Below are 225,858 nucleotides of genomic sequence, written 5' to 3'. Positions count from 1 at the left end.
TCCGCAACGTCGGTCACTTCATCGACGTGGAACACAAGCAGGGCTGGCAGGAAACCCGAGACCATCTCCTCGCCTTCCTCCAACCCCAGCGCAAGCCCATGCTCGCCCCGGCCTACCTGCCCACCTCCCAGGGCGTACCGATTGCCGCCATGGTGGGCTGATGCAGCCAGCGCACGACACCGGGGGCCGGACACCACCCACCGCCCCCGGTTTTTCATTGCACCCGACACTGCACGAAAGCAGCGTCCCCGGCACAGCTCGCTACCCAAGGCTTCACTAAGCCCCCGCCTTCTGGTAAAAAGGCACCCCCAAGCGGGCGTCGTATAATGGTAATACCCTAGCTTCCCAAGCTAGAGCCGTGGGTTCGATTCCCATCGCCCGCTCCAGAATCCCATGCAAAAGCCCCCGGCAGCGTTCGTTGCCGGGGGCTTTTGTTTTTCTGGGGCGTTACCCAATCAGGGCAAGGAAAATAAATCTGTCCCCTTTTTCCAACACTGCACGACGTGCAAATTCACGGTATGGCAACCAATGCGCTGGTGATCACCGGCATTGAGTTCATCGACGGCGTAGCCTACTCACAATCCTGGCATTGCCGAGTGACGTAAGCCCTTCCCTATCCCTTCATAAAGTAGGACTATCCAGTGGCACAATGACAGTGCAGCACAACTCAAAGGACTGAGTGCAGATGAAAGCAGACTGGGACGACGCACCACAGCACCTCAAGCGTAAACGCCAGGACACGACCAAATGGGTGGTGGCAATCACGCTCGGAGCTGGCTTCACCGCCCTGGCCATCTACGTCGCAGACCAGAAACTGCCATTCCCGCCCGAGCCCCCAGTCGCTCAATCCCACCCCAGCGAAAGCTATACGCCCGCCTACGACTTCAGCGATCCCACCGACCAGCCAAAGAAGACGTCAGAGCAACTGTTCTGGGATGACGTTAACAAACGCAACAGCCGGCAAAATCAGCCCAAGCAAACCGTCTACAACGACACCAACTACGTCCCCAAAGGCGCAACAAATATCGTCAGCATGGAAGCCGCTCGGCAATCACAGGCGTACCGGAACCCTACCTCATCATCGAGCGCCTCTCGCCAGAACAGCATCGAACACACCGGGGAGTGGGTCGACAAATGGAGCGGCGGCGCACGCTATTACGCAGAGTGGACAGTAATCAACAACTACATCGACGATACAACCGTCTGTGGAAACCACAAACGGGGATCAATCGATTACCGCGAGTGCAGAAAAGGCGCGAAGCAATTCTTTAAGGGCGAATGCCAAGCATGGGGCCGCCAGTGGGAAAGTGATAGAAAATTAAGTAGCGACCAATTAAGACAACGCTACTGTTCGGCAGCGAGTAGCTTCAGCCCAATGGGCTAGCAGAAAACAACAGCGGTCCGACCTCCCCAAATCCCGCTAATACACCAAAGAGACGCCACCACAATTAAACACACAGAATCCACATCAAAACCCTGCCGAACAAACACATAAAAATAGAACCTCAACATCCACAAAAAGCAAACAAAACATGACAGGAAAATTCCATTTAAAGAAAGCCTCCAACGGCCAATATCACTTTTCACTACATGCCAGCAACGGCGAGATAATATTAACCAGCGAGTTATTTGAAAATATCGAATCCGCAAAAGCCGCAATATACAAGGTAGTAAAGTACAAGAACCTAGATTGGGCATACAAGATAAAAGAGACCAGCAATGGAAAATGCTACTTCACTTTAACAACCGAATCCGGCCAGGTCATTGGACAAAGCCAGATGTACGCAAGTAGAGCCTCTGCTCTACATGGCATTTCAGCAGTTAAGAATTATGCAAACCTAGAGTCTTCCTCCGTACTGGAAACTCAAGGAGGCGAGAAAAGCCCCCCTAAAATCGGTAGCGTCAGAACATTCATAAGTGCCATCGAGGGGCTAGGCCAAGACGCTGAGTCAGTAATATTCTATCGAGGACATGGAAACGTAACATACAGACTTCTGCCTAGCCTTTACAGGAACCCTGGATGGATAAGAAACGAACACATAATATTTCACGAACTTGTATTACGCTGCCCCACTGATTTCGAACTATCCGGCTCCACATTTAACATACTAGTAAAAATGCAACACTATTCGCTGCCAACCAGATTATTAGACATTACAACCAACCCACTAGTCGCTCTCTATTTTGCATGCACAGGTGGTGGCTCCGCAGATGCAGAAGTTATTGTTTTCAGAATTCCCAAGGATGAAATCCGCTACTACGACAGCGACCGAGTCAGCGTAATATCAAACATTGGCAGACTCCCTCCTCACTCTCGCTTCCCTAAGAAAACCACAATAAAGAAATTCAATGAAAATGAAGACACAATAAAACTCGTCAGAGAAATACAGAGGGAAAAACCATACTTCGAAGCACGAATTGACCCCAATGACATCCCATCAGTAGTATGTGTCAAACCAGTTCTAGACAACCCAAGAATAATAAAACAAGACGGCGCCTTTCTATTGTTCGGTGTCGATGAAGAAAAAGCAAACCCTGCAGAAGTTCCAGAAAAATATCTACTCTCAAACAACGAATTCCGACTAATTATTACCGGAAAGGAAAAAGGGAAAATACTCGAACAACTAGCATCGCTTGGCATTACCAGATCAACAATATACCCCGAAATCGAACATGTCGCCGGCCACATAAGCGCCAAATACATGGACAAAATCTGACAAAATTAAATCCAAACCATTCCAAAAAAACTCCACCCCGAGCAAGCCGAGGATAAAATGCTAAGGAAATTCCTAGAATACGAATTCTCACTTGAAGCAGTCCTAACACTCATAATAATGGCTTGCCTGTTCACACTTCTATTCAAAACAGTAATCCCAAACTTTGGATCAAAATCTGTAGCCGCTAGTTGGATGGCAATGTTTGGCTCATTCGTGATATTCGCTTATTCAATATTTGTAGAGCTAAAAGAAGAGTCATTCAAATCCAGCTTCAACACCTATTCCTGCTACACAGAAAAGATAGAAATCTATAATTTCATAATCCCTTTTTACCGTACAGGTGATTGCGGAATCCTGCGATACCAAGAAAACAATTCAATAAAATACCTAAATAGTGAACTAACAATAAATGACACCCCTTCCGTAGGCGTCGAGCTAATACTAATAAACGCAATATCCTACATCTCGTCAGATTTGAGAGACTGGAAATCCGAAAAATATTCCTCCCCCGGAACATTTCGCGAAACATATCGCAAAATGAAAGACGCCGCTGGCGACACAGTATTAATAGAAGGAACCGAACTTCTCAGACCCACGCTCAAATACTTCGACATAAGCCCTGAGGCACCCCACGAGTTTGGAGGATATTCCATAGTTCCCAGGGGAAGCAGATTATCCATTCACAAAAAAAAGCTAACACTTTCAAATTCACATTTCTCTTTTGAAATCGAACCATTTGATCTCGGTCGAATATACAGAATTGACTCCGACGACCCTGAAACTATATGGATCACTGATTTTGACGTTAGAGTATCCTTCAGATTATTCAAATCAAGATCAGGCCATTGGCGGCGATCCGAATACAAAGATTTTTGCAATGCCCTCGCAGAGGGGATTAAAGCTCGTCTGGAAGTGCCTAACGAGCGATGGCCAAAGTCACGATCTTGGGTGTAGTTTCGGCACCGAGCAGATTCCCGCCAAATCAGCGACTAACGTTTGACAGTTCTGGATAGAACGCAACCTGAGCTGTCGAAAAAGTGTCGAATCCACTGGAACGGAATGGGTCAAAACGAGAAAGCTCCAACCTCCCCCATGTCGAATTGGAGCGCACAGAGCCGGGCTGACATCCATCCGAACAGGGTTCGACTCCCTGTTCATGACAAAGCAATTCAGAGTGCAAGCGTATGCTTTGGCCCAACGAGCTTAACCATCCTTAAACGCCCCAACACCCAGCATTATAAGAAAACCCTTTACCACGCCCCAAAGCGCTAAATATGGCGACACCCATAAACAATATGTAACGGACAAAAAACCTAGATAGCTACCTTGATAAATTCGCCATAATTTTCCACCACCCCCTGCACCCACTGGCCCATTCCAAAGCAACCAAACCGTCCCAACCAAAACAAGAGAAAGAAAAATTACGGCAAACAGAGTAGGTACTTTTCTTTTACGGAGCACAGGGTACGAAAATGCCAAGAGCAAAACAGCAGGAACTACAAAAGGAGGGGTCAGCCAAAAAACGCTCCAAATAGCACGACCCTCTTCATGCCATTTTGCGGTCAGCGACAGTGCCGCCACCCCTGGAACCACATCGGAAACATACGAATAGAGAAAACCACTCAGAACCCCCTTAAAAAGCAAGGAGAAAAGAAGAACCAAAAATAGCGGCAACATCAAAAACTTAAAAAAGGCAGTATCATCTATCGTTCTCATAATCCCTCATAAGTCCACAATCCATATTCACAAATTACATAATCGGACAATAACCCAATTTACGCATACAGCTTCATCAAGCCATGATGCAAAATCTGCCCGTAAAAAAACAGCACCAGCTGAAAGCAATAGCGGATAACGCTGTCGAAAATGTGTCGAAATCAACGGCACGGAAAGCTACGGAGTGAGACACCCAAACAGCGAAAACAGTGGCATTGGAACGTATAGGAACGCTTCAGAGCACTGTTTTAGAGGGTTCGATTCCCTTCGCCCGCTCCAGAATCCCATGCAAAAGCCCCCGGCAGCGTTCGTTGCCGGGGGCTTTTGTTTCTCCAGGGCAAGCACCAGGCCCTCTTCGTCGCATCCTGTTTACCGTCGATGGCCTCGATGTAGTCGTTGCCCGGATGCAGGCACATGGCGCGGAACTCATTGGCCAGATGCATTACGAGAATGCATACCGGCTGGCCTATATCCGTGGCCCCGACAGCATCATCGTCGAGCTTGCCGAGCAACTCGGCCGAGTCGCACGACGATCACCCCTCATACGCCCGCTTTCCGCCCGCCTGCCGAACCGGAACGAAGCTCCTCTTCGGCCCGGAAGCAATCAACCACCCCACAGCCCGACGCCGCATCCCCCACCTTTACTACTGAACAATTGTTCAGCTATAAGATGACCGACCGTTCGGTTGAGTACGACCAAGTGCGCAACGCCTGTCATCACGCTCGGCCTGATCAGACGCTCTGGATTAATCGAGTCGGAGAGCCCATGCGACATTCCCTTTTCCAAACCCGCATCACCGAAATGCTCGGTATTCGCCATCCCATCCTTTGCGGAGGCATGGGGCCCAGCGTGTCGGATGCGCGCTATGTGGCGGCCGTCGTCAATGCTGGCGGCATGGGGTTCATCGTTGCGGCCGGTTTCCCCGATCCGGAAGCGTTTCGCACGCAGTTGCGCCAATGCCGTGAGCTCACGTCGGGCAAAGGCTTTGGCGTGAATCTCTATCTTTCCGGCCAGCCCAAGGCGGCGGCTCAATTACAGGAACAGGTGAGGATTCTCGCCGAAGAAGAGGTGCTCTGTGTCGAGACTTCCGGCGGGAGCCCCGAAGCAGTTCTTCCGCCCCTGCGGGAGGCGGGCATCAAGGTCCTGCACAAGGTCCCCGCTGTTCGTTACGCCCGATCCGCCGCGCGGCTTGGCGTGGATGCGGTGATCGTCGTGGGTAACGACTGCGGCGGCCATCCAGGCACCTACGGCATCAGCAGCATGGTTCAGGCAGCCCACGCCCCGAGAGAGATTTCCACGCCGCTGGTCATCGGCGGCGGGATAGGAACCGGCAGCCAGTTGGCCGCGACGCTCATGATGGGCGCGGACGCCATCCTGATGGGCTCACGCATGCTGGTATCCGAGGAGTTGTGGATTCACCGCGACTACAAGGACCAGCTGGTTCAGAGCGATGGAACGCAAAGCGTCGTCGTGAAGACCGGCCTGCGCCAGCATCACCGGGTTCTGAACAATGACAGCGCCAAAGCCGTTGCGGCGTTGGACGCGGCGGGAGCGAGCGAATTCGAACGCTATCGCCCCCACGTAATGGGAGCGCTGACCACCCAGGCCTACAGGACGGGCGATAGCCGCCTGGGCATGCTCGACTACGGCCCATCGGTCGTGTTCGCTGACGCTGTGCAAACCGTGGAAGCCATCTTTGACGAGGTTCTCGACGACGCGCAACGGGCAATGCGGCGCTTTGAAGGTCTCCGCCGCAACGCCTAGCCCGATCAAGCTGCCGAATGCCAGCGGCAGCCTTCCGCCAGAAGGGGCATTAGAGCAGGAAAATAGATCCGTCCCCTTTTCGCTTTTCAAACCCTGACTTACCCGGCCCCCCTTGGCAGGGGGAGATGTCCCGGCTCCCGGACTGCCCATCAACGACGACTTCGGTCAGCTTCGGGTGGCCTTTCAGGATTAGCGGGTAATACTTCTCCGTATAGGTGGCGTATCGCTGGTGGCGCGCGCCGCGGGAGGTGTGAGGTGAACAAGCTATCCATTGTAGGTGCCGGTATGGTGGGCGAGGCGGCGGCTCAGATCATTGCCCGGGAAGAGTTCTGCCGTGAATTGACGTTGATTGATGTGCAGGGTGAGTTGGCACAGGGCAAGGCGCTGGACGTCTGGCAGGCGGCAGTCGAGTCGGGTTCCGATACCCGGGTTCATGGCGGGTCCAATGCCGAATTGCTGCAGGACTCCGAGCTGGTGGTGATCACGGCGGGTGTGCCGCGCAAGCCTGGTCAGTCGCGTCAGGATGTCTTGAGCATCAATCTGCCGATTCTCGACAGCATCATGCTGGACATCAAACGTCACGCTCCGGCGGCGACGGTGCTGGTGGTATCGAACCCGGTCGACGTGCTGACCTATCGGGCCTGGAGTCTCAGTGGGCTGGGACGTGACCGGGTATTCGGGCAGGCAGGGGTACTGGATACCGCGCGCATGAAGTGTTTCATTGCCGAGGAGACCGGGTTTTCTGCTCGGGATATCACGGCGCTGGTGCTGGGCGGGCATGGCGACAGCATGGTGCCGCTGATGCGCTACTGTGCGGTCGGTTCGGTGCCGCTGTCCCACTTCCTGTCCGATGAGCAGATCGAGCGGATTGTAGAGCGCACACGCAAGGGTGGCGGCGAGATTCTGGGATTGAAGAAACTGGGGAGCGCCTGCGATGCGCCGGGCGTGGCCATTGCACAGATGGTGGATGCCATCGCCAATGGGCGAAACAGCATTTTGCCGACGGTCGCGATTCTCGAGGGCGAGTACGGGCGAACAGGCATCGCCATGGGCGTTCCCTGTGTGCTGTCAGAGAAGGGACTGGTGCGGGTGATCGAGCTGTCTCTGGATGCGCAGGAGCAGGCGATGTTCGACCACTCTGCAGACCAGGTGGTGCGTGATATTGCAGAAATGAATGCCTTGTAAGCGGCGATAGATGAACGGGCGCAAGGGAGATCGTTTCCCGGAAGTGGCGTGACTGAGGTCCAGCCGAAGCGCCCGGAGATTCACTGCGCATCGCTTGCACACCTGCCTTGGGCCTGTCGATAGCGGCCAGCCGTCCGCGACCGCTATCGACCCAGGGCTTCCAGGCACAGCCAACCCTGCCCGAACCTCTCCACCCGATACCCAAACTGTCACTTGCCGCTGGTGACCCGCGCCCACAGACGGGTGCTCAGGCGCATGCCGGACGCCAGCGTGTCGAGCACCGCCTGGGGCGGCTGGACCGTCGGTGAGCCATGCCATCAATGCCCCGTTCAACCGCGCAGATGGCAACTCAGGTTGCCCGTCATATCCAGCAGGGTGTAATCCCGGAACGAGAAGCGCCATACGCCGTCGATGCGTTCGAAGGCATCGTGATACCGACCGCTGGCAATCGGCTGGAGCGGCAGGCTGTCGGTGCTCTGCAGGACGGTGTAGTACGACCTCGCCGTGGCGCGGCCCGAGGCCTCGTCGACCTCGATGATCGGGTTGCTGACCAGGTGTTTCGTGCGGGGCGTGCCGCAGGGGTGGATCTTTACCTGCTGGCGGAAGATGCGCAGGAGTTCGTCAGCCCCGACCCGCTCGTCGCCGTTCTGCAGCTTGATTCGCGCATGCCGGAACAGCTCGGCCACGCCTTCCAGGTTTCCACCATCCAGCAGCTCGGCATATCGATACAGCAAGTTGGCGATCAGGGTTTCGCTGTTGCTCATGCAGGCGCCCTCCTACAGGGATTGGTGAGCCCACTGTAGGGGGCATGAATGCCCCACGGCTTCGTCCCGGTGGACTAAGACCGCTCCGCTCCAGCACTCCGCAGAAGAGCCAGCAGGAGCGATGCGCGGTTGATGATTCCAGCCCGCGAAGTTGTCGCTTTTCATCAAGAGTCGCCTCTTGCCCTCCCCTAGATTAAGCCCCGAGCAAGCCCCCGAAACGAACCCAGGGGGCGGAGTCTGGAGGAGACCAGCCATGCAATCCGTCGAGCAGATCAAACGCAGCACTTCCATTGCAGAGTGGGCCCAGCAGCGCCCGGAAGAGGCCTTCACCCTGCCCTCGCGCTACTTCTTCGACGAGCAGATCTTCGCCGCCGAACGCGACCGCATCTTCATGAGCGCCTGGCACCTCGCCGGGCATCGCAACGAATTCGCCGAACCCGGACAGTTCGTGGTTTGCGACATTTTCGACCAGAGCGTGGTGGTGGCCTGCGGCAACGACGGCCAGATCAATGCCTTCCACAACGTCTGCCAGCATCGCGGCAATCGCCTGCTCGACGTCCGCCGGGGCAACAACACGCGGGTCCTGCGCTGCGCCTATCACTCCTGGTGCTACGAAATGGACGGCAGCCTGCGCAGCGCGCCCCGCAGCGAGCGGCTGATCGCCTTCGACAAGCAGGATTTCAACATCCCAAAAATCCGCGTCGAGGAGCTCGGCGGCTTCGTCTACTTCAACTTCGACGCCGAGGCTCCGGCACTGGCCGAACTCTTCCCCGAGGCCGACGAGGAAATGCGCGCGGTCTTCCCCGACCTGGGCAAGATGCGCCTGATCGAGGAACAGGACGTGATCGTTCCGGCCAACTGGAAAGTGATCATGGACAACTCCATCGAGGGCTATCACTTCAAGCTTTCCGGCCCCTGCCATATCGACCTGGCCAAGCTGATCGACTTCAAGGGCTACCGCCTGACCAAGCGCGACAACTGGTGGACCTACATCGCCCCGGCCAACCTGCAGGCCGAGGATGCCTACGGGGTGAAGCTCAGCGGCCCGCGCAACCCCGACGAGCGCTTCTTCAACATCGGCCTGTGGCCGAACAACACCTTCTACACCTTCCCGTTCTCCGAGTTCCTCGGCACCTTCATCATGATTCCGCTGGATGCCGAACGCTCGCTGCTGCGCTTTGGCTACTACAGCCCGCACGAAGAAGTCCCGGAGGTCTCCCACGCCTGCATGAAGTGGATGAACGAGGAGCTCGGCCCGGAAGACATCGAGCTCAACATCAGCGTGCAGAAGGGCCTGCGCTCCCTCGGCTACGACCAGGGCCGCTACATGATCGACGCCGAGCGCAGCAACGAGAGCGAGCACCTGGTGCACCACTTCCACAAGCTGGTGTTCGACGGCATCGCCGGCCGCTGACCTCACGCTGACAGGTGATGGGAGAACCCTATGCTCGGGCATGAATACGACTACGTGATCATCGGCGCGGGTTCGGCCGGCTGCGTGCTGGCCAAGCGCCTGGGCGAGAACCCGGCGCTGCGCATCCTGGTGCTGGAATCCGGCCCGGCGGACCGCAGCTGGACCATCGACATGCCCTCCGCCGTGGGCATCGTGGTGGGCGGCACGCGCTTCAACTGGAGCTACACCAGCGAGCCGGAACCGGGCCTGGACCACCGCCGCATCGGCACCCCGCGCGGGCGCACGCTGGGCGGTTCCTCCTCGATCAACGGCATGGTCTACATCCGTGGCCATGCCCGCGACTACGACGGCTGGGCCGAGCGCGGCTGCGAGGGCTGGAGTTATCACGAGGTGCTGCCGTATTTCATCCGCGCGCAGAACCATCGCGACGGCGCCGACGCCTACCGGGGCGACGCCGGGCTGCTCCACGTCACCCCCGGCGATACCTCGCCGCCGCTGTGCCGGGCCTTCATCCAGGCCGGCCAGCAGGCCGGCTACGGCTACAGCCCCGACCTCAACGGCTATCGCCAGGAAGGCTTCGGCCCGGTGGACCGCACCACCCGCGACGGCAAGCGCTGGAGTACCGCGCGCGGCTACCTGGCCGAGGCCCTGAAAGGCGGCAACGTCACCGTGGCGACCTCGGCGTTGAGCCGGCGCATCCTCTTCGATGGCGACCAGGCCTATGGCGTCGAGTTCGAAATGGACGGCGAACTGCATCAGGTGCGCGCACGCAATGAAGTGCTGCTCAGCGCCGGCGCCATCAACTCGCCACAGTTGTTGATGCTCTCCGGCGTCGGGCCGGCCAAGGAACTGGAGCGCCTGGGCATCCCCGTGGTGCGTGACCTGCCGGGCGTCGGCCAACGCCTCAACGACCACCCGGACACCGTGGTGCAGTACCGCTGCAAGCGCCCGGTCTCCATCTACCCCTGGACCCGCGCCCCCGGCAAGTGGCTCATCGGCGCCCGCTGGTTCGCCAGTCACGATGGGCTCGCGGCAAGCAATCACTTCGAGGCCGGCGCATTCATCCGCTCACGGGCCGGGGTCGAGTTTCCCGACCTGCAGCTGACCTTCATGCCGCTGGCGGTAAAGCCGGGCAGCGTCGACCTGGTGCCGGAACACGCCTTCCAGGTGCATATCGACCTGATGCGCCCGACCAGCCTGGGCAGCGTCAGCCTGGCCAGTGCCGATCCGCGCCAGGCGCCGCGCATCGTCTTCAACTACCTGACCACCGAGCGCGACCGCGCCGACATGCGCGCCGGCGCCCGCCTGGTGCGCGAAATCCTCGCCCAGCCGGCCATGGCCGCCTATGCCGGAGACGAGCTGGTGCCCGGCGCCGACCAGCTCAGCGACGCCCAGCTCGACGCCTGGGCCCGGCGCGTCACCGAGACGGGCTACCACGCCAGCGGCACCTGCAAGATGGGCCTGGCAGGCGACGCCGAGGCGGTGGTCGACCCGCAGCTGCGCGTGCACGGCCTGCGCGGGCTACGCGTGGTCGATGCGTCGATCATGCCGGAGATCGTCAGCGGCAATACCAACGCGCCCACTGTGATGATCGCCGAGAAAGCCAGCGACCTGATCCGGGGCCACGGCCCACTGCCAGCCAGCGATGCGCCGGTTTGGGTTCACCCGCGCTGGCGCGAATGCCAGCGCTGAAGCGCACTTGCCAAAGCCGGCCCGCTCCGCTTGCATAGGCGCGGCGGGCCCACTTCCGTGCCAGGTATCACCATGAAGCGAACCGAACCCCTCAGCCTGGATTGGCAGGACCCCAGCCGTCCTCCTCTGCGCATCGGCATCCTGCTGCTGCCGTCGTTCTCCAACTTCGGCCTGGCGGCGCTGATCGAGCCGCTGTCGATTGCCAACTGGCTGGCCCAGCGCAGCCTGTTCCAGTGGACCCTGCTGTCGGTGGACGGCCAGCCGGTACCCGCCAGCAACGGCCTGCTCGCCAGCCCCCAGGCAAGCATCGGCGAACCCGGTGAATTCGACGCCTGCGTGGTGATCGCCAGCTTCGACGTGCACCGCCACGCGCGTAACCCCGCGCTCAAGGCCTGGATCAAGCGCCAGGCGGCCTTCGGCGCGGTACTGGTCGGCATCGAGACCGGCACTGAACTGCTGGCCGCCGCCGGTGTACTCGACGGCCACCCCGCCGCGGTGCACTGGGACAACCTGCAAGGCTTCCAGGAGAGCTACCCGAAGGTGCAGGCCTGCGCGCAGCTCTACTACCTGGGCCGCACGCGCCTGACCTGCGCAGGCGCCACCGCAGTGCTGGACATGCTCCTCAGCTGGCTGGACAGCCTGGCCGGCGGCAACCTGGCGCGCGAAGTGGCCATGCACATGCTCATCGAGCAGGTGCGCGAGCCGCAGGTTCAGCAAGCCGAAGGCTACCGCCGCAGCCTGCACGCCCAGGCCGGCAAGATGAGCCGCGCCATCGAGTTGATGGAGCAGCACCTGGAGGAACCCTTGAGCTGCGAGGTCATTGCCGAGCAGGTCTCGCTGTCACGCCGGCAGCTGGAGCGACAGTTCATGCAGCACACCGGCCTGACCCCGCTCAAGTACTACCTCAGCCTGCGCCTGGCGCGCGCCCACAACCTGCTGCAACAGACCCGCATGAGCGTGGCCCAGGTCGCCGCCAGCGCCGGCTTTGGCTCGCTCGAACACTTTTCCCGCGCCTATCGCGCCAAATTTGGCTGCCCGCCGAGCAACGACCGCTCGCAGAGCCTGAATGCGCCGGTCATGCGCCAGCCGTTGGCACACGACCCTTCGCTGCTGCCGCACTAGCGGCGCCTGCAACGCGTCGGCGGGCGACCCGTCAGGCGCGGTAGTCGGGTTCTTCCTCATCGAGGATCGCCTGCAACGCGGCGAAATGGCGGACGGCGAAGTCCGGGTAGTCCAGCCACTGGCGGCAGGTCTTGCGCGCCACCTCGTCGCTGGCGATGTGCAGCGGACGGCCGCAGGAAAGCGCGGTGAGATAGATCTCGCAGGCCCGCTCGAAGTAGTAGAGGTCATCGAAGGCCTGCGCCACGCTCGGCGCCGCCACCAGCACGCCGTGGTTGCCCATCAGCAGGATCGGCTTGTCGCCGAGCTGGCGGCTGACCCGCTCGGCCTCGTCCCCCAGGCCCATGCCGTCAAAACCCTCGTCGATGGCCACGCGCTCGAAGAAGCGCATGGCGTTCTGCTCGATCGGCGGCAGGCGCGAATCGGCCAGGCAGGCCAGCGCGGTGGCGTACTTCGAGTGCACATGGAGGATGCAGCGCGCATGCCGGTGGCGACGGTGCAAGGCGCCGTGCAGGGCCCAGGCGGTGATGTCGGGGGCGTCCGGGCGGTCCAGCGCGGAAGGGTCGTCAGCGTCGAGCAGCAACAAATCGCTGGCGCGGACCCGCGAGAAGTGCCGGCCATAGGGGTTGATCAGGAAGCGCCGGCCATCGTCGGAAACGGCCAGGCTGAAGTGGTTGGCGATCGCTTCATGCATCCCCAGCCGGGCGGTCCAGCGGAAGGCGCAGGCCAGCTCGGCGCGAGCCTGGGCATGATCCTGTGCGTAAGCGTCGAAAACGGCAACGGATTCGGTGTGCATGGCAGCTCCTCGGAGGCGCGGGTACGCCGGGGTCGTCTCCGAGTCTAGGGAAGGCGTCGCCGGCGACTTGATGCGATGCGACCTGGCGTGCCGCAAATGGACGAGGCACCGCCCATTGCTGGTCTCTTAGAGTGGCAGCGAGTCCGGATCAGGTGGGCGCCATAACCCACCTACCGCCATGGACCATCAATTCACGCCACAGTGATCGGAGTCCGAGTCATGCCTGAAAACCACTGGATCGACCGTCTGGAAATCGAAGGCCTCTACGTCCGCTATTGCGACCTCGTCGACAGCAAACGCTTCGATGAACTGGGCGACGTCTTCATGGAGGAAGCGACCGGGGACTACACCCAGGCCCTGGGCCCCGGCGTGGTCAGCCCCAATCTCAAGAGCCTGATCGCCTCGATGCACCTGAACCTGGGGGAAGGCTCCAACTGCGGCGCGACGCACCACAACGTCGGCAACTTCAGCATCGACATCGACGGCAACTCCGCCACCAGCAAAGTCCATTACTACGCCGTCCATCGCGGCATCAATGACTGTACCGGGGCGCTCTATTCGATGTGGGGGCAATACGAAGACCGGCTGGAAAGAACCGCGGCAGGCTGGCGGGTGAAAGCCAGGGTCTACAAGTGCTTTCTCTCCGAAGGGCCCGCCGCTGTGGTGAGTGCTTCGGCGCGCTGAACTTGCGGGCTGAACCTGAAGCGTTTGCCGCAGACATCAAATTTCCTCCGCGCATTCCAGACTCCCTGAAACAAAGCCCTCGAACGCGCCACGCCCTCGGGGGCTTTGCGCTTTCACACTCAATACTCATCATGCCGCCGCCACCAGAAACCCTGCTCATTGCGCCCAAGCGGCGCCCGGTCCAGCCAGGTGTACATGCTCCACAGGGCATCCAGTCCACGCGCATAGGTGGAGTAGCTGTGGTAGATGGCACCGTCCTCGCGAATGAAGGTGCTCAGGCCGGGGCGGTCACGGGCGAAAGTCGGGACGTCGGTGCCGCAGCGGGCGGCGAAGCGGGTCATGGTTTCGGGGATACGGGAGATGTCGAGAGCCGGCTCGCTTCGCCCGTAGTTGTAGTCGATCGCGCCGACGCGCTGCTGTTCCTGGGTGAAGGCGACGTTGAAGTCGAAGTTGAAGTCGCTGTCCTTCGATGAGGCCCAGGGGAAGCGCCAGCCCATGCGCCGCTGGTAGGCCTGCAGTTTTTCCAGTGGCGCGCGGGAAACGGCGCAGAGCGTCACGTCATGGTTGGCCAGGTGGACGACGATGCCGTCGAAGCCGTCGGCGATAGCCGAGCAGGACGGGCAGCCGGCGCTGTAGTCCGGGCCGAACATGAAGTGGTAGACCAAGAGTTGCGAGCGCCCCTGGAACAGTTCGGCAAGGGTGGCAGGGCCATCCGCCGTGTCGAAGCGGTAAGCCTTGTCGACCTTGACCCAGGGCAGCGCCTGGCGCCGGCGGGCGAGTTCGTCGCTCTGGCGGGTCAGGGCCTTTTCCGCTTCGAGCAGTTCCAGGCGGGCCGTCAGCCATTGTTCGCGGGTGGCGAGGGGGTGCATAGCCATGGGGAAATCCTCCGGTCGCCGGTGGCGACAAATCGGTCGATGGGCGAGGGATAGGCTAGGCTCGGGGCCAGGCATGGCGGGAGTGACAAATGTGGCGGGAATGACAAGCGTGGCAAGACTGCGATGGACTCCCTGGTAACGGCCGCCGCGCGGGCGCTGGCGGCGGGCGACCCGCTGACGGCGCTGAACCGCATCGCCCTGCGCGAGGATCCGCCAGCGCTGGCGTTGCGCGGCATCGCCATGGCGCAGTTGGGCGACCTGGACCGTGCCCGCTTGCTGCTACGCCGGGCGGCTCGCGCCTTCGGGCCACGGGAGGCGATGTCGCGCGCCCGCTGTATCGTCGCCGAGGCGGAAGTGGCGCTCGCCAGCCGAGACCTCGGTTGGCCGCCTAAAGCGCTGGCCGCCGCTCGGGCGACGCTGGAGACGCACGGCGACCGGCTGAATGCCTCTCACGCCAGCTACCTGGAAATCCGCCGCCTGCTGCTGATCGGCCGGGTCGACGACGCCGAGCGGCAGTTGGCGGAGCTCGACCCCGCCCCCCTGCCCCCGGCCCTGGGCACGACTCACGCGCTGATCAGCGCCGGCATCGCCTTGCGCCGGGTGCAGAGTGCGGCGGCGCGGGAGGCCCTTTCCCAGGCCCTGCTGCATGCCCAGCGCGCTGGCATTCCCGCGCTGCTGGCGGAGGTCGAGCGGGCCATGGCGCTGCTCGAGGCGCCCGCGGCCCGGTTGATCGATGGCAGTCACACGCGACCACTGCGGCTCGATGAAGTGGAGCAACTGCGGGCCTCCGATGCGCTGCTGGTGGATGCCTGCCGCTATGCGGTGTGCCGGGGCGAGCTGGCGATCTCGCTGGCGCGCCGTCCGGTGCTGTTCTGCCTGGCCCAGGCGCTGGCCGAAAGCTGGCCCGCCGATATGCCGCGCAACACGCTGATCGCCCGTGCCTTCCGCACCCACACGCCGGACGAAACCCACCGCGCCCGCCTGCGGGTGGAGATCGGCCGCCTGCGCAAGGCGCTCGCTGCGCTGGCCGAGGTGAAGGCAACGCCGCGTGGCTTCACCCTGGTGCCGCTGGCCACGCAGGTCTGGGTACTGGCCCGGCCGCTGGAGGAGCGCCACGCGGGAGTGCTGGCGTGCCTGGCCGATGGCGAGGCGTGGTCGAGTTCGGCGCTGGCCCTGGCGCTGGGCGCCAGCCAGCGCACCGTGCAGCGTGCGCTCGACGCCCTGGCGGAAGCCGGTAAGGTGCAGTCCTTCGGCCAGGGGCGTGCGCGGCGCTGGACCGCCCCCACGGTGCCGGGTTTCGCGACGACCTTGTTACTCCCCACGCCCTGGTCGGGGAACTAGGCTGGAGTCTCGATCCCTTCAGACGAGGACTGCCCCATGAAACGTTCAACTGCCGAGATCCTCGGCGAATTCGGCCCCTTCCCCGGGGTAGACGCGGTCCACGGCGTCACCTTCGACGGCGAACGCGTGTGGTTCGCCGCCGGTGAGAAGCTGATCGCCCTCGACCCGGACAACGGCAAAACCGTCCGCACCCTGAACGTCCCCGGCGATGCCGGGACGGCCTTCGATGGCCGGCACCTGTACCAGATCGCCGATGCGCGCATCCAGAAGATCGATCTGGCGACCGGCGAAGTGCTGGCCAGCATCCCCGCCCCCGGCAATGGCGCCGATTCGGGCCTGGCCTGGGCCGAGGGCACGCTCTGGGTCGGGCAGTACCGCGAGCGGAAGATCCACCAGATCGACCCGGACAGCGGGAAGGTGCTGCGTACGCTGGAGTCCAACCGCTTCGTCACCGGGGTTTCCTGGGTCGAGGGTGAGCTCTGGCACGGCACCTGGGAGAACGAACACAGTGACATCCGGCGCATCGACCCCGGCACCGGCGAGGTGCTGGAGAGCGTGGAGATGCCGGACGGCATCGGCGTCTCCGGGCTGGAGTCCGACGGCGGCGAGCGCTTCTTCTGCGGCGGTGGCAGCAGCGGCAAGCTGCGCGCCGTGCGCCGGCCCGCCCGGCGCACGGCTTGACCGACGGTCAGCGCAGCCGCAACAGCCGATCCAGCGACCATCCACCCGCCCCGCGCGCGATCAGCAGCAGCAACAGGCCGGCCCATGACAGGTGCGTGGGCCAAGCGTCCGGATAGACGAAGACTTCGATCACCGTGGTCATCCCCAATAGCGCCAGCGCCGACAGGCGGGTGAACAGGCCGAGCACCAGCAGGATCGGGAACAGGTGTTCGGCGTAGGTCGCCAGGTGCGCCGCGAGGTACGGCGAGATCAGCGGCAGCGCGTACTCGGTCTGGAACAGGTCGTAGGTGCTCGGGGTGATGGTCAGCAGGCCCTCGACCTTGGTCCGCCCGGACATGAAGAACACCGAAGCAATCCCCAACCGCGCCACCAGGCACAGGAAGGATTCGCCAAGACAGTGCTGCAGGCAGTCGGCCAACTGGTTCCACAGCCGGCGGGGGGACGCGGGAGAGGGATGGGCGATGTCCATGGCGGGCTCCTTCAATCGAGGCAAAGGGGACGGAAGACATTGGCGCGCAGCAGGCGGCCGAGCAGGTCGGTGAAGTCCAGATCGGGCTGAGCCTCCAGCGCCAGCGTCGAGACCTGGTCGAGGACATGGCCGGCGGCGCAGGCATCGAGGAAGGCACAGCCGCCTTTCTCCAGCGGTAGCCCGACAACGCCCTCGGAGCCGGCCACCAGCAGCGCACCCTCGCCGATCCATGGCAGTTCCTCCGACCAGTCCAGGCCTTCGCGGCTGCAGTGCCAGAGGCTGTATACCGGCTGTGTCTCGAACCAGCGCCAGCGCACCGCGCGGCGTGGTTGCAGGCAGAGCCCGCCGAGGTCGCTGGCGGTCATGCCCACCAGCGACGTCAGTTCCAGGCTCGGCTCGGTGGGCGCGCAGAAAACCTCCAGCCAGTCGCGATCCAGCCGCGCCACATCGGCCAGGTACGGCAACTCGCGGGCGCTTTCCAGATCCGCGAGAAAGGCCGGGAACGCCGCCCCGTAGCGCGCCATCCGCGCATCAGTCGGTGGCGAGCGCCAGGCGTATTCGGCGGCAGCGGCGCGCATCCATGGCGTGCCGACCAGCCGCTCGACGCTGGGGTAGTTGTCACAGAGGGCGTCCACGCAGCCCTTGAGCACGGTGTTGCGGTAGACGGCGAAGGCCGCCTGTGAGGTCAGCGCATCCAGTTCGGGTGCCGGGCGCTGGTAGAGGGCGTCGATGAAGGCGTCCTGGAACTGGCCGAGGGTGCGTTTCATGGGCAGCCTCCTGCGAGATTCAGCGTGGCCTGGGCGATCTCGCGCTCGGCCAGCAGTTCGCCGAACGCGGGGATATGGTCATCCCGCTCGATCAGCGTAGGCCGTGGCCCGATGCGCTGGACCAGGCGTTGGTAGAGCGCCCAGACCGGCTCGGCGATGGCAGCGTCGTGGGAGTCGATCAACAACGTGCCGCCTTCGTCGTGGCTGTACCCGGCAAGATGAATCTCGGCGATGGCCTCGGCGGGCACCCGGTCCAGGTAAGCGGCGGCACTGTAGTCGAGGTTGTGGGCGCTGACATGGACGTTGTTGACGTCCAGCAGCAGCGCGCAACCCGTGCGCCGCACCAGTTCGGCGAGGAAGTCGATCTCGTCCCAGTCGTGGCCGTCCAGGCGCAGATAATGGCTCGGGTTCTCGATGGCGATGCGTCGACCGAGGGCGTCCTGGGTGCGCTGGATATTGTCGGCGATGCGCGCCAGGGCCTCGTCAGTCCGCGGGAAGGGCAGCAGGTCCGGGTGGTATCGGCCCTGCCAGGCGGACCAGGCCAGGTGCTCGGAGACCAGCGCCGGCTCGACGAGGTCCACCAGCCCACGCAGGCGTTGCAGGTGCTCCGCGTCCGGCGGGGCGTCCGCCGCCAGCGACAGCGAGACGCCGTGCAGCGAGAGCGGGTGGCGCTCGGCCATCCGCTCAAGCCAGGTGCGGCGAGGGCCGCCGACCATGTAGTTCTCCGGATGGACCTCGAACCACAGGCCGTCGGCGTCGCACGTCCAGGCTTCGCCGTAATGCTCGGCCTTCAGCCCCAGACCGGCGCCCATTCGGTTGCACACAGACATGGTCGGCGCCTCCCTGTCAGGACTTCATCGGGGTGAGCGAGCCCATGCCGTGGGGCGTCTTGATGGTGGTGCAGGTGCCTGCCGGGACGTTCTTCCAGTGCATGCCGTCGTAGTCCTTCTTGGCGCTGCCCGCGCAGGTGGTGCCAGCGCCGGCCTTGCAGTCGTTCTTGCCGGCCATGGCCACGCCGTAGCACTTCTCCATGGCCGCGCCGCTGCCGGCCGGGGTCTTCGTGTCGTCCGCGAGGGCAACGCCAGCCAGGGAGGCGAGAGCAAGGGCGGCGGTGGCGAGGGTGAGGCTTTTCATGATGTCGTCTCCACGAGGGTTGGAATGGCTCGGCGAACTGCCGGGCTCGTGGAGTAATTCGTGTGCTGCGCGGCGGTGGTTACAGGCACCTGGAAATTTTTTTTGAGATTTTTCCATCACCCCCGCTAACGTTATGAAGTGCTGACGTTTTTCATGCCCAGGGATTGCCCGCCACTGACAGCAGAGCGATCCGGAAAAGAAAATTTGCTCACGGATGTAACCCAGGCGGCCGATGCAACGAACTACCCGAGAGGACGCATTGAGCGCGCGTGAAGCGCAGTTGCAGGCCCTGCTGCTGCGCGGCATGGCGGGTGATGCGGCGGCCTATCGCGAATTTCTCGCGCACCTGGCGAGCCATGTGCGCGGTTTTTTGCGACGGCGCCTGGAGCGACGCCCCAGCGAGATCGAGGACCTGCTGCAGGAAGTCCTGCTGGCGGTCCACAACGCCCGTCACACCTATCGCGCCGACCAGCCGCTGACCGCCTGGGTGCAGGCCATCGCCCGCTACAAGCTGGCCGACCACTTCCGCGCCTTCGCCCGGCGCGATGCGCTGCATGACCCGCTGGACGACGACAGTGACCTGTTCGCCGAGGGCGACGAGGAGACCGCGCAGGCCAGCCGCGACCTGGGCAAGCTGCTCCAGCACCTGCCCGAGCGCCAGCGTTTGCCGATCGTCCATGTGAAGCTGGAGGGACTGTCGGTGGAAGAGACCGCGCGTCTCACCGGGCTGTCCAGTTCGGCGGTCAAGGTCGGCATCCACCGTGGCCTGAAGGCGCTGGCCGGCATGATTCGAGGTAAGCGTAACGATGAACACCAATGAACTGATCGACCTGCTCGCCAGCGGCGAAGGCCCCGTGGAGCGCCACGCCCTGGCGCGCCGCCTGGGCCTTGCGCTGCTCGGCGGCGGCCTCGGCGCGCTGCTGCTGATGGCGGCGCTGTATGGCGTACGCGCCGACCTCGCCGAGGTGGCGCGCACCCCGCTGTTCTGGGCCAAGGTCGCGCTGCCCGGCAGCCTCGCCCTGCTCGCCCTCTGGCTCAACCAGCGCCTGGCCCGGCCGGGCGTGCGCGGCGGCGCCGCCTGGACGCTGCTCGTCCTGCCCCTGCTGCTGGTCTGGCTGGGCGCGGCCGTCACCCTCGTCGGCGCGCCGCCGGAAGCCCGCGCCGACCTGATCCTCGGCCGCACCTGGCGCACCTGCCCGCTGAACATCACCCTGCTTTCGCTGCCGACGTTCGCCGCCGTGTTCTGGGCCCTGCGCGGCCTCGCCCCTACCCGCCTGCGTCAGGCCGGCGCCGCCGGCGGCCTGCTCGCCGGGGCTACCGCCACCCTCGCCTACTGCCTGCACTGCCCGGAAATGGGCGTGCCGTTCTGGGGCGTCTGGTACCTGCTGGGGATGCTCGTGCCCACTGTGGCGGGGGCGTTGCTGGGGCCGAAGTTGTTGCGGTGGTGAGGACGGGTACTCCGTTGGCCGTGCAGGCCGACCACATCGGATCTGCGCGAATCCAGCCATTGGGCAGTCTTCGTAGCCAGACATCACATAGCAACTTGCTATATCCCCGGTGGAGTAATACGATTCCGTATAGCAATTTGCGATACGAACATCGAGCATGCATGTCATTACCCAGAAGCGTATTCGGGAAGCTCAGGAAAGTTGGCCCCACTCCTCCACCGCACTCGACGCCTGGTGCCGGCTGATGAAAAAGGTGGAGCCGAAGGACTTTGCCGCGATGAAGCAAATCTTTCCCAGCGTGGACAAGGTGGGCGACAAGCATGTGTTCGATATCGGTGGTAACAAGCTGAGGCTGGTCGCCACCGTGGATTACGTCTTCAAGAAGGTTTTCATCCGGGCCGTACTCGATCATAAAGAGTACGACCGCAATCAATGGAAGTGAGGTGCGCATGAGTGCACTACTGAAACAGGCCGCAGAGCACTGGCGCTTCGTCGCTCCGCTGCTCACACCACCAAACACCGAGGCGGACTACGACACCCTGGTCGAAGCGCTGGACGAACTGCTCGATGAAATCGGCGGCAAAGAGAACCATCCGCTCAGTTCTCTGGCCTCGCAGATCGGCGACATGATCGCCGCCTACGATACCGAGCACTATCCCATTCCAGACGTGCCAGGGCGTGAAGTACTACGTTTTCTCATGACCGAGCATCAGTTGACCCAGAATGACCTGCCGGAGATAGGTGCGCAGTCCGTGGTATCCGAAATCCTCAACGGCAAACGCCAGCTCAACGTCCGTCATATTCGGGCGCTCAGCGAACGATTCAACGTACCTACTGACGTGTTCTTCTGAAGCAGTTGAAAAGCCCCGCAAACGCGGGGCTTTTCAATTGACCATCGCTCAGCCGGCAGTTACTTCGCTTTCTCCTTCAACAGCGCCTTGATCACCTCTTCCTGTTCCCCATACCCACCCTCCCCGATCGCCAGGTGGCGAATCCGCCCCTTGGCATCGATGAAGTAGTGCGCCGGCCAGTACTGGTTACCGAAGGCGTTCCAGATGCGGTACTGGTTATCCAGCGCCACCGGGTAGTGGATGTCGTGGCGCTTCACCGCGTCGCGGACATTGGCCCGGATGCGCTCGTAGGGGTATTCCGGGGTGTGCACGCCGATCACCACCAGGCCCTGGTCCGCGTACTGCTTCGCCCAGGCGTTCACGTACGGCAGGCTGTACTGGCAGTTGATGCAGTCGTAGGTCCAGAAGTCGATCAATACCACCTTGCCGCGCAGGCCCTGCGTCTTCAGTTCGGGGCTGTTGATCCACTCCACCGCGCCCGCGAGCTCCGGGGCGGCGCCGAGGTCCGGCAGGCGTTCGGCGCCCTGGGCGGTATCGCCGGGCATGAGCCTGGTGAGCAGCGCGGGCACGCTGTCGATGACCTTGTGTTCCAGGCTGTTCACCAGAATGGACGAACTGCCGGAGGCAAGCTGCGCGCTGGCGCCGCTGGCGATGCCGACCACCGCCAGCAGGGCGAGCACGCCGGTGGCGCGACGCAGACCTTCGATGACGGCCATGCGCGGGCGCAGGTGCTGCATCAGCCGGCGGCCAGCGAAGAGGACGATACCGAGCACAGTGGCGCTGCCCAGGCCATAGGCGAACAGCAGCAGACTGGTCTGCGCGCTAGGGCCCTGGAGCATGGCACCGGAGAGGATCAGGCCGAGCACCGGCCCCGCGCAAGGCGCCCACAGCAGGCCGGCGGCAAAACCCAGCACCCATGCGGAAACCGCCGGCGGCATGCGGCGGGCTTCGCCGTGCAGACGGTCGCCGATCCAGGCCCAGGGTTTGCCCAACCCATCGCTGAAGCGCGGCCAGAGCAGCGCCAATGCGGAAACCCCGAGCAATACCAGGGCGACATAGCGACCCCATTCGCTGGCGGCGATCACCCAGTTGCTGGAGACCGTGGCCAGGCTAGCCAGCACAGCGAAGCCGCTGGCCAGCCCGAGCAGCGTGACCCAGGGCGACCACGCCGGGCCGCCGGCGCGTTGCAGCAGCAGCGGCAGGACGGGAAGGATGCAGGGACTGAGCAGCGTCAGCGCCCCGCCGAGAAAGGCGATGAGCAACATGGGCACCTCGATGGGCCAGCGGCCCTGAGTTTGCGAGCAGGCATGAGAAGAAACGCCCCGGCCGTCCATGGCCGGGGCCAAGGGGAAATCAGCCGCCTTCGTTGCAGTTCGTGGCGAACTTGCGGTACCCCAGGCTGTGCGCCTGGCCGTGGGAATCCAGGTAATCCATGCGGGCCTCGACGATGCCGCAGTCGAACGGAGAGCCGCTGTCTTCGTGGATGGCGATGACCTGCTTTACGTCGAGTTTCTGGCCATAGTGATACTGCTCGACCGGCGTGGAATCGGCAGCCTGGGCGCCGAGGCTGGAGAAGGTGGCGATAGCGGCAAGCAGGCAGGCGCTGCCGAGGTGAAGAGCTTTCATGATGAACTCCTGTCCTGTGATGGGTTTGCCGGCGGGAGGCGGTTTGCCTTGCCGTTGGCGCCCATTTCAGTGGCCGGAGGTATCGGGCTTGTGTCGCGTGCGGCGCGGGATTGCCGCGCCAGGTATCGACGGCGGCGCGAGATACAGTGGAATACAAAGCGCGCGGGGCAAGCGCGGAGCGGCGCTATACACTTCGCTCAACCCACTACGAACGAGGAACCGGCATGGACCATGTCGATCACGTACTCATCGTCGATGACGACCGCGAGATCCGCGAGCTGGTCGGCAACTACCTGAAGAAGAACGGCCTGCGCGTGAGCCTGGCCGCGGACGGACGGCAGATGCGCGCCTTCCTCGACGGCAACACCGTGGATCTGATCGTGCTGGACATCATGATGCCCGGCGACGACGGCCTGAAACTGTGTCGCGAGCTGCGCGTGGGCAAGCACAAATCCACCCCGGTGCTGATGCTCACCGCGCGCAACGACGAGACCGACCGCATCATCGGCCTGGAAATGGGCGCCGACGACTACCTCACCAAGCCCTTCTCCGCCCGCGAGCTGCTGGCGCGGATCAACGCCGTGCTGCGCCGCACCCGCATGCTGCCGCCGAACCTGCAGGTCAGCGAGGCCAGCCGGCTGATCGGCTTCGGCCGCTGGAAGCTGGACACCACGGCGCGCCACCTGCTCGACGAAGACGGCACCCTGGTCGCCCTGAGCGGCGCCGAGTACCGCCTGCTGCGCGTGTTCGTCGACCACCCGCAGCGCGTGCTCAGCCGCGAACAACTGCTGAACCTGACGCAAGGCCGCGAGGCGGACATCTTCGACCGCTCCATCGACCTGCTGGTGAGCCGCCTGCGCCAACGCCTTTTGGATGACGCCCGCGAGCCGGCCTACATCAAGACGGTGCGCAGCGAAGGCTACGTCTTCGCCCTGGCCGTCGAACTGCTCGAGCCCAACGCATGAAATCCGTCCTGCACTGGCCACGTACGCTGGCCGCGCGCCTGGCGCTGATCTTCCTCGCCGGGCTGGTGTTCGCCTACAGCCTGTCGTTCTGCTCGCAGTTCTACGAGCGCTACCAGAGCGCCCGCAACATGATGCTGGGCAACCTGGAAACCGACGTCAGCACCGCCGTCGCCCTGCTCGACCGCCTGCCCAGGGATGAACGCGAGGCGTGGCTACACATGGTGCAGCGGCCCAACTACCGCTACCTGCTGAGCGAGGGCCAGCCGGGAGAACCGATGAACATGGCGGAGGCGCCGATGGCCGCCCTGTCCATCGCCGAAGTGGTCGGGCCGCGCTACCCACTGCGCTTCGAGAACATCCCAGGCTCCATCCCGCACTTCCAGGTACACCTGACACTCAAGGACGGCAGCCCGCTGACCATCGACGTGACGCCCAAGGGCGTACCTGTGGCGCAGTGGCTGCCCTGGGTGCTGATCGTGCAACTGGCACTGCTGCTCTTCTGCACCTGGCTCGCGGTACGCCTGGCCATCCGCCCGCTGACCCGGCTGGCCCAGGCGGTGGATCACCTCGACCCGGACGCCCCGGCGCCGGAGCTGGATGAACGCGGCCCCAGCGAAGTCGCCTATGCCGCCCGCGCCTTCAACGCACTGCAGGGTCGCATCGGATCGTATCTCAAGGAACGCATGCAACTGCTCGCCGCCATCTCCCATGACCTGCAGACCCCCATCACGCGGATGAAACTGCGCGTCGAGCAGATGGACGACTCCCCCGAGCGCGAGCGCCTGTGGAGCGACCTGGAGGAAATGCAGCACCTGGTCCGCGAAGGCGTGGCCTATGCGCGCAGCATGGACGGCGCCAGCGAGGCGGCGGTGAAGGTCAACCTCGATGCCTTCCTCGATAGTCTCGTCCTCGACTATCAGGACAGCGGCCAAGCCGTGGAGCTGCAAGGAAACAGCAACGCCGTGCTGGAAACCCGCCCGCATGCGCTGCGCCGGGTGCTCACCAACCTGGTGGACAACGCGCTCAAGTTTGGCGGCTCCGCCCAGGTGGAAGTCGAGCGCGACGCCCAGGGCATCGTGTGTGTTCGTGTACTGGACGAAGGCCCGGGCATCCCCGAAGAGGAACTGGAAGAAGTGGTGAAACCCTTCTACCGCGTGGAAAGCTCGCGCAACCGCAGCACCGGCGGCACCGGCCTGGGGCTGGCAATCGCCCAGCAGCTGAGCCAGGCGCTGGGCGGCACCCTGAGCCTGTCCAACCGCGCCAGCGGCGGGCTGTGCGCTCAGTTGGAGTTGCGCCCCTCCGCCTGACACCTTGCTCGTGAAAGGACTGTACAAAGGGATACATGACGGGCTTTAGCGGACACATCCGAGATAAAGCCCGTCGGCAGCATGGCTCCACGAATCGCGGCGGCATCCCGCACGCCGCGTTCCCCAAGGAGCCTGCCATGACCCGTCCCGCCGAATCCGCCAGCCTGCATGGCTGGCGCCTGTTCTCCCTGCTGTCCGCTCTGGTGCTGATCGTCACCGCGCTGGCCCTGTGTGCCCAGCCGCAATGGGTGGACGCCCTGCGCAGCGCAATCCGCACCACCGCGCGTACATCCTTCGCGCTGTTCCTCGCCGCCTTCCTCGCCTCGTCCCTGGCGGTCCTGATACCCAGCGCCTTCACCCGCGGCCTGCTGCGCGAGCGGCGCTTCCTGGGGCTGGCCTTCGCCTTCTCCCATGCCGTGCACGCGGTGCTGATCATGCTCTACGTGAAGTTCTTCCCCGAGACCTTCTGGCACGGCCGCAGCGTCGCCGCGAACATCCCCGGCTCCATCGGCTACCTGTTCATCATCCTGCTGACCGTCACCTCCTTCCCCGCCGCCGTGAAGCTGCTCGGCGCCCGCGCCTGGAAGATCCTGCACAGCACCGGCACCTGGGTCATCGCCGCCGTCTTCGTCCTGTCGTTCTACAAGCGCCTGCCGTTGGGCTCCTGGTACCCGCTGGGCTTCGCGCTGATCAGTTCGGCGGTCGCCCTCAAGCTCACTGCAAAGCTGGCCATGCGCCTGCGCCGTGAAACCCGCCCCGCTGCCGCGCTGAGCGCTACCCGCTGAATCCGCCTTCTTCCGCGACCGCCGATGACGCCCGGCCGACACAACCTTACCCACTGTATTGCCCATGAGGTGCGCCATGACCCTGCTGACCCTGAACCCGATCAAAGCCGTCTTCGACCAACTCGACCGTCTCGCTGCCTGGGGCTGGGACATTCCCCTGCGGCTGTTCCTGGCCTGGGAGTTCTTCGAGTCGGGCCTGGAGAAATGGCACGGCGACAACTGGTTCGAACAGATCCACGCCAACTTCCCCTTCCCCTTCAACCACTTCTCCGCTGGCTTCGACTGGCAGGTGTCGATGTGGGCCGAGTTGATCGCGCCCGTGCTGTTGTTGCTGGGCCTGGCCACGCGCTTCGCCTCCGCTTCGCTGATCGTCGTGACCCTCGTCGCCATCGCCGCGGTGCACTGGCCGGCACAGTGGTCGAGCCTCGCGGAACTCGCCCAGGGCTACTCGATCACCGACCATGGCTTTGGCAACTACAAACTGCCGCTGATCTACCTGGTGGCATTGCTGCCGCTGATGCTCAAGGGCTCGGGTGCGCTGAGCGTGGATGGGCTGGTGCGGCGATTCCTGGGGGCTTCGCGCGTCAGCTGATCGATCTCCACCCCCGGCTGTTCGGCAGAAACGCCCTCTCCATTGGAGAGGGCGTTTTTCTTTGTCCGTGTCGAATGATGCCCCTTGGACTACCGCCCGAGGCACAATCAGCTCGGTCGAATACAAGGAAGTTACCCATGGGCCTGTTGGTAAAAGCGCTATTTGCCGTGGCCGGCCTTGCCTTGCTCATCAAGGCAATACTGGCCGTCGAGAAGTCCGCCAAGATCGAGTTGAGAAGCCAAGCCGAAGGTCCATTCCTGGACACACTCAAGCAGCACAACATCCGCGAATACGATCTGCTGCATGAACAACTGGTCCCTGGTGCCAAAGGCCGGATGAACAAACTCTTCGAAGTGCATCGCGTGATATCCGACAGGGACGGCCGGTATTACCTGTACATTCATATCGAAAGCCAACACCCGGTACTCCAGCCCATCAGCCAGGAACGGGCACTGGCGGCCCAGCGCTACAACTGACCCGTCGCCGCGGCCCACTCGGCGCTCCTGCAGCAAGGGGCGCAAAACCGTTCGCAGTTATCCGCTACCGATGCATCAGCCAATCTCTTCGCTACGAACGGGAGTGCATGGCGGATAACGCCTGGGGCGTTATTCGCCCTACATCCGGAATTCATACCCCATGCTCGGCCGGTCGCAATCGCGCAGTGCGCAGGATGGGTGGAGCGTGCGATACCCATGCTGTGATCGCGTGGGATCGATGGGTATCGCTCCGCTCCACCCATCCTACGAGACCGATCCAAACGCCTGACGGTGGGCAAGCTCGCTCCTACACAAAAGCAAAAAGCCCGCGCACCGGTGAGGGTGCGCGGGCTGGGCTGTGGATTGGAAAGCGATCAGGGAATGACGAACCCCACCTCGATATTCCCGCGAGTCGCCTTGGAGTAGGGGCAGATCTGGTGCGCCTCGGCCACCAGCTTCCCCTTGTCCTCCGCCGACAAACCCGGCAGGTGCACGGTGAGCTGGGCGGCCAGGGCGAAGCCGCCGTCGGCGGTGTTGCCCAGGGAGACTTCCGCGTCCACCGCCACGTCGCCGGGCAGGCGAATATTCAGCTTCTGGCCGGAGCGACGCAGGGCGCCGATAAAGCAGGCGGACCAGCCGATGGCGAACAGCTGCTCGGGGTTGGTGCCGGGACGGCCGGAGCCGGGCGGGCTCAGCGGCAGGTCCAGCGCGCCGTCGGTGCTCTGGCCGCGCCCGTCGCGGCCGCCGGTGGTGTGGGTCTGGGCGGTGTAGATCACGGTTGCCAGGGTATCGGTCATGGTGCTTCTCCTTCAGGGGCGAGCCAATGGTAGACGACGTGAAGTGGTGCAGTTGGGGCGGGTGCCAATCACCACGCCTTGCTCTTTGAGGCTGCGCAACAGGGCAATGCCCTGCCCTTCGATGGCAGCCAGTTCGATGCCGGCGATTTCCGCCAGCGCCTTGAGGTGTTCACGGCCGGTGAGCTGCCACTGTTGCAGCGACACCAGCAGGGCATGGGCCAGGGGCGCAAGGCGCGAAAAATGCACCTTCAGGTCTGCCCCTCTGCGGGCCAGCAGCAACGCGGGTTCGGCCGGCGCTGCCGGCGGGAGGTTGTCCGGGCCGATATGGCTGACCGGCCAGGCATAGGCCAGCGGCACGGCGAGACTGGAGAGCAGCGGCACGCCGTCGAGCAGGTCGCCGTCCGGATCATGGGCCGGCTCGGCTTTATCGCTGAGCAGCAGCGCGGTCTCGATCCATTCGTAGTGGGCCAGTTCGGCCACCCAGCCGGGCTGGTCGGCGCGGCTTTCCAGGTACTCGACGAACTCGCCGGCCACTTCGGTGAACAGCGGCGTGTGGCAGCGGTAACGGGCATAGAAGTCTTCGGTGAGCGACTGCCATTGCTTGGTGCCAAGGCTCGCACTCAGCACCGGGAAGTTGCCGGCCAGCAGCGATTGCAGGTTGCCGAAGAACAGTTGCCGGTACACCGCCAGGCGCCGTGCCTCGATGCCGGGCGGTGGCTCGTTGGCCTGCGGGTCGCGGATGAAGCGGGTCATGCGCAGCTGCTGCTCGCGCAGGCTCTCAGCCATGACGCACCTCCAGCGGCCGGGCGGCCATCTGCAGCTCACGGATGCAGTTCACTTCGCCAAGCAGTTCGGCCAGCGGCGGCAGGTTGAAGTCGCGCTCCAGCAGCGTCGGCACCATGCCCAGGTGGTGGTAGGCGCTGGCCAGCAGGCTCCAGACGTCCGGCTTTACGGCGGCGCCGTGGGTGTCGATCTTCAGGTCCGGCGCTTCGTCGTAGTGACCAGCCACGTGCAGGCAGACGACACGCTCGGCCGGCACGCGGGCGAGGAAACCGGCAGCGTCATAGCCATGGTTGTGGGCGTTGACGTAGAGGTTGTTGACGTCCAGCAGCAGGTCGCAGTCGGCTTCGGCGAGCACGGCGCGGAGGAAGTCGATTTCGCTCAGCGCCTGGTAGGGCGCGGCGTAGTAGGAGATGTTTTCCACGGCGATACGGCGGCCGAGGGCGTCCTGCACTTCACGGATGCGTCCGGCGATGTGGCGCACGGCTTCGTCGGTGAAGGGCATGGGAATCAGGTCATACAGGTGGCCGTCGTCGGAGCAGTAGCTCAGGTGTTCGCTGAACAGCGGCACCTGGTGCTGGTCGAGGAATTCGCGGACGCGGCGCAGAAAGACGTGGTCCAGCGGCTCGGGGCCGCCCAGGGACAGCGACAGGCCATGGCAGGACAGCGGGAAGCGTTCGGCCAGGCGGGCAAGGCCTTCACCGTAGGAGCCGCCGACGCCGATCCAGTTGTCCGGGGCAACTTCGAGGAAGTCCACCGCGCCGTCGGCCATGGTCAGCAGTTCGGGCAGCAGCGCGCGACGCAGACCGAGGCCGGCACCGTGCAGGGAAACGGGAAGAGTCATGGCGGTCTCCTTCGGAGGGAAGTGCCCTCCCCGGCCAGCGGCGCGGGGAGGTTGTCGGCGCGGATCAGTTCTTGGCCTGGCTCAGCTTGCTGTACAGGTCGGACGGGAACGGCTTGCCGTTGGAGTCGAACTGGTTCTTGCGAAACTGGTAGGTTTCGCCTTCGGAAAGGAAGCCGTCGTGGTTGGCGTCGATGGCGTCGAATTCGGCGTTGGCCTTGGGCGCCACGGCCAGCAGTTCGGCGCGGGAGACGCGGCCGTCGTGGTCGGCATCGGTACGGGCGAAGGAGGCGTCGCCGCACTTGCCTTCACCGCACTTGCCTTCGGTGCCGGTAGCCTTGGTTTGGGTGGCCTTGGCCTGGGCGCCGCTGGCGCCACATTTGCCCTCGCCACACTTGCCCTCCCCGGCTTTTTCCGCCGAAGCGAGTTGGTAGCCCTGGGGCAGCGCTTCGACAGCGAAGGCGGAGGACGCCAGGTTCAGGCCACCGGCCAGGGCGACAGCGAGCAGGCCGAGTTGGGTTTTCGAGATACGAGTCATTGTGCTTCTCCAGATGCTGTGGCGCGTTCCGCGCCGGGTAATGCCACAAGGGCGAATCCCTGGAACGAGGCGCTGGAAGGGTTTTCCCTGCCGTCGCGTTGTTTCGTTCGGGTAGGGCTATTTCGCCGTAGCGATGTATCGCCGGCGTATCTGGAGCGGGAGTCTTTTGTATGTCTGTATCCCGTCAGGGGATGGCGGATACAAAGGAATACATTTGCGGGGGGAGTTCGGTACGGAGGGTGTTCGCGAGCAAGCCCACCCTGCGAAGAGGAGGCGCGACGCGGAACTGTAGGAGCAACTGTCTTGTCCCGGCTGAATCTGTGCCAGGGCTTTCCCCCTCACCCCAGCCCTCTCCCTCAGGGAGAGGGCGCCGTCCGTGCCGGCTGACACTACGGTTTCATCCTGCACCGAACAGTCCCCTCTCCCGCTTGCGGGAGAGGGTTAGGGTGAGGGGCCCTTGATCTTGTAGGAGCGAACCTTGTCCGCGAAATCGTCCCGGCGCGTCAGCACACTGGCCGGGGAAAAAGAAAAGGGCCGCATCAGCGGCCCTCTCGCGGGCATGGCCCACACTTGCAGCGATGCAGGCGGGATCAGCCTGCGCGCTTGGCAGCGATGGCGGTGACCTCGACCTTCATGCCCTCGACCGCCAGTTCGGAGATGCCGACGGCGGCGCGCACCGGATAGGGCTTGCCGAAGAAGCTGCAGTACACCTCGTTGAAGGCGGCGCGGTCAGCCATGCTGGTCAGGTAGATGGTCAGGTGCAGGACGTGGTCCAGGCCGCTGCCGGCCTTTTCCAGCGCGACCTTCAGGCTACGCAGGGTGGCTTCGCTCTGGGCCTTGATGTCGCCCAGCTCGAGGCTGCCGTCTTCCAGGGTGGGGATCTGCGTGGAGACCAGCAGGCCACCGAAACCGGCCACGTCGGAGGAAATGGATTCGGGGTCCGCGTCGGGAATGAAGAAGGGGCTGTCATTCTGCGCCATGGGAAACTCTCTGCTATCAGGGGCTATGAGCGGCGCCGTTCGGCCCGCCCGGGACGCGCAGCTTAGCCTCATCCCGTCTCCCACCGCCACGCCGACTGATGTTTCCCGCAACATCGCCATTCCCCTCGCTTTGTCATCCGTCAATACATCCATCGTATGAGCGAGTGATATTCCCCTCGAACTTCACAGAGGGATTATTACAATTCAGGACATAGACCTTTTCATATTCCGTTATTTAAAGCGGGCACTCTTTCGGCATTATTACGCTGGCTTTTTCCTGCCTGGAGCGGGCAGGAGAAAGTTGATCGCAACAATGTCAACGCAACTTCCTGCGACTTCCGCCGTGGTTGATCCATGACCGGATTCATTGTGCCTGCCTATAAAAATTCCGGCCCTCACGCGATTCAACGGGCCGGGTCTCCAAGACTCTAGGGGCAATATCCATGAAGCATCTCAAACGCAGCGCTATCGTGCTCGCCGTTTCCGCCGCCGCCAGCCAGTTCGCCGGCGCCGAACCCTTCGTCACCGACCAGGCCGATGCCAAGGGCTTCGTCGACGATGCCAAGTTCGACGTGCTGCTGCGCAACTACTACTACGACCACGACGGCAAGAATGGTTTCAGCGATAACCGTGACTGGACCCAGGGCATCCTCGCCAACTTCTCCTCCGGCTACACCCAGGGCACCGTCGGCTTCGGCGTGGATGCCTTCGGCTACCTGGGCCTCAAGCTCGATGCGGGCGGCGGCCGGACCGGCACCGGCAACCTGCCGGTGGACAACCATGGCGACCCCGAGGACGACTACGGCAAGGCAGGCGCCGCGCTGAAGGTGCGACTCTCCAAGACCGAGTTGAAATTCGGCGACATGCAGCCGGTCGCGCCGGTCTTCGCCGCCGGCGGCAGCCGCCTGATTCCGCAGACCGCCTCGGGCTTCAACCTGCTGAGCAGCGAAATCGCAGGTCTTGACCTGGAAGCTGGGCACTTCACCGCCGGCACCAGCCCGATCACCACCAGCCACGACGGCGGCCTGTACGCGACCTACGCGAACGTCGAAGCCGACAGCGTGGACTACGTCGGCGGCAAGTACGCGATCACCGACAACCTGAACGCCTCGCTGTACGGTTCGGAGTTCGAGGACATCTGGCGCCAGTACTACGCCAACGTGAACTACCTGCAACCGCTGGGCAATGACCAGTCGCTGGGCCTGGACTTCAACATCTACCGCACCACCGACTACGGCCAGGCCAAGGCCGGCGAGATCAGCAACACCACCTGGTCGCTGGCCGCCGCGTACTCCTTCCTGCAGGCGCACACCGTCACCCTGGCCTTCCAGAAGGTCAACGGCGATACCCCGTTCGACTACGTCGGCTTCGGCGACAACGGCGCGGGCGCCGGCGGTGACTCGATCTTCCTCGCCAACTCCGTGCAGTTCTCCGACTTCAACGGTCCGGGCGAGCGCTCCTGGCAGGTGCGTTACGACCTGGCGATGGACACCTACGGCGTGCCGGGCCTGAGCTTCATGACCCGCTACATCAACGGCAGCAACATCGACGGCACCCACGCCGACCCGAACGGCCAGTACGTGGGCCTGTATGGCGAAGACGGCAAGCACCACGAGACCGACTTCGAAGCCAAGTACGTCGTGCAGTCCGGCCCGGTGAAGGACATGTCGTTCCGCCTGCGCCAGGCATTCCACCGCGCCAACTCCGACCAGGGCGAATCGGATAACAACGAGCTTCGTCTGATCGTCGATTATCCGCTGTCGATCCTGTAATACGGCCGATAGCCATCACGGAACAACTTTCGGACTCTTCCGAGAGTTGTTCCGCTATTGATCCTGCATTATTGCACTGAGACAGAAAGTCTCTTCCCCGAAGCGTGGTTTATCCACACCTTCGAACTTTCTAGAATTCCTGCCATCTCTCCCGCTTTCGATATCGCCTATCGTCGATTATCGAAAGATGACTCCTGACGTTGATATTGTGATTGCTCCTTCAACGTCCTTCGAGCCGCTCCCCGGAGCGGCTTTTTTTATGCCCGTCCATCACCGGCGCAATATAGGTTGAATCACACTCCAATACCGGCGGTCAAAAGCAGTGACAGTCGCGGCAAACCCAAATGCCCGCACTGCTGAAGGAGGCCACCTCATATGAGCGCGATGACTCTCGAAGGCTGGTGCAAGACCAGCGCCGACCAGAAACCCATTCCACTGGAGGACATCCATTTCTTCGTCAGCGACGCCGATCACCTACGCCTGGAGCAGGCCGAGGACTACCTGCAGAACAGCGGCAAGCGTGACGTCATGGTGGATGCCGACCTGGACAACCTCGACCTGAAGATGCCCGAAGGCTTTGGTCCGCTCTCCGACTGCCAGTACCGCGTCTACCTGAGCCACAGTGACCAGCGCGGGCACTTCCACCTGGTGGGCCACCGGGCCAGCGATGGCAGCCTGATCTACACCAATGCCGTCCTGATCGACCAACTCCTGAGCTGAGTACCCGGACCCGGCGGTACGCAAGCGGCCGGACCGGCACCGGCCGCCGGTTCACTCGTCGCCCCTGCCTCACAGGGAGATTGTGGCGTATACCCGCGCCGTGATTTCATAGGGCCATCTGTCGGCCACGAGACGTCATCGTCCGCGCCGCCAGACGGGAACGCCCCCATTCTCCGGTGAGGAAGCAGTCATCCCATGCGGACTTCCACTGATCCTGAAGTACAGGAATACGGGCGATTCGACAGTCTCCTGCGCCTTGCCCGCTACCGCTTCGGCGCGGTCGCCGCATTGCTGGCCGACGCCCATGGCCGCCTGCTCGGCTTCGATGGCCTGACGCACGAAGCGGCGCAGTCCTTTGCCACCCTGCTCTGCCTCAATGCCGCCTCGGCGCCCCTGCGCAGCCGCGAGGGCGACCTGCACCCGCTGGGCACCGCAGTCCTGCGCGCCGCCGATGGCACCACCCTTGGCTGGCTGTGCGTGCTGGACGACCAGCCACGCACGCTGGATGCCGCCACCCGATGCGCACTGGACGATGCCGCCAGCATCGCTCAGGAACTGTTCTGCCGGGCTGACGAAAGCTGCCTGGCGCTGGCCATCGCCGGCAGCGGCACGGGCGTGTGGGACCGCCACGTTCCCACGGGCGAGATTCATTACTCCCCCGGCTGGAAAGCTCTGCTGGGCTATGCCGACAACGAAATCGGCCATCGAATCGACGATGCTTACCTGCGCGTGCATCCCGACGATCTCAGCTATGTCCAGGCAACCATCAATGCGCACTTCGAAGGCCGCACGCCGGCCTATGAAGTGGAGCACCGGCTGCGCCACAAGGCGGGCCACTACATCTGGGTCTGCAGCCGCGGCAAGGTCGTCGAGCGCGACGACGCCGGCCGCCCCCTGCGCATGATCGGCACCACCACCGACATCACCGCGCTGCGGGGAGTCTCGGAGCAGCTGCGGCAGAACGTCGAGCTGCTCACCGACCTGACCGACGAAATTCCCGGCATGGTCTTCCAGTTCCGCCACCTGCCCGATGGCACCGGCACCTTCCCCTACGTCAGCGCCGGCGTCAGGGAAATCTTCGGCATGAGCGCCGAGCAGGTCAGCGGCAATTCAGCGATCCTGCGCACCCTGGTACACCCCGACGACCTGCCCGCCCTCCTCGCCTCCCTGGATGCCTCCGCGGCGACGCTGCGGCCGTGGCGGTACGAGTTCCGTGTGCTGCTGCCCGGGCGTGGCATGCTCTGGCGCCAGGGCAACGCCCAGCCCAAGCGCCTGGCCGACGGCAGCGTGATCTGGCATGGCCTGTTCACCGACATCACCGAGCGCAAGCGCATCGAAGCCGAATTGCAGGTGTTGGCAACGACCGACTTCCTCACTCAGTTGCCCAACCGGCGCCACTTCATGCAGTTGATCGAGGCCGAACTGGGCCGTGTGCAGCGTGGACTCGTGCGCAGCGCAGCGATCCTGATGTGCGACCTGGATCACTTCAAATCCATCAATGATCGCTGGGGCCATGGCGTGGGCGACGAAGCGCTGCGCCATTTCGCCCGCATCCTCGGCCGCGCGATCCGCCGCATCGACTTTGCCGGGCGCATGGGCGGCGAAGAGTTCGCCGTGGTGCTGGGCGATGCGGATGTCGGCAGCGCCGTGGCGTTCGCCAAGCGCCTGCAACAGCAACTGGACGACCAGCCAGTGCTGCTGGGCTGCGAGCGCATTCCGCTGAGCATCAGCATCGGCATCACGGCCTTGCAGGGCAGCGATGTGTCCGCCGAGGCCGCCCTTTCGCGCAGCGACCGCGCGCTCTATTGCGCCAAGCAGAACGGACGCAACCGCATCGAGTGCGACTAAGCGGCAAGCCGCAAGGCAGAGCGCGCCGCTGGGGGTACGCTGTCAGCCGCCATGAAAAAACGTTCAGAATTTTTCACCATTATTGACGCGCGTTTTAAATAATGGACTTTTTGCTTCGAATGGATATTTATAAAAATCCTTTAAAAACAAAAAGTTAAAAACATTGTTCGACAATGTCTCGGCCATTATTTTTGACGCCACCCGCCGAAATCGTTTGACATATTTAACGGCTCTGGCAGGCTGGTAGGCAGGTTTCGACCGGGAAATTTCGCCTTCTGTGCGTTCCCGGCAGTGCTCGGAACCTCAGGTAGCCCAGCTCAGAGCGGTGCGCCTGCACAAAAACGATGGGCTGCAGCCCGTCCAAAGGTGACATATGTCCAACAGCAACATTGGCAACAAGAAACAGACCCTCCGCAAACCCGTCGTCCTGATGTCCATGGGCAGCCAAGAGCGCAAAGGCCACGACTATCAGGTAATGACCCACAAATACATCGTGCCCCTGGTCGAACAGTCCGATTGCGTGCCGGTACTGGTGCCGACCTGCTGCGGCATCGAAGACCTCGAGCAATACCTCGACATGGCCGACGGTGTGTACCTCACCGGCGCAGGTAGCAACATCGATCCGACCCTGTATGGCCAGGAGAACGAAACTCCCGGCAAGGGCCAGGACAAGGACCGCGACAACTTCGACATGCCGCTGATCAAGGCCGCCATCGCCCGTGGCCTGCCGATCTTCGGCATCTGCCGCGGCATGCAGGAAATCAACGTCGCGCTCGGTGGTGACATCTACCAGAAGGTCTATGCCGAACCCGGCTTCAACGACCATCGCGAAAATCCCGAAGACCCGGTCGACGTGCAGTACAGCCAGGTCCACGGCGTGCGCCTGCAGAAAGGCAGCTGGCTGCAGCAGTTGCTGGGCGACGAGATCCGCGTGAACTCGCTGCACGGCCAGGGCCTGAAGAACCTGGGCAAGGGTATCGAAGCCATCGCCCATGCCGAAGACGGTCTGGTCGAGGCGATCCACGCCCCGAGCCTGTCGCCCTTCCTCTTCGCGGTGCAGTGGCACCCGGAGTGGCAAGCCGCGCAGAACCCCGACTCGGTGAAGATCTTCAAGGCCTTCGGCGACGCATGCCGCCAGCAGGTCAAGAAGAAGCAGGCCCGAGCCCTCGCCGCCTGAGCTTCTCCCGCGTCATGAAAAAGCCCGGCCTTGTGCCGGGCTTTTTCTTTTCTGCTCCCTGTCGGGGTGAGCTTGCTCGCGAACGGATTTCAGTAGTGCTCCCGCGCTGGGCGGTTCGCGAGCAAGCTCGCTCCTACGAAGAGCCCCTAGGGCTCGTCATTCGCGGTGCGAATGGCGCCCCCTGCATGCCCTTGAGGGTGCCTCGGGCTAACCTTGGCGGTCAGCGATTTCGCCCCGTCAACCAAGGTGCAGCCCATGAACAACGACCTCTTCTCCCTCACCGGCAAGACCGTGCTGGTCACCGGTGCCTCCAGCGGCATCGGCGCACACCTGGCACGGGTTGCCGCTCATGCTGGCGGCCGCGTCGTGTTGGCAGCGCGGCGCACCGAACGGCTGGCAGAACTGGCTGAAGCCATCCGTGCCGACGGCGGCGAAGCGTACCCGGTAGCGTTGGACGTGACCGACCGCATCAGCGTGGAAGCGGCCTTCGACAGTGCCGAAGCGCAGTTCGGCTTGGTCGACGTGGTGCTCAACAATGCCGGCATCGGCAACGGCAAGCGGGTGCTGGAGATCAGCGAGGACGATTGGCGCGCCATGCTCTCCACCAACCTCGATGGCGTCTGGCGCGTGGCCCAGTGCGCGGCGCAGCGCCTGGCCAAGGCCCAGCGCGGCGGCAGCATCGTCAACATCGCTTCCATCCTCGGCCTGCGCGTGGGTGGCGGCTACAGCCACTACTGCGCGGCCAAGGCCGGCGTGGTGCAGCTGAGCAAATCCCTGGCGCTGGAGCTGGCGCGCTACCAGGTGCGGGTCAACGCCATCGCGCCGGGCTACTTCAAGACGGAAATGAACGACGCCTACTTCGACAGCGAGAAGGGTCAGGCCTATATCCGCGACATCGTGCCCATGCGCCGCCTGGGCCAGCTCCGCGAGCTGGAAGGCCCTTTCCTGCTGCTGGCCAGCGACGCCGGCGCCTTCATGACCGGTGCCGTGCTGGCGGTGGATGGTGGGCACCTGGTGAGCAGCCTGTAACCCTCCCCTGCCCGCTATCCCGCAGCCATGGCGGTTATTCGGCCAGTTCGCGCAGGCGCTGCTCCAGGAAGCGCCGCTCCGGCTCCTGCCGCACCAGCTCCAGCGCCCGGGTATAGGACTCACGCGCCTCGTCGCGGCGGTCCAGGCGTCGGCACAGGTCGGCGCGGGCCGCGTGGGCCAAGTGGTAGTCCTGCAGCTCGCCACCGGCAAGAATGGCGTCCACCTGTTCGAGCCCGGCTTCCGGGCCGTCGCGCATGGCCAGCGCCACCGCGCGGTTGAGTTCGATCACCGGCGACGGCTGGATGCCCAGCAGGGCGTCGTACAGGCCAACGATCTCCACCCAGTCGGTGCTGGCGAAATCAGGCGCCACCGCATGCACGGCGGAGATCGCCGCCTGCAGGGTATAGGGGCCGACCCGGCGGGTGGCCAGCGCCGCCACGATCAGTTGCCGGCCCTCGTCGATCAGTTCGCGGTTCCAGTAACGGCGCTGCTGCTGTTCGAGCAGCACCATCTGCCCGTCCGGGCCGGTGCGCGCTTCGCGCCGCGATTCGTGCAGCAGCATCAGCGCCAGGAGCCCCATCACTTCCGCTTCCGGTAGCAGTTCGAGCAACTGGCGGCCTAGGCGGATGGCTTCCGCCGACAGGTCGGTGCGGGTCAGCGAATCGCCCGCCGAGGCCGAATAGCCTTCGTTAAACACCAGGTAGATCACCCGCAGCACGCTGGCCAGGCGCTCGGGCAGCTCGGCGGCTTCCGGCACCTGGTAGGGAATCTGCGCATCGCGGATCTTCGCCTTGGCGCGGACGATGCGCTGGGCGATGGTGGACGGCGTGGCCAGATACGCGCGGGCGATCTCCTCGGTCTTCAGATCGCAGACTTCGCGCAGGGTCAGCGGCACCTGGGCATCCGCCGGCAGCGCCGGGTGGCAGCAGGTGAAGATCAGGCGCAAGCGGTCGTCTTCGACGCTCTCGTCGGCCTGCTCCTCCACCGATTGCATGTCGATCTCCAACTGCTCGGCGATCTGCAGCAGCGAGGCGTCGAAGCGCGACCGGCGGCGCAGGCCGTCGATGGCCTTGAAGCGTCCGGCGGACACCAGCCAGGCGCGCGGATTGGCCGGCACGCCATCGCGTCGCCATTGCTCCACGGCGGCGACGAAGGCTTCGTGCAACGCCTCCTCGGCCAGGTCGAAGTCCCCCAGCAGGCGGATCAGCGTGGCCAGCACGCGGCGCGATTCGCGGCGATAGACATCGTCCACCACATCGCGCAGGGCCTGGGGGGCGTAGTCATGCATGGCGGCCGGCGGTCCTCGGGGTAAGAAGGGTCTGCCTATCCTGCACGGGTTTTCGATGGTGTGGGAAGCGGCCGGACGGGTGTGCGCGGGAGATCATTGCGAGGTGTGTCGATCAGCCTTGCTAAACCCTGCCTCCTGCCGCCCTCACCCTAGCCCTCTCCCAAAGGGAGAGAGGATTGTCCGGATGCCGGCGGATACTAAGGCCTCCGCCGGCACGATCGGCTCCCTCTCCTTCGGGAGAGGGCTGGGGTGAGGGAATCGCGGTGCATGGATTCAGGGCTTGGCGTCGAACAACAGTTGCCCGGTCGCCGGATCGAACGGAATCGAGAAGTGCTCATGGGCGATCTTCCACTGCCCCTGTTCTCGACGCAGGCCGAGCGTGGCGCGCGCCCAGGCGGAGTTGTGCACGCCATCCTTGTCGGTCCCGCCGCAATAGCAAAGGTAGTGGCCAAAGGCGATGTCACCTGCGGCCTCGAAACTCAGCTGGTGCATGTCGAAGCTGTGCTCGGTGCACATCTGCAGGCACTCGGCCCAGTGCCTGGTGTAGGCCTCCACGCCCCTGAACTGCAACTGCTTCACCGCATCGAAGGCGAGGATGTCGTGGCTGTAGTGGCCGGCGATGGCCTGTGCATCGCATGCGTGCACGGCGCTCAGCCAGCTTGCCAGCAGCGCATGCAGCTCGGCGTTGGCCTGGGTGTTTTCGGCAGCGCTCATGGTGTTGTCCTCCTCGCTGGGCCGGGTCAGGACGCACAGCAGCTGTGCGGCTTGGCGGGCTCGTCGTACTCGTCGTGGAAGCGCGTCCAGTTCATGCCCTTGCCTTCGTAGTCGGGCATGCCGCCCCAGCCCTCGCCACGCCCCAGCGGCGTGAGGTCGAGCAGGTGGTAGGTGAACAGCGGCGCTTCAAGACCGCGTCCATAGGTGGAGTAGCTGTGGAACACCTGGTCGCCGTCGCGCAGGAACACGCTCATACCCGGCTGCTCGCCCTGCACGTGGTAGCCCTGGCCCAGGCGTTCCAGCTCCGCCTTGTCGCGGTAGTTGTATTCCACCGGCGCGACCTGCTCGTCGATGGTGACGTGGAAGTCATAGTTGAAATCGCTGCCGAACGAGGAATACCAGGGCAGGGTCCAGCCCATGCGCTCGCGGAACGGCGCGATCTCCTGCAGCGGCGCACGGGAGACCATGGCCAGGGTGGTGCCGCGCGCATGCAGATGTTCCAGCCGTCCCAGGTTGTCGATCAGGAAGGAGCAGCCCTCGCACCCCAGGGCTTTGTCGCGGTGGAACATGAAGTGGTAGACGATCAGTTGCGGGCGCCCTTCGAACAGGTCCACCAGCCGCAAAGTACCGCGAGGGCCTTCGAAGCGGTAATCCTTGTCGATGCGCACCACCGGCAACGCCCGGCGCACGGCGCTGAGCGCATCGCGGGCATGGGTGGCGGCCTTCTCCTGCTCCAGCAAGCGCTTGCGCGCCTGCAGCCATTCATCACGAGAGACCACACGGGGAAAAGCCTGGTTGGCGAGATTCATGCTGCACGCTCCTGGGACCGGCCCGGTTGCGGGTTGGGGCGTACGCGGCGTTGGCCACGCAGCCGGGTGATGGCGAGCGCGCTGGCGCCGCCGGCACAGAGGACGCCGGACACCGCCAGCGTCAGGGTGGTAAGGCACACGGGGCACATGACGGACCTCCTTGACGGTTGCCCTGCTGGAAGGCTCAGCCCTGCTCGCTGAGCCGCTTGAGGTTGGCCAGGCCCGCCTCGAAGTCCTTGCCGACCATGCTGTCCATGCTGAAGAACAGGTGCATGATCTTCGCCACGAAGGGCGTGGGGCCGAACATCGCCCAGGTCACGTCGGTGCCGCCGTCACGCGGCAGCAGGGTGAACTCGGCGGTATTGCTGGCCTTGAACGGCTTGAGGAACTCCAGCGCGATGCTCACCCGCGTCGCCGGGGTACTCTCGATGATCTCCATGCGCCCCGCGCCGGCCTTGCTGTTGCCGGCCCAGGCGTACACCGCGCCGAGCCCCTTGTCCGCACCCGAGAAGTTGCGTTGCATATCCGGGTCGAGCTTCTCGAAGGGCGACCATTGTGGCCAGCGGTGGAAGTCCTCGATGTAGGCGTAGACCTTCTCCGGCGGCGCCTGGATGCGCACCGTGCGCTCCACCCGGAAGCTGTCCGGCCGGCTCGCCGCCAGGACCAGCACCACGACCACGGCCAGAACCACGACCACTGCAATCCACTTCAACATGACATCCTCCTGATGGTGTCGATGGGCTCATTGCCCGGCAAAGTAACGGTCCCAGTCGCGGACCGGTCGAACCTCGACGCAGCCTAGCCGTCCTGACGGCAAGCGGCCGGCAATCTGCAACGCCTCGTTGAGATCACGCGCCTCCAGCAGCACGAAACCGCCCAGGTGCTCCTTGGTCTCGGCGAACGGACCATCGGTGATCACCAGGTCACCACCGGCATGGCGCAGCGTGGTGGCGCTGGCCACCGGCTCCAGCGCCTGCGCCGCCAGCAACTGGCCGTTCTCGCGCAGCCACGCCTCGTTGCAGCGGCATTCGTCGATCACCTGGCGGAACACCGGCCCCGGCAGCTGGGCGATGCGGCTGTCGTCCACGTAGATCAGGCAGAGGTATTTCATGCTCGACTCCCGCTATGGCGACTGCGTTCTATCTCTAGTCGAAGCGCGGCAATGGAAATCGACAGGCGGGGGAAATTTTTTTCTGGGGATTCAGATGTGGGGCGGGTGGAGCTCAGGCACGGGCGGTCGTAGGAGCGACGGGGGCGCCTAGCTCTTGTCCGCGAAATCCATCACGGCGGAATCCGCGCTGACAGGGAAGCGCCTGGGTTTGTCGCCAACCTGTAGGAGCAGCCCCCCGTAGGGCGCATAACGCCTCAAGCGTTATCCGCCGCGATGGGTATCGCTGCGCTCCACGCCATCCTACGAAGAGCGCCAGTTTCCAGGCCGCACGCCAGCGACCCTCAGCGATCCAGCAGCCCGCTCGCCCGCTGCACCCGCCGTTCCGTCGCCTGCTCCAGCACCTGCCAGCCGCGTCCGGCGCTGGCCAGGGTGAACCAGCGGCGGGCACGGGTGATGCCGGTGTAGACCAGCTCGCGGGTGAGGATGGGGTTGAGGCTGTCGGGCAGCAGCAACGCGGCGTGGGTGAATTCCGAGCCCTGCGACTTGTGCACCGTCATGGCGAATACGGTCTCCACCGCCTGCAGGCGGCTGGGCAGGATCCAGCGAATCGCATCACTGCCGTCGCCCGCCGGGAAGGCCACGCGCGGCGCCCAGCGCACGCTGCCGTCGTCCGCCGGCTGGGGCAGCGCCAGGGTGATGCCGATGTCGCCGTTCATCAGCCCCAGGCCGTAGTCGTTGCGCGTCACCAGCACCGGGCGGCCGAGGAACCAGACCTGCGTCGAGGGGATCAGCCCTTCGCTGTGAAGCATTCCAGTGATCAGGGTGTTGAGCCCTTCGACGCCCCAGGGACCACGCCGCAAGGCGCAGAGCAGCTGGAACTGCCCATGGGCCTCCAGCACCTGCCGGGCCCATTCGTCCAGCACCGCCTGGTCGGCATTCTCGGCTGGCCGCCTGGCCGCCAGCACGCTCAGGTAATGGCGGTAGCCGACCGGTCCGAACAGATCGCCGCCACGTCCGCCGTCCACCACCAGGTCGCGCAGGCTGCGGGTGTCCTGGGCGTCGACGGCGATGCGGGTCAGGTCTTCGTGGCGCGCCTTCCATACCTCGCGCAGGGCCGGGATATCGCCGGCGTTCACGGCCTCCGCCAACTGGCCGATGCCGCTGCCCGCGCTGAAGCGGTGGCTGTGGCGGAGCATGGCCACGGCCTGGTCGAGTTCGCTGCCCTGCTCGTCCAGCAACGCCGCATCGACGGGCTCTCCCGTCACTGCTTCCAGCCAGTCGCGAGTGGCCGGGCGGTAGTGACCTTCGCGGGCGCGGCTGCACAGTTCGCCGAGTACCGCGCCGGCTTCCACCGAGGCCAACTGGTCCTTGTCGCCGAGCAGGATCAGCCGTGCGCGCGGTGGCAGGGCGGCGAGCAGCGAGGCCATCATCTCCAGATCGACCATCGAGGCTTCGTCCACCACCAGCAGCTCCAACGCCAACGGGTTGCCGGCGTGATGGCGGAACTGACGACTGTCCGGGCGGCTGCCGAGCAGGCGGTGCAGCGTGGTGACTTCGGTGGGAATCGCCTCGCGCGCGGCCTCGCCATTGGGCAGGCCGTCGAGCTGCAGGCGCTGCACGGCGCCGGCGATGGATTCATTCAGGCGCGCAGCCGCCTTGCCAGTGGGTGCCGCGAGACGGATGCGCAATGGCCGCCCGCCCTCCCCCAGCGCCAGGCTTTGCAACAGCGCCAGCAACTTGACCACGGTGGTGGTCTTGCCGGTGCCGGGGCCGCCGGTGACGATGCCGAAGGCATTCCCCGCCACCAGCGCACAGGCCAATTTCTGCCAGTCCGCCCCCTGACTCTTCTGAGCATTGCCGGCCTTCTTCGGGAACAACGCATCCAGCGCCTGGCGCAACGGCGCGGCGGGCAAGCCGGCACGCAAGGCTTCGCCCTGGCGCAGGCGCTGGTCGATCCCGGCGCGCACCGCGCATTCATATTGCCAATAGCGCCGCAAGTACAGGCGCCTGCCGACCCGCACCAACGGCGTATCGCCGGCGCCCTCGCCAATCAGGCGCGGGTCGTTCAGCGCCGCCTGCCACGCCTCCAACGACATACTGTCGAGCAGTACGCCGGGCAGCTCGGGCGCGTCCTTCGCAGAATCCCCCTCCGGTGGCAGCGACAGCGCGAAACGGCTGTCGGCCAGTGTCGCCGCAAGGTCCAGGCAGACATGCCCGCGACCGAGCTGGTGGCTGGCCAGCGCGGCGGCCAGGATCAACAGCGGATGGGCATCCGCCACCCGCTCCACCAGGAAGGTGGCGAAGGCGCGGTCGAGCTCGCGCAGCCAGCCGCGTTCGGCCCAACGGCCAATCAGTTCGAGCATTTCACCGGCGGTGTTCAACGGCGCAGTCATGCCGGCATCTCCTCGTCGACAGCGCGGAACAGGCGGTCCAGTTCCTCCATCAGGGCCTTGGGCGGTCGCTCCAGGTACATGCCCTGGGTCGCCGACTGGCTGCCGCGCAGGAACAGGTACATCGCCCCGCCGACATGCCGCTCGTAGTCGTAGTCGGGCAGGCGCGCCTGCAGCAGGCGGTGCAGGGCGAACAGGTAGAGCGCGTACTGCAGGTCGTAGCGGTGCTCCAGCAGCGCCTCGCGCAGGGCCGGCTCGGTGTAGGCCTCGTCGTCGGCGCCGAGCCAGTTGGATTTGTAGTCGGCCACGTAGTAGCGGCCTTCGTGTTCGAACACCAGGTCGATGAAGCCCTTGAGCATGCCGTTGAGCTGGTTGGCCTGCAGCGCCGGCCGCGCCGCGCCGCCGAGGGTATGGCGGGTGACGATGCGGTCCAGGCGCTGGCTGTCCACCTGGCGGGTGGCGAACCAGAACTCCATTTCCTTCTGGTAGCTGGAGAGCCCGGCAAGGCTGACCGGCGTGGCATCGGGCAGGCGGAACTCGGTGTGCAGCAACTGCGTCAGCCAGCCGTGCAGGGGCTCGATCCAGGCTTCCCAGCCGCGCACCTGGCAACGCCGCGCCAATTGATCGCGCAATTGCTGCGGGTCGCACGTGCCGAAGCCTTCGTCGGCCGCCCACTCCAGCAGACCATGGAGGAAGCTGCCGGGGTTGGCCCCTCGGGGGAAGGCGTGCAGGCTGAACGGCGCCGGCACCGCATCGGCTTCGCGGGCTTCCTCCAGGCTGCTTTCACGCAGCAGGTCTTCGTCTGCGCTGGTGGGTTCGTCCGCCGCCGGCGCGGGTGCGGGCGACTCGATGTCCTCGTCGCCGGCCAGGTTCGCCAGCGCGGAGTAGCTGGCGATCCACCACTTCTCCGCCACCCGCCGGCGCGGCTCGCGGGCCGCGCCCAGTTCGCCGGCCTGCGGGCCGACGAACAGTTGCAGGTCGGCAACGGGCGCCGCGTCCAGAACGATCTCGCCGTGGCCGGCCTGCAATTCGCCCAGGCGCGTGGCGAGGTCTTCCACGCCCAGAGCATTGCCGCCACCGAGCAGGTAGCCGATGGCGCCCTTGTGCAGTTCCGGGCTTTTGCTGTTGCTCATCACCAGCGGCGCCACGCCCAGCCACACGGCATGCCGCGCGCGTGTCAGGGCCACGTAGAGCAGGCGCATGTCCTCGCTCAGGCGTTCGTCGTTGGCCTGTTGATAAGCCGCCTTGGCCAGCTCCTTGTCGCGGGACAGTTCCACCACCCGCGCCTCCCCTGCCTGGAAGCTCGGCGGCGTGCCGCTCTTGCCATCCAGTTCGCGCCAGCTGCAGATGAAAGGCAGCAGCACCAGCGGATACTCCAGGCCCTTGGACTTGTGGATGGTCACCACCTTGATCAGGTCGGCGTCGCTTTCCAGGCGGAGGATTTCCTCGCTGGAGGGACTTTCCAATTGCTCGGCCAGCACGCGCAGCAGCGCGTGTTCGCCGTCCAGCTCCACCGCCTCGCGTTGCAGCCACTCGGCCAGGTGCAACAGGTTGGTCAGGCTGCGCTCGCCGTCGATCTGCCGCAGCAGGCGCGCCGGCAGGGAGAAATCGGCGAGCAGGCGGCGCAGCATCGGCAGCACGCCCTGCTGCTGCCAGAGCACGCGGTAATCGCGGAAGCGCAGCACCATGTCTTCCCAGAAGCGCTCGTCCTGGTTCAACCGCTCCAGGGTTGCCCAGTCCAGCGCCAGGCTGCGGGTGGCCAGGGCAATGCGCAGGGTGCCGTCGTTGCCGGGATCGGCGCAGGCGCGCAGCCAGTGCAGCAGGTCCACCGCTTCGGGGCTGTCGAATACCGAGTCGCGGTCGGACAGGTACACGCTGGCCAGCCGCCGTGAGGCCAGCTCGGTACGGATCGCCTCGGCCTCGCTGCGGCCCCGCACCAGGATGGCGATGTCCGCGGGGCGCAGTGCGCGCCAGTGGCCATCGGCCGTGCGGAAGCCACTCTGCGCCGAACTCAGCCAGCGCTGGATGGCACTGGCGCTGCGTGCGGCCATCTCCTGGCGGTAGACAGTCGAGCCGCAGACCTGGCCGTCGTTGTCCAACTGCCAGAAGGTCATGGCCGGCGCTTCGCCGCCTTCCAGCAGCAGGGTTTCGTCACGCCCACGGGCGCCGACTTCGAGGAAGGGTACGGGGTTGTCCTGCCCCTCCTGCGCAAAACGGAAGGCGCCGCGCGGATGCGCCTCGGCGAACTGGAAGCAGCGGTTGGCCGCCGCCACCATGGCGCGCGTGGAGCGGAAGTTAGTGCCCAGGGTGTAGTGGCGCCCGGCGGTGGCGGCGCGGGCGCGCAGGTAGGTGTGGATGTCGGCGCCACGGAAGGCGTAGATCGCCTGCTTGGGGTCGCCGATCATGAACAGTCCGAGGTTCCTGGGGTTGTCCGCGATACGGTAGACGCGCTCGAAGATGCGGTACTGCAGCGGGTCGGTGTCCTGGAATTCGTCGATCAGCGCCACCGGGAACTGTTCGCGGATGCGTTCGGCCAGGCGCTCACCGCCGCTGCCGGCCAACGCGCGGTCGAGGCGCACCAGCAGGTCGTCGAAGCCCAGTTCGGCACGCTTCTGCTTCTCCGCCTCCAGGCTCTGGCGCACTTCGCCCAGGGCATGCAGCAGGAGCTGCGGGGCGATCTCCGGACGCTGCTCGGCGCGCTCGCACCAGGCGTCGATGGCCTGCAATGCCGGGTGTTCCGGCACCACGGCCTTGGCCTTCACCTTGATCCGCGTCTGACCGAACTTGGCCAGGTTGTCCGGTGCGTCGGCGCCTTCGCTCCAGGCGTCCAACGCCTCGATCCAGCCGCCGAAGATGGCATCGTCGTCCTTACCGCGATAGCTGTTGCCGTTGAGGTCGCCGCGCAGGTTGCGCAGCAGTTCGGCGAGATTCGCGCGGTCCGCGGTCCAGGCTTCGCGCGCGCGGGCCTGGGCGGCCTCGAGCTCCTCGTACCACTGGCCGGTGGACTCCAGCAGTTCACCCAGCGAGGTCGGCGCATCGAGCGGCTGGTCGCCGTAGCGGAAGCCCGCCTCCTGCGCCGCCAGCAGCGGCTGCAAGGCGCGCATCAGCGCCTCCGGGCCGGCGTAGCAATGGCGCACGGCGTTGGCGGCAGCCACGCCCAGGGGATAGAAATTGCGCCGCCAATAGTCGCGCACCGCTTCGGCGAGCAGTTCGCTCTGGTCGGCGGCCAGGTCCTGGGTGAACAGGCTGCCGCTGTCAAAGGCGTGCTCGCGCAGCATGCGGTAGCACCAGCTGTGGATGGTGGAGACGGCAGCCTCATCCATCCATTCGGCGGCCAGGCGCAGCAGACGCGCGCAGCCCGGCCAGCGCTCGACGGGATAGCTGTCGCGCAGCGTCCGCAGCAGGCCGTCGTGCTCGCCCTCGGGCTCGGCGAAGCAGTGCGCGGCTTCACCCAGGCGCGCGCGGATACGTTCGCGCAACTCCTGGGTCGCGGCTTCGGTGAAGGTCACCACGAGGACCTCCGGCGGACTCAGCGGCCGGCCGAAGGCCTGTTCGCCGCCGTGGTCGAGAACCAGGCGCACGTAGAGCAAGGCGATGGTGAAGGTCTTGCCGGTGCCGGCGCTGGCCTCGATCAGCCGACTGCCATGCAGCGGGAAGCTGAGCGGGTCGAGCGCTTGCGAACCTGAATCGACGGCGCTCATGCGGCCTCCTCCTTGCGCTGCAGCAATTCGAACAGGGGCCCGTAGAGCGACTCGGCCCAGGCGGCGAATTCCCCGCTGGCCTCGAGGCTGTCGAAGTCCGGGTAGACCCGCGCCAGCGCCGGCGAGGACGCCGCCTCGCCAGCGAGATTGAAGCCACCGTCGTAGCGCTTGGCGGCTTCACGCCTGGCGCGGTCGGCATCCTCGCCGGCTGCCAGCCAGGCGAAGGCGGTCTTGCAGGCCACCGGCAGCGGCCGGCTCATGCCCTGGAACCACGCGTCCATCAGGCTGTTCAGTTCGGCGCGCGCCTGCTCGGCGGGAAGCGGCGGGAATTCGAGGGTGCCGGTCAGGCCGACCAGCACGCTGGTTACCGGCTCGCCGCACAGTTGCAGCGCGAGATGGCGCACCCACGGGCGCACCAGGCCATGCCATTTGTAGCCCTTGCCTTCGTGGAGCTTGCCGCTGACCAGTTGCAGGCTGGCGAGCTGGCCGTCGACATTGCGGCGCAGGCCGCCGAGCCAGTCGGCCAGCTCGATGCCGGCATGCCCATGGTTGAGTTCGCGCTGCTCCTCTTCAACCTGCGACCAGTGCTCGAGCTGCTCGCGGTAGCGCGCCAGCAGGTCCTGCAGCGGCGCCACCAGCGACTGGGCGGAAAACTCGCCGAAGGCCGCCAGCGGCAGGCGGCCTTCGCGGCGCAAGCGCTCCACCTGCCCGGTCAGCTGCGAATCCAGCTGCTCGGCCTGCCAATGCTGCTCCACCCAGGGACGCAGGCGTTCGCAGAGTTCGAACTGCAGCTGCCAGACGTCCAGGCCGTTGAGCTCGAACGGCTCCTCGTCCTGGCCGGTGAGCTGCTCCTCGGCGAAGCGCACCTTGAGGCGCTGGACGAAGAAGGCGCCCACCGGGTTGGCAATGAAATCGGACAGCGTGCGCAGACCGATCGGCGCATCGAGCGCCAGCGGCGGCAACGGCGCGTCATCCGTCTCGGCATCCTGTTCGCGGTGCACGTCGCGCCATTCGCGGGCGTAGGTGTAGAGGCCGTCGACGCCCTGGCCCGGCGCCTGGGCGAAGTAGGCGCGGCTGAAGGGTTGCAGCGGATGCTCCAGGGTCAGGCCGTGCAGCAGGTCGCTGCCATCGGCGCGTCGCCAGCCATCGGCGAGGTGGTCGCGCAACTGGCCGATCAACACCGACGGCGGGCGGTCAGTGTTATCGCGAATGCTCCGGCCAACCCAGCTGACGTAGAGCTGGCGGCGGGCCGAGAGCAGCGCTTCGAGCAACAGGTAGCGGTCGTCCTCGCGACGCGAACGGTCGCCGGGGCGGTAGTCGTTGCGCATCAGGTCGAAGTCCAGCGGCGATTGCGGGCGCGGGTAGTCGCCGTCGTTCATGCCCAACAGGCAGACCAGCTGGAAGGGAATCGCGCGCATCGGCATCAGCGTGCAGAAGCTTACCGCGCCGGCCAGGAAGCGCTGGTTCAGGCCGCCCGCGTCCAGGCCGCCGAGCCAGGCCTCGCGCACCACCGAGAGCGGCAATGGGTCGCTGAAGCCAGCGTGCTGGCAGGTTTCCAGCCAGCGTTCGAGCAGGTCCAGCAATTGCTGGCGCAGCAGTTCATCGTGATCGTCGGTCACCCGGAAGAAGGCGTCGAGCAGCCCGCGCAGACGCTCCACCCACTGCCGCGGCGCGGCCTCTTCGGCGAGAGTGGAACAGGCCTGTTCCAGGGCGCCGAGCAGCCCCGCGAGCGGGCCGAGCGCGGCGGCATCCAGCCCGCCGATTTCCGCGTAGGGCTGGATGCCCTGGAAGGCCTCGCCCTCGCCCACCGCGAAGCCGAGCAGCATGCGCCGCAAGCCGAAGCGCCAGCTGTTGGCTTCGGCGGCGGCGGGCAGGCCGAGGCGTTCGCGCTGCTGGCCATCGAGCCCCCAGCGCACGCCGGCGCCATCGATCCAGCGGCGCAGCAGCGGCAGGTCGGCGTCTGCCAGGCCGAAGCGCTCGCGCAGGGCGGCCACGTCCAGCAGGTCGAGGACTTCGCTCACCGCAAAGCGGCTGTCGGGCAGCCGCAGCAGGTGCTCCAGCGCCACCAGCAGCGGCTCGCGGCCACGCTGGCCCTGGTCGGCCAGGGTGTAGGGAATGAAGCGCTTGTCGTCGCGCGCGAGCTGGCCGAATACGGCTTCGATGTGCGGCGCGTAGGGGTTGATGTCCGGCACCATGACGATCACGTCGCGCGGGCGCAGCGTGGGGTCGGCGTCGAAGCGGGCGAGCAGCTGGTCGTGGAGGATTTCCACCTCGCGCTGTGCGCTGTGGGCGACGTGGAAGCGGATCGAGTCGTCGGCCTGCGGGTCGACCGCCGGCCAGTGCTCGCGGCTTTCAGCCAGCGGGCGCAGTTCGAGGATGTCGTCCTGCAACTGGCCGAGCAGGTTGCGCGGTTCGTCCTCGCTGAACAGGTCGATGCGCCCGTTGCTCACCGCCCCCAGGCGTGCGCGGTAGCTGTCCGGGTCGTCGTACTGGTCGAGCAGGTTGATGTAGTCGCGGCCCTGCTTGCCCCAGGCGGCCAGCAGCGGCTGGGCGTACTGGTGTTGCTGGTCGTCGGAGAGCAGCTCCGGTGTGCCGGCGCGGCGACGCTGACGGCGGTATTCGTGGCGCAGCAGGTCCTTGTCGGCGACGATGTCGGCCCAGTGGTGGCGGCAGGGGTTGTGCACGCAAAGCAGCACCTGGGCGTGGCGCGCCAGCACGGCGAGGGCTTCGACGGTCTGCGCCGGCATGGCGGAAATGCCGAATACCACGACGCGGCGCGGCAAGCCCGGCAAAGGATTCTCGGCGGACTTCAGCTTCTGGATGAAGCGCCCGTGCACGCCGGCACGGCTGGTGGCCAGGCCTTCGGGGCCGACGTCATCGAGCAGCGCGCGCCACAGCGCGGCCTGCCAGCGATTGTCAGCTTCCAGCTCCTTCACGGTGCCGTTGGCCAGGCGCAACTGGTCGACGCCACGGCTCCAGTCTTCCAGCCAGTCGGCGCGGTAGACCTGGTACTGGTCGAACAGGTCGGCCAGGCGCTCGGCCAGTTGATAGCGCTTGCGCAGGTCGGCATCGTCGGCGAGGAAGCGCTGCAGGGTGGCGAACTCTTCCCGCTCCAGCAGGGTCGGCAGCAGGCGCATCAGGCGCCAGGTCAGCGGGCCCTTGTCGAGCACCGAGACCTCGGGGATCTCATCGCGCCCCAGAGCCGCGCGATAGGCGCGCCAGAGGAACTGCGCGGGCAGTTGCACATCGAGCGCGGCGGTCACGCCACAGCCGCCCTCTTCCACGTCGCGTCCCAGCGCCAGCTTCAACCACTGGGCGATGCCATTGCTCTGCACCAGGATGACTTCGTTCTCCAGCGGCGCCAGCGGATGCAGGCTCATCCACTGCACCAGCAGGTCGCGCAGCGCTTCCGGATGGTTGCCGTGGATCACCATCAGGCCGGGGGTCAGTCGCTGCTCGCTCATCGTCTCTCCTGGTACGGAGCGGGCAACAGGAGCGGCCCGCCGGGGATGACCGGCATTTCACCAAAAAAGCGCAGGCGGTGGAGAGTTTTTTAAGACTCAGGCCGTGCGTGACTCAGGCTGGCTCCCTGATCCTCCCGCGAGAATGCTGGCGATGCCGCAACGCCACCGCGCCGGGTTCTTATAGGATAGGGAGCATCGTCGGCGACCCGCTCCCGCCATCGCCGGGATATGAGGGATGGCGAAGCACTTGTCGCCGGGTGTGAAGAGGTTAGTCTGTGACACCCCGGGGCTGAGGGACATTGCCGAACCACGCCGGCGCCCCACCGGTTCCAAACGCTATTTTTCGCAGAGGTTCGATGGCCTCTGCCCGCTATGCTCAATACGCGCGCCGAGTTGTCGCGCACCAACAGGAATGGAGAACACGATGGGCAAGAAGAGCAAGTCGAAGGTCGCCGAGCAGGGCCCGGCGAAGAAGCTTGGTAACAAGGAATACGAAGAACAGCTGAAGAAGCTGACGGTCGAGTTGGTCAAGCTGCAGCAGTGGGTAGTGCACAAGGGCCTGAAGGTCTGCATCGTCTTCGAAGGCCGTGACGGCGCCGGCAAGGGCGGCACCATCAAGGCCATCACCGAACGCGTCAGCCCGCGGGTGTTCCGCACCGTGGCGCTGCCGGCCCCCACCGAGCGCGAGAAGTCGCAGCTCTATGTGCAACGCTACATCTCCCACCTGCCCGCGGCCGGCGAGGTCGTGATCTTCGATCGCAGCTGGTACAACCGCGCCGGCGTCGAGCGGGTGATGGGCTTCTGCACCGAGGAGCAGGCCGACAAGTTCCTCGCCGTCACCCCGCTGTTCGAGCGAATGATGACCGAGTCCGGAATCATCCTGCTCAAGTACTGGCTGGAGGTAACGCCCGAGGAGCAGGCGCGCCGCCTCGGCGATCGCATCACCGATGGCCGCAAGATCTGGAAGCTGTCGCCGATGGACGTGAAGTCCTTCACCAAATGGGACGAATACACCCGCGCCCGCGACCTGATGTTCGCCAGCACCGATACGCCCTGGGCGCCCTGGTTCGTTGCGCACTCTGAGGACAAGAAGCGCGTGCGGCTGAACATCATCGACCATCTGCTCAAGCACATCCCCTACAAGGACGTGCCCGCGGAGAAGATCGAACTGCCCAAGCGCGGCAAGATCGGCCGCTACAAGAGCCCGGACTACCCGTACCGCTACGTAGAGGAAGTCTACTGATCCCTGGGACCGGCGCGCCCACCGCGCCGGTCCCGGATCGACTCGCGGTGAAGAACGACAAGGCGCACGCCAGAAGCCGTCGATTCTTCTGCGCGGAGACTGCCGCCGGACCCATGGCCATTGCGCGGGAAAACGCGCCAGCCTCCCTCTGAACGCCAAGAACAGGATGCCCCCATGCAACTGATCGGAATGCTCGACTCCCCCTATGTCCGCCGCGTCGCCATCACCCTGCGTCTGCTGGACATCGAATTCCAGCATCGCCCGCTCTCGGTATTCAGCACTTACGAGGAGTTTCGCGGGATCAACCCGGTGGTGAAGGCGCCGACGCTGATCCTCGATGACGGCCAGGTGCTGATGGATTCCACCCTGATCATCGACCTGATCGAGCATGAAGCCGGACGCAGCCTGATGCCCGGCGAATCCACCGCACGAGTGCGCGCCACCCGCCTGCTGGGATTGGCGCTGGCGGCAATGGAAAAGGCCGTGCAGCGTTACTACGAGCAGCAACGCCCGGAGGACAAGCAGCACATGCCGTGGCAAGGGCGCGTCGAGGAACAGTTGCACGCTGCCTGTGCCGCCCTGGAGCGCGAACTCACGGAGCACCCGTTGCCGCGCGACGGGCGTCTCGATCAGGCCGGCCTGAGCATCGCCGTGGCCTGGACCTTCATCCAGTTGCTGCACGTCCAGTACATGCCGGCGGATACCTACCCCGCCCTGCACGACTGGACGCTGCATGCCGAGTCGCTGGAAGCCTTCAAGGCGTTCCCGCCGGTGTGATCAGTCCTGCGGCAGTTCCTCATGGCGCTGCCGCGTCCAGCGCAACAGGCCGAGGCAGATGAAGAAGCCGCAGGCGGCAAGGCCGGCGGCGGCGAGGAAGGTCGACGCATAGCCGTGGTGGACGGCGATCAGCCCCATCAGCGGACCGGCCACGCCCATCGCCAGGTCGAAGAACAACGCATAGGCCCCCAGCCCCGCACTGCGGCTGCTGGCCGGAATGCGCAGCACTGCCTCCACGCCCAGCGACGGGTAGACCAGCGACAGGCCGCAACCGGTGAGGGCCGCGCCCAACAGGGCGAAGCCCGGTCCTGGCGCCTGCCAGAGCAGCAGCAGGCCGCAGGCTTCCACCGCCAGGCAGACCACCGCGACCACGAAGCCGCCGAAGCGATTGACCGTCCCCGAGAACAACAGCCGCGCGCCGATGAAGCAGACGCCGAACGCCGTCAGGCACCAGGCTGGATTGGCCCAGCCCTGGCTGCCGTAATACAGGGTGATGAAAGTGGCGAGGGTGCCGAAGCCGATGGAACCGAGCATCACGCACATCCCATAGGGCAGCACGCGGCCGAGCACGGCATGGAAGGCCATGCGCGTACCGGCGATGATCGGCACGGCCTGCCGGCCACGGGCGGCGAGCAGGCCCAGGGCGGTGCACAGCAGGATGCTCGCGCCCAGGCTCCACAATCCCAGCGAAGCGGACAGGGTGACGCCCAGCGGCGCGCCGATGGCGATGCCGCCGTAGCTGACGATGCCGTTCCAGGAGATCACCTTGGCGGTGTTCTGCGTGCCGACCAGGGCAATGCCCCAGCTGGCGGTGCCGATGCCCAGCAGCCCTTGCGCCAGGCCGAACAACAGGCGACTGGCCAACAGCAGTATCAGACTCAGCCAACGCACGCTCTCCAGGCTGGTGGAGAGCAGCACCAGCAGCCCGCCGGCACCGAGTACGCCCAATCCGTAGAGCACCGCGCGCTTGGCGCCATGGGTGTCGGTCAGGTAGCCGGCCAGGGGGCGCGAGACCAGGGTGGCGAGGTACTGCAGGCTGATCACCACGCCGGCGGTGACCGTGTCATAGCCCAACCCCTCATGGACGAACCCCGGCAGCACCGGCAGCAGCAGGCCGATACTGAGGTAAAGGATCAGCGTGAAGGAAACGGTCGCGAGTATCTGCAGGGTGACGGAGGCAGTTCGCTGCTCGGGAGAGCTCATGGACAGGCCTGGCGGTGGGAGGGCTGCGCCCATCATTACGCGGCGCCAGGGAAATTGAAAGCTGGCTATCTATTCTCCGTGCGCGCGGGCCGATCACCCGCTGGTATCGGGCAGATGCACCTATAGTTGTTGCAGCCACCCGCGTCCACGGACGCGTCCCCTGTTCTCATCGGGTTCACCGGAGGTCCCCATGGATACCAGCCCCCACACGCTCGGCGCACTGTTCAAGCAACTCGGCCTGCCCAATGGCCGCCAGGACATCGACGCCTTTCTCGGCAGCCACCGCCTGGCCGCGGGCCAGGCACTGCCGGATGCGCCGTTCTGGAGTCCCGCCCAGGCGGAGTTCCTGCGCGAAGCCCTGGAGGATGACTCGGACTGGGCCGAGGAAGTCGACGAACTGGCGGTGCGGCTGTCCGGCTGAGTCACTTCAGATAGGAGCGCAGCACGCCCATCACCTGCTCCAGGTCTTCCTGGCGCTCGGCTGCGGTGCGCTCCTCGGCGCCCAGGTGCTCGCGCAGGTGACCTTCCAGCACCTCGGCCATCAGGCCGTTCACCGCACCGCGGATGGCGGCGATCTGCTGCAGGATCGCCGCACATTCGCTACCCGCTTCCAGCGCCCGCTCCAGCGCCTCGCTCTGCCCCTTGATGCGGCGCACCCGGGTCAGCAGCTTCTTCTGGTCCTTGATGGTATGTCCCACGTCAACACTCCAAAGTATACTGGGGTATAGTATCCAGGCTTCTATTACGGACCATCATCATGCAGCACATGGCGCAGCCGCAAGACGGCCGGCACGATCACCAGTTCCACGAAGGCAATCCCCTGGCCGAACGCAACACCCTGCGGGCCGCGCTGCTGACCGTCGTGATGATGGTAGTGGAGATCGCCGGCGGCTGGATCTTCAACTCCATGGCGCTGCTCGCCGACGGCTGGCACATGAGCTCCCACGCCCTGGCGCTGGGCCTGGCCTTCTTCGCCTATGTGGCGGCGCGGCGTTTCAAGGGCGATGCGCGCTTCGCCTTCGGCACCTTCAAGATCGAGGTGCTGGCCAGCTACACCAGCGCCATCCTGCTGCTGGGCGTGGCCGGGCTGATGCTGTTCGAATCGGTGGCGCGCCTGCTCGCCCCCACGCCGATCCACTACGAACAGGCCATCGCAATCGCCGCGCTCGGCCTGCTGGTGAACCTGGTCTGCGCCTGGCTGCTGCGCGGTGAGCACCACCATCATCACCATGGTCACGACCACCATCACCACGATCATGACCATCATCACGATCATGACCATGACCTCAACCTGCGTGCTGCCTACCTGCACGTGATCGCCGACGCCGCCACCTCGGTAGCCGCCATCGTCGCGCTGATCGGCGGCATGTTCTGGGGCGCGGCCTGGCTCGACCCGCTGATGGGTATCGTCGGCGCCGCGCTGGTAGCGATCTGGTCGGTCGGCCTGCTCAAGCAGAGCAGCCGCGTGCTGCTGGATGCGGAAATGAACGATCCGGTGGTGGAGGAAATCCGCGAGGTGGTCGCCGAACTGCCGCAGCCGGCGCGCATCACCGACCTGCACCTGTGGCGCGTGGGCAAGTCGCGCTACGCCTGCATCCTCAGCCTGGCCACCGCCGGCGACCTGACTCCCGAACTGGTGCGCCGGCGCCTGCAGGTGCACGAGGAGCTGGTGCATGTCACGGTGGAGATCAACCCCGTCGCGGCCTGACGCCGGAAGTCGCGCCGCTTTGACGACCGGCGCACGGCTACGGCCTAATGCACGGCTTGTCGAACCCCGGTCGCCGCATCCGATGTCCAGCTCCCGCTTCTCCGCCGCCCAGCAACGCGCCAGCACCCTGCACCTGCCCGCCGGCCCTTGGGCGACCGTGCTGGATTGCCTGTGCGCACGCTTTCCGGCGATCAGCCGGGATACCTGGCTGGACCGCATGGCGCGCGGCAAGGTGCTGGACAGCGACGGCCAGCCCATCGGCCCGCAGCATCCCTACCGCGAAGCCTTGCGCATTCACTACTTCCGAGAAGTACCGCAGGAGACGCCGGTGCCGTTCCAGGAGTCGGTCCTGTACGCCGACGAGCACCTGGTGGTGGCAGACAAGCCGCATTTCCTGCCGGTGACGCCCTCCGGCCAGTATGTCGAGCAGACCCTGCTCGCGCGCCTGGCCAGGCGCCTGGACAACCCGCTGCTGGTGCCGCTGCACCGCATCGACCGGCTTACCGCCGGGCTGGTGCTGCTCTCCGCCAACCCCGACAGCCGCGCCGCCTACCAGGCGCTGTTCCGCGAGCGGCGCATCGACAAGATGTACGAGGCCATCGCCCCGGCACTGCCGCAGCTGGCGTTTCCCCACGTGCGCAAATCGCGGATGGTGGATGGCGATCCGTTCATCCTGATGCAGGAAGTGGATGGCGCGCCCAACAGCGAAACGCGCATCGAGGTGCTGGAGCGGCGCGGCGCGCTATGGCGCTATGGCTTGCACCCGGTGACCGGCAAGCGCCACCAGTTGCGCGTGCACATGTCGGCCCTCGGCGCGGCGCTGTGCTTCGACCCGCTCTACCCCACCCTGCCGCCACGCGACGAGCGCCCGCCGGAAGACTACGAGAAGCCGCTGAAGCTGCTGGCTCGCCGGCTGGACTTCATCGATCCGCTCACGGGCGAGCCGCGTCACTTTGAAAGCACGCTGGAGCTGTCCTGGCCTTCCATCAATTTCATCGATGGTCACCCTTAAAGCTATCCATTTCCGTCGATAGTGGCCCTGATGTTTTCATGGCTCCACCCAATGGAGAGAAAGCATCAGGAGCCGAACATGAGCTACAGCGCCAAGTCCTTTTCCGCCCTCGTCAACGCCCTGCTCGCCGATGGCATCACCCGCCCCGAGCAGATGGCTCGCCAGCCATTTCGCAATGCCCAGGGCTACTGGTCCGCGGTGGCCAGGAAATGAACCGGTCCCGACGTTTTTCGCCCGGCCTGCGGGTCGATGCAACGATCGTGGCCTACGCCTTGATCAGCGCCTGGCTGGTGTTTTCCGGCATCTGACCAAGCAGATGGGTTCGCGAGCAAGCTCGCTCCTACGAAAAGCACACCGAAGTTAGATCTGCCTGTAGGAGCGAGCTTGCTCGCGAACCTGCAGAAGCGTCAGACACGAAAAAGGGCAGCCCCAGGCTGCCCTTCCAGCAACTCACGCGGCCCTGCCGCACTCCATCCTCACTTCTTCAGACACGTACTCATGAACGCCTTGCGTTCGTCGCCCTTGAGGGCCTTGGCGGTCGCGTCGGCGTTGCAGGTCTTCATCTTCTCCTGCTGAGGCGTCATCGCCTTGGCATCGCTGCCGGCTTTCAGGCAGGTGCTCATGAAAGCCTTGCGCTCGTCGCCCTTGAGGGCCTTGGTGGTGGCATCGGCGTTACAGGTCTTCATCTTTTCCTGCTGCGCGGTCTGGGCGGCGGTAGCGGCGAAGCCCTGCACCGAAAACAGCAGAGCCAGTGCCAGCAGCGGAATGCGAACGGTGGTCATGGAGTGGTCTCCTGGGATGGTTTGCCTTCTCAGCGTAGCCTGCGCCCTCGCATTGGCGACCCCGGACACGCAGCGAACGTGGCCCCCCAGGGCAAAAGCATGAACGGCGCACGGGCCGTTACCGCCCGCAGGAGCGTTTAAGTTATATATAAATTCTAATTAATAATTTTTTGAAATAACAAAAATGGCGCAGTATGGCGTTGCCCATTCACCCGGTACGCCAGGAAGCCTGCCATGTCGCTCTTGACCCTCCCCAATGCCCGCGAGCAAACCAAGTCGGTCCGCGCCACGGTGCTGGTGTTCAAGGACCCGCGCTCGCAGGAGTTGCTCAACCGGATCGAACGCCTCGCCCCCAGCGAGGCCAACGCCCTGATCATCGGTGAAACCGGCACCGGCAAGGAGCTGGTCGCCCGACATATCCACAAGCTCAGCCGGCGCAGCGCCGCGCCCTTCGTCGCGGTGAACTGTGGCGCCTTCTCCGAGACACTGGTGGAGAGCGAACTCTTCGGCCATGAGAAAGGCGCCTACACCGGCGCCACCAGCAGCAAGGCCGGCTGGTTCGAATCCGCCAACGGCGGCACCCTGTTCCTCGACGAGATTGGCGACCTGCCGCTGAACATGCAGGTCAAGCTGCTGCGCGTGCTGCAGGAGCGCGAGGTGGTGCGCCTGGGCTCGCGCACGCCGGTGCCGATCAACGTGCGGGTGGTCGCCGCGACCAACGTCAACCTGGCCGACGCAGTGGTCGCCGGGCACTTCCGCGAGGACCTGTTCTACCGCCTGCACGTCGCCACCATCCGTCTGCCGCCACTGCGCGAGCGCCCCGGCGACATCCTGCCGCTGGCCGAATTCTTCCTCGAAGAACACTGCCAGCGCCTGGGCTACAACCGCGCATCCCTCAGCCCCGATGCCGAACGCAAGCTGCTCGGCCACAGCTGGCCGGGCAACATCCGCGAGCTGGAAAACGCCATCCACCACGCACTGCTGGTGTGCCGCAACCAGCAGGTGCAGCCGGGCGACCTGCAACTGGCCGAGCTGCCGTCGTCGCCGCGCCACGACCTGTTGCGCCAGGAGCACATCCCCCACGCCCTCGCCCCACGCGTCGAGGCCACCCTGGAGCAGGCACTGCTGGAGCTGTTCGAAAGCAACAAGCCCGACCTCTACGAGCACATCGAGGAAGTGCTGTTCCGCACCGCCTACCACTTCTGCCATGGCAACCAGTTGCAGACCGGCCGCCTGCTGGGCATCAGCCGCAACATTGTCCGCGCACGGCTGGAGAAGATCGGCGAGCTGAATCTCAGCCGCACCGCCTGAGCCTTCCCGCAACCCGCGCCGTTACTGTCCTGACGCCGTCCGTCGGCAGTATCGGCGCGTGCCCCCCTCACGAAAGGTTATAATCCGCGCCGTTTCCGGCTCTCCCGGCTATGTAACGCCCAGCGTCTACACTGCCTGGAGCGGCGTCCAGGCAGGGCGTCCGCCGGCAACGAACTCTCTCTGTCATCAGGACACATCGTGACCAAAGACGAACTGCGCGCGGAATTGGAGCGCCAGGAGCAACGCTACAAGGATGTATACGGCGGCGAAGTCACTCTCTATGCCGCCCAGCCGGACCCCGAACGAAAGCCATGGCGCAAGCGCCGCAACCTGCTCGACAAGGCCTTCGACCGGGAGCTGGAAAAGATCGAAGAACAACGACTGAAAAAGGAACAGGAAGCCGCTTCCCCTAAACCGTAGGTCCGGGTACGAACGTTCCTCCGCCAAGCCGGCCAGGCAGACTTTTTGCCGCAGCTTGCGGGTGGGATGGGCTCCGTGGGGGAGTCCGGTACTGACCTCAAACATTCATCAGATGGGCCGGCGCCCCGGCGTGGAAGCATTGCAAGTTTTTTCCACCCTGTCTGAAAGCAGCGTGCGGCGTGGCGTCGCGCGAATTCGAGAAACCGTTTCAGGCTAAATACGGTACTCATTGCTTCTGGCATAATCGCCGCCCCGTCTCCGACCGGTCATAGAAATTTCATGTTCGATCTCTTCAGCGGACTCGATATCTGGGTAGGTGTCAGCCTGGTTCTGGCACTTGCGTTCGTACTCGCCTTCGAGTTCATCAACGGCTTCCACGACACCGCCAACGCGGTGGCCACGGTCATCTATACCAAGGCCATGTCGCCCTACCGCGCGGTGATCCTCTCCGGCATCTTCAACTTCCTCGGCGTATTGCTCGGTGGCGTCGGCGTCGCCTACGCGATCGTCCACCTGCTGCCAGTGGAGCTGCTGATCAACGTGAACACCGGCCACGGCCTGGTCATGGTGTTCTCGCTGCTCGCCGCCGCCATCACCTGGAACCTCGGCACCTGGTACTTCGGCATCCCCGCCTCCAGCTCGCACACCCTAATCGGCTCGATCCTCGGTGTGGGCCTGGCCAATGCGCTGCTCACCGACATACCGCTGGCCGACGGGATCAACTGGGGCAAGGCGATCGACATCGGCCTGTCGCTGATCTTCTCGCCGCTGGCCGGCTTCCTGGTCGCCGCCGCCCTGCTGATCGGCCTGAAGTGGATGTATCCGCTGTCGAAGATGCACAAGACCCCGGAAACCCGCCGCGACGTCGACGAGAAGAAGCATCCGCCGTTCTGGAACCGCCTGGTGCTGGTGATCTCGGCCATGACCGTGAGCTTCGTGCACGGCTCCAACGACGGCCAGAAAGGCATCGGCCTGATCATGCTGGTGCTGATCGGTATCGTGCCGGCCCAGTTCGTTCTCGACCTGAACAGCACCACCTACCAGATCGAGCGTACCCGTGACGCCGCCACCCACCTGCAGCAGTTCTACCAGCGCCACTCCGAGACCCTCGGCGAGATGCTGGCCCTGGGCAAGGCCAATGAGGCCGACATGCCGGACCTGTACCGCTGCGAGCCGAAGCAGACCGAAGCCACCCTCAATGGCCTGCTGACCGACCTGCGCGGCGTTTCCAGCTACACCGATCTGAGCAACGACGCCCGCGTACAGGTACGCCGCTACCTGCTGTGCCTGGACGACACCGCGAAGAAAGTCGGCAAGCTGTCCGAGCTGCCGGCCCGCGAGAAGGCGGACCTGGAGAAGCTGCGCAAGGACCTGACCAGCACCACCGAATACGCACCGTTCTGGGTGATCATCGCCGTCGCCCTGGCCCTGGGCATCGGCACCATGGTCGGCTGGAAGCGCGTGGTGCTCACCGTCGGCGAGAAGATCGGCAAGCAGGGCATGACCTATGCCCAGGGCATCAGCGCCCAGCTCACCGCCACCGCCGCCATTGGCCTGGCCAACATCTACAGCCTGCCGGTTTCCACCACCCACGTGTTGTCCTCAGGCGTGGCCGGCACCATGGTGGCCAACCGCAGCGGCCTGCAAGGCAGCACGGTACGCAACATCATCATGGCCTGGGTACTCACCCTGCCCGCCTCGATGGGTCTGGCCGCCGGTCTGTTCTGGCTCACCTCGAAGCTCATCTGAGCCGGGCCCGCCCCCAAGAAGAACGCCTGCATCCGCAGGCGTTTTTTTTGCGTTTTCGTAGGAGCGAGCTTGCTCGCGAACGATGTTTTCCAATGGTTACGATGCTCGGACGGTTCGCGAGCAAGCTCGCTCCTACAGGGTAGTCCTACCTATCCGGCGCAACGGGTGCCGATCGCTCAGTCGGCCACCGGCCGCAGCGGCAAGCGCACCCGGAAGCGCGCTCCGCCCTTGTGGTTGTCCACCGACAGGCTGCCGCCCATGTTGCGGATCAGGTCATGGCTCACCGACAGCCCCAGGCCCGTGCCCTTGCCGATCGGCTTGGTGGTGAAGAACGGCTCGAAGATCCGCTCCATCAGGGCTTCATCGATGCCGCCGGCGTTATCCCGCACGTGCAGTTCGACCCATCCCGCATCGGCGCAGGGTTCCTGCGACAGGCCGATCCAGCGCGCGCCCTCGCCGTCCCGCCCGAGCAGCGCATCGCGCGCGTTGGCCAGCAGGTTGATCAGCACCTGCTCCAGCTGATCGGCGAAGCCGTGGACCACCACCCGCTGCAGCGGTGGCCGGCACTCCAGCAGGATGCCCTGCTGCGTCAGGCTCTCGCTCAGTAGCTCCAGCGCACCTTCGCAGGCCGCGAAGGGATCGAAGGGCGACATCTCCAGCTCGGAGGTGCGGCTGAACACCCCCATGTGGGCGACCACCCGGGACAGGCGGTCGATCTGGGCGTCCGCGCGCTCGATCTTGTCCTTCAGGTAGTCGGCATCGGCCAGCCGCTGACGCGCGTTGTACAGCGCCATGCGCATCACATGCAGGGGCTGCTTCATTTCGTGGGTCATGCCGCTGACCATCTCGCCCAGGCTGGCCATCTTCGCCCCCTGCGCCAACTGCTGCTGGGCGCGGCGTACGGCGGTGTTGTCGCGCCCGACCGCCTGCACCTCCACCAGTTGCCCGTCGGCATCCAGCAAGGGGCGGTCCGCCCAGACCAGCCAGAGGTTGCGCTGGCCGGGCAGCGAGAAGCGCAATTCCCAAGAGTCGTCACTGGTCACCTGCGCGCCTCCGACCAGCCGGGCACGCAGGGCGCTGCAATCCTGAGCGGAAAGCCACTCATCCAGGCGCCGGCCGAGCAGCGCCTCCACCGGCTCGCCCAGCACCTGGGCGAAGGTGTGGTTGATGAAGGTCAGGGTGAGGTCCGGGGCGTAACGGCAGATCAGCGCCGGCGAGTCTTCCACCAGCACCCGGTAGCGCTCTTCGCTTTCGGCGATCTGCAGCGCCGCCAGATGCTGCTCGGTGACGTCCAGCCAGAGGCCGACCGCCTCCTGCGGAATGCCCTGGATATCGCGCAGCAGCTTGGCCTCGTCGTACAGCCAGTGCCACTCCCCGGCGGCATCGCGCAGGCGGTATTCGGTACGCACCCTGCCCTCGCGCAACAACTCGCGGCCACGGGCGAGGAAGATCTCCAGGTCCTCCGGGTGCACCCGTTCGGCCAGCGCCTGCCAGTTCTGCCCTTGCAGGTCGAGACCCAGCAGGTTGCCGGCGCTCTCGCTGTAGAACTCGGGAATCAGGTGCCCTTCTTCCACCCGCTGCACATAGATCACCACCGGCGCGCTGTCGATCAGGTTGCGCAGCCGCGCGTGGGCCGCCAGCGCCTGTTCCTCCTGCAGCTTGCCCTCGCTGATATCCAACAGCACGCCATCCATCATCTGGTCGCCGGCCCGGGCCTGCATCCGGCCTTGCAGGCGCAGCCAGCGGCGCGTCTGCATGGTCGCCTGGCCGCGCAGGCGCAGATCCTGCACCAGGCGTGCGCCGGGCTGCAGGTTGCGCAGGCGCAGGCGAAGCTCATCGGCGTCGGCCGGGTGCAGCATCGCCAGCAGGTCGGCCAGGGCCAGTTCACCCTGCCCGGCGCCGAGCCCGAGGCATGCCGCCACGGCCGGCGACAGCTCGAACACCTCGTCTTCAAGACGCATCCGCCACCAACCGCCGCCGACCATGTCCTGCAGCAGGCTCAGGCGCCGGCTGCTGTCGCGCAGGTTGTGCAGTTCGGAACGCTCATGCACCAGGTTGGCGAGGATTTCCGCCAGGTACTGCCAGTCGCTGGGCGTCGGCCCCTGGGCGGCGGCGCCCGGCCCCGCCGGTTCGGCCAGCAGCCCGGCCAGGCGTCCGCCACGGACCGGCGCCGGCACCAGGTACAGGCAGTCGCAGCAGAGCATCCGCAACAGCTCGGAATGACCTGCGCCAGCCTCCAGCAGATAGGCGCCGGAGGCCTGTCGCAGTTCACCATCGGGCAGCGTCAGGCCCTCGCGCAACAGGCTGTCGAACCCCGGCTGGACGTGGCAGGCGAAGACTTTCAGCACGCCATCGGCCGACTCCAGCAGCAGCGCCATCGAGCGCATCTGGAAGGCGCCACAGAAGGACTCCAGCACCTCGCCCACCGCGTCGCCCAGGCGCCGCTGCGAGCTGTGCCGCAAGCGTGCCAGCAGCAGCTTGCTGAGGTTCAGGCATTGCAATTTGTGCTGCTGGCTGTCGGACTGCCAGTTCAGGTCGGAGATATCGGTGCCCAGCAACAGGCAATGCTCGTCGGCCTGCAATACCGCCTGGAAGCGGCACACCAGCGGCAGGTCACCGGTGCTGCGCAGCGCCAGATCGACCCGCTCGCCGCCACGCAACCCCGTCAGCGGCATGCTGCCGGGCAGGCGGCGCTCCAGGTAGTCGCCCAGCGCCGGCAACTCCGCGCCACCGGAGGGCGTCAGCAGCCGATGTACCTGCCTCCCACCACGGGCCACCACCCGGTCGCGGCCGTCCAGCTCCAGCCAGATGTCCCAGTGCGCCGCGGCGGTCGGCGGCTCCACCGCCTCGGCCGTCAACGCCGGGCGCTGCCGCGCAGCCAGGGGACGGTTAGGCGCAGGCTCCGGCGGCTCGTCATCCTGCGAGCCGGTCAGCGAGCGGAAGAAATCGAACATTGCGATCCTTAGAGCAGCAGGCTGGCCCGAGCAGTCAGGACATCCGGCAGACGCGGGATAGTGCCGATGCCTGGCAAGGTGAGCAACGGCACAATGGGTGAGGCAGTGTAGGGATAGCTGACGCACACGTTGATACGGGTGAAGTCGCCCTCTTCGACGGGGGGAGCCAGGTAGGTGCCACCGTCACACCCCTGGTGCCAGGTGGGCGGCATCCACCTCAGGCGATACTCCACTTCCTGATTGACCGCCTGCTGCAACAGGGCGTAGTAAGCCTCCTTTTGCGGCTGCGGATTAACCGATATAGCAATACGCGCACCAGACGCAGCGGCATCGTTGAATGCCTGCAACATCAGCAACGGCACGCAGTAACCGAGCAAACCGTAGAGCACCGCGAAGAACAGCACGAAAACCCCAGCGAATTCGATCGCCACCGCTCCGCGTTGCCTCTGGAAACTGCCGATTCCTTTCATCCGCGGCACTCCTCGAATAACTTCGATGCTTGATTGATCGCTCAGGTTTTCAATAATTGATTGATCGTTCAGTTAATCGGCTGCGCGAAAGAATCCTGAAGAAACTTTTGGCAGAACCCGGCGCTGATTGATTAATACTAGATGCTGCTGGCGAAGAGACATTCCCGGTATAAGGTATTAACTCTTTCGTGTGAACAGGGATGCTCCCGATGCTGGTCAACTTCCTGCTGCTGGGCTGGTTCGCGGTGTGTGCCTACCAGGACCTGACACGCCTGCGCGTGAGCAACCTGCTGACCCTGGGCGGCGCGCTGATCGCGGCGGCCTTCCTGCTGACCACAGGCCATACGCTGACCGGTCATTCGCCGCAGGCCGCGCTGGTGGCTGCTCTTCTGGCTCTGGCGCTGAGCGTGCCGGGCTATCTGCTGGGCAAACTGGGCGCCGCCGACGTCAAGGCACTGCTCGCCCTCGCCCTGGCCAGTGATCCGCAACTGTTGCTCTATGTACTGGCGCTGGCGAGCCTGATCAGCCTGGCACTGATGTTAGCCAGCAAACTTTCGATGAGATCGGATTGGATCAAGGCTAATTTCCAAACGAAATTAGCGAGACTGTTACCGTCGCGGCTCAAGTCCTTCCCTTTTATATTTTCCCTGTTTGCCGGGCTGCTGGCGTATATCGCATTTTTCCACTGAACAATTTCTTCACATGGCGGACCCCAGACTTAACGACTATATGCTATGGGTTAATACCATCCGTCACCTGATGTAGAAGCCGGCTACGGAAATCCAAAAGCCGGACGACAAGAACAATGTGTTTTGCCTTTGCAAGGAGCGTGCAGTCATGGACAAACCGGCCAATCGTCGCTTCAGCGTGCTGGTCATCGACGATGAACCCCAGGTCACCGCCGAACTTTCCGAGCTTCTGGAAAACAGCGGCTACCGCTGCGTCATCAGCGACAGCAAGGACAGCGCCCTGCAGAAGTTTCGCGACGACAGCGCGATCGGGCTGGTGATCTGCGACCTGGGCCTGGGGCGGGACAATGGCATCCGCGTGGTCGAGGCGCTCAAGGAGATCGCCGGCGGCGGACGCTTCTTCGAAACCATCATCCTCACCGGCCAGCAGGGCAGCCAGGAAGTGATAGAAGCGATGCGCGTAGGCGTCGCCGACTACTACCAGAAGCCGGTCGCGCCGCTGGACCTGCTCAATGGGCTGGAACGCCTGGAAGCGCGCCTGCACGAGCGCATCCGCAGCCAGCTCAGCCTGAGCCATGTGAACCAGCGCCTGGAGTACCTGGCCGAGTCGCTCAACTCGATCTCGCGGGATATCCACAAGATCAAGTACGAGGTACATGGCGGCGGACAGCCGTCCAGCGTCCTCAAGCAGGAGCAGCCTGAAGCGCCGGAACGCCAGGTGAACAATGCCGAACAGATCGCGCCGGTGGTGAACAACCCGCTGTTCAACAAGCTATCGCCGCGCCAGCAAGCGGTGGCGCGACTGGTCAGCAAGGGCCTGACCAACTACCAGATCGCCTACGACCTGGGCATTACCGAGAACACCGTGAAACTCTACGTATCCCAGGTGCTGCGACTGATGCACATGCACAACCGCACCCAGCTGGCCCTGGCGCTCTCCCCCAGCGCGTCGCATAGCAGCGCGGTGCACTGATCTCCAGACCAACAGTGGATGTCCGGAGCTGGGCGTCCACCGGGTCAGATCAGCAGTTCATTGGTTTGAGTTTGTAGATCGATAAGACGGACATCGAGGTTGCCTACCTGGATACCGAGCAAGCTGAGTAAAGGGTCCAGTACCTTCGCCCCCAGGTCGGAAAGGATTGGAGCCAGCGCAGCGGTCAATCCGGTGGTCAAGTCCGCCACAGTCTTGAACAGTCCGTTTAGCAGTCCCCCAAGCACATCCCCCACCAGACAGCCGAGAAAGTTATTGCAGGGCGCCAATGTCACTTGAATCTGGAGATTGCGGCCGATATCGCTAAGGCCATTGGCCAAGGCATTGCCCACGGGTGTCGATATCCGTTTGACTTCGCTAGGTAGATCATTGCGACTGGCGACGACGAACTCCAGCGGCTGGTCGGAGTTGCTGCCGATATCGATCATGGCCGGAACGCTCCCGGATTTAGGTGCAATGCTGACCGACGCCAGGCTGTCCTTTGCCGCCCCAAGTACGTGAGTGTTGAAACTCAAGTTTTCGATGGTTGCAAGGCTGGCCGCCGCCTGGATCGTGGCTGTTGAGGAGTGCGCGACTCCCCCGCATTGAATACTCGCCAAGGCCGCATGCCCGCTGATCGCACGCAGACTCAGATTGATCTCCGTCGAAACGATACCCAACAGATTGGCCGTCGCCCCCAACGACAGCCTGACTTGTGCAGGCTTGGCATCGGTCCGCCAGGAGCCATCGGTATTCTTTCCCGGATAACCAATAGCAATCTGCGGCGGCTGAATGACGTAGAGCGTTGCTGTCAGGTTGGTGACGCCAGGCACGGACAAGTTCACCGTGGGGATACTCACTGCCGATTCCTTGTTCGCCGCCATCGCCGTCGCCATCAGCAGATCCAGCAGATTCACCTCCGAATCCAGTGCTGTCTCGGACAGCTCGCTGGGCGTGGTAACGCTCAGGATCGACGCCAGGTCAATCCTGGTAATGGGTACCGTCGCTCCCGCCAACGCGTTGCCGAGCAAGGCCGTGTCCACCCCCGCGGTATTGGACGCGCTAACCGCGTTGACCGCTGCATCGAGCAACTCGGCAACCCCCACATTGGTGTTGACGAGTTCCTCTACCGTGCCAACGTTCAAGTTCAACTGCGTCGCAAGGTCACGCAACGATAGATTGGCGCCAGCAATGCCGTTGTAACTGGCGACATCCAGGTCGATGCGCAGCAGCGCGCCCAGAAGATCGTTGAGCAGCGCCGATTTGCTGGAGTCCAGGTCGAACAAGCCACTTCCGGCGGATAACGCGCCGAGGGCTGTACGCCTTGCCACGGCCTCAGCTCTCAGTTGCGTCTGCGCCGACACGCCCTTGAATACACTGGCGACGTTGAGGATCAGGCTCGACGGTACATTATGAGTGACCCGGACCTTCACAGAGTCCGCAAGATTGCCTCCGGGACTGAACCCCCGGAGTAACAGCGGACGTCCAGCGTCGTCCTTCAGTTTGATACTTCCCAGAACGCCCGTCAGCTCTTCACCAGTCGCCGGGACGAAGCCATTCTTCGCCGCGCTCGCCGTCACATACCCCTGAATCTCTGTCGCCTGCTGCGAACCGCACATCCCACTCTGCCCAGCCGCCTCCAGCGCCGCCATATCGGCCACCCGCTGCAACTTGCGCTGCTCGTAGTACAAGCGTCCGGTGTCGACCACCAGCGCCAGACAGACCAACGCTAGCAGCAATGTCCCCGCCGCCATGATGCCGATCGCGCCCCGTTGCCGTTCGCGTCCCATGATCCGCTCCCGAAGAATCAATTCTTCCCGGTGCTGAAATCGTTGTTGTCGTCGAGCAGGTATTCGGGAATTTCGCGGGTATAGCTCTTCAGGTAGCGCTGGTAGGCGCGGTCACGTTCAGCCGCCGTGGCGCTCTGTGGGTAGGGCGATGCGGCGCGCCCGCTGCGCTGCAGGTCCAGCCAGGTCAGCACCTCCTGTTGATCGCGTTCGACGGTGCCAGGTTGCGCAGCCGGAGCCTCCACCGCCTGCGCCAGCAAGGGAGTGGCCAGCAGTGCGCCGGCGAAAATCCATGCCTTCATCATCGTCCTCCTCGCCCGCCTCAGCGGGCCTTGACCAGCAGCCCGGCGTCCCGCGCCGCGGCAGTGGTGTGATTCTGGGTCACGGGATCGATATCGACGACCGAGGTCTGGACCTGCACAACGGCATCGACCGGTTCGGTTACGGGCGCTGGCTGTTGACGGCTGAGGCTCTCCGCCGGCACGGGCGAGGAGCTCGACGAACGCAACGAATCGGCGCGTTCGTGGGCCTCGCGCACATCGTCGGTGGACAGGCCTGTGCGCTGGATCAAGCCCTCGGCCTGGGTGCTCTCGCCTTCCAGGTACATCAGGCTGAGCAGGTTGGTGGCCGGCAGCTTGCCGCCCTCGCTGAGCTCCAGCGCGGTAATGAACTCGAAACGCGCGCCGCTGCGGTCGCCGCGTTCCAGCAGCACCACGCCCAGGTCGTTGCGGAAGGCGCTGTCGGTCGGCTGCAGCCGCGCCGCCTCGCGCAACTCGCGCTCGGCCTCGATGCGGTTGCCGTTGCGCATGGCGATCAGGCCCAGGCCGTGGTGCGCCTCGCCGGCCTTGCAGGTGCCCAGCAGTGCCTGGTACTCGGTCCGCGCCAACGGACTGCCGATACGGCGCAGCGCCAGTGCCTTGCTCTCGCGCACGTCCAGCGAGTCCTGCGGTAGGGTTTCCAGATTGGCCAGGGCGGCGTGGGCGCGGCCCTGGTCGAGCATTTCCCGCACCAGGTTGAGCTGCAGCTCCACCGCTTGTGGCAAGTGCTCGTTGCACGCCTGGCCGACCGGGCTGCCGCCCAGCGTACCGAGGTTGGCGCAACCACCCAGCGTCAGGCTCAGCAGGCCCAGTGCAATTGCGTTTCTCATCTCATCCCCCCAACGCCTTGGTAATCGCGAGGAAACCTGGTCCGGCAAGGATGATCAGCAGGGCCGGGAACAATAGCAGCATCATCACCAGACTCATCTTCGCCGCGAGCTTGCTGACCTTTTCCTGCAAAGCGGTCAGCCGGCGGTCCTCGAACAGTTGCTTGAGTGTCTGCAGCGAACTGCGCGCGCTGCCACCCTGGCGCACCATCTGACGCAGCACATTGCAGCAATCACTGAGCTCGCTCACGGCCAGGCGCTTGTTGAGCAGATCGAGTTCGTCGCCCAGATCCAGGCCGCTGTCGATATGCGCCAGCACGGTTTCCAGCTCCTCGGCCAGCACCGGCACGATGCTCTTCCCCTCCTGGCGTACCACGCGCAGGCTCTGCTCTACCGTCAAACCGGAGTCGAACAGGATGCGGATCAGTTGGATGAACACGATCACTTCCTCCGCCAGGCGCTCGCAGCGCTTGCCGGCGAAATGCGCCAATACGCGCTTGGGCAGGAGAAACCCGATCCCGGCGGCGAATGCCACCGGCAGCAGCGACGACTCAAACAATGGCTTAGGTGCCAGGCTACTGCCCAATGCCAGTCCCGCAAACAGAAGTGGACACAGCAGTAGCGCCAACGAATAGATACTGCGCGGGGTGTTGCCGCCCCAGCCGGCCTGCTCCAGCAGCAAGCGCACTTCGTCGTCGCGTAACTGCAAGCGCTGCGCCAGCCCGCTGCCCCCCAAACGCTCCAGCAGGCCCGCCAGACGCCGGCCGCCGGACCGCGGCAAAGGTCCGCTGCCCAGGCGTTGCTCGATCAGGCGCTGCTCACGGCCGGCAGCGCGGCTCTGCGACAACCCCAGCAGCAGAGCGGCCAGCACCAGAATCACCACCAGCAGACCGTAGATCATTGGCATTCCAGGTCTCCTAGACACTCTTGAGCATGCGCCAGAGCGTGTAGCACCCCAGCACCTGCAGTCCGAGGGAGGTCAGCAGCAGCCAGCGCCCGCTGCTGTCGAGCCACATGTTCATCAGGTAGCCGGGGTTGGTGAGCAGGATGTAGGCCCCGAGACTCACCGGCAGGAGCGCCAGTACCAGGGCGCTGAGACGGGTCTCGCCGGTCATCGCGCGCAACTGCCGGCTAAGTTTTTCCCGCTCGTGGATGACCTTGATGATGTTTTCCAGAAGGTCCGTGGTGTTGCCGCCGTAGCGATGGTTCACCGCCACCCCAAGGGAAAACACGTGAAGCTCCTCCACGTCATACAGCTCCGCCACTTCCTGCAGTGCCTCGGGCAGGCTGATACCGAGCTGTACGTGATTGTTCGCCAGGCTGAAGACTTCCCGCAGAGGGTCATCCGAGGCGTTCACCGATTGGGCAATGGCATCTCCCAGGGTGCGCCCGGAGTGCAGGCTGCGCACCACCTGGTCGAGGAAGTTGGGCATTTGCCGGATCATCCGTTTCAGACGGCGCTGGTACAGCACGTTGAGCAGCACATGTCCGCCGGCCAGCGCCAATACAACAGCGCCCAGCGCTCCAAGCGCACCGCCCAGGCGGGCGCCGAGCCCCCCCATCACCAGCGCCGCCACGCCGAAACACAGCAGCCAGCGGCGCATGTCGGTAACACCCGCGCGGCGCATGCGTCGTGCCAGCCAGTGGCTGCTGCGGCCGCGCGCCGCTTCTGCCGTTAGTGAGCTGCCGCCGCTCAGGCGGCGCAGCACCTGCTCGTTGTGTCGCGTACGCCAGGCCATGACACCGGTCAGCAGTCCAAAGAGAGCCAGCACCAGGCTGACTGCGGCCAGCAACAGGGCGCCGCTCATACCACCACCTGGCGGAACTTAAGCCCGCCCGGCTGCGCGGTGCGGACGAATTGCCCGCTGCCACGGCGATCGAGGCTGAACAGGGAGTTGGTGACGTACACCCCATCACGTACTTCCAGCACTTCAATGATCTCGCTGATGCAGCGCCGACCGCTGGCCAGACGGGTGATCTGCACGATGATGTCCAGTGCCGAGCAGAGCATCTGCCGCAGTGTCTGCTCCGGCACCCGCTGGCCGGTCAGGCCGACCAGCATCTCCAGGCGCAGCAGCGAGTCCATGGCGGAGTTGGCGTGCACGGTGCTCATCGAACCGTCGTGGCCAGTGTTCATCGCCTGCAATACGTCGAGTACTTCCACCCCACGGATCTCGCCGAGGATGATGCGGTCCGGGCGCATCCGCAGGGCGTTGCGGATCAGCTCGCGGGCGGTGACCTCACCAAACCCCTCGGCGTTCGGCGGCCGGGTTTCCAGGCGCACCACGTGGTTATGGCCCAGTTGCAGCTCGGCGGTGTCCTCGATGGTGACGATGCGTTCACGCTCGTCGATGAAGCTGCTCATCACGTTGAGCAACGTGGTCTTGCCGGTGCCGGTGCCGCCGCTGATGAGGATGTTGCAGCGGCTCTCCACCGCCTGGCGGAGGAACGCCAGCATCGGCTCGTCGACGCTCTGGTAACCCAGCAGGTCGGCGCTCTTGAGCAGTTCCTTGCTGAATTTTCGGATCGACAGGCAGGGCCCATCCAGCGCCACCGGCGGAATGATCGCGTTGACCCGGCTACCGTCGGGCAGGCGCGCATCGACCATCGGACTGGACTCGTCCAGACGCCGCCCCAGCGGCGCGAGGATGCGCTGGATCACCCGCTGCACATGGTGATCGTCGATGAAGCGGAGGTCGCTCTGGTACAGCCGGCCAGCATGTTCGACGAAAACCCGGTCGGGGCCGTTGACCAGGATTTCCGAGATGTTCGGATCGCGCAGCAGGATTTCCAACGGGCCGAAACCGGTCAGCTCATCCACCACCTCTTCGGCGAGGCGGTCGAGTTCGTAGCGCGAAATCGCCAGCTGGCGGCGCGCGGCGTACTCGCTGACCTTCTCCGAGACGTACTGGGCCACTGCCGGGCGGGCGCCTTCCAGCAGGTTCATGCCGTCTTCGTCGATCTCGTCGATGATGTAGCGGTGCAGGCGCATTTTCAGCGCTTGCAGGTCCTGGTCATGACGCCCGGAAAAGCCGTCGCTGCCGTAGCTCATGGCCGCACCGCCTTCGGCCAACCGAGCCAGGCGAAGCGTCTTGGCCTTTCGCTAACCGTCGAGCCAAGATTGTCCGCCAGGTCGCGCAATTTCACCGTCAGCGGGTCGCGCGGCGACAGGTCGAACAGGCTCTGGCCGATGTTCTTCGCCCGCAGTCGCGCCTCCGGCGAGGCTGGCAGCACGCCGAACAGTTCCAGGCCGAACATCTTGCCCAGGGCCGCCGAGTCCGGCGGCACGGACGGCCAGTAGCGCTCGATCAGCAGTTCGATGCGCGGGAGCGCAGTACTGCGCTCCCGCAGCCGGCGCAGGCGCTCCAGCCCCTTCTTGCAGGAGGGCACGCTCTGATCCACCAGCCACAGTATGCGGTTGGCTTGTGCCAACAGCTGGCCGCTGAGCTCTCCCTCGGCAACGCCGGTAAGGTTGATCAGCACATGGGTAAACGCGCTGCGCAAGTTGCCCAGCAGCAGATAGATCTCGGCGGTAGTGACGCGCTCCAGGATGCCCGGCTCATCCGACAAACTGAGGATGCGCAGCCCGGAGTCATGACGGGTAAAGGCGCTGTCGATCAGCGTCTGGTCGAGACGGCGCAGGTTGCGCATGGCATCGGCGAAGCTGAAGGCCGACTCCATACCGAGAATCGCCAGCGCCTCTGCACTGGGCTGGCCGATATCCACCAGCAGCACGCGGTTATCCGCCTGGCGTTGCAGCGCCAGGGCCAGGTGCAGCGCCACGAAGGCGCCATCGGCGTCCGGCCGTGCGCTCACCAGGCTCACGAGCTCACCCTGCCGCGCGGCACTCACCGGCACGCTGGGCAGGCGTCCACCGAGGCGGCGGACCAGGCCGCTCAGCTCGCTGGCGCGGGCACCGTAAGTGACGAAGTCACGGGCGCCGGCACGCATCGCCGCCAGCACCAGCTGGTTGTCCAGGCCATCGCCCACCGCCACCACCGAGAGCAGCGGCCGGGCCGAGACCAGGCCCTCGACCAACGAACTCTGCGCCACGAGGTTGGCCTTGTTCAGGCTGGTGAACAGGACGCTGGCACCGGTGACATCGAGCAGCGCCAGCAGCTCTTCCAGGGTTCCACTGTTGGCCACCACCACCTGTCCACAGCTGGCTAGGCTGTTCTGCAACCACTCCTGCTCACCGGGATGCTGTACCAGTGCGACGAATGTCTGACTCATGCTGTCGCTCCCTTCCCGTTCCCTGCGGCCCGTTTTCTGGCGGGATGCCGCGTCATAGGTATCCATCAGCGCGACATCCCGCTGCTGGCCTTGCGCTGATCGAAGCGGCCGTCTTCGAGGAAATAGAACTCACCGAACCCGGGGTCGTACTTGCGCAGACCTTCCCCCGGCAGCGTTGGCAACGACGCGGTCGCCGCCAGCGGCTGGACCAGGTGCGGCGTGACGATCATCAACAGCTCACGGTCGTCCTTGTCCAGGCTCGAGGAGCGGAACAGCGCGCCGATCACCGGGATGTTGCCGAGGAAGGGAAACTTGTCGATGTTGCTGATGGTGCTGCTGCTGATCAGCCCGCTGATCACGAAGCTCTCGCCATCGGCCAGCATCACGCTGGTGTCGGTGCGTCGCACGGTCAGTGCCGGCACCGCGATGTCGTTGGTGCGGATGCCGCTGGAGAAGTCCAGTTCGCTGACCTCAGGCGCCACCTTCAGGGCGATGCGCTTGTCGCTCATCACCGTAGGCGTCAGGGTCAGGCGCACGCCGAACTCCTTGTACTGGATGGTGATGGTGTCGTTATTGCCGTTGGGCACGGGAATGGGGAACTCACCGCCGGCCAGGAACGAGGCACTCTGACCACTGGTCGCCACCAGGCTCGGGCGCGCCAGGGTATAGGCGAAGCCGCTGCCTTCCAGGGCATTGATGAAGCCCAGCCACTTGCTGCTGCCGCCGCCCCAGATGATGTTGAAACCGCCATTGGCATTGCCGAAGGTGCCATCCAGATTGCCTATGGGATCGACCGTCAAGTTCCCCAGGCTGCCCGGCGATCCCAGTACGAAGGTATTGGAACCCCGCCGCACCAGCGAAGTGCTGGCCTGTTTGAGTTTGCTGCGGCTGACCTCGACGAAACGGATGTCGGTCTGCACCTGATTGGACAGGCCTGTGGCAAGGTTGCCTGGCGCCCCTCCCGCATCGGCGATAGCCCGCGAACCGACGCGCACCACGCTGCTCATCGGCTGGTCGCTGCAAGGGGTCCAGATCAACAGGCTGGTCAGGCCCTCGGCCTTGCCGGTGACGAGGAAGTCACGCTTGTCGACCACCTGCACATCGGCAATGTTCGGATCGCCAATGGCTAGGCGCTTGATCGGCACCGGCAGTTGCTGATCGAGCTGGGCGCCCTGCTGAACGTCGAGATTCAGTTGCTGGCCGGCGAATCCGGCACAGGCGCTCGGCACTGCCTGCGCTGCGGAGTGGACGGCACAGGCCAGAAGCGCGGCCAGCGACAGGATGAAGCGCTTGGACATCGATGCACTCCTTGCTCAATGTGCTTCACGGGTGACGGTGGTACCGCGATAGACCACGATGCCCGAACTCACCTCCGGCGCCGAAACCTGGCGTGCGGCCGGCGCAGAACGAGCCTTGCCGAGCAATTGTTCGAGGGTGATCGGCTGGCTGCCGGACGCATTCAGCGATGCCTGTATATAGCGCCCCTGCTGCTCCTTCTCGTAGAGATTCTCGTCCTTGCTGCGCACCGCCAGGCGCAGCGAGCCGGCCTGGCTGGCCAGCATCAGGCGCGAGGCCGCCTCGGCCGGCACGGCCAGCACCGCGGTGCGCGGCGGGCGCGGCGTCTTGTCCTTCGGGTCACCGGCATTGCGCGCCTGGCCATCATTGGCGACGGCGATCTGCTCGCCATAGGTCAGGACGCGCACGCCGGGCAGCACGACCTGGGCACTGACGATGCGATCAGTACCCTGCTGATCCTTCACGAAAAGCATCACGTCAACGTAATCACCGGGGAGCACGAAGCCGCCGCCGCCAATCACCTCGTCCACCGCAATGGCCATGGCCCGCTCGTCCGAACGGATGGTCCGCGCCAGCGGGCCACCCGGCTCCATCAGCGCCGCGGAAAGAATGCTGCCGGCAGGTACCGTGACCCAGACGCGCTGCCCGATCAACGCCTCGGGCTTGGGATAGCTCCCTTTCGGAGCCGTGTGCAGCAGTTCAACGGCAAGATCGTCCTTGCCAATCACTGTCAGTGCCGCAAGTTCACGGCGAGCCACCACCACAGGTGTACGTTGCAGCTTGTCCGCCTCCGCCATCGCCGCGGGCGCCACCTGCTGCATCGCGCCGGCGACCGGCGCCGCCGGCTTCCCCACCGACAATCCCAGATAACCCACAACCCCAGCACACAACAGCAACAGCCCGGCGAAAGCCATCAGCACCTTGCTATTCATGACCACATCCTTGCGTGTTATCGGGATGAGTGGACCGGTGGTCCACAGCCTGATCGGAAGCCACAACACCGGGAATGCCGGTATACGTCCTTCAGACCCTTATTGTTATTTCTCGGCCCGCCGAGGAACTTCGATAAGAAGCATTCCTCATAATTAGCTTCTGCTAGTTCCAAAGCAGAATTTAGTTGCTGTGGGAATAGCGTCAAATGGCCACGAGAAAATTCCAATCCTCAGTTAGCTCTACTTCTCCATGACTATAACTTTGGTATTAGCGCTATTTGAGCAATTGCATTCTGCCATGCGAAGCCTAGCCTGACGGTGAAGTCGGGGCGCCCCGCCCTGGATGTCGAGCGTGCACGGAGCTACGGCCATGGATATCAAGATCGCTGTGAAAGAACTTCCGCTTAGTGCGTACTGCAAGATCAAGTCCTTCCTGCAGGACCGCGAAGGCGCCACTGCCATTGAATACGCAGTTATCGCTGGTCTGATTTCCATCGCTCTTTTGACTGCAGCCGGCCCAATCGGAGAAAAAGTCGGGGAGCTGATGACAGCAGTTCAAGATGCACTCGCCGGCTCTAACGCTGCACAGTAAGTGACAGGCAATCGAACCGGAGGAAATGGCACATTTCCTCCGGACGCTTATCTTTTCACTAAAGTCCTGCCGAATATTGCCGACACATCCTGCCTACCCCTTCGTTCCACCTGCAGGATGCTTTACCGATGCTTCGCTCGCTGTCCTTCGCCAAGAAGATCCTTCTGGCGGCCTCCCTCGTGGTCATCTTCGCCTTCGCCTGCTTCATCCTCTTCAACGACTTCCGCCAACGCGAGGCGATCCACGACGCCACCGACTCCAAACTGACCGAGGTCGGCAGCCTGACCGCCAGCAACATCCAGAGCTGGCTGGAAGGCCGCATCCACCTGGTGGAGAGCGAAGCCGCGCAACTGGCCGACGGCGAACCGACGCCCGAGCGCATCCAGCACGTGCTGGAGCAGGCGGTGTTCCAGAAGAATTTCGAATCGGTCTACCTCGGCGAAGCCGCCAGCGGCGTGTTCACCATGCGCCCCTATGCACCGATGCCCGATGGCTATGACCCGCGCCAGCGCGGCTGGTACAAGGATGCCGTGGCCGCTGGCCGCCTGATCGTCACCGAGCCGTTCCTCGACGCCGGCACCAACGAGCAGATCCTCGCCATGTCCATGCCGGTGATGCGCAACGGCCAGCTGATCGGCGTCGCTGCCGGCGACATGAAGCTGGAAACCATCACCGCCATCATCAACTCGCTGAAGTTCGACGGTAACGGCTACGCCTTCCTGGTCAGCGACGCCGGCAAGATCCTGCTGCACCCGGACAGCCAGCAGATCTTCAAGAACCTCTCCGACATCTACCCGCAGGGCGCCCCGAAGGTGCAGACCGGCGTGCAGGAAGTCAGCCTCGATGGTGAAGACCAACTGGTCTCCATGTCCCCGGTGAAAGGCCTGCCGGGCGTGACCTGGTACGTCGCCCTGGTACTGGACAAGGGCGCGGCCTATTCGATGCTCAGCGACTTCCGCACCTCGGCCATCATCGCCACGGTCATCGCCATCGTCGCCATCCTGCTCCTGCTGGGCATGCTGATCCGCGTACTGATGGCCCCGCTGAACGACATGGGCCGCGCCATGCAGGACATCGCCCAGGGCGACGGCGACCTCACCCAGCGGCTGAAAGTCGCCAGCAACGACGAGTTCGGCGTGCTGGCCAATGCCTTCAACCGCTTCGTCGAGCGCATCCACGAATCCATCCGCGAAGTGGCCTCCACCGCGCGTAGTCTGCATGACGTTTCGCAGCTGGTGGTCAACGCCTCCAACTCGTCCATGAGCAACTCCGACGAGCAGGCCAACCGCACCAACAGCGTGGCCGCCGCGATCAACGAGCTGGGTGCCGCCGCCCAGGAGATCGCCCGCAACGCCGCCGACGCCTCGCACCATGCCACCGATGCCTCGCACCAGGCCGGCGATGGCCGCCAGGTGGTCGAGCAGACCATCAGCGCGATGAACCAGCTGTCGGACAAGATCAGCTCCGCCTGCGCCAACATCGAGGCGCTGAACAGCCGCACGGTGAACATCGGCCAGATCCTCGAAGTGATCAAAGGCATCTCCGAGCAGACCAACCTGCTGGCGCTGAACGCCGCCATCGAAGCCGCCCGCGCCGGGGAAGCCGGCCGTGGTTTCGCCGTGGTCGCCGATGAGGTGCGCAACCTGGCCCACCGCGCCCAGGAATCCGCCCAGCAGATCCAGAAGATGATCGAAGAACTGCAGGTCGGCGCCCGCGAAGCCGTGGACACCATGACCGAAAGCCAGCGCTACAGCCTGGAAAGCGTGGAGATCGCCAACCGCGCCGGCGAGCGCCTGGCCAGCGTCACCCACCGCATCGGCGAGATCGACTCGATGAACCAGTCGGTGGCCACCGCCACCGAGGAGCAGACCGCCGTGGTCGACTCGCTGAACATGGACATCACCGAGATCAACACCCTGAACCAGGAAGGCGTGGAAAACCTCCAGGCCACCCTGCGCGCCTGCGCCGACCTGGAGAACCAGGCCGGCCGTCTGCGCCAGTTGGTGGACAGCTTCCGCATCTGATCGGTGCGAAAAAGCAAAAGGCGCCTTCGGGCGCCTTTTTTGTTCGCGAGCAAGCTCGCTCCTACAACGCTCGACCTGACCCGCAGGAGCGATGGGAGCGCCCGGTCCGCCCTACCGTTCGTCCCCCTGCCTCAAGCTTTTCCCCGGCGTGCCGACAGCAAAGATGAAGGTCCGCGAGAACAACGAAACCAGGCGGACCCGATATCACCGCTGGCACATGGGAGTGCCGGCCCCGCTCGCCCGGCTACCCGCCGAGCCGGCTTCGTCCGCTCCGTCACCACACGGACGGGCGCGCCCTGGCGACATCGGATCTGTCGCCCGGACCCACGCCGTTCTGGCATCCCACTACCTCCGGACTCGACGCAGCATGATCAAGAGCCTGAAATTCAGCCATAAGATCCTCCTGGCCGCCTCGCTTGTGGTTTTCTCCGCTTTCGCCCTCTTCACCCTCTACAACGATTACCTGCAGCGCAACGCGATCCGCGAGGATCTCGAAGACTACCAGCGGGAAATGGGCACGGTGACCGCGAGCAATATCCAGAACTGGCTGAGCGGCCGATTGCTGCTGATCGAAAACACGGCGCAGACCATCGCCCGCGACAACGCACCGGACAAGCTTGCCGCGCTGCTGGAACAGAACACCCTGCGCAGCACGTTCAACTACACCTACCTGGGCCAGGAAGACGGCACCTTCACCATGCGTCCGAACGATGCCATGCCCGACGGCTACGACCCACGTACCCGTCCCTGGTACAAGGACGCCCAGGCCGCCGGCGGCACCACCCTGACCGAGCCATACATCGACGCAGCTACCCAGCAGTTGGTCATCACCATTGCCACACCGGCCCGCAATGGCGGCAAGACCGTCGGCGTGGTTGGTGGCGACCTAGGCCTGCAGGCCCTGGTACAGATCATCAACTCGCTGAACTTCAGCGGCATGGGCTACGCCTTCCTGGTCAGCGGCGACGGCAAGATCCTCGTGCACCCGGACAAGAACCTGGTGATGAAGACCCTGGCCGAGGTCTACCCACAGAACACCCCGACGATCGGCAGCGGTTTCAGCGAGGCCGAACTCGACGGCCATACCCGCATCCTCAGCTTCACCCAGGTGAAGGGGTTGCCCTCGGTGAACTGGTACATCGGCCTGTCCATCGACAAGAACGCCGCCTACGCCATGCTGAGCAAGTTCCGCGCCTCGGCCAGCGTCGCCGCGATCATCGCCATCGTCGCCATCCTGCTCCTGCTGGGCATGCTGATCCGCGTGCTGATGGCCCCGCTGAACGACATGGGCCGCGCCATGCAGGACATCGCCCAGGGCGACGGCGACCTCACCCAGCGCCTTAAGGTCGCCAGCAACGACGAGTTCGGCGTGCTGGCCAACGCCTTCAACCGCTTCGTCGAGCGCATCCACGAGTCGATCCGCGAAGTGGCCTCCACCGCCCGCAGCCTGCATGACGTTTCACAGCTGGTGGTCAACGCCTCCAACTCGTCCATGAGCAACTCCGACGAACAGGCCAACCGCACCAACAGCGTGGCCGCCGCGATCAACGAGCTGGGCGCCGCCGCCCAGGAGATCGCCCGCAACGCCGCCGACGCCTCGCACCATGCCACCGATGCCTCGCACCAGGCCGGCGACGGCCGCCAGGTGGTCGAGCAGACCATCAGCGCGATGAACCAGCTGTCGGACAAGATCAGCTCCGCCTGCGCCAACATCGAGGCGCTGAACAGCCGCACGGTGAACATCGGCCAGATCCTCGAAGTGATCAAAGGCATCTCCGAGCAGACCAACCTGCTGGCGCTGAACGCCGCCATCGAAGCCGCCCGCGCCGGGGAAGCCGGCCGTGGTTTCGCCGTGGTCGCCGACGAGGTGCGCAACCTGGCCCACCGCGCCCAGGAATCCGCCCAGCAGATCCAGAAGATGATCGAAGAACTGCAGGTCGGCGCCCGCGAAGCCGTGGACACCATGACCGAAAGCCAGCGCTACAGCCTGGAAAGCGTGGAGATCGCCAACCGCGCCGGCGAGCGCCTGGCCAGCGTCACCCACCGCATCGGCGAGATCGACTCGATGAACCAGTCCGTGGCCACCGCCACCGAGGAGCAGACCGCCGTGGTCGACTCGCTCAACATGGACATCACCGAGATCAACACCCTGAACCAGGAAGGCGTGGAAAACCTCCAGGCCACCCTGCGCGCCTGCGCCGACCTGGAGAACCAGGCCGGCCGTCTGCGCCAGTTGGTGGACAGCTTCCGCATCTGATCGGTGTGGAAAAGCAAAAGGCGCCTTCGGGCGCCTTTTTTGTTCGCGAGCAAGCGGAATCCGCTCTCGTAGGCGCGCTGGGGGCGCCTGGCCCTTATCCGCTATGGGCGAACCTGGGCCCGCCCAATGTCCTCAGCGCCGCTTGCTCCCACCCAACAGCGCCCCCATCAATCCACGCACCAGCTGTCGGCCAATCTGGTTGGCCGCCTGCCGGACCACGGTCTTCGCCGTCTGGCTGGCCAGGGTTCCAAGCAGCTCGCCGGCCAGCCCACCCAGGTCGCTACCAAAGCCCTTCTCCTCCGGTTTGGCCTCTGTCGGCGCCATCTTGTCGTCAGCGCGCCCGGTGAGCCTCTCGTACGCGGACTCGCGATCGATCGGTTGATCGTAGCGGCCGGCCAGCGGCGAGCGGCGGATCACTTCCGCACGCTCGGCGTCGGTCAGCGGGCCGATGCGCGATTGCGGCGGCGCCACGGCAACGCGCTGGACCATGGCCGGCGTGCCCTTCTCCTCCAGCGTGCCCACCAGCGCTTCGCCGATGCCCAGCTCGGTCAGCACCTTGAGGCTGTCGAACGCCGGATTGGGACGGAACCCATCGGCCACCGCGCGCAGCGACTTCTGCTCCTTGGCGGTGAAGGCCCGCAGGCCATGCTGGATGCGCAAGCCGAGCTGGGCCAGCACGTCATCGGGCAGGTCGCTCGGCGACTGAGTGACAAAATACACGCCCACCCCCTTGGAGCGAATCAGCCGCACCACCTGTTCCAGGCGGTCCTGCAATGCCTTGGGCGTGCCGTTGAATAGCAGGTGCGCCTCATCGAAGAACAGCGCGAGAATCGGCTTGTCAGCATCGCCGCGCTCGGGCAACTGCTCGAACAGCTCAGCCAGCAGCCAGAGCAGGAAGGTGGCGTAGACCTTGGGCGCGTCATGCACCAGCTTGCTGGCGTCCAGCAGGTGGATGCGACCACGGCCGTCGGCCTCGGGGCGCAGCAGGTCCTCCAGTTGCAAGGCCGGCTCGCCGAAGAACGCCTCGGCACCCTGCTGCTCCAGCAACGCAAGACGGCGCAGCAAGGCCTGGGACGAGGCGGCGGTGAACAGCGCGCGGTCCTCGCCGAGGATTTCCGGGTGTTCCTTGAAATGGTTGAGCAGCGCCTTGAGGTCCTTCAGGTCGAGCAGCAGCAGCCCCTCGCGATCCGCCACCTTGAATGCGGCGAACAGTGCGGCTTGCTGGCTCTCGGTCAGCTCCAGCAGGTTGGCCAGCAGCAGCGGCCCCATCTCCGACAACGTGGTACGCAGCGGATGACCGGACTTGCCGGCCACATCCCACAGGCTCACCGGATAGGCCTTGGGGGTGTAGTTCAGCCAGGGCATGCTGGCGATGCGCTCGGCCACCTTGCCCTGTGGGTTGCCGGCGGCGGCGATGCCGCACAGGTCGCCCTTGATGTCGGCGGCGAAGACCGCGATGCCAGCATCGCTGAAGGACTCGGCCAGGCGCTGCAGGGTGACCGTCTTGCCGGTGCCGGTAGCGCCGGCGATCAGGCCGTGGCGGTTGGCGAGCTTCCAGGCCTGGCCGACCGGCTGGCCGTCGGGACCTGCGCCGATGATGAGTTCGTTCGTGGATGACATCCGTTGTTCCCCTTCAGTGGGCCTGTCGCGATGAATTCAACAGCAAGAGTGGCGCGTCCCGCGGCACTGCGCAATCGACTAGCCCGGCACTTTGAAGACATGCTTGAGGTAGTGCAGGAAGTTCTCATCCCTGCACTGGGTCTTGCCCGGCGTATCGGAAATCTTCGCCACCGGGTGCCCGTTGCAGGCGGCCATCTTCAGCACGATGTTCATCGGCGTGGCACCGGGCACATCGCAGGTGAAGTGGGTGCCGATGCCGAAGCTGACGTCGATACGACCGCGCAGCGCCCGGTAGATTTCCAGGGCGCGCGGCAGATTCAGACCGTCTGAGAACACCAGGGTCTTGCTGCGCGGATCGATGCCCAGGCGCTCGTAATGACGGATAGCCTTTTCCGCCCACGCCAGCGGGTCGCCCGAGTCATGGCGCAGGCCGTCGAAGAGCTTGGCGAAATACAGGTCGAAATCGGCCAGGAAGGCATCCATGGTGATGCAGTCGGTCAAGGCGATGCCCAACTGGCCACGGTATTCGCGAACCCAGCAGTCCAGCGCGGCGGCCTGGCTGTCGATCAACCGCGGGCCGAGCTGCTGGTGCGCCATCAGCCATTCGTGGGCCATGGTGCCCAAAGGCTTCACCCCCAGCTGGCGCGCCAGGTGCACATTGCTGGTGCCGACGAAGTGACCGGGGAAACCATCGCGCAGGTCCCGCACCACGGCCTCCTGCACCGGATAGGAGAAGCGCCGGCGGGTGCCGAAGTCGGCCATCTTGAACCCGGCCAGTTCCTCGGCGCTGGTCTCGCCACGCAGCCAGAGGAACTTCTCCTGCAGACGATCACGCACCGCCGTCAGCGAGGCGCCCGGATAGCGGTGGCGATTGCGCACCTCGCTGATGGTCGCCAGCAGCGGCACCTCGAAGAGGATCACATGCAGCCAGGGGCCATTGAGGCGGAGGAAGAACTCGCCATTCTCGACGCCCATCTGCACATAGCAGGGATTGAAGCGGAACAGACCGAGGAAGCGGATGAAGTCCGGCTTGAAGAACGGGATGCGTTCGAGGAAGGCGAGCTCCTGGGGTGCGAAGGACAGCTGCGACAGGTACTCGACCTGCTCACGGACGGGGTCCAGGTAGGCCCGCAGGTCTTCCTCGTTGCGGCAGCGAAACTCCCACTCCACTTCGGCGTTGGGATAGTTGTGCAGCACCGCCTGCATCATGCTCAGCTTGTAGAAATCGGTATCCAGCAGGTTCTGCACGATCCGCCGGGAAAATACGCTGTCGCTCATGCTCGTCTCGTTGCAGGCTTCGAACCGGCAGTCTAAACCCGCCGCCCACAAAAAACCCCGCCGAAGCGGGGTTCTTGTCAGATACACGAAGCTCAGCGCGATTGCGCAACGCCACCCTGCGACATGCCGAACAGGAACAGCAGCAGGTCCTGGTCCGGGCTGGCCGCCTCCTTGTGACGCATGTTGGGCGGAATCGAACAGGAGTCCGCCCGGCTCGAAATGACCGAGGGAGAGGGTTCATGCCAAGCGGCTGCCGCCAGGGTTGCCACCCCGAGCGCGCCGACCAGGAGCAAACTTCGCGTAATTTCTAATTTCATGTCTGCAACCCTTTGATGGCGCTGCCAAACGCCGCTTGGTAACCATAGACAAAGGCCTGCCACTGCGCTTCTGTCCACGACGAACGGCGTTTCACCTGGCGAAGGTCGTGACGTGCAGCGCGCTGGGCGCTGAAACGTCGGCGGGCCTTCTCCATGTCGATCAGCGCCACTTCAATCTTGTCGCCGTCCACCCGCACGAAGACGTGCTTGAGGTACAGGCAGCCATGTTGCCAATGGCCGGCGTTAAGTTTGGCGAGGGTACTACCGTATTGTTGCAGAATGCGTTGATGCAGCGCTTCGCCCCAACGCTCGCGGTCGCCACGGGCGTAGCAGTCTTCCAGGCTGGAGAATCCGTCAAGGGATTCGGTCACCAGTAGCGCCTGCCATTCGCCGTTGACCTTGCGGCAACCGGCGTAGACCAGGGTCGGAACCTTCACACCCAGGGCCTCTGCGGCCTTGAGTGCATCACGCTCACGAATGGCGGTGGGGTAACCGAAGGGATGCAGCAGATCGCGATAGATGTGCCCCATCTGCTGCTTGCGGTACAGCAGGCGCCCGTCAGCAGTGAGGACGCGCTGCACGCCGCTTTCGCCGCCGCGCCGCCGATTCGGTTCCTCTACCCATTTGCCGGGAATCTGCAACCAGCGATCGATAGCGTTTTCACCGGAAATTTGCTGCAGAGATGCCAGATCAGCGGCCATTGTTATTCCTTACGCAGAATGTAGACCCGCCACATATGGATGAGCGGGACGAAATCAATGTGATCCTGAACCTTGAAACCTGCTTGGCGGAACTCCGCCTCGATGGTCTTGGCCGGAATCACGAAACGGTTCTGGTAGGCGTGCTTCTTGCGAGAGCTTTCGGCGCGCTTGCGTTTCCAGGACTTGAAGTTGCCATCCACCCACATCGACAGGATCACCGAGTCACGGGTGACGCGGTGGAACTCGCGCAACATGGTCAACCGGTCGCTCACTTCGCCGATGTGGTGCATCAGGCGCATCGAGAAGATGCTGTCGACGGCGTTGTCGGGCAGATCGATGGCAAACGCCGAAGTCTGCAAAGGTCGAACGCGTTTTACAACCTCTTCCGGCTGTCCGGCACAGGCAACCGCGATCATGTCCGGGGAGTTGTCCGCCCCGATGATCACGCGGTTTTCCTTTTCAGCCAGCATCGGCCAGAAGCGCCCGGCGCCGCACGGCAGGTCAAGCACCAGATTGGGCTGACCGGCGAGCTTGAGTGCCTGGCGGGCAACTTGGACATCCCGCCAGTGGGAAAGTTTCCGCGACAGCCCGGCCTGGTGTTTACGCAGATAGCGCTCGGCATGCTTGCGGTCGTATTTCTGGGAAAACTCCAGATCGACGGGTTTGTCACTCATCGGATGTCTACCTATCCCTATCTCAGATCGAACGATACCGACCAGCCTGTCACAGCCCGGTCACTCACTTGTGAAGTTTTCGTCAAAGAACGGCTAGGCAAACTTCGAAGCGACAGCCGTGTGGTTCAACAGGATGCAGACTGACGTCCCAGCCTTCCGAGGCGCAGATGCGCTTGACCAGCGACAACCCCAGCCCAAGCCCCTCGCCACGCGGGTTCGCGCCCCGCACGAACGGCTGGAACACGCGTTCGCGCTGCTCTTCGGGGATTCCCGCACCGGTGTCTTCGACCCAGAATCCGGTTGCGGAAAGTTGTAAGCGGATGCTGCCTGTTTCGGTGTAATGCATCGCATTGCGCAATAAATTGCTCATTACCGAGCGCAGGAACGGTGCGTTGAACTGGCCGGGCATGGCTTGCGCACCCACGAATTCCAGTCGCAACCCTTTCGCTTCGATCGGCCCACGCCATTGTCCGACCAGTTCCTCGGCGATCTGCAGAAGTCCCGCCTGGGGGACGATTCCCATATCCTTGCGCTGCGCGCGTGCCAGCAGCAGGAAGGTCTGGACCAAGTCACGCATCTCCTCGCAGGCGCTGGTCATCCGCGCCAATTGGCTACGCGCCCTGGCGCTCAATCCGGGTTCCTCGGCCAGCAGTTCGCAGCTGGTGGCGATCACCATCAGCGGGGTGCGCAACTCGTGGCTGACGTCACTGGTGAAAAGCTTTTCCCGGGTCAGCACGTCGTGCAGCCGGCCCATGGCGTAATCGAAGGCCGATGCCAGCTCACCAACCTCGTCACGGGCATAGTCCGGCGCCATCGGCGGCGCCAGCTCCAGCAACTGGTCGCGGTGACGTACCTGGCGCGCCAGGCGGGCCACCGGCTCCATGACCTTGCGCGAGAGCAGCCAGCCCAACAGGCCGGCCAGCGTCAGGCTGAGCACGTAGCCGGTAACCACGGAGGCGTAGAGAACCTGCTCGCGCGCCTCGAAATCGCTCTGGTCCTGCAGCAGCACGAAGCGCCGGCCACCCTCATCACGCACCAGCGCATGGAAGGACAACTCGCCGTCGAAGACCTCGTGGAACCCTTCATCCAGGCGGCGCAGCGCCGGTGGCATGGCGTACACACCCTGGCCATCGCTGATGAAGAAGCGCATGCCGGGATCGAGCTTGGGGGCCTGGCCGATCGCCAGGTCCGCCTGGAGAATCCGATCGAGCTCGCCGCCCAGATCGTGGGAGATCAGTCGCTCCTCGACGACATGGACCACCCCGACGATCCCGACCGAAAAGAGTCCGCCGACCGCGGCGGTCATGAGTACGAAGGCAAAGACAATCCGTCGGGAAAGGCTCTGCTTATACTCCATTCGCTTCCTCCGCCAGGCGGTAGCCGACGCCGTGCACGGTGTGCAGCAGCGACGAATCGAAAGGCTTGTCGATCACCTGGCGAAGTTGGTGGACGTGGCTGCGCAGGCTGTCGCTGTCGGGGCAGTCGTCACCCCAGACCGCCTCTTCCAGTACGTCGCGGCGCACCACGTGGGGACTCTTCTGCATCAGCACCGCCAGCAGCTTCAGGCCGATAGGGTTGAGCTTGAGCGGCTTGCCGTTGCGGTTCACTTCCAGCGTGTCGAGGTTGTAGCTCAGGTCGCCGACCTGCAGCTCGCGGCGTCCACCGCCCTGGCTGCGGCGCAGCACGGCCTCGATGCGGGCCGCCAGCTCCGACAGGGCGAACGGCTTCAACAGGTAATCGTCGGCGCCGGAACGGAAGCCCTGCAGGCGGTCGTCCAGTTGGTCGCGGGCGGTGAGCATGATCACCGGGGTGTCGCGCCGGGCGTCCTCACGCAACCGGCGGCACAGCGTAAAGCCGTCCAGCCCCGGCAGCATGACGTCGAGCACAATCAGGTCGTAATGGGATGTCGCTGCCAGATGCAGCCCGGAAAGCCCGTCCTGCGCGCAATCCACCGTATACCCCTTGAGTCCGAGGTAATCGGCCATGTTCGCCAGAATGTCCCGATTGTCTTCAACCAACAGAATGCGCATGAACTCTCCTCCGAAGTGCACCCTAGCCTATCTTCCTTAAATGGAACTTAAACGGGTTTGACAGAAATTTCACATTCGAATGAGAGCGCGGTAACGGCGCCGAGCCGCCCCGGCGCTGGGCGTGGCTCACTCGTCCTCGCCGACGACCCCGAACTCGATCGGAGTCTTCACGTAGAACAACTTGACCCCGGCCTGGCGGATCACCGCGAAGATCCGTTCTGACTCCTCGGCGGTCACCGCCATGGTGACCTCCTGCGGCTGATCGGCCAGCTCGAAGAAATGCGTGTAGTGAATCCGCCCGGTCTTGCCGAATCCTTCGCTCGCAGTCATCAGGGTCGCGCCGCGCACACCTTGCCGCCGCGCCTCCTCCAGCAGCCACTGGGCCACCGGCAGGCCGGCATGCTTGCGGTCCTGCTGGGTGAAGAACTTCAACTGGAAACCGTTCATCTCTACCTCCCCGTTTTCATCGCCCCATCAGCCAGTGGATCGACAGCAGACCCAGCATGGTCATCAGCAGCGAACCCACCAGGTGCGTGGCGACCGCGCCCAGCGCCCAGACCAGACGGCCCTGCTGCAGCAGCACCACGACCTCGGCCGAAAAGGTCGAAAAGGTGGTCAGCCCGCCACAGAAACCGGTAATGATCAGTAACCGCCATTCTGGCGCGAGGCCGGGGGTATTGGCGAAGAAGGCGATGGCCGCGCCGATGATGTAGCCGCCCACCAGGTTGGCGACCACCGTGCCCGGCGGCAGGGAAGGCAGCAGCGTGTTGAGCTTGAGCCCGAGCATCCAGCGCAGCAGCGCACCGAGGGCGGCGCCAAGGGATACGGCGAGAATGGATTTCCACATGATCCTGTCCTTGGGAGGGATGTTTTGGACAGGCTGCAGGCGAGCGCCTACGCGCCTTTCCAGGTCAATGCGTAGGCATCATCAGCCACGAGGGCGGTTGAAGGAGGAATGCCATCTCCTGCTGCGCAGTCTGGCATAACCCTCACGCATGAAAAAGCCCCGCCTAGGCGGGGCTTCTTCTTACAGCAGATGCCGGGTGGCTTACATCATGCCGCCCATGCCACCCATGCCGCCCATGTCCGGCATGGCCGGAGCAGCCTTGTCGTCCACTACTTCGGCAACCATGGCCTCGGTGGTGATCATCAGACCGCCGATGGAAGCAGCAGCCTGCAGGGCCGAACGGGTGACCTTGGCCGGGTCCAGGATGCCCATCTCGATCATGTCGCCATAGACACCGGTAGCGGCGTTGAAGCCGAAGTTGCCGGAACCCTGCTTGACCTTGTCGACCACCACGCTCGGCTCGTCACCGGCGTTGGCAACGATCTGGCGCAGCGGAGCTTCGACAGCGCGACGCAGCAGAGCGATACCGACGTTCTGCTCTTCGTTGTCGCCCTTCAGGCCTTCGATGGCTTGCAGAGCGCGCACCAGGGCCACGCCACCGCCAGGAACCACGCCCTCTTCCACCGCAGCACGGGTAGCGTGCAGGGCGTCTTCGACGCGGGCCTTCTTCTCTTTCATCTCGACTTCGGTGGCAGCGCCAACCTTGATCACGGCAACACCGCCGGCCAGCTTGGCCAGACGCTCTTGCAGCTTCTCGCGGTCGTAGTCCGAAGAGGTCTCTTCGATCTGCTTGCGGATCTGCAGGACGCGGGCTTCGATGTCAGCCTGGGCGCCAGCGCCGTCGATGATGGTGGTGTTTTCCTTGTTCAGGACTACGCGCTTGGCGTTACCCAGGTGCTCCAGGGTGGCGCCTTCCAGGCTCAGACCGACTTCTTCGGAGATGACGGTACCGCCGGTCAGGATGGCGATGTCCTGCAGCATGGCCTTGCGGCGATCGCCGAAGCCCGGAGCCTTGACAGCAGCGACCTTGACGATGCCGCGCATGTTGTTGACCACCAGGGTGGCCAGGGCTTCGCCTTCGACGTCCTCAGCAACGATCAGCAGCGGACGACCGGCCTTGGCGACAGCTTCCAGCACCGGCAGCATTTCGCGGATGTTGGAGATCTTCTTGTCGACCAGCAGCAGCAGCGGGCTGTCGAGCTCGGCAGCCATGGTGTCCGGCTTGTTGATGAAGTAGGGGGACAGGTAGCCGCGGTCGAACTGCATGCCTTCTACGACGGACAGTTCGTTTTCCAGGCCCGAGCCTTCTTCAACGGTGATCACGCCTTCCTTGCCGACCTTGTCCATGGCTTCAGCGATGATTTCGCCGATGGATTCGTCGGAGTTGGCGGAGATGGTGCCAACCTGAGCAATGGCCTTGGAGTCGGCGCACGGCTTGGCCAGGTCTTTCAGCTGAGCAACGATGGCCACGGTGGCCTTGTCGATGCCGCGCTTCAGGTCCATCGGGTTCATGCCGGCGGCAACGGCCTTCAGGCCTTCGTTGACGATGGCCTGGGCCAGAACGGTAGCGGTGGTGGTGCCGTCACCGGCAGCGTCGTTGGCCTTGGAGGCAACGTCTTTCACCAGCTGGGCGCCCATGTTCTCGAACTTGTCTTTCAGCTCGATTTCCTTGGCAACGGACACGCCATCCTTGGTGATGGTCGGAGCGCCGAAGGACTTGTCCAGTACCACGTTACGGCCTTTCGGGCCGAGGGTGGCTTTGACAGCGTCGGCCAGGACGTTCACGCCGACCAGCATTTTCTTGCGAGCGGAATCGCCGAACTTAACTTCTTTGGCAGCCATGTTCTCTTTCCTCTAAATCGAATTCAGTGGGTTGGGGGGACGGACTGGATCAGTCTTCCAGGACGGCGAGGATCTCGGACTCGCCCATCACCAGCAGCTCTTCACCGTCGACCTTGATGGCGTTGCTGCCCGAGTACGGGCCGAAGACCACCTTGTCACCCACTTTCACTGCCAGAGCGCGAACTTCGCCGTTGTCCAGCACGCGGCCGGCGCCGACGGCGACTACTTCACCGCGGTTCGGCTTCTCGGCGGCGGAACCCGGCAGCACGATGCCGCCTGCGGTCTTGGTCTCTTCCTCGCTGCGACGGATGACGACGCGGTCATGCAGAGGACGAAGCTTCATAGTCGTAACTCTCCCAAACAGTGATTTCCAACGGCCGGATCGATGCCCGGCAGGTTTTGTTGAATCCGGCGGTGCCGGTTTGCGACCCGGTTGGCGAGTCGCGTAAAGAGCAGCCTGTCCGTGTGACAGGGACCTTGCGGTGACCGGTACATAAGGTCGCTACAAGGCATTTCAAGGGTATGAAGAAAAAATTTTTACTCGGATGGACGCCGCGGGCAGCCAGGGCCGCTCGCCGCTCAACGCAGACGGTCGCGGTCTTCCTCGCGGCGCTGGTATTCCCCTTCAATCACATTGGGGCCACCACGCTGCTGGGCAGCGGGATCGTCGGCGAAGGCGCGCCGGCGCATGGCCTGCTCCTGTATGCGCTGGCGCACACGGCCGAGCATCAGGTGACGGGTGAAGGGGATCAGGCAGAACAGGCCGATGATGTCGCTGATGAAACCCGGCAGCATCAGCAGGCCGCCACCGACGGCGATGACCAGGCCATCGAGCATTTCCTGCTCGGGCAACTCGCCGCGGCTCAGGCGCTCACGGGCGCGCATCGCGGTCGCGAAGCCGGCCACGCGCAGCACCGCGGCGCCGATGAAGGCGCCGGCGATGATCAACAGAAGGGTCCAACCCACGCCGATCACGCTACCGACCTTGATCATCACGGCCAGTTCGATCAGCGGGAACAACAAAATCAGAAAAAGGGGAACTCGCATCAGTGAATCCTTGGCGGGGCAATTGCCCGGGTAAAGGCTAGGTGGCGACGCCCCGCCCTGATTTCAAGGGTCGCTCAAGCCTGGATCACTTCATTGCCCGGCCAGACCTCCGCCCGCGCCAGCTGCACCAGCGCCTGGCGGACCTCGCCAGGATCGCCGCACGGCGCGGGGAAGGGCAGCCAGTGCAGGACCTGGCCGATACGCAGGTGGAAACCTTCTGTATCAATTCCCGCCAGCTCCGGCGTTGCCTCGCCCGGCAGTTCGGCCAGTTGGACATAGTGCGCCACGGCATTGGCATGGTCGCTGTTCATGTGCCCGACCATGCTGCGCTCCACTTCACCGACGAAGGGATTGGCCAGCGGCACGCTCTCGGCGCTCAGCCAGTGGATGTCGCCGAAACCGCCGATGTAGCGCCATTGCACCGGCTCCAGCACCCAGAAATCGAAGTCATGGACGATGTGGTAGTCCTGCGAACCGGGGAAGTAACGGTAGTAGCGCTCGGCGGCGTCGGCGATGGCGTCCACGTCCTCGATCTGCCGCGCCTCGGCCAGCAGGGTCAGGCGGCCGGCGGCCTGGATGTCGTCAGCGCTGCGTTCGCCGATCAGCAGCGAACACTTGCCGTCCTGCAGCAGGTTATGGGTGTGCTGGGCGATGCGGCTGATCAGGATCAGCGGCCGGCCCGCCGCGTCCAGGCAGTAAGGCACCACCGAGCCAAAGGGGAATCCCGGCCACTTTTTCGAGTGGGTGGAGAGGACTGCGCGGTATTCCTTGAGCAGCAATTCTCGGGCATTCTTAGCGGCTTTCACGCTCACCTTTATGACTCCTCGCAAAGAATCCGTCGTAAAACGGACGGGCAGGATGACTCTGTTCTCAGCTGCCGGCGAGGCCTCTCACCAGAAACTGTTCGTGGGGTTGTTCAGATGCAATTGAAAGACAAGGTCATCATCATCACCGGGGGCTGTCAGGGCCTGGGGCGTGCCATGGGCGAGTATCTCGCCGCCAAGGGCGCCCGCCTGGCGCTGGTCGACCTCAACGCCGAAAAACTGGACGAAGCCGTGGCTGCCTGCAAGGCCGCCGGCGGTGACGCTCGCGCCTATCTGTGCAACGTCGCCAATGAGGAACAGGTTACCCATATGGTGGCCCAGGTCGCCAGCGACTTCGGCGCCATCAACGGCCTGGTCAACAATGCCGGCATCCTGCGTGACGGCCTGACCATCAAGGTCAAGGACGGCGAGATGAGCAAGATGAGCCTTGCCCAGTGGCAGGCGGTGATCGACGTGAACCTGACCGGCGTGTTCCTCTGCACCCGTGAAGTCGCCGCGAAGATGATCGAACTGAAGAACGAAGGCGCGATCATCAACATCTCCTCCATCTCCCGCGCCGGCAACATGGGCCAGGCCAACTACTCCGCGGCCAAGGCCGGTGTCGCCGCCGACACCGTGGTCTGGGCGAAGGAACTGGCGCGCTACGGCATCCGCGTGGCCGGCGTTGCACCGGGCTTCATCGAGACCGACATGGTCGCCAGCATGAAGCCCGAGGCCCTGGAGAAAATGACCTCCGGCATTCCGCTCAAGCGCCTGGGCAAGCCGATGGAAATCGCCCACTCGGTGGCCTACATCCTCGAGAACGACTACTACACCGGCCGCGTGCTGGAGCTGGACGGCGGTCTGCGTCTGTAATCTCCCCGGCCAATAAAAAGCCCCGCCTAGTGCGGGGCTTTTTATTGGAGCTCTCGTAGGAGCAACTGTCTTCTACCGGGTTAATCCCTGCCTGCGTTTCCCCCTCACCCCAGCCCTCTCCCTCAGGGAGAGGGAGCCCTCCGAGCCGGCTGACACTATGGTTCAACCTGCACCGAACAGTCCCCTCTCCCGCTTGCGGGAGAGAATTAGGGTGAGGGGCCTTTGATCTTGTAGGAGCGGATCTTATCCGCGATTCGGCTGCAAGGCCGGCCACAACAGCGGTCCCAACGCCGGGATTTCGCGGAGAAGCTCCGCTCCTACGGAAAGCAGCGCGTGCCGGCGTCGAAGCACTACCAGCCCACACCCAGGCCCAGGGTGTAGCGACGCTCGTTCACATCACCATCGTGACCACTGAGCTTGTCCCATTCCGCCTTGAGGCTCAGGGACGCCCAGGAGGTCAACTTGTAACGCACACCCGCCTCGCTATCGAGCTCGTAGTCCACGTTGGACTCCAGCGGCTTGCTGACCTCGCCGTTGGTGAACAGCTCGAACTGCTTGGCCAGCAGGAAGCGGTTGTAGTCCCACTTCACGCTGCTGGAGTAGAAGTGGTCCTTCTCGTTATCGGTGAATTCGTAATCGTTGCGGTTGATCAGGGTAGCCAGGGAGAAGGCGCCCAGCTCGTTGTCCCAGAACTGGTAACCCGGACCGGTGCCGACGGTGCGCTTCTTCTCCAGGTCCTCGACCCAGTCGCGCTTGTACTGCGCCTGGCCCTGCCAGAACCAGTGTTCATCGAGGAAGCGGTCCAGCGCGTACTCGGCCGAGTAGTTGTTGGTGCTGACCGAGTCATTCTTCTTCTCGCGGTTGTATTCGCCCTGCAGGTTGTGTCGCCAGCGGCCGTGGCGGGCGTTGGTCTTGAAGTCGATGTCATAGTCCTCGACATCGTTCTCGGCCTGCTTGTGGTCGAGGGAGAAGTCGACGTTGCCGGTCCACACCCAGTCTTCGAGAATCGGCTTGGGCGGCATCATCTGCTCGATGCTGGCCACGTCCACGGTGCGTGGCGAACCATTGACCAGGGTGACCTTGCCTGGCTCGGCGGCCTTGAGGCCCTTGGAGTGCTCGCCATTTTCCTCGTCGTACTTCACCAGCAGGTTCTGGTCGGTCTCGAGGGTGGCGATCTGGTCGCCCTTCAGGGTGATGTCGCCGCCGTACTGGGTACTGAGCAGCAATTTGCCGCCGTCGTAGAGCTTGATCGTACCGGTGAGGCGGTCGCCGTTCTTCAGCCAAACGGTGTCGGCAACGGCGGAAAGTGAACAACTGGCAAGTGCAACAAACAGCAGGTTTCTGGACAGCATGAGTCTGGGTCAACGGGCTCTGTGGGCAAAAAAGCCGGGCATTATCCAGACACCCGACGCTTGAGCAAGGACTGACCGGCCCCTGTCCGGGGAAGTTCATCCGCACTGACAGATGGGTTTCAGTCCGGCAACGATTTGCCCATCGCCGACATCCCGATATGCTGCCCCGGTATGCCGCGAAACGTGATCACGCCATGCCCAAGCGCAAGACCGACTCCCCCGCTCCCCCTGCCGACCTCGGGCTGGAAAGCCTGCAGGTGCGCCGCGAGGCCATCTTCCTGGTGCTCGCCCAGGTACCCGAGGGATGCGTCGTCAGCTACGGCGAACTGGCCCGCCTGGCCGGTCTTGGGCGCGCCGCGCGCCTGGTCGGGCGCATTCTCGGACAACTGCCGGCCGATACCCGCCTGCCCTGGCATCGGGTGATCGCCGCGGGCGGTCGCATCAGCCTCGCGCAAGGTACTCCGTCGGGTAACGAGCAGCGCGCACGATTGCGTGCGGAGGGTGTCAGAATCCATAACGATAGGGTGGACATACGTCGGCACGGCTGGCCTAGCAGCGAGCAGTCCTAGTAGAGTTCGCGTAATTTTCGATCTGCTGGAATACAACCCCCATGAAAGAGCATTCCTGGCGAGAGGCATGGATTGCCTACAAGTCTCCCGCCAGCCTCGCGCTTTTGCTGCTGGGATTCGCCGCCGGCCTGCCGTACATGCTGGTGCTCTCCACTCTCTCGGTGTGGTTGCGTGAGGCGGGTGTCGCTCGGGAAACCATCGGCTTCGCCAGCTGGATCGGGCTGGTCTACGCCTTCAAATGGGTGTGGTCGCCGATGCTCGACCAGTGGCGCCTGCCCGTCATCGGACGACTCGGCCGCCGCCGCTCCTGGCTGGTGTTCTGCCAGGGTCTGATCGCCTTGGGCCTGCTCGGCATGGCCCTGTGCAACCCGCAAGCGCACCTGAACTGGCTGATCTGCCTGGCGATGGTGGTGGCGTTCGGCTCCGCCACCCAGGACATCGCCATCGATGCCTACCGCCTGGAGATCGCCGAGAACACCCGCCAGGCCGCCCTCGCCGCCTGCTACATGACCGGCTACCGCGTCGCCGTGCTGTTCGCCACCGCGGGCGTGCTGTTCCTCGCCGAGTGGGCCGGCTCCAGCGTCCTGCATTACAGCCAGTCGGCCTGGGCGCTCACCTACGCGGTGTGTTCGCTGGCCATCCTCCCCGGCCTGATCACCACCCTGCTGATGCGCGAGCCGCCGGTGAACGTGCAGCCCCAGGCCGGCAGCTCGGCATTCGCCTTCAACCACCAGGTGCTCTCGGTACTGCAGTTGCTGGTACTGCTGATCTCGGTGCCGGCGATGCTCACCGCACTGACCAACCAGGCCTGGCCACGCGCCGCGCTCTACGCCATCTTCATCGGTATCTGCATGACCCCGCACGGGCGGCGGCAGATCCGCCCGGTGCGCGAGCTGCTGTCGAAGGTGCGCCGCCCTCTGCTGCTCGCCGTACATGGCAAGGGCCTGCCGCAGTTCGACTTCGTCCACCAGGCCGTGTCGGTGATGGTGCTGATCATCCTGCTGGTGACCAGCACTGCGTTCTATGGCATGGCCAGTACCGGCAAGTGGTGGCTGGCCTCGCTGTACCTGCTGATCGCCCTGAGCTGCATTTCCGCGCCAGGCCGCCTGCTGATGGCACCGGTGCTCACGCCGATCACCGAGTTCGTTCGCCGCTACCGCTGGCAGGCGCTGCTGCTGCTCGGCCTGATTTCCACCTACCGGATGTCCGACACCGTCATGGGTACCATGGCCAGCGTGTTCTACATCGACATGGGCTTCACCAAGGACACCATCGCCACCGTCAGCAAGCTGTTCGGCGTGGTCATGACGCTGGTTGGCGCTGCGGCCGGCGGCGTGCTGATCGCCCGCTTCAGCATCCTGCCGATCCTGTTCATCGGCGGTGCGGCCTCGGCGGCCACCAACCTGCTGTTCGCCATGCTGGCGCAGATGGGCGCCATCGACGATCCGCAGCTGATGAGCCAGAACGTGTTCGCACTGCTCAAGGTGCTGGAGCCGCACGTGACCATGCTGGTGGTGACCATCATGCTCGACAACTTCAGCGGCGGCCTGGCCACCTCGGCCTTCGTCGCCTACCTGTCGAGCCTGACCAACCTGAAGTTCTCCGCCACCCAGTACGCCATGCTCAGCTCCACCATGCTGCTGCTGCCGCGTTTCATCGGTGGCTACTCCGGGACCATGGTCGAAGGCATGGGCTACGAGCGGTTCTTCTTCTTCACCGCCCTGCTCGGCGTTCCGACCCTGCTGCTGATCGGCTGGCTCTGGCTGCATAACCGTGGCGACATGACCAACGGCGCGCCGGACGAACCGCCCGAGAGCCAGGCGCAGCCCAGCGCGGAGCGTCACTAACGCGCAATGAAAAAGAAAAAGGCCGGCGAATGCCGGCCTTTTTCATGGAACGCTGAACGTATCAGTCGATGCCGACCATCTCACCCTTCACCACCTTCACCACGCGGTGTGGGAAGGGAATACCGATGCCGTGCTTGCCCAGTGCGTCGCGAGCGGTTTCGTTGAACAGGAACATCACATCCCAGTAATCGGCGTTCTTCACCCATACACGCAGGGACAAGGTGATGGCGCTCTCGCCCAACGTGCTCACCACCGCCACCGGTGCCGGATCGCGCAGCACACGCGGATCGTTGGCCAGTTCCAGGAGTACCGACTGGGCACGCTTGAGGTCTGCCTCGTAATCGATACCGACATCGAACACCACCTTGCGGGTCGGCTCGGCGGAGTAGTTGGTGATGGTGCCGTTGGACAGCGCGCCGTTGGGCACGATCACCCGCTTGTTGTCGCCGGTGCGCAGCACAGTATGGAAGATCAGGATGGTGTCGACGGTCCCCGATACGCCCTGCGCCTCGATCCAGTCGCCCACCTTGAACGGACGGAACAGCAGAATCAGTACCCCACCGGCGAAGTTCGACAGGCTGCCCTGCAGCGCAAGGCCGATGGCCAGGCCGGCGGCGCCGATGGCGGCGACGAAGCTGGTTGTCTGGATGCCGATCATCGAGGCCACGCTGACCAGCAGCAGGATCTTCAGGATGATGTTCACCAGACTGCCGACGAAACCGCGCAGCGTGCGGTCGACGTGACGGGTGGCGAGCAGGCCGCCGACCCGTGAGGTCAGAGTATTGATCAGCCACCAGCCGATCAGCAGCGTGAGCAGTGCCAGGACGATCTGCCCGCTGTAGGCGAGCACTACCGGCAGCCAGGCCTCGGCTGTCTTCATCATCCCGTCGTAATTGATATCCATGGATTCATCCCCTTCTTCAGCTGGCCGGCAAGGCGCCGACCGATTTCCCACTACCGGAAACGAAACCGCCATGGCCTGGGCCATGGCGGCTTGAACCGGTACTGCGCCGTAACCTGAGACGGCACAGTCCGACGTCTGGTTCCCTTCGCGTCAGTCGCGGAAGTTGTTGAACTGCAGCGGCATGCCCAGCGACTCACCACGCAGCAGCGCGATGGCCTCCTGCAGGTCGTCGCGCTTCTTGCCGGTGACACGCACCTGCTCGCCCTGGATGGCGGCCTGGACCTTGAGTTTCTTGTCCTTGATCAGGGCAACGATCTTCTTCGCCAGGTCCTTGTCGATGCCCTCGCGGAAGTTCACTTCCTGCTTGACCACCTTGCCGGACGGGAACGCGTCCTTGATCTCCATGCACTGGCTGTCGATCTTGCGCTTGATCAGGCTGGCGCGAAGGATGTCGAGCATCTGCTCGAGCATGAACTCCGCCTCGGCGGTCAGGGTGACGGACTTGTCCTTGGACTCGAAACTGCATTTGCCCTTCAGGTCGAAACGGCGGTCCAGTTCCTTGGCGGCGTTATCCAGGGCGTTGGTCAGTTCGTGTTTGTCCAGTTCGGACACCACGTCGAACGAAGGCATGACATCTCTCCAGATGGACGGCGCGACCCGGTTCACAGACGTGATCGCACCTGGCTTGACGATAAAAATGCGCGGTCATTATAACTGACAGACAAGACCGCGCCCGACCTCTGACGTCGAGACTCGGCATTTCCCACCCGTTTGCGAGACATTCCTTTCCATGCCAACCAACCATCTCAGCATCCTGGTGGTCGACGATGCCAAGTTCTCCAGCGCCATGATCGGCCGTGCGCTGAGTCAGGCCGGCTACCAGAATGTGCGCTTCGCCAGCAGCGCCAGCGAAGCGCTGCAACTGCTGGAGAAGGAGCCGGTCAGCATCCTCCTCGCCGACTGGCTGATGCCCGAGATGGACGGCCTGGAGCTCACCGCCCGGGTGCGCCAGCTCGACGAGAGCGGCGACCACTACACCTACATCATCCTGCTCACCGGCAAGGAAGGCGACAACGCCCTGGCCGAGGCCTTCGACCGTGGCGTGGATGATTTCGTCAGCAAGTCGGCAATGAACGAACAGCTGGTGCCCCGCGTCCTGGCCGCCGACCGCCTGAGCAACACCCTGCTGCGCCTGCTGATGGAAAAACGCCTGCTCACCGAGAACATCACCAGCCTGGAAGAACGCAACCTGGTGGACAGCGCCACCGGCCTGGGCAACCTGCGCTACCTGCGGCAGAAGCTGGCCGACAGCATCCGCCAGGTGGAATCGCGCGGCGGCGCGGTGTGCTACATGCTGATCGGCATTCCCGAATTGGCCGCCCTGGGTCACCAGCACGGCCCGACCTTCCACAGCGAACTGCTGCATGGCGTCGCCCGGCGCCTGCAACAGCTGGTGCGCCCGCTCGACGTGCTGACGCGCCTGGACGACCAGCACTTCGCCCTGATCACCCTGCTCGAAGACCTGCAGGAGTGCTCGCCGAGCAGCTTCCGCCGCCTGCATGACGGCCTCAACCTGAAGGCGTTCAAGACCAGCGAAGGCTTCATCACCCTCAAGGCCGGCATCGGCCTGGTGGGCCTGGACGCCAAGGCACTGCCGGTGGATGCCGAGCAACTGATGCAACAGGCCCGCTCGCTGCTGCCCGATGCCTACGCCAGCGGACGAATCAACGCCAGTCGCCTGACCGGGCTGCGCTAAACTTCGCAGTAAGCCCTCGACGTTCGCGAAGTCCTTCCCATGACCTGGTACATCCTCGGCGCCGGCAGTCTCGGCTGCCTGTGGGCCGCTCGCCTTTCCCGCGCCGGCCTGCCGGTGCGCCTGCTGCTGCGTGACCGCCAACGCCTCAATGCCTACCGCAGCCTGGGCGGCGTCACCCTGGTGGAAAGCGGGCAGGAAAGCCTCTACCCGATCCCAGCGGAAACCGCCGCCCAGGGCGGGCCGATCCAGCGCCTGCTGCTCGCCTGCAAGGCCTACGACGCGGAACCCGCGGTCGCCAGCATTGCGGCCCGGCTGGCGCCTGGCGCCGAACTGATCCTGTTGCAGAACGGCCTGGGCAGCCAGCAGGCGGTCGCCGCCCACCTGCCCCGCGCCCGTTGCCTGTACGCGTCCAGCACCGAGGGCGCATTCCGTGAGGCGGATTTCCGCGTGGTATTCGCAGGCCAGGGGCAGACCTGGCTGGGTGACGAACTCGGCGGCCCCGAGCCGGAGTGGTTGGCGGAGCTGCGTGGCGCTCAGATTCCCGCACAGTGGAGCGGCGATATCATCGAGCGCCTGTGGCGCAAGCTGGCGCTGAACTGTGCGATCAACCCCCTTACCGTCCTGCACCAGTGCCGCAACGGCGAGCTGGCGGCCCATCCGGCGGAAGTGGCCGGACTCTGCGACGAACTGGGGCAGTTGCTGCACGCCACCGGCTTCGAAGCCGCTGCGCGGGAACTGCAAGGCGATGTCGAGCGCGTGATCGCCGCCACCGCTGCCAACTTCTCCTCCATGTACCAGGACGTCGCCAACGGCCGGCGCAGCGAAATCGCCTACCTGCTCGGCCATGCCTGCCGCGAGGGCGACCGCCTGCAACTGGCCCTGCCGCAGCTGCGTGCGCTGCACGAAAGGTTGCGCGAGTATCTGCGCGCGCGCGGATTGCCCGACACCTGATGGCGGGCTACCCTGCCCGCCTCCCTGTTTTCCTGCGGTTCCGCCCATGCCCTCACCCCTGAACCTGCGCAAGCGCCTGGAAGACCTGCCTGTCGGCCAGAAGATCCTCGCCGCCCTGCTGGTTCTGCTCGCCACCGTCATGCTGGTGGCCAACCTGGCCTTCATCAGCGCGGCCTACTGGATTTCCCAGGACAGCGTGGCGCCCCAGGCCCTGCAGACCATCGGTCGGCTGATCGCCAACCCGGCACTCAGCGAACCGGCGTTGAACTCGCCGACCCAGGCCCAGGTATTGCTCCAGCAGCTCGACGACTATCAGCCGCTGCGCGCGGCCGCGCTCTACGACAGCGATGGCCAGCGCATCGCCCAGTCCCCCAGCGACGGCCCGATGGCGCTGCCCGAGCGGCTGGACCACCTGGAGCGCTGGCGGGAGCACGAATACCGCCTCAACGCCCTGTTCGAACTGCCCCAACCCGGCCGCAACAGCGGCTATCTGCTGCTGGTCGCCAGCAGCGAGCTGCCCGGCGCGTTCTATACCGGCACCCTTACCGCCAGCCTGGTGATCCTCGCGGTCTCCGTGCTGCTCTGGCTGCTCATCGCCCAGCAGATCCGTCGCCTGATCACCCGGCCGATCCGCAGCCTGGAAGAGCTGTCCCGGCAGGTCACCCGCGAGGAGAACTACGCCCTGCGCGCCGAGCGCGGCAACGCCGACGAGATCGGTCGCCTGGCCGATGCCTTCAACACCATGCTGACCCGCATCGAAGCCCGCGAGCAGCAGCTCAAGCGCGCCCGCGATGACGCCCAGGAAGCGGTGGAACAGGCGCAATCGCTGGCCGAGGAAACCCGCCGTTCGAACCGCAAGCTGGAGCTGGAAGTCCAGGTCCGCAGCAAGATCGAGAAGAAGCTCACGGGCTTCCAGCACTACCTCAACAGCATCATCGACTCGATGCCCTCGGCGCTGATCGCGGTGGATGAACAGCTCTACGTCACCCAGTGGAACCAGGAAGCCAGCCGGCTTTCCGGCACCAGCCTGGACGATGCGGTGAACCAGCCGGTGTTCCTCGCCTTCCCCTCGCTCAAGCCATTCCTGCCGCAACTCACCCGCGCCGCCGAGCAGCACAAGGTGGAGCGCGTCGAGCGAGTGACCTGGGCCCTTACCGATACTCCGCGCCACTACGCACTGACCTTCTACCCGCTGATGGGTGGCACCGGGCGCGGCGCGGTGATCCGCATCGACGACATCACGGACCGCCTGGGCATGGAAGAGCTCATGGTGCAGTCGGAGAAGATGCTCTCCGTTGGCGGCCTGGCCGCCGGCATGGCCCACGAGATCAACAACCCGCTGGGCGCCATCCTGCACAACGTGCAGAACATCCGCCGGCGCCTGTCGCCAGACTTGCCGAAGAATCTGGAGGTCGCAGGCGAGGTCGGCATACACCTGGAAGACCTCAATCACTACCTGGAGGCTCGGGAGATTCCCAAGCTGATGGACGGCATCCAGTACGCCGGCTCGCGCGCCGCGAAGATCGTCAGCCACATGCTCTCCTTCAGCCGCCGCAGCCACCGCCAGATGACCGCCTGCGAACTGCCGGCGCTGCTGGAGCAGGCCGTGGAGATCGCCGGCAACGACTTCGATCTCACTGGCGGCTTCGACTTCAAGTCGCTGCAGATCGTCCACGAGTTCGATCCGCGCTTGGGACCGGTCCCGGTAATCGCCAACGAGGTGGAACAGGTCCTGCTCAACCTGCTGAAGAACGCCGCCCAGGCCATCCACCTGCGCGACGACGAAGAGGAAGGCGAACTCGGCCGCATCATCCTGCGAACCCGACTGAACCCTCCGTGGGCGGAAATCCAGGTGGAAGACAACGGCTGCGGTATGCCGGAGAAGGTGCGCAAGCGTATCTTCGAGCCGTTCTTCACCACCAAGGAGGTCGGCCAGGGCACCGGGCTGGGCCTGTCGGTGTCGTACTTCATCATCACCAACAACCACAAGGGGCAGATGGAGGTGCAGTCCGAGCTGGGCCTGGGCACCTGCTTCACCCTGCGGCTGCCCCTGGGCGCCGACGTCACTTCCCCCCCGCCCCTGCTGGAGGGCGGCGATAAGGAGCACTGAGTCATGGGCAACCGGCTATCGAAGATCTATACCCGCACCGGCGACAAGGGCGAAACCGGCCTGGCCGACGGCCGCCGGGTGCCCAAGCACCACCCACGGGTGGAAGCCATGGGCGCGGTGGACGAGCTGAACAGCCACCTCGGCCTATTGCTGGCGGGGCTGAACGAAGCGCGCAGCAGTGCGCTGGAGGAAGTGATCGGCGTGCTGGCACCGATCCAGCACCGTCTGTTCGACCTCGGCGGCGAACTGGCGATGCCGGAATACCGCGCGCTGAACGATGCCGAAGTGGAACGCCTGGAGCAGGTCATCGATCGCTGGAACGAGGAACTCGGACCACTGAAGAACTTCATCCTGCCCGGCGGCTCACGCCTGGTGGCCCTGGCCCACCTGTGCCGCGCCCAGGCGCGCAACGCCGAGCGGCGCTGCCAGCAGCTCAATGCCGAGGAGCCGCTGGAAGGTGCCGGCCTGCGCTACCTGAACCGGCTCTCCGACCTGCTGTTCGTCGCCGCGCGCTTCATCGCCCGGCGCCAGGGCGTGGAAGAGATTCTCTGGCAGGCGGCGGGAAAGCCCGCCTGACGACCATCCAATTGTAGGAGCGAGCTTGCTCGCGAACCGCACAACTCGGTGCCTGAGCTGTTCGCGAGCAAGCTCGCTCCTACAAAAAGCCACCCACTCAGCGGTGGGTCAACCCTCGGCTTTCGGCCAGAACGCGCGAATGCCCGCGACGCCTTGCGCCCCGGCCTCCCAGGCGCGCTCGACGTCCTGCGGACCGACACCACCGAGCAGGAACACCGGCTGGTTGAAGCCATTGATCAGTTCGGCGGCCGCCTCCCAGCCCAGCGCCGGCTCACCCGGATGGCTCTCGGTCGGCTGCACCGGCGACAGAGTGACGAAGTCCACCCCCATGCGGGTCGCCAGCTCCAGCTCCTCGGCGCTGTGGCAGGAAGCTGCCAGCAGACGCTCACGGGGGAATGGACGGCCGTTGGGTGCGTATTTGCGCAGCTGTTCGGAGGTCAGGTGCCAGCCGGCCGCCGGGAAGTCGCCCAGCCACTCCAGCGGGCCCTTGAGCATCAGTTGCGCCTTGCCGGCGCAGAGGCCCTGGATATCCACCGCCAGGTCGCGGTACTCCGGGCTGTACATGTTCGGCGCACGCAGCTGGATCAGGCGGATGCCACTGGCCACCGCGGCGCGCACACCCTGCACCAGCTGCGGAATTTCCAGGCCATCCGGGGTGATCAGGTAGCGATCCGGCAGGCGCGCAGCATGCACGATGGGGTCGTTGGCCGCCGGGAACTCGTAGTCTGGCAGGTCACGCGGGGCGACCCAGGCCAGCGGCTGGCCTTCGGCACCGTGGGGCGCGCCGGAGAAGGCGGAGACTTCCCAGACATCCAGCAGCACATGCTTGTCGCTGTAGTCGTGCTGCACACGGATCAGCGGGCGCGCCCGCTCGACCTCGATGCCCAGCTCTTCCTTCAGTTCGCGGGCCAGGGCGACCTGCACCGCTTCGCCTTCTTCCACCTTGCCACCGGGAAACTCCCAGAGACCGCCCTGGTGCTTGTCGTCCGGACGGCGGGCGATCAGGACCCGGCCATCGAGTCCGCGAATCACGGCGGCGGCGACATGTACTCGTTTCACAGTGCTACTCCTCAATCCGATTCAGGCAGGGCCCGCGCAGACGGGCATTCTACCGTCAGGATCAGGTGCGTTCGACCATTGCCGCCTCCAGCCACGGCCGGAAGGTCGGCCAGGCGTAGATCGCATCGACATAGTTCTGCGCCTCGATCGGCAGGGTGACGCAGTAGCTGCGCAAGCGGGTGGCCACCGGGGCGTAGAAGGCATCGGCAATGCTGGCATGGCCGAACAGGAAGGGGCCATCCTGACCGAACTGCTTGCGGCACAGGTTCCAGAGCTCGACGATGCGGGCGACATCCGCCTCCACGGCCTCCGGCACTTCCGCCAACGGCTGGTTGCGCTGGATGTCCATCGGCATGTGCGAGCGCAGCGCCATGAAGCCACTGTGCATCTCGGCGCAGACCGAGCGTGCCAGGGCGCGGGCGGCTTCGCCTCGGGGCCAGAGATGGGCTTCGGGGAAGCGTTCGGCGAGGTACTCGGCGATCGCCAGAGAGTCCCAGATCACCCCGTGCTCGCACTTGAGCGCCGGCACCTTGCCGCTGGGCGAGTGCTCGCGGATGCGCCGCGCGGTGTCCTGGCCGCCCAGGGGAATCAGGATTTCCTCGAAGTCGACGCCGGTGAGCGCCATGGCCAACCAGCCGCGCAGGGACCAGGAGGAGTAATTCTTGCTGCCGATAACCAGGGAAAGGGACATGGACGCGGTGCTCTTGAGGGTCAGTCAGAAGACCTTAGAGCGCGGGAGCCATGAAAACAAATTCCCGATTTTCATCCTTCGATGAAAATCGGGAATCCGAGTGAAGCGAGGCGCCGGCACGGGGCCGACGCAGGAGCTTACGCAGCGATCAGGTGCGGTATTCCGCGTTGATCTTCACGTACTCGTGGGACAGGTCGGTGGTCCAGATGGTCTCGCTGCAGGTGCCGCGACCGAGGTCGATACGGATGGTGATCTCTTCCTGGGCCATGACCTTGGCGCCCTGGTCCTCGGTGTAGCTGGCGGCGCGGCCACCACGGCTGGCGATGCAGACATCGTCCAGGTACACGTCGATCAGGCTCACGTCCAGCTCCGGCACACCGGCGCGGCCGACGGCGGCGAGGATGCGGCCCCAGTTCGGGTCGGAGGCGAACAGCGCGGTCTTGATCAGCGGCGAGTGGGAGACCGCGTAGCCGACGTCCAGGCACTCCTGGTGAGTCGCACCGCCATTCACCTGGACGGTGACGAACTTGGTGGCACCTTCGCCGTCACGGACGATGGCCTGGGCCAGTTCCATGGAGACCTCCAGCACGGCCTGCTTCAGCGCGGCGAACAGCGCGCCGGACGCGGCGGTGATTTCCGGCAGCGCGGCCTGGCCGGTGGCAACCAGCATGCAGCAGTCGTTGGTGGAGGTATCGCCGTCGATGGTGATGCGGTTGAAGGACTTGTTCGCCGCATCGCGCAGCAGGTCCTGCAGCACGCCCTGGGCAACCTTGGCGTCGGTGGCGATGTAACCGAGCATGGTGGCCATGTTCGGCTTGATCATGCCGGCACCCTTGCTGATGCCGGTGACGGTGATGGTCACGCCGTCGTGCTGGAACTGGCGGCTGGCACCCTTGGGCAGGGTGTCGGTGGTCATGATGCCAGCAGCGGCGTCAGCCCAGTTGTCCACGGACAGGCTGGCCAGCGCGGCCGGCAGTGCGGCTTCGATCTTCTCGACCGGCAGCGGCTCGCCGATCACGCCGGTGGAGTACGGCAGCACGGCGTTTTCCGGTACTCCGGCCAGCTCAGCCAGTTTGGCGCAGGTGCGGGTGGCGTTGGCCAGGCCCGCTTCGCCAGTGCCGGCATTGGCGTTGCCGGTGTTGGTCAGCAGGTAGCGCACCGGGCCGAGGAAACGTTTGCGCGCCAGGATCACGGGCGCCGCACAGAAGGCGTTGGTGGTGAACACACCCGCCACGGTGGAGCCTTCGGCACATCGCATCACCACGATGTCCTTGCGGCCGGGTCGTTTGATGCCGGCGGACGCGATGCCGAGTTCGAAACCGGGGACCGGGTGCAGGGTGGACATGGGGCCGAGACCAACAGCCATGTGACGCGCTCCTCTCAATTCAGTGAAATCGATTCAGTGGTTCAAGTGAGAAAAACGCCGCGAGCGGCAAGGCCGGTCGCGGCGTCGGTATCAAGGTCGGGAGGCGTTATTCCACCTGACCGTGGCAGTGCTTGTATTTCTTGCCCGAACCGCAGGGGCACGGCTCGTTGCGGCCGATCTTCGGCTCGTTGCGCACCGGTTCCATAGGCACCACGTTGGTGGCGCCTTCGGGCTGCTCGCCGTCTTCGTCAGTCGCGGAGGCCTGCTCCATGGACGGTGCGGCGGCATGCTGGAACTGCATGCGCTTGGCCATTTCCTCGGCTTCGCGGCGCAGACGGGCTTCTTCTTCGGCCGGGTCTTCGCGGCGGACCTGAACGAAGGAGAGCACGCGGATGGTGTCGCGCTTGACCGAGTCCAGCAGTTCCTGGAACAGGTTGAAGGACTCGCGCTTGTATTCCTGTTTCGGGTTCTTCTGCGCGTAGCCGCGCAGGTGGATGCCGTGGCGCAGGTGATCCATGGTGGACAGGTGGTCCTTCCACAGGTCGTCCAGCACGCGCAGCAGCATCTGCTTCTCGAAGGTGCGCAGGGCTTCGGCGCCGGCGAGGTCTTCCTTCTCGTTGTAGGCAGCCACCAGCTCGGCGAGGATCTTCTCGCGCAGGGTTTCTTCGTAGAGCTTTTCGTCTTCGTCCAGCCACTGCTGTACCGGCAGTTTCAGGGCGAAGTCGCTGTACAGCGCAGCTTCCAGGCCGGCGATGTCCCATTGTTCGGGCAGCGACTGCGGCGGAATGTGCTGGCTGATGGTGTTGGCCAGGGTTTCCTCGCGGAACTCGGCGATGGTGTCGCCGATATTGTCGGCCGCCAGCAGGCTGTTGCGCATGTGGTAGATCACCTTGCGCTGCTCGTTGGCGACGTCGTCGAACTCCAGCAGTTGCTTGCGGATGTCGAAGTTGCGGCCTTCGACCTTGCGCTGCGCCTTCTCGATGGCGTTGGTCACCATGCGGTGCTCGATCGCCTCGCCCGGCTGCATGCCCAGGGCCTTCATGAAGTTCTTCACCCGGTCGGAGGCGAAGATGCGCATCAGGTGGTCTTCCAGCGACAGGTAGAAGCGGCTGGAGCCCGGGTCGCCCTGACGGCCGGCACGGCCGCGCAGCTGGTTGTCGATGCGACGGGATTCGTGGCGCTCGGAGGCGATCACGTGCAGGCCACCGGCCTCGATGACCTGCTGGTGGCGCTTCTGCCAGTCGCCCTTGATCTGGGCAATCTGTTCGTCGGTGGGATTCTCCAGCGCGGCGACTTCCACTTCCCAGTTGCCGCCCAGCAGGATGTCGGTACCACGACCGGCCATGTTGGTGGCGATGGTCACCGAGCCCGGACGACCGGCCTGGGCGATGATCTCGGCTTCCTTCTCGTGGTACTTGGCGTTCAGTACCTTGTGCTCGATGCCGGCTTTCTGCAGCAGCTGCGAGACGTATTCGGAGGTTTCCACCGAAGCGGTACCCACCAGGATCGGACGGCCCAGCGCCTGGCACTGCTGAACGTCGGTGATGATGGCGGCGTACTTCTCGTCCTGGGTCAGGTAGACCAGGTCGTTGAAGTCCTTACGGGCGATCGGACGGTGGGTCGGGATCACCACCACGTCCAGGCCGTAGGTCTGGCGGAATTCGAAGGCCTCGGTGTCGGCGGTGCCGGTCATGCCGGCCAGCTTGGTGTAGAGGCGGAAGTAGTTCTGGAAGGTGGTCGAGGCCAGGGTCTGGCTCTCGGCCTGGATCGGCAGGTTTTCCTTGGCCTCGATGGCCTGGTGCAGGCCCTCGGAGAGACGGCGGCCCGGCATGGTACGACCGGTGTGCTCGTCGATCAGCAGGACCTGGTCACCCTGGACGATGTACTCGACGTTGCGGTGGAACAGGGTGTGGGCGCGCAGCGCTGCGTAGACGTGGGTCAGCAGGCTGAGGTTGTGCGCCGAATAAAGGCTCTCGCCCTCGGCCAGCAGGCCGTTCTGGGTCAGCAGTTCCTCGACGTAGGCGTGGCCCTGCTCATTGAGCTCTACCTGGCGGGTCTTCTCGTCGATGCTGTAGTGGCCCTGCTGGGTCACCTGGCCTTCGACTTCCTCGATGTGACGCTTCAGGCGCGGGATCAGCTTGTTGATCTTGATGTACAGCTCGGAGCTGTCTTCGGCCTGGCCGGAGATGATCAGCGGAGTCCGCGCTTCGTCGATGAGGATGGAATCCACTTCGTCGACCACGGCGAAGTTCAGCTCGCGCTGGAACTTGTCTTCCAGGCTGAACGCCATGTTGTCGCGCAGGTAGTCGAAGCCGAATTCGTTGTTGGTGCCGTAGGTGATGTCGGAGGCGTAGGCCGCGCGCTTCTCTTCCGGCGGCTGGAACGGGCTGACGATGCCGACGGTCAGGCCGAGGAATTCATACAGCGGACGCATCCAGTTGGCGTCGCGGCGGGCCAGGTAGTCGTTCACGGTGACCACGTGCACGCCTTTGCCGGCCAAGGCGTTCAGGTAGACGGCCAGGGTACCTACGAGGGTTTTACCTTCACCGGTACGCATCTCGGCGATCTTGCCCTCGTGCAGGGTCATGCCGCCGATCAGCTGGACGTCGAAGTGACGCATGCCCATCACACGCTTGCCGGCCTCACGGGCGACGGCGAAAGCTTCGGGGAGGATCTGGTCGAGGGTCTCGCCCTTGGCCAGGCGCGCCTTGAACTCTTCGGTCTTGGCCTTGAGTTGCTCATCGGAAAGCGGAACCATCTGGGGCTCGAGTGCGTTGATGGCCTGGACTTGCTTGACCATGCGCTTCACTTCGCGCTCGTTCTTGCTTCCAAAGAGTTTTTTCAACAAAGGCGCAAACATATCGACTGGGTCATCCGAACTGGAGAATTGGAGGGCTGCCCGACTGGCTGGCCGCGGCGCGGAACGGCAACGAAGCGGGCATTCTACCCGGAAACGTGTATGAAAAAAGTGCCGAAGTCATCCTTGGAAGCTTCGCACCCCACGACATTTCGGGCAATGCGTGGACGGACAACATTCAATCCGCATGGTTGATATGGTGACTCGGCCGCACAACTTCAAGGCTGCGCTGGAGCAAGCATCCTGCAACCGGATGAATCCCCCATCTGCTACCATCGCTGTTTATTCACCCCGGGGTTTCCATCATGGCCTTCCGCCCTCTGCCCGCCCAGGCATCGACCAAGCTGCTGCGCGAAGCCAAGCCCCTGCAATCCCTGTTCGCCGAGGCCCAGCGCCTCTCGCGCCTGCAAGAGCTGCTCGACGCTCAACTGCAGCCCGCCGCGCGCCCCTTCTGCCGTATCGCCTCCTGGCGCGAAGGCAGCCTGCTGCTGATCGTCACCGATGGTCATTGGGCTACCCGCCTGCGCTACCAGCAGAACCGCCTGCTGCGCCAACTCGTCACCTACCCGGAGTTCGCCGGGCTGGCGCGCATCCTGTTCAAGGTGCAACCGCTCAGCCAGAGCAGTGCGCCGGTGCGCAGCGTGACGCTGACAGAGTCAGCCGCAGCAACGCTGCACGAAGCCGCAGAAGGTATCGACAACCCGCAACTGAAGGCCGCCCTGGAGCGCCTTGCCAGCCGCAGCCGCAAGCCGACTGAATAAGCCAACGACCTGAACAGCAGGCATAAAAAAAGGCCACCCGAGGGTGGCCTTTGAATGTATTACTGAAGGAAGGAGGTTCCCTTATACGGCCGCAGCGGGTCGCATATAGGAGATCGGCGCGGTCTTGGCGTCCTCGAAGGTCACCACTTCCCAAGCGTCCTTGTCTGCGATGAGGGTGCGCAGCAGACGGTTGTTCAGGGCGTGACCGGACTTGTAGCCGATGAACTCGCCGATGAGGCTGTTACCCAACAGGTACAGGTCTCCGATGGCGTCCAGGATCTTGTGCTTGACGAACTCGTCCTCATAACGAAGGCCATCTTCGTTGAGCACACGATACTCGTCGACCACGATGGCGTTCTCCACACTGCCACCGAGCGCCAGGTTCTGCGAACGCAGCATCTCGATGTCGCGCATGAACCCGAAGGTACGCGCGCGGCTGACTTCCTTGACGAAGGAAGTGCTGGAGAAGTCCACAACGGCCTTCTGGGTGCGACCACGGAAAACCGGGTGATCGAAGTCGATCTCGAAGCTCACCTTGAAGCCATCGAAGGGAACGAAGGTGGCGCGCTTGTCGCCCTCTTCCACGGTCACTTCGCGCTTGATACGGATGAACTTCTTCGCCGCTTCCTGCTCTTGCAGGCCGGCGGATTGAATCAGGAATACAAAGGGACCTGCGCTACCGTCCATGATCGGTACTTCCGATGCGGACAGCTCGACATAGGCGTTGTCGATACCCAGGCCAGCCATGGCCGACAGCAGATGCTCCACGGTATCCACCTTGACGTCACCCTTGATGAGGGTGGTCGACATGGTGGTTTCACCCACGTTCGAAGCTCGAGCGGGGATTTCCACTACCGGGTCGAGATCGGTCCGGCAGAACACGATGCCAGTATCGACGGGAGCCGGCTTCAGGGTCAGGTAAACCTTCTCCCCGGAGTGCAGGCCGACACCGGTCGCCCGGATGATGTTCTTCAAGGTGCGTTGTCTGATCATGGCTTTGGCCGCTTTCGCGCAAGTTGCGAACTGTTTTCAACAATGGGCGGCGATGATAGCAGAACCGCCCTTTGCTGAACACCAATCACATTGATACTCCTGATAAATCGACTCAATCGGCCTGACGACGCAGGAAGGCCGGGATGTCCAGGTAGTCCAGATCGTCCTGCGGATTCAGCTTGGCCGCGGTGGCAGCGCCGCCGTGGGACTGGTTGCGCATGACGGTCGGGCGGTCCAGGTCGCGGTAGTTCACCGACTGCTGCTCACGCTGAACCGGAGCCTGGGTGCTGACGGTCTGGGTCTGCACGGTGTTATCGACGACCTTGACCGGCTTCTCCAGGCGAGCGCCCAGACCGGTGGCGACCACGGTGACGTGCAGCTCGTCGCGCATGTCCGGATCGATCACGGTGCCCACTTTCACAGTGGCGTGCTCGGAAGCGAACTGCTCGATGATGTTACCCACGTCGGAGTATTCGCCCAGGGACAGGTCCGGACCGGCGGTAATGTTCACCAGGATGCCGCGGGCGCCCTGCAGGTTGACGTCTTCCAGCAGCGGGTTGCGGATCGCGGCTTCGGTGGCCTCGCGGGCGCGGTTCGGACCGCTGGCGCAGCCGGTGCCCATCATGGCCATGCCCATCTCGCTCATGACGGTCTTCACGTCGGCGAAGTCGACGTTGATCATGCCCGGGCGCTTGATGATGTCGGAGATACCGCGAACGGCACCGGCCAGCACATCGTCGGCCTTGGCGAAAGCAGCCAGCAGGCTGGCGTCCTTGCCCAGGATGGTCAGCAGCTTTTCGTTCGGGATGGTGATCAGCGAGTCGACGCTTTCAGCCAGCGAGCGGATGCCTTCGTCGGCGATCTGCATGCGCTTGCGGCCCTCGAACGGGAACGGACGGGTCACCACCGCAACGGTGAGGATGCCCATTTCCTTGGCCACTTCGGCGATGATCGGCGCAGCACCGGTACCGGTACCGCCACCCATGCCGGTGGTGATGAAGACCATGTCGGCGCCTTCCAGGACTTCGGCTATACGCTCGCGGTCCTCGATGGCGGCCTGGCGGCCTACTTCGGGGTTGGCGCCAGCGCCCAGGCCCTTGGTCACACCCGGGCCGAGCTGCAGCACGGTGCGCGCGGCGATGTTCTTCAGCGCCTGCGCATCGGTGTTGGCGCAAATGAATTCGACGCCATCAACGTTGTTCTTGGCCATGTGGTTCACGGCGTTGCCGCCGCCGCCACCTACGCCGATAACCTTGATGACTGCTGTAGTTGGGACGTTATCAACCAATTCAAACATTTCCCCTCTCCTTCCTTTCTAGTTGTGTCGCCTACGTTTACCGCGGTGGTAAATCAGAAATTGCCCTGGACCCAGCGTTTGAGCCGTTCCAGTACCGGTGCCTTGGGTTCGTCGCTGAAGCTGCTGCCGCTGGACATGGAGATGCCGTCGGACTGCTTCTGCAGCCCGTACATGAGCAGGCCCACACCCGTGGAGTAGATTGGATTGCGCACGACGTCGGTCAGTCCTTTGACGCTGTGAGGTACGCCCAGGCGCACCGGCATGTGAAAGATCTCTTCGGCCAGCTCGACCGCGCCTTCCATCTTGGAAGTGCCACCGGTCAGGACGATCCCGGCAGGAATCAGGTCCTCGTAGCCACTGCGGCGCAACTCCGCCTGAACCAGGGTGAACAGCTCGTCGTAACGAGGCTCGACCACTTCGGCAAGCGCTTGGCGCGACAGTTCCCGCGGCGGCCGGTCCCCTACGCTGGGCACCTTGATGGTTTCGCCCGCACCGGCCAATTTGGCTAGGGCACAAGCATATCGAATCTTGATCTCTTCGGCATATTGTGTTGGCGTGCGCAGCGCCATGGCGATGTCGTTGGTGACCTGATCGCCGGCGATCGGGATCACTGCGGTATGCCGGATGGCGCCTTCGGTGAAGATGGCGATGTCGGTGGTGCCGCCGCCGATGTCCACCAGGCAAACGCCCAGTTCCTTCTCGTCCTCGGTGAGCACGGAGTATGCCGAAGCCAGCTGTTCGAGGATGATGTCGTCCACCTCCAGGCCGCAGCGGCGCACGCACTTCTCGATGTTCTGCGCGGCGTTCACCGCGCAGGTCACCACGTGCACCTTGGCTTCCAGGCGTACGCCGGACATGCCCAGCGGCTCGCGCACGCCTTCCTGGTTGTCGATCACGTAGTCCTGGGCCAGGGTGTGCAGCACACGCTGGTCGGCCGGGATGGCCACGGCCTGCGCCGCGTCCAGCACGCGTTCGATGTCCGCGCCGCTCACTTCGCGGTCGCGGATCGCCACGATGCCGTGGGAATTCAGGCTGCGGATATGGTTGCCGGCGATGCCGACGAAGGCCGAGTGGATACGGCAGCCCGCCATCTGCTGGGCCTCATCGATGGCACGCTGGATCGACTGGACGGTGGACTCGATGTTCACCACCACGCCCTTCTTCAGGCCGCGCGAAGGGTGCGTCCCAATACCGACGATCTCCAGCTTGCCATCGGCCGCTACCTCGCCCACCAGCGCCACCACCTTGGAGGTGCCGATGTCCAGGCCGACGACCATTTTGCCGCTCTGCACGCTTGCCATGTTTATCGAAGTCTCCTCAACTCACTGCACGGCGGTGGTCTGGGCCACCGTCGTTTCCGGCACCGGATCGCGCCACGCCACGGCCAGGCCGTTGGGGTAGCGCATGTCGATGCGCGCAATTTTCGAAATCTGATCTTTCAGCGCCTTGTCGTAGATGGTCACGAACCGGCGAATCTGTTCTACCGCGTGATCGCGGCCCAGCATGATCTCCACGCCCTGCGCGGTGCCCAGGGTCCAGGCGCCGCGCGAACTCATGTCCAGGCTGGAAATGGTGAAGCCCAGCGGACGGAGCATCTGGCTGAGAATCTGGTACTGCTGCATCACTTGTTGCTGAGCGCGCTGCGGGCCGGACAGGCGCGGCAGGTGCTCGTAGTTGGCCACTTCGCGCGGGGCGAAGGCCTGGCCCTGGTTGTTCAGCAGCGCCTCGTTACCCCAGCGGGCGATCGGCAGTTGCTCGTCCAGGCGGATCACCACCTGGTCGGGCCACACGCGACGCACCTCGGCGTGAGCGATCCAGGGCATCTGCTCCAGCTCCTGGCGCATCCCGGCCAGGTCGATGGTGAAGAAGCTCGCCGACACGTAGGAGCTGATCCGCTGCTGCACCGCCTGCTGGCTGATGTAGCTCAGGTCACCTTCCACACTGACCTTGGCGATTGGGCGATCGGCATAGGGCAGCGCGTACTGCGCGCCGTAATAGGTGCCAACGCCGAGGACACCCAGCACCAGCGGCCACACCAGCACCTTGAGGAAGCCGAAGCTCGGCTTGGGCATGCGCGCGCTCAGCGGCTCCTTGGCCACCAGGCGGCTGGCGCCACGGGCCGTCGGCTTGCGTGCGGGCACACGGCCGATACCGGGTTGCTGGTGGCGAAGCTGCGCGCCGTTCATGACTTACCCCCTTGCCTCGACGCTGTCGGCGAGGATGGCCAGCACCAGTTGCTGGAAATCCAGGCCGGCCGCGCGCGCGGCCATGGGCACCAGGCTGTGGTCGGTCATGCCCGGTGCGGTGTTCACTTCCAGAAGCCAGAAACGCCCCTCGGCGTCCTGCATTACGTCAGCCCGGCCCCAGCCCTGGATGCCAAGGGCATCGCAGGCACGTGCGGTCAGGTCCTTGAGTTCCTCTTCCTTGGCGGCATCGAGGCCGCAAGGAATCTGGTACTGGGTATCGCTGGCGAGGTACTTGGCGTCGTAGTCGTAGAAGGTGTGCGGGGTACCCAGACGGATGGGCGGCAGCACCTGGCCACGCAGGACGGCAATGGTGAACTCGGGGCCGCTGATCCACTGTTCGACAAGCACTTGCGAGTCGTACTGGGCGGCGCCCTGCCAGGCAGTGATCAGCTCTTCCACGCTGTTCACCTTGGCCATGCCGATGCTGGAACCTTCATGGGCCGGCTTGACGATCAGCGGGAAGCCCAGCTCCGCAGCAGCGGCACGGCAATCGGCCTCGCTGCTGAGCACGGCGTAGTTCGGGGTCGGCAGGCCGAGGCTCAGCCACACGCGCTTGGTGCGCAGCTTGTCCATGGCCAGGGCGGACGCGAGCACGCCGCTACCGGTGTAGGGAATGCCGGCGATCTCCAGCAGGCCCTGCATGCTGCCGTCTTCACCGCCACGGCCATGGAGGATGATGAAGGCGCGGTCGATCTTCTCGCTGATCAGGCGCCGCAGCAGGTCATCGCCCACATCGATACCGAAGGCATCTACACCTGCGGCCTGCAGGGCCTGCAGGACCATGGCGCCGGACTTCAGCGACACCTCGCGCTCGGCACTCTTGCCGCCGTAGAGCACGGCAACGCGACCGAAAGCGCGGGGATCGAGGGCGGATTTGAGGACGTCACTCATGGCTTCTTCCCCTCAGCGCCAGCTTCGGTGGCGCCGAACATCGGATTCTTGATCAGTTGCGGAGCCAGCCCGCCGATATCGCCGGCACCCTGGCAGAGCAGGATGTCGCCGGGACGCAGCAGCGGCTTGAGCAGCGAGGCAAGGTCGCCGCCGCGCTCCAGATAAATCGGGTCCAACTGGCCGCGCTGGCGGATGCTGTGGCACAGGTGACGGCTGTCGGCGCCGGGGATCGGCTCCTCGCCGGCCGGATAGACCTCCATCAGCATCAGCACATTGGCCTCGCCCAGCACCTGCACGAAGTCGTCGTACAGGTCGCGGGTACGGGTGTAGCGGTGCGGCTGGTAGACCATCACCAGACGGCGCTCCGGCCAACCGCCACGCACGGCCTTGATCACCGCCGCGACTTCCCGCGGGTGGTGTCCGTAGTCGTCGACCAGCATCACGCTGCCGCCTTCCACCTGCAGGTCGCCATAGACCTGGAAGCGCCGGCCCACGCCCTGGAAACCGGACAGGCCCTGAACGATGGCCTCGTCGGAGATGCCTTCGTCGGTGGCGATGACGATGGTCGCCAGGGAGTTCAGCACGTTGTGCAGGCCAGGCATGTTCACCGAGACGTCCAGCGGCTCGCGCTCGGGGCGCAGCACGGTGAAGTAAGTACGCATGCCTTCCTGGCGGATGTTGATCGCGCGGACGTCGGCGTCGTCGCTCAGTCCGTAGGTCACGGTCGGACGAGCGACCTGCGGCAGGATCTCGCGGACCACCGGGTCGTCGACGCAAAGCACGGCCAGGCCGTAGAACGGCAGGTTGTGCAGGAAGTCGACGAAGGTGCGCTTGAGCTTGTTGAAGTCGCCGCCGTAGGTGCTCATGTGGTCGGCGTCGATGTTGGTGACCACCGAGACCATCGGCTGCAGGTGCAGGAAGCTGGCGTCGCTCTCGTCGGCTTCGGCCACCAGATAGCGGCTGGTGCCCAGTTGCGCGTTGGTGCCGGCGGCGTTCAGGCGACCACCGATGACGAAGGTCGGGTCCAGGCCGCCGGCAGCGAATACCGAGGCGATCAGGCTGGTGGTGGTGGTCTTGCCGTGGGTACCGGCAACGGCGATGCCGTGGCGGTAGCGCATCAGCTCGGCGAGCATTTCGGCACGCGGCACCACCGGCACGCGGCGGTCCAGCGCTGCGGCGACTTCCGGGTTGGCCTTGTTCACCGCGCTGGACACCACCAGTACGTCGGCGCCGTCGGCGTTCTCCGCACGGTGGCCGATGAAGATCTCGGCACCGAACTTCTCCAGGCGCTCGGTCACGGGCGAGGCCTTGAGGTCGGAACCGGACACTTCGTAACCGAGGTTCAGCAATACTTCCGCGATGCCGCACATGCCCACGCCGCCGATGCCGACGAAGTGGATGCGACGGATGCGCCGCATGGTGCGGGTGACGCCGGTGGGTTCTTTAACCACGGGCCACCTCCAGGCAGGCATCGACCACCGTACGGGTAGCCTCGGGCTTGGCCAGACTGCGAGCGCGGTCGGCCATGCGGGTCAGGGAATCGGGATGCATCAATACCTCGGACAACTGCGCGGCCAGGTCGGCGGCGCTGGTAGATTTCTGTGGCAGCAGGTGGGCGGCGCCCTCCCGCACCAGGAATTCGGCGTTCTTGGTCTGGTGGTCGTCGATCGCGTGGGGCAGCGGCACCAGGAAGGACGGCAGGCCGGCGGCGGTCAGCTCGCTGACGGTCAGCGCGCCAGCGCGGCAGATCACCAGGTCCGCCCAGGCGTAGGCGGCAGCCATGTCGGCGATGAACGGAGCGACGTCGGCTTCGACACCGGCGGCGCGATAACGCTCCGCAGTGACCTGATCGTGCTGACGACCGGCCTGATGGCGAATCGCCGGACGAGCGTCGGCGGGAATCTGCGCCAGCGCTTCCGGGATCAGTTTGTTCAACGGCTCGGCGCCCAGGCTGCCGCCCAGCACCAGCAGGTTGACGCGGCGACCCGGCAGCGGCGCGCGAGCGCCCTCTTCCAGGAACAGTTCGGCGCGCACCGGGTTGCCAGTGGTCAGGCGCTTGGCGCTGGCGTTGAAGGTGTCCGGGAAGGCTTCGCAGACCCGCTTGGCCAGCGGTGCGAGGCTGCGGTTGGCGGTGCCGGCAACGGCGTTCTGCTCATGGATCACCAGCGGCACGCCGGACAGCTTGGCGGCCAGGCCACCCGGGCCAGTCACGTAACCACCCAGGCCGAGCACGCAGACCGGCTTGAGCTGGCGAACCACGCCGATGGCCTGGAAAAGCGACTTGAGCAGGTCGAACGGCGCACGCAGCAGCGACTTCAGGCCCTTGCCGCGCAGACCGCTGACGTTGATCAGATGCAGCGGCAGGCCGGCCTTGGGTACCAGATCGTTCTCGATGCCGCGCGGCGTGCCGAGCCAGTGCACGCTGTAGCCGCGCGCCTGGAACTCACGGGCGCAGGCCAGCGCCGGGAACACGTGTCCGCCGGTGCCACCGGCCATGATCAGGACGTTACCTTTCATCGGCAAAGTCCTCTTCGCTGAATTCATATTCCTCGCTACCCATCACGGTGCGACGTTCCCATTCGATGCGCAGCAGCATTCCCAGCTGGGCGCAGCAGATCACCAGCGAGCTGCCGCCGTAGCTGAGGAACGGCAGGGTCAGGCCCTTGGTCGGCAGCAGGCCGACGTTCACACCGACGTTGATCAGGAACTGGCCGATCCACAGGAAGGCCAGGCCGTAGGCCACGTAGGCGGAGAAGTACTGTTTCGACTGTTCGGCCCAGATGCCGATGTACAGCGCGCGCAGGCTGACGAAGACGAACAGGGCGACGGTGGCCATGGCGCCGACGATGCCCAGTTCTTCCGCGAGGACTGCAAACACGAAGTCGGTGTGCGCTTCGGGCAGGTAGAACTGCTTCTGGATGCTGTTGCCCAGGCCCATGCCGGTCCAGCCGCCACGGCCGAAGGCGATCAGCGCCTGACTGAGCTGGTAGCCCGCGCCGAACTGGTCGGCCCAGGGGTCGGTGAAGTTGGTCAGACGCGCCATCCGGTAGGGCTGGGTCTGGATCAGCAGCACCACCGCACCGATGGCCAGGGCCACCATCAGGCCGAAGCGGAACAGACCGACGCCGCCGAGGAACAGCATGGCGGCAGCGGCGCCCATCATCACCACGGTGGCGCCGAAGTCAGGCTCGCGCAGCAGCAGGCCGGCCATCGGCAGCAACACCACGAAGGGCTTGAAGAAGCCCAGCCAGCTTTCGCGCACTTCTTCCTGGCGGCGCACCAGATAACCGGCCATGAAGATCACCACGAAGACCTTGGCGATCTCCGAGGGCTGGATGTTGAACAGACCGAAACCGATCCAGCGCATCGAGCCGTTCACCTCGCGGCCGATGCCGGGAGTGATCACCAGCACCAGCAGCCCGAAGGCGATGGCCAGCAGCTTCCAGCCCAGGCGCTGCCAGGTCTCCATCGGCACCATCATGGTCAGGCCGCAGGCGACGAAGCCGATGGCCAGGTAGATCAGGTGACGGACCGAGAAGTACAGCGGGTTGCCGGACTGCGCCGCCGCCACCTCGGACGACGCCGAGGTGACCATCACCAGCCCCAGGCCGAGCAGCGCCAGGCAACCCGCCAGCAGCGGGAAGTCGATATCGATGCCATGGCGGCTGATCAGCGGGGACGGATAGGGGCGCAGGAAGGAGAACATCAGGCGAGCTCCTCCACGGCCTTGGCGAACAGGCGTCCGCGTTCTTCGTAGTTCTTGAACATGTCCAGGCTGGCGCAGGCCGGCGACAGCAGCACCGCATCGCCCGGCAGCGCCAGGTCGGCAGCATGCTCGACGGCTTCGTCCAGGGTATTCACGCGCACCTTGGGCACGGCATTGCCGATGGCCGCACCGACCAGCTCGGCATCGCGCCCCAGCAGCACCACCGCGCGGCAATGCTGCGCCACGGGGCCGCGCAGGTCCTGGAAGTCGGCACCCTTGCCGTCACCACCGGCGATCAGCACCAGCTTGCCGTCGATATCGGCACCCAGGCCTTCGATGGCAGCCAGGGCGGCGCCGACGTTGGTGGCCTTGGAATCGTCGTAGTAGTTCACGCCGTTGCGCTCACGTACCCACTGGCAGCGATGGGCCAGGCCGGCGAACTCGCGCAGGGTCTGCAGCATCGGCTCGAACGGCAGGCCAATGGCATGACCGAGGGCCAGCGCGGCCAGGGCATTGGCCTGGTTGTGCGCGCCACGGATTTTCAATTCACGGGCCGGCATCAGCTTGTCGAACTGGAAGGCCAGCCACTTCTCGCCGTCTTCTTCGATCAGGCCGAACGCCTTGAAGTCCGGCTTGTTGGTGCCGAAGGTCCAGCACGGCACGTTGTCGGCGATCAGCGGGCGGCTCAGCGCGTCAGCACGGTTCACCACGACCTGCTTGGCGCCGCGGAAGATGCGGTGCTTGGCCAGGTGGTAGTCGGCCATGCCGTCGTAGCGGTCCATGTGGTCTTCGCTGACGTTCAGGCAGGTGGCGACTTCGGCGTTCAGGCGCTCGCAGGTTTCCAGCTGGAAGCTGGACAGCTCCACCACGTACAGCTCGACGTCGTCGGCCAGCAAATCCAGTGCCGGGGTGCCGAGGTTGCCGCCGACGGCAACACGCTTGCCGGCCGCCTTGGCCATGTCGCCCACCAGGGTGGTGACGGTGCTCTTGGCGTTGGAACCGGTAATGGCGACGATCGGCGCCCTGGCGTTACGCGCGAACAGGTCGACGTCGCCGGACATGCGCACGCCACGGGCGGCGGCTTCCACCAGCGCCGGGACGCGCAGCGACAGACCGGGGCTCACGTAGAGCTCCTGGGCGCGGCAGAGGAAATCGGCGTCGAGGTCGCCGCAGCGCACCTCGACCTGCGGATACTGCTCGCGCAGGGTCGCCAGCTCCGGCGGATTCTCGCGCGTGTCGGCCACGGCAAAAGGCACACCCTGGCGCGCCAGGTAGCGCACCAGGGACATGCCGCTCTTGCCGAGGCCGACAACGATGCGGAATTGGTCGGAAGCGATCAGGCTCATGCTCGATCAGTCCTCAACGCAGTTTCAACGTAGCCAGGCCGATCAGCACGAGAATCACCGTGATGATCCAGAAGCGCACGATCACGCGCGGCTCCGGCCAGCCCTTGAGTTCGAAGTGATGGTGAATCGGCGCCATGCGGAATACCCGCTTGCCGGTCAGCTTGAAGGAGGCGACCTGGATCACCACCGACAGGGTTTCCATGACGAACACCCCGCCCATGATGAACAGCACGATTTCCTGGCGGACGATCACCGCGATGGTGCCCAGCGCGGCGCCGAGGGCCAGCGCGCCGACGTCGCCCATGAAGACCTGCGCCGGGTAGGTGTTGAACCAGAGGAAGCCCAGCCCCGCGCCAACGATGGCGGCGCAGAAGATGATCAGTTCGCCCGCCCCCGGAACGCTGGGGATCAGCAGGTATTCGGCGAATTTGATGTTGCCCGACAGGTAGCAGAAGATGCCCAGCGCGCCGCCGACCATCACGGTGGGCATGATGGCCAGGCCATCGAGACCGTCAGTCAGGTTCACCGCGTTGCTGGAGCCGACGATCACGAAGTAGGTCAGCACGACGAAGAAGATGCCCAGCGGGATCTCGACGTTCTTCAGCATCGGCACGATCAGGGTGGTCTCGATCGGGGTCTCGGCGGTCATATAAAGGAAGATCGCAGCGCCCAGGCCGAATACCGACTGCCAGAAATACTTCCAGCGGCTCGGCAGGCCGCGGGAGTTCTTCTCGATCACCTTGCGGTAGTCATCCACCCAGCCGACGGCGCCGAACAGCAGGGTCACGGCGAGCACGACCCAGACGTAGCGGTTCGACCAGTCGGCCCACAACAGGGTGCTGATGGCGATGGCGGTAAGGATCAGCGCACCACCCATGGTCGGGGTGCCTTTCTTCGACAGGTGAGATTGCGGACCGTCGTTGCGCACCGCCTGGCCGATCTGGCGGATCTGCAGGGTGCGAATCATCCACGGTCCCAGCCACAGGGACAGGACGAGCGCGGTCAGTACGCTCAGAATGCCGCGCAGGGTCAGGTACTGGAAGACGCCGAAGCCCTTGTAGAACTGTTGCAGGTACTCGGCGAGCAGCAGCAGCATTTAGTGACTCTCCTCGGAGGATGCGCACAACGCCGCGACGACTTTGTCCATCGCCGCGCTGCGGGAACCCTTGATCAAAATGGTGGTTGTCGATGCTTCGTCGGCCAGGGCACTTATCAGGCTGGCCTGATCGGCGAAATGCCGGCCCGCGGAACCGAACGCCTGCACGGCGTGGCTCATGAGCGGTCCGACGGCATAGAGCGCGGTGACTTTGCCCACGGCATAAGCCCCCACTTCACGGTGGGAAGACTCAGCCCAGGCCCCCAGCTCGCCCATGTCCCCAAGGACGAGGACGGTCCGGCCGGAAAAGCCGGCGAGTATATCAATCGCGGCGCAGATTGAAGCCGGGTTGGCGTTGTAGCTGTCGTCGATCACTCGCATGCCATTCGTCGCCAGTTGGGCTACGGCGCGGCCTTTGACCGGCTGCAGGCTCTGCAGGCCGGAAACGATCCCGACCAGCGGCACGCCGAGGGCGTGAGCGGCAGCGGCGGCGGCCAGGGCGTTGGAAACGTTGTGCTCACCCAGCAGGTTCAGCTGGATGCGCGCCTCGCCCGCCGGGCCGCGCAGGGTGAAGCCGGGGCAACCGCGGGCATCACGCTGCACATCGCTGGCGCGGAAGTCCGCACGTTCGTCGTGCAGGCCGAAGCTGGAGACGCGCCGGCCCGCGGCGCGATTCGTCCAGGTGTCGAACGCCGGATCGTCGCGGTTGAGAATGGCCACACCGTCGCTGGCCAGGCCTTCGAGAATCTCACCCTTGGCCAGGACGATCTTGTCCTGCCCACCGAACTCGCCCACGTGAGCGGTACCGGCGTTGGTGATGATGGCAACGTGTGGGCGGGTCAGGCCGACGGTGTAAGCGATCTCGCCGATCCGCGAGGCGCCCAGCTCGATGACCGCGCTCTTGTGCTCCGGCGCCAGCTGCAACAGGGTCAGCGGTGCGCCCAGATCGTTGTTCAGGTTGCCACGGGTCGCCAGGACATCGCCCTGGGTACGCAGGATGCTGGCAAGCATTTCCTTCACGGTGGTCTTGCCGCTGGAACCGGTGACAGCGGCGACACGGCCGGTGAAGGCATTGCGGTTCAGCGCACCCAGTTGACCCAGCGCCACGCGAGTATCGCTCACCACCAGTTGCGGCAGCGGTGCACCAGCGACTTCGCGCTCCACCAGCGCGGCAACGGCGCCCTTGGCGGCGACGTCGGCCAGATAGTCATGACCGTCGAAACGCGGACCGGTCAGCGCGATGAACAGCTGGCCCGGCACGATGGCGCGGCTGTCGGTGCTCACGGCATCGAAGGTAACGTCCGCGCCAACCACGCGGCCATTGAGTGCGCCGGCAACTTCGTTGAGCGACAGGGGCTTAAGCACGCTTCACCTCCCAGGCAGCCAGCGCCTTGGCGGCTTGATCCAGATCGGAGAACGGATGGCGTACGCCGTCGATCTCCTGGTAATCCTCGTGTCCCTTGCCGGCCAGCAGCACGACGTCATCCACACCAGCCGAAGCGATCAGGCGAGCAATGGCCTCGCCACGACCGGGAACGAACTCGACCGCATCGGGCTTGGCGAAACCGGCACGGATGTCGGCGATGATCGCATCGCTCTTCTCAGTGCGCGGGTTGTCGTCGGTGACCAGCACACGGTCGGCGTACTGCTCGGCAATCTGCGCCATGATCGGGCGCTTGCCGCTGTCGCGGTCGCCACCGCAGCCGAACAGGCAAAGCAGTTGACCGTGCACGTGCGGACGCAGGGCCAGCAGGACTTTTTCCAGAGCATCCGGGGTGTGGGCGTAATCCACCACCACCAGCGGCTTGTCGCCGCCACCCAGACGCTGCATGCGACCGATCGGCCCTTCCAGCTGCGGCAGCACGGCGAGCACCTCGCCCAGCGGGTAGTCCAGACCGAGCAGCGCGCCGACCACGGCCAGCAGGTTGCTCAGGTTGAACTTGCCCAGCAGGGAGCTGCGCAGCAAGCCTTCGCCTTGCGGAGTGACGATCTGCGCCTGCACGCCGGCGTCGCTGAACGTCGCTTCGCGGCAATAGATGTAGGCCGACGGGTCGATCAGGCTGTAACCCATCAGGCGCGACTCCTGGGACTCGGCGGCTAGCTGGCGGCCGAAATCGTCGTCCAGGTTGATCACCCGGCAGCGCAGGCCCGGCCAGGCGAACAGCTTGGCCTTGGCGTCGCCGTAGGCTTCCATGGAACCGTGGTAGTCCAGATGGTCGCGGGACAGGTTGGTGAACACCGCCACGTCGAAGCCCAGCGCCGCTACACGACCCTGTTCCAGCCCGTGGGAAGAGACCTCCATGGCTACCGCCTTGGCGCCGGCCTGCTTCAGGCGCGCCAGGGTCGCCTGCACGGCGAGCGGGTCGGGAGTGGTATGGCGACCGCTTTCCAGCGCGCCATAGAAACCGGTGCCAAGGGTACCGACGATGCCGCAGCGCTCGCCCAGCAGGTCCAGCGCCTGGGCGACCAATTGGCTGACGCTGGTCTTGCCGTTGGTACCGGTCACACCGACCAGGTCGACGCCACGGCTCGGCTCGCCATAGAAGCGCCCGGCAATGGCAGACAACTGCTTGGCCAGACCCTTGATGGCGATCATCGGCACATCGCTGGTCGGCAGATCGACGGCGCCTTCCGCTTCGTAAGCGACGGCGGCGGCACCCTGAGTGAGCGCCGCGGCAATGTGCGCGCGGCCATCCTGGCGACCACCCGGCACGGCCAGGAACAGGTCACCCGGCTTCACGGTGCGGCTATCCAGGGTCAGCTCGCGGATCAGCTCGCCGCTTTCAGCTTGCAGCAGCAGTTGGTTCAGGCTCATCGGCATCAGCCACGCCCTCCTTTGGTAGCGGGCGCAGCATCGGCTTGCTGCTGTGGAGCCGCCGGCGGCAGATTGTCCGGCGGCACGTTCATCAGGCGCAGCGTGCCGGACATCACCTTGCTGAACACCGGCGCGGAAACCAGGCCACCGAAGTAGCCGGCCTTGCTGGGTTCATCGATGACCACTACGGCGACATAGCGCGGATTGCTCATCGGCGCGAAGCCGGCGAACAGGGAGCGGTAGGAGTTCTCGGCGTAGCCCTTGGTGCCGACCTGGGCCTTACGCGCGGTACCGGACTTGCCGGCCACGTGATAGCCCGGCACCTGGGCACGGTAAACGCCATTGGGCGCCTCGATGACCTGCTGGAGCATGCCCTGCATAGTCTTGGCGACTGGCTCGGGGATGACCTGGGTCGAGTCGGCCGGACGATCGGCGCGGACCATGGTCAGCGGCACGCTGCGGCCATTGTTGGCCAGCGCCCCGTAAGCATGGGCCAACTGGATGGCGGTAACGGACAGGCCGTAGCCGTAGGACAGGGTTGCGGTTTCGGCCTTGCGCCACTCGCGGTAGTTCGGCAGGTTGCCGACGCGCTCGCCGGGGAAGCCCAGGCCGGTGTCCTGGCCGAGGCCGACCTTCTGCATCAGGCTATAAATGGCTTCGCCGCCGATATCGAAGGCGACCTTGCTCATGCCCACGTTACTGGAGCGGATCAGGATGCCGGTCAGGTCCAGCACCGGTCCTTCGGTACGGGATACGTCGCGAATGGTATAGCGGCCGATCTGCAGGGTACCGGGGTAGACCTCGACCTTGTCGGTGGGCTTCCAGCGACCGGTCTCCAGCGCCGCGCTCATGGAGAACGGCTTCATGGTCGAGCCCGGCTCGAACACGTCGATCATGGCGCGGTTGCGCATCATCGCCGGCTGCAGGTTGCGGCGGTTGTTCGGGTTGTAGGTCGGCTGGTTGGCCATGGCCAGCACTTCGCCGGTCTTCACGTCGAGGATCACCAGGCTGCCGGCCTTGGCGCCGTTCTCCACCAGCGCGTTGCGCAGTTCGCGGTTGGCGAGGTACTGCAGGCGCAGGTCGATGGACAGGGCCAGGGTCTTGCCCGCCTTGGCGTTGCGGGTGACCTGTACGTCCCGGATCAAGTGGCCACGGCGGTCCTTGAGCACCTGGCGCTTGCCTGGCACGCCGGCCAGCCAGCTGTCGAAGGCCAGTTCCACGCCCTCGCGACCGCGATCGTCGACGTCAGTGAAGCCCACCACCTGGGCAGCCACTTCACCGGCGGGATAGAAACGACGGAACTCTTCAACCGAGTACACGCCGGGAATACGGTGAGCCTTCACCTGGGCCATAACGGCTTCGCCCTGCTCCGGGGTCAGGCCACGGACCAGGTAGATGAACTCCTTGTCGGCATTCTGATCCAGGCGCTCCGCCAGAGCGGCTTGCGGCTGCCCCAGCGCATCGGCCAGGAAGCCCCACTTGCCGCGTTCGAGCACCAATTCCTTGGGGTTGGCCCAGAGCGTGGCGACCGGCGTACTGACGGCCAGCGGCTCACCGTTGCGATCTGTGATCAGGCCGCGGTGCGCGGGGATGGAGATGTGGCGCACGCTGCGCGCATCGCCCTGCCCCTTGAGGAAGTCATGATCGATGACATGCAGGTCGACGATGCGCCAGGCGATGGCCGCCACCATCGCCAGCAGCAGGCAGACGACGACGCGGAAGCGCCAGGGGTAGCGAGCTCCGGGCAAGTGCTTCATGGCGCCACCATGATGACTTCGGTCGGATCGGGCACGCGCATCTTCAACTGGTCGGTCGCCAGTGCTTCGATGCGGCTATGCGCGGTCCAGGTGCTCTGTTCGAGAATCAGCCGGCCATACTCGGCCTGCGCCTTGTCACGCACGCTGAGTTCGGTGTACAGGGAATTGAGCAACTGGCGGTTCCAGTACGCGCTATAGGACACGGAGATCGCCGACAGCAGCACGCCAATGAACAGCAGCAACATGAAGAAGCTGCCGGTCGGCAGGCGCTTGGCGAAGAGGCGGCTCATCTCAGCTTCTCCGCAATGCGCATGACGGCGCTACGCGAACGCGGGTTGGCCTTGAGCTCGGCCTCGGAGGCGTAGACCGGCTTGCCGATCAGCTTCAGACGCGGCTCGAAAGGCTTCACCTGGATCGGCAGGTTGCGCGGCAGGTTGTCCGCCTCGCCCTTGGCGTGCTTGCGCATGAACTGCTTGACGATACGGTCTTCCAGCGAGTGGAAGCTGATCACCACCAGGCGGCCGCCGACGGCCAGGCCTTCCAGCGCGGCATCGAGGCCACGCTCCAGATCGCCCAGTTCGTTGTTGATGAAGATCCGCAGCCCCTGAAAGGCACGGGTCGCCGGATTCTTGCCCTTTTCCCAGGCCGGATTGGCCTCGGTGATCACGGCCGCCAGGTCAGCGGTGCGCTCGAAGGGCTTCTCCGCACGGCGCTGCACGATGGCGCGGGCCATGCGCTTGGCAAAGCGTTCTTCGCCGTAGTCCTTGAACACGCGGGCGATCTCGTCCTCGGCGGCGCTGGCGATCCACTGCGCGGCGCTGACGCCCTGGTCCGGATTCATGCGCATGTCCAGCGGGCCATCATTGAGGAAGCTGAAGCCGCGCTCCGGGTCATCCAGTTGCGGCGAGGACACGCCCAGGTCCAGCAGGACGCCGTTCACGCGGCCCTGCAGGCCGCGCGCGGTGAACTCTTCCGCCATCTCGGCGAAGGACCTTTGCACAATGACGAAGCGGCCGTCTTCGGCCGCCAGTGTTTTTCCCGTCGCGATCGCTTGGGGGTCTTTATCGAACCCGAGCAGTTGACCACCCGGGCCGAGCTTGCCGAGCAAGGCGCGACTGTGCCCTCCCCTTCCGAAGGTTCCGTCCACATAGCGGCCGCCCTCCACGGGAGCCAGTGCTTCGACGGCCTCCTCGAGTAGAACGGTGATGTGTTGGAAGGTACTGGTCACAGGCAGGCTCACAGAATAAGGTCGCGCAATTCGTCCGGCAGGCCGCCGGGCTCTTTAATGGCTGCGAGGTCGGCCTCGGCAACCGCATTCCACTTGTCTTCGTCCCACAGCTGGAACTTGTTCAGCTGGCCGACCAGCATCGCCCGCTTGTCCAGGCCGGCGTATTCGCGCAGGCGCGGAGGAACGAGAAAACGCCCGGCGCTATCGAGCTCCAGGTCCACGGCATTACCAATCAGCAAACGCTGCAGGCGCCGCGTTTCTTCACGCAGCGATGGCAGTTCGCGCAGCTTGGCTTCGATGAGTTCCCATTCAGGGAGGGGGTATACGGTGAGGCAGGTGTCGACAGCGTCGATAGTAACGATGAGCTGGCCATTGCAACGCGAAACGAGCTCGTCACGATACCGACTCGGCATCGCGAGGCGCCCTTTGGCGTCGAGACTAATGGCGTTAGCTCCGCGAAACACGTCAGCGCTTCCCCTGTGGTTGGCTATCCATGCCTGTTGATCCCACTTTTACCCACTTCGTACCACTTCCGCACACTATAGAAATCCGCGCTCCCCACCGTCAAGGCGAGCCAGAGAGGAAAAATCCTTACAGGACCGAGATTTAGCGTGCTTTTGGAAGGTTTCGGGGGGAAATTTGACGCGCTTAGAAAGAGAAAAGCCCAGTGTTTTCAAAACACTGGGCTTTCATACTTAAAGTGATTTCTCAACTTTGTAACTTCTTCCAATCAGCGACAAATGGTCATCGTGGGAAGAAGTGGGGGAAAAGTGCTGAGAGTCGGTCTGTAAGCCGGGTTCTGTCGAGGACAGCCATTCCTCTGGGACATTCATCACTGAATGCCTCAAGCGACCTACCCGAATCCAACGCGGGCCGCGCCAATGGATTCCTATTTGGTCTTGCTCCGAGTGGGGTTTACCTAGCCACGAACTGTTGCCAGCCGTGCGGTGCGCTCTTACCGCACCTTTTCACCCTTACCGGCGCTGTTGCGCTTAGGCGGTTATTTTCTGTGGCACTTTCCGTAGGCTCACGCCTCCCAGGCGTTACCTGGCACTCTGCCCTATGGAGCCCGGACTTTCCTCCATCCCGTGATGGAACACCACGAAACAGCGACTGTCCAACCAACTCTCAGTCCGTAAGGTTAGCGGCTGACGACGCGCAGAACAAGCTCAAGCCTTGCCTTGGCGCTCCAGTGCGATCTGGTACAGCTGGTTCTTGCGCGCCCCGGTGATCTCCGCCGCCAGCGCCGCCGCGCGCTTCACCGGCAATTCGGCCAGCAGCAGATCGAGCACGCGCAACGTCTGCGCATCCACCACCTCATCACCTTCCGGCGCTGGCCTGCCCGCCACCAACAGCACACATTCGCCACGTTGCTGGTTGCCGTCTGCAGCAACGAACTCGCGCAACTCGCCCAGCGGGAGCCCCTTCAGGGTTTCGAAAGTCTTGGTCAGCTCGCGTGCCAGCAATGCCGGCCGATCATCGCCGAAGATCGCCGCCATGTCCTCGATGCACTCCAGCACGCGATGCGGCGCCTCGTAGAAGATCAGAGTGCGCGGCTCGTCCACCAGTGCCTCCAGCCGCCCACGACGACCGGCCATCTTGGCCGGAAGGAAGCCTTCGAAGACGAAGCGGTCCGACGGCAGCCCGGCGGCGGACAGCGCGGCGATCAACGCGCAGGCGCCCGGCACCGGAACCACCGTGATGCCTGCAGCGCGCGCCTGGCGCACCAGGTGATAGCCCGGGTCGGAGATCAGCGGAGTGCCTGCATCGGAGATCAGCGCAACGTCCTCGCCGGCCTGCAGCTTGGCCAGAAAGCGGCCACCCTGCTCGCGCTCGTTGTGCTCGTGGCACGCCGCCAGCGGAGTTTCGATGCCGAAATGCTGCAGCAGGCGCACCGAATGACGAGTGTCTTCGGCGGCGATGAGCGACACGTCGGCCAGCACCTTGAGCGCCCGGGCGCTGATGTCGTCCAGGTTGCCGATGGGGGTAGCCACCACATAAAGAGTGCCAAGTGTCACGCGCTAACCTCGCCGGAAGTATCTGAAAAAGCCGCATTGTATCCCGATTCCGGCAGCCGCCATCGCGTCCCCCTCGCCGCTTGGGTACAATCGGCAGTTCTTTGAATGCGTCACGAGAAGCCCGATATGATCGCTCGCCTGCGTCCGCTTTCCGCTCTGTTCCTTGCCGGCATGCTCGCCGCCTGCGCCTCTTCCCCGTCGTCCAACCTCGGCGAACTGCCGCGCACCCCTGACGCCAGCATCGAACAGCTGCTACAGCAGGCCTCCACCGCCAAGCCCGACGAAGCCGCCGTGCTGCGCCTTTCCGCCGCTGACCTTGCGTACAAGCAGAAGGACTTCGGCCGCTCCACCCAGATCCTCGACCAGACCCCGATGGATAGCCTGAAGCCGGCCCAGCAGGTCTTTGCCAGCACCCTGCGCGCCCAGCTCGAACTGGCCCGCAACAAGCCCAAGGCCGCCCTGAAGGCATTCGAGAATCCGAATTTCCAGCGCCTGGGCGAAATGCCGACCGACCTGCAAGCGCGCGCCGGCATGGTCAAGTCCCTGGCACTGGCCGCCGACGGCCAGGCCCTGAGCGCCGCCCGCGAGCGCGTGTTCATCGACCCGCTGCTCAACGCCGAAGCCAGCAAGAGCAACCATGAAGCCATCTGGGGCCTGGTCTCCAGCCTGCCGGCCGAGCAACTGCAGCCCAGCGCCAACGAAGGCGACCTGAACGGCTGGCTGGAGCTGGCACGCATCACCAAGACCTCCTCGACGCTGAAGGAACAGCAGTCCAACATCGACAAGTGGGTCGCCCAGAACCCCGATCACCCGGCCGCCAAGCAACTGCCTGACGCCCTGACCAAGCTGAAATCCCTGGCCGCCCAGCCGCTCAACACCATCGCCCTGCTGCTGCCGCAACAAGGCCAGTTGGCCTCGGTATCCCGCGCACTGCAGGATGGATTCCTGGCTGCGCACTACCAGGCCCAGCAAAACGGCCAGGCCCAACCAGCCATCAAGCTCTATGACAGCACCCAGGTCCGCTCGCTGGACGAGTTCTACCGCCAGGCCCAGGCCGACGGCGTGCAACTGGTCGTCGGCCCGCTGGAGAAGAACCTGGTCAAGCAACTGAGCAGCCAGCAGCAACTGCCGATCACCACCCTCGCGCTGAACTACAGCGACGGCAATCAGGAAGGCCCGGCCCAGCTGTTCCAGTTCGGCCTGTCCGCCGAGGACGAAGCCCGTGAAGTCGCCAGCCGCGCCTGGAACGACGGCATGCGTCGCGCCGTGGCCCTGGTGCCGCGCGGCGAGTGGGGCGACCGCGTCCTGGCCTCCTTCAGCCGCAACTGGCAGGCCGCCGGCGGCACCCTGATCGCCGCCGAGCACGTCGACCAGCCGGTAGAACTGGCCCGCCAGATCGCCGACCTGCTGCAACTGCGCCAGAGCGAAGGCCGCGCCAAGCGCCTGCAGGGCGTGCTCGACAGCAGTGTCGACACCCAGCCCTCGCGTCGCCAGGACATCGACTTCATCTTCCTTGCCGCCACCCCGCAGCAGGCTCGCCAGATCAAGCCGACCCTGGCCTTCCAGTACGCGGGCGACCTGCCGGTCTACGCCACGTCCAACCTGTACAGCGGTGTGAACAACCCGGCGCAGGACCAGGACCTGAACGGCATCCGCTTCTGCGAAACCCCCTGGCTGCTGGAGCCGAACAACCCGCTGCGCCAGCAGGTCTCCGCCCAATGGCCGCAAGCCAACGGCAGCCTGGGCCGCCTGTATGCCATGGGTGCCGATGCCTACCAACTGGCCCCGCGCCTGCCGGAACTCAAGGCCGTGCCGAGCATGCAGGTCGACGGCCTGACCGGCACCCTAAGCGTGAATGCCAGCCAGCGCGTCGAGCGCCACCTGCCCTGGGCCGAATTCAAGAATGGGCAGGTGCAGCCGCTGGAGAACAGCGGTATTTGATCGGCAACAGCCCCTCCCAGAAGGCCGGGCGCGAGGCGGAAGCCAGCGCCCGCGCCCACCTCGAACAGCATGGACTGCGCCTGGTGGCGCAGAACTGGACGTGCCGCCGCGGCGAGCTCGATCTGGTCATGCTGGACGGCGATACAGTAGTATTCGTCGAAGTTCGCTCCCGCCGGCATGACGCCTGGGGAGGAGCGCTGGAAAGTGTGGACTCGCGCAAGCGTCAGCGCCTGACCGCCGCCGCCGAACACTTCCTGCAACAGAACGCCCGCTGGAGCAGACACCCCTGCCGGTTCGACATCGTCGCCATCGACCATCGAACCCCAGGCTCCGCAGGGCACTTGAACTGGATCCCCAACGCCTTTGACACCTGATCAGACGCCCGACGAAAGGTCATCCCTGATGGACATGCAATCCCGTATCCGCCAGCTCTTCCATGCCAGCATCGAGACCAAGCAACAGGCCACCGAGGTGCTCATCCCGCATATCGAGCAGGCCAGCATGGTGATGGTCAATGCCCTGCTGAACGAGGGCAAGATTCTCTCCTGCGGCAACGGCGGCTCCGCCGGCGATGCGCAGCACTTCTCTTCCGAACTGCTGAACCGCTTCGAGCGTGAGCGCCCGAGCCTGCCGGCGGTCGCCCTGACCACCGACAGTTCCACCATCACCTCGATCGCCAACGACTACAGCTACAACGAAGTCTTCTCCAAGCAGATCCGCGCCCTGGGCCAGCCCGGCGACGTACTGCTGGCGATTTCCACCAGCGGCAACTCGGCGAACGTCATTCAGGCGATCCAGGCCGCACATGATCGCGAAATGGTTGTCGTAGCACTGACCGGCCGCGACGGCGGCAACATGGCATCGCTGCTGCTGCCCGAAGACGTGGAAATCCGCGTTCCGGCCAAGGTCACCGCACGCATCCAGGAAGTCCACCTGCTGGTCATCCATTGCCTGTGCGACCTCATCGACCGTCAACTGTTCGGGAGTGAAGAATGACCCGTACCCCTCTGATCGCGGCCGCGCTGGCCGTGACCATGGCCCTGGGTGGCTGCACCAGTTTCGTCAGCGCCACCCGCGACAAGCCGATCGACGATGACAAGGGCACCCGCACCCTTGGCAGCAAGATCGACGACTCGCTGATCGAAACCAAGGTGGCGGTGAACATCGCCAAGGCCGATCCGGATCTCGACCGCAATTCCCATGTCGTGGTGATCAGCTACAACGGCGTGGTACTGCTGGCCGGCCAGACGCCGCGCGCCGACCTGAAGAACAAGGCCGAACAGGCCGCCAAGGAAGTGCAGAAGGTCAAGACCGTGCACAACGAGCTGCAGATCCTGCAGCCCTCCTCCCTGGCCGCCCGCAGCAACGACACCTGGCTGACCACCAAGATCAAGAGCCAGATGCTCGCTGACGCGAACGTGCCCTCCACGCGCATCAAGGTCCTGACCGAGAACGGCATCGTCTACATGCTGGGCCTGGTCACCCGCCGCGAAGGCGACCTGGCCACCCAGGTGGTACAGGGCGTGGATGGCGTGCAGAAGATCGTTCGCCTGTTCGAATACATCGACTGAGCGAGCCATTGTTGCAGGCATGAAAAAGGCGACCCTTGGGTCGCCTTTTTTATTACTTCACCACCTTGAGGCTGGGCCGGCCGCTGGGTCGCGGCGGCTCGTCGGATGGACCATCGTCTGGCAGGTCCTCATCGTCGGTCGGCACCGGCGGCTCCAGATCGAAGACCATGCCCTGGCCATTCTCCCGAGCGTAGATGGCCATTACCGCCTGGGACGGAATGTACAGGCTCTGAGCAACACCGCCGAAGCGGCCTTCGAAGCTGACGGCTTCGTTGTCCATCTGCAAGTGGCGCACCGCGGTCGGCGATACGTTGAGCACGATCTGGCCGTCGCTGGCATAGCCCGGCGGCACCCGCACGCCCGGGTACTCGGAATTCACCAGGATATGCGGGGTGCAGCCGTTGTCGACGATCCACTCATAGAGGGCTCGCACGAGGTAGGGACGACTGGAGTTCATCATCGGGCTCCTTAGCGCATATCACGTTCGATAGAGGACAGGCTCGCACGGAAAGTTTCTCGTGCAAACTGCCGCTCCATGTAATCCAGCAACGGTTTGGCCGGGCGCGGCAACTCGATGCCCAGGACCGGCAGCCGCCAGAGAATCGGCAACAAGCAGCAATCCACCAGGCTGAGGTCCTCGCTGAGGAAGAAGGGCTTGTCGGCGAACAGCGGCGATACTCCCGTCAGGCTCTCACGCAATTCCTTTCTCGCCAAGGCACGCTCAGCGTCCTTCTGCCGCGAGTCGAGAATGCGGTCCACCAGAGCGCACCAGTCCCGCTGGATGCGGTGCATCAACAAGCGGCTATTGGCACGGGCCACCGGGTAAACCGGCAGCAACGGCGGGTGTGGATAACGTTCATCGAGGTACTCCATGACCACCGTCGACTCGTAGAGCGAAAGATCGCGATCCACCAGGGTCGGCAGGCTGCCATAGGGGTTCACTTCGGCGAGCTTGGCCGGAATGTTACCGGCCGGTACGTCGATGATATCGGCAACGACGCTCTTCTCGGCCAGCACCAGGCGCACGCGATGGCTGTAATGGCAGGAAGGGTCGGAGAAACAGGTAAGCTTATTGATTGCGGCCATGCCGCGCGCCTCCTCGGGGTGGGAGGTAGAAAGACGCGCGCGCCCCGTAGGGCGCGCGCTTGTTACAGCTGGCAGTGCTTAGTGCACGTCCTTCCAGTATTCACGCTTGAGCAGATAGGCGAACACGAAGAAGAAGGCCAGGAACAGCAGGACGTAGGTGCCGATGCGGTGGGATTCCAGCTTGTTCGGGTCAGCCGAGTAAGCCAGGAAGGTCACCAGGTTCTTCACCTTTTCGTCGAACTGGGCTTCGTTCAGCTGACCGGACTTCGGAACGATGGTCAGTTGATCGCAGGCCTCGTGGGTCAGCGGGGTACCAGTCAGAGGATCGTACTGCTTCTTGCCATCCTCGACGACCTGGACCTGCTTGCAGCCGATGACCTGGCGCCCCTGGACGCTGGCCAGCACGTTCGGCATGCCGACGTTCGGGAAGACCTTGTTGTTCACGCCCCACGGACGCTTGGGATCTTCGTAGAACGAACGCAGGTAGGTGTACAGCCAGTCAGTACCACGCACACGGGCCACCAGAGTCAGGTCCGGCGGAGCAGCACCGAACCATACCTTGGCGTCAGCGGGCTTCATGCCGATGTCCATGTGATCGCCGATCTTCGCACCGGTGAACACCAGGTGGCTCATCATCAGCTCTTCCGGAATACCCAGATCACGACCGACACGCTCATAACGCTGGAATTTGGCGCTGTGGCAGCCCATGCAGTAGTTGGCGAAGGTGCGCGCGCCATCCTGCATGGCAGCCTTGTCGGTCAGATCGATATCGACATGATCGAGTGCCGGGCCATGGCCTTCGGCAGCGAAGCCGAAGACGGGCAGCAGAGCCAGAACAAATGCAGCGAATTGCTTTTTCATCAGCCAGTCACCCTTTCCGGAACCGGTTTGGTTTTCTCCATCCGGGTGTAGAACGGCATCAGGATGAAGAAGGCGAAATACAGAATGGTGCACAGGCGGGACAGCGTGGTGCCCAGCGGCGACGGCGCTTGCGAGCCGTAGTAGCCGAGGATCACGAAGGAAACCGCGAAGATCACCAGCCAGATCTTGCTCAGCCAGCCCTTGTAGCGGATCGAGCGAACCGGGCTACGGTCCAGCCACGGCAGCACGAACAGCACGGCGATGGCGGCGCCCATGGCGATGACACCCATCAGCTTGTCCGGAACGGCGCGCAGGATGGCGTAGAACGGAGTGAAGTACCACACCGGAGCGATGTGCTCGGGGGTCTTGAACTGGTTCGCCATCTCGAAGTTGGGCTTCTCGAGGAAGAAACCGCCCATTTCCGGGAAGAAGAAGATCACGGTGCAGAAGACGAACAGGAAGACCACGACACCGACGATGTCCTTGACGGTGTAGTACGGGTGGAAGGCAATGCCGTCCAGCGGTACGCCGTTCTCGTCCTTCTTCTTCTTGATGTCCACGCCGTCCGGGTTGTTCGAGCCGACTTCGTGCAGCGCCAGGATGTGCAGCACGACCAGGCCGAGCAGGACGATCGGCAGGGCGATCACGTGCAGGGCGAAGAAGCGGTTCAGGGTGATGCCGGAGATCAGGAAGTCACCACGGATCCACTGGGCCAGGTCCTCGCCGACGACCGGAATGGCGCCGAACAGCGAGATGATCACCTGGGCACCCCAGTAGGACATCTGGCCCCAGGGCAGCAGGTAGCCCATGAAGGCCTCGGCCATCAGGGCGAGGTAGATCAGCATGCCGAAGATCCACACCAGCTCGCGCGGCTTCTGGTAGGAGCCGTAGAGCAGGCCACGGAACATGTGCAGGTAGACGACCACGAAGAACGCCGAAGCGCCGGTGGAGTGCATGTAGCGGATGATCCACCCGTAATCGACATCTCGCATGATGTACTCGACGGAGGCGAAAGCCTCTTCCGCCGACGGGGTGAAGCTCATGGTCAGCCAGATACCGGTGAGGATCTGGTTGACCAGCACCAGCAGCGCCAGCGAACCGAAGAAGTACCAGAAGTTGAAGTTCTTCGGGGCGTAATACTTGCTCAGATGGTCTTCCCACATCTTGGTCGCGGGGAAGCGGGCATCGACCCAAGCCATGAACTTGTTCATCAGGCTTTCTCCTGGTCCACACCGATGGTCAATTCATCACCATCAAGCGAATAAGGCGGAATCGGCAGGTTCATCGGAGCGGGTTGCCCCTTGTAAACGCGGCCGGCGAGGTCGTAATGGGAGCCGTGGCAAGGGCAGAAGTAGCCACCCTTCCAATCCGGACCGAGGTCCGCGGGAGCGACTTCAGGGCGGAAGGTCGGCGAGCAGCCCAGGTGGGTGCAGATACCAACGATCACGGCCAGTTCCGGCTTGATCGAACGCACTTTGGGATCGACGTAGGCCGGTTGATCCGAAGCCTTCGACTCGGGGTCGGCCAGTTGCCCTTCGAGGGTCGGCAGCGCGTCCAGCATTTCCTTGGTGCGATGCACCAGGAACACCGGCTTGCCCCGCCACTCAGCGATAACCTGCTGGCCCGGCTCGATCTTCCCTACGTTGACCTTCACCGGCGCGCCAGCGGCCTTCGCCTTGGCACTGGGGAACCATGACCCCACGAACGGGACCGCAGCTCCGACCGCTCCCGCCGCGCCAACCACCGAGGTGGCCGCGACAAGGAAGCGACGCCGGCCTGCATTCACGCCGTCATTACTCATTCAGTCGTCTCCCATCAGCTTCAAGCCTGTTCAGTTCAGGCTTTTAAGTAAAAATTCGAGCCGCGCAAAAAATTCGCCAAATGGTAAAGAAAAGCCCTTGTGCTGACAAGGTAATAGCCAGATACGAAGTTAGCGAAACCCTTGCCGGACGGGGCTCGCGCGGATGCGACACCTTGCCGCACGAACAAATTGAAGACATAAAAAAACGCCCAGTCCAAAGGATCTGGGCGTTTTTTCGAAGCGTCGTATTAACGCTTGGAGTACTGCGGACGCTTACGCGCTTTACGCAGACCGACTTTCTTACGTTCAACTTCGCGAGCATCGCGAGTTACGTAGCCGGCCTTACGCAGCGGGCTGCGCAGGGTCTCGTCGTATTCGATCAGAGCGCGGGTGATACCGTGACGGATCGCACCAGCTTGACCGCTCACGCCACCGCCAACGACGGTAACGTAGATATCGAACTTCTCGGTGTTCTCGGTCAGCTCGAGCGGCTGACGGACAACCATGCGAGCGGTCTCACGACCGAAGAACTGCTCGATAGTGCGGTTGTTGATGGAGATCTTGCCAGTGCCCGGACGCAGGAAGACGCGAGCGGTAGCGGTCTTACGACGGCCAGTGCCGTAATTTTGAGTCGCCGACATAATGAGCTATCCCGTTAAATCTTCAGTTCTTGAGGCTGCTGAGCGGTGTGCGGGTGGTTGGCACCCTTGTACACTTTCAGCTTGCGGTACATGTCGCGGCCCAGCGGGTTCTTCGGCAGCATGCCTTTGACGGCAGTCTCGATAACACGCTCAGGAGCCTTGGCGATCAGCTTCTCGAAGTTGATCGACTTGATACCGCCCGGGAAGCCCGAGTGATGGTAGTACATCTTGTCGGTAGCTTTGGCGCCAGTGACACGAACCTGCTCGGCGTTGATGACGACGATGTAGTCGCCGGTGTCAACGTGCGGGGTGTATTCCGGCTTGTGCTTGCCGCGCAGGCGGGTAGCAATCTCGGTAGCCAGACGACCCAGGGTCAGGCCAGCAGCGTCGACGACGAACCAGTCGCGCTTAACAGTTTCTGGTTTCGCGGTATAAGTTTTCATTCGTTATAGCCTCAGGGGCCGCCTGAAAATAAGACGGCGAATCTTACTGGACAGTGGTTGCCTTGACAAGTCAAGGACAGCCGAAGACAGACACGAATTGGGGCTCGGGTCGGTGTGCGTCCGTAACGACTAGATGTATCGATCGGCAGGCTTGGCATCCCCCACCGATGAAAGGCTGCGGAATTATGCAGATTCCGGCAGAATTTTCAACCGTGTCACGCACTTGTTTTCATGAGGAGACCTGCATGGAGTACCGCCCGCTCGGCCGCACCGATCTCAACGTCAGCGCACTCTGCCTGGGGACCATGACCTGGGGCGAGCAGAATACCGAGGGCGAAGCCTTCGCCCAGATCGAGCGGGCCAAGGCCGCCGGTCTGAATTTCATCGATACCGCCGAGATGTACCCGGTGCCACCGCGCGCGGAAACCTACACCCGCACCGAGCAGATCATCGGCAACTGGTTCCGCCAGCGCGGGGATCGCGCCGACTGGGTGCTGGCCAGCAAGGTCGCCGGCCCCGGCAACTCCATCAGCCATATCCGCGACGGCCAGCTCAGGCACGATCGCAAGAATATCGTCGAAGCACTCAACGGCAGCCTCAAGCGCCTGCAGACCGACTGGATCGATCTTTACCAACTGCACTGGCCCGAGCGCAGCACCAACTTCTTCGGCCAACTGGGCTACCAGCACAAGGAAGAGAACTTCACCCCGCTGGAAGACACTCTGGAAGTGCTCGACGAGCAGGTTCGCGCCGGCAAGATCCGTCACATTGGCCTGTCCAACGAGACGCCCTGGGGCACCATGCGCTTCCTGCAGATCGCCCAGGAGCGCGGCTGGCCGCGCGCCGTGTCGATCCAGAATCCCTACAACCTGCTCAACCGCAGCTTCGAGGTAGGCCTGGCGGAAATAGCGATTCGCGAACAATGCGGTCTGCTGGCCTACTCGCCGATGGCCTTCGGCATGCTTTCAGGCAAATACTTCGGCGGTGCGCGCCCGGTCAATGCGCGCATCACCCTGTTCAGCCGCTTCACGCGCTACACCAATCCGCAGACCGCCAGTGCCTGCGACCGCTACGTGAGCCTGGCCCGCGAGCACGGCCTGGACCCGGCGCAGATGGCCCTGGCCTTCGTCACCAGCCGGCCGTTCGTGACCAGCAACATCATCGGCGCGACCAACCTCGAGCAACTGGAAGCCAACCTCGGCAGCTTCGAGTTGAAGCTCTCCGACGAGGTGCTGGCCGGCATCGAGGCGATCCACAAGGACCAGCCGAACCCGGCTCCCTGATCGCCCCGCAAACGAAAAAGCCAGGCAATGCCGGGCTTTTTCATCCGCTCAGGTTACAGCGAGCGGGCGATGATTTCCTTCATGATCTCGTTGGTACCGGCATAGATGCGCTGTACACGCGCATCCGCCCAGGCGCGGGCGATCGGGTATTCCCACATGAAGCCGTAGCCGCCGTGCAGCTGCACGCACTCGTCGAGCACCTTGCACTGCAGGTCGGTGGTCCAGTACTTGGCCATCGCCGCGGTAGGTACGTCCAGCTTGCCTTCCAGATGCTGCTCCAGGCAGCGGTCGACGAAGACCCGACCGACCTGAATCTCGGTGGCCATTTCCGCCAGCTTGAATCGAGTGTTCTGGAAATCGGCGATGGACTTTCCGAACGCCTTGCGCTCGCGGGTGTACTCCAGCGTCCACTTCAGCGCCGCTTCGGCGGAGGCCAGCGCGCCCAGGGCCACCGTCAGGCGCTCCTGCGGCAGTTCCTGCATCAGGTAGATGAAACCCTGCCCTTCCTTGCCCAGCAGGTTCTCCTTGGGAATGCGGACGTCCAGGAAGAACAGCTCGGAAGTGTCCTGCGCCTTCATTCCGACTTTCTCCAGGCGCTTGCCCTTGGAGAAGCCCGGCGTGCCCGCCTCCACCAGGAACAGGCTGGTGCCCTTGGCGCCGGCCTTGGGGTCGGTCTTGGCGACCACGATCACCAGGTCGGCCAGCCAGCCGTTGGTGATGAAGGTCTTCGAGCCGTTGATCACGTACTCGTCGCCATCCAGCACGGCAGTGGTCTTCACCCCCTGCAGGTCGGAGCCGGCCCCCGGCTCGGTCATGGCGATGGCCGAGACCATCTCGCCGGAGATCAGCTTGGGCAGGTAACGCTGCTTAAGCTCTTCGCTGCCGTAGTGAAGGATGTAGGGCGCGACGATGTCCGAATGCAGCGAGAAACCGATACCCGTAAGCCCCAGGCGGCCGATCTCCTCGATCACCACGGCGCTGTAGAGGAAGTCCGCCGCCATGCCGCCGTAGGCCTCTGGCAGGTGCGAGCAGAGCATCCCTGCCTCGCCGGCCTTGTTCCACAGCTGGCGATCGACGTGACCGTCTTTTTCCCATTGGGCATGGAAAGGCACCGCCTCCTGTTCGAGGAACTTGCGGACGCTGTCGCGGAACAGCTCGTGGTCGGAACTGAACAGGGTTCTTGGAATCATGCGGTGCACCTGCAGATCGGTTGTAGGAATTATTGGAAGGCCGACTGTAGGACAGCGAGAACCGCTCTGCACTGGACACTTTCGCCAAAAAATAAGACGATCCAGCCGCATCATGACCACTTTAGCGTCATGCCGAGACATCCATAAGAAGTACAAGAATCGATGCCCACCCCAGCTTCCAGCGTGCTGCGCCGCGTCAGCATTCTCGCCACCCATGGCGTCTTCGGCTCCACCCTCATGCAGGCCAAGGACTTCTTCCACATGGCCAGCCTGCGCCACGGCCGCCAGCAAGGGCTCGGCCTGCACCCGAGTTTCGAGACCCGCATCATCAGCCCGGACGGCAAACCGGTGATCAGCTTCAGCGGTGACACCCTGCCGGTGCAGGGCCCGCTGGACGAGCCGGAACTGGTGATCCTGCCCGCCTTCTGGGGTGACTTCGATGAACTCCTGAAGCATTACCCTGAGGTACTGCCCTGGCTGCGCGAGCGCCACGCGGCCGGCAGCGTGCTCTGTGGCGAGGTGTCCGGCGTGTTCTGGCTGGCCGAGGCCGGCCTGCTCGACGGCAAGGAAGCCACCACCTACTGGCGCTTCTTCCGCGAATTCGCCGAGCGCTACCCCAAGGTGCTGCTCAATCAGGAAAAGCACATCGCCGACGCCGACAACATCTACAGCGCCGGCGGCCTGACCTCGGTCCGCGACCTGTACATCTACCTGATCGAGCACTTCTGCGGCGCCGCCGTGGCCCAGGGCGTGGCCCGCGACATCCTCTACGAGGTGCAGCGCAGCTACACCCCCGGCCGCCTCGGCTTCGGCGGACAGAAGCTGCACCACGACCCGACGATCCTGCAGATCCAGCACTGGCTGGAAGAGCACTTCTCGGACAAGTTCCGCTTCGAGGATGTGGCCCGTGAGCACGGCATGAGCATCCGCAACTTCATGCGGCGCTTCCAGGCCGCCACCGGCGACAAGCCGTTGCATTACCTGCAACGGCTGCGCATCGAGACGGCGCGCAACCTGCTGTCCACCACACGCAAGAGCATCAAGACCATCAGCTACGAAGTCGGCTACGACGACGCCAGCTTTTTCGCCCGCCTGTTCCGCCAGCACACCGGGCTTTCGCCGAATCATTACCGACGCCAGTACGAACAGAAGGAAGGCTGAAACACGCCATCCCTAGGATGGGTTCGCGGACTCGTGCGCCGCCCTATGATCGGGGTAGCTCCTGACAACAAGAACCCAACGGGATATCGCCATGCGCCGCTTTCTGCTTGCCCTGCTGGCCGCCTTCAGCCTGACCGCTGTGGCGGACGACACCTGGAAACCCTTCCCCTACGACCAGAGCGCCTTCGACTACAGCGGCGACAAGCTGCGCGCCGCCTGGCCGAAGCTGACCCGCGGCTTTGGCAACTACCCCTTCCCCGACGCTGACTGGGTAGTGACCATGGCGACCCAACATCCCGAAGCCCTGGAGAAGACCGTGACGGCCGGTACCGGTTTCACCGGCAAGCCGGAGGAAGCCCAGATTTATGCGCAGAAGCTGCAGGACGTGTGGCGCAAGGTATTCCGCGGCGACTTCGCCCAGGCCAAGAAAGACGGCCTGGCGCTGGGCGTCGGCGGACAGGTGCCGGGCATGTTTGCCCAGGTGCTCTACGCCATGTTCCTCGCCCCGGAACAGAACGAGAAACAGCGCCTGCTGGAAGAAGTGATCAGCTACACCGACCAGGCCGGCCCGCTGCTCAATGCCGACCCCATCGCCCAGTTCGGCCGCGCCTACGCCAAGGCGCGCCTGGCTGAAGACCTGCCGGTACCGGTAGTGCTCAAGCGCGGTTACACCGGCGACATCCCCAAGGAGCTGGACGCCCTGCTGGCCAAGCAGCCGAATCAACCGTTCGCCCTGGCGCTCTACGGCGGCTACGAGGCAGGCGTGATCCGCAAGGTCGGCAAGCTGGTGGGCAAGATGACCTACGGGGTCAGCGCGGACAAGATGGAGCAGTACTTCGCCCGCTCCTTCCGCGCCGCCAATGACCTGCCGATCGGCCACTACGAATACGCCAATGCGCTGGCCTACGTCTACGGCGAAGATGAAGAGCAGAAAGCGCTGGAGCAGTTGAAGAAAGCAGTGGCAATCAAGCCGATCAACGCCATGGAAGCGCTGGAAGTCGCCCACGCCCAGCAATTGCTGAAGAAGGCGCAGCAGGAAACGGCCCAGCGCTAAGTCTTCACCTGTAGGAGCGAGCTTGCTCGCGAACCGCCCAGCATCCGAGCTACCGGTGAAGTGCTCGCGAGCAAGCTCGCTCCTACGAAAAGCCAAAACGAAAAAGGCTGCCCTAGGGCAGCCTTTTTCGTTTGCCGAACCATCAGGGACGGTGCGGGCGGCTCAGGTATTCGTGGGACTGCATTTCCAGCAGGCGGCTCAGCGTACGCTGGAATTCGAACTCCAGTCGGCCGCCGGCGTACAAATCCTTGAGCTCCACTTCGGCGGAGAGGATCAGCTTGACGTTGCGGTCGTAGAACTCGTCCACCAGGTTGATGAAGCGGCGGGCCATGTCGTCCTTGGCCACGTTCATCTGCTCGACGTTGGAAATCAGGATCGCGTGGAAGATCTTCGCCAGCTCGATGTAGTCGTTCTGGCTGCGCGGGCCGTCGCACAGCTCGCGGAATTCGAACCAGGCCACGTCATCGCAGGTGATGCGCGCGCGGATTTCGCGGTTCTCGATGGTCAGTACGTCGTCGCGGGTCGCGGCGGCGCACTCGGGGGTCAGGGCCTTGAAATCGCGGGTCATGGCCTGTTCGGCCTGCTCGGAAAGCGGCCAGTGGTACAGCTCGGCCTGTTCCAGGGCGCGCAGGCGGTAGTCCACGCCGCTGTCGACGTTGACCACTTCGGTGTATTGCTTGACCAGGGCGATGGCCGGCAGGAAGCGGGCGCGCTGCAGGCCGTCCTTGTAGAGGCCGTCCGGCACGATGTTGGAGGTCGCCACCAGGCTGACGCCGTTCTTGAACAGCTCTTCCAGCAGGGTCGCGAGGATCATCGCGTCGGTGATGTCGGAGACGAAGAATTCGTCGAAGCAGATCACCCGGGCCTCGTCGGCAAAACGCTTGCCGATGATGGTCAGCGGGTTCTTCTCGCCCTTGAGGGTCTTCATTTCCTCGTGGACGCGCTTCATGAAGCGGTGGAAGTGCGTGCGCATCTTCTGCTTGAACGGCAGCGCTTCGTAGAAGGTATCCACCAGGTAGGTCTTGCCACGGCCGACGCCACCCCAGAAATACAGGCCCTTCACCGGCTCCTGGGACTTCTTGCCCAGCAGCCTGCCGAACAGACCGGACTTGCCTTTCTCAGCGGCAACCAGGTCGTCATAGAGGCGTTGCAGGTGCTTCACGGCATTGGCTTGCGCCGCGTCGTGGAAGAAATCGGGGCGTTTCAGGTCTTCCTGGTAGCGCTGAAGAGGCGTCATGATCGGTAGCAAGGTAACGAAAACGGGGGCGCACACTGTAGCGGCGCCCCCGTTGCTTGGCAATTGGCCGGTAGTCGGACCGGCCTGCCAACCCCTCACTCCTGGGGAGCGAGAGCCTCGCGCAGACGCTGCATGGCAGCATCGCGCTCCGCGTCGGTGGAGAATTCCGGGCTGTAGGCCACGGCTTCACCATCCAGGCGCACGCTGAAGGCATTCAGCTCGGCGCGCAGGTCCAGCTCCTCGGACTGCAGGCGCTTGGTCACCTGGCCCGCAGCCTTGCCGTCGGCGAAGGCGATGGAGAGCAGCAGTTGCTCGCCGGCAGCGTCCAGCAGGCGGAAGCGGAAGCCGTCGTCCTCGCGGAAGCTGACGAAGCGCGCGGCCTTGGCAGCCTTCTTCTTGCCTTCGGTGGCCACCTGCACTTGCTCGCGGAACGAACGCAGGCCGACCGCCTCGCGCAGTTCGCCGAGGAACGGCGTGGCGATACGGCGGGCCTTGGCGGCGCCGGCCAGAAGGATATCTTCCAGGTCGGCCGGGCGGGTGATCAGTGCGTGGTAACGCTCGCGAGCCTCGCCCAGCTCATTGTCCAGCAGCTCGAACAGCCGCTGCTTGGCTTCGCCCCAGGCCAGGCCACCGAGCAGGTCGGCGCGGAACGCGGCCTGTTGCTCATGGGTGGAGAACGCCTGGTAGAGAGTGAACAGGTGGGAGCTGTCCGGGTCCTTCGGCTCGCCCGGCGCGCGGGAGTCGGTGACGATGCGCGCCACGGCGTCCTTGAGCTGCTTGGCGGTGCCGAACAGCGGGATCGTGTTGTCGTAGCTCTTGGACATCTTGCGACCGTCCAGACCCGGCAGGGTCGCCACGTCTTCCTCGATCACCACTTCCGGCAGGGTGAACAGTTCCTTGCCGTTGCCGAACAGGTGGTTGAAGCGCTGGCCGATGTCGCGGGCCATTTCCACGTGTTGGATCTGGTCGCGGCCGACCGGCACCTTGTGGGCGTTGAACATCAGGATGTCCGCGGCCATCAGCACCGGGTAGCTGTACAGACCCATGGTGACGCCGGCGTCCGGGTCTTCGCCGGCCTCGACGTTCTTGTCCACCGAAGCCTTGTAGGCGTGGGCGCGGTTGAGCAGGCCCTTGGCGCTGACACAGGTGAGCAGCCAGGTCAGTTCCGGGATTTCGGGAATGTCGGACTGGCGATAGAAAGTCGCCTTTTCAGCATCCAGGCCGCAGGCCAGCCAGGTGGCGGCGATCTCCAGGCGCGAACGCTGGATGCGCGCCGGGTCATCGCACTTGATCAGCGCGTGGTAGTCGGCCAGGAAGTAGAAGGAATCTGCCTGCGGATCGCGGCTGGCAACGATGGCCGGGCGAATGGCGCCAGCGTAGTTGCCCAGGTGCGGAGTACCGGTGGTGGTGATGCCGGTCAGGATACGGGTCGTCATGGGAATCCAGGAATCAACACAAATGAAATGGCGGGCCGGATGGTAACGCGGCGCGGCGCCCTAGGCGAGCCGGGCCTGAATCAGGTCCTTGAGCTCGATCAGCTTGCCGTGGAAGAAATGGCTGCACTCGGGGATGCGGATCAGTTCGTGGGGCTTGGTCAGCTCGGCGCTCCAGGCGTAGACGCGCTCGGGCGTCACCACTTCATCTGCCTCCGGCTGAATCACCGTTAGCGGGCAGCGCTCGGGCAGGTCGACGTCGAAGCGTTCCACCGGCGGGGCCAACATGAACAGTTGCGCCAGCGCAGCACCCTCCTCTTCCAGGCGCTCGGCGGCGTTGCCGGCCACGCAGGAGCCGAAGGAGAAGCCCATCAGCGTCAGCGGCAGGCCCGGGTGTTGCTCGACCAGCCAGCGCGCGGCAGCCAGCGCATCATCGATCTCGCCGCGCCCCTCGGCATAAGCGCCGCCGCTCTGCCCCACACCACGAAAATTGAAACGCAAGGTGGCGTATCCTGCATCCCGTGCGGCGCGCTGCAGGGTGGCGACCACCTTGTTCTGCATGGTGCCGGCGAACAGCGGATGCGGATGGCAGATCAGTGCGACGCCCTTGGCGTCGGGTGTGGCGAGGTGCAGGGCTTCCAGCTGGCCGTCTGGGCCGTCGAGGAACAGGGGGATTTCGCGGGTGGTCAAACAACAGCTCCGTGACCCCGTGGCGGGTCGTCTCGTCTAGCACAATACCTGCGCAGGCGGCGAAGCTATCGCCACGGTATACAAGCACAGGTGCAAGCCGCTAACGTAAAGCAAAGCCGTCTATAGAGGAAGGATTCGCGTGGAACAGTCCCTCACCACCTGGTTGCTGCCGCTACTCGCTCTGATCGTCGGGGGCGCTATCGGCTTCCTGATCGCCCGCCTGCTCCCCAACGCCGCGCCGAACAAGCTGCAGCGTCAGGTGGATGACATGCAGGATCGCTTCGATAGTTACCAGCGCGAAGTGGTGACCCACTTCAACACCTCCGCCAGCCTGATGAAGAAGCTCACCCAGAGCTATCAGGACGTTCAGGATCACCTGTCCGAGGGCGCCGAGCGCCTGGCCCTGGACGAGCAGACCAAACAGCGCCTGCTGGCCGCCCTGCACGCCGACGAATACCCCGAGCGCCGCGAGCGCCTGACTCCGCCGGCAAACAACGAAGCGCCGCGCGACTATGCGCCCAAGCCCAGCGAAGGGCCGGGTACGCTGGATGAGACGTATGGGCTGAAAGGCAAATACTGAGTCTCCGTTACGTAGAAAAAGCCCCGCACTCGCGGGGCTTTTTCATGGAGCACCGAGCCGCTCCTGTCTCTCCTACGAAAGCGGGCACTTCCGCGTCGGATGTCAGGGTGATCGGGAACCAGAAAAGAAAAAGCCCCGCAAATGCGGGGCTTTTTCATCAGCGCTGGATGATCAGATCGCGCCGCGCTGGCGGAGCAGGTCGAGGACCGCCTTGACGCCCTCTTCCACCGACTGAGTCTGGGTGTCGATCACCAGATCGGCATCCAGCGGCACGTCGTAGGGGAAGGACTCACCCGGGATGTTGTCCTGGCCCGCGGCGTACAAGCCCTGCGGATCACGCTCACGGCAGATCTGCGGAGAAGCCTGGACGTAGACGGTGATGAAGCGCTCGGCACCGATCAGCGACTTGGCCTGTTCACGCCCTTCAGCACTCGGGGCAACGAAGGCGCACAGGCTGATGAGACCGGCTTCGTTGAACTGCTTGGCCACATGGGCTGTGCGCAGCCAGTTTTCGTTGCGACCGGCGCGATCCTGCGGCAGGCCCTTGTTCAGGTCGTGGCGCAGGTTCTGGCCGTCCAGCACATAGACCGCACGGCCCATGTCGAACAGCTTGCGCTCGACGGCGTAGGCCAGGGTGCTCTTGCCAGCGCCGGAGAGGCCGCTGAACAGCACGGTGGCCGGCTGCTGGCCGAAGCGTGCAGCGCGCTCTTCGCGAGCTACATGGGCGTTCGCACCGTGGTGGGTGGCAGTCCCGTGGCCCGCTTGCGGGGCGGCGATGATCATACCGGCGCCAACGGTGCCGTTGGTCAGGCGGTCGATGACGATGAAGGCACCGGTGGTGCGGTTCTGGCCGTAGCCGTCCAGCGCGATCGGCGCATCCAGACTGACCTTCACGCGGGCGATCTCGTTGAGTTTGAGTTCGCTGGCGGCGGTCTCTTCCAGGGTATTCACGTCCACCTTGTGGCTGATACTCGGGATGGAGCCCGGCACGTAGCTGGTGGCGCGCTTGATGTCGTATTTCTTGCCCGGCAGCATCGGCTCTTCGGCCATCCACACCAGCATGGCGTCGAAGCCGTCGGTCACCAGCGGACGGTTGTCGGCATGCACCAGCATGTCGCCGCGGGAGACGTCGATCTCGTCTTCCAGGGTCAGGGTAATGGCTTGGCCGGGGCCCGCCTGCTCCAGCTCGCCCTCGAAGGTGACGATGGATTTGACCTTGCTGCCCTTGCCCGACGGCAGGGCCACGACTTCGTCACCCTTGCGCACGATGCCACTGGCGAGGGTGCCGGCAAAGCCACGGAAGTTCAGGTTCGGACGGTTGACGTATTGCACCGGGAAGCGCATGTCGTCGAGGTTGCGGTCACCGGCGATCTCGACGGACTCGAGGATCTCCATCAGCGACTGGCCGGTATACCACGGCGAGCGCTCGGACTTGTTGACCACGTTGTCGCCCTTCAGCGCCGACATCGGCACGAAGTGCAGGGAATTGGTCTTGAGGTTGATCTTGTCGGCAAACTGCAGGTAGTCGGCCTTGATCTGCTCGAATACGCCCTGGTCGAAGCCTTTCAGGTCCATCTTGTTGACGGCGACGACGATGTGCTTGATGCCCAGCAGCGAGGCGATGAAGCTGTGCCGACGGGTCTGTGTCTGCACGCCGTAGCGGGCGTCGATCAGGATGATGGCCAGGTCGCAGGTGGACGCGCCGGTGGCCATGTTGCGGGTGTACTGCTCATGGCCGGGGGTGTCGGCGATGATGAACTTGCGCTTGGCGGTGCTGAAGTAGCGATACGCCACGTCAATGGTGATGCCCTGCTCGCGCTCGGCCTGCAGACCGTCCACCAGCAACGCCAGGTCGACGTCATCGCCGGTGGTACCGACTTTCTTCGAGTCGCGGGTAATGGCCTCGAGGTGGTCCTCGTAGATCATCTTGGAGTCATGCAGCAGGCGCCCGATCAGGGTGCTCTTGCCGTCGTCGACGTTACCGCAGGTGAGGAAGCGCAGCAGTTCCTTGCGCTCGTGCTGGGCCAGGTAGGCGAGGATATCCTCGCTGATCAGATCGGATTGATGCGACATGGTGCGAGAACCTTAGAAGTAGCCCTGACGTTTCTTTTCTTCCATCGAACCGGCCTGGTCATGGTCGATGACCCGGCCCTGGCGTTCGGAAGTTCGCGTCAGCAGCATTTCCTGGATGATTTCCGGCAGCGTGGTGGCGGTGGACTCCACCGCGCCGGTCAGCGGGTAGCAGCCCAGGGTGCGGAAACGCACCATCTTCTTCTGGATGCTTGCCTTCTGCTCGGGCGTGAGGTGCTCGAGGATGCGCTCGTCGTCGATCATGATCAGCGCGCCGTTCATCTCGATGACTTCGCGCTCTTCGGCGAAGTACAGCGGCACGATCGGGATCTGTTCCAGGTAGATGTATTGCCAGATGTCCAGCTCGGTCCAGTTGGACAGCGGGAAGACGCGGATCGACTCGCCCTTCTTCACCTTGCCGTTGTAGACGTTCCACAACTCGGGACGCTGGTTCTTCGGGTCCCAGCGGTGCTTGCTGTCGCGGAAGGAGTAGACGCGCTCCTTGGCGCGGGACTTCTCCTCGTCGCGGCGGGCACCACCGAAGGCGGCGTCGAAGCCGTACTTGTCGAGGGCCTGCTTGAGGCCTTCGGTCTTCATGATGTCGGTGTGCTTGGCGCTGCCGTGGGTGAACGGATTGATGTCCTGAGCCACCCCATCGGGGTTGATGTGGGTGATCAGGTCCAGGCCGTATTCGCTGACCATCTTCTCGCGGAAACGGTACATCTCCTGGAACTTCCAGCGAGTGTCGACGTGCATCACCGGGAACGGCAGCTTGCCAGGAAAGAAGGCCTTGCGCGCGAGATGCAGCATTACCGCGCTGTCCTTGCCGATCGAGTACAGCATCACCGGGTTATCGAACTCGGCGGCGACCTCGCGGATGATGTGGATGCTCTCCGCTTCCAGCTGTTTCAGATGCGTCAGTTTGTCGACCATGGCTACTCACGGAATTGCTTATGGACGGCCTTCGGGCCGTAGACGAGGGCGCACTCTAACACAGCGCAGGGCTCTAACCCGCGCGCCTGTTATACCGAAAAAATATACACATATAGCCGTCCGCGCTCACTGCTGGAGCCCGCGGGATTGCCGGCCGGCAAGGTGCCCCAGCCCCGCTCCGGCAAGCACAGAAAGACTACGCTGGCACAGCGATTCGGGACTCGACCGAAGCAACGGTTCACCTCACGATCGAATCCCGGCACAGGCCCCTGCCGATCATCCGGAAAACGCTTCCTGCAACAGATTGAGAGCCTGTACCTGGCGACTTGCGCTTGCCTGGGAAGCGCTCTGCGCTAGCATAGCGAGCACTTTTCCTGTCCCAGAAGATTTCCCATGCGCCGCATCGCTCTCGCTCTGCCTTTGCTTGTCCTGATTTCAGCGTGCAGCAGCAAACCCACATCCGCTCCCCAGTCGGCTACCAAGCCGCAGGCCCCTACCCTGATCAGCCCCAGCGCCCACCCGGCGTTCGGCTCGGTACAGCCGATCACCCCGCTGCGCGGCGATTACGCCAACAATGCCAATGCCAATCGCTTCATCGACATGATGGTGAGCAAGCATGGCTTCAACCGGCAGAACCTGCATGACCTGTTTGCCCAGACACAGGAACTGGACTGGGTAATCCGCCTGATGGACCGCCAGGCGCCGACCTACACGCCGCCCAGCGGACCGAACGGTGCCTGGCTGCGCTACCGCAAGAAGTTCATTACCCCGGACAACGTGCAGAACGGCGTTCAGTTCTGGAACCAGTACGAAGGCGACCTGATGCGCGCCTACCGTACTTATGGCGTACCGCCGGAAATTATCGTCGGCATCATTGGCGTGGAAACCCGCTGGGGCCGCGTGATGGGCAAGACGCGGATCATCGACGCGCTGGCCACCCTGTCCTTCTCCTACCCGCGCCGCGCCGAGTTCTTCAGCGGCGAGCTGGAGCAGTTCCTCCTGCAGGCGCGCAAGGAAGGCGATGACCCGCTGGCATTGCGCGGCTCCTATGCCGGCGCCATGGGCTACGGACAGTTCATGCCCTCGTCCTTCACCCAGTACGCGGTGGACTTCGACGGCGACGGCCACATCGACCTGTGGAACCCGCGCGATGCCATTGGCAGCGTGGCCAACTACTTCAAGCAGCACGGCTGGATCAGCGGCGACCTGGTGGCGGTGCCCGCCAGCGGCCAGGCGCCGTCGCTGGAGAATGGCTTCCAGACCATGTACCCGGTCGCCACTCTGTCCGCCGTCGGTCTGCGCCCGCAAGGCTCGCTCAGCGGCCACCAGCAGGCCAGCCTGTTGCGCCTGGACATGGGGCGTAACTACCAGTACTGGTATGGCCTGCCGAACTTCTACGTGATCACCCGCTACAACCACAGCACGCATTACGCCATGGCGGTGTGGGAGCTGGGCAAGGCTGTGGGCCAGGCGCGCCAACGCTACGCCACGACCCCTTGAGTGCTCCAGCCGAGGCTGGCTGCTGCCGGCCTCAGGCGGGATTCGGGCAATCGATGAACAGATGTTCGACGGCGAAGCGCTTGGCCAGGTAATCCCCCAGCGCCTGCACCCCGTAGCGCTCGGTAGCGTGGTGGCCGGCAGCGATGAAGCTGATGCCGTTTTCCCGCGCGCTGTGTACGGTCTGCTCGGAGACCTCTCCGGTCAGATAGGCATCGACGCCGGCGGCAATGGCCTGGTCGATATAGCCCTGGGCACCGCCGGTGCACCAGGCGATGCGGCGGATCGGCTGCTCGCCTTCCACCAGCAACGGCTCACGGCCCAGCACGTCACGCACATGGATCGCCAGATCGCTGGGCAGCATGGGTTCGGGCAGCGAACCGACCAGTACGATGGAGCGCGGATTGCCCGGCTCCAACGGCCCTTCGATCTCGAAGCCGAGCTGGCGGCCGAGCTGCACGTTGTTGCCCACCTCGGGGTGCAGGTCCAGCGGCAAGTGATAGGCCAGCAGACTGATGTCGCGACTCAGCAGGGTCTTCAGACGCCGCTGCTTCATACCGACCACACAGGGATTCTCGCCCTTCCAGAAATAGCCGTGGTGCACCAGCACCACATCGGCGTCGGCCTCCACGGCTGCATCCAGCAGCGCCTGGCTGGCGGTCACACCGGAAACGATGCGGCGCACCTGCGGGCGGCCCTCGACCTGCAAGCCGTTGGGGCAGTAATCCTGGACCTTCGCGGCGTCCAGGTAGCGGTCGGCTTCCTCGACCAGAGTGCTCAGTGCGATAGCCATAGAAATTCCTCCAAACACGGCTACAGGCGTCTATTTTCTTGGCGCGCCGCCCGTATAATGGCCGCCACCCTATCGGCCATCCCCCGGCCAAGCAACCCCAAGGATTTTCTTCGATGCTGAAGGCCCTGCGTTTCCTCGGCTGGCCCGTGCTGGTTGGCGTCCTGTTGGCGCTACTGATCATCCAGCATAACCCCCAGTGGGTCGGCCTACCGCAACAGGAAGTGCATCTGCAGCAAGCGCCTCTGCTCAGCCGTCTCCAGCAGGGCCCGGTCAGCTACGCCGACGCCGTGACCCGCTCTTCGCCCGCCGTGGCCAACCTGTACACCACCAAGATGGTCAGCAAGCCGAGCAACTCGATGCTCGACGACCCGCTGTTCCGCCGTTTCTTCGGCGATAACCTGCCACAGCAGAAGCGCATGGAGTCGAGCCTGGGCTCGGCGGTGATCATGAGCCCGGAAGGCTACCTGCTGACCAACAACCATGTGACCGCCGGCGCCGACCAGATCATCGTGGCGCTGCGCGACGGCCGCGAAACCATTGCCCACCTGGTCGGCAGCGACCCCGAGACCGACCTCGCGGTGCTGAAGATCGACCTCAAGGACCTGCCCTCGATCATGCTCGGCCGCTCCGACGGCATCCACACCGGCGACGTCTGCCTGGCCATCGGCAACCCCTTCGGCGTCGGCCAGACCGTCACTATGGGCATCATCAGCGCCACCGGCCGCAACCAGCTGGGCTTGAACACCTACGAAGACTTCATCCAGACCGACGCGGCGATCAACCCGGGCAACTCCGGCGGCGCGCTGGTGGACGCCAACGGCAACCTGATCGGCATCAACACCGCGATCTTCTCCAAGTCCGGCGGATCCCAGGGCATCGGTTTCGCCATCCCGACCAAACTGGCCCTGGAAGTCATGCAGTCGATCATCGAGCACGGCCAGGTGATTCGCGGCTGGCTCGGCGTGGAAGTACAGCCGTTGACCCCGGAACTGGCGGAATCCTTCGACCTCAAGGGCAAGGCTGGTATCGTCGTCGCCGGCGTCTACCGCGACGGCCCCGCCGCCAAGGCCGGCCTGCTGCCGGGCGACATCATCCTGAACATCGATGGCGAGGCCGCCAGCGATGGCCGCCGTTCGATGAACCAGGTGGCGCGCACCAAGCCAGGCGAGAAGATCCAGATCCAGGTACTGCGCAATGGCAAGCCGGTAACGCTGAACGCCGAAGTCGGCCTGCGTCCGCCGCCGACTCCAAACGGCGGCTGATCCAGCCCGCTGCTTCAAAGAAAAACGGCGCCCAAGGGCGCCGTTTTCTTTTGCAGCCTGGATTACAGCTTCAAGCGCAAGGCATCCACCAGCGCTTGGTTCTGCTCCTCGGTGCCGATGCTGATGCGCAGGAACTGGTTGATCCGCTGCTGCTTGAAGTGACGCACGATCACGCTCTCCTCGCGCAGGGCCGCGGCCAGTTCGGCGCCATCACGCTGCGGGTGGCGGGCGAAGATGAAGTTCGCCGCCGACGGCAGCACCTCGAAGCCCAGGGTATTGAGCTCTGCGACCAGCTTCTCGCGGCTGTGGATAACTGCGTTGCAGGTCTGCTCGAAGTAGGCCTGGTCCTCAAACGACGCCACCGCGCCGGCCAGCGCCAGGCGGTCCAGCGGGTAGGAGTTGAAGCTGTTCTTCACCCGTTCCAGCGCCTCGACCAGGTCTTCGTGACCGACCGCGAAGCCGACCCGCAGGCCGGCCAGGGAGCGCGATTTGGACAGGGTCTGTGCAACCAGCAGGTTCGGGTAGCGATTGACCAGGGAAATCGCGCTCTCACCGCCGAAGTCGACGTAGGCCTCGTCCACCAGCAACACGCTGTCGGGGCTGGCTTGCAGCAGACGCTCGATGGCCTCCAGCGGCAGCAGGCAACCGGTGGGGGCGTTGGGGTTGGGGAAGATGATGCCCCCGTTGGGACGCGCGTAATCCTCGACTCGGATCTGGAACTGCTCATCCAGCGGCAGCGCTTCGAAGTCGATACCGTAGAGGCCGCAGTAGACCGGGTAGAAGCTGTAGGTCACGTCGGGGAACAGCAGCGGCTTGCCGTGCTGGAACAGCGCGTGGAAGGCGTGGGCCAGGACCTCGTCCGAACCGTTGCCGACGAACACCTGGGAAGCCTTTACGCCGTGGTACTCGGCAATGGTCTGCTTCAGGCGATCGGCGTTGGGGTCCGGATACAGGCGCAGCGTGTCGTTCAGCTCGGCCTGGATCGCGGCGACCACCTTCGGCGACGGGCCGTAGGGGTTCTCGTTGGTGTTCAGCTTGACCAGCTTGGCCAGCTTCGGCTGCTCACCCGGAACGTAGGGCACCAGCTCCTTGACGAAGGGACTCCAGAATTTGCTCATCGGTTACTCCCCCTTGTCCAGAATGCGGAATTCGGCGCTGCGCGCGTGGGCGGTCAGGGACTCGCCACGAGCCAGGATCGATGCGGTCTTGCCCAGCTCGGAAGCCCCCGGCGCGGAGCAGAAGATGATCGAGGAACGCTTCTGGAAGTCATACACGCCCAGCGGCGAGGAGAAACGCGCGGTGCCGGAAGTCGGCAGCACGTGGTTCGGGCCGGCGCAGTAGTCGCCCAGCGCCTCGGCGGTGTAGCGGCCCATGAAGATGGCGCCGGCATGGCGGATCTTCGGCAGCCAGCTTTCCGGATCGGCCACCGACAGTTCCAGGTGTTCCGGGGCGATGCGGTTGGCGACCTCACAAGCACGGTCCTGGTCGGCGACCAGGATCAGCGCGCCACGGTTGGTCAGCGAAGTGCGGATGATCTCGGCACGCTCCATGGTCGGCAGCAGCTTCTCGATGCTCGCCGCAACCTTGCCAAGGAACTCGGCGTCCGGGCTGACCAGGATGGCCTGGGCATCTTCGTCGTGCTCTGCCTGGGAGAACAGGTCCATGGCGATCCAGTCCGGATCGGTGCCGCCGTCGCAGACCACGAGGATCTCGGACGGACCGGCGATCATGTCGATGCCGACCTGGCCGAACACATGGCGCTTGGCGGTGGCGACGTAGATGTTGCCCGGGCCGACGATCTTGTCTACCTGCGGCACACTCTCGGTGCCGTAGGCCAGCGCGGCCACGGCCTGGGCGCCGCCAATGGTGAAGACGCGGTCGACACCGGCGATGCAAGCGGCTGCCAGGACAATTTCATTGATCTCGCCGCGCGGGGTCGGAACCACCATCACCACTTCGGCGACGCCGGCGACCTTGGCCGGAATGGCGTTCATCAGCACGGAAGACGGGTAGGACGCCTTGCCACCCGGTACGTACAGGCCGGCACGGTCCAGCGGGGTGACCTGCTGGCCAAGCACGGTGCCGTCGGCCTCGGTGTAACGCCAGGAGTCCTGCTTCTGCTTCTCGTGGTAGCTGCGCACGCGCTCAGCGGCAACTTCCAGCGCTTCACGCTGAGCCGGGGTGATGCGGGTCAGGGCCAGTTCCAGACGCTCACGCGGCAGGATCAGGTCGGCCATGGACTTGGCGTCGACGCCGTCGAAACGCTGGGTGAACTCCACCACGGCGGCGTCGCCACGGTTGCGCACGTCGGCGATAATGTCCAGCACGCGCTGGTTCACCGCATCGTCGGACACGCTTTCCCAGGAGAGCAGATGGTCCAGATGACGCGCGAAGTCCGGATCGGCGGCGTTGAGTCGACGGATAGCGAAGGGTGCGGTCATAGCTGGCCTCTTTAATTGGCATGATCTCGGGCGCCGCAAGACTATCAAGCCTACCGTGCGGGCACCCGAGAAAATTTGGCTATGACACGGATAGGCGGACGCAGCCAGACGGCCGCGCTAGGAATTACGCCCGGTGTCGAGACTCCACCGCTTCACGCAGGGTGTCGATCAGCGCCTGGATGCGAGCATGCTGCATCTTCATCGAGGCCTTGTTCACCACCAGGCGCGAGCTGATGTGCGCGATCAGTTCCTGGGGCTCCAGGCCGTTCGCACGCAGGGTATTACCGGTGTCGACCACGTCGATGATCTTGTCGGCAAGGCCGACCAGCGGTGCCAGCTCCATGGAGCCATACAGCTTGATCACATCGACCTGGCGGCCCTGTTCGGCGTAGTAGCGCTTGGCGACATTGACGAACTTGGTGGCCACGCGCAGGCGCCCCTTGGGCTCCAGCGCACCGACCGCGCCGGCGGTCATCAGCTTGCAGTTGGCGATCTTCAGGTCCAGCGGCTCGTACAGGCCCTGGCCACCGTACTCCATGAGCACGTCCTTGCCCGCGACGCCGAGGTCGGCGGCGCCGTGCTCGACATAGGTCGGCACGTCGGTGGCGCGCACGATCAGCAGGCGCACGTCATCGAGGGTGGTGGGGATGATCAGCTTGCGGCTCTTGTCCGGATTCTCGGTCGGCACGATGCCTGCCGCTGCGAGCAGCGGCAGGGTGTCGTCGAGGATGCGGCCCTTGGACAGGGCAATCGTCAGCATGGTCTGGCTCAGCCCTAGCCCGGCACGCGGCGAATCTTCGCCCCGAGCAGTTGCAGTTTCTCTTCGATGCACTCGTAACCACGGTCGATGTGGTAGATGCGGTCGATCATGGTGTCGCCTTCGGCCACAAGCGCAGCGATCACCAGGCTGGCGGACGCGCGCAGGTCGGTCGCCATGACCGGTGCGCCCTTGAGCTGCGGAACGCCGGTGACGATGGCGGTGTTGCCTTCGACCAGGATCTGCGCGCCCATGCGGTTCATTTCATAGACGTGCATGAAGCGGTTCTCGAACACGGTCTCGATGACCGCGCCGGTGCCCTCGGCGATGGCGTTCAGGGAAATGAACTGGGCCTGCATGTCGGTCGGGAATGCCGGGTACGGCGCGGTGCGGATGTTTACCGCCTTCGGCCGGTTGCCCTTCATGTCCAGCTCGATCCAGTTGCTGCCGGTGTTGATGTGCGCGCCGGCTTCAACCAACTTGGCCAGCACGGCCTCGAGGATGGTCGGATCGGTGTCTTTCAGCTTGACGCGACCACCGGTGGCGGCGGCGGCAACCAGGTAGGTGCCGGTCTCGATACGGTCGGGCATGACGCTGTACTTGGCGCCGCCCAGGCGCTTCACGCCGTTGATCACGATGGTATCGGTGCCGGCGCCCTGCACATCACCGCCCATGGCGTTGATGCAGTTGGCCAGGTCGACGACCTCGGGCTCGCGGGCTGCGTTTTCCAGCACGGAACGGCCATTGGCCAGCGCAGCGGCCATCATGATGTTCTCGGTACCGGTCACGCTGACGGTATCGAAGAAGAAGTGCGCGCCACGCAGACCGCCGGCCGGAGCCTTGGCCTTGATGTAGCCGCCTTCGACGGTGATCTGTGCACCCATGGCTTCCAGACCGCGGATGTGCAGGTCCACCGGACGCGAACCAATAGCGCAACCGCCGGGCAGCGCGACTTCGGCCTCGCCGAAGCGGGCGACCATCGGACCGAGCACCAGGATCGACGCACGCATGGTCTTCACCAGCTCGTAGGGCGCCACCAGGGTCTTGATGGTGCTGGCGTCGACTTCGACGTTGAGCTTCTCGTCGATGATCGGCTGCACGCCCATGCGGCCGAACAGCTCGATCATGGTGGTGATGTCGTGCAGGTGCGGCAGGTTGCAGACGGTCACCGGGGTGTCCGCCAGCAGGGTCGCAGCGAGGATCGGCAGCGCGGAGTTCTTGGCGCCGGAGATGCGGATCTCGCCATCGAGACGAGTGCCGCCGGTAATGATCAGTTTATCCATTGCAATGTTTCCCCGTGGGCTCAGGAACGCTCGGCCCAGGCGGCGCGGCTGAAGAATTTCATGGTGACGGCATGGATGGCGCCGGAGGCGATCCACTCGTTCAGGTGGGCATAGATCTGCTGCTGACGTTTTACCGGGCTCAGGCCGGCCAGTTCGTCACTGATCAGGTTCAACTGGAAGTTGCAGCCTTCACCTTCCACTTCAACCTGGGTACCTGACAGTTTCGATTCCAGGAAGTTTTTGACTTCTACGGCCTGCATGCTCAACCTCGTTCGGCGCCCTACGCGCGCGGGTCGGCCATGATACAAAAAAGCCCCCCGCCTGCGAACCCCGCCAGGGGAAGTCGCGGACGGAGGGCTTTGCTTCGTACGTCAGTGCTGCAGCGGCAGGATCTCCAGGAGACCGCCAACCTTGGCGATTTCCTGCATGTCGTTGGGCATTCCGACGATCTGCAGCGTCTTGCCGGCCTTGCGCGCATCACGGGTGAAGGACAGCAGCAGCGACAAACCGACGCTGCTGGAACGCTCCACTGCCGAGCAGTCCAGGCGCAGGGCGCCGGCCTTGCTCGCGGCGATCAGGCAACCGCCCTGCTCGCGCAGCGCAGGCCCGGTGCTGTAATCCAGCACACCGGCCAGCGCGAGCTCGCCATCGGCGCGCTGCGTGATGCTGCCTTGGCTCATTGGGCGCCGCCTTCCGGCTTCTGGCCCTTGGCCGCTTCCTGGGCATTGGCAACCACCTGGCCCCAGCCAGCGATGGTCTTCTCCAGGTCATTGCGGTTCTTCTGCATGGAGTCGGCGAACTGGTCGCGGAACAGCTTGCCGATGTTGATGCCGTTGATGATCACGTTACGCAGACGCCAGTTGCCGCCCTGGTTGACCATGGTGTACTGCACCGGATAGACGGCACCATTGGTACCGACCACTTCCATGTTCACCGACGCGCGGTCCTGGTCCTGCTTGCCGGTGTTCAGCACGCGAATGGTCTGGTTGTCGTACTCCAGCAGGGCATTGCCGTAGAACTGGAACAGGCTGCTCTTGAAGGCTTCCTCGAAGCGTTTGATCTGCTCCGGAGTGGCGCCGCGCGAATACTTGACGGTCATCACGCCCTTGGCGATGCCCTCGGAATCCACCACCGGGCCGAGAATGCGGTTCAGGGTGTCGTAGAACGCCTGGGGATTGGCCTTGTAGTTGGCCTTGTTGGTTTTCAGATCAGTCAGCAGGCTGTCGACGGTCTGCTGTACCACTTGCTGTGCGGTCTGCTCGGCCTGAGCGAACAGCGGCAGCATGGCGAGCACGACCAGAAGGCCACGACGCAAGGTTTTCAACATGGAATCAATCCTCATTTCTTCGAGTCGTCTTTGTTGACCGAATTCAGCAGGAATTTGCCGATCAGGTCTTCGAGCACCAGGGCGGACTGGGTGTCCTTGATGGTATCGCCGTCCTTGAGCAACTCCTCGTCGCCGCCGACGCTGATACCGATGTACTTCTCACCCAGGAGACCTGCGGTGAGGATGGATGCGGTGGAATCGTCCGGCAGGTTGTTCACCTGGCGGTTGATTTCCATGGTCACGCGACCGCGGTAGGTGTCGTGATCCAGGTCGATCGCGGTGACCTTGCCGATGGTCACGCCAGCCATGGTCACCTTGCCACGCACGGTAACGCCGGAAATATTGTCGAAATAGGCATACAGCCTGTAGGTGTCGCCCGTGTTGCCGATGGTCAGACCGCTGACCCGCAGGGCCAACAGCAGCAGGGCCAGCAGACCGGCCAGAATGAACAGGCCTACACCGATTTCCAGGGTGCGGGTTTGCATCAGAAGTCTCCAAACATCAAAGCGGTCAGGATGAAGTCCAACCCCAGCACGGCCAGGGAGGCATAGACTACGGTGCGCGTCGTTGCGCGACTGATACCTTCCGAGGTGGGCTCGCAGTCATAGCCCTGGAAGACGGCGATCCATGTCACCACGAAGGCGAACACCACGCTCTTGATCACACCATTGAGGACGTCCTTGGTGAACAGCACGCTGTTCTGCATGTTCGACCAGTAGGAACCTTCGTATACGCCCAGCCAGTCCACCGCGACCATTGCCCCACCCCAGATGCCGACGACACTGAAGATAGTCGCCAGCAGAGGCATGGAGATGAAACCGGCCCACAGGCGCGGCGCAATGATGTACTTGAGCGGATCGACGCCAATCATCTCCAGGCTCGACAGCTGTTCAGTGGACTTCATGTTGCCGATTTCGGCGGTCAGCGCCGAACCGGCACGCCCCGCGAACAACAGACCCGTCACCACCGGCCCCAGTTCACGCAACAGGGTCAAGGCCACCATCTGGCCAACCGCCTGCTCGGAACCATAGCTCACCAGGATGTTGTAGCCCTGCAGGGCAAGCACCATGCCGATGAACAGCCCGGACACCACGATGATCGCCAGCGACAGCACACCGACGGAGTACAGCTGCTTGACCAGCAACTGGAAGGCACCGCTGTGAACGCCACGACCGAAGATCGCATGCACCAGGAACAGGGTCGAACGGCCGAGCGCCTCCAGGACATCGAGGCCAGCGCGCCCGAGCAGACGAATTCGCTCGAGCTGTGAAATCTTGCGCATCAGCGTTCTCCCAGCAGATCGACGCGATAATCGCGGGCAGGATAATGGAACGGCACGGGACCGTCGGGGATGCCCTTCATGAACTGGCGCACGCGCGCATCGTCGAGCTGCTGCAACTGATCCGGCGTCCCGTGCCCCAGCACGCGGCCGTCGCCGACAATATAGATGTAGTCGGCGATGCTGGCGGTCTCCGCCAGGTCGTGGGATACCACGATACTGGTGATGCCCAGCGCATCGTTGAGCAGGCGGATCAGGCGCACCAGAACGCCCATGGCGATCGGGTCCTGCCCCACGAAAGGCTCGTCGTACATGAGGATCTGCGGATCCAGCGCGATCGCCCGCGCCAGCGCCACGCGGCGCTTCATGCCGCCGGACAGCTCGTCCGGCATCAACTCCACCGCCCCGCGCAGACCCACGGCTTGCAACTTCATCAGGACGATGTCACGAATCATCTCTTCAGGAAGCTGGGTATGCACCCGCAGCGGGAAGGCGACGTTCTCGAAGACATCCAGGTCGGTGAACAACGCACCGCTCTGGAACAGCACGCCGAACTGCTTGCGCATGTCGAACAGGTCGCTGCGCCCCAGCGTGGGGAGGTTCTGCCCGTTGACCCACACTTCGCCCTTCGACGGGCGCAGCTGGGCGGCAATAAGCCGCAACAGGGTGGTCTTGCCGCAACCCGAGGGCCCCATGATCCCGGTGACCTTGCCGCGCGGGATGCGGATGTCCACGTTATCGAAAATCGCACGCTGGCCGCGCCTGAAGGTCAGCCCCTTCAACTCGACAGCGTATTGGTCGTTCGTGCTCATAGAACTCCTTGCATCACGGCACTGTCCCTGTAGCCCACCCCCACGACGAGAGCACGGCCCGGCGTGACAGGCCGAACGGCCGCGAACTATAGCACCCCGGCAAGCCGCGCCCCAAGGCCTGCACAGGGGTCGTTAAGGCAATGTTCAGCAAAATACGCTCACATTAAGAATGTGTGTAATGAGCGTTTGGCACTTTCCCGTTATAATCTCGCCCTTCATTTCGCCCCACGCCTTTCGAACATGAGCCAGAAACACGATTTCATCCACTCGGCGCAACGCACTATCCGTCTTGAGCGCGACGCCGTGGACTCACTGCTGGCGCGCATCGGCGCGAACTTCACCCAGGCCTGCGAGCTGTTGCTGGCCTGCACCGGTCGCGTGGTAGTGGTCGGCATGGGCAAGTCCGGGCACGTCGGCAACAAGATCGCCGCCACCCTGGCCAGCACCGGCACACCGGCATTCTTCGTCCACCCGGCTGAAGCCAGCCATGGCGACATGGGCATGATCACCCGTGACGACGTGGTCATCGCGCTGTCCAACTCCGGCTCGACCGCTGAAATCGTCACCCTGCTGCCCCTGATCAAACGCCTGGGCATCACCCTGATCAGCATGACCGGCAATCCGGAGTCGCCGCTGGCCAAGGCCGCGGTGGTCAACCTGGACGCCAGCGTCGAGCAGGAAGCCTGCCCGCTGAACCTCGCCCCCACTTCGTCGACCACGGTGTCGCTGGTGCTCGGCGACGCCCTGGCCATCGCCCTGCTGGAAGCCCGCGGCTTTACCGCCGAGGACTTCGCCTTCTCGCACCCCGGTGGTGCGCTGGGCCGCCGCCTGCTGCTCAAGGTCGAGAACGTGATGCACGTCGGCGAGGAGCTGCCCCAGGTGCTGCAGGGCACCTCGCTCAGCGGCGCGCTGCTGGAAATGACCCGCAAGGGCCTGGGCATGACCATCGTCCTCAACGATGCGGGCACGCTGGCCGGCATCTTTACCGACGGCGACCTGCGCCGCACCCTGGACAAGGGTCTGGACGTGCGCCAGGTGAGCATCGACCAGGTCATGACCGTCCACGGCAAGACCGCGCGTCCCGACATGCTGGCCGCCGAAGCCTTGAAAATCATGGATGACCACAAGATCAGCGTCCTCGTCGTGGTCGATGAGGAAGATCGTCCGGTGGGCGTCCTGCACATCCACGACCTGACCCGCGCGGGAGTGATCTGAATGAGCGCCGACCTGCTGCAGCGCGCCAAGGCCGTTCGCCTGGCGGTCTTCGACGTCGACGGCGTGCTGACCGACGGCAAGCTCTACTTCCTGCCCGACGGCGGCGAATTCAAGACCTTCAATACTCTGGACGGCCATGGAATCAAGATGCTCATGGCCTCCGGCGTGCGCACCGCGATCATCACCGGCCGCTCGAGCCCGGTGGTCGAGCGCCGGGCCAAGAACCTGGGCATCACCCACCTGTTCCAGGGGCGTGAAGACAAGCTGGTCGCCCTCGATGAACTGCTCGCCGAACTCGGTCTAGGCTATGAGGAAGTCGCCTACCTGGGTGACGACCTGCCCGACCTGCCCGCCATTCGCCGCGCCGGCCTGGGCATGGCAGTGGCCAGCGCCGACCCATTCGTCCGCCAGCACGCCGATGGTGTCACCCAGGCACGTGGCGGCGAAGGTGCGGCCCGCGAGTTCTGCGAGCTGATCCTGCGCGCCCAGGGCAATCTCGAAGCTGCCCAGAACGCGTACCTCTAGAGCTGAACATGCCCAAGACACTCCGCCAGAAGCTGTTGCTCGCCCTGATCGCCGTCCTGCTGATTGCACTCGGCTACTACTGGAACGTCCGCCTGGACTTCAACGAGCGCCAGTTCAAGTCGCAGACCAACGACGCCATCGATTTCTACGCGGTCAACGCCCACAGCGTGCAGTACCGCGTCGACGGTACGCTCGCCTACGAGATGACCGCAGACAAATTGGAACACCTGAAAGCGACCGACGTGACCATGGTCACCACGCCGGACCTGTACTTCTACCGCGTACAGGAACCGCAGCCGTGGCATGTCCAGAGCGTTCGCGCCGAAGTCGGCCCCGAGGGCAAGCAGGTCGAGTTGATCGACGACGTGCGCGTGGCGCGCACCGATGCGCAACAGCGCACGCTGCTGCTCAACACTAGCCGGATGACGGTGTTCCCGGACAAGGACTATGCGCAGACTGACCAGCCCGTGAAAATCACCGAACCCAACGGTGTGACCACGGCTGTTGGAATGAAAGCGTATCTGAAAGACAGCCGGATGCTCCTGCTGTCCAACGTAAGAGGTCAGCATGAGGCTCGTTAACACCCTCCCCCTTCTCCTCAGCCTCGCCGCCGCCATCGGCAGCTCCGCCGCATGGGCCCTTCCCACCGACCGGGAACAGCCCATCCGCGTCCAGGCCGACAGCGCCGAACTGGACGACAAGCAAGGCGTTGCCGTCTACCGCGGTGACGTGGTGGTGACCCAGGGCAGCATGAAGCTGACCGGCAACACTGTCACGCTCAAGCAGAACAAGAACGGCGATATCGAGGTCGTGACCTCGGTAGGCAAGCCCGCCTACTTCGAGCAGAAGCCTTCGCCGGAGAAAGAGATCACCAAGGCCTATGGCCTGACGATCCAGTATTTCGTCACCCAGAACCGCGTCGTACTGATCGACCAGGCCAAGGTGATCCAGGAAGGCAACACCTTCGAAGGCGAGAAGATCGTCTATGACACCCAGCGCCAGATCGTCAACGCAGGCCGCGCCACTGGCGCCCAGGTGACCACGCCGCGCCCGCGTATCGACATGGTCATCCAGCCCAAGAAAAAGCAGGATCAAGCGCAGTAATGGCTACGCTCACCGCCCAGCACCTCGCCAAGAGCTACAAAAGCCGGCAAGTGGTCCGCGATGTCAGCATGAGCATCGACAGCGGACAGATCGTCGGCCTGCTCGGCCCCAACGGAGCGGGCAAGACCACCTGCTTCTACATGATCGTAGGCCTGGTCCGTGCAGACCAGGGTGTGGTCCGTATCGACAACCAGGACGTGACCCACCTGCCCATGCACGGCCGCGCCCGTGCCGGCATCGGCTACCTGCCGCAGGAAGCCTCGATCTTCCGCAAGCTATCGGTGGCCGACAACATCAGCGCGATCCTCGAAACCCGCAGCGACCTGGATCGCAGCGGCCGCCAGGAAGCCCTGGAGGGCCTGCTCGAGGAATTCCACATCCACCACATCCGCGACAACCTCGGCATGAGCCTGTCCGGTGGCGAGCGGCGTCGCGTGGAAATCGCCCGCGCCCTGGCCAGTTCGCCGAAGTTCATCCTGCTGGATGAACCCTTCGCCGGCGTCGACCCGATCTCCGTCGGCGACATCAAGCAGATCATCCATCACCTAAAGGCCAAGGGTATCGGTGTACTGATCACCGACCACAACGTCCGCGAGACGCTGGATATCTGCGAAACCGCCTACATCGTCAACGACGGTCAACTGATCGCCGAAGGCAGCGCCGAGACCATCCTCGCCAACGATCTGGTGAAGGAAGTCTATCTGGGTCACGAGTTCCGCCTCTGACCCAGCGACCGCCCTCCAGGCGGCGCCGCGCCTCCCCCGCTAACGGCCCGGACCTGCATCCGGCGCCGCGTGTCGGGCCGCCTCGAAATCGCCCGATAATCAGGTTGTAACGAAAGGTCGACAGACCCTAGGCAAAGCGTCCAGACTCAGGCATATAATTTGCTTCCTCGCGGCGCCCCGGCGTCCGTAGTCGTGGATATGGCGCTTGCTGCGCCAGCGAACAAGGTGCCTAGTTCCAGCCATGAAACCATCGCTCGTCCTCAAGATGGGCCAGCAGCTGACGATGACTCCGCAGCTGCAACAGGCCATCCGACTGCTCCAGCTCTCCACGCTGGACCTGCAGCAGGAAATCCAGGAAGCCCTGGAGTCCAACCCCATGCTGGAGCGCCAGGAAGACGGCGAGGACTACGACAACAGCGACCCCATGGCCGATGGCGCCGAGTCCGCCCCCACCGCCAGCAGCAACATCCAGGACAACTATCAGGAAAGCACCACGCCCACTGCCGACAGCCTCGACGAGGACCAGTGGGCCGAGCGCATTCCCAGCGAGCTGCCGGTCGATACCGCCTGGGAAGACATCTACCAGACCAGCGCCAGCAGCCTGCCCGCCAGCGACGATGACGAGTGGGACTTCACCGCCCGCACCTCCGCCGGTGAAAGCCTGCAGAGCCACCTGCTCTGGCAGCTCAACCTGGCCCCGATGTCCGACACCGACCGCCTGATCGGCCTGAGCATCATCGACGGCATCAACAACGACGGTTACCTCGAAGAATCCCTCGACGACATCCTCGCCTCCATCGATCCCGAACTGGGCGTGGAGATGGACGAAGTGGAAGTCGTCCTGCGCCGCGTGCAGCAGATGGAGCCCGCCGGCGTTGGCGCGCGCAACCTGCGCGAATGCCTGCTGCTGCAGCTGCGCCAGATGCCGGCCAACACCTACCTGCTGAACGAAGCCCAGAAGCTGGTCTCCGACCACCTCGACCTGCTCGGCAGCCGCGACTACAGCCAGCTGATGCGGCGCATGAAGCTCAAGGAAGACGAGCTGCGCGAAACCATCGAGCTGATTCAGTCGCTGCACCCGCGTCCCGGCTCGCAGATCGAGTCCGGCGAGGCCGAGTACGTGGTGCCGGATGTCATCGTCCGGAAGCATAACGAACGCTGGCTGGTGGAACTGAACCAGGAAGCGGTGCCGCGCCTGCGGGTCAACTCGCAGTACGCAGGCCTGGTGCGCCGCGCCGACTCCAGCGCCGACAACACCTTCATGCGCAACCAGCTGCAGGAAGCGCGCTGGTTCATCAAGAGCCTGCAGAGCCGCAACGAGACGCTGATGAAGGTGGCGACCCAGATCGTCGAGCACCAACGTGGTTTCCTCGAATACGGCGAGGAAGCGATGAAACCGCTGGTCCTGCACGACATCGCCGAAGCCGTGGGCATGCACGAGTCGACCATCTCGCGCGTCACCACGCAGAAATTCATGCACACCCCGCGTGGCATCTTCGAGCTGAAGTACTTCTTCTCCAGCCACGTCAGCACCTCCGAGGGCGGCGAATGCTCGTCCACCGCCATCCGCGCGATCATCAAGAAACTGGTCGCGGCGGAAAGTCCGAAAAAGCCATTGAGCGACAGCAAGATCGCTGGTTTACTGGAGGCACAGGGCATTCAAGTGGCACGTCGCACCGTCGCCAAGTACCGGGAGTCCTTAGGGATTGCTCCCTCCAGCGAACGCAAGCGACTGGTATGACGTTGATCCACGCCAAAGTGTTCCGGCGGCAGGCCACCTAACCTGCCACTTACACACGGGCAATAAGGAGAAAGCGGTATGCAAGTCAACATCAGTGGACATCAACTGGATGTGACCGACGCCCTGCGCGACTATGTCGGCGAAAAACTCGGACGACTGGAGCGCCACTTCGACAAGATCACCAATGTTCAGGTCATCATGGAGGTCGAGAAGCTAAAGCAGAAAATCGAAGCCACCCTGCACATCGCAGGTGGCGAAGTAGTGGCCTGTGCCGAACATGAAGACATGTATGCGGCCATCGACCTGCTCACTGACAAGCTCGACCGCCAACTGATCAAGCACAAGGAAAAATACCTCGAACGCCAGCAGGGAGTTGGTGTTCGTTAACCCCTCCCTATGATTCGACTTGAGCAAATCCTGACCCCCGGCCGTTCCCTGGTGAACGTGCCGGGCGGCAGCAAAAAACGCGTCCTTGAACAAATCGCAAACCTGGTAGCTCGCGAGCTGCCAGGTTTCGACGCGCAAGACATCTTTGAAAATCTGGTGGCCCGGGAACGCCTGGGCTCCACTGGTTTCGGCAATGGCATCGCCATTCCGCATTGCCGCCTTCCTGGCTGCAAGTCCCCCATCAGCGCCATCCTGCACCTGGACCATCCGGTTGACTTCGATGCCCTCGACGGCGCGCCGGTCGACCTAGTATTCGTCCTGCTGGTGCCCGAAGCCGCCACCGAAGAGCACCTGGAACTGCTCCGCCAGATCGCTTCCATGCTCGACCGTTCCGACGTCCGTGACCGCCTGCGCCACGCCGCCAACGGCGAGGAGCTGTACCGGATCGTCGTGGACTTCCAGAACGGCCACTGATCATGCGCCTGATCATCATCAGCGGACGTTCCGGCTCGGGTAAGAGCACCGCGCTCAACGTGCTCGAAGACAACGGTTTCTACTGCATCGACAACCTGCCCGCCAGCCTGCTCCCGGACCTTGCACAACGCGCACTGCTGCATACCGAACTGCTTCACCCGCAGGTAGCCGTCTCCATCGACGCACGCAACCTGCCCAGCCAGCTGCAGCGCTTCCCCGAACTGCTACAGGAGGCTCGCGACAAGCACATCCAGTGCGATGTGCTGTACCTCGATGCCGATGATGAAACCCTGCTCAAACGCTTCTCCGAGACGCGCCGCCGGCACCCCCTGACCACCGACAGCCGCTCGCTGGCCGAAGCCATCGCCGACGAGGCCCATCTGTTGGCGCCGATTGCCGACCTGGCCGACCTCAAGCTCAACACCACACATCTGAACCTCTATCAGCTGCGCGACGTGCTCAAGCTGCGCCTGCTGAACAAGCCAGAACTGGGCACCGCCTTCCTGGTCGAATCCTTCGGCTTCAAGCGCGGCATGCCGGTGGACGCCGACCTGGTGTTCGACGTGCGCTGCCTGCCCAACCCCTACTGGAAACCCGAACTGCGCGAGCACACCGGGCTTGATGCGGATGTTCAGGAGTACCTGGCCGCACAACCCGACGTCGAGGAGATGTATCAGGACATCCTCGGCTACCTGAACAAATGGCTGCCGCGCTTCGCCGCGAGTAACCGGGCCTATGTCACCATTGCCATCGGCTGTACCGGTGGCCAGCACCGCTCGACCTACCTGGCCGAGCGCATTGGCAAGGCCCTCAAGGAAACCCTCACCAACGTGCAGATTCGCCACCGCGACCTGAGCTAGTAGCAACACACAACAAAGGACAGCCCCTCGCGATGCCCGCCCTTGAAATCACCATCATCAACAAGCTTGGTCTGCACGCCCGTGCGGCGGCCAAATTCGTCGGCGTCGCGGGACGATACCCCTGCCAGATTCGCGTGGGGCGCAACCCGGAAAGCACCGTCGACGGCAAGAGCATCATGGCAGTGATGATGCTGGCCGCCGGCAAGGGCACCAACCTGCACATTGCCGCGGAAGGCGAGCAGGAAAATGAGGCGTTGGGCGCACTGGCCGAGTTGATCAACAACTACTTCGACGAAGGCGAGTAAGCGCCAGGAGCGGCTCTACACGAATGAAAAAGCCCGCCAGATGGCGGGCTTTTTCATGGGCAGCAATATCAGTTGCCGGCGACGGTCATGCGCTCAACCAGCACCGAGCCGGTGTGCAGGTTGCCGCGGAACTCCACGTCATTGCCAATGGCCACGATATTGCGGAACAGATCGCGCAGGTTCGCCGCAATGGTGACTTCCTGCACCGGGAACTGGATTTCGCCATTCTCCACCCAATAACCGCCCGCACCACGGGAATAGTCGCCGGTCACCAGGTTCACGCCCTGCCCCATCAGCTCCGTCACCAACAGGCCGCGGCCCATGCGACGGATCAGCGCCACCTGGTCCTCGTCACCATGGCTGACGAACAGGTTGTGCACACCGCCGGCATTGGCGGTGCTGGGCATGCCCAGCTTGCGGCCGGAGTAGGTGCCGAGGATGTAGGAAACCAGATCGCCGCCTTCGACGAAGGGTTTGGCATAAGTGGCCAGGCCGTCGTTATCGAATGATGCACTGCCCAGCGCTCCGGCCAGCAGCGGGCGCTCATCGAGGGTCAGCCACTCGGGGAACAGACGCTGCCCCAGGGTACCTTCGAGGAACGACGACTTGCGGTACAGGCTGCCGCCGGAAATCGCCGACAGGAAGTGACCGAACAGCCCCACCGCGACCTCCGGCGCGAACAGCACCGGAACCTCGGCGGTAGCCACCGGCCGCGCGCCCAGGCGACTGGCGGCACGCTCCGCAGCACGACGGCCGATCGACTCGGAACTCGCCAGCAGATCACCACGGCGGTTGACGTCATACCAGTAGTCCCGCTGCATCTGCCCCTGGCCTTCGGCGATCATCACGCAGCTCAGGCTGTGCCGGGTGCTGGCGTAGCCGCCGACGAAGCCGTGGCTGTTGCCGTAAACGCGGCAGCCCTGGTGAGTGTTCACCGTGGTGCCATCGGCCTTGGTCACCCGCGCATCCGCGGCGAAGGCCGCCGCTTCGCAGGCCAGCGCGCGCTCCACCGCCTGATCCGGGGTGATCGACCAGGCGTGGTACAGGTCCAGGTCCGGCAGATTCCGGGCCATCAGCGCCGGATCGGCGAGCCCGGCGCAATCGTCCTCGGAAGCGTGCTTGGCGATGGCCAGCGCCGCCGCCACGGTTTCGCGAATGGCGTCAGCGCCGGTGGCCGAGGTGCTGGCCGAGCCTTTGCGCTGGCCGACGTACAGGGTGATACCGAACCCCTGGTCGCGGTTGAACTCGACGGTCTCCACCTCGCCCTGGCGTACCGAAGTGGACAATCCCTGCTCCACCGAAACCGCCACCTCGCAGGCGCTGGCGCCCTGCCGGGAAGCCTCGGCAATGATCCGCTCGACCTGCTCGCGCAGCTCGGGAAGGACGTCCGGGCTGACCGCCGGGTTGTGTTCGCTCATTACGTGCCTCTCCTGTTCATGTACCGGCCGCTACGCCCTCTTGGGCTTCGGCGACCTGCTCGGGCCGGACAAGCGGCCCTCGACTCGTTATCATGGCGGCGTTTTCAACGAGACCCCCGCCATGGCTGAAATTCACGATGACGACTCCCTCTTCGAAGAGAAGAGCAAGTCGCAAGTCAAACGCGAGCTGCACGCCCTGCAGGACCTCGGCGAGCGCCTGACGACGCTCAAGCCGGACCTGCTGGACCGCATGCCGCTGACCGATCCACTGCGCCGCGCACTGGACGAAGCACCCAAGCACAAGGCCAACGCCGCCAAGAAGCGCCACCGGCAGTTCATCGGCAAACTGATGCGCGATCAGGACATCGACGCCATCGTTGCCCTGCTGGAACAGGTAGACAGCTCCACCCGCCAGTACAACGAACGCTTCCACGCCCTGGAGCGCTGGCGCGACCGCCTCATCAGCGGTGGCGACGACGCACTCGCCGCGTTCTTCGGCGAATACCCGGAAAGCGACCGGCAGCACCTGCTGCAGCTGATCCGCCACGCCCAGCATGAGGCCGCTCACAACAAGCCTCCGGCGGCGGCGCGGAAGATCTTCAAGTACATCCGCGAGCTGGACGAACTCAAACGCGGCCTGCGCTGAGCGGCCGCGTCCTTCGTCTCCAGCCCTGCCCGCAACGGCCTCAGGCGCCCGTGCCGCCGACGGTGATGGCGTCGATCTTCAGGGTCGGCTGACCGACACCGACCGGCACGGACTGGCCGTCCTTACCGCAGGTGCCCACGCCGCTGTCCAGCGCCAGGTCATTGCCGACCATGGACACCCGGCTCATCACTTCCGGACCGTTGCCGATCAGGGTCGCGCCCTTCACCGGGCGGGTGATCTTGCCGTTCTCGATCAGGTAAGCCTCGCTGGTGGCGAAGACGAACTTGCCACTGGTGATGTCCACCTGGCCGCCACCTAGGTTGGCGCAGTAGATGCCGCGCTCGACGCTGGCGATGATCTCTTCCGGCTCGCTCTGCCCGGCCAGCATGTAGGTGTTGGTCATGCGCGGCATCGGCAGGTGCGCATAGGACTCGCGGCGACCGTTGCCGGTGCGCGCCACGCCCATCAGGCGGGCATTGAGCTTGTCCTGCATGTAGCCCTTGAGGATGCCGTTCTCGATCAGCACGTTGCAGTTCGTCGGCGTGCCTTCGTCGTCCACCGACAGCGAACCACGACGGCCGGCCAGGGTGCCATCGTCGACGATGGTGCACAGGCTGGAAGCGACCTGCTCACCGATGCGGCCGCTGTAGGCCGAACTGCCCTTGCGGTTGAAGTCGCCTTCCAGGCCGTGGCCCACCGCTTCGTGCAGCAGCACGCCGGACCAGCCGGCGCCCATCACCACCGGCAGGCTGCCGGCCGGCGCGGGAACGGCTTCCAGGTTGACCAGCGCCTGGCGCAGCGCCTCGCGGGCGTAGCCCATGGCCCGGTCTTCCTGGAGGAAGTAGCGGTAATCCGTACGTCCGCCGCCGCCGTGGCCACCACGCTCGCGACGGCCGTTCTGTTCGACGATGACGCTGACGTTGAAGCGCACCAGCGGACGGATATCCGCCGCCAGCGAGCCATCCGTCGCGGCGACCAATACCTGATCCCAGACACCAGCGAGGCTCACGGTGACCTGCTGGATGCGCGGGTCGAGGGCGCGGGTCGCGGCATCGATCTTCTGCAACAACTCCACCTTTTCAGCGCGGCTGAGCACGTCCAGTGGGTTCTCGCCGGCATACAGGCGTTGCGGCACCACGGCGTTGAACGCCTGCACCTTGCCATTCTGTCCGGCGCGGGAAATCGAGCGCGCCGCCTGGGCAGCCTGGATCAGCGCCTCATGGGTGATGGCGTTGCTGTAGGCAAAGCCGGTCTTCTCGCCGGACTGCGCACGCACGCCGACGCCCTGGTCCATGTGGAAACTGCCTTCCTTGACGATGCCGTCTTCGAGCATCCAGGACTCGGACACCTGGCTCTGGAAGTACAGGTCGGCCGCATCGATACCCGGACCGCTGAGTTCATGCAGCACCGGCGACAACCGCTCGATGTCCAGACCACCAGGGGCCAGCAGGTGCTGGCTGACGGATGACAACAGTTCGCTCATATCTACTCCGTACGCGCCGGTCGCGGTTCGACCGGCGGGAAAAATCGTCTGTGCCGGGCAATCGGCATACGCTGCCGGACCGCCACCTGTTCCTCGCTGTCCCGCTCGGCCAGCAGCACGGCCTCGCCCTTGGCCTGTTCAGCCAGGATACGCCCCCAGGGATCGACAATCGCCGATTGCCCCCAGGTTTCCCGACCTTTGGGATGTGTGCCACCCTGCCCGGCCGCCAGCAGGTAGCACTGGGTCTCGATGGCGCGGGCGCGGACCAGCACTTCCCAGTGCGCTGCTCCGGTCACCGCGGTGAAGGCCGCCGGTGCGCTGATCAGTTCCGCGCCGGCCTCGCGCAGTGCGGTGTAGAGCTCGGGGAAGCGCAGGTCGTAGCAGACCGTCAGCCCCAGGCGCCCGACCGGTGTGTCGGCCACCACCACGCGCTGGCCGAAGGCGTAGTCATCCGACTCACGATAGCGGCCACGGGCGTCGGCGACATCCACGTCGAACAGGTGCAGCTTGTCGTAGCGCGCCGCCACCTCGCCCTGATCGTCGATCAGCAGCGAACAGGCGTTGGCCTTGGCCTCCGGTTGGCCAGCAGGCGGTAGTGGCAGGGTTCCGCCGACTATCCACAACCTGAGGTCACGGGCGGTGCTTTTCAACCAGGGCAGGATCGGCCCGTACCCTTGCGCCTCGGCACGGCCGAGATCAGCAAGATCGCGACGGCCCATGGCGGCAAAGTTTTCCGGCAGGACGGCAAGGCGCGCGCCACCACGGGCAGCCTGTTCCAGCAAGCGACGGGCGGCGGCGAGATTGGCCAGGACATCGTCCTGGCTGACCATCTGGATGACTGCGATGGACATATCAGGGCCTGCTCCCATTTCGACGAGAACCGCGTTGCTGCGTCAAATCACGCCAGGCTAGGCGTGGGACGCAGGAAATGGTCATTCCCTTTTCAAGTCCCGCAACGACGCATGGCGTGATTTGCCGCGCAACCCGAAGGGACGGACCGCATTTTGCGCAGTGCCGCGTTACTCGTCGCTCATTTGGAATCACCAAACCACCCTCCTCGTGCCTTGCCCTGCGCAAAATGCGGCTCCGGCGCGGTCGCGTCGAAACGGGAGCAGGCCCTGGGCTCCGGCTGAGTCCTGGGTTCATGCTAACCGAACACCGGACACTCTGCTCAATGGGGTTTTTCGAAGGGCTTCTCGAAGGTGATGGCGGGGCTCTGCCACGGCCCTCTCACGCTGTACTGCACGCTGGCGAAGCGAGATACCTTGTCGCCCAGCAGCTTGTCCACCACGAACAGCGCGCCGCCCACGGCGGGAGCACCGACGATCAGGGCCGCCAGTGGCAAGTTGTTGGTCACCGGCAAGGTCACCAGCAGCTTGGCGTCGATCTGGTCATGGGCCAGGTCCAGCGTCCCGTTCAGCTCCAGGTTGCTCGACGGACCGTCCAGGCGTAGCGGCTCGCGGGTGAAGTAGACGCCATCGGTGGCCGTGAGCACGCCCTTCACCCGGTCATAGCTCAACCCCTTGCCCAGCAGGTCGGAGAAGTCCAGGCGCAAGCGGCGGTTGATGGCGTTGAAGTTGAGCAGGCCGAATACGCGCAGGGCGTTGGCGCCGCCTTCCACTTCGACGAACTGGCCCTTGCGCAGGCTGGCATCGATACTGCCGCCAAAGCGCCGCAAGTTCAGCGCTGCCGGCGATCCCGGCCAGTTGCCGTTGATGTCGACGCGGAAGCGCTCGCTGGTGACGCTGGGCGCGAAATCCCAGGCCTTGAGCACATCGGCAAGGTTCTTGCCGTCCAGGCGCCCGTTGAAGCTGCTGCGCGACGAACCAGCCATGCCGTCCCAGCGCAAGGTGCCCTTGAGCTCCAGGCCTCGCAGGTCGAGCGCCACATTGTTGAAGCTGGTGCCGGTAGGGGTCGGTCGCAGGTTGAAGCTCCAGGCGCCGACTGGCTTGCCGGCCTTGCTGACCTGACGGATCGACACATCCATCGCCGGCAGCGTACGCGGGTCGATGTTGGCCATGGAATCAGGCGCTTCCACCGCGCCAGGCGAGTCGATGGCTTCGCCCTTGGGCAGATCGATACGATCGAGCTGGACCTGGATCGGCCGGCTGCCGCCATCGGGCAAGGTGATCTTGCCAGACACCAACGAGCTGACCAGGCCCAGCTGCCAGCTGCTATCGACCCGCGCGAGGTCGACACCAAGATTGTCCAGGCTCTGGCCAAAGCCCTTGAAGCGTCCGATCTGCAGATCGGCGCCGCGCAGCAAGCCGGATGCGCCTTCGACGCCGCTGTTGGCGTACTTCTTGAAGACCGCCTGCCAGGCATCGGCATCCACTTCATCGATGCGGCCGCGCACTTGCACGCCACTCCAATTCGGCAGCACCGCCGGATCGCCGCCCAGGCGCAATACGCCTCGCCCTGCGAGCGGATTGTCCGCCGGCGCGGCATAGGCCAGGCTGGCGCGGTCGCCATAGGTTGCCCAGTAACGCCGCTCAGCGCCGTCGAGGGTCATGCGCCATTCGCTGTCACGGGTCTCGGTGGCCGTCTTGCCCAACGGCGCCGGAAGATCGATGGTCACCCCCTGCAGGTTGGAGGCGACCTGCAGTTGACTGTCCTTGCCCGCCAACAGGAGATTGAGCTGGAACGGCACGCGGCCGTCAACTGGCAGCTGCTTCTGCACCTTGCCCCAGTCCAGCAGCGCCTTCATCGGCATCTGCCCACCCACCAACACCCGGGTGCGCGGATCGCCACTGCGTCCTTCAGCACGGATGCTACCGGTAATCCTGGTCCCCAGGGCCTGGGCCGCGACGTTCTGCGCACTCAGGCCGCTGTCGGTGTCGTAGCGGAACTTGCCCTTGAGCTGCTCGAGATTGAGCTCGGGCTTGGCGATCTTCAGCCGCGCGGAGTCAGTGGCGAAGTCAACAATGACCCGCGCCTGCCGGGCCTGTTCCTTGGCCAGCGGGATATCCAGCTTGAGGTGGCCTGCCAGCTTGCCGTCGCCGCTCCACCCCTCGAAGGTGTGCTGAGCACCGATGGGCGAATCCTGGAGGATTTTCAGGCCGTCTCCGAGGCTGCTGTCGATATCGCCGTCGACGTGCAGATGGGAAACCTCGCCGCTCGGCACGTGGGGAATCTCCACCGACACATCGCGAACCTGACTTTGCAGTATCTGGCCGGAGCGCGCGGTAATGCTCACACCGCTGTCCTCGACCCGCACCTCGCCTTCGGCCTTGCTCAGCCCCGGCCAGCCCGGCTGGTAGTCGAGCACGCCGTCGTGGACCTTGAAATACAGACTCATCGCGTGCGCCTCGGGCGCCGCGCCCTTCTGCAGCGAGCCCTGCCAGAGGAAGTAGCCCTGCTCGATACGCCCGCTCTTGATCGAACCCTTGAGCCAGGCGGCAAGGTCCTTGCTCATCTGCGGAATGACGGTGGGCAGGTACTTGCTGGTGAAACGCGCATCGCCGTTACTCATGCCGACGCGCAGGTCCATGTAGTCCTCCAGTGTCGGATCACGCATCAGGCGGATCAGCATGTCACCGGCAAGAGTGCCCTCCTCGCCTTCGACCTGCATCAGGTGGCTACCGAGGGTGAAAGCCTCGTCGTTCAACTGGAAGAACAGCCGCGCGTGGGCGGTGCGGTAATGCCAGGGTTCAGGGAACAGGGTCGCCAGGTGCAGCATGAAGTCCTGGGCATTGGCATCCAGCGTGCCGCCGCCAAGGTTGCCGCTGAAGGTACCGTCGACGTTGTCCACTGCGGGCACGTCATGGAAGGCACTGACGCCGACCTTCTCCAGGTTGGCGGCGTAGGCGACGCGTTCGGCGCCGGCGCGCTGCGGCCAGTAGTCGAAATTGACGTTGTGCAGCACGCCGTGCGGTTTCAGGCCCTGCAACCAGGCGATGGCGGCGTCCGGTAATGGCGCCAGGGCAGTGATCATCGGGCCCAGCGGGGTCAGATCGAGGCGATCGGCCCGTAGCTGCCAGTGCTCCTCGTCCTTCATCCGCCGCGTCAGCGACAGCTCCACCTCACCCCAGCGGATATCACCCAGGTTGGCTGCCAGGTCGGCAACGCGCAGGTCGAAGTCCTCGCCATTGCGCTGGTAATACAGGCTCACGCCCAGGTCGCTCACACTGACCGGTTTCTGTTCGCCCAGCGCAGCCTTGATCGACGGCGCGTTGAGGCGCGCTACACCCGATACCGGTACCCCCTTTTCGAGGCTGGCCCAGAACTCGCCGCCAGCCTTGAGCTCGGAGAGCCTCCAGGCACCGGTCAGGCGCTCGGGCAGCCACCTCGACCAATCCGTCTGCGGCAGGCTCAGGTAGGCCTGCGCCGAGCTCTGCCGCCAGTCGTCGCGATTCAGGCGGGCGTCCAGCCGAGCCGCGACCGGCTCACCGCCCGGCAACGTGAACCGCACATCGAGATGCTGACGACTGCCGCTGTGAAGCGTCATGCCGACATAACTCAGCGAGAGGGGCTCCGCGCCCTGCGGCAGCACGGTCAGTTGGCTGTCCATCAGCGACAGGCGGCGCGGCGCCAGCAGGAGATCGACCAGCTGGCGCGGATCGCTGTCACCGTGGCTGGGCAGCCCGTCGGCATGCCACTGGCCCTGCTCGTCTTCCCGCAGGGTGAGCTGCAGGCCCTCCAGCTCCAGGCTGTCGATGCGCGGCTGGCGCGCCATCAGGCTGCCGAGCAAGTCCGGCGTCAGGTGCACGCGCTCCAGGCGCAGCGCATCGTTGCCAGCGCCCAGCTGGATATCGCGGACCACGATGATCGGACCGAAGTCCTGCCAGTGACCTTCGAGCCCGCCGATGGTCACCGGCAGGCGGAGCTGGGCACTGGCCTTCTGCGCCAACTCGTCACGGTACTCGGCCACCAGCGGCACCAGCTGGCGCCCCAGGCTGACGTACAGCGCAAGCAGCACCAGCCCCAGGGCCAGCAGCCCCAGGAACACGCGCAGCGACGCGGCGAACAGGCGCCCCATGTCAGGCAGGCGCTCGTGGCAGAAGGTAAACGGTCATCGTGCTGGTTCCCAGCCATGCAGTAGCGAACCCCGTCTGACAGTGTGCGTCAGAGAAAGCTCCGCAACCGCCCGTTCCAGAGCGGCATTCCATGTAAAGCCAAGACATTGGGACCTGCCTCTCAAAGCAGGACAACGTCGTACTGTTCCTGGGAATACATGGCCTCGACCTGGAACTTGATGGTGCGGCCGATGAAGACTTCCAGATCGGCAACGTTGCCCGACTCCTCGTCGAGCAGGCGATCGACCACCTTCTGGTTAGCCAGCACCAGGTAAGAATCGGCCTGATAGGCGCGGGCCTCGCGGAGGATTTCGCGGAAGATCTCGTAGCAGATGGTCTCGGCGGTCTTCAGCATGCCGCGCCCCTGACAGCTCGGGCAGGGCTCGCAGAGCACCTGCACCAGGCTTTCGCGGGTGCGCTTGCGGGTCATCTGCACCAGGCCCAGCTCGGTGATGCCAATGATGTTGGTCTTGGCATGGTCACGTTCGAGCTGCTTCTCCAGGGTCCGCAGGACCTGGCGGCGGTGCTCCTCGTCTTCCATGTCGATGAAGTCGATGATGATGATCCCGCCCAGGTTGCGCAGGCGCAGCTGGCGGGCGATGGCGGTGGCGGCCTCGAGGTTGGTCTTGAAGATGGTTTCTTCGAGGTTGCGATGGCCGACGAAGGCGCCGGTGTTCACGTCGATGGTGGTCATCGCCTCGGTCGGGTCGATGATCAGGTAGCCGCCGGACTTGAGCAGAACCTTGCGCTCCAGCGCCTTCTGCACCTCATCCTCGACCCCGTACAGGTCGAAGATCGGCCGCTCGCCGGGATAATGCTCCAGGCGATCGGCGATTTCCGGCATCAGTTCTTCGACGAACTGCGTGATTTTCTGGAAGTTCTCCCTGGAATCGACGCGGATCTTCTCGATGCGCGGATTGACCAGGTCGCGCAGGGTGCGCAAGGCCAGGGACAGGTCCTCGTAGATCAGCGTCGGCGCGCCGACGGTCTGGATCTGTGCGGCAATCTGGTCCCACAGGCGGCGCAGATAGCGGATGTCGGCAAGGATCTCGTCCTCCCCGGCCCCCTCGGCGGCAGTGCGCAGGATGAAACCACCCTGTTCGACGATGCCTTCGGCCGCAACGCACTTGGCCACCACCTGCTTGAGGCGCTCGCGCTCGACTTCGTCTTCGATCTTCAGGGAAATGCCGACGTGGCTGGTGCGCGGCATGTAGACCAGGTAGCGCGAGGGAATCGACAGATGGGTGGTCAGGCGCGCGCCCTTGGTACCGATGGGGTCCTTGGTGACCTGCACCACCAGGCTCTGGCCTTCGTGCACCAGGGCGCTGATGCTCTCCACGGCGCTGCCTTCGCGGGTGGATATCTCCGCCGCGTGAATGAAGGCCGCGCGCTCGAGGCCGATGTCGACGAAGGCCGCCTGCATGCCCGGCAGCACGCGCACGACCTTGCCCTTGTAGATGTTGCCGACGATCCCGCGGCGCAGCGTGCGCTCGACGTGGACCTCCTGCAGGACGCCGTTCTCCACCACCGCCACGCGCGATTCCATCGGCGTGATATTGATCAGGATCTCTTCGCTCATGCGCCCTTCCTTATCGCGCCCGGAGTCGTGCAGCGCTACTTCGTGATCAAGACTGCCAGCAAGGGATGGAGAAGTCAGCCAGCAATGCCGCAGTTTCGCACAGTGGCAGGCCGACTACGGCGCTGTAGCTGCCTTCCACCCGGCTCACGAACACCGCCGCGAGCCCCTGGATAGCATAGCCACCGGCCTTGTCATGGGGCTCGCCAGTCTCCCAGTAGCGTTCGGCCTCTTCCATCGAAACGCTTCGGAAGGTCACGCGACTGCTCACCACTCTCGCCTCGCAGCGGTCGCGATTGGCCACGGCCACCGCGGTGAGCACCTCGTGCTCGCGGCCGGAGAGCGCCTGCAGCATGCCCAGCGCTTCGGCACGATCGGCCGGCTTGCCGAGGATGCGTCCATCGAGCACAACGGCGGTATCGGCTCCCAGCACGCAGACATCCGCCCGCTGCGCCAGGAAATGCAGACCCGCCAGGGCCTTCTCGCGCGCCAGGCGCTCGACATAGGCGACGGCCGACTCACCGGCTTGCGGCGTCTCGTCGACGGAGGCGGGCACGATATGGAACGGCAGGCCGATCTGGGTCAGCAGCTCGCGGCGGCGCGGCGAGCTGGAAGCGAGGTACAACTGGGACATCAGAGACTCCCGAAGCCGGCCCGGCGCGACTGGCGCCAAGCCCGACGAAACGCCCCGCAGCGGGGCCTCAGTTGATGTTCAGGCGCAGACGCAGGGCCCGGAGCAGCGTATAGACCCAGGGCCAGAGCAGGCCACTGACCAGCGCCGGCAACAGGAACACCAGGGTCGGGGGGCGATTGCCGGTCAATGCGCTGATCCACAGCTGGACCAGTTGCGCCAGGCCGAACACCACCAGCAACACCAGGCATTGCTGCCAGATGGGGAACATCCGCAAACGCTGGTGCAGCGATAGCACCAGGAAAATGATCAGGCTGAGGATCAGTGCGTTCTGTCCCAGCAGGGTGCCGTACAGCACGTCCTCGGCAAGCCCCAGTACCCAGGCGCTGAGCATGCCGACCTTGTGCGGCAGGTAGAGCACCCAGTAAGTCAGGAACATCGCCAGCCAGAGCGGGCGGCCGATCTCCATGAAGCTGGGCATCGGTGCGACGGAGAGCAACAGCGCCAGAAGCAGGCTGAGCCAGATCGCCCAGCCGTTTCGCGAGCCTTGGGTGGCCATCAGTGGCGATTCCTTGCTTCGGGCTGCGCCGCAGCCGGGGCTACCGGGACAGCAGGCGCGGCGCCATTCGCACCGGCTGGATGCGCCGGCTGCGCAGCCGGGGCCGCCGGAGTGGCCGGGTGAGTGGCATCCTGCGCCGGAGCGGCTGCTCCAGGTTGAGCAGGAGCCGTGGATTCGGCGGCCTTGCGGTCGGCCTCGGCCTGCGCCTCGGCGGCATCGGTGGCGCGCTGCTCGGGGGTGCGGCTGTCGGTGAAGACCAGCAGAACGTAGCGGCTGCGGTTCATCTTCGCGGTCGGCACGGCACGGATAGTGGCAAACGGCCCGCCGGTATCGTGCAGCACTTCCTTGACGGTAGCCACCGGATAGCCGGCCGGGAAGCGCTGACCCAGGCCGGAGCTGACCAGCAGGTCGCCTTCCTTGATGTCGGCGGTATCGGCCACGTAGCGCAGTTCCAGGCGCTCCGGGTTACCGGTGCCCACGGCGATGGCGCGCAGGCCATTGCGGTTCACCTGCACCGGAATGCTGTGGGTGGTATCGGTCAGCAGCAGCACGCGCGCGGTGTACGGCATCACCTCGACCACCTGGCCCATCAGGCCGCTGGCATCGAGCACCGGCTGGCCCTGGAACACGCCGTCCTTCTCGCCCTTGTCGATCAGGATGCGCTGGGTGAAGGGGTTCGGGTCAACGCCAATCAGTTCGCCCACCAGCACCTTGTCGTCGACCAGCGCGGAGGAGTTGAGCAACTCGCGCAGGCGAACGTTCTGTTCGGTCAGAGTGGCCAGCTTCTGCAGGCGGCGCTGCATCAGCAGTTGCTCAGCCTTCAGGCGCTCGTTTTCGGCCAGCAGCTCGCTGCGGCTGGTGAACTGGTCACGCACGCCTTCCCAGGCACGAACGGGGAAGTCGGCGATGCCATAGAACGGACTCAGCACGAGCCCCATCTGGCTGCGTACCGGTTTCAGATAATCGAAGCGGGCGTCGACCACCATCAAGGCGACCGACAGGACAGCGAGCACCAGCAGGCGCGCGCCCAGCGAGGGCCCTTTGGAGAATATCGGTTTGATGACCGGCTCCTAGCTGTGCAAAGTCGGTTGAAGTTTCACCCGCCTGGGCTAAACGTCAACCGACCTCTACAGGACTCCCCACCTTATTCGGTGGAAAGCAGGTCCATCGAATGACGGTCCATCATTTCCAGCGCCTTGCCGCCGCCACGAGCCACGCAGGTCAGCGGGTCTTCGGCGACGATCACCGGCAGGCCGGTTTCCTGGGCCAGCAGCTTGTCCAGGTCGCGCAGCAGCGCGCCACCACCGGTCAGCACCAGGCCGCGCTCGGCGATGTCGGAAGCCAGTTCCGGCGGGGACTGCTCCAGCGCGCTCTTGACCGCCTGGACGATGGTTGCCAGGGATTCCTGCAGCGCTTCGAGCACCTCGTTGGAATTCAGGGTGAAGCTGCGCGGTACGCCTTCGGCCAGGTTGCGGCCACGGACGTCGACTTCGCGGACTTCGCCGCCCGGGAAGGCGGTACCGATTTCCTGCTTGATGCGCTCGGCGGTGGATTCGCCGATCAGGCTGCCGTAGTTGCGGCGCACGTAGGTGACGATGGCTTCGTCGAAGCGATCGCCGCCGACGCGGACGGATTCGGCGTAGACCACGCCGTTGAGGGAGATCAGGGCGATCTCGGTGGTGCCGCCGCCGATGTCGACGACCATGGAACCACGGGCCTCTTCCACCGGCAGGCCGGCGCCGATGGCTGCGGCCATCGGTTCTTCGATCAGATACACCTCACGGGCGCCGGCGCCCAGGGCCGATTCACGGATGGCGCGGCGTTCCACCTGGGTGGACTTGCACGGTACGCAGATCAGCACGCGCGGGCTGGGCTGCAGGAAGCTGTTCTCGTGAACCTTGTTGATGAAGTACTGCAGCATCTTCTCGCAGACGCTGAAGTCGGCGATCACGCCATCTTTCATCGGACGAATGGCGGCAATGTTGCCCGGGGTACGGCCCAGCATGCGCTTGGCTTCGGTACCGACCGCTACCACGCTCTTCTGGCTGCCGTGGCTACGAATAGCGACCACGGACGGTTCGTTCAGGACGATGCCGCGCTCGCGCACATAAATAAGGGTATTGGCAGTGCCCAGGTCGATCGACAGATCACTGGAAAACATGCCACGCAGTTTTTTGAACATTGGAAAGAAACCCGTAGGTGGAGCGTGGGTGAAAAATGCGCGGGTAAAAAAGTGCGGCAAACTCTAACAATGACGGGGGTTTTGGGCAAGGCGGCAATTTATGCTAGATTCCTCGTTTTTCGGGCCCGCAGGCCCGTCCCAGCGGCCTTCGACCGTCCGCCGCGGGTTCTGTTCCCTGCCCCACAAAATCCTTCCGGCCAGGTCCAGTTCGAACCGGGCCGCTCTAGCTGGAGACCCCGATGGCGCTTGAACGCCCCGACGTGGAAAAGATCGCCCACCTCGCCCGCCTGGGCCTGGAGGAAGCCGACATTTCGCGCACCACCGACACCCTGAACAACATCCTCGGCCTGATCGACGCCATGCAGGCCGTCGACACCGACGGCGTGGAGCCCCTGGCCCACCCGCTGGAAGCCACGCAGCGCCTGCGCGCCGACGCCGTCACCGAGGAGAACCGCCGCGACGCCTACCAGGCCATCGCGCCGGCCGTGGAAGACGGGCTTTACCTCGTCCCGAAAGTCATCGAGTAAGCGAGAAGGACACGGACACATGCTGCATCAATTGACCCTCGCCGAAGTCGCCCGCGGACTCGCCGACAAGCAATTCTCCGCCCAGGAACTGGCCACTGCCCTGCTCGCGCGCATCAAGCAGCTCGACCCGCAGCTGAACAGCTTCATCACCGTCACCGAAGAAAGCGCCCTGGCCCAGGCCAAGGCGGCCGACGAGCGGCGCGCCAAAGGCGAAACCGGCGCCCTGCTCGGCGCACCGATCGCCCACAAGGACCTGTTCTGCACCCAGGGCGTGCGCACCAGCTGCGGCTCGAAGATCCTCGATGCCTTCGTCTCGCCCTACGACGCCACCGTCGTCGAGCGCCTGGCTGACGCCGGCACCGTGAGCCTGGGCAAGCTGAACATGGACGAGTTCGCCATGGGCTCGGCCAACGAATCCAGCCACTACGGCCCGGTGAAGAACCCCTGGGACACCTCCCGCGTACCGGGCGGCTCCTCCGGCGGCTCCGCCGCTGCCGTGGCCGCGCGCCTGATCCCGGCCGCCACCGGCACCGACACCGGCGGCTCGATCCGCCAGCCGGCCGCGCTGACCAACCTCACCGGCATCAAGCCGACCTACGGCCGCGTTTCCCGCTGGGGCATGATCGCCTACGCCTCCAGCCTCGACCAGGGCGGCCCGCTGGCCCGCACCGCCGAGGACTGCGCACTGATGCTCGGCGCCATGGCCGGCTTCGATCCGAAGGATTCCACCAGCGTCGACCAGCCGGTTGACGATTACCTGGCCGCCCTGGCCAAGCCACTGACCGGCCTGCGCATCGGTCTGCCGAAGGAATACTTCGGCGCCGGCCTCGACAGCCGCATTGCCGACGCGGTGATGAAGGTGGTCGAGCAGCTCAAGCAGCTCGGCGCGGTGGTCAAGGAGATCTCCCTGCCGAACATGCAGCACGCAATCCCTGCCTATTATGTGATCGCGCCCGCGGAAGCCAGCTCCAACCTCTCGCGCTTCGACGGCGTGCGTTACGGCTACCGCTGCGAGGACCCGAAGGACCTGCAGGACCTGTACAAGCGCTCCCGCGCCGAAGGCTTCGGCGCCGAGGTGAAGCGCCGCATCATGGTCGGCACCTATGCGCTGTCGGCTGGCTACTACGACGCCTATTACCTGAAAGCTCAGAAGATTCGTCGCCTGATCAAGAACGATTTCGTCAGCGCCTTCGCCGAAGTCGACGTGATCCTCGGCCCGACCACGCCGAACCCGGCCTGGAAACTGGGCGAGAAGAACAACGACCCGGTCGCCCAGTACCTGGAAGACATCTACACCATCACCGCCAACCTCGCCGGCATCCCGGGGCTGTCCATGCCCGCCGGCTTCGTCGACGGCCTGCCGATAGGTGTCCAACTGCTCGCGCCATACTTCCAGGAAGGCCGCCTGCTCAATGTCGCGCACCAGTACCAACTGGTCAGCGACTGGCATAAACAAGCACCGGCCGGGTTCTGAGGAAGGATTACGATATGCAATGGGAAACAGTAATCGGGCTGGAAATCCACGCACAGCTCTCCACCCAATCGAAGATCTTCTCCGGTAGCGCCACCACCTTCGGTGCAGAGCCGAACACCCAGGCCAGCCTGATCGACCTGGCCATGCCCGGCACCCTGCCGGTGCTGAACCAGGAGGCCGTGCGCATGGCCTGCCAGTTCGGCCTGGCAATCAACGCCGAAATCGCCGAGCGCAACGTCTTCGCCCGGAAGAACTACTTCTACCCGGACCTGCCCAAGGGCTACCAGACCAGCCAGATGGACCATCCCATCGTCGGCAAGGGCTTCCTCGACATCACCCTGGAAGACGGTACCGTCAAGCGCGTCGGCATCACCCGCGCGCACCTGGAAGAGGACGCCGGCAAGAGCCTGCACGAAGACTTCCACGGCATGAGCGGCATCGACCTGAACCGCGCCGGCACTCCGCTGCTGGAGATCGTCTCCGAGCCGGACATTCGCAGCGCCAAGGAAGCCGTGGCCTACGTCAAGGCGATCCACGCGCTGGTGCGCTATCTGGGCATCTGCGACGGCAACATGGCCGAAGGCTCGCTGCGCTGCGACTGCAACGTGTCGGTGCGCCCGAAGGGCCAGGCCGAGTTCGGCACCCGTGCCGAGATCAAGAACGTGAACTCCTTCCGCTTCATCGAGAAGGCGATCAACCACGAAGTGCAGCGCCAGATCGATCTGATCGAGGACGGCGGCAAGGTGGTGCAGGAAACCCGCCTGTACGACCCGAACAAGGACGAAACGCGCTCCATGCGCAGCAAGGAAGAAGCCAACGACTACCGTTACTTCCCTTGCCCGGACCTGCTGCCGGTGGTGATCGAGCGCGCCTTCCTCGACGAACTGCGCGCCAAATTGCCGGAACTGCCGGACCAGAAGCGCGAGCGTTTCGAGAGCCAGTACGGCCTGTCCGCCTATGACGCCAGCGTGCTGTCCGCCAGCCGCGAGATGGCCGACTACTTCGAACAGGTCCAGACCATCTGCGCCGACGCCAAGCTCGCGGCCAACTGGGTGATGGGCGAGCTTTCCAGCCTGCTCAACAAGGACGGCCTGGAGATCGAGCAGTCGCCGGTTTCCGCCGAGCACCTGGGCGGCATGATCCTGCGCATCAAGGACAACACCATCTCCGGCAAGATCGCCAAGATGGTCTTCGAGGCGATGGCGGCGGGCGAAGGCTCGGCCGATGCGATCATCGAAGCCAAGGGCCTGAAGCAAGTCACCGACACCGGCGCCATCGACAAGATGCTCGAGGAAGTGCTGGCGGCCAACGCCGAGCAGGTTGAACAGTACCGCGCCAGCGACGAAGCCAAGCGCGGCAAGATGTTCGGCTTCTTCGTCGGGCAAGCGATGAAAGCCTCGAAAGGCAAGGCCAACCCCGGCCAAGTGAACGAACTGCTGAAGAAAAAGCTCGAAGGGTAATCCGCCCCTTCTTTTCCAGAAGAGTGCCAACGCTTGCGTTGGCCCGGCGAACGACCGGCCAGGGATGGCCGGATTGGAAAACTTGGCGCTGCGACAGGCATTTCAGCTCGGAACCCATCAGCACCGGGTAAATCGTCCCCCTGGAAGCTCCTTTATGTGGCGTTCACTCCCTACCCTCTTCCTTCTTGCCGGCTTGGCCCTGATGGGCGGCTGTAGCAGCACATCGTACGACCGCGACTCGGACGTCTCCGGCCGCGGCTACCGCGCCGAGGGTACTGCCTCCTATTACGGCAAGGCGCACCACGGCAAGCGCACGGCCAGCGGCGAGCGCTTCAACCTGAACGCCCTGACCGCCGCGCACCGCACCCTGCCCTTCGGCACCCAGGTGAAAGTCACCAATCTGGACAACGGCCGTAGCGTCGTGGTGCGGATCAACGACCGCGGCCCTTTCCGCCGAGGGCGCATCATCGATCTATCGCGCGCCGCTGCCGAACAACTCAACATGTTGCGCTCCGGCACCGCGCCAGTGCGCCTGGAAAGCCTCGACTAGGAGTAGGGATGAGCACCGACAACCGCAAGGCCGGCGAGCAGGTTCGCCGCGAAGTGATGGGCGACGCCTTCGTCGACCGCGCCCTGGGCAATGCCACCGAGTTCACCCAGCCGCTGCAGGACTTCGTCAACGAACACGCCTGGGGCGGTGTCTGGAACCGCGAAGGCCTTCCGCGCAAGACCCGCAGCCTGATCACCCTGGCGGCACTGACCGCGCTCAAGTGCCCGCAGGAGCTCAAAGGCCATGTACGCGGCGCGCTGAACAACGGCTGCACGGTGGAGGAGATTCGCGAAGCGCTGCTGCATTGCGCGGTGTATGCCGGCGTCCCGGCGGCCATCGACGCCTTCCGCGCGGCACAGGAAGTGATCGACGCCTGGCAGGCGGACCAGAAGGCCTGACTTTCAGCAGTGCCGATAGGCGCTGTTTTCGGGCATGACCCGCCCCTACAAGGAAGTTCGCAGTGCAGCGGTTCGCGAGCAAGCTCGCTCCTACGAAAAGCGCATCGAGCTTCGGCTCAAGCTCTTGGCTCTTGGCTCTTGGCTCTTGGCTCTTGGCTCTTGGCTCTTGAAGACTTCCAGAGAAGTATCCCAACGCTCCGGATGCCCCTTTCAGGAGGCCTCGTTGAAGCGGAGTTTCAGGGGGTGAGCGGCATGGATGCCGCGAGAGCCGCGATGGGCCAGGGATGGCCCTTCGCGGCGTGCCCCTGAAACTCCGATTCAACGAGGGTATTTTTCGCCTAAGCGAAAAACCGGATGGAGGGGCAAGACCTTTTGGTTCCTTTTGGGGCGTTTGCCAAAAGGGACTCGCCGAGAGGCGAAACCAGATATATCAGCGCACGCAAAAGCAGCGCAGAAACGCCGAGCCCCAAAGCCTCGCGGGCGCAGCCCGCCCCTACAAACGCCGGAATCCCCGGCGCTTCGGCTTTATGGATAACTGAACCGCTTCACCAACGTCAGCTCACCCGGCTGCCGCATCGGGATCAGGAAGGACTCCTGCTTCTCGTTCACCGTTCCCTCCTCCGTAACGATGGTCACCTGCGCCGTGGTCAGAGGCTTGGCTGCATTCACATCGCCGGAGCTCTCGTCCTCGCTCCAGCCGCCGCCGTAGTAGTTCACGTAGACCAGGTACTGGCCCTTGAGCGGGGTCGAGCTGGCGATGATTTCCGGGCCGTAGCCGGTGGTCACGTCGACGTCCTGGGCCGCGCCATTGGGCAACGAGCGGTTGCCGTACCAGACGTGCCCACCATCCGGCGTCACCAGGTGCAGGTCGAGGTCGGTGTTATCCGAGTCCCAGGACAGCATGACCCGCAGCTTGGCCGGCACCTCACCACCGCCACCGCCGTGGTAGAACTGCACGCGCTTGCGCTGCTGGCCGTCGGGACTGATGACCTCGACGCTGTTGGAACCCGCCGGGAAGGCGAACGGCCGGTCGAACTTGCCGTCGCTTTCGACCCGCATCGGCATGGCCACGCCGTTGACCACCAGCCGCGCCGGCTCCCTGCTGTCCTTGGGCAGCGAGCGGATTTCGCCACGAATGCGCGCGGTGTCGGACTGGTCCGAGCGCGAATTCACCGAGGATGCCGGGTAGTTCACCGTCTGCCGGAAGTCGGCCTTATCGCCGTCACCCGCGCGCCAGCCCCCCAGCGGCGTATCCATGTGGATCGGCGATTCGGCGGCCTGTGCGCCCAGCGGAATCAGGCTGGCGAGCAGGGACAGGCGGAGCGCATGGGCGAGTTTCATGACGATCATTCCAGTATCAGGCGACGGGCCAGGCTTTCCACGTAGCCCTCGTCTTGTCCATTGGGGTGCGCCTGGAAAGCCAGGTGCAGGTATTCATGAGCCAGGTCGAGCCGGTCCTGCTGGGAATACAGGCCGCGTACGTAGATGCGCTGGCGTTCGCGATCGACGTAAGGCCGACCGCTGCTCAGGCGGCATACGGCGAAGGACTGCAATTCTTCGTATCCCGGTTCGCCCTCCAGGCGAGGGCGCCAGGTGCGGCGCTGAGCCTGCAGCCAACGCTCGGCCTCGGGCAGCGGTTGGCAGGCGGCGATGGGGTTGCTCCAGCGACTGAGGCTGGTACGCGGGAAGGCGCGGGCGAGAATGGCGTCGTAGCGCAGCCCCTTGGCGGCCTGCTCCTGAGCGTCGCGCCAGGACAGCTTCGACTGCCCCACCTCGTCCGAGTGATAGGTGACGGTGCCGCCGGCCAGCACCAGGTCGGCGGTCCAGGCAGCGATGTCACGCGCCGCCTCGCTGGCCGGTCGCGGCGCCACACGCTGGCGCTGGCTGCTGTCGTCGATGCTCAAGCAGTCGCCGCGCGGGGCGCCGTTCTGCAACAGATAAGTGCGGATAGTCACCGCCAGCGCCTTGGCCGCTTCCGGCGGTGTAGCAGAAGCCTCGCGGTCGAGTACGCGGGCGACGTACTCCTCGCGGGACAGGCGTGCGGTCAGGCGCGGACCTTGGGCGCCGCGCTCGAGGAACAGATCGCCGTGACTGCTCACGTCAAGGTAAACGCCATTGGCGAATAGCACGTTCTGCCGGCCTGCCAGCAGACCTTCGGCAGCGGGCTGGTTACGTGCGTCATAGACCTCTTTCAGCGGATAACGGCTGAACAGGCTGACCTCCACGCAACGCCCGGGATCGCGCGGCCAGGGCGCCGGTAGCGCGGCGCCGATGGCATTGCCGTAGGTCGCCAGCACGGTCTTGCTGGTGCCCGGCCCGCGCGCCCACAGGGGCGTGCCATCCACCAACCAGCCGGCGAAGCCACCTTCGCGCTCGCCGTTCTCGTCCCAACTCCAGGTTTTTACCCGCAGGCGTCCGCCCAACGCGGCCGGTGCTCGTCCGTCATCGGCTGCGAGACTGACGTCCAGCAGCACCTTCCTCGCTTGTTCCTGAGCTGGCAGGTGCTGCAACTGATCGAGCAGTTCAACGACCGGCACGTCGGTCTGCGGCGTCAGCTTGTCCAGCTGCGTGATCCAATCCGGCGCATGGCGCGCCTGCCAGTATTGCTGCCAGACCGAACCGTCGATGCCCAGGCGCCGGGGCTGGAAGTACAGGCCACAGGACTTCACCAGCGCGGCGTCGCGCTCGATGCTCTGCCCTGCCGTGCAGCAATAGACCTCTTCCTTGTCCTCGCCTCGGCAGCGGTAGGCCGGCTCCTGTTGACCGGTGTCGTTCAGCCAGGCGTAGACGAACAGCTTCCACAGGCTACCCAAAGGTGCACGCAGGTCAGCCGGCAGTGGCTGACGATCGAGCACCTGCTGCGGCCCGAGGCGCAGCAGTTCGTCACCCTGCGCGGTACGCCAGGCCAGCTGCGCCTGCTCCTGCGAGCTGGGCGCCGCCTGGACGCACAGCGGCAACAACAGGATCAGCCCGGCGATGCGCACGCGCATTTACTGGACCTTGATCTTCGCCAGGGCCGGTTGCTGCTCCAACGCCTGCTCCTGCGGCGCATAAAGCCGCTGGTAGCGCACCGGCGGCAGCACGAAGTTGCCCTTCTGCGAGAAGCGGACCAGGTGACGGAAGCGCAGCTCGCCGCCCAGGGTATCCACCGGCACGCCGTAGAACAGGTCGCCCGGTTCGTTGCGCGCGCGCTCCAGGCTGGTCGCCTCGGCGCCGCCCAGGCCGCTGATCTGCAGGCCCCAGGTGGTGCGCTCGACGTCCGCACCCGGCGGCAGCGGCACTTCCAGCATTCCATAGCGCAGGGCCTGTGCCTGGTCGGTGGTGAGGGTCACTTCGTCCAGGTACAGCTCGTCGCTGGACAGCGGCTTGTCGCCCAGCTCCTCGGCGTTGAAGGCGAAAGCCTCTTCACCAGGTACCAGGCGCAGCAGGCGGCGCTTGATGGTCACCGGCAACTGGCTAGCCGGCGCTTCGGCACTGCGGAAGGTGACGGAGGCGTTGAGCGGGCGCGACGGCGCGGCGGTCAGGTCGAGCTGCGCCGGAACGTCCTTGCCCTGCCACTTCCAGAACGCATCGCCCGTGGTGCTATGGCCTTCCTTCCAGTCGGCTGCCGGCTTGGGCAGCTCAGCGGCCGGCGCGGCCACCACGGCGCGTTGCATCCAGGCCAGGGCCAGGGCGCGTTCGACGGTGGACTGCTGCGGCGCCAGGCTCAGCAGCAGCTCGCGGGCGCGGTTGGCGTCCACAGTGCCGCTATACAGCTGTACGGCGCGGGCAAAGGGCTGGTCGCTGGTGTTGACCTTCAGGCGCGCGGAGTCCAGCTGCCTGGCGAAACCTTTCGGCGGCGCGACCTTGCTCTGCTCGGCCAGACTGGCCGTCAGCACACGGGCAACGGCCAGACCCAGCTCGGAGTCCGGCTGGCCCATGACCAGGCTGTCGTCGATATCGAAGTCGTTCACGGATTTCGCCGCTTCGCCGTTGCCGGCGTTCTCAAGGTCAGTGAGCAGGCCGCTGACCAGGGTCTGCACCGGCAACTGCATATCGCGGGCGAAGGCCAGGATCAGCGCGCGCTGCAGCAGCGGCGTAGCGCTGGCGCGCGCGGAATACAGTTCCAGCACGCGCTGCCAGTGATCCGGCGGTAGCTGGATTTCCAGCGCGCGACTGGCGTACCAGTCGGCGTAGTAGGCGTAGGCGGTGAGGAAGGCGTCGTTGTCTTCGCCACCCCACCAGGTGAAGTAGGCGTCCGGGCCGGCCATCTGCACCAGGCGCAGGCGGCTGGTCTGCATGATCAGGCGCAGGCGGTCGCGCACGCGCGGCTCGCCGCCCGACAGCATCGGGTAGGCGATGCTCAGCGGCAGCAGTTGGCTGGCGGTTTGCTCGACGCCTCCCCAGGGGTAGTTCAGCAGCGAATCAAGGTTGCCGCGCAGCAGCGCCTGGGCGCTGTCATCCAGGCGCAGGGTTACGTCGCGGGCATCCGCCGGCAGTTGCAGCGGGGTGTTCTGCGCATTCACCTGCAGCGGCTTGGACTGCAGCACCTGCCAGCTGTCGGCCACCAGGCTGAAATGCACGCCGAGGCTGTCGCGCACCTGGCCGTCCTGGCGCAGTTCCACACTCCAGTCGCCATCGCTCAACGGCTGCTGCGGCAGGGCGATGTAGTTGACGCCGCGCTTGAGCTCCAGCGCCTGGGTCTTCTCCGCGCCATTGGCGCGGATCAGCAGTTCGGCCTTGGTGTCCTGCTCGCCCTGGTTGAAGACGAACAGCCCCAGATCCGGCGCATCGCCGCTGCGGAAGCGCTTCGGCCCGTTCCACTTCAGGTACAGCGGCTTCTCGGAACGGATGAACTGTTTCTTCTGACCCACCTGCCCTTCGTCATCCATGGCGCGGGCAGTGATGCGCCAGCGGGTCAGGGAGTCGGGCATGCGGAACTTGAACTGGGCCTTGCCGTTGGCATCGGTGACCAGCTCCGGTTCCCATGCAGCAGTGTCCACTTCCTCGCGGCGCGGACGCTCCAGCACCTTCACCCCACGCTCGCTGCGGTTGGCGCGGCCGGGGGCGCTGGGCGTACCGGGCAGTGCGACGTCGTAGCTGATGAAGGACAGGCTGGCACTGGTGCGCACGTTGTTGCGGCGCGGGTGGTAGAAGAACTGGTCGATGCCTGGGGCGATCTCCGGCTGCAGCGCGTAGATCATCTCGTCCACCACGCTCACGGTGAGGTGGCTGGAGACCGGCTTGCCGTCGTAGCGGGTATCAAGGTTGACGGTGACCGTCTCACCCGGCTCGTAGCGCTCCTTGTCGGTGCTGACGGCGATGTCCACCTGCGGCACGGCGACCTTGATGCCGGCGTTCTGGAAGCTGTAGTCGCCGCTGCGGGTGTAGAGCACGGAGAAGGTCAGGTTCGGCGAGAAGTCCGGCTTCACCGGAATGCGCGCGCGGTACTGGGTCGGGTTGAGCTTCTCCAGCTTCAGCCAGTCGCCGCCCTTGGACAGCAGCGCAGTGGCTTCGACCTTGTCGCGCTCCAGCGACAGCAACGCGTCGTCCACCGGTTCGGGGAAGGTGATCAGCGCCAAGGCTTCCTCTCCGGCCTTGTACTCAGGCTTGTCGAGGACAATTTCCACGGTGCCCGGCACGGCCTTCACGCCGTCGCCGCTGACCGAGTGGCCGGTGCCGCCGAGCAGTTGGCCGGCTTTGTCGCGCAGCTCGACGCTGTAGGTACCGGGCTTGTCGAAGGTGATGGCGAACTTGCCGTCGGCCACCGCGCCGTCGCCGCTGCTGCGGTCTTCCAGGCGCAGCCAGCGGTAGGCGGTCGGCTGGATCCGGGTCTGCTGCTCGGCGGCGTAGCTGAATTCGACCTTGTCGCCGGCGGCGCTGAAGCGCTGCGGCGCGCTCACGCGGTAGCGGGCGGCGCCGCGCTCGATGAGGATTTCCTTGCTGGTCTTGACGCGGTACGCGGCGCCATCGCTGGCGAACACGGTGAGCATGTAACGGCTGGGCTTCTCCGCCGCCGGCAGCTCCAGCGCGGCGCGACCCTGGTCGTCGGTGGTGATCTGCGCGCTGGACAGTTCCACGGGGAACTGGCCGAGGTACTGCAGCTCGTTGTCCACCATGGACAGCTGCTGGGCGCGCAGGCTCAGCTCCAGGCGCGCGTTGGCCACCGGCTTGCCGTCCGGGTAGAGCAGGATCAGGTTGCCCTTCACCGGCTCGCCAGTCTTGAAGTCCGGCTTGGCGAGGTCCAGGGAAATCTCGAAGTGCGGTTTGATGTACTCGGCGACGCGGAAGGCGCTGCTGTAGGTCTGGTCGCGGTAGTCGAAGCGCAGCTCGTAACCGCCGGCGACAGCGTTGGGCGGCAGCTGGAAGCGACCGTTGGTGCCGCTCTTGGCGTCGTACTTGAGGTCCAGGGTCTGCAGTGTGGTGCCGGCGGCGTCGATCACCGACAGGCGCAGCGGCGCGCTCTGCGGCGCCTGCGATTCACGGGAGTTCTTGAACTCGCGGCCGACGATCTTCAGCGACACCCAGTCGCCCGGACGGTACAGCGGGCGGTCGGTAAAGGCGTAGAGCTTGGTGTCGTAGATTTCGCTGTCGTAATAGAAGTTCTCGGAGACGAAGACGCCACCCTCCTCGTCCTCACCGATCACGAAGGAACGCTCGGGGCTGACGTGTTGCAGGCGCAACAGGCCATCGGCATCGCTGCTGCCGCTGCTCATCACGCCCAGGCCGTCGGTCCACAGCACCTTGGCGCCGCCCACCGGCGTGCCTTCATGCTTGCGGGCGGTCCACACCAGCAGCTCGTTGCCAGCGATCTTGCTCACGGCGACGCTGTTGGAGACGAACACTACGGTGGTCGCGCGGTACTTGCCCACCAGCGCCTCGACCAGGTACAGGCCGGGCTTGAGCTTGCCCAGCGGGACGTAGACGTTGCCCGGCGCGACGTTGATGAACTCGCTGGACGACCCCATCAGGGTCACGTCCTTCGGCGGCTGGATGGGCTTGGCGTCCCACAGCGGGTAGCGGAACTGGCTGACCATCGGCAGGCCGGGAATCGGCGCGTACTGCGGCTGCGCGTCATAGGGAGTCGGCGCGGCGATGGCGTTGCCCATCTTCAGCTCGGGCACCACTTCGGTGACCTGATGGCGCGACTCGTAGGAGAATGTCCGCTGCATCACCCGACGCGACTTGCGGTACCAGTTGTCCCACAGGTAGGCCAGGGTGTTGGACAGGCCCTCGCCCTTGAACTGTCCTTCGGATAGCACGCGGTGCAGGTTCTTCTGGCGCTTGAGGAAGTCCAGCGGCTGGTCGATGCGGTAGACGCGGATATCCGCGCCGCCGTAGGGCTCCATGCGGTAGCGACGGTAATCGCGGCCCGGCGCTTCCAGGCGCACCTTGGCCACTTCGTCGGAGGCGAAGCTCGAGTCAGCGAGCAGGAAGAACGACTCGCCGGCCATGGGCGTGTAGCCGCTGGCCGGGACGTCGTCGTCCGCCTGCACGAGTGCGGGCGCGGCGGCGAACAGGCCGACGCAGGCCAGGGCAGCGGCAACGCCGCGCAGCACGTTCATCGGGTCAGGAAGGACAAGCGATAGACGCCGATAAAGTTGGGATTGGATTCGTCGGGTATCCATCGGGTGTCCTTCCATGTCATGAGTTGTTGCAGGCTGACCGAGCGCATGCCGTTGTCGGTCGCCGTACGAGTGCCGGTGTGATAAGCGATGTCGCGGCCCATCCAGATCATCAGATGCTGGTCATCGCCCTGGTCGAAGAACATCAGGTCGCCCGGCCGCGCCTGGTTGAGGTCGCGGCCGACGAACTGGCTGTTGTACTGAATGAGTTTGATCGCGTTGACGTAGGGGCCGGTCTTGCCGCCGCCCTGCTGCCAGCTCTGCGCTAGGTTGCGCTGCGCGGCGGACAGTTCCAGCTCCGGCGGCAGGTAGCGGTTGGACATGCCGTTGGCGCGCAGCCACTTGGCGTCGTGCACCTTCAGCGCCTCGTTGGCGGCGAAGCGCACCAGGCCCGCGCAGTCCTGCTGGTACCAGCGCGGGTTCGGGCCGCGGCGCAACTGCTCCTCGGCGATGCGCACGAACCAGGCGCGGAACACCTGGGTCTGCTGCGCATCCAGCGCTGGCTCAGCCGCCTGCGCCAAGGTGGCGACCAGCAGACCTGCGAGCAGCGTCAGTGGCTTTCGGATCACAGCGCCTTCCAGTCCAGCGGCAGCCACTCCCATTCGCCACTGGGCTCGCTGCCGGCCGGCAGCGTCAGGGCGTAGGAGCCGTTGCCGGCGAGGGTCTTCAGGCGCGGCAGGAGCAGCGTGTCGGCGGCGTTGCGGAACACCGGCTCGATATCCTGCGGCAGGCTGTCGAGGGTTTCGCGCTGGAGCAGTTCGGAGAGCGTCTTCGGCGCGAGGTACGCGGGCACCACGGCGTCTTTCGGCAGTACGTCGGCCAGCGGCGGGAAACGCTTGGCCAGGGTGTTGCGCGCCTTGTCGAGCAGCTTGTCGTCGATGGAGAACAGCAGGGTGTTGCCATCGCGCAGCATGCTGACACGGAAGAATCCGTTGCCGCTGACCTGGTCGGGGTTCTCCGCCTCGCTGGCCGGGTACTGGCCGAAGCGCGAGCTGACCTGGCGCTGCCAGAGACGACCGTCACCCTCCGCGCGGCTTTCCACCTCGAAAGCGCCACCCTCCACATTGGCTTCATAGGCGCCGATCATGCTGCCGAACAGCTTGCCCAGTTCCTCGTCCAGCTCGGGGCTGGCGGGGGCGTCGAGCTTCACCGCGAGCAGCGGCGAGTGCAGGCGCGAATCGGGGTACCAGCACAGGCCAGCAGCACCGGAGAGGTGCTCGGAGAAGGACGCGGCCATCTTCTGCTCGGCGCCCAGCTTCACCAGCATGCTGTCATACAGGCCCGGCGTCACCGGCAACGCCACGCAGGCGCTGGCGCCCATGGGCATGGCTTGCCACACCGGGGTGAAATCCAGCTCCGGCTGGCGGGCGACTTCGCTCAGCGCCAGATAGCTGTGCCAGCCATCCTTGCCCTGCTCGAAACGCACGCCGGAGAAGGTCGGGATGAAGCGCTGGTAGCCCATGGCGAGCACGCTGGCGCCCAGGGTGATGCGCTGCTTCAACTCGCCGCGCGGCTCCAGGGCGAAGTCCTTGGCGAACAGCGGCTCACCTTCGAGCAGGGTGCCCAGGTCCTTGGCAATGGCGGTGTCCGGCTCACCCAAGCCGCTTTCGTCGGCGGCGGTGAACAGCATCTTCGGATTCGACAACACCAGCATCTGGTCGCCACGGGAAACGAACAGCACGCTCTTCTCAGCGCCGTAGCGCAGGCTGTAGACCGGCGTGGCAGCACCTTTTACCTGGATTTCCGACACTTTCTTGAGCTGGCTGTCGTCGGCGGCGACCTTCGCCAGCGGCTCCAGGAGCTTGGCCAGGCCGCCACGGCGCAGTACCACCATGAAGTCGCGCAGTCGGCCATCGGCGCCGCGCCAGAGGGCGACCTGGGCCGGCTGGTCGAGCAGCTCTTCGATCACGCTGTCCTTCAAGGTCAGGTCGTGCTCGTAGACGATGCGCCGCAGGGTCCCGGTCAGACCCAGGCGATCGGCGTTGTTCTCGTAGTAGAAGACGAAATCCTCGGTGAGCACGTCGCGCAGCAGCGGCACTTCCAGCACCGCCTTGGGCAACTGGCTGAGCGAGGCGCTCTCGATCAGGGCATCGGGGCGCGTGAGATCGCGGGCTGCTTCCGGACTCTCCGGCGCTTCCAGGGTGCCGACCGGCGCGGAGTGGAAAGCCGGGATCAGGCCGAAGGCCAGGGCCAGGCCGCCGGCGACCAGCACGGCAGCGACCACGCCGATGGCGATCAGCGGCCCACGGCGCGGGGCCTGGGCTGCCGGAGGCGTGGGAGTGCTGTCTTGGCTGCTGGAGGGCGTGTTTTCGCTCATGGATCGCTTGTCCCGTGTCATCCCTGCGAGGGGCGAATTCAGTAGTTGAAGGTCTTCACCAGCACCAGATCACCGATGGTGCGCATGGGCACCACGAAGGTCTCGCGCTTCTCGTTGACGGTATTTTCGTTGAACACCAGGTTGATCTCGGCGGTGATCACGTCCTGCTCATGGTTGCCTTCCTGGAAGTTGTAACCCTGGCTGGCGCTGTAGTTGCCCCAGTAGTTCACGTAGACCAGGTAGGTGCCGTGCAGCGGCGCGGCCATGGTGAACATTTCCGGGCCGGGGCCGTCGACGCCGTCCGGGTCGAGGCCACCGCCGTTGCTCAGGCGAGGATGGGCCCAGAAGGCATGCTGGCCGTCGGGTGTAACGATATGCAGGTCGAGTTCCGCCTTGGGGTCGTTCCAGCCCAGCGCCAGGCGGATGCGCGGCGGCACGCGGCTGTTGTTGGCCTCATAGAACTGGAGGCGCTTGAGGGATTTGCCCTGGTCGCTGCTCACCGCGACGCTGTTGCTGCCCGCGCCGAAATTGTAAGGGCGGACGAACTTGCCTTCGGCGTCGGTATACAGAGGGAGCGGATTGCCGTTGACCACCAGGCGCTGGGCACGGTCGACGCCGGACACTTCACGCAGGTGGCCTTCGATCAGGCTGCGGCCGCGCACGCCACCACGGTCGATGGGCGGCGTGGGATAGGCCACGCGGGGCACGCTGGGATCATCGGTCAGGCCGGAATAGCGCCAGCCGGCGGTTGGGCTGTTCAGCTCGGCACCCGGCTCGGCAGCGACCACGGCCGCCAGCAGACAGGCCGGCAGGCAGAAGGCGGCACACAGAATCCGGCGTGTGGGGTGCATGAACAATCCTTGATCGTGCAGAAGATCGCCAAATGTAACCGTTCTTGTACAACGAATAAATGAACTTCACTGCGTCTTGGCGGCACAGTGCTGTCTTTCAGCAAAGTCTTACAAGACTCTTCATATTTGTCGCACTTCGGCGATCCGCAAATACGCCTCGTCGGCGATTACATCCAGCCGCCCCACTGCAACAGGAAGATGCCGATATTGGTGGTTACCGCTGCCGCCAAGGTAGTGATCACGATGATCGAGGCGGCCAGCTCATGGTTGCCGTTCGCCGCACGGGCCATGACGAAGCTGGCGGCCGCCGTCGGGCTGGCGAAGTAGAGGAAGAGTACGCCCAGCTCTGCACCACGAAACCCATAGGACCAGGCGCCGACGGTGCAGACCAGCGGCAGCCAGACCATCTTCATCAGGCTTGCACTGAGCGCGACGCCGCCGCTTTCCCGCAGTGACGCCAGCGACAAGGTACCGCCGATGCAGATCAGCGCCAGCGGCAGGGTCATCTGGGCAAAGTAGTCGGCAGAGGTCAGCAACCAGGCCGGCAGCGCGATCTGCAGCCAGGAGAACGGCAGCGCCGCCAGCACGCCGAGGATCAGCGGGTTGCGCAGCACGCTCTTGAAGATGCTCCAGGGGTCGGACTTCATGCTCGGGCTGTAGATCGCCAGCACCACCGACGAGAGCGTGTTGTAGCAGAGGATCACCAGGGCGGCGAGAACGGAGCCCAACGCCAGGCCGTGGTCACCGTAGAGGTTGGTGGCCAGCGCCAGGCCGATGATGCCGTTGTTGCCGCGAAACGCGCCCTGCGTGTAGACGCCGCGGTCTGCGCGGGGCACGCGCCAGATCGACCAACCCCAGGCGAGCAGGAAGCCCACCAGGGTCGCCACGCAGAAGTACAGCAGGAGCGCCGGGCGCGCCGCGCTGTGCAGGTCGGAGTGGTAGATGCCGAGAAACAGCATCGCCGGCATGGTGGCATTGAACACCAGTGCCGAGGCGGTCTGGATGAACTCCGGATTGATCGCCCCCACGCGGCGCAGCAGCACTCCGAGGAACAGCATGGCGAAGACCGGGGCGGTGATGCCGAAGGTCTGGAGCAGGAGAGCGAGCATGAGGCGGAACGTTCAGGACGGTGGGAAGGGTAATCATAGCAAGCTAAGTACCGGTCCCGTCGGGGCAAATCAGGCCTCGGCTGCCTCTTCGCGCACCGGCGCGGGCAGCTCCAGCGGCTTGGGGGCTTCGCCATCGGCCAGGCGGGTCAGCTTGCCATCCACGGTGGCGCCATTCTCCATGCTCAGCTGGCGGTACTGGATGTTGCCGACGACACGGGCATTGGAGTGCAGCTCCAGCAGATGCTCGACATGGAGGTCGCCGATGATGGTACCGTCGATCAGGGCGTCGTAACTGCTCACGTTGCCCTCGATCCGCCCCTCCGCACTCAGCGCCAGCAAGCTAGCCGCGCCCGGTTTGTGGCTGACATTGCCCCTCACGGTACCGAGGATCTTCAGGCCATCCTCGAACTGCAAGTCCCCTACCAATGAGACATTGCCCGACAGCAGGCTGGAGAACTTGTCCACCGACACCTGCGGCGCCTTCTTTTTGCTGTTGCCGAACATCTGTCCTCCTCGAGGGACTACTTGCCAGGTTTCTGCTGGCGGAAAAAGGCCAGCTCAGTTTTCAGTTTCTTGATCTCGGCGGACATCGCGTCGATCCGGCGCATCAGTTGCTCGCGATTGGCCTGGTCCTCTTCGCCTTGCAGGCGCCGCTCCTCCAGCGCTGCGGTCAGGCTGGCGTTCTCCGCTTCCAGCGCCTCGATACGCTGGCGCGCCTGCCCATCATCGTGCGTACGCAGCAGGTAGGCCCCCACCAGCGCCGCGGCCAGGGCAACGCAGAACAGCAGGGCAATCATCCCCACCCGAGCCTGGCTGCGTGGAACGTGGGGCTGGTGTTCGGCACGCAGCAGGTCCCGCGTGGAAGGTTTCCTAGTCCGAGGCCAGGCCATCACTGTCGATCTCCATGCCGCCCAGAGAGAGGAAGTTCTGCGGGTCGACGAACTCACCGTGGTAGAGCACCTCGAAATGCAGGTGCGGCCCGGTGGACCGCCCTGTGGAGCCCACCTTGGCGATCTCCTGCCCCGGCAGCACGACATCGCCCACCTTCACCAGCAGCTTCGAGGCGTGGGCGTAGCGAGTCACCAGGCCATTGCCATGGTCGATTTCGACACGGTTGCCATAGGAGGGATTACGGTCGGCGACGATCACGCGACCGCCGGCGGCGGCGTGAATCGGACTGCCCGTGGGGGCCGAGAAGTCCTGGCCGGAATGGAAGGCCAGGCGGCGATTGAAGGGGTCGACACGGTTGCCGAAGGGCGAGCCCAGGCGCGCGTCCTCCATCGGCCGGCGGGCCGGGATGGCCATGAAATCGGCGCTGCGCCGGGCAACCTGGTCCATCAGTTGATCGAAGACGCGACGCAGGCAGCGGGCGGAACGCTCGTTCTGCTCGATATCGGCCGACGGCAGTGGCTCGGCGCAGGGGCGCGGCGGCAGCAGGATGCCACCCTCGCCGTCAACCGGATGCCGGGCCGCAGGCGCCTTGGCCTGCGGAGCCAGCGCGGGATCGAGCTTCGACAGCTTGCGGGCGATCTCTTCATGGCTGTCGACGGCCTGCAGCAGGTAGGCGGCGTCCTTTTCCAGCACCTGCAGGCGCCCGGACAGTTGGCCGATACGCTCGGCGGCAAAGCGCTCTTCCGGCTCCTCGGCACTGCTTTCGGCCTGAACGACGGGTTGCGCTGCGGGCTCGACATGGGCACGCCCCACCCAGATACCGCCGGCAAAAGCCGCAACGGCCACCACCAGCGACACGCAGGCAGCCCCCAGCAGGAGCCGGCGCGGATCGACCAGACGCAGGTCCGAGCGGGTCAGGGCCTGCCGTGACGGGGAAAGGGACTTCATGACGGTACCGTTGAACTGCCGTGAAGCCGGGCAGAGCCCGGCCGGGGCGCACAGGGTACCTGTTATTGAAAATTTCGCAGCGACTAAACACTGGAAAATGTAAGAAATTAAGAAGAAATAATCCCTTTTGAGATAACTTTCAGACGTTTCTTACTAACCAGATCACACTCTGCCAGGGAATCAAACTGCCATCAGGCCGGCAGTACCGCCTCCATTTCCCGCAGCCGGCGATCTTCCAGACGCAACTGCCTGGGGTGGAAACGCTTGAGGCTGCCACGGTGGCCGATGCTGATCAGGGTGACGCCCGGCAGTTGTTCCAACAGCACCTGATAAACCGCCGCTTCGTCGGCCTCGTCCAGGGCCGAGGTGGCCTCGTCGAGGAACAGCCAGCTTGGGGAGTAGAGCAAGGCGCGGGCGATGGCCAGGCGTTGCTGCTCGCCGGGGGACAGCACCCGCTGCCAGTGATCGGCTTCGTCCAGGCGCGGGACCAGCGCCTCCAGGCGGCACAGGCGCAGGACTTCCTGGAGTCGCTCGACGCTGTGCTGGTCGGGCTGTTCCGGGTAGCTCAGCGCCTGCACCAGGGTGCCGATCGGCAGGTAGGGCTTCTGCGGCACGAACAGGCAGCGCGCCTCGGGCATCTGCACCACACCACTGCCGTAGCGCCACAGACCGCTCATCGCGCGCAGCAGGGTGCTCTTGCCGCCACCGGAGGGTCCGCCGATCAGCACGTGTTCACCGGGGTTCACCACCAGACTGGCCGGCTCCAGCAGCTCGCGGCCGCTGCCGAGGCTCAGGCTGAGGTTCTGCAATTGCAGGTTGTCGCCGCTCTTGCGCACGTCGATATTGGCCGATTCGTTGGCCGTCTCGGCCATCGCGCCACGGAAGCTCAGCAGACGGTCACAGGTAGCGCGCCAGGTGGCGAGACTGGCATAGGCATCGATGAACCAGCTCAGACCGTCCTGCACGTTGCCGAATGCCGAGTTGATCTGCATGAGTTCGCCGAGCTGGATCTGCCCGGAGAAATAGCGCGGAGCGGCAACGATGAAGGGAAACACGGTGGCGATCTGCGCGTAGCCGGAACTGAAGAAGGTCAGGCGCTTCTGGACTTTCATCAGTTCCCAGAAATTGCCCCAGACATTGCGGAAGCGCGTCATCAGCCGTTCGTTCTCGTTGGCCTCGCCGTTGTACAGGGCGATGCTCTCGGCGTTCTCGCGCACCCGCACCAGGCCGAAACGCAGGTCCGCCTCGAAGCGCTGCTGGCGGTTGTTCAGGCCGATCAGGCGACGGGCGATCAGGTGGGTCAGCCAGCTGCCGACCGCCGCGTAGAGCAGCGCGGCCCAGAACATGTAGCCGGGGATGGTGATGCCGAACAGCTCGATGCTGCCGGACACGCCCCAGAGGATCACCGAGAAGGACACCAGGCTGACCAGGTTGCGGATCAGGCCCAGGCCAAGGGTCAGGGTGGTGTCGGTGAAGCTGTTGAGGTCTTCGGAGAGACGCTGGTCGGGGTTGTCGGTGTGACCGCGCTGCTCCAGGCGGTAGTAGTTCTTGTCCCCCAGCCAGGCGGCGAAGTGCTTCTCCGTCAGCCAGCGGCGCCAGCGGATGGTGAGCATCTGAGTCAGGTACAGGCGATAGACCGCCGTGAGAATGAACACCGCCGCAATGCCGCAGAACATCAGCATCAGGTGGATGAAACTCTTCAGGTCCTTGTTCTGCAGGGCGTTGTAGAAGTCGCGATACCAGCTGTTGAGCCAGACGCTGAGGGCCACGCCGACCAGCGACAGCGCGATCACCACGATCAGCAGCAGCCAGGCCGTACCCTTTTCTTCGCTGCGCCAGTAGGGCGCGGTGAGTTGCCAGACCCGGTGGAAGAAATGGCTGCGAACGGCGTCGTTCGCCGCGCGGTATTCGGCGCTGTCGGTCATGGAATCAAGCTCGCACGGCTGAAAATAAAAGGAGCGCTCAGTTGGCGCTCCTCGTGTTATCGATTACTTAACGCCTCACCGGGCGCTTCTGCAGCTTACGCTGCAATGTTCGCCGGTGCATACCCAGGGCACGGGCGGTCGCGGAGATGTTGCCGTCGTGCTCGGCCAGTACGCGCTGGATATGTTCCCACTGCAGGCGATCCACCGACATGGGGTTTTCCGGCACCAGGGTATCCAGGTTGGCGTGCTCGGACAGCAGCCCGGTCAGCACGTCGTCGGCGTCGGCCGGCTTGCACAGGTAGTTGGTGGCGCCGCGCTTGATGGCCTCCACTGCAGTGGCGATGCTGGAGTAACCGGTGAGGATCACCACCCGCATCTCGGGGTCCAGCTCCAGCAGCTTGGGCAGCAGCACCAGACCGGAATCACCGTCCATCTTCAGGTCGAGCACGGCGTAATCGGGCAGGTCCTCCTTGGCCAGGGCCAGGCCTTCTTCGGCGGAGCTGGCGACCGACACCCGCAGCCCGCGGCGGGTCATGGCGCGGGCCATGACGCGGGTAAAGGTGGCATCGTCGTCCACCAGCAACAGGTGGGGCTGCTCTTCGCCTTCGAACTGGATCTCTTCGCTCATGGGACTTCCTCGCAGACGTGGCCCTCAAGCCACGCCATAGCTTCTTGGCAGACGCAACTCCGTCAGAGTGCCGCCATCTTCATGGTTGTACAACTTCACCGTACCGCCCGCCCGCGTCACGCTGGCCTGGCTGAGGAACAGGCCGAGGCCGAAACCCTTGCCCTTGGTGGTGAAGAAAGGCTTGCCGAGCTGTTCGGCAATGGCCAGTGGAACGCCTGGCCCCTGGTCGCGGATGCTCAGGCAGATTTCCCCGGCATCCCAGTCCAGACGAACATCCAGGTCGTCCGGACAGGCGTCGGTGGCGTTGTTCAGCAGGTTGAGCAGCGCCTGGCTCAGGTCGGTGGGCGGAACCATGCGCGGCGCCTTGCCCTTGCCGAGGGTCTGGTAGCGATAGCTGGCTTCCGGACGCATCAGGTGCCAGCGGTGCAGAACCGCGTCCACCCATTCGTCGGCGCCCTGCTCGACCACCGCCTGCCGGCGATCGGCCTCGGCGGCGCGCACCAGGTGCTGCAGGGTGTCCTTGCAGAGCTTCACCTGCTCCTGCAGCAGGGCGAGATCTTCCTGCAGCAGCGGCTGGTCCGCATTGGTCTGGCGCAATTCCTTGAGCAGTACGCTCATGGTCGCCAGCGGCGTGCCCAGTTCATGGGCGGCGCCGGCGGCCTGGGTGGCCACGGCGAGCAGTTGCTGGTCGCGCATGCCTTCCTCGCGGCGCTGAGCCTGCAATTGCTCCTGCCGGCGCAGCGATTCGGACATGCGCGCCACGAAGAAGGTGATCAGCGCGGCGGCCAGGGCGAAGCTCAGCCACATGCCATAGACCAGCAGGTTGTCGCGTTGCCCGGCGGCCATCTCCAACGGGTGGAACCACACCAGCAGCACGGTGTAGCTGGCCAGTGCGAGGCCGGCGAGAACGATGGTGTAGAGCCAGGGCAAGGTCGCCGCGGCGATGGTCAGCGGCACCAGGTAATAGGAAACGAAGGGGTTGCTGGAGCCGCCGGAGAAATACAGCAGCACGCTGTGGATAAGCAGGTCGCAGGCCAGCTGGACGGCATATTCCAGCTCGGTCACCGGCCACGGACCGCGCAGGCGCAGCGCGGTGCCCAGGCAGAGCACCAGGGAAACGCCGAGGGTCACGCTCAGGGCCAGCCATGGCAGCTGGATCAGCTGGGCCTTGTAGGCGAGCCCGACGGAACCGGCCTGGGCGGCAAGCACGAGGATACGGATAAGCGTCAGATGCAGGAGGTTCTGACGACTGGCGGAAAGCTGGAAAACCGGTGTGCGCATGGTGAATTCCGGAATTTGCGCGAGTATAGCCAAGAGCCCCCTCCAACTTATGCGGCATAGCGCCACAGCATACTCCAGCGCGGGTCCTGGCGGTCGGAAACAATTGGTGACACCCGCTCTTAACCCTCTGGGGAACGAATCTCCGTCAAAGGGTCTGACAGTCCTCGCCACAGCCTCTACTACGCTGTGGCCGGGACATTTTCTGGAGCAAGGAGTCATCCATGTCTGTACTGAAGAAACCCTTCACCGCCATCGCCGCCGCCATCGCCCTGTGCGCCACCAGCCTGGGAGCCCTGGCAGACGAACCTCGCTACAACCAGGTTTCGCTGCGCGCCGAGGTCAGCCAGGAAGTCGCCCACGACCTGATGCACGTGACCCTGTTCACCGAAGGGCAAGCTAACGATCCGGCCAAGCTGGCCGGCGAAACCACCACCACCCTGAACGCCGCCCTGGAGCAGGCGCGCAAGGTCAAGGGCGTGACCGTCAGCCTGGGCAGCCGCAACAGCTACCCGGTGTATGACGACAAGGGCCAGAAAATCACCGCCTGGCGCGAGCGCGCGGAAATCCGCCTGGAGAGCGCCGATTTCGCCGCCCTCTCGCAGCTCACCGCCGACCTGCTCGGCAAGTTGAAGATGGGCAGCATGAACTTCAGCATCGCCGATGCCACCCGGGTGAAGAATGAAGACGCGCTGATGAAAGACGCCGTGGGCGCCTTCAAGGCCCGCGCCCAGGTACTCACCGAGGCGCTCGGCGGCAAGGGCTACAAGCTGGTCAGTCTGAACCTGAACACCTCCGGTACGCCGCGCCCGATGCCGGTGATGCGCATGGCGGCAATGAAAGCCGACAGCTACGGCGGCGCCCCGGCGCAGGAAATCGAAGCCGGCACCAGCCAGGTCGTGGTCAGCGCCGACGGCACGATCGAAGTGCAGATGCCCTGATCTGAATCGTTACCGCTGGGCCGCTTCCGTGGCCCAGCGGTAACGGCAACTCCCTTATCCTGGCACGGCATCGCCGAAGACCAGGACGCCGCGACCTGACCACGCGGTTTCCATTGTCGAAATTGCGACATTCCCTTGCACTCGCGTCACAACTTCTACACTCATCCCCGCCAGCAGCTTGCGCACGGCATGTGCCGTGCATAGTTTCACGCAACGCAGCCCACAAGGCTGTTCCTCGATGACAACCAGAATAACCAGAGGTCCGTATGCGTAAGAACGCCGTCATCCGCTCCATGATTGCCGCTGGGTTGATCGCCAGCGCACCGCTGTTCGCTCACGCCGCCAACAACCTGGTCTACTGCTCCGAAGGCAGTCCGGCGGGCTTCGACCCCGGCCAGTACACCACCGGCACCGACTTCGACGCCTCGGCGGAAACCGTGTTCAACCGCCTGACCCAGTTCGAGCGGGGCGGCACCCAGGTCATCCCCGGCCTGGCCGAGAAGTGGGAAGTCTCCGATGACGGCAAGACCTACACCTTCCACCTGCGTTCGGGCGTGAAGTTCCACACCACCGACTACTTCAAGCCGACCCGCGAATTCAACGCCGACGACGTGCTGTTCACCTTCAACCGCATGCTCGACAAGAACCATCCGTTCCGTAAGGCGTACCAGACCGAATTCCCCTACTTCACCGACATGGGCATGGACGCGAACATCGCCAAGGTGGAGAAGGTCGACGACAAGACCGTCAAGTTCACCCTCAACGACGTCGACGCCGCCTTCATCCAGAACCTGGCCATGAGCTTCGCCTCCATCCAGTCCGCCGAATACGCCGACCAGTTGCTCAAGCAGGGCAAGGCCAGCGACATCAACCAGAAGCCCATCGGCACCGGTCCCTTCGTGTTCAGCCGTTACCAGAAGGACGCGATGATCCGCTTCAAGGCCAACCCGGACTACTGGAACAAGGGTGAGGTGAAGATCGACAACCTGATCTTCGCCATCAACACCGACGCCTCGGTGCGCATGCAGAAGCTCAAGGCCAACGAGTGCCAGATCACCCTCTTCCCGCGCCCGGCCGACCTGGAAGCGCTGAAGAAGGATGCGAACCTGAACATGCCGTCGCAGCCGGGCTTCAACCTCGGTTACATCGCCTACAACGTGCTGCACAAGCCGCTGGACAAGCTGGAAGTGCGCGAGGCGCTGGACATGGCGGTGAACAAGAAGGCGATCATCGACGCCGTCTACCAGGGCGCCGGCCAGCTCGCCGTGAATGGCATGCCGCCGACCCAGTGGTCCTACGACGACAGCATCAAGGATGCCGGCTACAACCCGGAAAAGGCCAAGGAACTGCTGAAGAAGGCCGGCGTGCCCGAAGGCACCGAGATCACTCTGTGGGCCATGCCGGTGCAGCGCCCGTACAACCCGAACGCCAAGCTGATGGCGGAAATGCTGCAGTCCGACTGGGCCAAGGTCGGCATCAAGGCCAAGATCGTCACCTACGAATGGGGCGAGTACATCAAGCGTGCCAAGGGTGGCGAGCACGACGCCATGCTGATCGGCTGGAGCGGCGACAACGGTGACCCGGACAACTGGCTGGGCACCCTCTACGGTTGCGATGCCGTGGACGGCAACAACTTCTCCAAATGGTGCGACCAGTCCTACGACAAGCTGATCAAGGCTGCCAAGCGCACCCCGGACCAGGCCAAGCGCACCGAGCTGTACAAGCAGGCCCAGCACATCCTCAAGGAGCAGGTGCCGATCACCCCGATCGCCCACTCCACCGTGTACCAGCCGATGCGCAAGACCGTACAGGACTTCAAGATCAGCCCGTTCGCGCTGAACTCGTTCTACGGCGTCAGCATAGGCAAGTAAGGCCAATGGCCGCCGGGTCCTCCGGCGGCCTTTTCTCCGGCAATCCGCCGTGCGCACTGCGCTTATCCGCCTGACCCTCGTCAGCCTGCTCGGCTGCGCGCCGGCCTTCGGCCAGTCCCTGGTGGTCTGTACCGAGGCCAGTCCGGAAGGCTTCGACATCACCCAGTACACCGCCGCCACCACTGCCGACGCGTCTGCGGAGACGGTGTTCGAACGCCTGGTGCAATTCGCCCCCGGCAGCACCCGCCTGGTGCCCGCGCTAGCGGAAAGCTGGGAGATCAGCGACGACGGCCTGCAATACACCTTCGCCCTGCGCCAGGGTGTGAAATTCCACAACACCGACTACTTCACGCCGACCCGCGAGTTCAACGCCGACGACGTGCTCTGGAGCTTCCAGCGCCAGCTAGACCCGCAACACCCCTGGAACAAGCTCGCCCCGCGCGGCTTCCCCTACGCCGAGGCGATGGGCCTGCCGGCTCTGATCAGCGCGGTGGAAAAGCTCGACGACCACCATGTGCGCTTCACCCTGAGGCACCCGGAAGCACCCTTCCTCGCCGATCTGGCGATGGGTTTCGCCTCCATCTATTCCGCCGAATACGGCGATCTGCTGCTCGCGGCGCAAAAGGCCGAGCAGTTGAACAACCTGCCTGTCGGCACTGGGCCGTTCGTCTTCCAGCGCTACCAGAAGGATGCCCAGGTCCGTTTCAACGCCAACCCGGACTACTGGGGCGGCAAGCCGAAGATCGACCGCCTGCTGCTGGCGATCACCCCCGATCCGAACGTACGCATCCAGAAGATCAAGGCCGGCGACTGCCAGATCGCCGTCTACCCCAAGCCCACGGACATCCCCGCACTGCGCCAGGCACCAAACCTGAAGGTGGAGGAACTGGATTCCCTGCTGGTGGCCTACGTAGCCCTCAATACCCGGCACAAGCCACTGGACGACGTGCGCGTGCGCCAGGCGATCAACCTCGCCTTCGACCGCGACGCCTACCTCAAGGCACAGTTCGGCGAAGGCGCCGCGACCCCGGCCGTCGCGCCCTACCCGCCAACACTCTGGGGTTCCGACCCGCAGCTCAAGGGCTGGCCCCACGATCCGGCACGGGCGAAACAGCTGCTGGAGGAAGCCGGCATCAAGCCCGGCCTGAAGCTGTCGATCTGGACCCGCCCCGGCGGTGGCCCGACCAACCCCAACCCCGGTATCGGCGCGCAGATGCTGCAGGATGACCTGGAGAAGATTGGCATCCACGCAGACATCCGCGTGTTCGAATGGGGCGAACTGATCAAGCGCGCCAAACAGGGCGAGCACGACCTGATCTTCATGGGCTGGGTCGGCGACAACGGCGATCCGGACAACTTCCTCACGCCGAACCTGTCCTGTGCGGCGGCCAGGAGCGGCGAGAACCAGGCCGGCTGGTGCAACGCCGAGTTCGACGAACTGCTGCGTCAGGCCCGCGCCAGCACCGACCAGGACGTCCGCGCCGGCCTGTACCGCCAGGCGCTGGCGATCTTCCAGCGCGAGGCGCCGTGGATCGCCCTGGCCTATCCCAAGCAGTTCGCAGTGGTGCGCCCGGAGGTGAAGGGCTTCACCCTCAGCCCCCTGGGCGCAAACAACTTCTCGCGGGTCGAACTGAGCCCCTGAGTTTTACCTGTAGGAGCGGACTCCCGCTCTGGCTCTTGAAGGCTTCCAGAGAAATATCCGCGCACACCGGAGCGCCCCTTCAGGAGGCCGAGTGGAGTCGGAGTTTCAGGGGGTGAGCGGCATGGATGCCGCGAGAGCGTCGTTGGGCCATGGATAGCCCGTCGACGCGGGCCCCTGAAACTCCGATGGAGCGAGGGAAGTCCCGCGAAGCGGGACCCGGATGCAGGGGCAAGCCTTCTTGGTTACTTCTTCGGCGTTTGGAAGAAGTAACGTGCCCGAGGGGGCGAAACAAAACCTCTCAGCCCACGCCGAAGCGGCGCTGAAACACCCAACCCAGAAGAGCCTCGCGGACAGAGCCCGCTCCTACAAGATCAAGAGCCCCTCACCCTAACCCTGGCTGCGCGCCCCGCTCCTCAAGCGCGAGAGGGGACCGTTCGGTGCAGGATGAAACCACTGCGTCAGCCGGCACAATCTGCCCCTACTCCTTCTGGGAGAGGGCTGCGGTGAGGGGAATTCAGTGGCACGGACTTACCATAGAAGACTGTTGCTCCTACGAAAGCGCTCAGCCTTCCAGGCCGAAGGGATCATCCACCGAATGACTCGGCCGGGTGAACCAGCGCGGACCGTCCGCCGTCATGTAGAAGTGATCCTCCAGACGAATGCCGAACTCGCCCGGCACGCAGATCATCGGCTCGTTGCTGAAGCACATGCCAACGTCCAGTGGCGTGCTGTCGCCACGCACCAGATACGGCCCTTCGTGGATATCCAGGCCGATGCCATGACCGGTGCGATGCGGCAGGCCGGGCAAGGCGTAGTCCGGTCCCAGGCCGCCGGCCTCCAGGCAACGCCGCGCGGCGGCATCCACCTGTTCGCAGGGCGAGCCGAGCGACGCGGCGTCGAAGGCCGCCTGCTGCGCGGCCTTCTCCAGGTTCCACAACTCGCGCTGACGCGCACTGGGCGTGCCGAATACGTAGCTGCGGGTGATATCCGAGTTGTAGCCGTACAGCTGGCAACCGGCGTCGATCAGCACCATGTCGCCATCGCGCAACGGACGCGGCTGGCGTACGCCATGGGGGAAGGCGCTGTCCTCGCCGAACAGCACGATGCAGAAAGTCGAGCCCGGCACCCCCACCTTCCTGTGCGCAGCCTCGATGAAGCGCGTCACTTCGGTGGTGGTAATGCCTTCACGCAGGATGCTGGCAGCGGCCTTATGCACCTCCAGGGTCATGTCCTTGGCACGCTGCATCAGCGCCAGCTCGGCCGGCGACTTGCAGCGGCGGCACTGCTCGACCAGCGCACCGCCATCCACCAGCTGCAGCCCGCCAGCCGCCTGGCGCAGGCGCTCGTACATGCCGAACGGCAGGCTGTGGGAAAGCCCGACTCGCGCGCCGTCGCGCACTTCGATCTCCGCCAGCATTTCGACCAGCAGGGTGAACGGGCTTTCGTGTTCCGCCCAGACGCTGATGCTGCCGGGCAGCACCTGCAGGTCACGTACCGTGCCCTCCTCGAAAGCGGGAGCGATGTAATGCACGTCGCCACGGGCCGGCACCAGTGCGCCGACCATCCGCTCGCTGGGGCTCCACTTCAACCCGGTGAAATAGAACAGCGAGCTGCCGGCATCGATGAACACCGCTGCCATTCCCTGGGCCTGCATGAGTTGCTGCAGGCGCTCGATGCGCAGGCGATATTCCGCCAGCGCGATTGGCTCGGCGCCATCGGTCATCACCTGCAACCTGGCCAGCGCTTGTTCAGGGCTTGCGCCCCCTACACCCAGTGTCATGCGACTCTCCCTGCGGGAACGGAAATGGCAGAAATTTAAGCAGCACTGAAATTTTGGGTCAAAGACTTTTCAGCCGAGGGTATATTTCGCCCGATTTTCCACCCCATCATGGCGCGATGCTTTCAGCCAGCGACGACGCTGGTATGCTGCCCGCGTCCCACAAGAGCCTTGCCAATGTCCGCAGATCGTATCGGAGAACGCCTGCGCCGTTATCGGCGCGCGGCGAAGAAAACCCTGAACCAGGTGGCCGCCGAATCGGGCCTTACCGCCAGCTTCCTGTCCCAGGCCGAGCGCAATCTCACCGGCGTCTCGCTGTCGTCATTGGCGAGCATCGCCAAGGCTCTCGACGTGCCGCTCAACGCGCTGTTCGACTCGCCGCAGCAGATTCCGCCGGACTCGCACCAGGGCGAGCGCGTGCGCTACACCATCGAAGGCCAGCCGCTGAGCTACGAGCGACTGTCCAGCAGCTTTCCCGGCAATCAGTTGAATGCGGTGAAAGTCACGGTCCCGGTGGGCTACGAATCGGAACTGATCACCCACGACGGCTCGGAATTCGCCTACGTCCTCAGCGGGCGCATCACCTATGAGATCGACGGCCACACCTACCCGCTGGGTCCGGGCGATTCCGTGCACTTTGATTCCGGCAAGCGTCACTGCCTGCGCAATGCCGGTGACAGCGTCGCCGAAATGCTCTCGGTCACCACCCTGCCACTGTTCGGCGAACATCTCGCGACCTGACCCCATGGGCTGGAAAACTTTCAGCCGCACTGAATTTTAAGTTGAACTTAATTTCAGCCTGACTTAACTTCTGCGACGGCCTGGGCAGACGCTCTCCGGCCGTTTACGGACGCCCCTATCCGGGTCGTCCGCCCGAGTCGGTCCCGGACCTTATCGGTTCGCCGGCCCTGAAAAAGAACAAGAATGAGGTCAGGCAATGCGCAAGATGCGACGTAATCCCCTGCACGCAATCGCCCTGGGCGGGCTGTTGCTCGCCGGCTCCGCGGCCCATGCCGCCTCCAGCCTGGTGTACTGCTCCGAAGGCAGCCCGGCGGGCTTCGACCCCGGCCAATACACCACCGGCACCGATTACGACGCCACCTCCGAAACCCTGTTCAACCGACTCGTGCAGTTCCAGCGCGGCGGCACCGAAGCCCAGCCAGCCCTGGCTGAAAGCTGGGAGACCTCCGCCGACGGCAAGTCCTGGACCTTCCACCTGCGCCCGGGCGTGAAATTCCACACCACCGACTACTTCAAGCCGACCCGCGAATTCAACGCCGACGACGTGCTGTTCACCTTCAACCGCATGCTCGACAAGGACCAGCCGTTCCGCAAGGCGTACCCCACCGAATTCCCCTACTTCACCGACATGGGCCTGGACCGCAACATCGCCAAGGTGGAAAAGCTCGACGACAAGACCGTCAAGTTCACCCTCAACGACGTCGACGCCGCATTCATCCAGAACCTGGCGATGAACTTCGCGGTGATCCAGTCCGCGGAGTACGCCGACCAGTTGCTCAAGCAGGGCAAGCCCGCCGAGATCAACCAGAAGCCAATCGGCACCGGTCCCTTCGTGTTCAGCCGCTACCAGAAGGACGCGCTGATCCGTTTCAAGGCCAACAAGGACTACTGGAAGCCGGAGGACGTGAAGGTCGACAACCTGATCTTCGCCATCAACACCGACGCCTCGGTGCGCGTGCAGAAGCTCAAGGCCGGGGAGTGCCAGATCACCCTGAACCCGCGCCCGGCCGACCTGGAAGCGCTGAAGCAGGACCCGAACCTGAACATGCCCTCGCAGCCGGGCTTCAACCTCGGCTACCTGGCCTACAACGTCACCCATGCCCCGCTGGACAAGACCGACGTGCGCCGCGCGCTGGACATGGCGCTGAACAAGCAGGCGATCATCGACGCCATCTACCAGGGCGCCGGTCAGTTGGCGGTGAACGCCATGCCGCCGACCCAGTGGTCCTATGACAGCGCGATCAAGGGCCAGGCCTACGATCCGGAACAGGCCAAAGCGTTGCTGAAGAAGGCCGGCGTGCCCGAAGGCACCGAGATCACCCTGTGGGCCATGCCGGTACAGCGCCCGTACAACCCCAATGCCAAGCTGATGGCCGAAATGATCCAGGCGGACTGGGCCAAGGTCGGCATCAAGGCCAAGATCGTCACCTACGAGTGGGGCGAGTACATCAAGCGCGCCCACGCCGGTGAACACGACGCCATGCTGTTCGGCTGGACCGGCGACAACGGCGACCCGGACAACTGGCTGGGCACGCTCTACGGCTGCGATTCTGTGAGCGGCAACAACGTTTCCAAGTGGTGCGACGCGGACTACGACAAGCTGGTGCGCCAGGCTAAGGCCACCACCGACCACGACCAGCGCGTCGCCCTCTACCAGAAGGCCCAGCAACTGCTGGCGCAGCAGCTGCCCATCAGCCCCATCGCCCACTCCACCGTCTACCAGCCCATGCGCAAGTCGGTGCAGGGCTTCCTGATCAGCCCCTTCGGACGCAATTCCTTCTACGGCGTGGCCAACCATCCCTGACCACCGCCTGAACGCCAGCCCGGCCGAGACCGGGCGGCGTACCCGCCTTCGCCTCCGCCTGCCGACTAGCCCATCGTTGTAAGGAGATTCGCCATGTCCCTCTCGCGCGCTCTTCCCCTGCTACTCCTCCTGGGCAGCGGCACCGCCCTGGCGCAGAACCTGGTGGTCTGCACCGAAGCGAGCCCGGAAGGCTTCGACATCGTCCAGTACACCGGTGCGGTGACCAACGACGCCGCCGGCGAAGCAATCTTCAACCGCCTGGTGGACTTCCGCCCGGGCACCACCGAACTGGTACCGTCCCTGGCCGAACGCTGGGAGGTCAGCCCCGACGGGCTGACCTACACCTTCCACCTGCGCACGGGTGTGAAGTTCCACAGCACCGAGTACTTCACGCCGACCCGCGAACTGAACGCCGACGACGTGCTCTGGACCTTCCAGCGCGCCCTCGATCCCAAGCACCCCTGGCACGCCTCCGCCGTGCGCGGCTACGCCTACTTCGATGCCATGGGCATGCGCGACCTGATCAAGTCGGTGGACAAGCTCGACGACCACACCGTGCGCTTCACCCTCAACCATCCCGAAGCGCCCTTCCTCGCCGACATGGCCATGGGTTTCGCCTCGATCTATTCCGCCGAATACGGCGACCAGCTGCTCGCCGCCGGCAAGCAGGGCCAGATCAACAACCTGCCCATCGGCACCGGCCCGTTCGTCTTCAGCCGCTACGCCAAGGACGCCCAGGTGCGCTATCGCGCCAACCCGGACTACTTCCGCGGCAAACCCGCCATCGACAACCTGGTGTTCGCCATCACCCCGGACTCCAACGTCCGCCTGCAGAAGATTCGCCGCGGCGAGTGCCAGATCGCGCTCTACCCCAAGCCGGCCGACGTGCCGGTACTCCAGCAGGACAAGAACCTGGCGGTGGACAGCATCGACGCCCTGCTGACCACCTACGTCGCCCTGAACACGAAACACAAGCCGCTGGATGACGTGCGCGTGCGCCAGGCGATCAACCTCGCCGTCGACAAGAAGGCCATGCTCGACGCCGTGTACGGCGCCGATGCGGTCACACCGGCGATCACCCCCTACCCGTCGAGCATGCTGGGCTACAACAGCGACATCCAGGACTGGCCGCACGACCCGGAGCGCGCCAGGGCGCTGCTCAGGGAAGCGGGCGTTGCAAACCTCAAGCTGACCCTGCTGACCCGCAACGGCAGCTCCTCGACCATCCCCAACGCTGCGCAGATGGCACAGATGCTGCAATCCGATCTGGCCAAGGTCGGCATCGACCTGCAGATCCGCACCCTGGAGTTCGGCGAACTGATCAAGCGCATCAAGGCTGGCGAGCACGACCTGTCGCTGTACGGCGGCTGGGCCGGCGACAACGGCGACCCGGACAACTTCCTCTCGCCCAACCTTTCCTGTGCCGCGGCGAAATCCGGGGAAAACCACGCGTTCTGGTGCGATCAGGCCTTCGAAACGCTGATTCAGGAAGCCCGTCAGACGAATGACACGGCCAAACGGGCAGATCTGTATAGAAAGGCGACATCCCTATTCCACGAACAATCGCCATGGATTCCCCTGGCGCATCCTAAGCTGTTCAATGTGCGACGCAGCAATATCGAGGGCTACACCATCAGCCCGCTGACCACCAACAACTTCGCCGACATCCAGGTGAAGCAATAAGAAACCGGCGCCATCAGCACCCCCGATGAGTAGCCGCTCGATGAGGAGTCCTCAACCACCATGCTGAGTTTCATCGCACGCCGATTCGGTCTGCTGATCCCGACCTTCTTCGGCGTCACCCTCCTGACCTTCGCACTGATCCGCCTGATTCCGGGCGACCCTGTGGAAGTGATGATGGGTGAACGCCGCGTCGACCCGCAGATGCACGCCGAGGCCATGCACCGCCTGGGTCTCGACAAGCCTCTCTACCAGCAGTACCTCGACTACATCGGCAACCTTGCCCAGGGCAACCTGGGTGAATCGCTGACCACCCGCGACAGCGTGTGGAACGAGTTCCTCACCCTCTTCCCCGCCACCCTCGAACTGTCGCTGGCGGCCCTGCTGTTCGCCGGCACCTTCGGCCTGCTGGCCGGGGTGATCGCGGCGCTCAAACGGGGCTCACTGTTCGATCACGGGGTGATGACGATCTCCCTGGCCGGCTATTCGATGCCGATCTTCTGGTGGGGCCTGATCCTGATCATGCTGTTCTCCGTGAGCCTGGGCTGGACCCCGGTGTCCGGGCGCCTGGACCTGCTCTACGACATCGAGCCGAAAACCGGCTTCATGCTCATCGACACCCTGCTCTCCGGCGAGGAAGGCGCGTTCGTAGACGCTGTGCGCCACCTGATCCTGCCGGCCATCGTGCTGGGCACCATCCCGCTGGCGGTGATCGCCCGCATGACCCGCTCGGCGATGCTCGAAGTGCTGCGCGAGGACTACGTGCGCACCGCCCGCGCCAAGGGCCTGTCGCCGGCCCGCGTGGTGTTCATCCACGCCTTGCGCAACGCCATGATCCCGGTACTCACCGTGTTCGGCCTGCAGGTCGGCACGCTGCTCGCCGGCGCAGTGCTCACCGAGACCATCTTCTCCTGGCCGGGCATCGGCAAATGGCTAATCGACGCGATCAGCCGCCGCGATTATCCGGTGGTGCAGAACGGCATCCTCCTGGTGGCGACCCTGGTGATCCTGGTCAACTTCACCGTGGACATCCTCTACGGTCTGGCCAACCCACGCATCCGCCACCAACGCTGAGGAGCCCACGCCATGAATGCCAACGCCAAAGCTCCCGCCAGCGACCCGAGCCTGGTCTACCCCTCCCCACTGAAAGAATTCTGGCAAGCCTTCTCGCGCAACAAGGGCGCGGTCGGCGGCCTGCTGTTCATGCTGGTCATCGTGTTCTGTGCGCTGTTTGCCCCCTGGGTGGCGCCCCATGACCCGAGCTGGCAGTTCCGCGAGTACCTGCTCACCCCGCCGGCCTGGCAGGAAGGCGGGCAGATGCGCTTCCTGCTGGGCACCGACGAACTGGGCCGCGACCTGCTTTCGCGCCTGATGCACGGCGCGCGACTGTCGTTGAAGATCGGCCTGGCCTCGGTGGTGATCTCGATGATCCCCGGCATCATCCTCGGCCTGTTCGCCGGTTTCTCGCCCAACCGCCTGGGCCCGGTGATCATGCGCCTGATGGACATCATGCTGGCCCTGCCCTCGCTGCTGCTGGCGGTGGCCATCGTCGCCATCCTCGGCCCAGGCCTGATCAACACCGTGATCGCCATCGCCATCGTCTCGCTGCCGGCCTACGTGCGCCTGACCCGCGCCGCCGTGATGGGCGAGCTGAACCGCGACTACGTTACCGCCTCGCGCCTGGCCGGCGCCGGCACCCTGCGCCTGATGTTCGTCACCGTGCTGCCCAACTGCATGGCGCCGCTGATCGTGCAGGCCACCCTGAGCTTCTCCTCGGCCATCCTCGATGCCGCCGCCCTGGGCTTCCTCGGCCTGGGCGTGCAGCCGCCGACCCCCGAGTGGGGCACCATGCTGGCCTCCGCGCGCGACTACATCGAGCGCGCCTGGTGGGTCGTCTCGCTGCCCGGCCTGACCATCCTGCTCAGCGTGCTGGCGATCAACCTGATGGGCGACGGCCTGCGCGACGCGCTGGACCCGAAGCTGAAGAACGCGGCGTGAGGAGCTCCCGGATGAAAACTCTCGTGCTCTTCGTAGGAGCGAGCTTGCTCGCGAACCTGCAGCCCCCTGCGTTCCCCGTTCGCGAGCAAGGACTAAGGCGTCCCCCTCGCTCCTACAAGAACAAGAACCTGATGGAGACCGCCGTATGAGCCTCCTCGACCTGCGCAATCTCTCGGTACGCTTTGGCGACCGCAATGCCGTCCCGGTGGTGGACGGCCTCGACCTCTCGGTGGACAAGGGCGAAGTCCTGGCCATCGTCGGCGAATCCGGTTCCGGCAAATCCGTGACCATGATGGCTCTGATGGGCCTGATCGACGCCCCCGGCATCATCACCGCCGACGCCATGCAGTTCGACGGTACCGACATGCTGCGCCTGAAGGGCCGCGAGCGTCGGCGCATCGTCGGCAAGGACATCGCCATGGTCTTCCAGGACCCGATGACCGCGCTCAACCCCAGCTTCACCGTCGGCTACCAGATCGAGGAAGTGCTCAAGCTGCACCTCGGCCTGCGCGGCAAGGCCTTGCGCCAACGCGCCCTGGAACTGCTCGAACGGGTGGAAATCCCCGGCGCCGCCCAGCGCCTGGACGCCTACCCGCACCAGCTCTCCGGCGGCATGAGCCAGCGCGTGGCAATCGCCATGGCGATTGCCGGCGAGCCCAAGCTGCTGATCGCCGACGAACCCACCACCGCGCTGGACGTGACCATCCAGGCGCAGATCATGGAACTGCTGCTCAACCTGCAGCGCGACCAGGGCATGGCGCTGATCCTGATCACCCATGACCTCGCCGTGGTCGCCGAGACCGCCCAGCGCGTCTGCGTGATGTACGCAGGGCAAGCGGTGGAGATCGGCCAGGTGCCGGCGCTGTTCGACGCGCCGACCCATCCCTATACGGAAGCGCTGCTCAAGGCCATTCCTGAGCACAGCGCCGGCGAGGAACGCCTGGCCACCCTGCCCGGCATCGTCCCCGGCAAGTACGACCGCCCGCAGGGCTGCCTGCTGTCACCGCGCTGCCCCTACGCGCAGGACAACTGCCGTGCCGTGCGTCCGGCCTTGGAACCCCATGCACGCGGCGCCGTGCGCTGCTTCTACCCGCTCAACCTGAACACCGAGGTGGCCCGATGAACGCCGTCCTGACCGCCCGCGACCTCACCCGTCACTACGAAATCTCCCAGGGTGTATTCAAGCCGCACGCCCTGGTCCGCGCGCTCAATGGCGTGTCCTTCGACCTGCAGGCCGGCAAGACCCTCGCCGTGGTCGGCGAATCCGGCTGCGGCAAGTCCACCCTGGCGCGCGCCCTGACCCTGATCGAGGAGCCCACTTCCGGCTCCCTGCAGATCGCCGGCCACGAGGTGAAAGGCGCCAACCACGAGACGCGCAAGCAACTGCGCCGCGACGTGCAGATGGTTTTCCAGAACCCCTACGCCTCGCTCAACCCACGGCAGAAGATCGGCGACCAGCTGGCCGAGCCACTGCTGATCAACACCAACCTGTCACGCACCGAACGCCGCGAGCGCGTGCAGGCGATGATGAAGCAGGTCGGCCTGCGCCCCGAGCACTACCAGCGCTACCCGCACATGTTCTCCGGCGGCCAGCGCCAGCGCATCGCCCTGGCCCGCGCCATGATGCTGCGGCCCAAGGTGCTGGTGGCGGACGAACCGACCTCGGCGCTGGACGTGTCGATCCAGGCCCAGGTGCTCAACCTGTTCATGGACCTGCAGCAGGAGTTCGGTACCGCCTACGTGTTCATCTCCCACAACCTCGCCGTGGTCCGCCACGTGGCCGACGACGTGCTGGTGATGTACCTCGGCCGCCCCGCGGAAATGGGCCCGGCGGACAAGCTCTACGAACGCCCGCTGCACCCTTACACCCAGGCCCTGCTGTCGGCGACCCCGGCCATCCACCCCGATCCGGACAAGCCGAAGATCAAGATCCAGGGCGAACTCCCCAACCCGCTCAACCCGCCCAGCGGCTGCGCCTTCCACAAACGCTGCCCGTATGCGACGGAACGCTGCAAGAGCGAGGTGCCGGAGCTGCGGGTGCTGGATGAGCGCCAGGTGGCGTGCCACCACGCGGAGCAATTCCTGAACTGAAAGGCGGTGGGCCGGTCTTAGGCCGGCCCACCCTTTCGGCTTCAGCTGCGTCCTACCGCGCATCAGGAACAGGCCTACCGCCTGATCCGGCCTGTCCCGCTAGGGTGGCGTCCCGCCACTGTCCTGCACTGCAGTGGCCGTTATCCACAGGGCCACGCCAGTCATGCTGTTGTTCTTCCTCCTGCTCATCCTCGTTACCGCGATCATCGCCAACGTCCAGATCCACCGGTGGAAACGCCAGCGGCGACTCGACCTGCGCGCAGCCGTGGGCTCGCGGAAGAAGGCGACGCCGAAAAAGAAGATCAAGGAAGACCTCGACCTCGACCAGATCGACTGGGAGAGTCTCGACCAGGAGGAGCTGGACTTCGCCGCGCCGGCGCCGCCACCGCCGCCCAAACCCGCCCCCGCGAAGGCACCCGCAGAGCCTCCCGAGGCGAAACCGCCAGCGGCGCCAAAGGACGAGTTCTACCCGCTGGAGCGCGCCTTGCCGCCGGGGCAACTCTCCGCCGCACAGCGCGACGCGGCCATGGCCCAATTGCTCAAGACCAGCCTGTACATCCCCACCCCGGAGCCCGGCGAGAAGCACGTCGTGCTGGACATGGATGACGGCGGCTACGTGCCCGTCGCCACCCATCCGGCGGCGGCGGCCATCGCCCTGGGCCATCTGGCCGAAAGCATGAAACAACGCACGGGCGAGCAACTCCTGAAGGAACTGCGCGGCGGCGACCTCGGGTTGCTGGTCGTCGCGCGCAATCCGCAGAAGCCCACGGTAGCCCGCCTGTGGAAAATCCAGCCGGAAGACCTGTAGGGCGTACAACCGTTCGCGGTTGTACGCCGATACGCCGATGCCATCGCCGACACGGTGGTCGAGCTTGGCCAACGCCCCGGCTCCCCCCGAGCGAAGCGCGACCAAGGCCAATCGGCGTATAACGCGGAGCGTTATACGCCCTACAGATCACGGATCAGCGCCAGCCGCACACCAAAGCCCAGCAACACCCCGCCAAAGCCCCACTGCTGCACCCGCTGCATCAGCCGATGCCGCGCCAACCAGCGCCCCATACGCTCGCCGCTGAGCGCGTAGAAGCTGTCGAAACCCAACCCGACCATCACCAACACGCCGCCCAGCAGCGCGAACTGCACGGCCAGCGGGCCGTTCTGCGGCTGGATGAACTGCGGCAGCAGCACGGAGCAGAACAGCAGTGCCTTGGGGTTCAGCAGATTGGTCAGCACCCCACGGCGGAAGGCCCGCCGATAGCTCGTCGGGGTCTTCGCGCATTCGGCGCTTTCCACAGTGAGGCCCACCGGCGCACGCAGCAACTGCAGGCCGATCCACGCCAGGTACACACCGCCGACGATACGCACCGCATCGAAGGTCCAGGGCGCCGTGCGGAACAGCAGCGCCAGGCCGGTCGCCGCCAGCGCCACGTGGCAGCCGCGTGCCAACGCCAGCCCGACGGCGGTCGCCAGCGCGGCCCGGCAACCTTCGCGGGCGCCGGTGTGCAACAGGAGAATCATGTCGGGCCCCGGCAGCAGATAGACCATCGCCAGGGCCAGCAGGAACACACCGATATCCATAGAAGCAACTCCGCAAAGGTGATCGCGGATAAGGATTCTATGCCCGAAGGCCAAGGCAGGTGCTTGCGTATTCGACCATGATTGGCAGACTGATTGGCATACCCTGCCAATCCATACACACAAAACTCTTCACTTATGCCAAACATCAAGCTGGATGCCTACGACCACCGCATCCTCGCCGCCCTGCAGCGCGATGGCCGCCTGACCAATGTGCAACTGGCCGAGGAAATCGGCCTCTCGCCCTCCCCCTGCCTGCGCCGGGTGCGCCTGCTGGAAGAAGCCGGGATGATCCGTGGCTACCACGCCGAACTGGGCCGCGACGAAGTCGGGCTGGGCCTGACGGTGTTCGTCGGGGTGAAGGTCGAGCGCCACAGCGACACCAGCGCCGCCGCGTTCCGCCAGGCAGTGATAGACCTGCCGGAAGTGATTTCGGTGCACCTGGTCAGCGGCGAGTCGGACTTCCTCCTGCAAGTGGTGCTACCGGACCTGCGCGCCTACGAACAATTTCTCACCGGCACCCTGCTCAAGCTGCCGGGTGTCAGCGACATCCGCAGCAACTTCGCGATCCAGACCGTGAAGGAATCCGCGCCGCTGCCGTTGCGGCACCTGCCTAGGTAGCGAAGAAGCGCAGGAACGCGCGCAGGTCCGCCTGGGCCTGCTCCACCGTCGCCGGGGTGAAGCGCACTTCGCTGTGCGCCGGACATTGCGCCAGGCGACCGATATCCAGCGGGTGCAGAACGCCAAGCATGGGATAGCCGCCCATGGTCTGCCGATCGGCCAGCAGGATGATCGGCTGGCCGTCGGGCGGTACCTGGATGGCCCCTTCCACCACGCCCAATGACCACTGCCGGCGCGGCGCGCCCAGTGCCTCGCCGCGCAGGCGCACGCCCATGCGGTCGGATTGCGGGCTGATCCGCCAGGGCTGGTCGAAGAAGGTCTTGCGTTGTTCGTCGGTGAAGGTATCCGGGCCGGGCAGCACGCGCAGTATGGGCGCTTCGCGGTAATCCGGCTGGTACGGCCAGGGCACGCTGGCGCCACGCGTGAAACGCTCGTCATCCGCGACGCACGCCAGCACATCGCCCACCGCCAAGGGTTGGCCGTTACCGGCAAGGCCGCCCAGCCGCTCGCGGGTTTGGGTCGAGACACTGCCCAGCACCGGCTCCGCGCGGAAGCCGCCCGCGACGGCGAGGTAGGCGCGCTGTCCAGCACGGGCGAAGCCCAGCTTCAGGCGCTGACCCGCCCGTACCCGAAAGCGCGACCAGGCCGGCAACGGTTCGCCATCGAGGCTCAATGGCAGCTCTGCCCCCGACAGTGCCAGCCAGGTATCCACCTGCGCCTCCAGCTCCGCGCCGCCCAGGGCGATCTCCAGCAGCGCTGCGTCTGGGGCGTTACCCAGCAGGCGATTGGCCCAGGCCGCCGCGTGTTTATCCACAGGGCCGCCAGGCGATACGCCCAATCCCTGCCAACCGTGGCGTCCGCCGTCCTGCAGCAGGCACAGCGGGCCGCAGGCGAGCACCTTCAGGCTCATGGTTCACCGCCGGCGGCGCGATAGGCCGCTTCGTCGATGGGTACGAAACGCACGCGGTCGCCCACTGCCAATGGGCAAGGTGGCTCCCGGCGCGGGTCGAACAGGCGCTGCGCGGTACGCCCCAGCAGGTGCCAGCCGCCGGGGGAGGCTTGTGGATAAACCGCCGTTTGCCGCTCGGCGATGGCCAGGCTGCCGGCCGGCACCCGGGTGCGCGGGGTGGCGCGGCGCGGCAGGGCGAGGCGTTCGTCCAGCTCGCCCAGGTAGGCGAAACCGGGTGCAAAACCGATGGCGCCGACGCGGTAATCGCGGCTGGCGTGCAGCTCGATCACCTGCGCGGGCTTGAGTCCGCACAGGCGCGCAACGTCGTCGAGGTCGTCGCCGGCGTACCACACGGCGATCTCATGCAGGCGCCCCACCGATTCCACGATGGCGTCGCCCGGCCAGTCCGACAGCGCAGCCCGCACGCGGCGCTGTAGTTGTGGCAGGTCGATGCGCAGCAGGTCGTAGTGCAACAGGAGGGTGGTCCAACCCGGCACGCAGTCGGTCAGCACCAGCCCCAATTCGGAACGAAGACGCTTGGCAAGGCGTGCGATGCGCAGCGGCAGGGCGTCGTCGGGCTGTTCGGCCAGGGTGATCAGCAGCGCCTGGGCGCCAAAGGGCTCGACGCGAATCATGCCTGGTCCAGCAGGCCACGCAGGCGCCGCAGCACCGCCAGGGATTCGGGGTTGTCGCCATGCACGCAGAGGCTATCGGCGCGCAGCCGCAACGGCTTGCCGTCGATGTCCGGGAAGGGCTCGCCACGGGCGATGGCCAGGGCCTGGTCGAGAATCCGCTGCGGTTCGTGGTGCACGGCATTGGGCAGGCGGCGCGGGGCGAGCTGGCCGTCGGGCAGGTAGGCGCGGTCGGCGAAGGCTTCAAACATCAGCGGCACGTCGGCGGCGTCGGCCAGTTGCAGCTCGCGGCCGTTGTCGGCCAGCGCCAGGACCATCAACGGCAGGCCCTTGCGGTAGGCGGCGCAGGCATCGAGCACGGCCGAAAGCAGCGCATCGTCGCGCACCAGGTCGTTGTACAGCGCGCCGTGGGGCTTCACATAGTCGACGCGGGTGCCGGCGGCGCGGCAGAAGGCGTCCAGCGCGCCCACCTGGTAGAGCACCAGCGCCTGCACTTCCTCGGGCGAGCAGCTCAGGTGGCGGCGGCCGAACCCGGCGAGGTCCGGGTAGGCGGGATGGGCGCCGATGCTCACTCCGTGCTCCACCGCCAGGCGCACGGTGCGCTGCATGGTCAGCGGATCGCCTGCGTGGTAGCCGCAGGCGAGGTTCGCCTGGTCGATCAGCGGCATGGCATGGGCGTCGTCCCCCATGCGCCAGGCACCGAAGCTTTCGCCCATGTCGCAGTTGAGCAGAATCCGCGAGGTGCGTTCGGTCATCGGGGTCACCATCTTTCGAAAGTTCCTACAGGTTAAAGCAGACGCTGGCCTTTGGCCTTCGGAGAATACTCAGTCACGATTCGGAGGAGTACCATTCCCTGTCTAGACCAGTGGAAATCGTCTTTCGCATGATCAAAGCCGCCCTTCTGGCCGCGTTCGGCCTGAGCATCCTTTATGTCCACCTGCGTGGGCGGGTGCGCCACAAATTCTCGCGCCAGTTGACCGACCACTCCAGCTTCCTCGCGCCGATCAACTGCATCATGTACCTGTTCTCCCGGGTGCCGAGCCGCCCGTACCTGGCGACCGACGAATTCCCCGAAATGCGCCTGCTGACGGAGAACTGGGAAACCATCCGCAGCGAAGCCCTGCACCTGCGCGACGCCGGCAGCATCAAGCGCTCCGAGCAGCTCAACGACGTGGGTTTCAATTCCTTCTTCAAGACCGGCTGGAAGCGTTTCTACCTGAAGTGGTACGACGACAGCCATCCCTCCGCCGACGCGCTGTGCCCGAAGACCACCGAGCTGTTGCGGCGGATTCCCTCGGTCAAGGCGGCAATGTTCGCCGAGCTGCCGCCGGGCTCGCGCCTGGTGCGCCACCGCGACCCCTATGCCGGTTCGCTGCGCTACCACCTGGGGCTGATGACGCCAAACGATCCCGGCTGCTTCATCGAAGTGGACGGCGAGCGCTACCACTGGCGCGACGGCGAGGCGGTGGTGTTCGACGAGACCTACATCCATTACGCCGAGAACACCACGGAGCATGACCGGGTGATCCTGTTCTGCGACATCGAACGTCCGCTGAAATCCCGCTGGGCTACGGTGTTCAATCGCTGGTTCAGCCGCAGCGTGATGGCCGCCGCGGCCTCGCCGAACGACGCGAGCGACAAGACCGGCGGCATCAACCGTGCCTTCGCCTCGCTGTACAAGATCCGCCTGCACGGCAAGGCGCTGAAGAAGCGCAACCGCAAGCTGTATTACCTGGAGAAGTGGGGCTTCCTGGCAGCGCTGCTGGCGGTGATCATCTGGGTTTGAGCACGGCCCCTGCCATCAAGGCCTCCGCAGTTGCGGGGGCCTTTTTGTTTGGGCGCAGGTCGAAAAGCATCGCGGACGGAATCCGCTCCTACCCGTAGGGCGTATAACGTTCGACGTTATACGCCGTTTGACCTTGATCTCAAGGCGCTCCGAACTGGCCCTGGCGCCAGCGGCAAGCCTAGGTGAAACGGCGTACAACCGCGAACGGTTGTACTTCCTACGAGGGAACCTAGCCTTTTTCAGTACACATCGCGCCGATAACGCCCGCTCTCCAGCAGCGCCTCGACCTCGGCATCACCGAGCATCTCGCGCAGCGCACGGTCGACTCCTTCGGCCATGCCCTGCAGGCTGCCGCAGACGTGGATCACCGCGCCCTCGTCCAGCCACTGGGTCAGCACGTCGCCGTTGGCACGCAGGCGATCCTGCACGTAGACCTTCTCGGCCTGATCGCGAGAGAAGGCGACGTCCAGGCGTTGCAGTTCGCCCCGCGCCAATGCCCCTTCCAGCTCTTCGCGGCAGTAGAAGTCATGGGCGATATTGCGCTCACCAAACAGCAGCCAGTTGCGTCGGCGGCCTTCGGCGATACTGGCGCGCAGCAGGCTGCGCAGGCCGGCGATACCGGTGCCGTTGCCGATCAGGATCAGCGGACGGTCGTCCTCACTGAGGTGGAAGCTGCGGTTGCGGCGCAAGCGCAGTAGCAGGCTGCCACCCTCCGGCAGGTACTCGGTCAGCCAGCCGGAGCAGATGCCCAGCGAACCATCGGCGTGCTGTTCCTGGCGCACGATCAGTTCCAGCGCGCCATCGCTGCGCAGTGAGGCGATGGAGTACTGGCGCACCGACAGCTTGATCAGCGCGTCGTACACCGCCTGGCCGTGCAGGCCGACCAGGTGTTCGAGATTGGCCGGCAGCAGGCAGCCGGCCAGGGCGTCCCTCAGCGAGGCGGCCAGGCCATCGGCCTGGATGCGCGACTCGCCGTCCAGACCCAGGCATCCCAGCCAGGCGTTGACCAGGAACTGTGGCTGGCGCGGGACGATTTCCACCAGGTCGCCGGCATTCCAGTCGATCTGCGAATCGCTCGGCGCGGCCAGGCGCAGCAGCCAGGTGGACTCGCCCTGGCTGCCCGGGTTGAGGTGCTCACGTCCAGCCAGCGTCCAGACCTCGAAGGCCGGCGCACTGAACGCCGCCTGCGGCGCGGCGCCGGAAAGCTCAGCGAGGCGCTGCTGCCAGTGGTGCAGTGCGGCGGCATCGCCGTTGTCCACTTCGACGCCATCGAACAGCGTGTGCGCGCCCTGCCCTTGCAGCCAGCCCTGCAGGCGGCGGGCGAAGCCGCAGAAGTGGTCGTACTGGCGATCGCCCAGGGCGAGCACGGCGAAGCGCAGGTCGGCCAGCCCGAGGCGCTGGCCCAGCAGGTGGCGCTCGAAGCCGCGGGCGCTGTCCGGGGCCTCGCCGTCGCCGAAGGTGCTGACCACGAACAGGGCGTTGCGGGTCTGCTCCAGCTGCGCACGGTCCAGCTTCGCCAGCGGTTCGACTCGCACCGGCAGACCGGCGGCCTGCAATTGACCAGCGCTCTGCCAGGCCAGTTGCTCGGCGAAGCCGCTCTGGCTGGCATAGCCCACCAGCCAGGCATCGGCGCGGGTGTCATGGTTCAGTTCCCCACGCGCCGCCTGGGCCGCGCGCTTCTTGCGGCGGCGGTCGAGGTAGAGCAGCCAGCCGGTGATGAAGAACAGCGGCATCGACAGGCTCGCCAGCATCATCAGGATTCGTCCTGGCAGGCCGAAATAGCTGCCCACGTGCAGGGCGTAGACGCTGGTCAGCAGTTGCTTGCCAAAGGAACTGTCGTTGTAGCGCTTGTGGGCCAGCAGCTTGCCGCTGGCCGGGTCGATGGTCATCTCGTTGAAGGCGCGCTCGTGGGCTGCGTCGTCCAAAAGATAGAAGACGGTGGCGGGCCGGCCTTGCACTGGCGGCAGGCGCAAGTTGTAGGTAACCATCGCGGGACCGCCGGCCTGCTGGATGGTGGCCCAGACGGCGCTGGCATCGACCACCGGCGGCGGGCCCTCCGGCGCCGGTCCGCGCTTGCCGCCGCGCTGGCCGCCCTTGGCTTGGCCGGCCGGCGAGTCGTCGAGCAGCTTGAACAGGCCGTCGCGGTACCAGTCGTAGGACCAGTACAGGCCGGTCAGCGTCGCCAGGAGGTAGAACGCCAGGCACCAGGTACCGGCCACGGCGTGCAGGTCCCAGTTGAACGCGCGGCCCTTCTTGGCCCAGTCCAGGGTCAGCCAGGCGCGCCAGTTCAAGGCCTTGCGCGGCCAGCGCAGGTACAGGCCGGACAGGCACAGGTAGAGCAGGATCAGCGTGCAGGCGGCGGTGACCTGCTTGCCCGCCTCGCCCGCGGCGAGGAAGCGGTGCAGCTGCATGACGAAGTTGAAGAAGCCTTCGCCCTTGGGCGCCGGCAGGAAGCCCGCAGTGTACGGGTCGACGTAGCGCGACTCGCCGCGGCGCTGGCCGGGCTTGGGCGTGTAGAAGAGGCGGCCGGCCTGGTCGCCGTCGATGTTCACCCAGACGAAGGCGACCTTCTTGCCCGGCTCGGCGCTTTCCACCCGGCGGATCAGTTCGTCC

At 64.6% G+C, this 225,858-nt stretch carries 214 protein-coding genes, 1 tRNA gene, 1 other RNA gene, 1 pseudogene and 1 riboswitch (2 of these 218 running past the window's edge); of the genes and pseudogenes, 89 read left to right on the top strand and 128 right to left on the bottom strand.

The window, feature by feature from the left end; translation table 11 throughout:
• The 6 genes and pseudogenes from O6P39_RS06080 to O6P39_RS06055 form a co-directional block, all read left to right on the top strand.
• A protein-coding gene (locus tag O6P39_RS06080) for an alpha/beta hydrolase (protein ID WP_275610499.1) crosses the window boundary here: on the top strand, positions 1–161 show its 3' end. Its footprint begins 733 nt before the window's first position; 161 of the gene's 894 nt are visible here — the last part of the coding sequence; its start codon lies off the left edge, out of view; it ends in the stop codon at positions 159–161.
• 151 nt (positions 162–312) lie between these two features.
• Positions 313–386, top strand: a tRNA-Gly gene (locus O6P39_RS06075).
• Between the two features lie 299 nt (positions 387–685).
• Complete coding sequence (locus tag O6P39_RS06070) at positions 686–1,384, top strand: hypothetical protein (protein ID WP_275610498.1); 699 nt, start codon at positions 686–688, stop codon at positions 1,382–1,384.
• 148 nt (positions 1,385–1,532) lie between these two features.
• Positions 1,533–1,826, top strand: a pseudogene (locus O6P39_RS06065) (YegP family protein); the annotation flags it as partial.
• Positions 1,812–2,717: an FRG domain-containing protein gene (locus O6P39_RS06060; RefSeq protein ID WP_275611896.1), complete on the top strand. Its 906-nt coding sequence runs from the start codon at positions 1,812–1,814 to the stop codon at positions 2,715–2,717. The pseudogene O6P39_RS06065 and the gene O6P39_RS06060, both read left to right, overlap by 15 nt.
• Before the next feature lie 57 nt (positions 2,718–2,774).
• Positions 2,775–3,671 (top strand): hypothetical protein, encoded by an 897-nt coding sequence (locus O6P39_RS06055; protein WP_275610497.1) that lies wholly within the window; start codon positions 2,775–2,777, stop codon positions 3,669–3,671.
• A 249-nt stretch (positions 3,672–3,920) separates the two neighbouring features.
• Here O6P39_RS06055 and O6P39_RS06050 read toward each other — a convergent pair whose 3' ends face one another.
• Positions 3,921–4,433, bottom strand: a complete 513-nt coding sequence (locus tag O6P39_RS06050; RefSeq protein ID WP_275610496.1) for a hypothetical protein — start codon at positions 4,431–4,433, stop codon at positions 3,921–3,923.
• A gap of 766 nt (positions 4,434–5,199) precedes the next feature.
• On the opposite strand from O6P39_RS06050, the gene O6P39_RS06045 reads away from it, so the two are divergent.
• Positions 5,200–6,198, top strand: a complete 999-nt coding sequence (locus tag O6P39_RS06045; RefSeq protein ID WP_275610495.1) for a nitronate monooxygenase — start codon at positions 5,200–5,202, stop codon at positions 6,196–6,198.
• Positions 6,199–6,453: 255 nt separating this feature from the next.
• A complete protein-coding gene (locus O6P39_RS06040; RefSeq protein WP_275610494.1) occupies positions 6,454–7,383 on the top strand; it encodes a malate dehydrogenase in 930 nt (309 codons plus the stop codon).
• A gap of 329 nt (positions 7,384–7,712) precedes the next feature.
• On the opposite strand, the gene O6P39_RS06035 is transcribed toward O6P39_RS06040, so the two are convergent.
• Positions 7,713–8,147, bottom strand: a complete 435-nt coding sequence (locus tag O6P39_RS06035) for a nuclear transport factor 2 family protein (protein WP_275610493.1) — start codon at positions 8,145–8,147, stop codon at positions 7,713–7,715.
• Between the two features lie 253 nt (positions 8,148–8,400).
• Between O6P39_RS06035 and O6P39_RS06030 the strand changes: the two genes are divergently transcribed.
• The 3 genes from O6P39_RS06030 to O6P39_RS06020 all read left to right on the top strand — a co-directional run bounded on the left by O6P39_RS06030 (position 8,401) and on the right by O6P39_RS06020 (position 12,375).
• Positions 8,401–9,561, top strand: coding sequence for an aromatic ring-hydroxylating dioxygenase subunit alpha (locus O6P39_RS06030; RefSeq protein ID WP_275610492.1), 1,161 nt, complete (start codon positions 8,401–8,403; stop codon positions 9,559–9,561).
• Between the two features lie 30 nt (positions 9,562–9,591).
• The gene (locus O6P39_RS06025) at positions 9,592–11,253 is read left to right on the top strand and encodes a choline dehydrogenase (protein ID WP_275610491.1); all 1,662 of its coding nucleotides are present in this window, start codon (positions 9,592–9,594) and stop codon (positions 11,251–11,253) included.
• Between the two features lie 72 nt (positions 11,254–11,325).
• On the top strand, positions 11,326–12,375 hold the full coding sequence (locus O6P39_RS06020) for a GlxA family transcriptional regulator (RefSeq protein ID WP_275610490.1): 1,050 nt from the start codon (positions 11,326–11,328) through the stop codon (positions 12,373–12,375).
• A gap of 31 nt (positions 12,376–12,406) precedes the next feature.
• Here O6P39_RS06020 and O6P39_RS06015 read toward each other — a convergent pair whose 3' ends face one another.
• Positions 12,407–13,168: a class II aldolase and adducin N-terminal domain-containing protein gene (locus O6P39_RS06015; RefSeq protein ID WP_275610489.1), complete on the bottom strand. Its 762-nt coding sequence runs from the start codon at positions 13,166–13,168 to the stop codon at positions 12,407–12,409.
• Between the two features lie 219 nt (positions 13,169–13,387).
• On the opposite strand from O6P39_RS06015, the gene O6P39_RS06010 reads away from it, so the two are divergent.
• Positions 13,388–13,852, top strand: coding sequence for a nuclear transport factor 2 family protein (locus tag O6P39_RS06010; protein ID WP_275610488.1), 465 nt, complete (start codon positions 13,388–13,390; stop codon positions 13,850–13,852).
• Positions 13,853–13,971: 119 nt separating this feature from the next.
• On the opposite strand, the gene O6P39_RS06005 is transcribed toward O6P39_RS06010, so the two are convergent.
• The gene (locus O6P39_RS06005; protein WP_275610487.1) at positions 13,972–14,727 is read right to left on the bottom strand and encodes a DUF899 domain-containing protein; all 756 of its coding nucleotides are present in this window, start codon (positions 14,725–14,727) and stop codon (positions 13,972–13,974) included.
• Positions 14,728–14,850: 123 nt separating this feature from the next.
• Between O6P39_RS06005 and O6P39_RS06000 the strand changes: the two genes are divergently transcribed.
• Positions 14,851–16,068, top strand: a complete 1,218-nt coding sequence (locus tag O6P39_RS06000) for a helix-turn-helix domain-containing protein (RefSeq protein WP_275610486.1) — start codon at positions 14,851–14,853, stop codon at positions 16,066–16,068.
• 36 nt (positions 16,069–16,104) lie between these two features.
• Positions 16,105–16,749, top strand: coding sequence for a PQQ-binding-like beta-propeller repeat protein (locus O6P39_RS05995; protein ID WP_275610485.1), 645 nt, complete (start codon positions 16,105–16,107; stop codon positions 16,747–16,749).
• Between the two features lie 7 nt (positions 16,750–16,756).
• Here the strand turns inward: O6P39_RS05995 and O6P39_RS05990 are convergent, their stop codons facing one another.
• The 4 genes from O6P39_RS05990 to O6P39_RS05975 are packed head-to-tail and all read right to left on the bottom strand — an operon-like array spanning position 16,757 to position 19,119.
• On the bottom strand, positions 16,757–17,218 hold the full coding sequence (locus tag O6P39_RS05990) for a DoxX family protein (protein ID WP_275610484.1): 462 nt from the start codon (positions 17,216–17,218) through the stop codon (positions 16,757–16,759).
• Positions 17,219–17,229: 11 nt separating this feature from the next.
• Positions 17,230–17,985, bottom strand: a complete 756-nt coding sequence (locus O6P39_RS05985) for a DNA-binding domain-containing protein (protein ID WP_275610483.1) — start codon at positions 17,983–17,985, stop codon at positions 17,230–17,232.
• Positions 17,982–18,815: a DUF692 domain-containing protein gene (locus tag O6P39_RS05980; RefSeq protein ID WP_275610482.1), complete on the bottom strand. Its 834-nt coding sequence runs from the start codon at positions 18,813–18,815 to the stop codon at positions 17,982–17,984. Before O6P39_RS05980 ends, O6P39_RS05985 begins: the two co-directional genes overlap by 4 nt.
• A gap of 16 nt (positions 18,816–18,831) precedes the next feature.
• Positions 18,832–19,119, bottom strand: coding sequence for a DUF2282 domain-containing protein (locus tag O6P39_RS05975; RefSeq protein ID WP_275610481.1), 288 nt, complete (start codon positions 19,117–19,119; stop codon positions 18,832–18,834).
• A gap of 232 nt (positions 19,120–19,351) precedes the next feature.
• Between O6P39_RS05975 and O6P39_RS05970 the strand changes: the two genes are divergently transcribed.
• The 4 genes from O6P39_RS05970 (at position 19,352) to O6P39_RS05955 (ending at position 21,418) form a co-directional block, all read left to right on the top strand.
• Positions 19,352–19,939 (top strand): sigma-70 family RNA polymerase sigma factor, encoded by a 588-nt coding sequence (locus O6P39_RS05970; protein WP_275610480.1) that lies wholly within the window; start codon positions 19,352–19,354, stop codon positions 19,937–19,939.
• Complete coding sequence (locus tag O6P39_RS05965; RefSeq protein WP_275610479.1) at positions 19,926–20,567, top strand: DUF1109 domain-containing protein; 642 nt, start codon at positions 19,926–19,928, stop codon at positions 20,565–20,567. The genes O6P39_RS05970 and O6P39_RS05965 overlap by 14 nt, the downstream gene beginning before the upstream one ends.
• Before the next feature lie 157 nt (positions 20,568–20,724).
• On the top strand, positions 20,725–21,009 hold the full coding sequence (locus O6P39_RS05960; RefSeq protein ID WP_275610478.1) for a type II toxin-antitoxin system HigB family toxin: 285 nt from the start codon (positions 20,725–20,727) through the stop codon (positions 21,007–21,009).
• Positions 21,010–21,016: 7 nt separating this feature from the next.
• Positions 21,017–21,418 carry a helix-turn-helix domain-containing protein gene (locus O6P39_RS05955; RefSeq protein ID WP_275610477.1) on the top strand — a complete coding sequence of 134 codons (402 nt, stop codon included), beginning with the start codon at positions 21,017–21,019 and terminating at the stop codon, positions 21,416–21,418.
• A 59-nt stretch (positions 21,419–21,477) separates the two neighbouring features.
• On the opposite strand, the gene O6P39_RS05950 is transcribed toward O6P39_RS05955, so the two are convergent.
• Positions 21,478–22,683, bottom strand: a complete 1,206-nt coding sequence (locus tag O6P39_RS05950) for a cytochrome c biogenesis protein DipZ (RefSeq protein WP_275610476.1) — start codon at positions 22,681–22,683, stop codon at positions 21,478–21,480.
• 88 nt (positions 22,684–22,771) lie between these two features.
• Positions 22,772–23,044 carry a DUF2790 domain-containing protein gene (locus tag O6P39_RS05945; protein ID WP_275610475.1) on the bottom strand — a complete coding sequence of 91 codons (273 nt, stop codon included), beginning with the start codon at positions 23,042–23,044 and terminating at the stop codon, positions 22,772–22,774.
• 224 nt (positions 23,045–23,268) lie between these two features.
• On the opposite strand from O6P39_RS05945, the gene O6P39_RS05940 reads away from it, so the two are divergent.
• From O6P39_RS05940 to O6P39_RS05920, 5 genes are all read left to right on the top strand, one after another.
• Entirely contained in the window at positions 23,269–24,009 is a 741-nt protein-coding gene (locus O6P39_RS05940) for a response regulator (RefSeq protein ID WP_275610474.1), read from the top strand.
• Positions 24,006–25,316: a HAMP domain-containing sensor histidine kinase gene (locus tag O6P39_RS05935; RefSeq protein ID WP_275610473.1), complete on the top strand. Its 1,311-nt coding sequence runs from the start codon at positions 24,006–24,008 to the stop codon at positions 25,314–25,316. The genes O6P39_RS05940 and O6P39_RS05935 overlap by 4 nt, the downstream gene beginning before the upstream one ends.
• Before the next feature lie 137 nt (positions 25,317–25,453).
• Positions 25,454–26,101 carry a hypothetical protein gene (locus O6P39_RS05930; RefSeq protein ID WP_275610472.1) on the top strand — a complete coding sequence of 216 codons (648 nt, stop codon included), beginning with the start codon at positions 25,454–25,456 and terminating at the stop codon, positions 26,099–26,101.
• Between the two features lie 76 nt (positions 26,102–26,177).
• The gene (locus tag O6P39_RS05925) at positions 26,178–26,693 is read left to right on the top strand and encodes a DoxX family protein (protein WP_275610471.1); all 516 of its coding nucleotides are present in this window, start codon (positions 26,178–26,180) and stop codon (positions 26,691–26,693) included.
• 137 nt (positions 26,694–26,830) lie between these two features.
• A complete protein-coding gene (locus tag O6P39_RS05920) occupies positions 26,831–27,169 on the top strand; it encodes a hypothetical protein (protein WP_275610470.1) in 339 nt (112 codons plus the stop codon).
• A gap of 374 nt (positions 27,170–27,543) precedes the next feature.
• Here O6P39_RS05920 and O6P39_RS05915 read toward each other — a convergent pair whose 3' ends face one another.
• The 5 genes from O6P39_RS05915 to O6P39_RS05895 all read right to left on the bottom strand — a co-directional run bounded on the left by O6P39_RS05915 (position 27,544) and on the right by O6P39_RS05895 (position 31,105).
• The gene (locus tag O6P39_RS05915; RefSeq protein ID WP_275610469.1) at positions 27,544–27,966 is read right to left on the bottom strand and encodes an organic hydroperoxide resistance protein; all 423 of its coding nucleotides are present in this window, start codon (positions 27,964–27,966) and stop codon (positions 27,544–27,546) included.
• 12 nt (positions 27,967–27,978) lie between these two features.
• On the bottom strand, positions 27,979–28,752 hold the full coding sequence (locus tag O6P39_RS05910) for a putative DNA-binding domain-containing protein (protein WP_275610468.1): 774 nt from the start codon (positions 28,750–28,752) through the stop codon (positions 27,979–27,981).
• Positions 28,745–29,590, bottom strand: a complete 846-nt coding sequence (locus O6P39_RS05905; protein WP_275610467.1) for a DUF692 domain-containing protein — start codon at positions 29,588–29,590, stop codon at positions 28,745–28,747. Before O6P39_RS05905 ends, O6P39_RS05910 begins: the two co-directional genes overlap by 8 nt.
• A 64-nt stretch (positions 29,591–29,654) precedes the next feature.
• Positions 29,655–30,125 (bottom strand): hypothetical protein, encoded by a 471-nt coding sequence (locus tag O6P39_RS05900; RefSeq protein ID WP_275610466.1) that lies wholly within the window; start codon positions 30,123–30,125, stop codon positions 29,655–29,657.
• A 590-nt stretch (positions 30,126–30,715) separates the two neighbouring features.
• Positions 30,716–31,105 (bottom strand): RidA family protein, encoded by a 390-nt coding sequence (locus O6P39_RS05895; RefSeq protein ID WP_275610465.1) that lies wholly within the window; start codon positions 31,103–31,105, stop codon positions 30,716–30,718.
• Positions 31,106–31,548: 443 nt separating this feature from the next.
• Between O6P39_RS05895 and O6P39_RS05890 the strand changes: the two genes are divergently transcribed.
• The 5 genes from O6P39_RS05890 to O6P39_RS05870 all read left to right on the top strand — a co-directional run bounded on the left by O6P39_RS05890 (position 31,549) and on the right by O6P39_RS05870 (position 37,651).
• Positions 31,549–32,877: an OprD family porin gene (locus tag O6P39_RS05890; protein ID WP_275610464.1), complete on the top strand. Its 1,329-nt coding sequence runs from the start codon at positions 31,549–31,551 to the stop codon at positions 32,875–32,877.
• Positions 32,878–33,252: 375 nt separating this feature from the next.
• The gene (locus tag O6P39_RS05885; RefSeq protein WP_275610463.1) at positions 33,253–33,597 is read left to right on the top strand and encodes a hypothetical protein; all 345 of its coding nucleotides are present in this window, start codon (positions 33,253–33,255) and stop codon (positions 33,595–33,597) included.
• 195 nt (positions 33,598–33,792) lie between these two features.
• Entirely contained in the window at positions 33,793–35,445 is a 1,653-nt protein-coding gene (locus tag O6P39_RS05880) for a sensor domain-containing diguanylate cyclase (protein WP_275610462.1), read from the top strand.
• 373 nt (positions 35,446–35,818) lie between these two features.
• Positions 35,819–36,622 (top strand): type 1 glutamine amidotransferase, encoded by an 804-nt coding sequence (locus O6P39_RS05875; RefSeq protein WP_275610461.1) that lies wholly within the window; start codon positions 35,819–35,821, stop codon positions 36,620–36,622.
• Between the two features lie 255 nt (positions 36,623–36,877).
• Complete coding sequence (locus tag O6P39_RS05870) at positions 36,878–37,651, top strand: SDR family NAD(P)-dependent oxidoreductase (RefSeq protein WP_275610460.1); 774 nt, start codon at positions 36,878–36,880, stop codon at positions 37,649–37,651.
• A 34-nt stretch (positions 37,652–37,685) separates the two neighbouring features.
• Here O6P39_RS05870 and O6P39_RS05865 read toward each other — a convergent pair whose 3' ends face one another.
• The 9 genes from O6P39_RS05865 to recC all read right to left on the bottom strand — a co-directional run bounded on the left by O6P39_RS05865 (position 37,686) and on the right by recC (position 51,128).
• Positions 37,686–38,939 carry an RNA polymerase sigma factor gene (locus O6P39_RS05865; protein ID WP_275610459.1) on the bottom strand — a complete coding sequence of 418 codons (1,254 nt, stop codon included), beginning with the start codon at positions 38,937–38,939 and terminating at the stop codon, positions 37,686–37,688.
• Positions 38,940–39,212: 273 nt separating this feature from the next.
• The gene (locus tag O6P39_RS05860) at positions 39,213–39,653 is read right to left on the bottom strand and encodes a nuclear transport factor 2 family protein (RefSeq protein WP_275610458.1); all 441 of its coding nucleotides are present in this window, start codon (positions 39,651–39,653) and stop codon (positions 39,213–39,215) included.
• Between the two features lie 26 nt (positions 39,654–39,679).
• Entirely contained in the window at positions 39,680–40,462 is a 783-nt protein-coding gene (locus O6P39_RS05855) for a DUF899 domain-containing protein (protein ID WP_275610457.1), read from the bottom strand.
• On the bottom strand, positions 40,459–40,611 hold the full coding sequence (locus O6P39_RS05850) for a hypothetical protein (RefSeq protein WP_275610456.1): 153 nt from the start codon (positions 40,609–40,611) through the stop codon (positions 40,459–40,461). Before O6P39_RS05850 ends, O6P39_RS05855 begins: the two co-directional genes overlap by 4 nt.
• Positions 40,612–40,646: 35 nt before the next feature.
• Entirely contained in the window at positions 40,647–41,177 is a 531-nt protein-coding gene (locus tag O6P39_RS05845) for an SRPBCC family protein (protein WP_275610455.1), read from the bottom strand.
• A gap of 27 nt (positions 41,178–41,204) precedes the next feature.
• Entirely contained in the window at positions 41,205–41,573 is a 369-nt protein-coding gene (locus O6P39_RS05840; protein ID WP_275610454.1) for a YciI family protein, read from the bottom strand.
• A 341-nt stretch (positions 41,574–41,914) separates the two neighbouring features.
• Complete coding sequence (recD, locus tag O6P39_RS05835) at positions 41,915–43,966, bottom strand: exodeoxyribonuclease V subunit alpha (RefSeq protein ID WP_275610453.1); 2,052 nt, start codon at positions 43,964–43,966, stop codon at positions 41,915–41,917.
• On the bottom strand, positions 43,963–47,664 hold the full coding sequence (recB, locus tag O6P39_RS05830) for an exodeoxyribonuclease V subunit beta (RefSeq protein ID WP_275610452.1): 3,702 nt from the start codon (positions 47,662–47,664) through the stop codon (positions 43,963–43,965). The genes recD and recB overlap by 4 nt, the downstream gene beginning before the upstream one ends.
• On the bottom strand, positions 47,661–51,128 hold the full coding sequence (gene recC, locus O6P39_RS05825; RefSeq protein ID WP_275610451.1) for an exodeoxyribonuclease V subunit gamma: 3,468 nt from the start codon (positions 51,126–51,128) through the stop codon (positions 47,661–47,663). The genes recB and recC overlap by 4 nt, the downstream gene beginning before the upstream one ends.
• A 424-nt stretch (positions 51,129–51,552) precedes the next feature.
• On the opposite strand from recC, the gene ppk2 reads away from it, so the two are divergent.
• Positions 51,553–52,371, top strand: a complete 819-nt coding sequence (gene ppk2 / locus O6P39_RS05820; RefSeq protein WP_275610450.1) for a polyphosphate kinase 2 — start codon at positions 51,553–51,555, stop codon at positions 52,369–52,371.
• 174 nt (positions 52,372–52,545) lie between these two features.
• The gene (locus O6P39_RS05815; RefSeq protein WP_275610449.1) at positions 52,546–53,148 is read left to right on the top strand and encodes a glutathione S-transferase; all 603 of its coding nucleotides are present in this window, start codon (positions 52,546–52,548) and stop codon (positions 53,146–53,148) included.
• Here O6P39_RS05815 and O6P39_RS05810 read toward each other — a convergent pair whose 3' ends face one another.
• Positions 53,149–54,351, bottom strand: a complete 1,203-nt coding sequence (locus O6P39_RS05810; protein WP_275610448.1) for an MFS transporter — start codon at positions 54,349–54,351, stop codon at positions 53,149–53,151.
• 190 nt (positions 54,352–54,541) lie between these two features.
• On the opposite strand from O6P39_RS05810, the gene O6P39_RS05805 reads away from it, so the two are divergent.
• On the top strand, positions 54,542–54,772 hold the full coding sequence (locus O6P39_RS05805; protein WP_275610447.1) for a DUF2789 domain-containing protein: 231 nt from the start codon (positions 54,542–54,544) through the stop codon (positions 54,770–54,772).
• 1 nt (position 54,773) lies between these two features.
• Here the strand turns inward: O6P39_RS05805 and O6P39_RS05800 are convergent, their stop codons facing one another.
• Complete coding sequence (locus O6P39_RS05800; RefSeq protein ID WP_275610446.1) at positions 54,774–55,049, bottom strand: metal/formaldehyde-sensitive transcriptional repressor; 276 nt, start codon at positions 55,047–55,049, stop codon at positions 54,774–54,776.
• A 59-nt stretch (positions 55,050–55,108) separates the two neighbouring features.
• On the opposite strand from O6P39_RS05800, the gene dmeF reads away from it, so the two are divergent.
• From dmeF to O6P39_RS05785, 3 genes are all read left to right on the top strand, one after another.
• Positions 55,109–56,059, top strand: a complete 951-nt coding sequence (dmeF, locus tag O6P39_RS05795) for a CDF family Co(II)/Ni(II) efflux transporter DmeF (protein ID WP_275610445.1) — start codon at positions 55,109–55,111, stop codon at positions 56,057–56,059.
• A gap of 82 nt (positions 56,060–56,141) precedes the next feature.
• Entirely contained in the window at positions 56,142–57,071 is a 930-nt protein-coding gene (locus O6P39_RS05790; protein ID WP_275610444.1) for a pseudouridine synthase, read from the top strand.
• Positions 57,072–57,149: 78 nt separating this feature from the next.
• The gene (locus O6P39_RS05785; protein WP_275610443.1) at positions 57,150–57,284 is read left to right on the top strand and encodes a hypothetical protein; all 135 of its coding nucleotides are present in this window, start codon (positions 57,150–57,152) and stop codon (positions 57,282–57,284) included.
• A gap of 263 nt (positions 57,285–57,547) precedes the next feature.
• On the opposite strand, the gene O6P39_RS05780 is transcribed toward O6P39_RS05785, so the two are convergent.
• Positions 57,548–57,853, bottom strand: coding sequence for a PsiF family protein (locus O6P39_RS05780; protein ID WP_275610442.1), 306 nt, complete (start codon positions 57,851–57,853; stop codon positions 57,548–57,550).
• Between the two features lie 234 nt (positions 57,854–58,087).
• On the opposite strand from O6P39_RS05780, the gene O6P39_RS05775 reads away from it, so the two are divergent.
• The 3 genes from O6P39_RS05775 to O6P39_RS05765 all read left to right on the top strand — a co-directional run bounded on the left by O6P39_RS05775 (position 58,088) and on the right by O6P39_RS05765 (position 61,333).
• A complete protein-coding gene (locus O6P39_RS05775) occupies positions 58,088–59,164 on the top strand; it encodes a sigma-54 dependent transcriptional regulator (RefSeq protein ID WP_275610441.1) in 1,077 nt (358 codons plus the stop codon).
• Positions 59,165–59,362: 198 nt separating this feature from the next.
• On the top strand, positions 59,363–59,584 hold the full coding sequence (locus tag O6P39_RS05770; protein WP_275610440.1) for a hypothetical protein: 222 nt from the start codon (positions 59,363–59,365) through the stop codon (positions 59,582–59,584).
• A 279-nt stretch (positions 59,585–59,863) separates the two neighbouring features.
• Positions 59,864–61,333, top strand: a complete 1,470-nt coding sequence (locus tag O6P39_RS05765) for an inorganic phosphate transporter (RefSeq protein WP_275610439.1) — start codon at positions 59,864–59,866, stop codon at positions 61,331–61,333.
• 176 nt (positions 61,334–61,509) lie between these two features.
• On the opposite strand, the gene O6P39_RS05760 is transcribed toward O6P39_RS05765, so the two are convergent.
• On the bottom strand, positions 61,510–64,287 hold the full coding sequence (locus O6P39_RS05760; protein WP_275610438.1) for a PAS domain-containing sensor histidine kinase: 2,778 nt from the start codon (positions 64,285–64,287) through the stop codon (positions 61,510–61,512).
• Between the two features lie 8 nt (positions 64,288–64,295).
• Positions 64,296–64,757 (bottom strand): TadE/TadG family type IV pilus assembly protein, encoded by a 462-nt coding sequence (locus tag O6P39_RS05755; protein WP_275610437.1) that lies wholly within the window; start codon positions 64,755–64,757, stop codon positions 64,296–64,298.
• Between the two features lie 209 nt (positions 64,758–64,966).
• Between O6P39_RS05755 and O6P39_RS05750 the strand changes: the two genes are divergently transcribed.
• Entirely contained in the window at positions 64,967–65,446 is a 480-nt protein-coding gene (locus O6P39_RS05750; RefSeq protein WP_331316691.1) for a prepilin peptidase, read from the top strand.
• A gap of 148 nt (positions 65,447–65,594) precedes the next feature.
• Complete coding sequence (locus O6P39_RS05745; protein ID WP_275610435.1) at positions 65,595–66,419, top strand: response regulator transcription factor; 825 nt, start codon at positions 65,595–65,597, stop codon at positions 66,417–66,419.
• A gap of 44 nt (positions 66,420–66,463) precedes the next feature.
• Here the strand turns inward: O6P39_RS05745 and O6P39_RS05740 are convergent, their stop codons facing one another.
• From O6P39_RS05740 to cpaB, 9 genes are all read right to left on the bottom strand, one after another.
• Entirely contained in the window at positions 66,464–68,206 is a 1,743-nt protein-coding gene (locus O6P39_RS05740; protein WP_275610434.1) for a pilus assembly protein TadG-related protein, read from the bottom strand.
• A gap of 17 nt (positions 68,207–68,223) precedes the next feature.
• Positions 68,224–68,505 carry a DUF3613 domain-containing protein gene (locus O6P39_RS05735; protein ID WP_275610433.1) on the bottom strand — a complete coding sequence of 94 codons (282 nt, stop codon included), beginning with the start codon at positions 68,503–68,505 and terminating at the stop codon, positions 68,224–68,226.
• A 20-nt stretch (positions 68,506–68,525) separates the two neighbouring features.
• Complete coding sequence (locus tag O6P39_RS05730; RefSeq protein WP_275610432.1) at positions 68,526–69,350, bottom strand: hypothetical protein; 825 nt, start codon at positions 69,348–69,350, stop codon at positions 68,526–68,528.
• A 1-nt stretch (position 69,351) separates the two neighbouring features.
• On the bottom strand, positions 69,352–70,254 hold the full coding sequence (locus tag O6P39_RS05725; RefSeq protein ID WP_275610431.1) for a type II secretion system F family protein: 903 nt from the start codon (positions 70,252–70,254) through the stop codon (positions 69,352–69,354).
• 10 nt (positions 70,255–70,264) lie between these two features.
• On the bottom strand, positions 70,265–71,155 hold the full coding sequence (locus tag O6P39_RS05720; protein WP_275610430.1) for a type II secretion system F family protein: 891 nt from the start codon (positions 71,153–71,155) through the stop codon (positions 70,265–70,267).
• Complete coding sequence (tadA, locus tag O6P39_RS05715) at positions 71,152–72,399, bottom strand: type 4b pilus Flp biogenesis ATPase TadA (protein ID WP_275610429.1); 1,248 nt, start codon at positions 72,397–72,399, stop codon at positions 71,152–71,154. Before tadA ends, O6P39_RS05720 begins: the two co-directional genes overlap by 4 nt.
• Entirely contained in the window at positions 72,396–73,580 is a 1,185-nt protein-coding gene (gene tadZ, locus O6P39_RS05710) for a type 4b pilus Flp biogenesis protein TadZ (protein WP_275610428.1), read from the bottom strand. The genes tadA and tadZ overlap by 4 nt, the downstream gene beginning before the upstream one ends.
• A 65-nt stretch (positions 73,581–73,645) precedes the next feature.
• Positions 73,646–74,878 carry a type II and III secretion system protein family protein gene (locus tag O6P39_RS05705; RefSeq protein ID WP_275610427.1) on the bottom strand — a complete coding sequence of 411 codons (1,233 nt, stop codon included), beginning with the start codon at positions 74,876–74,878 and terminating at the stop codon, positions 73,646–73,648.
• A gap of 15 nt (positions 74,879–74,893) precedes the next feature.
• Entirely contained in the window at positions 74,894–75,808 is a 915-nt protein-coding gene (gene cpaB, locus O6P39_RS05700; protein WP_275610426.1) for a Flp pilus assembly protein CpaB, read from the bottom strand.
• Between the two features lie 388 nt (positions 75,809–76,196).
• Here cpaB and O6P39_RS05695 point away from each other — a divergent pair, with 388 nt between their 5' ends.
• The 3 genes from O6P39_RS05695 (at position 76,197) to O6P39_RS05685 (ending at position 80,681) form a co-directional block, all read left to right on the top strand.
• Positions 76,197–76,400 carry a Flp family type IVb pilin gene (locus O6P39_RS05695; RefSeq protein ID WP_345774676.1) on the top strand — a complete coding sequence of 68 codons (204 nt, stop codon included), beginning with the start codon at positions 76,197–76,199 and terminating at the stop codon, positions 76,398–76,400.
• A gap of 128 nt (positions 76,401–76,528) precedes the next feature.
• Entirely contained in the window at positions 76,529–78,424 is a 1,896-nt protein-coding gene (locus tag O6P39_RS05690) for a methyl-accepting chemotaxis protein (protein WP_275610424.1), read from the top strand.
• A 367-nt stretch (positions 78,425–78,791) separates the two neighbouring features.
• On the top strand, positions 78,792–80,681 hold the full coding sequence (locus tag O6P39_RS05685; RefSeq protein WP_275610423.1) for a methyl-accepting chemotaxis protein: 1,890 nt from the start codon (positions 78,792–78,794) through the stop codon (positions 80,679–80,681).
• Positions 80,682–80,813: 132 nt separating this feature from the next.
• On the opposite strand, the gene O6P39_RS05680 is transcribed toward O6P39_RS05685, so the two are convergent.
• The 13 genes from O6P39_RS05680 to O6P39_RS05620 all read right to left on the bottom strand — a co-directional run bounded on the left by O6P39_RS05680 (position 80,814) and on the right by O6P39_RS05620 (position 91,849).
• A complete protein-coding gene (locus O6P39_RS05680) occupies positions 80,814–82,301 on the bottom strand; it encodes a helicase HerA-like domain-containing protein (protein ID WP_275610422.1) in 1,488 nt (495 codons plus the stop codon).
• Between the two features lie 78 nt (positions 82,302–82,379).
• Positions 82,380–83,579, bottom strand: coding sequence for a nicotinate phosphoribosyltransferase (gene pncB / locus O6P39_RS05675; RefSeq protein ID WP_275610421.1), 1,200 nt, complete (start codon positions 83,577–83,579; stop codon positions 82,380–82,382).
• Positions 83,580–83,671: 92 nt separating this feature from the next.
• Positions 83,672–83,896 carry a hypothetical protein gene (locus O6P39_RS05670; RefSeq protein ID WP_275610420.1) on the bottom strand — a complete coding sequence of 75 codons (225 nt, stop codon included), beginning with the start codon at positions 83,894–83,896 and terminating at the stop codon, positions 83,672–83,674.
• The gene (locus O6P39_RS05665; protein WP_275610419.1) at positions 83,893–84,597 is read right to left on the bottom strand and encodes a lipopolysaccharide kinase InaA family protein; all 705 of its coding nucleotides are present in this window, start codon (positions 84,595–84,597) and stop codon (positions 83,893–83,895) included. Before O6P39_RS05665 ends, O6P39_RS05670 begins: the two co-directional genes overlap by 4 nt.
• Before the next feature lie 2 nt (positions 84,598–84,599).
• On the bottom strand, positions 84,600–85,271 hold the full coding sequence (locus O6P39_RS05660) for a class I SAM-dependent methyltransferase (protein ID WP_275610418.1): 672 nt from the start codon (positions 85,269–85,271) through the stop codon (positions 84,600–84,602).
• Between the two features lie 82 nt (positions 85,272–85,353).
• Positions 85,354–86,628 carry a HAMP domain-containing sensor histidine kinase gene (locus tag O6P39_RS05655; protein WP_275610417.1) on the bottom strand — a complete coding sequence of 425 codons (1,275 nt, stop codon included), beginning with the start codon at positions 86,626–86,628 and terminating at the stop codon, positions 85,354–85,356.
• Positions 86,618–87,301 carry a response regulator transcription factor gene (locus tag O6P39_RS05650; RefSeq protein WP_275610416.1) on the bottom strand — a complete coding sequence of 228 codons (684 nt, stop codon included), beginning with the start codon at positions 87,299–87,301 and terminating at the stop codon, positions 86,618–86,620. The genes O6P39_RS05655 and O6P39_RS05650 overlap by 11 nt, the downstream gene beginning before the upstream one ends.
• A 126-nt stretch (positions 87,302–87,427) precedes the next feature.
• Entirely contained in the window at positions 87,428–87,748 is a 321-nt protein-coding gene (locus O6P39_RS05645; RefSeq protein ID WP_275610415.1) for a DUF190 domain-containing protein, read from the bottom strand.
• 16 nt (positions 87,749–87,764) lie between these two features.
• A complete protein-coding gene (gene crcB, locus O6P39_RS05640) occupies positions 87,765–88,148 on the bottom strand; it encodes a fluoride efflux transporter CrcB (protein ID WP_275610414.1) in 384 nt (127 codons plus the stop codon).
• 65 nt (positions 88,149–88,213) lie between these two features.
• Positions 88,214–88,276, bottom strand: a riboswitch (Fluoride riboswitch).
• A 73-nt stretch (positions 88,277–88,349) separates the two neighbouring features.
• Positions 88,350–89,990: a chaperonin GroEL gene (gene groL, locus O6P39_RS05635; protein WP_275610413.1), complete on the bottom strand. Its 1,641-nt coding sequence runs from the start codon at positions 89,988–89,990 to the stop codon at positions 88,350–88,352.
• A gap of 49 nt (positions 89,991–90,039) precedes the next feature.
• A complete protein-coding gene (locus O6P39_RS05630) occupies positions 90,040–90,333 on the bottom strand; it encodes a co-chaperone GroES (protein ID WP_009617968.1) in 294 nt (97 codons plus the stop codon).
• 236 nt (positions 90,334–90,569) lie between these two features.
• Positions 90,570–91,037: an FxsA family protein gene (locus tag O6P39_RS05625; RefSeq protein WP_275610412.1), complete on the bottom strand. Its 468-nt coding sequence runs from the start codon at positions 91,035–91,037 to the stop codon at positions 90,570–90,572.
• A gap of 74 nt (positions 91,038–91,111) precedes the next feature.
• Positions 91,112–91,849: a HugZ family protein gene (locus tag O6P39_RS05620; protein WP_275610411.1), complete on the bottom strand. Its 738-nt coding sequence runs from the start codon at positions 91,847–91,849 to the stop codon at positions 91,112–91,114.
• A gap of 108 nt (positions 91,850–91,957) precedes the next feature.
• Here O6P39_RS05620 and O6P39_RS05615 point away from each other — a divergent pair, with 108 nt between their 5' ends.
• Positions 91,958–92,716 (top strand): SDR family oxidoreductase, encoded by a 759-nt coding sequence (locus O6P39_RS05615; RefSeq protein ID WP_275610410.1) that lies wholly within the window; start codon positions 91,958–91,960, stop codon positions 92,714–92,716.
• A 350-nt stretch (positions 92,717–93,066) separates the two neighbouring features.
• Here O6P39_RS05615 and O6P39_RS05610 read toward each other — a convergent pair whose 3' ends face one another.
• Entirely contained in the window at positions 93,067–94,068 is a 1,002-nt protein-coding gene (locus O6P39_RS05610; protein WP_275610409.1) for a DUF481 domain-containing protein, read from the bottom strand.
• A gap of 194 nt (positions 94,069–94,262) precedes the next feature.
• On the opposite strand from O6P39_RS05610, the gene O6P39_RS05605 reads away from it, so the two are divergent.
• On the top strand, positions 94,263–94,637 hold the full coding sequence (locus tag O6P39_RS05605) for an MGMT family protein (protein ID WP_207883823.1): 375 nt from the start codon (positions 94,263–94,265) through the stop codon (positions 94,635–94,637).
• 41 nt (positions 94,638–94,678) lie between these two features.
• Positions 94,679–96,484, top strand: coding sequence for an AmpG family muropeptide MFS transporter (locus tag O6P39_RS05600; protein WP_275610408.1), 1,806 nt, complete (start codon positions 94,679–94,681; stop codon positions 96,482–96,484).
• A 61-nt stretch (positions 96,485–96,545) separates the two neighbouring features.
• Here O6P39_RS05600 and O6P39_RS05595 read toward each other — a convergent pair whose 3' ends face one another.
• Together O6P39_RS05595 and O6P39_RS05590 are read right to left on the bottom strand one after the other, a co-directional pair.
• Positions 96,546–97,388 (bottom strand): mechanosensitive ion channel domain-containing protein, encoded by an 843-nt coding sequence (locus O6P39_RS05595; RefSeq protein ID WP_275610407.1) that lies wholly within the window; start codon positions 97,386–97,388, stop codon positions 96,546–96,548.
• A 150-nt stretch (positions 97,389–97,538) separates the two neighbouring features.
• Positions 97,539–98,018 carry a YajQ family cyclic di-GMP-binding protein gene (locus O6P39_RS05590; RefSeq protein ID WP_207883810.1) on the bottom strand — a complete coding sequence of 160 codons (480 nt, stop codon included), beginning with the start codon at positions 98,016–98,018 and terminating at the stop codon, positions 97,539–97,541.
• Positions 98,019–98,178: 160 nt separating this feature from the next.
• Between O6P39_RS05590 and O6P39_RS05585 the strand changes: the two genes are divergently transcribed.
• From O6P39_RS05585 to O6P39_RS05570, 4 genes are read left to right on the top strand one after another with little or no spacing between them, the layout of a single operon-like run.
• On the top strand, positions 98,179–99,144 hold the full coding sequence (locus tag O6P39_RS05585) for a response regulator (protein WP_275610406.1): 966 nt from the start codon (positions 98,179–98,181) through the stop codon (positions 99,142–99,144).
• Positions 99,145–99,183: 39 nt separating this feature from the next.
• Positions 99,184–100,095: a putative 2-dehydropantoate 2-reductase gene (locus O6P39_RS05580; protein ID WP_275610405.1), complete on the top strand. Its 912-nt coding sequence runs from the start codon at positions 99,184–99,186 to the stop codon at positions 100,093–100,095.
• Positions 100,096–100,153: 58 nt separating this feature from the next.
• Complete coding sequence (locus O6P39_RS05575; protein WP_275611895.1) at positions 100,154–102,205, top strand: ATP-binding protein; 2,052 nt, start codon at positions 100,154–100,156, stop codon at positions 102,203–102,205.
• Positions 102,206–102,208: 3 nt separating this feature from the next.
• Entirely contained in the window at positions 102,209–102,781 is a 573-nt protein-coding gene (locus tag O6P39_RS05570) for a cob(I)yrinic acid a,c-diamide adenosyltransferase (RefSeq protein WP_275610404.1), read from the top strand.
• A 108-nt stretch (positions 102,782–102,889) separates the two neighbouring features.
• Here O6P39_RS05570 and O6P39_RS05565 read toward each other — a convergent pair whose 3' ends face one another.
• The 4 genes from O6P39_RS05565 to secA form a co-directional block, all read right to left on the bottom strand.
• Positions 102,890–103,840, bottom strand: coding sequence for a Nudix family hydrolase (locus O6P39_RS05565; RefSeq protein ID WP_275610403.1), 951 nt, complete (start codon positions 103,838–103,840; stop codon positions 102,890–102,892).
• A 61-nt stretch (positions 103,841–103,901) separates the two neighbouring features.
• Positions 103,902–104,531, bottom strand: coding sequence for a glutathione S-transferase family protein (locus O6P39_RS05560; protein WP_275610402.1), 630 nt, complete (start codon positions 104,529–104,531; stop codon positions 103,902–103,904).
• Positions 104,532–104,679: 148 nt separating this feature from the next.
• Positions 104,680–105,897, bottom strand: a complete 1,218-nt coding sequence (gene argJ, locus O6P39_RS05555) for a bifunctional glutamate N-acetyltransferase/amino-acid acetyltransferase ArgJ (protein ID WP_275610401.1) — start codon at positions 105,895–105,897, stop codon at positions 104,680–104,682.
• Between the two features lie 106 nt (positions 105,898–106,003).
• Positions 106,004–108,757: a preprotein translocase subunit SecA gene (gene secA, locus O6P39_RS05550; RefSeq protein ID WP_275610400.1), complete on the bottom strand. Its 2,754-nt coding sequence runs from the start codon at positions 108,755–108,757 to the stop codon at positions 106,004–106,006.
• 302 nt (positions 108,758–109,059) lie between these two features.
• Here secA and O6P39_RS05545 point away from each other — a divergent pair, with 302 nt between their 5' ends.
• Positions 109,060–109,515 (top strand): DciA family protein, encoded by a 456-nt coding sequence (locus O6P39_RS05545; RefSeq protein ID WP_275610399.1) that lies wholly within the window; start codon positions 109,060–109,062, stop codon positions 109,513–109,515.
• A gap of 81 nt (positions 109,516–109,596) precedes the next feature.
• On the opposite strand, the gene lpxC is transcribed toward O6P39_RS05545, so the two are convergent.
• The 18 genes from lpxC to rsmI form a co-directional block, all read right to left on the bottom strand.
• The gene (gene lpxC, locus O6P39_RS05540) at positions 109,597–110,508 is read right to left on the bottom strand and encodes a UDP-3-O-acyl-N-acetylglucosamine deacetylase (RefSeq protein WP_152220772.1); all 912 of its coding nucleotides are present in this window, start codon (positions 110,506–110,508) and stop codon (positions 109,597–109,599) included.
• 112 nt (positions 110,509–110,620) lie between these two features.
• Positions 110,621–111,805, bottom strand: a complete 1,185-nt coding sequence (gene ftsZ, locus O6P39_RS05535) for a cell division protein FtsZ (protein WP_275610398.1) — start codon at positions 111,803–111,805, stop codon at positions 110,621–110,623.
• A 53-nt stretch (positions 111,806–111,858) separates the two neighbouring features.
• The gene (ftsA, locus tag O6P39_RS05530) at positions 111,859–113,106 is read right to left on the bottom strand and encodes a cell division protein FtsA (protein WP_275610397.1); all 1,248 of its coding nucleotides are present in this window, start codon (positions 113,104–113,106) and stop codon (positions 111,859–111,861) included.
• 21 nt (positions 113,107–113,127) lie between these two features.
• Positions 113,128–113,991, bottom strand: a complete 864-nt coding sequence (locus O6P39_RS05525; protein WP_275610396.1) for a cell division protein FtsQ/DivIB — start codon at positions 113,989–113,991, stop codon at positions 113,128–113,130.
• A 3-nt stretch (positions 113,992–113,994) separates the two neighbouring features.
• Positions 113,995–114,942 (bottom strand): D-alanine--D-alanine ligase, encoded by a 948-nt coding sequence (locus O6P39_RS05520; protein ID WP_275610395.1) that lies wholly within the window; start codon positions 114,940–114,942, stop codon positions 113,995–113,997.
• The gene (gene murC / locus O6P39_RS05515) at positions 114,939–116,393 is read right to left on the bottom strand and encodes a UDP-N-acetylmuramate--L-alanine ligase (RefSeq protein ID WP_275610394.1); all 1,455 of its coding nucleotides are present in this window, start codon (positions 116,391–116,393) and stop codon (positions 114,939–114,941) included. Before murC ends, O6P39_RS05520 begins: the two co-directional genes overlap by 4 nt.
• The gene (murG, locus tag O6P39_RS05510) at positions 116,386–117,459 is read right to left on the bottom strand and encodes an undecaprenyldiphospho-muramoylpentapeptide beta-N-acetylglucosaminyltransferase (protein WP_275610393.1); all 1,074 of its coding nucleotides are present in this window, start codon (positions 117,457–117,459) and stop codon (positions 116,386–116,388) included. The genes murC and murG overlap by 8 nt, the downstream gene beginning before the upstream one ends.
• Positions 117,449–118,648 (bottom strand): putative lipid II flippase FtsW, encoded by a 1,200-nt coding sequence (gene ftsW, locus O6P39_RS05505; RefSeq protein ID WP_207883773.1) that lies wholly within the window; start codon positions 118,646–118,648, stop codon positions 117,449–117,451. The genes murG and ftsW overlap by 11 nt, the downstream gene beginning before the upstream one ends.
• Complete coding sequence (murD, locus tag O6P39_RS05500) at positions 118,648–119,994, bottom strand: UDP-N-acetylmuramoyl-L-alanine--D-glutamate ligase (protein WP_275610392.1); 1,347 nt, start codon at positions 119,992–119,994, stop codon at positions 118,648–118,650. The genes ftsW and murD overlap by 1 nt, the downstream gene beginning before the upstream one ends.
• Positions 119,995–120,007: 13 nt before the next feature.
• Positions 120,008–121,090, bottom strand: a complete 1,083-nt coding sequence (mraY, locus tag O6P39_RS05495; RefSeq protein WP_275610391.1) for a phospho-N-acetylmuramoyl-pentapeptide-transferase — start codon at positions 121,088–121,090, stop codon at positions 120,008–120,010.
• The gene (murF, locus tag O6P39_RS05490) at positions 121,091–122,455 is read right to left on the bottom strand and encodes a UDP-N-acetylmuramoyl-tripeptide--D-alanyl-D-alanine ligase (RefSeq protein ID WP_275610390.1); all 1,365 of its coding nucleotides are present in this window, start codon (positions 122,453–122,455) and stop codon (positions 121,091–121,093) included. It lies immediately after the preceding gene.
• Positions 122,448–123,911, bottom strand: a complete 1,464-nt coding sequence (locus tag O6P39_RS05485; protein ID WP_275610389.1) for a UDP-N-acetylmuramoyl-L-alanyl-D-glutamate--2,6-diaminopimelate ligase — start codon at positions 123,909–123,911, stop codon at positions 122,448–122,450. Before O6P39_RS05485 ends, murF begins: the two co-directional genes overlap by 8 nt.
• Entirely contained in the window at positions 123,911–125,662 is a 1,752-nt protein-coding gene (locus tag O6P39_RS05480; RefSeq protein ID WP_275610388.1) for a penicillin-binding protein 2, read from the bottom strand. Before O6P39_RS05480 ends, O6P39_RS05485 begins: the two co-directional genes overlap by 1 nt.
• Positions 125,659–125,952, bottom strand: coding sequence for a cell division protein FtsL (gene ftsL, locus O6P39_RS05475; RefSeq protein WP_275610387.1), 294 nt, complete (start codon positions 125,950–125,952; stop codon positions 125,659–125,661). The genes O6P39_RS05480 and ftsL overlap by 4 nt, the downstream gene beginning before the upstream one ends.
• A complete protein-coding gene (gene rsmH / locus O6P39_RS05470; RefSeq protein ID WP_275610386.1) occupies positions 125,949–126,890 on the bottom strand; it encodes a 16S rRNA (cytosine(1402)-N(4))-methyltransferase RsmH in 942 nt (313 codons plus the stop codon). Before rsmH ends, ftsL begins: the two co-directional genes overlap by 4 nt.
• A gap of 8 nt (positions 126,891–126,898) precedes the next feature.
• A complete protein-coding gene (mraZ, locus tag O6P39_RS05465) occupies positions 126,899–127,354 on the bottom strand; it encodes a division/cell wall cluster transcriptional repressor MraZ (RefSeq protein WP_015475869.1) in 456 nt (151 codons plus the stop codon).
• A gap of 308 nt (positions 127,355–127,662) precedes the next feature.
• Positions 127,663–128,019: RNase P RNA component class A (rnpB, locus tag O6P39_RS05460), an RNA gene on the bottom strand.
• A 40-nt stretch (positions 128,020–128,059) separates the two neighbouring features.
• Complete coding sequence (rsmI, locus tag O6P39_RS05455) at positions 128,060–128,908, bottom strand: 16S rRNA (cytidine(1402)-2'-O)-methyltransferase (protein ID WP_275610385.1); 849 nt, start codon at positions 128,906–128,908, stop codon at positions 128,060–128,062.
• Between the two features lie 126 nt (positions 128,909–129,034).
• Between rsmI and O6P39_RS05450 the strand changes: the two genes are divergently transcribed.
• From O6P39_RS05450 to O6P39_RS05435, 4 genes are read left to right on the top strand one after another with little or no spacing between them, the layout of a single operon-like run.
• Positions 129,035–130,849 carry a penicillin-binding protein activator gene (locus O6P39_RS05450; RefSeq protein WP_275610384.1) on the top strand — a complete coding sequence of 605 codons (1,815 nt, stop codon included), beginning with the start codon at positions 129,035–129,037 and terminating at the stop codon, positions 130,847–130,849.
• Positions 130,846–131,223 carry a YraN family protein gene (locus O6P39_RS05445; protein WP_275610383.1) on the top strand — a complete coding sequence of 126 codons (378 nt, stop codon included), beginning with the start codon at positions 130,846–130,848 and terminating at the stop codon, positions 131,221–131,223. The genes O6P39_RS05450 and O6P39_RS05445 overlap by 4 nt, the downstream gene beginning before the upstream one ends.
• 28 nt (positions 131,224–131,251) lie before the next feature.
• Positions 131,252–131,845 carry a phosphoheptose isomerase gene (locus O6P39_RS05440; RefSeq protein ID WP_017518113.1) on the top strand — a complete coding sequence of 198 codons (594 nt, stop codon included), beginning with the start codon at positions 131,252–131,254 and terminating at the stop codon, positions 131,843–131,845.
• Entirely contained in the window at positions 131,842–132,420 is a 579-nt protein-coding gene (locus O6P39_RS05435) for a BON domain-containing protein (RefSeq protein WP_275610382.1), read from the top strand. The genes O6P39_RS05440 and O6P39_RS05435 overlap by 4 nt, the downstream gene beginning before the upstream one ends.
• A 52-nt stretch (positions 132,421–132,472) precedes the next feature.
• Here the strand turns inward: O6P39_RS05435 and O6P39_RS05430 are convergent, their stop codons facing one another.
• From O6P39_RS05430 to rplM, 7 genes are all read right to left on the bottom strand, one after another.
• Positions 132,473–132,877 carry a ClpXP protease specificity-enhancing factor gene (locus tag O6P39_RS05430; protein ID WP_207883732.1) on the bottom strand — a complete coding sequence of 135 codons (405 nt, stop codon included), beginning with the start codon at positions 132,875–132,877 and terminating at the stop codon, positions 132,473–132,475.
• Between the two features lie 11 nt (positions 132,878–132,888).
• Positions 132,889–133,506, bottom strand: coding sequence for a glutathione S-transferase N-terminal domain-containing protein (locus tag O6P39_RS05425; RefSeq protein WP_275610381.1), 618 nt, complete (start codon positions 133,504–133,506; stop codon positions 132,889–132,891).
• Positions 133,507–133,584: 78 nt separating this feature from the next.
• Positions 133,585–134,367 carry a cytochrome c1 gene (locus tag O6P39_RS05420; RefSeq protein ID WP_275610380.1) on the bottom strand — a complete coding sequence of 261 codons (783 nt, stop codon included), beginning with the start codon at positions 134,365–134,367 and terminating at the stop codon, positions 133,585–133,587.
• The gene (locus tag O6P39_RS05415; protein WP_275610379.1) at positions 134,367–135,578 is read right to left on the bottom strand and encodes a cytochrome bc complex cytochrome b subunit; all 1,212 of its coding nucleotides are present in this window, start codon (positions 135,576–135,578) and stop codon (positions 134,367–134,369) included. The genes O6P39_RS05420 and O6P39_RS05415 overlap by 1 nt, the downstream gene beginning before the upstream one ends.
• Complete coding sequence (gene petA / locus O6P39_RS05410; RefSeq protein WP_275610378.1) at positions 135,578–136,168, bottom strand: ubiquinol-cytochrome c reductase iron-sulfur subunit; 591 nt, start codon at positions 136,166–136,168, stop codon at positions 135,578–135,580. Before petA ends, O6P39_RS05415 begins: the two co-directional genes overlap by 1 nt.
• A gap of 248 nt (positions 136,169–136,416) precedes the next feature.
• Positions 136,417–136,809: a 30S ribosomal protein S9 gene (rpsI, locus tag O6P39_RS05405; RefSeq protein ID WP_259759389.1), complete on the bottom strand. Its 393-nt coding sequence runs from the start codon at positions 136,807–136,809 to the stop codon at positions 136,417–136,419.
• Between the two features lie 14 nt (positions 136,810–136,823).
• Complete coding sequence (gene rplM, locus O6P39_RS05400; RefSeq protein ID WP_015475857.1) at positions 136,824–137,252, bottom strand: 50S ribosomal protein L13; 429 nt, start codon at positions 137,250–137,252, stop codon at positions 136,824–136,826.
• Between the two features lie 245 nt (positions 137,253–137,497).
• Here rplM and O6P39_RS05395 point away from each other — a divergent pair, with 245 nt between their 5' ends.
• Complete coding sequence (locus O6P39_RS05395) at positions 137,498–138,535, top strand: NADP(H)-dependent aldo-keto reductase (protein ID WP_275610377.1); 1,038 nt, start codon at positions 137,498–137,500, stop codon at positions 138,533–138,535.
• A 53-nt stretch (positions 138,536–138,588) separates the two neighbouring features.
• Here O6P39_RS05395 and O6P39_RS05390 read toward each other — a convergent pair whose 3' ends face one another.
• Positions 138,589–139,734, bottom strand: a complete 1,146-nt coding sequence (locus O6P39_RS05390) for an acyl-CoA dehydrogenase family protein (RefSeq protein ID WP_275610376.1) — start codon at positions 139,732–139,734, stop codon at positions 138,589–138,591.
• Positions 139,735–139,986: 252 nt separating this feature from the next.
• On the opposite strand from O6P39_RS05390, the gene O6P39_RS05385 reads away from it, so the two are divergent.
• Entirely contained in the window at positions 139,987–140,886 is a 900-nt protein-coding gene (locus tag O6P39_RS05385) for a GlxA family transcriptional regulator (protein ID WP_275611894.1), read from the top strand.
• Positions 140,887–140,977: 91 nt separating this feature from the next.
• The gene (locus O6P39_RS05380; protein WP_275610375.1) at positions 140,978–141,940 is read left to right on the top strand and encodes a hypothetical protein; all 963 of its coding nucleotides are present in this window, start codon (positions 140,978–140,980) and stop codon (positions 141,938–141,940) included.
• Between the two features lie 142 nt (positions 141,941–142,082).
• Here O6P39_RS05380 and zapE read toward each other — a convergent pair whose 3' ends face one another.
• The 3 genes from zapE to O6P39_RS05365 form a co-directional block, all read right to left on the bottom strand.
• Positions 142,083–143,177 carry a cell division protein ZapE gene (gene zapE / locus O6P39_RS05375; RefSeq protein ID WP_275610374.1) on the bottom strand — a complete coding sequence of 365 codons (1,095 nt, stop codon included), beginning with the start codon at positions 143,175–143,177 and terminating at the stop codon, positions 142,083–142,085.
• 95 nt (positions 143,178–143,272) lie between these two features.
• Positions 143,273–144,613: a tryptophan--tRNA ligase gene (locus O6P39_RS05370; RefSeq protein ID WP_275610373.1), complete on the bottom strand. Its 1,341-nt coding sequence runs from the start codon at positions 144,611–144,613 to the stop codon at positions 143,273–143,275.
• 60 nt (positions 144,614–144,673) lie between these two features.
• On the bottom strand, positions 144,674–145,300 hold the full coding sequence (locus O6P39_RS05365; RefSeq protein WP_275610372.1) for an alpha/beta hydrolase: 627 nt from the start codon (positions 145,298–145,300) through the stop codon (positions 144,674–144,676).
• A gap of 139 nt (positions 145,301–145,439) precedes the next feature.
• Between O6P39_RS05365 and O6P39_RS05360 the strand changes: the two genes are divergently transcribed.
• Complete coding sequence (locus O6P39_RS05360) at positions 145,440–145,880, top strand: DUF1043 family protein (protein WP_207883698.1); 441 nt, start codon at positions 145,440–145,442, stop codon at positions 145,878–145,880.
• A 171-nt stretch (positions 145,881–146,051) separates the two neighbouring features.
• On the opposite strand, the gene cysN is transcribed toward O6P39_RS05360, so the two are convergent.
• Together cysN and cysD are read right to left on the bottom strand one after the other, a co-directional pair.
• Complete coding sequence (gene cysN / locus O6P39_RS05355; protein ID WP_275610371.1) at positions 146,052–147,953, bottom strand: sulfate adenylyltransferase subunit CysN; 1,902 nt, start codon at positions 147,951–147,953, stop codon at positions 146,052–146,054.
• Between the two features lie 12 nt (positions 147,954–147,965).
• Complete coding sequence (gene cysD, locus O6P39_RS05350) at positions 147,966–148,883, bottom strand: sulfate adenylyltransferase subunit CysD (RefSeq protein WP_275610370.1); 918 nt, start codon at positions 148,881–148,883, stop codon at positions 147,966–147,968.
• A 393-nt stretch (positions 148,884–149,276) separates the two neighbouring features.
• Between cysD and mltB the strand changes: the two genes are divergently transcribed.
• Positions 149,277–150,383, top strand: a complete 1,107-nt coding sequence (gene mltB / locus O6P39_RS05345) for a lytic murein transglycosylase B (protein ID WP_275610369.1) — start codon at positions 149,277–149,279, stop codon at positions 150,381–150,383.
• Positions 150,384–150,414: 31 nt separating this feature from the next.
• Here mltB and O6P39_RS05340 read toward each other — a convergent pair whose 3' ends face one another.
• Entirely contained in the window at positions 150,415–151,173 is a 759-nt protein-coding gene (locus tag O6P39_RS05340) for a Nif3-like dinuclear metal center hexameric protein (RefSeq protein ID WP_275610368.1), read from the bottom strand.
• Positions 151,174–151,286: 113 nt separating this feature from the next.
• Between O6P39_RS05340 and algW the strand changes: the two genes are divergently transcribed.
• Positions 151,287–152,435, top strand: a complete 1,149-nt coding sequence (algW, locus tag O6P39_RS05335) for a Do family serine endopeptidase AlgW (protein WP_275610367.1) — start codon at positions 151,287–151,289, stop codon at positions 152,433–152,435.
• 62 nt (positions 152,436–152,497) lie between these two features.
• On the opposite strand, the gene hisC is transcribed toward algW, so the two are convergent.
• The 10 genes from hisC to O6P39_RS05285 form a co-directional block, all read right to left on the bottom strand.
• On the bottom strand, positions 152,498–153,553 hold the full coding sequence (gene hisC / locus O6P39_RS05330; protein WP_275610366.1) for a histidinol-phosphate transaminase: 1,056 nt from the start codon (positions 153,551–153,553) through the stop codon (positions 152,498–152,500).
• A gap of 3 nt (positions 153,554–153,556) precedes the next feature.
• Positions 153,557–154,876 carry a histidinol dehydrogenase gene (gene hisD / locus O6P39_RS05325; protein WP_275610365.1) on the bottom strand — a complete coding sequence of 440 codons (1,320 nt, stop codon included), beginning with the start codon at positions 154,874–154,876 and terminating at the stop codon, positions 153,557–153,559.
• 124 nt (positions 154,877–155,000) lie between these two features.
• The gene (gene hisG / locus O6P39_RS05320; RefSeq protein WP_275610364.1) at positions 155,001–155,636 is read right to left on the bottom strand and encodes an ATP phosphoribosyltransferase; all 636 of its coding nucleotides are present in this window, start codon (positions 155,634–155,636) and stop codon (positions 155,001–155,003) included.
• A gap of 14 nt (positions 155,637–155,650) precedes the next feature.
• On the bottom strand, positions 155,651–156,916 hold the full coding sequence (gene murA, locus O6P39_RS05315; protein ID WP_275610363.1) for a UDP-N-acetylglucosamine 1-carboxyvinyltransferase: 1,266 nt from the start codon (positions 156,914–156,916) through the stop codon (positions 155,651–155,653).
• Between the two features lie 20 nt (positions 156,917–156,936).
• Positions 156,937–157,176 (bottom strand): BolA family protein, encoded by a 240-nt coding sequence (locus O6P39_RS05310; RefSeq protein ID WP_275610362.1) that lies wholly within the window; start codon positions 157,174–157,176, stop codon positions 156,937–156,939.
• A 111-nt stretch (positions 157,177–157,287) separates the two neighbouring features.
• The gene (locus O6P39_RS05305; RefSeq protein WP_275610361.1) at positions 157,288–157,596 is read right to left on the bottom strand and encodes an STAS domain-containing protein; all 309 of its coding nucleotides are present in this window, start codon (positions 157,594–157,596) and stop codon (positions 157,288–157,290) included.
• Positions 157,593–158,243, bottom strand: coding sequence for an ABC transporter substrate-binding protein (locus O6P39_RS05300; RefSeq protein WP_275610360.1), 651 nt, complete (start codon positions 158,241–158,243; stop codon positions 157,593–157,595). Before O6P39_RS05300 ends, O6P39_RS05305 begins: the two co-directional genes overlap by 4 nt.
• An 11-nt stretch (positions 158,244–158,254) precedes the next feature.
• Positions 158,255–158,728: an outer membrane lipid asymmetry maintenance protein MlaD gene (gene mlaD / locus O6P39_RS05295; RefSeq protein WP_275610359.1), complete on the bottom strand. Its 474-nt coding sequence runs from the start codon at positions 158,726–158,728 to the stop codon at positions 158,255–158,257.
• Complete coding sequence (gene mlaE, locus O6P39_RS05290; protein ID WP_275610358.1) at positions 158,728–159,525, bottom strand: lipid asymmetry maintenance ABC transporter permease subunit MlaE; 798 nt, start codon at positions 159,523–159,525, stop codon at positions 158,728–158,730. The genes mlaD and mlaE overlap by 1 nt, the downstream gene beginning before the upstream one ends.
• Positions 159,525–160,334: an ATP-binding cassette domain-containing protein gene (locus tag O6P39_RS05285; RefSeq protein WP_275610357.1), complete on the bottom strand. Its 810-nt coding sequence runs from the start codon at positions 160,332–160,334 to the stop codon at positions 159,525–159,527. Before O6P39_RS05285 ends, mlaE begins: the two co-directional genes overlap by 1 nt.
• A 240-nt stretch (positions 160,335–160,574) precedes the next feature.
• Here O6P39_RS05285 and O6P39_RS05280 point away from each other — a divergent pair, with 240 nt between their 5' ends.
• The 10 genes from O6P39_RS05280 (at position 160,575) to O6P39_RS05235 (ending at position 167,670) form a co-directional block, all read left to right on the top strand.
• Entirely contained in the window at positions 160,575–161,549 is a 975-nt protein-coding gene (locus O6P39_RS05280; protein ID WP_275610356.1) for a KpsF/GutQ family sugar-phosphate isomerase, read from the top strand.
• On the top strand, positions 161,550–162,074 hold the full coding sequence (locus tag O6P39_RS05275; RefSeq protein WP_275610355.1) for an HAD family hydrolase: 525 nt from the start codon (positions 161,550–161,552) through the stop codon (positions 162,072–162,074).
• Between the two features lie 8 nt (positions 162,075–162,082).
• Positions 162,083–162,655, top strand: a complete 573-nt coding sequence (lptC, locus tag O6P39_RS05270; protein WP_275610354.1) for an LPS export ABC transporter periplasmic protein LptC — start codon at positions 162,083–162,085, stop codon at positions 162,653–162,655.
• The gene (lptA, locus tag O6P39_RS05265; protein ID WP_275610353.1) at positions 162,642–163,178 is read left to right on the top strand and encodes a lipopolysaccharide transport periplasmic protein LptA; all 537 of its coding nucleotides are present in this window, start codon (positions 162,642–162,644) and stop codon (positions 163,176–163,178) included. The genes lptC and lptA overlap by 14 nt, the downstream gene beginning before the upstream one ends.
• Positions 163,178–163,903, top strand: coding sequence for an LPS export ABC transporter ATP-binding protein (gene lptB, locus O6P39_RS05260; protein ID WP_275610352.1), 726 nt, complete (start codon positions 163,178–163,180; stop codon positions 163,901–163,903). The genes lptA and lptB overlap by 1 nt, the downstream gene beginning before the upstream one ends.
• 241 nt (positions 163,904–164,144) lie before the next feature.
• The gene (locus O6P39_RS05255) at positions 164,145–165,644 is read left to right on the top strand and encodes an RNA polymerase factor sigma-54 (protein ID WP_275610351.1); all 1,500 of its coding nucleotides are present in this window, start codon (positions 164,145–164,147) and stop codon (positions 165,642–165,644) included.
• 78 nt (positions 165,645–165,722) lie between these two features.
• Positions 165,723–166,031 carry a ribosome-associated translation inhibitor RaiA gene (raiA, locus tag O6P39_RS05250; RefSeq protein WP_017518151.1) on the top strand — a complete coding sequence of 103 codons (309 nt, stop codon included), beginning with the start codon at positions 165,723–165,725 and terminating at the stop codon, positions 166,029–166,031.
• A 9-nt stretch (positions 166,032–166,040) separates the two neighbouring features.
• Positions 166,041–166,505, top strand: coding sequence for a PTS IIA-like nitrogen regulatory protein PtsN (gene ptsN, locus O6P39_RS05245; protein ID WP_275610350.1), 465 nt, complete (start codon positions 166,041–166,043; stop codon positions 166,503–166,505).
• A gap of 2 nt (positions 166,506–166,507) precedes the next feature.
• Positions 166,508–167,365: an RNase adapter RapZ gene (rapZ, locus tag O6P39_RS05240; protein ID WP_275610349.1), complete on the top strand. Its 858-nt coding sequence runs from the start codon at positions 166,508–166,510 to the stop codon at positions 167,363–167,365.
• A gap of 32 nt (positions 167,366–167,397) precedes the next feature.
• Positions 167,398–167,670: an HPr family phosphocarrier protein gene (locus tag O6P39_RS05235; protein WP_275610348.1), complete on the top strand. Its 273-nt coding sequence runs from the start codon at positions 167,398–167,400 to the stop codon at positions 167,668–167,670.
• A gap of 68 nt (positions 167,671–167,738) precedes the next feature.
• Here the strand turns inward: O6P39_RS05235 and pmbA are convergent, their stop codons facing one another.
• Positions 167,739–169,088, bottom strand: coding sequence for a metalloprotease PmbA (pmbA, locus tag O6P39_RS05230; protein ID WP_275610347.1), 1,350 nt, complete (start codon positions 169,086–169,088; stop codon positions 167,739–167,741).
• 121 nt (positions 169,089–169,209) lie between these two features.
• Here pmbA and yjgA point away from each other — a divergent pair, with 121 nt between their 5' ends.
• Entirely contained in the window at positions 169,210–169,734 is a 525-nt protein-coding gene (yjgA, locus tag O6P39_RS05225; protein WP_275610346.1) for a ribosome biogenesis factor YjgA, read from the top strand.
• A gap of 40 nt (positions 169,735–169,774) precedes the next feature.
• Here the strand turns inward: yjgA and tldD are convergent, their stop codons facing one another.
• The 8 genes from tldD to mreB all read right to left on the bottom strand — a co-directional run bounded on the left by tldD (position 169,775) and on the right by mreB (position 181,180).
• Positions 169,775–171,217 (bottom strand): metalloprotease TldD, encoded by a 1,443-nt coding sequence (gene tldD, locus O6P39_RS05220; RefSeq protein ID WP_275610345.1) that lies wholly within the window; start codon positions 171,215–171,217, stop codon positions 169,775–169,777.
• A 2-nt stretch (positions 171,218–171,219) separates the two neighbouring features.
• Positions 171,220–172,068 carry a carbon-nitrogen hydrolase family protein gene (locus O6P39_RS05215; protein WP_275610344.1) on the bottom strand — a complete coding sequence of 283 codons (849 nt, stop codon included), beginning with the start codon at positions 172,066–172,068 and terminating at the stop codon, positions 171,220–171,222.
• 320 nt (positions 172,069–172,388) lie between these two features.
• Positions 172,389–176,195, bottom strand: coding sequence for a YhdP family protein (locus O6P39_RS05210; RefSeq protein ID WP_275610343.1), 3,807 nt, complete (start codon positions 176,193–176,195; stop codon positions 172,389–172,391).
• 158 nt (positions 176,196–176,353) lie between these two features.
• Complete coding sequence (gene rng, locus O6P39_RS05205; RefSeq protein ID WP_275610342.1) at positions 176,354–177,811, bottom strand: ribonuclease G; 1,458 nt, start codon at positions 177,809–177,811, stop codon at positions 176,354–176,356.
• Between the two features lie 46 nt (positions 177,812–177,857).
• Positions 177,858–178,442 (bottom strand): Maf family protein, encoded by a 585-nt coding sequence (locus tag O6P39_RS05200; RefSeq protein WP_275610341.1) that lies wholly within the window; start codon positions 178,440–178,442, stop codon positions 177,858–177,860.
• A 67-nt stretch (positions 178,443–178,509) separates the two neighbouring features.
• Complete coding sequence (mreD, locus tag O6P39_RS05195) at positions 178,510–178,998, bottom strand: rod shape-determining protein MreD (protein ID WP_207883617.1); 489 nt, start codon at positions 178,996–178,998, stop codon at positions 178,510–178,512.
• Entirely contained in the window at positions 178,998–180,011 is a 1,014-nt protein-coding gene (mreC, locus tag O6P39_RS05190) for a rod shape-determining protein MreC (protein WP_275610340.1), read from the bottom strand. Before mreC ends, mreD begins: the two co-directional genes overlap by 1 nt.
• A gap of 131 nt (positions 180,012–180,142) precedes the next feature.
• A complete protein-coding gene (gene mreB, locus O6P39_RS05185) occupies positions 180,143–181,180 on the bottom strand; it encodes a rod shape-determining protein MreB (RefSeq protein WP_017518164.1) in 1,038 nt (345 codons plus the stop codon).
• Positions 181,181–181,419: 239 nt separating this feature from the next.
• Between mreB and gatC the strand changes: the two genes are divergently transcribed.
• The 5 genes from gatC (at position 181,420) to O6P39_RS05160 (ending at position 185,589) form a co-directional block, all read left to right on the top strand.
• A complete protein-coding gene (gene gatC / locus O6P39_RS05180) occupies positions 181,420–181,707 on the top strand; it encodes an Asp-tRNA(Asn)/Glu-tRNA(Gln) amidotransferase subunit GatC (protein WP_275610339.1) in 288 nt (95 codons plus the stop codon).
• A 19-nt stretch (positions 181,708–181,726) separates the two neighbouring features.
• Positions 181,727–183,181 carry an Asp-tRNA(Asn)/Glu-tRNA(Gln) amidotransferase subunit GatA gene (gene gatA / locus O6P39_RS05175; RefSeq protein ID WP_275610338.1) on the top strand — a complete coding sequence of 485 codons (1,455 nt, stop codon included), beginning with the start codon at positions 181,727–181,729 and terminating at the stop codon, positions 183,179–183,181.
• Positions 183,182–183,195: 14 nt separating this feature from the next.
• On the top strand, positions 183,196–184,641 hold the full coding sequence (gene gatB / locus O6P39_RS05170; RefSeq protein WP_275610337.1) for an Asp-tRNA(Asn)/Glu-tRNA(Gln) amidotransferase subunit GatB: 1,446 nt from the start codon (positions 183,196–183,198) through the stop codon (positions 184,639–184,641).
• Between the two features lie 154 nt (positions 184,642–184,795).
• On the top strand, positions 184,796–185,191 hold the full coding sequence (locus O6P39_RS05165; protein WP_275610336.1) for a septal ring lytic transglycosylase RlpA family protein: 396 nt from the start codon (positions 184,796–184,798) through the stop codon (positions 185,189–185,191).
• An 8-nt stretch (positions 185,192–185,199) separates the two neighbouring features.
• Positions 185,200–185,589, top strand: coding sequence for a carboxymuconolactone decarboxylase family protein (locus tag O6P39_RS05160; RefSeq protein WP_275610335.1), 390 nt, complete (start codon positions 185,200–185,202; stop codon positions 185,587–185,589).
• A gap of 525 nt (positions 185,590–186,114) precedes the next feature.
• Here the strand turns inward: O6P39_RS05160 and O6P39_RS05155 are convergent.
• The 13 genes from O6P39_RS05155 to O6P39_RS05095 all read right to left on the bottom strand — a co-directional run bounded on the left by O6P39_RS05155 (position 186,115) and on the right by O6P39_RS05095 (position 203,143).
• Positions 186,115–186,930, bottom strand: coding sequence for a DUF2135 domain-containing protein (locus tag O6P39_RS05155; RefSeq protein ID WP_275610334.1), 816 nt, complete (start codon positions 186,928–186,930; stop codon positions 186,115–186,117).
• Between the two features lie 5 nt (positions 186,931–186,935).
• Positions 186,936–188,579 (bottom strand): DUF2300 domain-containing protein, encoded by a 1,644-nt coding sequence (locus O6P39_RS05150; protein WP_275610333.1) that lies wholly within the window; start codon positions 188,577–188,579, stop codon positions 186,936–186,938.
• Positions 188,580–193,133 carry an alpha-2-macroglobulin gene (locus O6P39_RS05145; RefSeq protein ID WP_275610332.1) on the bottom strand — a complete coding sequence of 1,518 codons (4,554 nt, stop codon included), beginning with the start codon at positions 193,131–193,133 and terminating at the stop codon, positions 188,580–188,582.
• Complete coding sequence (locus O6P39_RS05140) at positions 193,130–193,795, bottom strand: DUF1175 domain-containing protein (RefSeq protein ID WP_275610331.1); 666 nt, start codon at positions 193,793–193,795, stop codon at positions 193,130–193,132. The genes O6P39_RS05145 and O6P39_RS05140 overlap by 4 nt, the downstream gene beginning before the upstream one ends.
• The gene (locus O6P39_RS05135) at positions 193,759–195,510 is read right to left on the bottom strand and encodes a DUF2138 family protein (RefSeq protein WP_275610330.1); all 1,752 of its coding nucleotides are present in this window, start codon (positions 195,508–195,510) and stop codon (positions 193,759–193,761) included. Before O6P39_RS05135 ends, O6P39_RS05140 begins: the two co-directional genes overlap by 37 nt.
• 38 nt (positions 195,511–195,548) lie before the next feature.
• Positions 195,549–196,361, bottom strand: coding sequence for a DUF2135 domain-containing protein (locus tag O6P39_RS05130; RefSeq protein ID WP_275610329.1), 813 nt, complete (start codon positions 196,359–196,361; stop codon positions 195,549–195,551).
• Between the two features lie 167 nt (positions 196,362–196,528).
• Positions 196,529–197,470: an AEC family transporter gene (locus O6P39_RS05125; RefSeq protein ID WP_275610328.1), complete on the bottom strand. Its 942-nt coding sequence runs from the start codon at positions 197,468–197,470 to the stop codon at positions 196,529–196,531.
• A 69-nt stretch (positions 197,471–197,539) separates the two neighbouring features.
• The gene (locus tag O6P39_RS05120; protein ID WP_275610327.1) at positions 197,540–197,974 is read right to left on the bottom strand and encodes a polymer-forming cytoskeletal protein; all 435 of its coding nucleotides are present in this window, start codon (positions 197,972–197,974) and stop codon (positions 197,540–197,542) included.
• 17 nt (positions 197,975–197,991) lie between these two features.
• Complete coding sequence (locus O6P39_RS05115) at positions 197,992–198,267, bottom strand: hypothetical protein (RefSeq protein WP_275610326.1); 276 nt, start codon at positions 198,265–198,267, stop codon at positions 197,992–197,994.
• Positions 198,268–198,340: 73 nt separating this feature from the next.
• A complete protein-coding gene (locus tag O6P39_RS05110; RefSeq protein WP_275610325.1) occupies positions 198,341–199,309 on the bottom strand; it encodes a M23 family metallopeptidase in 969 nt (322 codons plus the stop codon).
• Between the two features lie 191 nt (positions 199,310–199,500).
• The gene (locus O6P39_RS05105) at positions 199,501–201,234 is read right to left on the bottom strand and encodes an ABC transporter ATP-binding protein/permease (RefSeq protein ID WP_275610324.1); all 1,734 of its coding nucleotides are present in this window, start codon (positions 201,232–201,234) and stop codon (positions 199,501–199,503) included.
• Between the two features lie 67 nt (positions 201,235–201,301).
• Positions 201,302–201,862, bottom strand: coding sequence for a response regulator transcription factor (locus tag O6P39_RS05100; protein WP_152220615.1), 561 nt, complete (start codon positions 201,860–201,862; stop codon positions 201,302–201,304).
• A 24-nt stretch (positions 201,863–201,886) separates the two neighbouring features.
• On the bottom strand, positions 201,887–203,143 hold the full coding sequence (locus O6P39_RS05095; RefSeq protein WP_275610323.1) for an ATP-binding protein: 1,257 nt from the start codon (positions 203,141–203,143) through the stop codon (positions 201,887–201,889).
• Positions 203,144–203,364: 221 nt separating this feature from the next.
• On the opposite strand from O6P39_RS05095, the gene O6P39_RS05090 reads away from it, so the two are divergent.
• The 3 genes from O6P39_RS05090 to O6P39_RS05080 all read left to right on the top strand — a co-directional run bounded on the left by O6P39_RS05090 (position 203,365) and on the right by O6P39_RS05080 (position 207,594).
• On the top strand, positions 203,365–204,081 hold the full coding sequence (locus O6P39_RS05090; RefSeq protein WP_275610322.1) for an SIMPL domain-containing protein: 717 nt from the start codon (positions 203,365–203,367) through the stop codon (positions 204,079–204,081).
• 266 nt (positions 204,082–204,347) lie between these two features.
• Positions 204,348–205,952, top strand: coding sequence for an ABC transporter substrate-binding protein (locus O6P39_RS05085; RefSeq protein ID WP_275610321.1), 1,605 nt, complete (start codon positions 204,348–204,350; stop codon positions 205,950–205,952).
• A 64-nt stretch (positions 205,953–206,016) separates the two neighbouring features.
• A complete protein-coding gene (locus O6P39_RS05080) occupies positions 206,017–207,594 on the top strand; it encodes an ABC transporter substrate-binding protein (protein ID WP_275611893.1) in 1,578 nt (525 codons plus the stop codon).
• Between the two features lie 562 nt (positions 207,595–208,156).
• Here the strand turns inward: O6P39_RS05080 and O6P39_RS05075 are convergent.
• A complete protein-coding gene (locus O6P39_RS05075) occupies positions 208,157–209,374 on the bottom strand; it encodes a Xaa-Pro peptidase family protein (protein ID WP_275610320.1) in 1,218 nt (405 codons plus the stop codon).
• Positions 209,375–209,548: 174 nt separating this feature from the next.
• On the opposite strand from O6P39_RS05075, the gene O6P39_RS05070 reads away from it, so the two are divergent.
• The 8 genes from O6P39_RS05070 (at position 209,549) to O6P39_RS05035 (ending at position 218,493) form a co-directional block, all read left to right on the top strand.
• Complete coding sequence (locus O6P39_RS05070) at positions 209,549–210,112, top strand: XRE family transcriptional regulator (RefSeq protein WP_275610319.1); 564 nt, start codon at positions 209,549–209,551, stop codon at positions 210,110–210,112.
• A 196-nt stretch (positions 210,113–210,308) separates the two neighbouring features.
• On the top strand, positions 210,309–211,916 hold the full coding sequence (locus tag O6P39_RS05065; RefSeq protein ID WP_275610318.1) for an ABC transporter substrate-binding protein: 1,608 nt from the start codon (positions 210,309–210,311) through the stop codon (positions 211,914–211,916).
• Positions 211,917–212,009: 93 nt separating this feature from the next.
• Positions 212,010–213,599, top strand: coding sequence for an ABC transporter substrate-binding protein (locus O6P39_RS05060; RefSeq protein ID WP_275610317.1), 1,590 nt, complete (start codon positions 212,010–212,012; stop codon positions 213,597–213,599).
• Between the two features lie 60 nt (positions 213,600–213,659).
• The gene (locus O6P39_RS05055; protein ID WP_275610316.1) at positions 213,660–214,670 is read left to right on the top strand and encodes an ABC transporter permease subunit; all 1,011 of its coding nucleotides are present in this window, start codon (positions 213,660–213,662) and stop codon (positions 214,668–214,670) included.
• Positions 214,671–214,682: 12 nt separating this feature from the next.
• Positions 214,683–215,594 carry an ABC transporter permease subunit gene (locus tag O6P39_RS05050; RefSeq protein WP_015475786.1) on the top strand — a complete coding sequence of 304 codons (912 nt, stop codon included), beginning with the start codon at positions 214,683–214,685 and terminating at the stop codon, positions 215,592–215,594.
• A gap of 145 nt (positions 215,595–215,739) precedes the next feature.
• The gene (locus tag O6P39_RS05045) at positions 215,740–216,717 is read left to right on the top strand and encodes an oligopeptide/dipeptide ABC transporter ATP-binding protein (RefSeq protein ID WP_275610315.1); all 978 of its coding nucleotides are present in this window, start codon (positions 215,740–215,742) and stop codon (positions 216,715–216,717) included.
• The gene (locus O6P39_RS05040) at positions 216,714–217,685 is read left to right on the top strand and encodes a peptide ABC transporter ATP-binding protein (protein ID WP_275610314.1); all 972 of its coding nucleotides are present in this window, start codon (positions 216,714–216,716) and stop codon (positions 217,683–217,685) included. The genes O6P39_RS05045 and O6P39_RS05040 overlap by 4 nt, the downstream gene beginning before the upstream one ends.
• 163 nt (positions 217,686–217,848) lie before the next feature.
• The gene (locus O6P39_RS05035; protein ID WP_275610313.1) at positions 217,849–218,493 is read left to right on the top strand and encodes a hypothetical protein; all 645 of its coding nucleotides are present in this window, start codon (positions 217,849–217,851) and stop codon (positions 218,491–218,493) included.
• 140 nt (positions 218,494–218,633) lie between these two features.
• Here the strand turns inward: O6P39_RS05035 and O6P39_RS05030 are convergent, their stop codons facing one another.
• Complete coding sequence (locus O6P39_RS05030) at positions 218,634–219,260, bottom strand: LysE family translocator (protein ID WP_275610312.1); 627 nt, start codon at positions 219,258–219,260, stop codon at positions 218,634–218,636.
• Positions 219,261–219,404: 144 nt separating this feature from the next.
• Between O6P39_RS05030 and O6P39_RS05025 the strand changes: the two genes are divergently transcribed.
• Positions 219,405–219,878: an Lrp/AsnC family transcriptional regulator gene (locus O6P39_RS05025; protein ID WP_275611892.1), complete on the top strand. Its 474-nt coding sequence runs from the start codon at positions 219,405–219,407 to the stop codon at positions 219,876–219,878.
• Here the strand turns inward: O6P39_RS05025 and O6P39_RS05020 are convergent.
• Genes O6P39_RS05020 through O6P39_RS05010 form a run of 3 tightly spaced genes read right to left on the bottom strand, consistent with a single transcriptional unit; the run spans position 219,871 to position 222,214 of the window.
• Entirely contained in the window at positions 219,871–220,788 is a 918-nt protein-coding gene (locus tag O6P39_RS05020) for a biotin-dependent carboxyltransferase family protein (RefSeq protein WP_275610311.1), read from the bottom strand. The genes O6P39_RS05025 and O6P39_RS05020 overlap by 8 nt on opposite strands.
• Positions 220,785–221,462: a 5-oxoprolinase subunit PxpB gene (gene pxpB / locus O6P39_RS05015; RefSeq protein WP_275610310.1), complete on the bottom strand. Its 678-nt coding sequence runs from the start codon at positions 221,460–221,462 to the stop codon at positions 220,785–220,787. Before pxpB ends, O6P39_RS05020 begins: the two co-directional genes overlap by 4 nt.
• Positions 221,459–222,214 carry a 5-oxoprolinase subunit PxpA gene (locus tag O6P39_RS05010; RefSeq protein ID WP_275610309.1) on the bottom strand — a complete coding sequence of 252 codons (756 nt, stop codon included), beginning with the start codon at positions 222,212–222,214 and terminating at the stop codon, positions 221,459–221,461. Before O6P39_RS05010 ends, pxpB begins: the two co-directional genes overlap by 4 nt.
• 131 nt (positions 222,215–222,345) lie before the next feature.
• On the opposite strand from O6P39_RS05010, the gene lpxO reads away from it, so the two are divergent.
• Entirely contained in the window at positions 222,346–223,245 is a 900-nt protein-coding gene (gene lpxO / locus O6P39_RS05005) for a lipid A hydroxylase LpxO (protein ID WP_275611891.1), read from the top strand.
• Positions 223,246–223,484: 239 nt separating this feature from the next.
• Here the strand turns inward: lpxO and O6P39_RS05000 are convergent, their stop codons facing one another.
• Positions 223,485–225,858: the 3' portion of a sulfite reductase flavoprotein subunit alpha gene (locus tag O6P39_RS05000; RefSeq protein WP_275611890.1), read on the bottom strand. The gene runs 170 nt beyond the window's last position; 2,374 of the gene's 2,544 nt are visible here — the last part of the coding sequence; its start codon lies off the right edge, out of view — the gene reads right to left on this strand; the stop codon is at positions 223,485–223,487.

Origin of the sequence: Pseudomonas sp. PSE14 (assembly GCF_029203285.1) — a bacterium.
Classification (GTDB): domain Bacteria; phylum Pseudomonadota; class Gammaproteobacteria; order Pseudomonadales; family Pseudomonadaceae; genus Pseudomonas.
This window is presented reverse-complemented; position numbering and strand designations above follow the sequence as displayed.

Excerpts from the sequence above, each read along its gene's own strand:
- O6P39_RS05855 (WP_275610457.1), bottom strand. The coding sequence starts at position 40,462 with ATGAATCTCGCCAACCAGGCTTTTCCCCGTGTGGTCTCTCGTGATGAA.
- argJ (WP_275610401.1), bottom strand. The coding sequence starts at position 105,897 with ATGGCTGTTGGTCTCGGCCCCATGTCCACCCTGCACCCGGTCCCCGGT.
- O6P39_RS05085 (WP_275610321.1), top strand. The coding sequence starts at position 204,348 with ATGCGTAAGAACGCCGTCATCCGCTCCATGATTGCCGCTGGGTTGATC.
- O6P39_RS05105 (WP_275610324.1), bottom strand. The coding sequence starts at position 201,234 with ATGACCGACAGCGCCGAATACCGCGCGGCGAACGACGCCGTTCGCAGC.
- O6P39_RS05305 (WP_275610361.1), bottom strand. The coding sequence starts at position 157,596 with ATGAGCCAAGGCAGCATCACGCAGCGCGCCGATGGCGAGCTCGCGCTG.
- hisD (WP_275610365.1), bottom strand. The coding sequence starts at position 154,876 with ATGACCGCACCCTTCGCTATCCGTCGACTCAACGCCGCCGATCCGGAC.
- pxpB (WP_275610310.1), bottom strand. The coding sequence starts at position 221,462 with ATGATTCGCGTCGAGCCCTTTGGCGCCCAGGCGCTGCTGATCACCCTG.
- O6P39_RS05645 (WP_275610415.1), bottom strand. The coding sequence starts at position 87,748 with ATGAACGGTTTCCAGTTGAAGTTCTTCACCCAGCAGGACCGCAAGCAT.
- O6P39_RS05070 (WP_275610319.1), top strand. The coding sequence starts at position 209,549 with ATGTCCGCAGATCGTATCGGAGAACGCCTGCGCCGTTATCGGCGCGCG.
- O6P39_RS05920 (WP_275610470.1), top strand. The coding sequence starts at position 26,831 with ATGGGCCTGTTGGTAAAAGCGCTATTTGCCGTGGCCGGCCTTGCCTTG.
- O6P39_RS05995 (WP_275610485.1), top strand. The coding sequence starts at position 16,105 with ATGAAACGTTCAACTGCCGAGATCCTCGGCGAATTCGGCCCCTTCCCC.
- O6P39_RS05010 (WP_275610309.1), bottom strand. The coding sequence starts at position 222,214 with ATGACCGAACGCACCTCGCGGATTCTGCTCAACTGCGACATGGGCGAA.
- O6P39_RS05120 (WP_275610327.1), bottom strand. The coding sequence starts at position 197,974 with ATGTTCGGCAACAGCAAAAAGAAGGCGCCGCAGGTGTCGGTGGACAAG.
- O6P39_RS05885 (WP_275610463.1), top strand. The coding sequence starts at position 33,253 with ATGAGCGCGATGACTCTCGAAGGCTGGTGCAAGACCAGCGCCGACCAG.
- O6P39_RS05340 (WP_275610368.1), bottom strand. The coding sequence starts at position 151,173 with ATGGCTATCGCACTGAGCACTCTGGTCGAGGAAGCCGACCGCTACCTG.
- O6P39_RS05890 (WP_275610464.1), top strand. The coding sequence starts at position 31,549 with ATGAAGCATCTCAAACGCAGCGCTATCGTGCTCGCCGTTTCCGCCGCC.
- O6P39_RS05580 (WP_275610405.1), top strand. The coding sequence starts at position 99,184 with ATGACCTGGTACATCCTCGGCGCCGGCAGTCTCGGCTGCCTGTGGGCC.
- O6P39_RS05200 (WP_275610341.1), bottom strand. The coding sequence starts at position 178,442 with ATGTCCCAGTTGTACCTCGCTTCCAGCTCGCCGCGCCGCCGCGAGCTG.
- cpaB (WP_275610426.1), bottom strand. The coding sequence starts at position 75,808 with ATGAATAGCAAGGTGCTGATGGCTTTCGCCGGGCTGTTGCTGTTGTGT.
- O6P39_RS05755 (WP_275610437.1), bottom strand. The coding sequence starts at position 64,757 with ATGAAAGGAATCGGCAGTTTCCAGAGGCAACGCGGAGCGGTGGCGATC.
- secA (WP_275610400.1), bottom strand. The coding sequence starts at position 108,757 with ATGTTTGCGCCTTTGTTGAAAAAACTCTTTGGAAGCAAGAACGAGCGC.
- O6P39_RS05525 (WP_275610396.1), bottom strand. The coding sequence starts at position 113,991 with ATGAACGGCGCGCAGCTTCGCCACCAGCAACCCGGTATCGGCCGTGTG.
- O6P39_RS05765 (WP_275610439.1), top strand. The coding sequence starts at position 59,864 with ATGTTCGATCTCTTCAGCGGACTCGATATCTGGGTAGGTGTCAGCCTG.
- O6P39_RS06015 (WP_275610489.1), bottom strand. The coding sequence starts at position 13,168 with ATGCACACCGAATCCGTTGCCGTTTTCGACGCTTACGCACAGGATCAT.
- O6P39_RS05690 (WP_275610424.1), top strand. The coding sequence starts at position 76,529 with ATGCTTCGCTCGCTGTCCTTCGCCAAGAAGATCCTTCTGGCGGCCTCC.
- O6P39_RS05975 (WP_275610481.1), bottom strand. The coding sequence starts at position 19,119 with ATGAAAAGCCTCACCCTCGCCACCGCCGCCCTTGCTCTCGCCTCCCTG.
- O6P39_RS05395 (WP_275610377.1), top strand. The coding sequence starts at position 137,498 with ATGGAGTACCGCCCGCTCGGCCGCACCGATCTCAACGTCAGCGCACTC.
- O6P39_RS05485 (WP_275610389.1), bottom strand. The coding sequence starts at position 123,911 with ATGCCGATGAGCCTGAACCAACTGCTGCTGCAAGCTGAAAGCGGCGAG.
- O6P39_RS05255 (WP_275610351.1), top strand. The coding sequence starts at position 164,145 with ATGAAACCATCGCTCGTCCTCAAGATGGGCCAGCAGCTGACGATGACT.
- O6P39_RS06010 (WP_275610488.1), top strand. The coding sequence starts at position 13,388 with ATGCCTGAAAACCACTGGATCGACCGTCTGGAAATCGAAGGCCTCTAC.
- O6P39_RS05440 (WP_017518113.1), top strand. The coding sequence starts at position 131,252 with ATGGACATGCAATCCCGTATCCGCCAGCTCTTCCATGCCAGCATCGAG.
- O6P39_RS05595 (WP_275610407.1), bottom strand. The coding sequence starts at position 97,388 with ATGGATATCAATTACGACGGGATGATGAAGACAGCCGAGGCCTGGCTG.
- O6P39_RS05910 (WP_275610468.1), bottom strand. The coding sequence starts at position 28,752 with ATGGCTGAGAGCCTGCGCGAGCAGCAGCTGCGCATGACCCGCTTCATC.
- O6P39_RS05430 (WP_207883732.1), bottom strand. The coding sequence starts at position 132,877 with ATGAACTCCAGTCGTCCCTACCTCGTGCGAGCCCTCTATGAGTGGATC.
- O6P39_RS05895 (WP_275610465.1), bottom strand. The coding sequence starts at position 31,105 with ATGGCGCAGAATGACAGCCCCTTCTTCATTCCCGACGCGGACCCCGAA.
- O6P39_RS05810 (WP_275610448.1), bottom strand. The coding sequence starts at position 54,351 with ATGAGCTCTCCCGAGCAGCGAACTGCCTCCGTCACCCTGCAGATACTC.
- O6P39_RS05210 (WP_275610343.1), bottom strand. The coding sequence starts at position 176,195 with ATGGGGCGCCTGTTCGCCGCGTCGCTGCGCGTGTTCCTGGGGCTGCTG.
- O6P39_RS05020 (WP_275610311.1), bottom strand. The coding sequence starts at position 220,788 with ATGAGCCTGAAGGTGCTCGCCTGCGGCCCGCTGTGCCTGCTGCAGGAC.
- raiA (WP_017518151.1), top strand. The coding sequence starts at position 165,723 with ATGCAAGTCAACATCAGTGGACATCAACTGGATGTGACCGACGCCCTG.
- O6P39_RS05415 (WP_275610379.1), bottom strand. The coding sequence starts at position 135,578 with ATGAACAAGTTCATGGCTTGGGTCGATGCCCGCTTCCCCGCGACCAAG.
- ptsN (WP_275610350.1), top strand. The coding sequence starts at position 166,041 with ATGATTCGACTTGAGCAAATCCTGACCCCCGGCCGTTCCCTGGTGAAC.
- O6P39_RS05845 (WP_275610455.1), bottom strand. The coding sequence starts at position 41,177 with ATGTTGAAGTGGATTGCAGTGGTCGTGGTTCTGGCCGTGGTCGTGGTG.
- O6P39_RS05310 (WP_275610362.1), bottom strand. The coding sequence starts at position 157,176 with ATGCAGGCCGTAGAAGTCAAAAACTTCCTGGAATCGAAACTGTCAGGT.
- O6P39_RS05725 (WP_275610431.1), bottom strand. The coding sequence starts at position 70,254 with ATGCCAATGATCTACGGTCTGCTGGTGGTGATTCTGGTGCTGGCCGCT.
- rplM (WP_015475857.1), bottom strand. The coding sequence starts at position 137,252 with ATGAAAACTTATACCGCGAAACCAGAAACTGTTAAGCGCGACTGGTTC.
- O6P39_RS05680 (WP_275610422.1), bottom strand. The coding sequence starts at position 82,301 with ATGTCATCCACGAACGAACTCATCATCGGCGCAGGTCCCGACGGCCAG.
- O6P39_RS05285 (WP_275610357.1), bottom strand. The coding sequence starts at position 160,334 with ATGAGCACGAACGACCAATACGCTGTCGAGTTGAAGGGGCTGACCTTC.
- mreD (WP_207883617.1), bottom strand. The coding sequence starts at position 178,998 with ATGGCCACCCAAGGCTCGCGAAACGGCTGGGCGATCTGGCTCAGCCTG.
- O6P39_RS05100 (WP_152220615.1), bottom strand. The coding sequence starts at position 201,862 with ATGAGCGAAGAGATCCAGTTCGAAGGCGAAGAGCAGCCCCACCTGTTG.
- O6P39_RS05165 (WP_275610336.1), top strand. The coding sequence starts at position 184,796 with ATGTGGCGTTCACTCCCTACCCTCTTCCTTCTTGCCGGCTTGGCCCTG.
- O6P39_RS05075 (WP_275610320.1), bottom strand. The coding sequence starts at position 209,374 with ATGACACTGGGTGTAGGGGGCGCAAGCCCTGAACAAGCGCTGGCCAGG.
- gatB (WP_275610337.1), top strand. The coding sequence starts at position 183,196 with ATGCAATGGGAAACAGTAATCGGGCTGGAAATCCACGCACAGCTCTCC.
- O6P39_RS05300 (WP_275610360.1), bottom strand. The coding sequence starts at position 158,243 with ATGTTGAAAACCTTGCGTCGTGGCCTTCTGGTCGTGCTCGCCATGCTG.
- O6P39_RS05035 (WP_275610313.1), top strand. The coding sequence starts at position 217,849 with ATGCTGTTGTTCTTCCTCCTGCTCATCCTCGTTACCGCGATCATCGCC.
- O6P39_RS05275 (WP_275610355.1), top strand. The coding sequence starts at position 161,550 with ATGAGCGCCGACCTGCTGCAGCGCGCCAAGGCCGTTCGCCTGGCGGTC.
- O6P39_RS05040 (WP_275610314.1), top strand. The coding sequence starts at position 216,714 with ATGAACGCCGTCCTGACCGCCCGCGACCTCACCCGTCACTACGAAATC.
- ftsA (WP_275610397.1), bottom strand. The coding sequence starts at position 113,106 with ATGGCAAGCGTGCAGAGCGGCAAAATGGTCGTCGGCCTGGACATCGGC.
- dmeF (WP_275610445.1), top strand. The coding sequence starts at position 55,109 with ATGCAGCACATGGCGCAGCCGCAAGACGGCCGGCACGATCACCAGTTC.
- O6P39_RS05745 (WP_275610435.1), top strand. The coding sequence starts at position 65,595 with ATGGACAAACCGGCCAATCGTCGCTTCAGCGTGCTGGTCATCGACGAT.
- O6P39_RS05930 (WP_275610472.1), top strand. The coding sequence starts at position 25,454 with ATGACCCGTCCCGCCGAATCCGCCAGCCTGCATGGCTGGCGCCTGTTC.
- tadZ (WP_275610428.1), bottom strand. The coding sequence starts at position 73,580 with ATGAGTCAGACATTCGTCGCACTGGTACAGCATCCCGGTGAGCAGGAG.
- O6P39_RS06000 (WP_275610486.1), top strand. The coding sequence starts at position 14,851 with ATGGACTCCCTGGTAACGGCCGCCGCGCGGGCGCTGGCGGCGGGCGAC.
- O6P39_RS05730 (WP_275610432.1), bottom strand. The coding sequence starts at position 69,350 with ATGAGAAACGCAATTGCACTGGGCCTGCTGAGCCTGACGCTGGGTGGT.
- O6P39_RS05965 (WP_275610479.1), top strand. The coding sequence starts at position 19,926 with ATGAACACCAATGAACTGATCGACCTGCTCGCCAGCGGCGAAGGCCCC.
- O6P39_RS05990 (WP_275610484.1), bottom strand. The coding sequence starts at position 17,218 with ATGGACATCGCCCATCCCTCTCCCGCGTCCCCCCGCCGGCTGTGGAAC.
- O6P39_RS05665 (WP_275610419.1), bottom strand. The coding sequence starts at position 84,597 with ATGGCCGCTGATCTGGCATCTCTGCAGCAAATTTCCGGTGAAAACGCT.
- O6P39_RS06035 (WP_275610493.1), bottom strand. The coding sequence starts at position 8,147 with ATGAGCAACAGCGAAACCCTGATCGCCAACTTGCTGTATCGATATGCC.
- gatA (WP_275610338.1), top strand. The coding sequence starts at position 181,727 with ATGCTGCATCAATTGACCCTCGCCGAAGTCGCCCGCGGACTCGCCGAC.
- O6P39_RS05900 (WP_275610466.1), bottom strand. The coding sequence starts at position 30,125 with ATGACTCGTATCTCGAAAACCCAACTCGGCCTGCTCGCTGTCGCCCTG.
- tadA (WP_275610429.1), bottom strand. The coding sequence starts at position 72,399 with ATGAGCTACGGCAGCGACGGCTTTTCCGGGCGTCATGACCAGGACCTG.
- O6P39_RS05060 (WP_275610317.1), top strand. The coding sequence starts at position 212,010 with ATGTCCCTCTCGCGCGCTCTTCCCCTGCTACTCCTCCTGGGCAGCGGC.
- O6P39_RS05215 (WP_275610344.1), bottom strand. The coding sequence starts at position 172,068 with ATGTCCATCGCAGTCATCCAGATGGTCAGCCAGGACGATGTCCTGGCC.
- zapE (WP_275610374.1), bottom strand. The coding sequence starts at position 143,177 with ATGACGCCTCTTCAGCGCTACCAGGAAGACCTGAAACGCCCCGATTTC.
- O6P39_RS05670 (WP_275610420.1), bottom strand. The coding sequence starts at position 83,896 with ATGAAATTAGAAATTACGCGAAGTTTGCTCCTGGTCGGCGCGCTCGGG.
- O6P39_RS05805 (WP_275610447.1), top strand. The coding sequence starts at position 54,542 with ATGGATACCAGCCCCCACACGCTCGGCGCACTGTTCAAGCAACTCGGC.
- recC (WP_275610451.1), bottom strand. The coding sequence starts at position 51,128 with ATGAGCGAGCAGCGACTGACCCCCGGCCTGATGGTGATCCACGGCAAC.
- O6P39_RS05705 (WP_275610427.1), bottom strand. The coding sequence starts at position 74,878 with ATGTCCAAGCGCTTCATCCTGTCGCTGGCCGCGCTTCTGGCCTGTGCC.
- O6P39_RS06030 (WP_275610492.1), top strand. The coding sequence starts at position 8,401 with ATGCAATCCGTCGAGCAGATCAAACGCAGCACTTCCATTGCAGAGTGG.
- ppk2 (WP_275610450.1), top strand. The coding sequence starts at position 51,553 with ATGGGCAAGAAGAGCAAGTCGAAGGTCGCCGAGCAGGGCCCGGCGAAG.
- O6P39_RS05750 (WP_331316691.1), top strand. The coding sequence starts at position 64,967 with ATGCTGGTCAACTTCCTGCTGCTGGGCTGGTTCGCGGTGTGTGCCTAC.
- O6P39_RS05030 (WP_275610312.1), bottom strand. The coding sequence starts at position 219,260 with ATGGATATCGGTGTGTTCCTGCTGGCCCTGGCGATGGTCTATCTGCTG.
- O6P39_RS05420 (WP_275610380.1), bottom strand. The coding sequence starts at position 134,367 with ATGAAAAAGCAATTCGCTGCATTTGTTCTGGCTCTGCTGCCCGTCTTC.
- O6P39_RS05425 (WP_275610381.1), bottom strand. The coding sequence starts at position 133,506 with ATGGCCGCAATCAATAAGCTTACCTGTTTCTCCGACCCTTCCTGCCAT.
- O6P39_RS05600 (WP_275610408.1), top strand. The coding sequence starts at position 94,679 with ATGAAAGAGCATTCCTGGCGAGAGGCATGGATTGCCTACAAGTCTCCC.
- O6P39_RS05970 (WP_275610480.1), top strand. The coding sequence starts at position 19,352 with ATGCAACGAACTACCCGAGAGGACGCATTGAGCGCGCGTGAAGCGCAG.
- O6P39_RS05560 (WP_275610402.1), bottom strand. The coding sequence starts at position 104,531 with ATGTCCCTTTCCCTGGTTATCGGCAGCAAGAATTACTCCTCCTGGTCC.
- O6P39_RS05055 (WP_275610316.1), top strand. The coding sequence starts at position 213,660 with ATGCTGAGTTTCATCGCACGCCGATTCGGTCTGCTGATCCCGACCTTC.
- O6P39_RS05585 (WP_275610406.1), top strand. The coding sequence starts at position 98,179 with ATGCCAACCAACCATCTCAGCATCCTGGTGGTCGACGATGCCAAGTTC.
- murD (WP_275610392.1), bottom strand. The coding sequence starts at position 119,994 with ATGAGCCTGATCGCTTCCGACCAATTCCGCATCGTTGTCGGCCTCGGC.
- O6P39_RS05615 (WP_275610410.1), top strand. The coding sequence starts at position 91,958 with ATGCAATTGAAAGACAAGGTCATCATCATCACCGGGGGCTGTCAGGGC.
- O6P39_RS05685 (WP_275610423.1), top strand. The coding sequence starts at position 78,792 with ATGATCAAGAGCCTGAAATTCAGCCATAAGATCCTCCTGGCCGCCTCG.
- mreB (WP_017518164.1), bottom strand. The coding sequence starts at position 181,180 with ATGTTCAAAAAACTGCGTGGCATGTTTTCCAGTGATCTGTCGATCGAC.
- O6P39_RS06050 (WP_275610496.1), bottom strand. The coding sequence starts at position 4,433 with ATGAGAACGATAGATGATACTGCCTTTTTTAAGTTTTTGATGTTGCCG.
- O6P39_RS05135 (WP_275610330.1), bottom strand. The coding sequence starts at position 195,510 with ATGAGCGAAAACACGCCCTCCAGCAGCCAAGACAGCACTCCCACGCCT.
- O6P39_RS06055 (WP_275610497.1), top strand. The coding sequence starts at position 2,775 with ATGCTAAGGAAATTCCTAGAATACGAATTCTCACTTGAAGCAGTCCTA.
- O6P39_RS05280 (WP_275610356.1), top strand. The coding sequence starts at position 160,575 with ATGAGCCAGAAACACGATTTCATCCACTCGGCGCAACGCACTATCCGT.
- O6P39_RS05785 (WP_275610443.1), top strand. The coding sequence starts at position 57,150 with ATGAGCTACAGCGCCAAGTCCTTTTCCGCCCTCGTCAACGCCCTGCTC.
- O6P39_RS05435 (WP_275610382.1), top strand. The coding sequence starts at position 131,842 with ATGACCCGTACCCCTCTGATCGCGGCCGCGCTGGCCGTGACCATGGCC.
- O6P39_RS06025 (WP_275610491.1), top strand. The coding sequence starts at position 9,592 with ATGCTCGGGCATGAATACGACTACGTGATCATCGGCGCGGGTTCGGCC.
- O6P39_RS05150 (WP_275610333.1), bottom strand. The coding sequence starts at position 188,579 with ATGCGCGTGCGCATCGCCGGGCTGATCCTGTTGTTGCCGCTGTGCGTC.
- O6P39_RS05740 (WP_275610434.1), bottom strand. The coding sequence starts at position 68,206 with ATGGGACGCGAACGGCAACGGGGCGCGATCGGCATCATGGCGGCGGGG.
- yjgA (WP_275610346.1), top strand. The coding sequence starts at position 169,210 with ATGGCTGAAATTCACGATGACGACTCCCTCTTCGAAGAGAAGAGCAAG.
- O6P39_RS05945 (WP_275610475.1), bottom strand. The coding sequence starts at position 23,044 with ATGAAAGCTCTTCACCTCGGCAGCGCCTGCCTGCTTGCCGCTATCGCC.
- rpsI (WP_259759389.1), bottom strand. The coding sequence starts at position 136,809 with ATGTCGGCGACTCAAAATTACGGCACTGGCCGTCGTAAGACCGCTACC.
- lpxC (WP_152220772.1), bottom strand. The coding sequence starts at position 110,508 with ATGATCAGACAACGCACCTTGAAGAACATCATCCGGGCGACCGGTGTC.
- O6P39_RS05050 (WP_015475786.1), top strand. The coding sequence starts at position 214,683 with ATGAATGCCAACGCCAAAGCTCCCGCCAGCGACCCGAGCCTGGTCTAC.
- recD (WP_275610453.1), bottom strand. The coding sequence starts at position 43,966 with ATGACTGCGCCGTTGAACACCGCCGGTGAAATGCTCGAACTGATTGGC.
- O6P39_RS05110 (WP_275610325.1), bottom strand. The coding sequence starts at position 199,309 with ATGAAGTCCCTTTCCCCGTCACGGCAGGCCCTGACCCGCTCGGACCTG.
- O6P39_RS05950 (WP_275610476.1), bottom strand. The coding sequence starts at position 22,683 with ATGTTGCTCATCGCCTTTCTCGGCGGGGCGCTGACGCTGCTCAGTCCC.
- O6P39_RS05115 (WP_275610326.1), bottom strand. The coding sequence starts at position 198,267 with ATGATTGCCCTGCTGTTCTGCGTTGCCCTGGCCGCGGCGCTGGTGGGG.
- O6P39_RS05870 (WP_275610460.1), top strand. The coding sequence starts at position 36,878 with ATGAACAACGACCTCTTCTCCCTCACCGGCAAGACCGTGCTGGTCACC.
- ftsZ (WP_275610398.1), bottom strand. The coding sequence starts at position 111,805 with ATGTTTGAATTGGTTGATAACGTCCCAACTACAGCAGTCATCAAGGTT.
- O6P39_RS06045 (WP_275610495.1), top strand. The coding sequence starts at position 5,200 with ATGCGACATTCCCTTTTCCAAACCCGCATCACCGAAATGCTCGGTATT.
- pncB (WP_275610421.1), bottom strand. The coding sequence starts at position 83,579 with ATGAGCGACAGCGTATTTTCCCGGCGGATCGTGCAGAACCTGCTGGAT.
- O6P39_RS06020 (WP_275610490.1), top strand. The coding sequence starts at position 11,326 with ATGAAGCGAACCGAACCCCTCAGCCTGGATTGGCAGGACCCCAGCCGT.
- O6P39_RS05145 (WP_275610332.1), bottom strand. The coding sequence starts at position 193,133 with ATGAACGTGCTGCGCGGCGTTGCCGCTGCCCTGGCCTGCGTCGGCCTG.
- O6P39_RS05130 (WP_275610329.1), bottom strand. The coding sequence starts at position 196,361 with ATGCACCCCACACGCCGGATTCTGTGTGCCGCCTTCTGCCTGCCGGCC.
- O6P39_RS05480 (WP_275610388.1), bottom strand. The coding sequence starts at position 125,662 with ATGAAGCACTTGCCCGGAGCTCGCTACCCCTGGCGCTTCCGCGTCGTC.
- ftsL (WP_275610387.1), bottom strand. The coding sequence starts at position 125,952 with ATGAGCCGCCTCTTCGCCAAGCGCCTGCCGACCGGCAGCTTCTTCATG.
- O6P39_RS05370 (WP_275610373.1), bottom strand. The coding sequence starts at position 144,613 with ATGACGACCCGTATCCTGACCGGCATCACCACCACCGGTACTCCGCAC.
- O6P39_RS05760 (WP_275610438.1), bottom strand. The coding sequence starts at position 64,287 with ATGTTCGATTTCTTCCGCTCGCTGACCGGCTCGCAGGATGACGAGCCG.
- O6P39_RS05940 (WP_275610474.1), top strand. The coding sequence starts at position 23,269 with ATGGACCATGTCGATCACGTACTCATCGTCGATGACGACCGCGAGATC.
- O6P39_RS05380 (WP_275610375.1), top strand. The coding sequence starts at position 140,978 with ATGCGCCGCTTTCTGCTTGCCCTGCTGGCCGCCTTCAGCCTGACCGCT.
- O6P39_RS06070 (WP_275610498.1), top strand. The coding sequence starts at position 686 with ATGAAAGCAGACTGGGACGACGCACCACAGCACCTCAAGCGTAAACGC.
- O6P39_RS05450 (WP_275610384.1), top strand. The coding sequence starts at position 129,035 with ATGATCGCTCGCCTGCGTCCGCTTTCCGCTCTGTTCCTTGCCGGCATG.
- groL (WP_275610413.1), bottom strand. The coding sequence starts at position 89,990 with ATGGCTGCCAAAGAAGTTAAGTTCGGCGATTCCGCTCGCAAGAAAATG.
- mlaD (WP_275610359.1), bottom strand. The coding sequence starts at position 158,728 with ATGCAAACCCGCACCCTGGAAATCGGTGTAGGCCTGTTCATTCTGGCC.
- O6P39_RS05385 (WP_275611894.1), top strand. The coding sequence starts at position 139,987 with ATGGCCAGCCTGCGCCACGGCCGCCAGCAAGGGCTCGGCCTGCACCCG.
- O6P39_RS05865 (WP_275610459.1), bottom strand. The coding sequence starts at position 38,939 with ATGCATGACTACGCCCCCCAGGCCCTGCGCGATGTGGTGGACGATGTC.
- O6P39_RS05045 (WP_275610315.1), top strand. The coding sequence starts at position 215,740 with ATGAGCCTCCTCGACCTGCGCAATCTCTCGGTACGCTTTGGCGACCGC.
- O6P39_RS05880 (WP_275610462.1), top strand. The coding sequence starts at position 33,793 with ATGCGGACTTCCACTGATCCTGAAGTACAGGAATACGGGCGATTCGAC.
- O6P39_RS05985 (WP_275610483.1), bottom strand. The coding sequence starts at position 17,985 with ATGAAACGCACCCTCGGCCAGTTCCAGGACGCCTTCATCGACGCCCTC.
- hisC (WP_275610366.1), bottom strand. The coding sequence starts at position 153,553 with ATGAGCAAATTCTGGAGTCCCTTCGTCAAGGAGCTGGTGCCCTACGTT.
- O6P39_RS05630 (WP_009617968.1), bottom strand. The coding sequence starts at position 90,333 with ATGAAGCTTCGTCCTCTGCATGACCGCGTCGTCATCCGTCGCAGCGAG.
- lptA (WP_275610353.1), top strand. The coding sequence starts at position 162,642 with ATGAGGCTCGTTAACACCCTCCCCCTTCTCCTCAGCCTCGCCGCCGCC.
- cysD (WP_275610370.1), bottom strand. The coding sequence starts at position 148,883 with ATGGTCGACAAACTGACGCATCTGAAACAGCTGGAAGCGGAGAGCATC.
- O6P39_RS05960 (WP_275610478.1), top strand. The coding sequence starts at position 20,725 with ATGCATGTCATTACCCAGAAGCGTATTCGGGAAGCTCAGGAAAGTTGG.
- O6P39_RS05935 (WP_275610473.1), top strand. The coding sequence starts at position 24,006 with ATGAAATCCGTCCTGCACTGGCCACGTACGCTGGCCGCGCGCCTGGCG.
- murG (WP_275610393.1), bottom strand. The coding sequence starts at position 117,459 with ATGAAAGGTAACGTCCTGATCATGGCCGGTGGCACCGGCGGACACGTG.
- algW (WP_275610367.1), top strand. The coding sequence starts at position 151,287 with ATGCTGAAGGCCCTGCGTTTCCTCGGCTGGCCCGTGCTGGTTGGCGTC.
- O6P39_RS05850 (WP_275610456.1), bottom strand. The coding sequence starts at position 40,611 with ATGTGCCCCGTGTGCCTTACCACCCTGACGCTGGCGGTGTCCGGCGTC.
- O6P39_RS05545 (WP_275610399.1), top strand. The coding sequence starts at position 109,060 with ATGGCCTTCCGCCCTCTGCCCGCCCAGGCATCGACCAAGCTGCTGCGC.
- O6P39_RS05860 (WP_275610458.1), bottom strand. The coding sequence starts at position 39,653 with ATGAGCGCTGCCGAAAACACCCAGGCCAACGCCGAGCTGCATGCGCTG.
- cysN (WP_275610371.1), bottom strand. The coding sequence starts at position 147,953 with ATGTCGCATCAATCCGATCTGATCAGCGAGGATATCCTCGCCTACCTG.
- O6P39_RS05840 (WP_275610454.1), bottom strand. The coding sequence starts at position 41,573 with ATGAAATACCTCTGCCTGATCTACGTGGACGACAGCCGCATCGCCCAG.
- O6P39_RS05875 (WP_275610461.1), top strand. The coding sequence starts at position 35,819 with ATGTCCAACAGCAACATTGGCAACAAGAAACAGACCCTCCGCAAACCC.
- O6P39_RS05780 (WP_275610442.1), bottom strand. The coding sequence starts at position 57,853 with ATGACCACCGTTCGCATTCCGCTGCTGGCACTGGCTCTGCTGTTTTCG.
- O6P39_RS05815 (WP_275610449.1), top strand. The coding sequence starts at position 52,546 with ATGCAACTGATCGGAATGCTCGACTCCCCCTATGTCCGCCGCGTCGCC.
- O6P39_RS05065 (WP_275610318.1), top strand. The coding sequence starts at position 210,309 with ATGCGCAAGATGCGACGTAATCCCCTGCACGCAATCGCCCTGGGCGGG.
- O6P39_RS05625 (WP_275610412.1), bottom strand. The coding sequence starts at position 91,037 with ATGCGAGTTCCCCTTTTTCTGATTTTGTTGTTCCCGCTGATCGAACTG.
- O6P39_RS05605 (WP_207883823.1), top strand. The coding sequence starts at position 94,263 with ATGCCCAAGCGCAAGACCGACTCCCCCGCTCCCCCTGCCGACCTCGGG.
- O6P39_RS05775 (WP_275610441.1), top strand. The coding sequence starts at position 58,088 with ATGTCGCTCTTGACCCTCCCCAATGCCCGCGAGCAAACCAAGTCGGTC.
- O6P39_RS05980 (WP_275610482.1), bottom strand. The coding sequence starts at position 18,815 with ATGTCTGTGTGCAACCGAATGGGCGCCGGTCTGGGGCTGAAGGCCGAG.
- murA (WP_275610363.1), bottom strand. The coding sequence starts at position 156,916 with ATGGATAAACTGATCATTACCGGCGGCACTCGTCTCGATGGCGAGATC.
- O6P39_RS05160 (WP_275610335.1), top strand. The coding sequence starts at position 185,200 with ATGAGCACCGACAACCGCAAGGCCGGCGAGCAGGTTCGCCGCGAAGTG.
- O6P39_RS05720 (WP_275610430.1), bottom strand. The coding sequence starts at position 71,155 with ATGAGCGGCGCCCTGTTGCTGGCCGCAGTCAGCCTGGTGCTGGCTCTC.
- lptC (WP_275610354.1), top strand. The coding sequence starts at position 162,083 with ATGCCCAAGACACTCCGCCAGAAGCTGTTGCTCGCCCTGATCGCCGTC.
- hisG (WP_275610364.1), bottom strand. The coding sequence starts at position 155,636 with ATGCTGACGATTGCCCTGTCCAAGGGCCGCATCCTCGACGACACCCTG.
- O6P39_RS05925 (WP_275610471.1), top strand. The coding sequence starts at position 26,178 with ATGACCCTGCTGACCCTGAACCCGATCAAAGCCGTCTTCGACCAACTC.
- O6P39_RS05090 (WP_275610322.1), top strand. The coding sequence starts at position 203,365 with ATGTCTGTACTGAAGAAACCCTTCACCGCCATCGCCGCCGCCATCGCC.
- O6P39_RS05570 (WP_275610404.1), top strand. The coding sequence starts at position 102,209 with ATGGGCAACCGGCTATCGAAGATCTATACCCGCACCGGCGACAAGGGC.
- tldD (WP_275610345.1), bottom strand. The coding sequence starts at position 171,217 with ATGAGCGAACTGTTGTCATCCGTCAGCCAGCACCTGCTGGCCCCTGGT.
- mraY (WP_275610391.1), bottom strand. The coding sequence starts at position 121,090 with ATGCTGCTGCTGCTCGCCGAGTACCTGCAACAGTTCTACAAGGGCTTC.
- lptB (WP_275610352.1), top strand. The coding sequence starts at position 163,178 with ATGGCTACGCTCACCGCCCAGCACCTCGCCAAGAGCTACAAAAGCCGG.
- O6P39_RS05955 (WP_275610477.1), top strand. The coding sequence starts at position 21,017 with ATGAGTGCACTACTGAAACAGGCCGCAGAGCACTGGCGCTTCGTCGCT.
- recB (WP_275610452.1), bottom strand. The coding sequence starts at position 47,664 with ATGAGCGCCGTCGATTCAGGTTCGCAAGCGCTCGACCCGCTCAGCTTC.
- gatC (WP_275610339.1), top strand. The coding sequence starts at position 181,420 with ATGGCGCTTGAACGCCCCGACGTGGAAAAGATCGCCCACCTCGCCCGC.
- O6P39_RS05655 (WP_275610417.1), bottom strand. The coding sequence starts at position 86,628 with ATGGAGTATAAGCAGAGCCTTTCCCGACGGATTGTCTTTGCCTTCGTA.
- O6P39_RS06005 (WP_275610487.1), bottom strand. The coding sequence starts at position 14,727 with ATGGCTATGCACCCCCTCGCCACCCGCGAACAATGGCTGACGGCCCGC.
- petA (WP_275610378.1), bottom strand. The coding sequence starts at position 136,168 with ATGAGTAATGACGGCGTGAATGCAGGCCGGCGTCGCTTCCTTGTCGCG.
- O6P39_RS05520 (WP_275610395.1), bottom strand. The coding sequence starts at position 114,942 with ATGAGTGACGTCCTCAAATCCGCCCTCGATCCCCGCGCTTTCGGTCGC.
- O6P39_RS05905 (WP_275610467.1), bottom strand. The coding sequence starts at position 29,590 with ATGACTCTTCCCGTTTCCCTGCACGGTGCCGGCCTCGGTCTGCGTCGC.
- O6P39_RS05155 (WP_275610334.1), bottom strand. The coding sequence starts at position 186,930 with ATGAAACTCGCCCATGCGCTCCGCCTGTCCCTGCTCGCCAGCCTGATT.
- O6P39_RS05610 (WP_275610409.1), bottom strand. The coding sequence starts at position 94,068 with ATGCTGTCCAGAAACCTGCTGTTTGTTGCACTTGCCAGTTGTTCACTT.
- rapZ (WP_275610349.1), top strand. The coding sequence starts at position 166,508 with ATGCGCCTGATCATCATCAGCGGACGTTCCGGCTCGGGTAAGAGCACC.
- mltB (WP_275610369.1), top strand. The coding sequence starts at position 149,277 with ATGCGCCGCATCGCTCTCGCTCTGCCTTTGCTTGTCCTGATTTCAGCG.
- pmbA (WP_275610347.1), bottom strand. The coding sequence starts at position 169,088 with ATGAGCGAACACAACCCGGCGGTCAGCCCGGACGTCCTTCCCGAGCTG.
- ftsW (WP_207883773.1), bottom strand. The coding sequence starts at position 118,648 with ATGTTCTCCTTCCTGCGCCCCTATCCGTCCCCGCTGATCAGCCGCCAT.
- O6P39_RS05915 (WP_275610469.1), bottom strand. The coding sequence starts at position 27,966 with ATGACCGATACCCTGGCAACCGTGATCTACACCGCCCAGACCCACACC.
- O6P39_RS05140 (WP_275610331.1), bottom strand. The coding sequence starts at position 193,795 with ATGGGAGTGGCTGCCGCTGGACTGGAAGGCGCTGTGATCCGAAAGCCA.
- O6P39_RS05790 (WP_275610444.1), top strand. The coding sequence starts at position 56,142 with ATGTCCAGCTCCCGCTTCTCCGCCGCCCAGCAACGCGCCAGCACCCTG.
- crcB (WP_275610414.1), bottom strand. The coding sequence starts at position 88,148 with ATGTGGAAATCCATTCTCGCCGTATCCCTTGGCGCCGCCCTCGGTGCG.
- O6P39_RS05095 (WP_275610323.1), bottom strand. The coding sequence starts at position 203,143 with ATGCGCACACCGGTTTTCCAGCTTTCCGCCAGTCGTCAGAACCTCCTG.
- O6P39_RS05735 (WP_275610433.1), bottom strand. The coding sequence starts at position 68,505 with ATGAAGGCATGGATTTTCGCCGGCGCACTGCTGGCCACTCCCTTGCTG.
- O6P39_RS05660 (WP_275610418.1), bottom strand. The coding sequence starts at position 85,271 with ATGAGTGACAAACCCGTCGATCTGGAGTTTTCCCAGAAATACGACCGC.
- O6P39_RS05125 (WP_275610328.1), bottom strand. The coding sequence starts at position 197,470 with ATGCTCGCTCTCCTGCTCCAGACCTTCGGCATCACCGCCCCGGTCTTC.
- O6P39_RS05650 (WP_275610416.1), bottom strand. The coding sequence starts at position 87,301 with ATGCGCATTCTGTTGGTTGAAGACAATCGGGACATTCTGGCGAACATG.
- mlaE (WP_275610358.1), bottom strand. The coding sequence starts at position 159,525 with ATGCGCAAGATTTCACAGCTCGAGCGAATTCGTCTGCTCGGGCGCGCT.
- rng (WP_275610342.1), bottom strand. The coding sequence starts at position 177,811 with ATGAGCGAAGAGATCCTGATCAATATCACGCCGATGGAATCGCGCGTG.
- O6P39_RS05590 (WP_207883810.1), bottom strand. The coding sequence starts at position 98,018 with ATGCCTTCGTTCGACGTGGTGTCCGAACTGGACAAACACGAACTGACC.
- O6P39_RS05235 (WP_275610348.1), top strand. The coding sequence starts at position 167,398 with ATGCCCGCCCTTGAAATCACCATCATCAACAAGCTTGGTCTGCACGCC.